Origin of the sequence: Proteus sp. TJ1640, from assembly GCF_003144445.1 — a bacterium.
Classification (GTDB): Bacteria; Pseudomonadota; Gammaproteobacteria; order Enterobacterales; family Enterobacteriaceae; genus Proteus; species Proteus penneri.
This window is the reverse complement of the sequence record NZ_PENY01000010.1, coordinates 173,014-403,699: the sequence shown is the minus strand read 5'-3', so window position 1 is coordinate 403,699 and position 230,686 is coordinate 173,014. Positions and strand designations below refer to the sequence as shown.

Genomic DNA, 230,686 nt, shown 5'->3' with positions numbered 1-230,686 from the left:
GGTGGCTGCAACTGATGGTACTTTAGCAGCCGATGTGCGTCCTTTAGTTCGTCTTTCAGTTAGTGTGCTGGTGGAAGAAGATGGCAAACGTGAACGTGGTGCAAGTGGCGGTGGTGGTCGTTTTGGTTATGACTACTTCTTGATGAAAGTTGATGGTGAAAGCCACGCTGTGACTTATGCGCGTGAAGCGGTACGGATGGCATTAGTCAATTTATCAGCAATTGCTGCACCGGCTGGAACAATGCCTGTGGTACTAGGCGCAGGATGGCCAGGTGTGTTATTACATGAAGCGGTGGGTCATGGTTTAGAAGGTGATTTCAATCGTCGTGAAACCTCTGTATTTTCAGGTCGCCTTGGTGAAAAAGTGACTTCTGAGCTTTGTACGATTGTTGATGATGGCTCAATTGAAGGTCGTCGAGGCTCTGTTGCTATTGATGATGAAGGTGTTCCGGGTCAATACAATGTGTTAATCGAAAACGGCATCTTAAAAGGTTATATGCAAGATAAGATGAATGCTCGTTTAATGGGGGTTGCGCCGACAGGCAATGGTCGTCGTGAGTCTTATGCGCATCTTCCTATGCCTCGTATGACCAATACTTACATGTTAGCGGGTAAATCGTCACCAGAAGAGATTATTGCGAGCGTTGATCGTGGTATTTACGCACCAAACTTTGGTGGCGGTCAGGTTGATATTACATCAGGTAAATTTGTTTTCTCAACTTCAGAAGCTTATTTAATCGAGAATGGAAAAATAACGAAACCAATTAAAGGGGCAACACTGATTGGTTCAGGTATTGAAGCCATGCAACAGGTTTCTATGGTAGGTAATGATCTTGCGTTAGATAAAGGGGTTGGTGTTTGTGGTAAAGAAGGACAAAGCCTTCCTGTTGGTGTAGGGCAACCTACCTTGAAGCTTGATAAGATCACCGTAGGTGGTACAGCTTAATTTTTTTTATAGTGATTTATATGTATTCATTAAACTCCATCTTTTGATGGAGTTTTTTATCTCAGCAACAGTAAAGGTGCTAATTTATGGGTAAACGTTTATTACCAGTTATTATTGTAATTGCTGTTTTATTTGGTGTTCTTTATAAAGGTTTACTTCCAGAAACGACAGTATCGTCCTCTTCAACGTCCGTTTCTGTTCCAACATCATCGAGCAATAATAGCAATAAATCAGCGCAAATCTCACTCTCTATTGATGAAAAAACACAAGCTAATGCTGTGGCTAATTATTTACAACGTCATCAACAGTTACCGAGTTTTTATCTCACTAAAAGACAGGCAAGAGAACAAGGCTGGAATGCGAAAGAAGGCAATTTATGTGAGGTTTTGCCAGGAAGAGCAATTGGGGGCGATCGTTTTATGAATCGTGAAAAACAGCTACCAGAAGAGGCGGGACGCCAGTGGTATGAAGCTGACGTGAATTATCATTGTGGTCATCGTGGTAGTGATAGATTGCTCTATTCAAATGATGGGCTGATTTATCTCACTACCGATCATTATCGTACAATGACAAAGGTTGCCCCTTAATGAAACAGGTTATTTTTGATTTTAAGATGCTGGCAGATAGAGACGCCTTTTATCGGAATTTTGCATTGCAATTTCAGCTAGATGAGCATTTTGGTAATAACTTAGATGCATTATGGGATGTGTTAATGGGAGAAATTGAATTGCCAGTCAGTATTATTTTTAAGCATTTTCCTCATTATTCTCGTGATTTTCAACCTTTGGTGGAATTGATGCAAGAAGCACAAAGTGAGCTTGGTAAAGACGTATTGAGCTTTCATTGTGAGCATAAAATACAAAAGTAATTCAGAGTAGAATTAAGCCCTGAAAATCGCAGTGAGGCTGAGTTTACACTGCGTTTTCAGGATACTCAGGTTTTATGCTGATTCCGATAAATCTTTTAGATATTGAAACAATAAGCGGAATGATTTCGGTGGCTTATTGGCTTCTTTTTCTTTTTTTGCATTACGGATCAGTGTGCGTAATTGTTGGCGATCAGCCATTGGATAAAGCGCAACAACTTCTTCAATCACTTCATTGCCACCTTCGATAAGGCGAATTCGCAGATCTTCAAGTTTATGTAACACTAAGATCTGTTGATTGTGGCGGTTTTTTAGTTTATCGAGCGCTTGGCGGATTGGTTCTTCATCCACATTTCGCAGTAGCTTTCCAATATATTGAATTTGGCGACGGCGTGCTTCACGTTGTACTTTTTGTGCTAGTTGAATAGAAGATAATAATTTTTCATCTAATGGCACACGCTCTAGTTCTTGAGCACTTAATTCAACTAATTCAGTACCCAGTTTTTTGAGTGCTTCAGCGTCACGTTTAATTTCGCTTTTGCTGACCCAGATGATTTCGTCCTCTTCTTCCTCTTCTGACGATGTATCGTCGAATTCAGGATTGAGGTAATGCCACTCTTCAGGCTGCTTTGCCATAATAAAATTCCTGTTGCAGAGTAAGCCGGGAGTGTGATTTGGTGAATGACCAAAAGCCCGACGGGTGATAACATTCATATATCTTCTATTGTAACTGGGAAAATCGCTTGTTGACCACCTGTCAATTGATTTACTTTGCTAAAAATAAGTAAAAAGTGATGTTCTCCTTAGGAAAAATGGTTTTCAATGAATAATTCAGATCAGGTAAAACAGCTTGAAGACGCCGTCTCTCTCGCATTAGAGCTGGCATCAAAACAGTGTGATGGTGCTGAAGTCGCTATTAATAAATCAACGGGGATTAGTGTCAGTACACGTTACGGTGAAGTTGAAAATGTGGAATTTAACAGTGATGGTGCGTTAGGCATTACGGTTTATCAACAACAACGTAAAGGCAGTGCTTCTTCTACCGATTTAAGTCCTGATGCGATTAAACGCGCTGTACAAGCCGCTGTGGATATTGCACGATACACTTCAACTGACCCATATGCAGGGCCTGCGGATCAAGATTTATTAGCGTTTGATGCGCCTTTCCTTGATCTTTACCATCCTGCCGAAATTACGGCAGATAAAGCGATTGAATTAGCATCAAGAGCAGAAAAAGCCGCGTTAGACAGTGATAGTCGTATTATTAATACCGAAGGAGGCAGCTTTAATAGCCACAGTGGAACCCGTGTATTTGGTAATAGCTTGGGCTTATTAAAAAGCTATTCATCTTCACGCTATTCTATGTCGAGTTGTGTTATTGCCCGTGATGGTGAAGATATGGAGCGCGACTATGCTTACACCATTAGTCGTCGTTTTGATGATCTTGAATCACCTGAATGGGTAGGTCAAGAGTGCGCCCGTCGTACTTTATCACGCCTTGCACCTCGTAAACTCCCAACCATGAAAGCCCCTGTTATTTTTGCTGCTGATGTTGCGACAGGTATTTTTGGTCATTTAGTTGCAGCAATTAGCGGTAGCATGATTTACCGTGAATCTTCTTGCCTACTCGATAGTTTGGGCAAACAAATTTTTCCTCAATGGCTCAATATTCAAGAGCGTCCTCACTTAATGAGAGGTTTGGCATCAACACCATTTGATAGCGAAGGTGTGCGCACAACTGATGCTGACATTATTAAAGATGGCGTATTACAAGAGTGGTTATTAACTACCTATTCAGCAAGAAAGTTAGGTTTAAAAAGCAATGGCCATGCTGGTGGTATTCATAACTGGTATATCCCAGGACAAGGCCTATCATTTGATGCACTGCTAAAAGAGATGGGAACCGGGCTAGTTGTTACAGAATTGATGGGGCAAGGCGTCAGTACCGTGACGGGTGATTATTCTCGTGGAGCAAGCGGTTTTTGGGTTGAGAATGGTGAAATTCAGTATCCTGTTAGTGAAGTGACTATTGCTGGTAATTTAAAAGAGATGTGGGCAAACATTGCTACTATGGGTGATGATATTGAGATGCGCAGTAATGTTCAGTGTGGATCGTTGTTATTACCAGAAATGAGTATTGCCGGTGAGTAAATTTTAGATACTTATCGCAACCTTTAATCTCAGCCCGCAATGGGCTGAGATATCGCGTTTATCAGTGTGCTTTTCAATTTGAGAAGATAAAAATAAGACGCGAACCTTCAGCTCTGCTTAACGGTGTAATTCACCCGCAGCTTCAGGTTGGTATAGAATTTCTAATACTTTAACCTTAGTTTCAAGGCCATTAGGCAGCTTCCAACTGATCTCGTCATCAATTGCTAAACCCAGTAGTGCAGCACCCATTGGGGCCATGACTGAAAGTTCAGTGGCGCTATCTTTTAATGAAGCGGGATACACTAAAGTACGAGTACGCTCTTCATTATTTTTTAAGTCCATAAAGCGGACTTTGCTGTTCATTGTGACAATATTAGCAGGGATATCAGCTGGTGTAACAATGTCAGCACGATCTAATTCTTCATTCAATGCTTCAGCAATCGGGCTATCTGCAAATGCCGGTTGCTCTAGCAATGAATCTAAACGTTCAGCATCAAGTTCGTTGATGATAATTGTTGGCTTTGTCATACCATACTCCAATTTATTCCAATGCAAAACAACACCCCCACGGGTGAGGTGGGGGTGTTGTTAAACTCATATAAGAGATAATAGGCGGTTCTGTATAAAAAAGAAAGAGACAGTGATCACAGTCTCTTTCTGGTTATTTAGTTAAGAAATGCTAATCTATTGTTTTCTATTATGATTATTCTTCATCAAACCCTGATTCAAATAATGCGATAATAGCATCAATAGCTTCATTTTCATCACTACCAGTCACTTCTATATCAATTTGACTGCCTTGCTCTGAATCTAACATTAGCATAGCAATCACACTATCCGCTTGTGCTTCAACCCCTTCGTTGTTACGTAAAATGACGGTTGATTGAAATGTTTTGACTAAATCAAATAATTTCATTGCAGGTCTTGCATGCATACCGAGTCGATTTTTAATCGCAACTTGTCGATATTGGGTCATTTGCGTTTTTCTAGCGTTCTGTGACGTGATTGTACGTTTTTCCCTCTAGAGCGGAAATAATCGGCGAGTTGCTCAGCAACATAAACTGAACGGTGTTTACCCCCCGTACAACCAATTGCAACTGTCAAATAACTACGATTATTGGTTTCTAACATCGGCAACCAAAGTTCAAGATAGCTTCTAGTTTGATAAATAAAGTTATGAACTTCGGTGTGTCTATCTAAAAATGCCGCAACAGGGCGATCAAGACCTGTCATTGGGCGCAGTTTAGGGTCCCAATGTGGATTGGGTAAGAATCGCACATCAAAAACATAATCTGCATCAATAGGAATACCATGCTTAAAACCAAAGGATTCAAAGACCATTGTCAGCTCACGTTCACGTTTACCTAATAAACGAGTCCGCAGCATTTCTGCAAGCTCATGAACTGACATCTCAGAGGTGTCAATGATGAGATCAGCACGTGATCGCAATGGCTCAAGCAGATCACTTTCGGTATCAATTGCCATTTCTAATGAAAGGTTTTTGGTCGAAAGTGGGTGCAAGCGTCGTGTATCACTATAACGACGAATTAAAGTATTTCTATCTGCGTCTAAAAATAAGAGTTGTGGAGAATATTCAGCGGGTAAACTTTCTAGCGCTTTTTCGAAGATCTCCGGCGACTCAGGCATATTTCGGACATCAATACTGACTGCGGCAGCAGAAGCATCACGTTCAGCCAGTGTTTTTGCGAGCTCCGGTAAAAGATCAACAGGTAAGTTATCAACACAATAAAATCCCATGTCTTCAAGCGCACGCAAAGCGACTGACTTACCTGAACCAGAGCGTCCGCTGACTATCATCAGCACCATGAGGTAGCTCCCCTATAATTTCCCAGTGATGAATATCATTCCACTGTATGCTATTCGCGTCCCATTAAACCCATAGGGGTTATTCTGTGATAATCTGATAAAGCTCTTCATCACTTTGTGCGGAGCGTAGTCGGCGACATAAATTTTTGTCTGCCAACTGTTTTGCAATTAAAGACAGTGTGTGTAAATGTTCCTTACATTGTGTCGCAGGAACGAGTAATGCGAACAACAAGTCGACAGGTTGATTATCAATAGCGTCGAAGGCAATAGGTTCGCTTAGGTGAAGAAACACACCAACTACTTTTTCTGTTTCATCACTTTCAATACGTCCATGAGGGATTGCTAAACCACCCCCAATCCCTGTTGTACCGACTTTTTCACGCGTCAGTAAGGCTTCAAATATCAGCGTTTCGGGTAAATTAAGTGCTTTTGCCGCATTTTCACTGATAATTTCTAACGCGCGCTTTTTACTCGTGCAATGTACATCATTATGTGTACATGACAGAGAAAGTACGTCGCTAATATTCATCTTTGTATCGTTGTTCATTGTCTTATTCACTTAGACCAGCAAACCAGATGCCACAAAGTGACATCTGGTTTTTCGTTACTGATATTGATTAGGCGTTGGTTTAAACCGAGTCATAAACAACGCAGTAACTTCGCCGATTGTATCCCCATTTTACAATGGGAAATGAATTAATGTTGTCTCAGTTTATCTTTGTGTTTGGTTAATTGACGAGCCAGCTTATCCATTAATCCATCAATTGCTGCGTACATATCTTCTGCTTCTGCAGAGGCATGTAATTCACCGCCATTAACTTGAATGGTCGCTTCCGCGATTTTATTCACTTTCTCGACTTTCAGGATAACCTGAACGTTATTAATTTTGTCAAAGAACTGAGGTAATTTCGCGCTTTTTGCTTTGACGGTATCACGCAGAGCATCAGTTAATTCAATATTATGACCAGTGATTTGAAGTTCCATAGTGTCTTCCTTCTCAATTATGCTCAAACCAACTCTTTACGTTGATTTGAAGGCGGGATGGATAATGACTCTCTATACTTCGCAACAGTGCGTCGAGCAACTTGTATACCAAGTTCTGCGAGCATATTAGCCAGTTTACTATCACTAAGTGGTTTCGCTGGATTTTCTGCTGCGATGAGTTTCTTCACTAAAGCCCTGATTGCTGTTGAAGAGGCTTCGCCTCCGCTATCAGTATTCACATGGCTAGAGAAAAAATACTTCAATTCGAAAATTCCTCTCGGGCAATGCAAAAATTTTTGCGTTGTCACTCGAGAAATGGTGGATTCGTGCATTTCAACCTGTTCAGCAATATCTGCTAACACAAGAGGCTTCATATGCTCTTCACCCAATTCGAAAAATGCCTGCTGTGTGTCAACAATGCAATGAGCGACTTTTAATAATGTCTCATTACGGCTTTCTAAACTTTTTATCAGCCATTTGGCTTCTTGTAAATTGTCACGAATAAATTTTCCATCGCTTTCATTTTGAGTCGATTGACCCAATGCTGCATAAGTCTCATTTATTCGTAGGCGAGGAATGCTATCTGTATTTAACTCAACTTGCCAGCGTTCACCTGATTTTTTTACCAGTATATCTGGGATAACATACTCTGACTCGCCTGTATCAATACTTAATCCAGGTTTAGGATCAAGTGATTGAATGATCTCAATAACAGATTTAAGTGTCTCTTCGCGTAACTTCGTTTGACGCATCAATTGACGAAAATCACGGTTGCCTAGCAATTCTAAATATTGGCTAATGACTAACTGCGTTTCTTTAAGATAGGGTGTTTCTGTTGAAAAAGCGGATAGCTGAATCAAAAGACACTCTTTTAAATCACGTGCAGCAACACCAATAGGATCAAAGCGTTGAATACGTTTTAATACGGCTTCAACTTCATCAAGCTCTATCTCATCATCGCCCATTCCAAGCAGGATGTCATCTGTTGTAACAGTTAAATACCCTGTTTCATCAACTGCATCGATAATACTTATGGCAATTGCTCTGTCTGTTTCTGTAAACGGAGTGAGATCCGCCTGCCATGTTAGATAATCTTGTAATGAGGCTGTTGTTTCACCTTGATACAGTGGCAGCTCATCATCCATATAGTCATTACTGGTACCAGAAGGCGTGCCCGCAGTGTAGATTTCTTCCCATTGAGTGTCTAATGGGAGATCGTCAGGCATCTCTTTTTGTTCTAAAGCATCCAGCGTGTCAAACTCTTCAACGTCGTTTTCAGTTGTTGTTTCTGTTGTAGAGTCAGATTGATTTTCTGTATGAGAGGTATCATCTGAAACGAGATCTTGTTGATCGTCATCTTGTTCGAGAAGAGGGTTGGATTCAAGCGCTTGCTGAATTTCTTGTTGTAATTCAAGCGTCGAAAGTTGCAACAAACGAATAGCCTGTTGTAGCTGTGGCGTCATTGCCAGTTGCTGACTAAGACGAAGTTGCAAACTTTGTTTCATAATAATGCGATGAGTCCTTTGCTGTTGTCATCCATGACAGAGTAAAAGTGAATCAAAGATTACAGGCGGAAGCCTTCACCTAAGTAAACACGTTTAACTTGCTCATTTTCAAGAATTTCTTCGGGTGAACCATGAGCGATAAGGTGACCTTGGCTGACGATGTAAGCACGTTCACACACATCTAATGTTTCACGAACATTATGGTCAGTAATCAGTACACCTAATCCATAATCACGTAGATGCTGGATAATTTTTTTAATATCTAATACCGAAATAGGGTCAACACCCGCAAAAGGTTCATCTAATAAAATGAATTTAGGGTTTGCGGCCAATGCTCGTGCGATTTCAACGCGGCGACGTTCACCCCCCGATAATGATTGTCCTAAGCTGTTACGTAAATGGCTGACATTAAACTCTTCTAGCAGTTCTTCTGCGCGATCTTTTCGTTCTTCAGGCGTTAAATCATGGCGGATTTCTAAGATCCCCATAATGTTGTCATAAACGCTTAAGCGTCTAAAAATAGATGCCTCTTGAGGAAGATAGCCAATGCCTTTACGTGCTCGTTCATGTAACGGTAACAGCGTAATGTCTTCATCATCAATTGTAATACTACCAGCATCACGAGCAACAATGCCAACAACCATATAGAATGTGGTTGTTTTACCTGCACCATTTGGTCCAAGTAAGCCGACAATTTCACCTGAATTAACGTTCAGGCTTACATCACCGACAACGGTGCGCCCTTTGTATGCTTTTGCTAAATTTTCAGCTTTTAACAGCGCCATAAAGTGTTACTTACCTTTGTTGTTAACACCAGGGCCTTTCTCTTGCAACTGGGAAGGCAGTAAAACAGTAGTCACTTGTTTACCTTTACCGCTAAAAGCTTCCATTTGCTGAGTTGGGACGAGATAAGTGATCTTATCACCGGTGATATTACTGTCTAATTGTTCAAGATAGGCTTTACCCGTTAAGGTCATTAACTCTTTATCCATTTCATAGGTCATCTTGTCGCCACGACCTTTGATTGGTTTGCCATCATCTTGTAACTGATAAAAAGTTACGGGATTACCAAATGCTTCTATAACGATTTTTTTGGAGTCACCACCTGGGCGTGTGACAACAACTTTATCAGCACGAATGTCGATAGATCCTTGTTTGATCACAACATTTTGTGTAAAGGTTGTGACGTTCTTTTCTAGATCAAGCGATTGTTTCTCTGAGTTCACAACAATAGGTTGTTGTGTGTCATCTTTAAGCGCCATCGCAGGTACACTTATCGCTAAAAGTGTGCCGATAATCAGTGTATTACGGATTTTTTGATTCATTAGGGATCTCATAATAGGTGTTTACCTTTTCAATCAGCTCTGCACGTTTCTCGCGCAGATTGCCTCGCATTTTTAAGCCGACTGATTTCAGTCCGACGCCGATAATAGTCACTTCATCATCAGAGGAAACATCCTGTGTGTCCAAATTTGCGATAGCGTTGTCTGTGCTTATTCTCTGTAGTTGAGAGTCATCCGTTAAGCTATCAATTTGAACATCGCCATAAAGATAGAGCATTTTACTGTTTGTTAGCTTGGCTTTATTGGCGCGTACCGTCCATGTTGCATCCCCTGTCGGTGAATAGGTGGTTAAGACAGGGTTAGTAAACCACGTAAACTTTTGCTGAGCATAATTTTTGACATCATCAGCAACAAGTTTATATCCGAGTATACCCGTTGGCTCGTAAACAAAAGATATCGATGATTTGGATTGATAGGTTGGCTGACCATCTTCAACGATCGCACCATCACCGAGTTCAGTGTTATTAGTGTAGTTCCAGCCAATCAGCCCAAGGGCGATAATGGCAAGAATTAAGGTAAACCAGGATTTTAATTTATTCATTCTGTGTCGTTATACGTTAAATCGAAAGACCTTTAGCGTCTTCAAGCCGACCTTGCGCTAAAAGGATTAAATCACACAATTCTCGTACTGCACCACGACCACCCGCAATGCGGGTTACATAATTAGCACGAGGTGTAAGTAATGGATGAGCATCAGCTACGGCGACAGAAAGTCCCACTTTTTCCATTACAGGTAAATCAATCAGGTCGTCACCAATATAGGCTGTTTGTTCAGGTTTAAGGTTTAGTGTATCTAACAGTTGTTGATACGCCAAAAGCTTATTATGCTGACCTTGGTAAAGATATGTAATGCCAAGGGTTTTAGCGCGATCTTCTAACAGTTTAGATTGACGACCTGTAATGATAGCAACCTCAATGCCTGATGTAAGCAAACAACGGATGCCATATCCATCACGGACATTAAAGGCTTTTAATTCTTCGCCATTATTACCCATGTAAATAAGTCCGTCAGACATCACACCATCAACATCACAAATCAGCAATTGGATTTTTTCTGCTTTTTTGATGATTTGCTGACTTACCGCACCATAACAAGTTTCTATCATTGTATTCATTTTTATCCTTCGAACGTTATGAATATCTTATACAACACCCGCTTGTAATAAATCATGCATATGTAAAACACCTAACAGGATATCACTATCTTGTTCTGTGACTAATAGCGAGGTGATATGTTTTGCTTGCATTAAATTTAGTGCTTCAACGGCTAAACAATCAGGGCGAATACGAATACCGCCTTTTGTCATCACATCTGAGATTTTGGCATTGTTCAGATCTATCCCTAAGTCAAATATTCTCCGTAAATCACCGTCAGTAAAAATACCGTTGATCTGCATGCTATCATCGCAAATAACGGTCATACCTAATTTTTTACGGGTTATTTCGACAAGTGCTTCACGTAAAGTGGCATCTTTAGTGACTCGTGGAATATCTTCCTCTTTATTCATTAAATCACTGACATGAAGGAGTAATTTACGGCCTAATGCACCACCAGGATGAGAAAGGGCAAAATCTTCAGCAGTAAAACCACGAGCACGTAAAAGAGCGATCGCTAGCGCATCGCCCATTACCAAGGTTGCTGTTGTACTGGTTGTTGGTGCAAGACCTAAAGGACAAGCTTCTTTAGGGACTTTGATACAAAGATGAATATCAGACGCTTTCCCCATTGTACTTTGAGGCGTGCGTGTCATACAAATCAGTGTTATCTGTTTACGTTTCAGTACCGGAATAAGTGCGAGGATCTCACTGGCTTCACCTGAGTTTGAAATCGCTAGAACGATATCTTTTTCTGTTACCATACCTAAGTCGCCATGGCTTGCTTCACCAGGGTGAACAAAAAAAGAAGGTGTTCCTGTGCTAGCGAATGTTGCGGCAATCTTATGTCCAATATGACCAGATTTACCCATTCCCATGACAATAACTCGACCTTGGCAGTGAAAAATTTTTTCACAGGCAAGAGTGAAATCATCATTGATGTATTGTTCTAGTTCAGCTAATCCATCACGTTCAATATGAAGAACCTTTTTTCCTGCTTGCTGAAAATCAAACTCGGTCATTTTTTTGTACCATTTATTTTAGGTTAAGAGAGAATGTGCGACGCACAACACCGTAATATAAATAATAAAGCAAACTAATAAGAATATCCCTTTTCCGCGGTTGAGGCGTTGCTTTCGCCCTAATGAAAAGAGAGAAAACAGTAAACTGGCCACACCAAGTACAGCAAAACTAAAATAAAAAGTGTTGATATTAAATGTGCTTGGTGAAAGTAATGCTGGCATTCCTAAAACAAATGTCAGGTTGAAAATATTAGCACCTATAATATTCCCTAAGGCTAATTCATTTTCACGCCTGAGTGCGGCCACGATAGTCGTTGCTAATTCAGGTAAACTTGTACCAATGGATAGCAAGGTTAAACCAACAAAAAAGCCACTAAAATGATACTGTTGCATTAGAATAAAGACATTGTCTAATATCATTTGAGTTGCAACTGGAATAATCAGTAACGCAATAACAACCCAAAAAAGGGCAACAGAATTACGGGGATTTGTCTGTAATTCAAAACGCGTTAAGGTTTCTAAAGGTAACACGTGGCGCTCTTGTGTTAGTGTTTTATGCATTGTTTTTATCATGAGAAAAATGGATGCAAAACCAATAAAAAAGAGCAGAGTGCCTTCTCTAAGCCCTAGCTCTCCGCTAGAAACAATAATGCCAACGAGCATGATGACTATAATCATCAATGGAAGCTCTTTTTTTAGCACTGCGGACTGAATGCTCATGGGGTAAATCATCGCGCCAATACCCGCGATAAGGAGAAGATTGGTGAGTGTAGAGCCAATAGCTGTCCCGATAGCGATATCAGGTAAATTATGAACTGCGGCATCCGTTGAAATAAAAAGCTCAGGTAGTGAAGTCCCTGTACCAACAATTAAGATACCGATAACAGCGGGGGGGATTTTTAACGATTGCGCAAAAACACTCGCACCATAAACTAATCGGTCTGATGCATAAACGAGTAACATCAACCCAAGAATTAAAAGAGACAAAGTAATCAACATGCCATCAGTTTTCCAACAATGAGCGAATAAAGAAAAAACCAATAAGACAGGGCTGATAAAAAAACATATTGTCAAAAGGTTTTGCTAATTAACCATATTTTGACTAGCCAAGCACGAAAAGTAAAATTAACCGTGCAATAAATTGCTAAATAGTGGTGATTTCTTTGTAACATAGTGAATGACCTGCCAAAATAGCGTAAAAATTCGTTTATGCAGACAGGCTTGAGGATGTTTTATTCATGAACGCACAATCTGACAATTTAATTGAAGTGCGCAATATGAACTTCACTCGCGGTAGCAGAAAGATCTTCTCTGAGATCAATCTTGTGGTACCGAGGGGAAAAGTGACTGCAATTATGGGCCCTTCAGGGATTGGTAAAACAACCTTGTTACGCCTAATGGGAGGACAAATCCTTCCAGATAGTGGTGAAATTTGGTTTGATGGCGACAATATTCCTGCGCTATCACGTTCTGCGTTGTATCAAGCAAGAAAGAAAATGAGTATGCTTTTTCAGTCCGGTGCCCTTTTTACCGACATGAATGTGTTTGAAAATGTAGCCTTTCCGCTAAGAGAGCATACAAATTTACCTGAAGCATTGATCCGTACAACGGTGATGATGAAACTTGAAGCCGTGGGGTTACGTGGGGCGGCAAGCTTAATGCCTTCTGAATTATCAGGCGGTATGGCGAGGAGAGCCGCATTAGCAAGGGCTATTGCACTTGATCCTGAACTGATTATGTTTGATGAGCCTTTTGTTGGGCAAGATCCTATCACAATGGGGGTGCTTGTTAAGTTAATTGATGAGTTAAATCATGCGCTGGGTGTGACTTGTGTTGTGGTTTCCCATGATGTACCCGAAGTGTTAAGTATCGCAGATTACGCCTATATTGTTGCGGAACAGAAAGTTATTGCTCAAGGTAGTGCACAAGAATTACAGGATAATCCAAATAGGCAAGTAAGACAGTTTTTAGATGGGATCGCTGATGGCCCTGTACCTTTCCGTTTTCCTGCGGGAGATTATCAGGACGACCTATTAGGACGAGGAAATTAGTACGTGATAAATTTATTATCTCGCATTGGCACTAGAGCGTTGGCGATTTTTGCAACCTTCGGTAGAGCCGGCATTATGCTCTTTAGAGCATTAGTTGGTAAGCCTGAATTTCGTAAACAGTGGCCTCTTTTACTGAAGCAATTGTATAACGTTGGTGTTCAATCCTTATTAATTATCATGGTGTCTGGCCTATTTATTGGCATGGTGTTGGGATTACAAGGCTATCTTGTTTTAACAACCTTTAGTGCTGAAGCTAGTCTAGGTATGATGGTCGCACTTTCATTGTTAAGAGAATTAGGCCCAGTTGTCACGGCACTATTATTTGCAGGTCGTGCGGGTTCAGCCTTAACCGCTGAAATCGGCTTAATGAAAGCCACAGAGCAAATTTCTAGTTTAGAAATGATGGCTGTCGATCCTTTAAGACGTGTCGTTGCACCCCGATTCTGGGCCGGTCTTATTAGTATGCCATTGCTTTCACTTATTTTTGTTGCCATCGGTATTTGGGGTGGTGCCATTGTTGGTGTGGATTGGAAAGGGATCGATGAAGGCTTTTTCTGGGCATCGATGCAAGGTGCCGTTGAATGGCGACTTGATCTAGTGAATTGCTTTATTAAAAGTGTCGTTTTTGCCATCACCGTCACTTGGATAGCGCTTTTTAACGGGTATGACGCAATCCCAACATCAGAAGGGATTAGCAGAGCAACAACACGTACTGTTGTTCATTCTTCGTTAGCCGTATTGGGTTTAGATTTTGTGCTAACCGCACTGATGTTTGGGAACTAAGTCATGCAAAGTAAAAAAATTGAAGTTTGGGTTGGTCTATTTGTTCTGATTGCGTTAGCCGCTGTGATTTTCTTATGCCTAAAAGTGGCTGATATTAAAGAAATGGGTAATCAACCAACTTATCGCGTTTATGCCAGCTTTGGTAATATTGGTGGGTTAAAAGAACGTTCCCCAGTTAAGATTGGTGGTGTGGTGATTGGTCGCGTTTCTTCTATCACCTTAAAAGAAGAAGATGAAGGGAACTATCGCCCAGAAGTTGCTCTCGATATTCTGAGCATTTATGACCATATTCCAGAAAGTAGCTCATTGTCTATTCGTACATCTGGTTTATTAGGTGAGCAGTTCCTTGCATTGAATTTAGGCTTTTATGATGAAGCATTAGATTCTACTTTGTTAAAAGATGGGGGACGGATCACAAATACCAATTCAGCAATGGTGTTGGAAGATCTTATTGGTCAATTCCTTTATAAAACGGGTGATGGTGATAATTCAGCAAAATCTGAATCTGAACCGACTGAAGAACATCCAGCATTACCTTAATCATTAATTTCTATACGATGCACTTATACATTTAGCTAGATTTAGCGTAATAAATGCATCGTATTATTGAAACCCTATTTGAGGAGAAGCGAACGTATGTTTAAACGCTTATTGATGGTCGCACTATTAGTGATAACGCCTTTTGCAATGGCAGTAGACAAAACCAATCCTTACGCATTAATGGAAGATGCAGCGCAAAAGACCTTTAGCAAATTAAAAAATGAACAGCCTGAAATTCGTAAAAATCCTGAAGTTTTACGCCAAATTGTTCAGCAAGAATTACTGCCTTATGTACATATTAAATATGCAGGGGCATTAGTGCTAGGGCCACATTATCGTAATGCAACACCAGCGCAACGTGATGCTTATTTCACTGCATTTGAAGCATATCTTGCTCAAGTTTATGGCCAAGCATTAGCGATGTATGAAGGTCAAGAGTACCGTATTGAGCCTGCAAAACCGTTCGCAGATAAAACAAATCTCACTATTCGCGTTACTATTATCGATACAAATGGTCGCCCACCTGTTCGCCTCGATTTCCAATGGCGTAAAAACAGTAAGACAGGTGAATGGCAAGCTTATGATATGATTGCTGAAGGTGTCAGCATGATCACAACAAAACAGAATGAGTGGTCAGATATTTTAAATTCTAAAGGTGTTGATGGTTTAACAAAACAGTTAGAAATCAGTGCTAAAACACCAATCACTCTGGATGAGAAAAAATAACATGTCAGCTTCGTTAAATTGGGAAAAAAAAGAGGATGTCCTCTATTTCCAAGGAACGCTAGATCGTGAAACGTTATTGTCTGTTTGGCAACAACGTAAAGCATTATTAGCTGATATTAATATCATTGATATTTCTGCTTTAGGGCATATTGATTCAACAGGATTGGCACTTTTTGTTCATTTAAAAGCAGAAATGGAAGAGCGAAATCGTCAATTTATTATTCAAGGTGTAAGTGAGCGTTTTCAAACCTTAATTACACTCTATGATCTTGATGAAATTATGAATATTGCCTAACACAGATTTTGAGTAACGGTATTAAAAAGCCCCCTTCGTGATACTTTTATCATTAAGGGGGTTTTTGATGGTTTAAGAGTAGGGCGGATTCCATTAGGATAGACGACTGATTATTATTTTAACGTTGAGATTAAGCAATTATGGATACAAATGAAATCAAACAAGTATTAATGGACAGCCTGTCTTTAGATGAAGTCATCGTCAATGGTGATGGTAGTCATTTTCAAGTTGTCGTTGTCGGCGCAATGTTTGAGGGAATGAGCAGAGTCAAACAACAACAAACCATTTATGCCCCTTTGATGGAATATATTGCAGATAACCGTATTCACGCTTTGTCTATTAAAGCCTACACACCTGAAGAGTGGAAGAGGGATCGTAAACTTAACGGGCTTTGATTCAGTAGGTATACAGCGTACAGCAAAATAAAAAAGAGAGTTCTACAGATGGATAAATTTAGAGTACAAGGACCAACCTGTTTATCAGGTGAGGTCAATATTTCAGGCGCAAAAAATGCTGCACTGCCAATCCTGTTCGCTGCGATCCTTGCCGAAGAGCCAGTAGAATTAACGAATGTTCCTAAATTAAAAGATATCGATACAACGATTAAGTTGCTTAATCGCTTAGGAACCAATGTTGAACGTAATGGCTCTGTTTTCGTTGATGCTCGTAATATCAATGAATTTTGTGCACCTTACGAGCTGGTTAAAACCATGCGTGCTTCTATTTGGGCGTTAGGGCCGTTAGTCGCACGCTTTGGTCAAGGTCAGGTTTCTTTACCCGGTGGTTGCGCCATTGGCGCTCGTCCTGTTGATCTTCATATTACAGGTTTAGAGCAATTAGGTGCTGAGATCACTCTGGATGAAGGTTATGTAAAAGCACGTGTTGATGGGCGTTTAAAAGGCGCGCACATTGTCATGGATAAAGTGAGTGTGGGTGCCACTATCACTATTATGACTGCGGCAGTATTAGCGGAAGGCAAAACTATCATCGAGAATGCGGCAAGAGAGCCTGAAATTGAAGATACCGCCAACTTCCTTAATACATTAGGTGCTAAAATCAGCGGTGCAGGTACTGATAGCATTACGATTGAAGGCGTAGAGCGCCTTGGTGGTGGCACTTATCAAATCCTACCAGATCGTATTGAAACAGGGACTTTCTTAGTTGCTGCTGCGATTTCTCGTGGTCATGTTGTTTGTCGTAATGCGAAACCAGACACATTAGATGCTGTGTTGGCAAAATTACGTGAAGCAGGCGCAGATATTGAAGTAGGTGATGATTGGATAAGCCTTGATATGCATGGTAAACGTCCTAAAGCGGTAACTTTGCGTACTGCGCCACATCCAGGTTTTCCAACCGATATGCAAGCACAATTTAGCCTTTTAAACTTAGTGGCTGAAGGTGCTGGGATGATCACTGAAACCATTTTTGAAAATCGTTTTATGCACATTCCTGAGTTAATTCGCATGGGTGCTCACGCTGAAATCGAAAGTAATACTGTGTTATGCCATGGTGTTGAAAAACTTTCAGGTGCACAAGTGATGGCAACGGATTTACGTGCTTCTGCAAGTTTAGTCCTTGCGGGGTGTATTGCTGAAGGCACAACCATTGTTGATCGTATCTATCATATCGATCGTGGGTATGAAAATATTGAAGCTAAATTACAAGGATTAGGGGCGAAAATAGAACGTTTACGCGCTAATGACTAATCTATTTTAGTTACCCTTTTTAGCGATTTAAAACCATAGCGCATTGTTGTGCTGTGGTTTTTTTTGCGCATTATTTCAATAGAATTCTCAATAGAATAGGATAATTCATAAGGCATTTCTTTCGTGGCAAGATACAGTAAGAAAAATAGACCTGTTTTAGAAAAATTTCTATGAGCTAAAGGGAAGAAATGAATATGCAGGTAACAAGGAAACAAGAGCGCCTAGTTCGTCAAGCACTGGATGAATGGCAACAATCTGGTGAGATTTCAGAACAACAACATCGGCAGTTAGGAAGTACATTGCACCGAATTCCTTTTGATTGGAAACGGCTGAGTCGTTATGCATTCTGGATAGCGATGGTGTGTTTGATTATTGCAGCTGGTAGCATTTTTAGTGATAGTGCATTAATTTATTATCTCATTGAAATTTTTAGTGTTTCTGAAATTATGCGTGTGGTATCTCCTGCACTTATTGCTTCAGCATTCTATTTTTGGGGATTTAAGCGTCAGCGAAGAGAAACACAGTGGCATTACAGTACTGAGTTTATTCTCTTTTTAGGTGTGATGTTTACCGCTATTTTTCTTTGGCAACTAGGAGAGTTACTGGATACCGGTAGTGGTCATATTGCTCCTCTCTTTCTAATTGGTTGTGTCATTTATGGTGCAATTGGATTTATCAGTCGCTCTTCGTTGGTGTGGTTATTCTTCTTATTGATGTTAGGAAATTGGTTTGGTGCTGAAACAGGATATGTCTCTGGTTGGGGGGCTTATTGGTTAGGAATGAACTATCCTATCCGCTTTGTTTTCTTTGGCGCAGTATTATTAGCAGGCTGTTATTTTCTACAAAATGTATTGGTACAGCGTCGTTTATTTACCATGACAAAAATAATGGGGCTCACTTATCTGTTTATTGCGTTATGGATAATGTCTATTTTCGGCAATTACGATCCTGATACATGGTATTACACATCAAGTATAAAATTGTTACCTTGGGCACTGTTATTTGCTGTTGTTTCAGTTATCTGTATTTATATTAGCCTGAAAACAGATGACGGTATGTTAAGAGGATTCGGTCTAACATTCCTTGGTATTAACCTTTATACCCGATTCTTTGAATATTTCTGGGATAGTTTACATAGTGCGATTTTCTTCTTTATTTTGGCTATTTCACTGATTTTAATTGGACGGAAAGCCGAAAAAATTTGGCATGCTGTTGAACATAATGCACTCGCGAGTAAACCGAGTAAAAATGAATAAAATCTCGCTTTATTCGTTATTGTTGTAGGAGATTACTTTGATAGAGAAACGCAGTTGTCACCTTCCACTCGAAGTGAGTTGTGTCGCTTGTCATTATTTTGTCTTTAAAGATAAAGATGAGGCATTTTTTGAGATCTGTCCGGTTTGTGGCTGGCAAAATGATGGTACTAAAGAAGGACAATATAGTGGTTGTAATCACAGTACATTAGAGGACTATCGCAATACCGAAACCTTTAAAGAAAGTTGCTTACAAAGTGCGACGTTTTATATGAAATCTCCTTATTAACCAATAAATAAGAAGATTTTTTGTTAGTTATTATTCTGGCTGGTATTCAGAAATAGTCACATCAACATTGAGTTCATTACCCTCACGTAATAACGTAACGGGTAATACTGTGCCGGGGCGAGTCTCTGCAATGTAATCCATCATTTCCATTGCGGAAGTTGCTGGTGCATGATTAATGCTAAGGATGATATCACCAGTTTTTATTCCTGCTTTATCCGCTGGACCATTTGGTGTGATCCTAAAAATTCGCAATCCTTGAATTTGCTTAATATCTGTATTTGATGAGCGAATTCTTGGTAATTCTTTTGCTGTGATACCAATAAAACCACGGATAACACGACCATCACGAATTAGTTTATTCATAATTTTAACTGCGAGTTCTGTCGGGATAGCGAAGCCTAATCCTTCTGCTGTAGGGCGGTATCCGTTATAGGTTCCTGAATCAAATGTCATGGTATTAATACCGACTAGTTCACCTTCGGTATTAATTAGTGCGCCGCCAGAGTTACCTTCATTGATTGAGGCATCCGTTTGCAGGAAATTTTGGTAACGGGTTGGACTTAATCCAACACGTCCTGTAGCACTGATGATCCCTTGTGTAATAGTTTGTCCAATATTAAATGGATTACCGATAGCGAGTACGACATCACCAACATGAGAAATTCGTTTAGTATTAATCGGGATTGTAGGGAGTTTATCGGCATCAATTTTTAATACCGCAAGATCGGTTAAAGGATCAGATCCAACAAGTAAACCTTCATAAAGATCACCATTTTGGAGGGCGATAAGGATCTGATCAGCATTATTAATAACATGCTGATTCGTCAGAATATAACCACGACCATCCATAATGACGCCAGCACCTAAAGATGTTAGCTCACGCCCTTCTTGAGAAAAGCTCCCCATGGTACTGCTATAAACATTAACAACAGCAGGGGCTGCTCGTCGCACCGCAGTATTATAGCTAAAAGGCGCATTGAGAAAATCGCCATTAAGTAGGCGTTCAATAAAAATAGGGCGAATTGAAGGAACTGCAATCAAAAGAATTGCTGCTGTGAGAAGACCAATTAGAGTTGATCGCAGTAACTTAGTTAACATAAAAATCCTATATTTATGTCTGACTGTGAAATTATTCGCGTAGGAGCAGTGAGAATAGCATAGTTTCACTTATGAAAGCATCGCTCAGCGCATAAAATCCCCTTTTAAGCCAATGACTCTTATCAAAAATAGCTATAAAAAAAGCCCTATAATGGAAATTATAGGGCTAAGGAAATCAATAAATTAGATAGTTTTAAAGCTTACTTCTTAGCGCGGTGCATTACGTAATAGCAGATAAATTTCTTCATTACCACGTTGAATATTCAGTGCAAGAACAGGCGGTTTAGCATCAATGGCTTTGCGTAAGTCGCCTAGTGATGTAATTGGTGTATTATTGATGCCAATAATAAGATCACCTTTCTGTAAACCAAATGCGGCTGCTGCAGAATCTTTTTCTACCGAATCGACAGCAACAGCTTTCACTTGTTTATTCACATAGTTACTTAATGTGGCACCTTGTAGTGCAGGAGAGAAGTTATCTGCTCGTGTTGCATCAGCGGATTGTTTCTCTAATGTCACTTTAACATCCATTGGTTTACCTTGACGGATTAAGCCAATCAGAATTTCTTTACCCGGAGGTGTTGTACCCACTTTAGCTCTTAACTCAGCAAAGCTATTGATTCGTTTACCATCAACTGAAATTAAAACGTCACCCGGTTTAATGCCTGCTTTTGAGGCGGATGAATCAGGTAAAACTTCGCTGACAAAAGCACCGCGTTGTGCATCAATATTAAAGGATTTCGCCAGATCAGAATTCATTTCTGTACCACGAATACCTAAGATGCCACGTTTAACTTCACCATGAGAAATCAGTTGTTGGCTAAGATCACGCGCCATATTACTTGGGATGGCGAAGCCGATACCGATGTTGCCACCACCCGGAGCTAAAATAGCGGTGTTAATTCCGATTAACTCACCATTTAAGTTCACGAGCGCACCACCAGAGTTACCACGGTTAATAGATGCATCGGTTTGGATAAAGTTCTCTAAACCTTCCAGATTTAAACCGCTACGGCCTAATGCGGAGATAATGCCAGACGTTGCTGTTTGGCCTAAACCAAATGGGTTACCCACAGCAACTGCAAAGTCACCAACACGTAGCTGGTCCGAGTCTGCCATTTTAATTGCAGTTAAATTAGTTGGTTTTTCAATTTGCAGTAATGCGATATCTGTTTGTGGATCGCTACCAATTAATTTTGCATTAAATTCACGCCCATCATTAATTTGTAGTTGGATTTTATCTGCACCATCAACAACGTGGTTGTTTGTTAATACGTAGCCTTTTTGTGCATCAATAATGACACCAGAACCTAAGCCTTCAAAAGGGCGAATACTTTGTTGTTGTGATGGAAAATTTGGACCAAAGAAGAATTTGAACTCTTCAGGGACTTGCTGGCTTTGCACTCGTGTTCCTGAAACGTGCACACTGACAACAGCAGGTAACACTTTTTCTAACATTGGTGCAAGGCTTGGTAGCTGTTCACCTGATGGCATAACCGCAGGCAACGCGGCCATACTGGTTGCTGGGATAGTAGAGAGTGAAAGTCCGATACTCATTGCTAATGCACTAAGTAATAATTTTCTTTTTTTAGTCAACATGAATTAGAGTCTCTTGATACAGTTATCAAAATAAAAGTTGTTGCTCAAAATGAGCACGATGTCACTAAGACCTGTACTGACAGAGGAAAGTTCATTAAGACATGATGTGCTTTTCTTCCTTTTACACGGATTTACAAGACAAAAGCTATCTTTAAAACCATAGCAAATAATTGTCATTTTGTGATGTTTATTAGAAAGAAAAAACGCCACAAAATGTGGCGTTTTAAGATTAACTGTCTTTTTTCTCTGTAGGTCTGAACAATCCAGATGCCCCTTCGGAGTAATCACGAGGTGGCATTTTTATTGGGGATTGATCATTTGCTGCTTCAGATTCACTTAATCGGTAGTTAAATGGATTTTCTTGCTCAGGCATATCAGGCATGAGCTCATTAGAGCTTTTTGCCATATGTTGGTAAAGCTGACGGTAATCTTTCGCCATGTTATCTAATAGTTCAGCGCTTCTAGCAAAGTGGCTGACAAGCTCATTGCGATAAGTATCAAGTTCTTCTTTTTTTGTATCTAACTCTGCTTTTATAGCATCTTGTTGGCGAAGGGTGCTGTTACCGTAACGCATTGCGAGTGCGCCGATAATAAGACCTACAACTAATCCAATCAGTGCATAAACCCAAACCATGGCAACTCCTTTTCATCTAATAGTGAGGACGATGGATTTTTATAACATCATAACCGCTAAAAGGCATGGGTGGAATAATATCCTTAAGCTTAATATGAAATTCCTGTGTTACGTTGATGTTAAAACAATTCTTAATGCTTATAATAGAGCCATTCGACAGACACAAATCAGTATGTCAGAAAATTAAGGATAAGAGGGCATTCATGACTGTTAGTACGCCGTTATCACTTTATGAAGCCGCATTGAAGCAAGGTGATTATCAACCTGATGATGTTCAGCGAAAAACTGTTCTCCATCTTCAACAGATATACCATGCATTATTAAAAGAGACTCCACCAGAAAAAAATTCGCTAACACAACGATTATTCGGGCGAATTCGCAAAAAAAAACAGATTGTTGCACCAGAACGTGGGTTATATATGTGGGGCGGTGTAGGTCGAGGTAAAACATGGTTGATGGATATGTTTTATCAAAGTCTGCCAACAGAACGAAAGCTTCGCTTACACTTCCATCGCTTTATGTTACGTGTTCAAGAAGAGCTGAAAAACTTACAAGGTCATGAAAATCCGCTAGAAATTATTGCCGATGGATTTAAAGCGCAAACCGATGTGCTCTGTTTTGATGAGTTTTTCGTTTCTGATATTACTGATGCAATGATTTTAGGTACTTTGCTTGAAGCGTTATTTGCCAGAGGCATCACGTTAGTAGCAACATCAAATATTCCACCTGACGAGCTTTATCGTAATGGATTGCAACGTTCTCGTTTTTTACCTGCAATAGAACAGATCAAACACCATTGTGACATTTTAAATGTTGATGCAGGTATTGATTATCGTTTAAGAACGTTAACACAAGCGCATCTTTTTTTATCTCCACTTAACGATAAAAATCGTCAGGAAATGGAGAGGGTTTTTTCTCACCTCGTCACCAGTGAACCACAAACCGATGTGACTTTAACCATTAATCATCGGCCGATGAAAGTCAGAAAAGTCGCTAATGGTGTGCTGGCAGTTAATTTTGCAACCTTATGTGTGGAAGCGCGTAGCCAGCTCGATTACATCGAACTTTCTAAGCATTATCATACAGTTTTATTACATGAAATGACGCAAATGAACGCGTTAAATGAAGATGTTGCGCGCCGATTTTTAGCATTAGTTGATGAATTTTATGAACGTAGAGTGAAACTGATTATTAATGCCGATGTTGAAATGAATGTGATTTACCAAGGTGATTTTTTACAGTTTGAATATCAACGTTGCTTATCACGTTTACAAGAGATGCAAAGTGAAGAATATTTAGTACAACCTCATCTCGCTTAATTTTTAATTCTTGAAGAAAGTCATCTTTCGTTATGGTAGGATGACGCAGGTTAAGTTGCTTGATGTTTTTTTCTATGAAAATAGAAAGCATTAGGTAACTTACAAGCGCTCTGGAAAGGAACAATTCTTCTCTTCAGGTAGCAAGAATTTATCAGTCAAATCAGAAAAAAGTGCTAAATTCGTTTTTTTCGCTGAAATATTGAAAAAGAATTCAATTGTTTTTCAATTATGACTCGATTTTTTTTTCTGACTTCTCTATAATCTTGCGACCCCACGTTGCAGCAAGTTTTTTATTTCCCAAAAAACTCGCATTTTAGAGTCAGCAGTGCTACTCGAAGGGGTAGGTTTGCTGGACACAAGAGTCGTGTGAACCTCAATAGTATTTGAACCGAGCGTTCACCAACGTGTAACTAAACATTGGGTAATTTTCAATAATGAAAACTTTTACAGCTAAACCAGAAACCGTAAAACGCGACTGGTACGTTGTTGATGCAGACGGCAAAACTTTAGGCCGTTTAGCAACTGAAATTGCTAGCCGTTTACGCGGTAAGCACAAAGCGGAATACACTCCGCACGTTGATACTGGTGATTACATCATCGTTTTAAACGCTGAGAAAGTGGCGGTAACTGGTCATAAACGTACTGACAAAGTTTACTACCGTCATACTGGTCACGTAGGTGGTATCAAACAAGCGACTTTCGAAGAGATGATCGCCCGTAGTCCTGAGCGTGTAATCGAAATCGCGGTAAAAGGCATGCTGCCAAAAGGGCCTCTGGGTCGTGCGATGTACCGTAAACTGAAAGTTTACGCAGGATCTGAGCACAACCACGCGGCACAACAACCGCAAGTTCTGGACATTTAATCGGGATAATAGGCAATGGCTGATAATCAATACTACGGCACAGGTCGCCGCAAAAGTTCTTCCGCACGTGTCTTCATTAAGCCAGGTAGCGGTAATATCGTAATCAACAAACGTAGCCTAGAAGTTTACTTCGGCCGCGAAACAGCACGTATGGTTGTTCGTCAACCGCTGGAATTAGTTGATATGCTGGGTAAATTAGATTTATACATCACTGTTAAAGGTGGTGGTATTTCTGGTCAAGCTGGCGCGATCCGTCACGGTATCACTCGTGCACTGATGGAATATGATGAGACTCTACGTTCTGATCTGCGTAAAGCTGGTTTCGTAACCCGTGATGCGCGTTCTGTTGAACGTAAGAAAGTGGGTCTGCGTAAAGCACGTCGTCGTCCACAGTTCTCTAAACGTTAATTTGTTATCTTTTAGATATCAATTTGATGTTGAAAACCCGTCTTCACAGGCGGGTTTTTTATTTTTGACTTATTTGTACTTATTAATAATAAAAACATCATGTTGCTAATACATGGTACTGTTTTTCATAAAACAAGCTTCATGTAAGATAACAATGGTGTTAAAAAACCTATTTTTTAGATTTTACCTCTAAATAATTTTATTTTTTGATATTATAATCTTACTTTTAGGGTAGTGTAGCATATTGTATTGAATTATTTGTATTAGTCCCCCTAAGTAACATGAATTCTGGTAGAATAGTGGGCTTTGGTGTCTTTCTTTCTATAACTTCATCATGTTGCTAATGGGTATGTTGATTGTAATATCTGTGATGAGTTTGAAAGTCATACCAAAATTATTATGACAATAATGATTGTTGAATGATTATTTTGGTATTACTTGATAATGATATGTGCCGCAAAGACAGGTGAGTTTTTAACCCTGTAAAATATGATTATCCCACGATAACACTGTTACAGGTAGTTACCCAATGCAGTTAATCACTTAAATGTTTATTTAGGTCTACTGCGTTTGTGTGCTTGTCTTTTAGGAATGGGGAAATGGAAAAGGCATCGTGCTAATTCATTTCTTTAATTGATTAACTTGGAGGTTTTCATGGCTGTCGCTGCCAACAAACGTTCGGTAATGACTTTGTTTTCCGGTCCGACTGATATTTTCAGCCATCAGGTCAGAATTGTCCTAGCGGAGAAAGGTGTCAGTGTTGAAATTGAACAGGTTGAAGCTGGTAATCTTCCACAGGATCTTATCGATCTAAACCCTTACCAAAGTGTACCGACTTTGGTGGATCGTGAGCTGACTCTGTATGATTCACGTATCATCATGGAATATCTTGATGAGCGCTTCCCTCATCCTCCTTTAATGCCTGTCTATCCTGTTGCTCGTGGTAGCAGCCGTTTAATGATGCATCGTATTGAGCATGATTGGTATTCTTTAATGAATACCATTGAAAAAGGAACTGAACAGCAAGCAAATGCTGCTCGTAAACAGTTAGCTGAAGAGCTATTGGCTGTATCTCCTGTGTTTAAAGAATATCCTTACTTTATGAGTGAAGAGTTCAGCTTAGTAGATTGCTATCTTTCTCCTCTGTTATGGCGTTTACCAGTGCTCGGTGTGGATTTAAGCGGTGCTGGTGCTAAAGATGTACAAATTTATATGCAACGTGTTTTTGAGCGCGATTCATTCCTTGCCTCATTAACTGAAGCAGAGCGTGAGATGCGCTTACCTTCAAGAGGGTAATAGAATATGGAGATTATGGATATGTCTCCGCGTCGTCCGCATTTATTACGTGCGCATTATGATTGGATCATTGAAAACGATTTAACACCTCATCTTGTTGTTGATGTGAATGTTGTTGGTGTTCAAGTTCCGATGGAATATGCGCACGATGGTCAAATTGTACTAAATATTTCATCTCGTGCAGTAGATGACTTAGAGTTAACGCCGTATCAGGTTTTATTTAGTGCAAGCTTTGGTGGCATACCTCGTAAAGTACGAGTGCCTATAGCTGCTGTTATGGCTATTTATGCGAGAGAAAACGGTGCGGGAATGATGTTTGAGCCAGAGCCTGCTTATGAATCTGGTGCATCATTAGAGTTTGCTGAAGAGGAACATCAAGAGTCTTCAGAAGCACCTGTTGGTGAAGTTTTATCATTGGTGACTGAGAAATCTGTTTCTGATGATGCTACGCCACCTGATGATGATCCTGAGCCACCTCGCCCGACGGGTCGACCATCATTGCGTGTTGTGAAATAAGAGATTAACTTATTTGTATTAATGAAAAACCCAGTTCACTTGAACTGGGTTTTTTGTGCACAAAAAAAGCGCCCTATATTGCTATTGAGCGCTTTATTGGATTGTATTACTAAAAATTATTTCAGCAGTTCTTCTAAACAACCAGTATAAAGGTTAACAGCTGTCATCAATTGTTTTTCATCGAAATCAAAGCCTGCTTGGTGGTGACCTGCGGTTCTATCGGCACCAACAACGAAGTACAGTGATTTACCACCACAACGTTGTACACGTTTTGCTAATACTGTCGCATCTTCACTGCCACCAAATGGGCGCGTTGCAACGGCTGTTAGTTCTGAGTGTTTACCCACAACTTTGGTCATTACATCAATCAATTCTTGGTCATTCGTCAAGTCAACGGCTTCACCCATGATTTCACTTTCCATTTCTAACTGGAAGCTATGTGCTGCACCTTCAGCCATACGTACAGCATTTGCTGCCATAAAGCTGTTGATCTCTTCGTTTTCACCACGAACTTCAATTTGCATTTCAGCATTAGCTGGGGTGACATTACGGCCTTCACCGGCTTTTAATACACCGATATTGATACGTGACATTCCTTTACCGTGGCGAGAAATACCCAGCATTTGTGTTGCTGCATGGCAAGCGCCTGCTAATGCATTACGGCCTAATTCTGGTTCTGCACCTGCGTGAGATGGCGCACCTTTAAAACGGAAGTCATATTTAGTGGTACATAAGAAATGTGTTGGGTTAATAACAATTTCACCACTGTTTGCGATAAAGCCTAAGTGTGCACCTAAGAAGTAATCTGCATCATCTGCGATACCACTTTCAGCCATCGCTCGCGCGCCACGAACACCTTCCTCTGCTGGTTGGAATAAAATTTTAACTTTACCAACCACTTTATCTTTATTCTCAACTAACCAGTGAGCAACACCTAAACCGATAGAGATATGTCCATCGTGACCACAAGCGTGCATCTCACCCGCGTGACAAGAAGCAAAGTTTTCGGCATGAGGACGGTGTTCAGTTTCAGTTGCTTCGTTAACACCTACACAGTCGATATCAAAACGCAGTGCTACTGTTGGACCTGCTTTACCACTGTCAAAGATAGCCACACAGCCTGTGAGTTCTTTCATCTCATCAAGCAGTGCTTCATCAACATTGTGTTTTCTTGCAATAGCCAGCCCTTTCTCAACGACTTGGCGACGACGACCAAAAGCGAACTCTTGGTTGATAACTTCAGGGCCAACTTTAACTTCTAAACCTAAGCTACGTAATTCTTTAACGATCTTTGCTGTTGTAAGAAATTCAGACCAACCAATTTCTGGATATTGGTGAAATTCGCGACGCCATTTAATTAATTTTTCGAGATTAAGAGCTGACATATTCATTTCTCCACTTATAACATGAATAACGCAACAGCGATGACGCCAATAATCATACCTGGTGCAGTACGTTTTGCGATTTCCATAGGGTTAATATTTGCAAGGCCAGCACAAACAATCGCGGCGCCGGCTAGTGGTGACATAGTACGACCTAATGCGCCAGATAATGCAGCAGCCATACCCATATCAGGAATTTCATAACCAAATTGTGCAGCATGTGGTGTGACTGTTTCGTTGAATGCGAATGCTGCCGCGTCACCAGAACCAGTAATAATACCCATTAAGAATGGCCCTAAAGTACCACCCCAGCGAGCAAATTCAGGAGAATGCGTTAAGAAGTTGATGAACGCGTCGATCAAACCAGATGCTTTCAGGCCTGCTGCGAATACGGCAGCTGCAATGATGATACCCAATACATCACCATAAGCATTACCCATACCTTTAAAGAACTCTTTCGTAATTTGAGCTGGGTTAGTTAACGTGATGAACAGCGCATAGATAGAACCGATTAACATTGCTGCGGGTACAGACAGTTTAAATGTACTGAAAGACTCGAAGAATGGCAGAATTAACAGGATTAATGGAATAAAAGGTGCTGTTGCATATAAGTAGTTAGGGCGAACAGCTTCTGGTGTTGCTTGTGCCGATGAAGATGATGCATCACCAGCAACAGAAGCCATTTTGAACTCTTTTTTCACTAGAGCAACAACAGCGAGCGAAACGGCTGCAATACCACCCGCCATTAAGCTGTATGGGCTATGGCGAGCGATTAAATCAACCACTTCCATATTTGCCATGTTTGCAACGAAGGCGTTATGTGACATACCTGGGCTTAGCATTGAGCCGATAGTACCACATAATACTGCACCACCAGCGATAGCTGGGTGAATACGAGCTGCGATTAATAATGGAATGAGTGTCGCACCAACCGCTGCTGCGCAACCTGCTGCTGATGGGATCGCGATATTAATAAAATACGTTACGACAACGGTAGCTGGAATAAGGAAGAAGCCAAGACGAGTCATTACTTTTGATAATACGTGCACCAGATGCATATCACATTTGGTGTATTTCATAACATAAGCAAAACCCATACTCGAACAGATTGCTTGAATTAATGATGAAGAAACCATGCGCTCGCTAAATGCGGTAAACGCATCTAATGGGCTCAGACTTAAAATACAGAGTAATAAGCCGGCACCAATTAGCACCATTCGGGTTTCATATTTTTTTATTAGCAAATAGACAGTTACGATAATAACGGCTACTGCGATAAGTTGCATCACCATAGTGATCCCCTAGTTAATTATGACAATTTTATGAAAACGAACCTAACATCAATAAATTATATTTTTCTGTAAAGTTATTAGGTGACTCCATTATGAAGTTGGTTGGTTGACAATATTTGATTGTTATCAAATTTAATAGCTGAAATAAAATCTATTTTTTTAGACTGTGATGTTATTAACAAATGCTGTAAAGCAATGACTATTAAAAGATGACGGAAAGGTTAAGCAAAAAGAGATAAAGTAAAAAATACGAAAATAAATTATATTTAATATAGATCCGGAGTGTTATTTTGATACAAAAAAGAATATCGATTTTTATCAAAATATTATTCTATACATTATATTAAATGCTAATGAGAATGATTTTTGTCTGATATTTGTATTATCCTTAAATACTATTTATTAATTTTACCGATAGTATTGAAAAATTATCCCACTTAAATTAAATGGGATAATAAACAGGAGAAATTGTTATTTTAAATAGCGAAAACAAAAAATATTTAACATGATAAATATCGCAATATGCCTTCGGCAGCCTCTCTTCCTTCTGCTATTGCAGTTACCACAAGATCGGAGCCTCGTACAATATCACCTCCAGCAAACACTTTAGGGTTTGTTGTTTGATTTGGTATTTCTTTATTATCTAAAATAATAATTCTGCCTGAAGATGCATATTCAATATTATTTTCATCTAACCATGGATAATGTGCAGGTTTAAAGCCAAATGCCAGAATAACCGCATCGGCAGATAACAGGTGCTCACTTCCTTCAATCGGTGTTAATGTTTTATCGCTTTGAGTTTTAATAACACGAATACCGACCACTTTATTTTGATTATCGACTTCAATATCTATAGGTTGAAGATTAAATAAAAATTCTCCACCTTCTTCTTTAGCATTTTTTACTTCGCGTTTTGAACCCGGCATATTGCTTTCATCACGACGATAAACACAAGTCACTTTATTTGCACCTTGCCGAATTGCTGTACGCACACAGTCCATTGCCGTATCACCACCTCCTAATATCACAACATTTTTATCTTTAAGGTCAATATAAGGTGTTTGAGGATCTTCGTTATATCCCATTAAATAACGAGTATTACCAATTAAATAAGGTAGTGCGCTATAAACACCATGAGCATTTTCATTAGGAAAATGCCCGCTCAAACTGTGATAAGTGCCCAATCCTAGAAATACAGCGTCATATTGTGCTATTAGGGTATTAAGGGCGATATCTTTGCCTATTTCCGTATTAAGGCAGAACTCAATACCCATTTCACTAAATAATTCGCGACGTCGGATCATCAGTGATTTTTCGAGTTTAAAAGAGGGGATCCCAAACGTAAGTAATCCTCCAATTTCTGGATGCTTATCATAAACAACGGGTTTTACACCTTGTCGAATAAGAACATCTGCACAGGCAAGGCCCGCAGGGCCTGCGCCGATAATCGCGACCTTTTTATTGGTCATTGTGACGTGAGAAAGATCAGGGCGCCATCCTTGTGCTAAAGCGGTGTCATTGATGTAACGTTCAAGATTGCCAATTGTGACGGCACCAAAATCATCATTAAGTGTACAGGCTCCTTCACACAGTCTATCTTGAGGGCAAACACGACCACAAATTTCAGGCAAACTGTTGGTTTGATGAGAAAGCTCAGCAGCTTCAATAATGCGCCCTTCATTTGCAAGCTTTAGCCAGTTAGGGATGTAATTATGAACAGGGCATTTCCATTCACAATATGGATTACCACAGCCTAAACAGCGATCAGCTTGCGCAGAGGCTTGCTGTGGTGAAAAAGCCTCATAGATTTCAACAAACTCAATCTTACGAATTGCTAATGGTTTTTTGGTCGGCTCAATACGATTTAAGTCGATAAACTGATACACATTCTGACTCATAATATTCTCCTATTGTGCCTGAACGCGTAATTCAGCGGATGAACGACGAGGGTGACCGAGTAACGCATTGACATCACTGGATTTGGGCTTAACTAATTTAAAGTGTTGTGACCAATATTCCCACTGTGAAAGTAACATTTCACCTTGCTGTGAGCTTGTTAATCTTACATGCTCTGCAATCATGCCACGTAGATGTTCAGCGAGAATGGCAAAGGATGCAACAGGAAGCAACTCAATAGATGAGGCATTGATCCGTTGTGATAATGTTGAATCTTCATCTAACAGATAGGCAAATCCACCCGTCATTCCCGCACCAAAGTTAATACCTGTTTTACCCAGAACGCAGACAATACCGCCAGTCATATATTCACAGCCGTTATCGCCAACACCTTCAACTACAGCTATCGCGCCGGAGTTTCTCACAGCAAAACGCTCGCCAGCTAAACCTGACGCATAAAGTTTTCCACCTGTGGCACCATAAAGGCAGGTATTACCCATAATCGTGGCGTGGTGATTTTTAAAGGCAGAGCCAATAGGAGGGGAAATAACAATACGACCTCCTGCCATGCCTTTACCAACATAATCATTAGCATCACCCACTAAGGTTAATTCAACGCCCTGAGCATTCCAGACACCAAAACTTTGGCCGGCTGTTCCTGTAAAATGAAGTTTAATCGGGGTGGCAGATAAACCACTTTCGCCATATTTTTTAGCAATAATGCCAGATAACGTTGCGCCAACAGAACGGTCAGTATTACGAATATCAAAATAATAGGTTTGGCTTTTTTGCTGCTCAACGGCTTGAAGGGTTTGAGTAACAATGCGTTGGTTTAATTCGCCCTTATCATAAGTATTATTGTTTTCCTGACAATAAAGTGCATAACCTGATGGTGACGTTGCGGTTTCTAACAATCCATCTAAAGAGAGTTTTTGTTGTTTACTGCTAACGCCTTCTAGGCATGAAAGCAGGTCGGTTCGACCGATTAAATCGGTGATTTTTCTCACGCCAAGTAATGCCATTAACTCACGAGTTTCTTGCGCAATAAAACGGAAGTAGTTAATAACGCGTTCTGGTAATCCGTGATAATGGTTACGGCGGAGCGTTTCATCTTGGGTTGCTACACCCATTGCACAATTATTTAAATGACAAATACGCAAATATTTACAGCCTAGTGCCACCATTGGCCCAGTACCAAATCCAAAACTCTCTGCACCTAAAATAGCCGCTTTAATAATATCTAGACCTGTTTTTAATCCACCATCGACTTGTAAACGAATTTTATGGCGTAGGTCGTTTGCCACTAACGCTTGTTGAGTTTCAACTAAGCCAAGTTCCCACGGGCTACCTGCATATTTTACGGAAGTTAAAGGGCTTGCTCCTGTACCTCCGTCATAACCTGCGATGGTGATCAAATCTGCATAAGCTTTGGCAACACCAGTCGCAATGGTGCCTACACCGGGCTCTGAAACCAATTTTACAGAAATCAGTGCAGTCGGGTTGATCTGTTTTAAGTCGAAAATAAGCTGTGCTAAATCTTCAATGGAGTAGATGTCGTGATGAGGTGGCGGCGATATTAAGGTCACACCGGGTACGGCATAACGTAGTTGCGCAATATAAGGTGTCACTTTATCTCCGGGAAGTTGTCCGCCTTCACCGGGTTTTGCGCCTTGTGCGACTTTGATTTGTAAAACATCAGCACTCATTAAATAAGAGGGGGTCACGCCAAAACGACCAGAGGCGATCTGTTTAATACGTGAGACTTTATTAGTACCGTAACGAGCTGGATCTTCGCCTCCTTCACCTGAATTTGAAAATCCTCCTAAAGTATTCATCGCTTGCGCCAGTGCTTCATGAGCTTCTCGGCTTAATGCGCCAATTGACATCGCCGCAGTATCAAAGCGTTTAAATAATTCGGTTTCAGGTTCGACTTCTTCAATTGAGATGGCTGTTGTCTTGTTATTAAGCACTAACATATCGCGCAATGTTGTAATTGGGCGTTGTTGCACAAGGTTTGCATAGTGCTGATAGTCGGTATATTCCCCACTATTTACAGCTTTCTGTAATGCTTGAACGACATCAGGATTGTAGGCATGGTATTCACCTTTATGTGCATATTTTAATAATCCACCTGCTTCTAAAGGATAACGAGTTAACCAGGCTCGTTTTGATAGATTAAATAAATCCTGTTCAAAATCACTAAAGTCAGCGCCATTAATCCGATTATCAACACCAGCAAAACAGAGGTTAACAATGTTATCGTTTAATCCGACCGCCTCAAAAAGCTGAGAGCAACGGTAAGAGGCAACGGTTGAAATGCCCATTTTGGACATGATCTTATACAATCCTTTATTTATGCCGTTGCGGTAATTCAGCATCACTTGAGCATAGCTTGCTTGCAGGATTTTTTTATCAACACGTTGCGCTAAAGATTCATAGGCAAGATAAGGATAAATAGCTGTAGCACCAAATCCGAGCAATACGGCGAAATGGTGGGGATCACGAGCGCTGGCCGTTTCAACAATAATATTAGCATCACAGCGTAAGTTATTATCGACCAACGCTTTTTGTACAGCGCCCACGGCCATAGGCGCAGGAATAGGTAGTCGCTCTTTAGTAATATTTCTATCTGATAAAATGAGTAATACTGCACCACGATGAACTTCCTGTTGTGCTGTTACGCATAATTGGCGTAATGCTGTTTCTAGGTTGCCTTCTGTGGGTTGATACGTGATATCAAGATGAACGGATTGGTAATAAGGATTTTCTTGATTAATAAGCTGTTGGAAATCGCTATAAAGCAAAATAGGTGATTTAAAACTCAGCCGATGTGCTTGACCTTCCGCTTCGCAAAACACATTCATCTCGCGTCCAATACAGGTCGCTAAAGACATGACATGGGCTTCTCTTAATGAATCTATCGGAGGATTTGTGACTTGCGCAAATTTCTGTCTGAAATAGTCATAAATCAGGCGAGGGCGTTGAGAAAGTACAGCAAATGGAGTGTCATCGCCCATTGAACCTGTGGCTTCTTGCCCGTTCTCTGCAAGCACATGCAAAATGCTTTCAAGCTCTTCTTGGCTATAGGCAAATTGTTTTTGATAAGTGGCTAATAAAGTGTCATCAAAGGCGCGTTGCCCTGTGGCTTGTTGTTCTGGTAACTCTTCAAATGGCGTTAAGCGTTTGACATTGCGTTCTAGCCACAATTTATAAGGATGGCGTCTTTTTAAATCCTCATCAGTTTCGGCTGAGTGCAAAATGCGCCCTTGATGAGTATCAATGACCATCAGTTCACCGGGACCGACTCGTCCTTTTTCTCGCACTTCATCAGGCTGATAATCCCAAATACCAATTTCAGAAGCACAAGTGATGATGTTATCTGTGGTAATAACGTAACGAGCAGGACGTAAACCGTTTCTATCTAGCGTACATGCAGCATAACGACCATCTGATAATACAATGCCCGCAGGGCCATCCCAAGGCTCCATATGCATTGAGTTAAAATCAAAAAATGCCCGTAAATCATCATCCATTTGTGGATTATTTTGCCATGCTGGAGGAACGAGTAACCGCATAGCACGAACAATATCCATACCACCATTGAGAAAAAGCTCTAGCATATTGTCGAGTGAACTTGAATCTGAGCCACTCTCATTCACAAAAGGGGATGCACTTTGTAGATCTGGAATCAGTGGCGTATTGAATTTATAGGCACGCGCTCTCGCCCATTGGCGATTGCCTGTGATGGTATTAATTTCACCGTTATGCGCTAAATAACGAAAAGGTTGAGCAAGTGGCCATTTGGGAGTGGTATTCGTTGAGAAACGCTGGTGGAATAAACAAATTGAAGATTCCATGCGTAGATCAGCAAGATCGGTAAAAAAACGAGGTAGATCGATGGCCATACAGAGGCCTTTATAAACCGTCACCAAATTAGAAAGACTGCAAATATAAAAATCACTGTCAGTAATGCGTTTTTCAATGCGTCTACGAGCAACAAAGAGTCGTCTCTCAATATCACTTATCCGCCAGCCTGCAGGTGCGTTAATAAAAACTTGTTCGATTAAAGGAAGAGAAGAAAGAGCAATACTGCCTAAAATCTCAGTGTTAATAGGAACTTTGCGCCAGCCAACAATGGAAAGCGTTTCACGTTGTAGCTCTTCTTCGACGATGAGACGGCACTGTTTGGCAATATTAGGATCTTGGCTTAAAAATAGCATTCCTACGGCGTAATTTTTTGCTAAACGCCAGCCTTTTTCTTGTGCAACTAATTGGAAAAAACGCTCTGGTTTTTGTAAGAGTAATCCGCAACCATCACCGGTTTTGCCATCAGAAAGAATAGCGCCACGATGTTGCATTCTGGCGAGACCATGTATGGCATTTCTGACAATCTTATGGCTGGCTTGTCCTTCAATATGCGCGATCAACCCAAATCCACAATTGTCTTTTTCCTGTGTCTTTTGATAGAGCATTTTTGCTTCCTACTTGGTTTACTGGGCACCTCAAAAAAAGAGCGCAAAAGGAACGTTTTGGCTCAAAGTATGTAGGTAAATTTATGGGTGTTCAGTTGGGTGATATTGTGTTTGCCTAGCTTGGTGTGTTTTTTATATTGCTCTGCTATGCCTTTTAAACTTATCGATAAATAAAAATCAGGTCAATGTGTAGAAAGATTTGACTGAGATAAAATAGGTAAGGAGTGTTTTATTCTAACACATTGATTAATAGGTAAATTATTCTATTTTAAAATGGTGTGGGAACGATTTTTTAATGTGAGCTATATCACTTTATTTGAGCTATTTAGCTTTATCTCATCCTTTAATGATAAAAACGAGCAGTGAGTTATTCTGATGAATGTATTAAATTTGGAATTTTATTGTTTTTATACATTTTGTATAAAAAAAGACAAATTGCATTTTTTATAATAAGGTCTATTTATCGAGGGTATAGCTACCGATTATGTTACTTGGTTTTGTATTATTCTTATGAATGCACATGTCCTAGATAGGCTTGTTGAGAGAAAATAGAGGATTAAATCAAACAAAGTAATGAGAAATAACTGTTCGTAGCAAGATTTCTGAATGTTCGCCACTGCGCCAATTCATTTTTGGGTTATCATTCCATAGATTCAATATATTGGAGTTTTCAATGAAATTGCTCAAAGGGCTTGCCCAATACTACGTTGACTTAATGATGAGGCTGGGGCTAATTCGCTTCTCATTGTTGTTAGCTTCTGCATTAGTTGTTTTAGCGATGGTTGTTCAAATGGCGGTGACATTCTTGCTTGCAGGTGATGTTACCAGTATTGACCTTGTTCGCTCTATTTTCTTTGGACTGATTATTACGCCTTGGGCTGTCTATTTTCTTTCAGTTGTCGTTGAACAACTGGAAGAATCACGACGTCGTTTATCTCGTATGGTGGATAAACTAGGCGTAATGCGCCAGCGAGACTTAGAGCTTAACTCTCAATTAAAAGAGAATATTGAGCAATTAAACTTGGAAATTCAAGAGCGTGAAAAAGTTGAAAAAGCGCACCTTGAACTACTAGAAAAACTAAAAAGTGAAATGAAGCGTCGTGAATTGACGCAAATCGAGCTTGAACAACAATCCTCACTTTTACGCTCATTTCTAGATGCTTCTCCTGATTTAGTTTATTACCGTAATGAAGATAATGAATTTTCAGGATGTAACCGCGCAACAGAATTACTGACAGGTAAAAGTGAGAAGCAGCTTATTGGTTTAACACCGCTTGATGTGTATGACGAAGATATTGCGATAAAAGTGATGGAAACCGATGAGAAAGTTTTTCGTCACAATGTCTCACTTACCTATGAGCAGTGGCTGGTTTACCCTGATGGGCGAAAAGCCTGTTTTGAATTACGTAAAGTGCCGTTTTATGACCGTATTGGTAAGCGTCATGGCTTAATGGGTTTTGGACGTGACATTACAGAGCGTAAGCGCTATCAAGACGCGTTAGAGAATGCGAGTCGTGATAAAACCACCTTTATCTCAACCATCAGCCATGAATTGCGTACACCGCTAAATGGTATTGTTGGATTAAGCCGTATCTTATTGGATACCGAGCTTTCACCAGAACAACTCAATTACTTAAAAACTATCCATGTGAGTGCGATTACGTTGGGTAATATTTTTAATGACGTGATTGAGATGGACAAAATTGAGCGTAGAAAAATTCAGTTAGATAACCAGCCAATTGACTTCACTGAATTTATTTCTGATTTAGAAAATCTGTCTGGACTGTTAGTACAGCCAAAAGGATTGAAATTCACGCTTGAAGCAGAAGAAACGCTACCGCATAAGATAACTTCTGATGGGACTCGATTACGCCAGATTTTATGGAATCTCATTGGTAACGCGGTGAAGTTTACTCAAGAAGGTGAAATCAAAGTACGTATTTGGCAAGAAGCGCCAGATAAGTTGTTCTTTGAAGTGAAAGATAGCGGGATTGGTATTCCTAAAAGTGAGCTTGAGAAGATCTTTGCCATGTACTATCAAGTCAATGATAGTCAAGGTGGTCGTTCTGCAACGGGAACGGGTATCGGACTTGCTGTCTCAAAACGCCTAGCACAGCATATGGGCGGTGATATTCGTGTTGAGAGTGAGTTAGGTGAGGGGTCTACCTTTACCCTCTCTATCGTCGCTCCTGCTATTGAAGAACATCACAATATCGATAGTGATGATGAGCTCTTATTACCAGCTTTAAATATTCTGCTTGTTGAAGATATTGAACTTAACGTGATCGTGGCCTGTTCTGTTTTAGAAAAACTGGGTAATACCGTTGATGTAGCAATGACAGGGCAAGAAGCGTTATCGATGTTTAAGCCTGATGAATATGACTTAGTGCTATTAGACATTCAATTACCCGATATGACAGGGTTCGATATTTCAAGAAAATTACGTCAAGAATTCGACAGCAATGAACTTCCTCCTCTTATCGCTTTAACAGCAAATGTTTTGAAAGACAAAAAAGAGTATTTGGATGCGGGAATGAATGATGTGCTAAGCAAACCACTTTCTGTGGACGCACTTACCGCGATTATCAATAAATTCTGGGGAGATGGTGCGGTTTCTATGCCATGTAATGAGTCATCGGAATTGTTGAATAAAAATGAAGAATTATTAGATATAGACATGCTGAATCAGTACATCGAACTCGTAGGACCTCAATTAATCACTGATGGTCTAGATGTTTTTGAAAAGATGATGCCAAGTTATATGTCAGTTCTTGAATCTAATCTGACAGCGCGCGATCAGAAAGGCATCACTGAGGAAGGACATAAAATCAAAGGTGCAGCAGGTTCTATTGGTTTAAAACATTTACAGCAACTCGCTAAACAGATCCAATCACCGGAATTACCTGCTTGGTGGGACAATGTGCAAGAGTGGGTAGATGAGCTAGGAAAGGATTGGAGAAAGGATGTGGAAAGTTTAAGAAACTGGTTAGCAGGGGCTAGAAAAAAATAACCCCAACCGAAGGTTGGGGTGCGCGAATACTGCGCCAACACCAGGGAAACTTTTCTATCCGCTTTTTTTGATTCTCATTACATAGGCGAATAGGATGAAACTATTCCATACATCATACATGCAACAAAATAGCAAAGATAAGTTTTTTTGTTACAAGAAACATTTAAATATGTGATGCCGATTGGTGTTTACACCTATAAATGGGTAACTAGTAATCTACTACAAACGGAGAAAGATATGAAATCAATTGCGGTAATTTTAAGTGGTTGTGGTGTATTCGATGGGAGTGAAATCCATGAATCAGTGCTCACAATGCTTGCTTTGAGCCAAAATAATGCTGAAGTTCATTATTTTTCACCTAATGAATTACAACCAACTGTAATTAATCATATTACAGGTGAAGAAAAATCAGAAAAAAGGAATATGATGGAAGAATCTTCTCGTATTTCTCGTGGTAAAATATCCCCTTTATCAGAAGCAAAGGCTGAAAACTTTGATGCTGTTATTATTCCTGGTGGTTTTGGTGCTGCTAAGAATTTGTGTAATTTCGCAACAAAAGGAAGTGACTGTGAAATTAACAAAGATCTCTTAAGATTTGTACAAGCGATACATCAGCAAAATAAACCATTAGGGCTAATGTGTATTGCGCCTGTAATGTTACCAAAAATGTTAAATTCTCCAGTAAAATTAACAATTGGGAATGACGTGGAGACCGCTCGTACAATTGAAAAGATGGGAGGGGTCCATATAGATTGCCCTGTTGATGATATCGTTGTCGATGAAAAATATCGTGTTGTCACTACGCCTGCGTATATGCTTGCACAATCTATAGCACAAGCACAGGTGGGGATTGAGAAACTGGTTAAGAAAGTCCTTGAGATGGCATAAAGAGTAGGTAAAAACAGCAGATGGTACTGGTGAGAAAGTTAAAGAAACTATTAATTATTTTAATTGCTTTATGGTTGTTAACAGTTGTGCTGTTTTCTTTTTTACCTGTGCCTTTTTCTGCTGTTATGGCTCAAAGACAAATTTCTGCTTGGAGTGAGTTTGATTTTTCTTATGTATCACATTCCACTTGGGTCAGTGAGAAAGAGATAGCTCCTGTGATGTATTTAGCCGTTATTGCATCTGAAGATCAAAATTTCCCCAAACATTGGGGATTTGATTTTGATGCTATTGAGAAAGTTTTCAAAAAAAATTATAACAATGGTAAAACATTACGTGGAGCATCGACTATTTCTCAGCAAACGGTCAAAAATCTTTTTTTATGGGATGGTCGTAGTTGGATTAGAAAAGGTCTCGAGACCGGAATGACGCCAGTTGTCGAGCTTATTTGGTCAAAAAAACGTATTTTAACGGTATATCTAAATATTGTTGAGTTTGGTGATGGGATCTTTGGCGTAGAGCAGGCTTCTCAACACTATTTTAGAAAGCCCGCAAAACAACTTACAAGTTATGAAGCTGCATTATTAGCCGCAGTATTACCTAATCCGCATATTTATCACGTAAATAAACCTTCTGCTTACACCCTAAAACGACAACAGTGGATCTTAAATCAGATGCGGCTAATGGGTGGAATTAGCTTTTTAAAGAAAAATAATTTGTCATAACTCTATAAGGTTTGAAATATTTTTCTATTAGGTTCAGCAATCTTTTCTGATAGCTTCGTTATTGCAGAAGGATCGTTAGATTGGCGAGACTGCACACGAAATTGTGAAGGTGTCATGCCGTATTTGCGCTTAAAAGCATCGCAAAAATAGGCATTACTGCCAAAACCACAGCGATGACTTATTTGAAAAACAGTGTAATTAGAAAACGTGAGGTAATTTAATGCAATCCCCATTCTGACATCGAGTAATAACTGGCAGAATGAAACGCCTTCTTTACTTAAATGTCGGCGTAACGTTGATGGCGTTGTGAAAAGCGTTTTAGCGACATCTTCTAAATGCCATTTTTTTTGCGGATCTTGCGTAATTAAATGCGTAATTGCCTGATTCTTAGGCTCATCATAGTTAAATCGGAAGATATTTAAAATATCGATACCTTCTTGATATACCGCCATCAAAATAAAAAATAAACATTGCTGCATAAACATGGTTTCTTGAGATGGAGAGCCATGTGGTAGTGGTAAGCATTGTTTTAAAATTCCAAAATTACTTTTTATCACTTCAGGCGTCGATAAATGGTAAGCAGGAAGATGGCTTGTCAGTGGTGAGCTAGATTTTATTAAAGGTTTTAGTAAAGAGAAAACAGATTGAAGTTCTGTTTCACATAATACAAGAGTGTGTAGTTCAATCGATTTATGCGTAAATTGATTCACTATATCGCAAGACACTTGACTGTATTTCGGAATAATAAGCGTTAAATGACTAGATACATCAATAGATTGCCCATTGATGCAAATCGTACCTTTTGCGCCACTAACCATCGCTATCATCGGGTTTTCGATGTAAAACGTTTTTAAAGACATTTGGTTAGAGGACAGGATGTGTTTGTATTCCATGATCTTCGATATACCGTAGGCAAGTTAAGCATTCATCTTGCTTAAATGAACAATACTCAAAATTAGCTCATTAGTTGTATAAACTGATAAGCCACGTCTAGAATAATAAATAGAAAGATTATTCTAGTTTAAATTAGTGTTGTCATGCAAAGCAGAATAAGAGTGAAACAGAATATAATCTTGTTGATAAAACAAGACAATATAGATATTTGTTCATTTTTTACATTAATTTTAAACAGTGTTATTTTTTCTAAATAAATTGTTATTTATTCAAAACGCATTTTTCTTAATAAGGTGTAGAATCGCGCGTCACAGACAAAGGCGATTATTCTGTTCTTAGGGTATCACTGTTTGTCTTTTATCCACACCCTATCCAACATTCATTAGCTTATTTTCTATTTGTTTTTGAATGACTCAATCTTATGGATAGCGCTGTATTATTCACACATTTTCCTGATTTATTGATAATTTTGCCGAGTTGGCAGGAGTGAGTATGTCTGACTTTTCAGGGAAGGGTTGGCTTGCTGAAATCGCTTTACGCTATGAAGTAAAACGCGAAGTCACGCGTCTTACAGAAAAGCGTCATATCGGCCCATTAATGGTTCAGCGTCCTTTTTATCCTGAGCAAGGTATTGCACACACTTATTTACTTCATCCCCCAGGCGGTGTGGTTGGTGGCGATAACCTATTGATTAATATTGATGTGCAATCCCAAGCGCACGCATTGCTCACAACACCTGGGGCGACTAAGTTTTACCGTAGTGCTGGTGGTGTGGCTCATCAGATTCAAACATTAAAGGTCGCACCGAATGGTTTTTTAGAGTGGCTTCCTCAGGAGAATATCTTTTTTCCTGAAGCCCAAGTTCGCCTAGAAACGCATATTCATATTGCAACTACGTCGAGATTTATTGGCTGGGAAATCCAATGCTTTGGTCGCCCTGTTTTAAATGAATGGTTCGAAAATGGCAGTGTTAAAGGACGTTTTAATTTCTATATTGATGAAAAGCTGACATTAACAGAATCGCTTTTTGTTGATGGTTTACAAAAAAGATCGGCCGCAATGCGTGAATTTCCCATGTTGGGGTCGCTTTATATTTATCCCGCAACGGACGAATTAAAAAACAGTATTCAACAAAGTATCGAGGCTTTCTCAGCTTCTTACGATCATGCCATTGAATATGGCTTAACAGATATAGACGGTATTTTAGTTTTACGGTTATTAGGCTCCCAAACAGAGCCGATGATGGCGTGTTTTGTTCAAGTTTGGCAAACCGTCAGACAACACTGGTTAGGGTATTGCCCTGAGCCGCCTCGTATATGGGCGACATAATCGTTAATTTTAGGAGCAGAAATGGAATTAACACCAAGAGAAAAAGATAAATTACTGCTTTTTACAGCGGGCCTTGTTGCTGAAAGACGTTTAGCGAAAGGGCTCAAGCTTAATTATCCTGAAGCGGTTGCACTTATCAGTTGCGCCATTATGGAAGGGGCGAGAGAAGGTAAAACGGTTGCCCAATTAATGAGTGAAGGACGCTCAGTTTTGGCAGCGGAACAAGTCATGGAAGGTGTACCAGAAATGATAAAAGACATTCAAGTGGAATGTACATTCCCTGATGGTACAAAACTTGTTTCTATCCATGATCCTATTGTGTAGGTAACAACATGATACCCGGTGAAATTAGAGTTAACCAAACGTTAGGCGATATTGAGCTTAATGCTGGCCGAGAGACAAAAACAATACAAGTTGCTAATCACGGTGATAGACCCGTGCAGGTGGGTTCTCATTATCATTTCTATGAAGTAAATGATGCGCTGAGATTTGAGCGAGAAGGTACATTGGGTTTTCGTTTAAATATTCCAGCAGGTATGGCGGTTCGTTTTGAACCCGGTCAAAGCCGTACCGTTGAATTAGTGGCTTTTGCAGGAAAACGTGAAATTTATGGTTTTCACGGCAAAGTGATGGGTAAATTGGAGAGTGAGAAAAAATGAAAACTATCTCACGTCAAGCTTATGCAGATATGTTTGGGCCAACAACAGGCGATCGTCTGCGATTAGCTGATACTGAGCTCTTTCTTGAAATTGAAAAAGACTTCACCACTTATGGTGAAGAGGTCAAGTTTGGTGGTGGTAAAGTTATTCGCGATGGTATGGGGCAGAGCCAAGTCGTTAATGCTGAATGTGTCGATGTACTTATCACTAACGCCATTATTTTAGACCATTGGGGGATCGTAAAAGCCGATATTGGTATTAAAGATGGCCGTATTGTGGGGATTGGTAAAGCGGGTAATCCGGATGTACAACCTAATGTGGATATTGTTGTAGGGCCGGCCACAGAAGTGGTTGCGGGCGAAGGTAAAATAGTTACCGCTGGTGGCGTTGATACACATATTCACTTTATCTGCCCTCAACAAGCACAAGAAGGTTTAGTCTCTGGTGTCACCACATTTATTGGTGGTGGTACAGGGCCTGTGGCTGGAACGAATGCAACGACAGTAACGCCAGGTATTTGGAACATGCACCGCATGTTAGAAGCCGTTGATGAATTGCCTATTAATGTGGGGTTATTCGGCAAAGGTTGTGTCAGTCAACCAGAAGCGGTTCGCGAGCAAATTGAGGCGGGTGCTATTGGTCTAAAAATTCATGAAGATTGGGGTGCAACGCCGATGGCAATTCATAACTGCCTTAATGTTGCCGATGAAATGGATGTGCAAGTTGCTATTCATTCTGACACCTTAAATGAAGGTGGTTTTTATGAAGAAACTGTAAAAGCGATAGCGGGCCGTGTGATCCACGTTTTCCACACAGAAGGGGCGGGTGGTGGGCACGCACCCGATGTAATTAAATCAGTCGGTGAGCCGAATATTTTACCTGCTTCAACAAATCCAACAATGCCTTATACCATTAACACGGTAGATGAACATCTCGACATGTTAATGGTTTGCCATCACCTTGATCCTTCTATTCCTGAAGATGTGGCCTTTGCTGAATCTCGTATTCGTCGCGAAACTATTGCTGCGGAAGATATCTTACATGATATGGGTGCTATTTCTGTTATGTCGTCAGACTCACAGGCAATGGGGCGCGTAGGTGAAGTTATTCTTCGCACTTGGCAATGTGCGCACAAAATGAAATTACAACGAGGCATATTAGAAGGTGACACTGCTGAAAGTGATAACTGTCGCATTAAACGCTATGTGGCGAAATACACTATCAATCCTGCTTTAGCGCATGGTATTGCACATGAAGTGGGTTCTATTGAAAAAGGGAAGTTGGCTGATCTGGTTTTATGGGATCCTGCTTTCTTTGGTGTGAAACCCGCATTGATCATGAAAGGTGGCATGGTGGCTTATGCCCCAATGGGGGATATTAATGCGGCTATTCCAACGCCTCAGCCTGTGCATTATCGCCCAATGTATGCGTGTTTAGGTAAAGCGAAATACCAAACGTCAATGATCTTTATGTCAAAAGCGGGCATTGAAGCCGGTGTACCAGAAAAGCTGGGCTTGAAGAGCTTGATTGGCCGTGTCCAAGGTTGTCGTAGCGTGACAAAAGCATCGATGATCCACAATAGCTATGTGCCACATATTGAGCTAGATCCACAAACCTATATTGTGAAAGCAGATGGTGTGCCATTAGTGTGTGAACCCGCAACACAATTACCGATGGCACAACGCTATTTCCTCTTTTGATGCAGATTTATTGAGAATATAGAGAATGAAAAGATTTACTCAGCTTATTGATCAACAAAAAGCACTTGAAATAGCAACACCAGAACAACCGCCTCTTACTCTGTGCTTAACGATGGATGAAAGAACCAAAAGTCGTTTAAAAGTGACATTAAGTGATGGGCAAGAAGCAGGGTTATTTTTACCTCGAGGTACGGTGCTAAAAGAGGGCGATATTTTACTGTCAGAAGATAATACGCTAGTCACAATTGAAGCCGCAAAAGAGCAAGTTTCAACCGTGTATAGTGACGATCCGCTGCTATTGGCTCGTGTTTGTTACCACTTAGGCAATCGTCATGTTCCATTACAAATTGAAGCGGGTTGGTGTCGTTATTTTCACGATCATGTTTTAGATGATATGGCGAGAGGCTTGGGCGCCAATGTGGTTGTGGGGTTGGAAAAATATCAACCTGAGCCGGGTGCTTATGGTGGATCGTCTGGTGGACATCATCATCACGCACATGACGATCACCATCATCATCACTAATTATTTGAATAAGGGAGCCTATTGATGCTTGCAGATCTACGCTTATATCAATTAGTCAGTCCTTCTTTACCGGTGGGATCGTTTACTTATTCTCAAGGGTTAGAGTGGGCAATTGAAAAAGGTTGGGTTTGTTGTCCTCAAACGTTAATGGCTTGGTTAAGTACTCAAATGACGGGTAATTTAGCGACGTTAGAGCTCCCTATCTTACGGCGATTACAAGAAAATTTAGCACAAGCCAAAATGAGTGAAGTGAAGTATTGGTGTGATTTTATTATCGCAAGTCGTGAAACTAAAGAATTGCGACAAGAAGAGCGCCAACGCGGTATTGCTTTCGCTCGTTTACTTCCTCAATTAGATATTGAGTTAGATGAAACCTTACAAGCCTGTGTAAAACAGACACAACTGATGGCGTTTGCGCTAGCGGCTGTGAAATGGAATATTTCCGTTGAAAAGTTATGTTGTGCTTACGCTTGGGGGTGGCTTGAAAACATGGTGATGTCAGGCGTGAAATTGATCCCATTAGGGCAAAGTGCGGGACAGAAAATACTGTTTACATTAGCAGAGCAGATCCCTGAGATTGTTGAGCAGTCTGCATATTGGCCCACTGAAGATATTGGGAGCTTTACACCCGCGCAAATCATTGCCAGTAGTCGTCATGAAACACAATACACTCGACTTTTTCGTTCATGAGAAACCTATATGCAAGAATATAATCAACCACTACGTATTGGTGTTGGTGGCCCTGTTGGATCAGGAAAAACAGCACTGTTAGAAGTTCTTTGTAAAGCAATGCGCGACACTTATGAAATCGCGGTTGTAACTAACGATATTTATACCCAAGAAGATGCCAAGATCTTAACGCGTGCTGAAGCATTAGATGCCGACCGTATTATTGGTGTCGAAACAGGAGGTTGTCCTCATACTGCTATCCGTGAAGATGCTTCAATGAACCTTGCTGCGGTTGAAGAGTTAGCAATGCGCCACAAAAATCTTGATATCGTTTTTGTGGAAAGTGGCGGTGATAACTTAAGTGCGACATTTAGTCCAGAGCTTGCTGATTTAACTATTTACGTGATTGATGTGGCCGAAGGGGAAAAAATTCCACGTAAAGGAGGCCCTGGTATTACTCATTCTGATCTGCTGGTGATCAACAAGATCGATTTAGCCCCTTATGTTGGCGCCTCATTAGAAGTGATGGAAGCTGATACTGCTAGAATGCGTCCTGTAAAACCTTATGTTTTCACCAACTTAAAAGAAAAAGTAGGCTTGGAAACTATTATCGATTTTATCATCGATAAAGGGATGTTAAGACGCTAACAGCTTGTTGAGTAAAGACGAGTTTTAGTCGAGAAAGAAACTGACAGTATCGGTCATTATTCACAAAGACCGATACTGACAGGATAATACAAAAACGAGATTAGTAATGTGATCAGTTAAGGTAAGTAAATGCGGTGGTAACTTTAACAACCCCTTTGGTTTCACTAGCTATTTTCGCAACAGCCGCCCCTTCTTGGCGAGTTAAAATACCAAATAAGAACACTTCACCATTTTCAGTGATCACTTTTACTGACGATGATTTGACTGAATCACTGCCTAAAATTTGAGAGCGAACTTTGGTTGTTAACCATGTATCTGAAGACGCCGTGCCTAATGTCACAGGCTCGCCTTGGCGAACTTCGTTATAGACGTTATTCACCCCTTCAACCTTACTTGCGACTTGTTTAGCCGTATTGGCAACAGACATATCAGGGCTTTGACCTGTTAACAGAATATTGCCTTGATAAGCGGTAGCCACAATACGTGAATTGCTTTTCTTGATCTGTTCGTTTTTGTTTAGAGCACCAGAAACACGTGCTTCCAAGGTACCATCGTCAACTTGTTGCCCTAATGAGCGAGGATCGGTTGCAGTTTTACCCGCAACTGCGGCAGTGCCGACAACAGCTGCGCCGATACAACCTTGCAGTAAAAGTGCAGAACACAGCACTGCAGTGATAGGAAGCAATTTCATAGTAACTCCTTAGTCATCCTGATGTGGGAATAATGTATTATCAATTAAATCGCAGAGACAATTGACTGTTAGCATCTGAACTTCCTGTATTCTGACGGTACGTTGAGATGGAATACGAATTTCAACGTCTTGAGGGCCTAATAATCCGGCAAGCTCTCCGCCATCATAACCTGTTAATGCAACAATGGTCATATCTCGTGTAACAGCGGCTTCAACGGCTTTAATAATGCTTCGACTGTTACCGTGTGTCGAAATAGCAAGCAGTACATCTCCAGCTTGTCCTAATGCGCGCACTTGTTTTGCATAGATTTCATCGTGTTGCTGATTCCCCATAATTGCAGTCATCACAACGCTATCTGTGTTTAACGATAATGCGGGCAAGCTAGGGCGCTCTGTTTCAAAACGATGGATCATGCTTGCGGCAAATCGCTGTGCTGTTGCTGCTGAGCTACCGTTTCCACAGCTTAATATTTTATGGCCGTTTAATAACGATTGAACCATCATCATGGCGGCTCTGGAAATGGCATCTGGTAATGCTTCTGCTGCTGCAATTTGAGTTTGGATACTCTCTGTAAAGCAGACTTTGATTCTATCAAGCACGTTAAGACCTATATAATCTAATTTAACGAATAAATTCCGTATAATCGAGAATGTTTTTTAACCATATTAACTGGCGTTGATTAAATGCACAAACATCAAATCGACAGTCTGAAGTCTCGATACTTTCTTGGCGTTGTGCTAACCAACACTTTGCTGTCCGCCATAAACGACGCCGTTTTGAGGTAGTAATAGAGCTTATTGCATCACCAAATAAGGTGTTATATCTAAAGCGAACCTCAACAAATACCCATGTCTTGTTTTCCTGCATAATAAGATCAATTTCGCCACAGGGATATCGGACATTACGCGCAATTAATATTAATCCTTGTTGGCGTAAATATTTTAGCGCTTTTTGCTCATAGTATAGTCCTAAAAAATAAGGACTTTTAGAAAAAATCATCCATGATTTCCTTCTTTCTCTTACTCATAAAATAAACCGCCTTTATGGCGGTTTATTTTAATGATAATTAAATACTTTTATTACTGTGTAACAGGTTCAATCTTACCTTGTTTAAATTGCATCCAAGGAAGTTGTCTATAAACAGTACAGTTGTTTTCAACATGTAATGAACCTGAAATACCATTAAAATGTAATGTGCCTTTTGTTAGATCATTGTAATTGTTTGCTAATGACCATGCATCAATTCCCATCGCGTAAAGACGCATTAATGAGTAATCGTTCGCAAATTTACTGGATGCTTTTTGCATTAACGGCAAATTAGCGCCAGTCATCAATGGAATATCACTAAATTGAATGCCATCCATCTCCATACGGAAATCAGGGCCAGTTCCACCTTGGTTACTGCGTGAGCTAACATAAATGGGTGGACGTTTTTGGGTACTGATCGCCATATCAATCATTGGCTTAATTAAGGTTAATTCATCGCTAGTCGCAATGATGTAAACCGAATCAATCGCACCACCCGCAGATGGAATAGATTGAGTCTCTAATGGTAAAGGTGCATTAGCAGTTGGTAAAACCGGTGTGCCTGTCATACGAATACCGACACCGCGATTAATCGATGCTTTTAAGCTTTCAACAGAACTAAAGGTTTGTTGTAAAACAGTACCGCCACCTGTACGTTGCCATTCATCAGCAAAAGTTTGTGCCATTCTTTGACCAAATTTATTATCTGGAACAATAACTAATGGATTTGCTTTTTGTTGCTGACGCAAATGCTGTGCCGCATTACGGGTTTCATCTTCTGGCGAAAGAGAGAAGAAACAGACAGTAGTTGCAGAAGGGATCGTATCTAACTCATTTAATGCTAATACGGGTAAGCCACTTTGAAGCTCAATGGTTTTCATGACTTCAGGTTTTAGTAGTGGACCGACAATTAAGTTGGCACCATCTTGCTGTACTTTTTTCAGTAACACATCAATAGGTTGACTATTGGTATCATAAACAATCACTTGGCGAGAGTTTTGAGCAATAGGGTCAAGCTGAACGTTCATATTACTTGAAAAAGTATCCGTTCCTTTTTCTTCTTTTACTTGATTGCTTTCACTATTGTCAGTGGACTCTTTCGTTGTATCTGAATTTGTTGCAGAAGTTTCAGTATTGCTAATGCCTAATTCTTCTAAAATTGAAGCTAGGCTATCATCGTTTTTAGGTGTTTGAGATTCAGGCATCGCTTGTGGTTGTGGTAAGCCACTTTGCGCATCAAGGAAGCCTTGACGAATGGCTTCACCAAAGACTTTCGCTTGCCCTGTTAAAGGTAATAATAATGCGATTTGGCTATTCGTACTTACAGAAGGTTGTGAAAGACGTAATAATGAAACTGGAAGTGTTAATGCAGCTGGATTACGAGGATAGCGAGTCTGCCATTCTCTGACTGCTGTTGATAACTTATCAGCATCATCTTTGTTGTATTCATAGGTATTGAGTAAATCTAACCAACCTTGCAGCGTATTTTCATCTGCTTTGATAACCACACTACGGCGTTGCTCTGGTGTGAGTTTGGTTAGTGTGAGCCATGTATCATCAATATTTTTTTGACGCAGTTGAGGATCAGTAATTAATGTTTCTAACCCAATATAGGCTCTAATAACATCTAAAGATGCTAGCCCTTGAGCATCATCAATTATTTTTTGATATTGTTTCATCTCCATTTCTGCCTTTGCAGCTGGAGTGAGAGGTTGTTCTTGTTGCCCCGTCAGGGTACAACCTGACATAATCAGCGCAGAGAGTATCGCAGTATAGGATAAACCTGTTTTAAAACGCACAAAAATTGAGGAAAGCATACTGTACCCAGTGATGTTTTATAATTATGCTCAATTTTAAATCGGTCATTCGGAATAAACAATGAATCAACCTAATCGAGCAGCGGTAACGACATCCACACTGTACATAGTACCCACACCTATTGGTAATCTGGGCGATATCACCCAGCGGGCACTTGATGTGCTGTCTCATGTCGATTTAATTGCTGCAGAAGATACCCGTCATACAGGGCTTCTATTACAGCACTTTGCCATTAACGCACGTTTGTATGCGTTACATGATCATAATGAACAGCAAAAAGCAGATCAATTAATTAGCAAATTACAACAGGGGCTAAGTATCGCATTAGTCTCTGATGCAGGTACACCATTAATTAACGATCCTGGCTATCATTTAGTCAATCAATGCCGTAAAAATGGCATAGATGTAGTGCCACTGCCTGGCGCTTGTGCTGCTATTACGGCACTTTCTGCCGCAGGGCTTCCTTCTGATCGTTTTTGTTATGAAGGTTTTTTACCAGCCAAAACAAAAAGCCGCCAAGATTGCCTACGTGAATTGTTAGAAGAACCTCGCACATTGATTTTTTATGAATCAACACATCGATTGCTAGATAGTTTAGCTGATATGGTGACAGTTTGGGGTGAAGATCGCTATGTAGTATTAGCGAGAGAACTCACAAAAACGTGGGAAACTATTCAAGGTATGCCTGTAGGTGAATTACTGAAATGGGTGCTTGAAGATGAAAACCGCCGTAAAGGTGAAATGGTATTAATTGTTGAAGGGTATGAAAAACCAGTTGATGATAATTTTTCACCAGAAGTGTTACGAACACTCGCGATTTTACAAAAAGAGTTACCACTGAAAAAAGCGGCGGCAGTCACTGCTGAGATTTATGGTGTGAAGAAAAATGCACTCTATAAACATGTCATTGAGCAAAATGGTGAAGCTCAAGACGAGTAAAGTGATTTTTTAGCTTCTTTCGCTATACATTTTCTCCCAAAATCCCTATAATCCGCACCCTGAGTTGACTAGACAACCGCTGCTTTATCGTTGTCCCTTCGGGGGAGACGGATAGAGGGGAGGAAAGTCCGGGCTCCACAGGGCAGGGTGCCAGATAACGTCTGGGAGGCGCGAGCCTACGACAAGTGCAGCAGAGAGTAAACCGCCGATGGCCTGTTTACAGGATCAGGTAAGGGTGAAAGGGTGCGGTAAGAGCGCACCGCGCAACTGGTAACAGTTTGTGGCATGGTAAACTCCACCCGGAGCAAGACCAAATAGGGGTTCTTATGGTGCGGCCCGCATTGAACCCGGGTAGGTTGCTGGAGCCAGCGCGCAAGTTCTGGCCTAGATGAATGGTTGTCCACGACAGAACCCGGCTTAACGGTCAACTCACCTCATAAAAAACCCTCGATTCACATTGTGTTTCGAGGGTTTTCTGTTTTAAGCCAATCTAAATCAACTATCACGAAATAATATCAATAAACAAGCCACGAAATTCAGCCGAGCTTTTTAACGTAATGCTGTGGCTATCTTGAATAAAAGCGCCATCGCCACACTGGATTTGCCCATTTTCTTGTGTTGACGTTTGCAAATAGGTACCACCTTTTATGGATTGTAAAAAGCCTTTCTGTCCTTTTATTGGCAGTGTGATTTCATCGCCTGTTTGCAAATGAATATGATAAAGCCAAATGGTTTGCCTTAACATTAACGAGCCATCATCACCGGTTGGTGAAGCTAATAATTGATATTTTAATTTTTCATCTAATACCAATTTTTGTGAGGCTAAACTTTCTTGTTGTGGACAAGCATTTAACCACAACTGAATACGGGTTAATGGCGTATCAGGACTACTGTTTTTCTCTATATATGTATCAGTATTATGCGGTGAAATAAGTAAGCACTCATTTTCTTTTGCCGTCACAGTACGTCCCATATTATCAAGGTATGTTGCTTCCCCTTGAAGAATAAGATTAACCACATCAACATGAGGGTAAGTCTTTGCTTTAAACTCAGAATTTGGTGCAAGCATCTCTTGGTTGAGAACTCTTAGCGTGCCATAGTCTAAAAAATGAGGGTCAAAGTAGTGGCCAAAGGAAAATGTGTAGCGAGCTTGTAGCCAACCATAATCCGCTTTACCACACTGTTGTGCTGTTCTGTATTTTATCATAGCGGTATTTTTCGAGTAGGTTATCAATATATTTATCATAGAGGTATGGACTGTCTATTGTTAGCAAGTTAATCTGGTGCCTATAATCAAATTATTTGATAGAGATAAGTATAATGAGTAAAGACAAAGCCATTACGTTGGAATCTTTACGAGTGATGGATGCCATTGATCGTAGAGGGAGTTTTGCAGCGGCTGCTGATGAACTAAATCGAGTTCCATCGGCGCTCAGTTATACCATGCAAAAATTAGAAGAAGATTTAGATGTTGTTCTTTTCGACCGTTCTGGCCATAGAACAAAATTTACTAATGTCGGTAGAATGCTGCTTGATAGAGGGCGTATATTACTTGAGGCTGCTGACAAATTAACCTCAGACGCTGAAGCCTTAGCAAGGGGTTGGGAGCCTCATATCACTATTGTTTGTGAAGCGCTTACTCCAGCATCTAGACTCTTTCCTTTGGTTGATAAACTGGCTGAAAAATCAAATACGCAACTTTCCTTAGTTACTGAAGTATTAGCGGGGGCATGGGAAAGTTTAGAAAGTGGTAAATGTGATATTGTGATTTCGCCCGATATGCATTTTCGTACTTCATCAGAAATTAATTTCCGCCCTTTATACAATACCACTAGCGTTTACGTTGCCAGCCCAGATCATCCCATCCATAACGAACCTGAGCCATTAGCCGAAGAAACTCGCTTAAAATATCGAGGCATTGCGATTGCAGATACAGCAAGAGAACGCCCTGTATTGACAGTATTGTTGTTAGATAAACAGCGCCGTTTAACGGTCAGTTCGATTGAAGATAAACGCCGAGCATTAATTGCAGGTTTAGGTGTCGCGACAATGCCGATTGATTTAATTGAGGATGACATCAAAGAAGGGCGCTTACGTGTTGTTGGCCCTGAATATCATCATGAAAATAATATTATTATGGCATGGCGCAGAGACAGCATGGGCGAAGCTAAATCGTGGTGTCTACGTGAAATACCTAAACTCTTTGCGAATGATAAAAAATAGTTTTGTTATTAGATAATTTTTATGTTTAGAGATAATCGCTCACAGAGTAATTGTGGGGATAACAGAAAAGAAGTTAATGAAAAATTATACTAATATCGTTAAAAAAGAACCCTATGCTTAAAACATAGGGTCTTTTTGAGTTAAAGATCCCCTAAGGGATCTTTTTTATTTCTAAACTTTTTATTACCAGTTTTTATTGAGAATACGATCTAAGCTCCATTTACCTGGGCCTGTGATAACGAGTAATAAATATCCGCCGGCAATGGTCATATTTTTCATAAACATTAATTGGTTCATGCCTTCAGCAAAATTACTGTGGAACAATAATGCGGTTAAGAGAGTAAAGACCGCGGTAAAAATTGCTGTGGTGCGAGTTAAGAAACCAAATAAGATGGCTAATCCACCACCTAATTCTAATAAAATAGTCAGTGGTAATAAGAAACCGGGAACGCCCATTGCTTGCATATATTGTTGTGTACCTTCGTAACCACCAATTTTTCCGTAGCCTGCGCTGATAAATAAAATCGGCATTAAAATACGGGCAATTAATAACGCAATGTCTTCAAATTTTTTCATGATATTTATTCCTAATCAAACTCTATTATCTGCAATGTATATCTGTTTATATTTGTATTTTCGTTGGTTAATTTTCTATTTTTAGAGCTAATAACCACGGCTACGGTGTGAGATATACAATAATGTGAATTGAGCGAAGAGGATATTAAGAAGAATTAACATTCTTGGACAAAAAAATTGAAGATTAATCAGAGGTTTTTTTGAAGGACTTTTGGATCGTACGAATTAAGCCAATTGCACCGATCGCGCGTTGCCCTAATCGTATGATTTTTTTAGGATGCTTAATGCTGTAAAGAGAAATAAAACTAGCTCCCACTAAAAGCGCCGGTTTTAAGGAAACTAAAATTCGCCATGCTTTATCATAAGGCTCGGTTACATCAAGCCAAGTTTGTGTGCTTTGTCCTAAGTCAGAGCGCTGTTGCTGAATTTTATTCAACAACAGCTTTTTACGTCTTGCGAGGATCGCCTGTTTATTTTGTCTGTTCATCATGATATTGCTCCAAAAGACGTTTATCTAATTCTAATTGCTGGCGAGTATCACCTAACAAGGTAGAATTTCGCGCTTTTCTTAATGTCATGATGCCGCCAATGAGGGCACAAAGAAGTAAAGTCGCCGTTGTGATGGCTAAAGCATAGACTCGATATTCAGGTGGAATAATCCAAAAAATCAGAATAAGTAGGCTCATTAAGCCAAAGGCGGTGAGCAACAAAGTAACACCAGCCATTAAAATAAGCTGGATCAGAGTGGTTTTTTCTTCTTCCAGTTCTATGGCGATTAATCGTAGGCGAGTTTCAACCATGCCTATCATGATAGCGCCAATCTTACTGAGAGAATTCAGAACCCCGGATGCGGGGCCCTGTGGTCTTTGAGTATCACTCATTATAAATTAGCGTTTTGCTAGTAAAACACCAAGAACAACACCAACAGCCGCACCAATACCGATACCTGTCCATGGATTTTCACGAACATAGTTATCTGCTTTTCCGGCGATTTCTTTGGTGTTATCGACAATCTCTCTACCTGCATCACTGAGTTTTGCACGAGAACCTTTTATTGCCGATTCTGCTTTGGCTCGTAGACTTTGGAGCTCTTCTTTGGATTTATCTGCAGAGGAGTTCAGTACTTCTTCTAGAGTATCAGCAAGAGATTTCAATTCACTGCGCAGATCTTCATTCGAATGTTGATGAGACATAAGTAACTCCTTTAATAGATATCGATGTGATACTTATAACAATAGACCAATTTTACCGCTTAATGAAATTAAATAACGACTTATTGGTAAAAAAAAGAGATAAATCTTAATGGATATCCACAGTTAAAGGGATGAGACGATGTTAAGGCGAGTATATAGCAAAATGAAATAAAGGCCTGTTCCAATAAATGAAGTAGGCCCTTGTCATTTTTCTTACTGTTTTTTATGTCAGTAGGAAAATCTTTATATTATTTGATAGATCTTATGCTTTCATTTTTTTCTTTTTGATGACAACCCAGATGCTACCAATTAATCCTATTACTAATAGGCAAACAGGTAATAGCATAAGGATATTCATTAAATGATGTTCATACTGACGAAATAGTGGGCTATTACCTAACATATAACCCAATGTGGTCAGTATGCCGACCCATAAAAGTCCACTTAACCAGTTGAAAATTTGAAAGCGAGTATTGTTCAATCCAGCAAGGCCTGCAATTGTTGGCAACAATGTCCTAACGAACGCTAAAAAGCGACCAATAAGTAATGCGGCTAAGCCATGACGATGAAAAAGTCCATGTGCACGCTGGTGGTAATGTTCTGGTAGATGTGATAGCCAACTGCGTACTAATTTAGTATTTCCAAGCCATCGACCTTGAAGATAGCCCAACCAACACCCTAGGCTCGCTCCTGCCGTCAAAATGAGTAAGGTCAATGGAAAATCCATTGTACCTTTAGCAATTAACACGCCCACTAAAATTAGCAAGCTATCTCCAGGCAAGAAAGCTGCAGGCAATACTCCGTTTTCTAGGAATAGTATGGTGAATAATAAAATGTAGATAATCCATATTAATGAAGGATTAGCTAAGGTTTCGTAATCTTGGTGCCATAGCGCCAAGAATAGCTCTCTTACGATTTCCATATAAAAGGCTTCCTAAAACTGAGTCATTTGGGGGTAAATATAAAATCAATAGGTGTTGTAATCTACTTACCCATTTTCTACTTCATAGGGTCTATTTTTCATTGTTTAAAACAGCAACACTCTAACAAAATCAGGAAAAACTAGACAGAAAATTTTTTAACTCAATAACGATATTACTTACACATGGATATTGGATCTCGAAAAATAGACATTAAATCTCTTTTTGAGTTCAGAATAGGGCGTTTTTAAAGAGAAAAACTCAAGAGGATGGATAATACAATGGGGTGTTTTCTATTTTATAGCGATCATAAAAGATAAATTTTTAATATTAATTGAGAGAAATAAAACGTTATCTTGTTTGACTTTCTTGTTTATTATTTATTCAATTCAAAGATGAGCACGGTAGATAATTGTTAGTGATAATGTTAATAAAAAAGAGGGATGGTTGATTAAGAAAATCAAAAAACAGAGAAATAAAATAAAAAACAAGTAAGATGATTAGGTATAACCTACTGATAATAATAATTTCTTTCATTTCCGATCGGTATACTAAAAAGAACAAAATCCTATTATGATCACAGATATGTTATTTATTTGTTAACAATAACGGTTAATGCTGTATATTTTGCATAATCAGCTTTTCAGCGCGATTCAATTCCTTATACTGGCATTGCAAACACTCAAAAATGCCTTTTTTAAATATTATTTTAAGTAATGGAATAGCTATGGATAAACAACAATCCAGAGTCTTCAGCCTGTTCTTTAAGGGAAGTCTCGTTAAACAAATACTCGTTGGTTTAGTTGCAGGGATCTTACTGGCTTGGTTAGCACCAGAAGTTGCCAAGATGATGAGTCTATTAGGTACTCTGTTTATTAGCGCACTGAAAGCTGTAGCGCCTATCTTAGTATGGGTACTCGTTATGGCTTCGATAGCTAATCATCGTCAAGGGCAAAAATCGAATATTCGCCCCGTATTAGTTTTATATCTGTTAGCAACATTCTTTGCTGCATTAACCGCAGTTGTTGCTAGTTTTGTGTTCCCATCAGTTTTAACGTTAGTTGTTAGTGAATCACAATTGTCACCACCTGAGAATATTGCTGAAGTGCTTAAAGGCGTATTAATTAATGTGGTCGCAAACCCTGTTGATGCGCTTATCAATGGTAACTATATGGGCATTTTAGCGTGGTCTATCGGTTTAGGTCTGGCATTACGCCACGCAAGTGATACCACTAAAGCCTTAACGCAAGATTTAGCGGATGCAGTGACAAACTTAGTCCGTGTTGTTATTCGTTTAGCGCCTATCGGTATTTTTGGTTTAGTGTCATCAACTATCGCAACGACAGGCTTTGAAGCTTTAGCAGGTTACTTGCATGTCCTTGCTGTTCTGATTGGTTGTATGCTGTTTGTCGCTTTAGTTGTGAATCCAATAATTGTATTTTGGAAAATTCGTAGTAACCCATATCCATTAGTATGGGCATGTCTGCGTGAAAGCGGTGTAACGGCTTTCTTTACACGCAGCTCTGCGGCAAATATTCCTGTGAATATGGCAATGTGTCGCCGTATGAATTTAAACGAAGATACTTATTCTGTTTCAATTCCATTAGGTGCGACCATCAATATGGGTGGCGCGGCAATTACTATCACTATTTTGACATTAGCCGCAGTAAATACATTGGGTATGCCTGTTGATGTGCCAACCGCATTGTTATTAAGCCTTGTTGCTGCGATTTGTGCTTGTGGTGCATCGGGTGTTGCGGGCGGCTCTTTACTGTTAATTCCACTGGCTTGCGGCATGTTTGGTATTAGCAATGATATCGCTATGCAAGTGGTTGCAGTGGGGGTAATGATTGGTGTGTTACAAGATTCAGCAGAAACAGCATTGAATTCAGCAACGGATGTTCTCTTTACTGCAACAGTCTGTATTGCTGAAGATAATCGTATTTCAGATAATCCATTAACTGAAAAAAATAATGGGTAAAAAGGGTAAGTAGTAAGACAGGAAGAGCTGTAAAAATAATAATCAATAATAAAAAATAGAACCCCACATTTATGTGGGGTTTCTTTTTGCTCAAGCACTGGAAAGGATTAAATATTGAGAGCTAATTCTGTTCCTTGCCTAATAGCGCGTTTTGCATCTAATGCGCGTGCATCTTTTGCTCCGCCAATAAGATGAACAATTTTGTTTTCTTTTTCTAAAGGTGCGAATAGAGGGTGATAAGCGCGTTGCCCCGTACACAATATAATATTATCAGCCATAAGAAGCTGTTGTTTTCCATCTTGTTCAATCACAAGACCTTCTGGTGTGATTTTTTGATAATGACAATGTGTTAAGAATTTAACGCCTTTTTTCTCTAATGTTAGCCGATGTATCCAACCCGTTGTTTTACCTAAATTCAACCCTATCTTTCCGGCTTTACGTTGAGTCATAACAATCTGTTTATTATCATCTTTTAAGTGATTTTCTGGTTTTATACCACCACGATATGAAAGCGTTGGATCAATGCCCCATTCTTTGTTAAAAGCACAAGGACTTAGGCTACTGCATTGCCCTTTTTGAGTAAGATAGAGACCCGTATCAAAGCCAATACCTCCGCTACCAATGATCACTACATTTTTACCCACTGGTTGATGGTGTTTTAAAACATCAAGGTAAGTTTTAACTATCTCATTATCTTGCCCTTCAATGTCAGGGCTGTGGGGCGTAACACCACTGGCTAAAATAACTTCGTCAAAGTGCTCAAGATGATGAGGAGTCGCTTCGGTATTATTTTTAACAATCACACCAGTGAGTTGTAGCTGTCGTTTAAAGTAGCGTAAGGTTTCCTTAAATTCTTCTTTTCCGGGAATTTGGCTAGCAATATTCAACTGCCCACCAATAACGTCTTCTTTTTCAAACAGTGTTACATGGTGACCACGTTTAGCCGCTGTTATAGCAAAAGATAATCCCGCAGGCCCTGCGCCAACAACAGCTAGCTTTTTGGGTTGTTGAGTTGGAGTAACCAGAAGTTCGGTTTCTCGACACGCAAAAGGGTTAACAAGACAAGATGCTGTTTGCCCCGAAAATATTTCATCAAGGCATGCTTGATTGCAAGCAATGCAAGTATTGATTTCATCTTCGCGCCCCTGTTGTGCTTTAAGTACAAACTCAGGATCAGCAAGAAAAGGGCGAGCCATTGAAACCATATCGGCGCAACCTTCTGCCAAAATAGCTTCTGCGGTTTGTGGTGTGTTAATTCGGTTGGATGTAATCAGTGGAATATTCACTTTATCCATTAATTCACGCGTTACATTCGCAAATTGGCCTCTCGGTACCATGGTCGCTATTGTTGGAATTCGCGCCTCATGCCAACCGATCCCTGTATTGATCATTGTGGCGCCAGCTTTTTCAACGGCTTTGGCAAGATAAAGTACCTCTGATGCATCTGAACCATTTTTAATTAAATCCAACATAGAAAGACGATAAATAATAATAAAGTGATCACCAACAGCTTTTTTTATGCCTTCAAGAATGCGTAAAGCGAAGCGACAACGATTTTCAATATTTCCACCCCATTGATCGTCTCGCTGATTGGTGTGGCTGACTAAAAACTGATTAATTAAATAGCCTTCAGAGCCCATTATTTCAACACCATCATAGCCCGCCTTTTGGGCTAATTGAGCACAGCGAATGTAGTCATTAATAGTTTGTTCAATTTGTTCATGACTCATTTCTGTTGGCATAAAAGGGGTTATTGGCGATTGAATAGCCGAAGGGGCAACTAAGTTAGGTTGGTAACTATAACGACCTGTATGCAAGATCTGTAAAGCAATTTTACCTCCTTGCTGATGAACGGCGTCAGTAACAAGCTGATGAGTCGTTAGTTGGTTTTCAGACATTAATGTTGCAGCGTGTGGTAATAACACGCCTTGTTTATTGGGAGAGATCCCTCCAGTCACTATTAATGCAACACCAGCAGCTGCGCGTTGGGCATAAAACTGTGCAAGTTTTGGGGCATCATTCGGATTTTCTTCAAGTCCAGTATGCATAGAGCCCATAAGAATGCGGTTTTTAAGTACAGTAAACCCTAAATCAAGAGGCGAAAATAGATGAGAATAATGTGCCATCAGATACCCTTTTCAGACTGGTCAGATGAGATATCTATTAGCATAACGAGAAGTGAGTGATTAAGAGTTTATTATGTTAACAAGTTGTGATCTTAATCATGGAAAAGGTGAGTAGAGGGCGATAAAGCAATAATAATCTAAGTGATTACTTAATGAGAACAAATAGTGATAATAAAAATCACACTCATTCATAATATTTCATCATATAATATAGTGTACCTACAAATACGTATTAAAAACACACATCACTATTTTGAATTTGGAGACGTTATGATTAATAAATTTAATCAACTTGTTGACTGTTCTGACTTAGGTAAATTGGTATTACGTGTTTCTCTTGGAGTTTTAATGTTATTACATGGGCTTCATAAAATGGAACCGGGTGGGTTAGCAGGTATTCAGGGGATGTTAGCTAATTTTAATCTACCCGCTTTTATTGCCTACGGTACGGTGATTGGGGAAGTTGTTGCACCTATCTTACTGATCATTGGCTTATTTACTCGTGTTTCAGCATTTGTTTTAGCCGGTACGATGTTTGTTGCTATTTTGATGGTTCATTCTGGTGATCTATTTGCATTAAACCCTAAAACAGGGGGATGGGCTCCTGAAAGTGCAGGCTTTTATCTCTTTGCCGCGATTGCGGTGATGTTTTTAGGTAGTGGTCGTTTTGCAGTTAAAAAAGATTAATAAATCTAATAGTCAATAAATTTGAATTTAATTACTGTAATTTGATTAAAATTGATGAATAAACGCCCAGTTGGTTATTTAAACTGGGCGTTCTCTTTTTAACGAGATAAGACTTATTTTTTGTTAGCAGGGGTTAATTTAAATACCTTTTCATTCTCACCTAACCATTGGCGAGCCACTTGATTTATATCGTTAACAGTTAATGTTTTTATCATGGCAGGATCAGTGAGTAAACGCTGATACTGTTGGTCATCAGTTGCAACTTGTGCTAGAGCTTCTGTCCAATAACTTGCACTGTCATTTACCTGTGAATTTTCAGTTAGCCAGATATTTTTAGCCTCTTGTAACTCTTTATCTGTAATGCCTGACTGTTTTACTTCATTCACGACTTTACGAGCAAGAGTAATTAATTCATCAGCGCGCTCAGGTGATGCCGTAAAGTTTAAACGACCAGTATAGTAGCTTGTCGGCACTTTCGTTAACATTTCAGAAAACCCAAGTGAATAAATACCACCAGCTTTTTCACGTAGGTTGAGTCTTAAACGTTGACTGATCACGGTATCGAGTAAATTTAGCGCTAATACGCGTTGTTGTGACCATTGAGCAGGTGCTGCATATTGAATGCTAATCATGCTCTTATCACTACTTGCAATAGGATATGTTTTGCTAAACGAAGTCAGCTTTGGATTAATCGCAGGATCTGCCCAAAATAAGCGTTGCTCTGAACGTATTGGCAAACTCGCAATCCAACGTTCAACAAGCGGTTTAACTTGATTTAGATTGACAGGGCCACTGATAACTAATGTCATATCAGCAGGTTGTCCTAAGATCATTTGGTTTGTTTGTTGTAATTGTTGGGCTGTAAATTGTTTCCAAGTACCTTGAGATGAAACGACAAGGCGTTCACCATTTTGATAACTTTCTTTATTGATATTATCTAAGAATGTGCGTTCAACGGGGGTTTTTGAAAGACCTAATGCCATTGCTTGCTTTTGTTGCTCTAACTTCTCGCCATTAAACTGTGGAGAAGTCACTTTTAGATGCATTAATGTGAGTAAGGTTTCAAGTTCATCAATTGGCGCTTCGCCACGAAAACCATGGAATAACAGTTCGCTATAAGGGCGCAAGCTAATTTGGTGTTGCTTGGTAAATAATGCTAATTCACGCGCATTATAATTTCCATATCCACTGACTTCAGGTAGTTTTAACGCCCATTGCACCATCCCTAAGCTTTGATTGGTTTCAAGTGAAGAACCGCCCGGAATACGCAGTGAAACTTGAATATTATCTTTGAGATAACTGTCATTCTTCACAATCACTTTTACGTTATTGCTCAGTGTCCACTGTTGTGTTTTTTCAATAGGGAGTGATTGCGTGGAAACAATTGAACCTGTGAGTTCAGGTTTAATATCTAATACAACAGCTTGCGTTTTTAGGGTAAATGCGCCTGGATTTGACTGTCTAATTTCTTGCCAACGTTGTGCTGCTTTAGTTGCATTAAACAAACTAGCATCATTATCCGGACCAATCACAGCAACGCGTGGCGAAGATTGTTTTAGATATTGAGAAAAATAAGCTGACAATGTTTCAGGGGTCACTTTATTGATTAATTGATAGCTTAAATTGAGTGCCTGTTTTTTAGTTTGAATTGGCATTTCCAATTCAATGGCTGTGGTGATTTGGTTGGCTAAATAATCGTGCTCATAACGCTCTTCCCCCGCAGCTTGTTGGCTTAGGCGTTTTAGCATTGCGTTGCGAGCATTATCTAATTCTTCTTGAGTGACGGGTACAGAGGCGAGGCGTTGAACTTCTGTAAATAAGATATCTAATGCGCCTTGATAATCATTACCTTTAGGATGTGCAATCATCAATTGTTGTGAACGACGAGCATCTAACATTGCACCTTGAATATTGGCGCTAATAGACGCAATTAATCCATTATCAACGATAGTGGAGAAACGTTGATTTAAAATTGATAGCCATAATGAATCCATTAAATCTTCATATTGACCTTGGCGACTATTTAAAGGTGCTGGCAAAGTCCGTTGCAAGGTGAACTGTAAAATACGTGAACCTTGTTCTTTGTCGAAAATTGTTTTAACCAGTAGATCTTTATGGTCGATAAAATTGTGCCAAGCAGGATCATCAATTCCTTTGTTTTCGCTATTTTTAGCATTAAACAGTTGCTTAATATCGGCAATGGCATCGCCCTGATTAAAGTTACCGACCAGTACTAACGCCATTCTTTCTGGTTGATACCAAGTATCGTAATAGCGTTTTGCATCTTTTACATCGCCATGTTTAACAATTTCTAAATCGCCAATAGGATCACGATCCAGATAACGGCTACCGTAGTAACGCAATTCTTCTAACTGGCGGTTAATACGAAAACCAATACCTTGGCGTAAACGCCACTCTTCAACAATAACAGGGCGCTCTTTATCAAACTCAATAGGGTCAAATGTCATTTCAAATGCCCAATCTGATAAGATTTTTAACCCCGTCTTAATTTGGATCGGGTTTGCATTCGGTAATGACAGCTTATAAGTCGTCGCATTTAAACTTGTTACGGCATTGACATGACTACCTAATTTCATGCCAAGGCTTTCAAGTTGTTTAAAGCCCGTTGTTCCTGGAAAATGTGTTGTACCTTTAAATGCCATATGTTCAGTAAAGTGTGAAAAACCAAGCTGTTTTTCATCTTCTTGAACAGAGCCACTTTTTACCAAAAGACGCATTTCAACACCGGATTGTGGGCGTTGCAGTAAGTAGACGTCTAAACCATTATCTAGGGTAAAATGGCGAACATCAGGACGCAGTAATAACGTACTTTTGTCATTTTGATTAGGAGTGCTTGCCGCACACCCTAAAAGTGAAAGGCTGACTGAAACAATCAGTAACTTACGATACATATTCGGTAACTCCAGCAGGTTGAGAGGAGGACACGGTAGGGGCTTTGAGTGAAATCACATTATCTGCAATTAGATGTGTAAAACGCTGGTGGCTCACTAAGGCAATACCTGCGGTTGGCAGATGTTGTTTTAGCAACTGCAACATGTTCAATGCATTTTGTTCATCAAGTGCAGAAGTGGTTTCATCTAATAAAATAAGCGCTGGTTTATTGAGTAATAAACGGGCAAAAATAAGACGTTGTTGCTCACCGCCTGATAGACGTGTTGTCCAATCTGTTTCCAGTGAAAGTTGATTTTTTATTTTGTCTAAGCCCACCAAATGAAGGGCTTCTTCATACTCGTTAGCGGAGAACTGATTAGACTGACAAGGATAAGCGAGCAAGCTGTCTAAACGTGCAAAAGGCAGGTACATACGTTGTGGGATCCAACATACATTTGGCGAGCGTTGAATTTCCCCTTTGAAATAAGGCCAATGCCCACTTAATGCTCTAAGCAGTGTTGATTTACCTAAACCAGAGCAACCTTCAATAACGGTTAACTCACCTGCTTTTACAGAGAAATTAATATCTTGGATTAACAGGCTGTCATCTTGCATAAACAGAGAAAGATTAGCCTTCAATTTAATCTGTTTATCATTTAAATCTGTGACTTCTGGCTCATGATCGTACTCTAAAAGCACCACAAAATTATAAAGACGGGTCACCGTTGCTTGCCATGCAGCAATCTCTTTATATGAGAAAATAAACCAACTTAATGCACCTGCAACACTAGAGAAGGCTTGTCTTAATTGCATTAATCCCCCTAGCATTAACTCGCCAGCAAGGAATTTAGGTAAGGCAAAAATAATCGGTGCCATCGCAGTGGCTTGTTGATAGCCGACAGTGAAGAATGCCAGATTTCTTTCGTAGCGAATAAGGTTGTTCCAGTTACGAATGACCCCTAAAAAACGCCCCATTAATTCATTACGATCACTTATTTCACCACGCTGACCGGCAATCGCATCACCATGTTGTTTACGGGTGATGAGTGCTGTACGGTAATCAGCTTCTTTGCGTTGCTTATCCATATTAATTTTACGCAATGGTGAGCCAATAAACTGCGTAATGGTTATCCCGATAATGGTATAGATAATACAAGCCCAGAACATATAGCCGGGAATTGTCCACTCACTACCGCCTAATGTGAAAGAGATAGCGCCAGACAGTGACCAAAGAATGGTGGCAAAAGAGATAAGCGTGAGTAACGAGTGCAAGAATGTCACAGTTAAACGCATTGTTGATTCGATCAGTAAACGAATATCTTCTGCAATACGCTGATCCGGGTTATCAGGCTCTTGAGAAGTCAGTCTTAACATATAGTGTTTACTGTTTTTTGATAACCAGCGATCGAGCACTTGTTCAGTCATGCCTTCTCGCCAGCGAATAACCATTTTTTGGCGTAAGAAATCGCCCATGACTACCACAGTAATTAATCCCGCAATAATAATGATAAATTGTTGAAGAAGCTTGTAGAGTGCTTGTCCATCAAGTTGTTGTAATGCGTTATAGAAACTACCATTCCATTCATTCATTTTGACGTTAAACCAGACGGATGACAGGGTTAAGGTCAAAGAGACAATCAATAGAAACCAGCAGTAAAGGGCGGCACGCCGCCCCCAAAAAGGTGAAACTAAATAGAAAAATTGTTTTATTGTTTTCATTGCTTATTGGTCATATTTTTATTGTGTATCGACTTGGTTGCTCACATTAACTTCGTCAATTTATTAATAGTCGTAGCTGACTTGTAACCAGAACTGACGACCTGGTTCATACGATTTGTATTCTTTGTCTTTGTAAGTGAAGTGATCAGCAACGTTTCGAGTATTAAGAACGTTATTCACTTCAACAGAGATACCCACACCATAAGCAAACTCAGGTTGCCAGCTTAGTTTGGTATCCCATGTAAAGCGGCTGCTGTAATTTTGTTTTTTATAGGCATAAATATAACCAGCATCATCTGTTTTGATCGGGTTACCGTTATTGGTTTTTTCTGCTTGAGAGCGCCAGCTATTCCATTGCAATTGGTTAAACCAGGTCACATTCCATTCATCCCAAACGCTAGTGAGATCGGCTGTGATTTTTAATGGCGAGTTGAAATTACCAGAGGGTAGGTCTTTGGCATCAATGATTTTTCCATCATAGAACACTTTGTTTCGGTTAACGTTTTGAGTGTTTGGACTAAAATCGGCATAACCTGAATCTTTAGGGGTATTCGTTTTGCTTTGTTGCCAACTTATTGAAGCATTGAAAACATGATCCGCTTGTGCCAATTCCCACGGCTGACTATTTTTCACCGATAAAGTCACGGAATCGTGTGAACTACGACCATTATTATTAAATGCACGAATATTCATTTTTTCGTAATCGGTGCTATCAGGATATTTTGTATCACTACGCACTTCATCACGACCGTTACGATGAACGTATTGTAAACGCCAAGTGGTTGAGGCGATTTCTTGTTGTAAACCTAAAGTGAATTCATCGTTGTACGGTGTTTTTAACGAATCTAGGCCGTCAAAATCAGTACGGTTATACCATCTGGCATTAGATGATTCACACTCGAAGTAGCAGTGTTGCAAGCCTGCATTCTGTGCCCCATACAATGCATACGTTAACATGGAGCGACCGTAGTAACGGTTTACACCACCAATCAAGAGGGTATTACCTGTGCCCCAAATATCATAAGTCCCACTTAAACGCGGTGAAATATTGTTTCTTTGAACAAAATCATCTCTATCTAAACGAATACCAGGACGCAGGGTTAAGCGTTTATATTGAATATTGTCATCAAGATAGATTGCATAATTTGTATAGGTTGCACTATGGCTCCCTGATTGGAAGCGTGTTGTATTTGAACGTCCGCCACTCCACTCGTTTGTATCAGGATCAGTCATTCCCGTATAGAAGTAACTATAAAAATCTTTATCTCTGATATAAGAGCCTTTGGTTCTTGCAACTTCAAAACCGGTTGTAGGTTGGTGAATGGTTGAACCTAAGTCATAAGAGTTAAAACGCATTATTGCTTTAGTACTTACAGTTTCTTGATTACTCTTTAGATCACCCTGACCACCACTGTTATAACTTGTTGGTGTTGACCAACCAGTAATTGCATCATCTAAACGGATAAAGTAATTTTGATCATTCGTTCGTTTATCTTCTAATTTTTGATAACCCGTTGTTAATTCTAAAGTACCAAGATCTAATTTATGTTTATAAAGTGCAGTAAAACTTAAACCATTATGCTCATTATCATAGCCTGAGTTATAGACTGAACCTGAGAATAGATAGCTTTTATAACGCGCAATATTACTTGATAAATCAAGAGATTGAGTATCTGAAATATCCCAAGAGTATTTAATAAAATAATTATCTGAGGTACGAGTTTGGTCGCGATAACTTGCGTTTTGTTCAACTTGTTCTAATTGATAGTCAGGTGTATGGATAAAGCCACCAGCACTACTGATCATCATAGGAATGGTTGACTCACGGCGAGATGCAGAGAATATTAAACCGGTATGCTCAGTTAATCCTGTTTCAAACCAACCACCAAAGTTTTGTTTATCGTATTTTTTCTGGAATCGGGCTGGATTACTGACATCATTATTGGCTGTATCAAAATTCAGTTTTGGATCAGTAAAAATATTGTTCCAGCTTGAACGAGTCGTACGGTAATAGGCATTAGCATGGGTTTCGCCAGACCAACGACGACTCTGTACATCAACGGTACCGCCTGTAAATCCACCAAATTCCACCGGAATATTGTTATCGTAAACAGTAACACTATCAATTAAGCGACTATCAAGGTACATCCCTTGTTCATCACTACTAACACGCGTGTTGGTTTCACCATTACCTGAGTTGGCTGGGTCAAAGTCGTTGTTAAAACTGACACCATCAAGTTTGTAAGAGTTTTGATAACTACTAGAGCCGTGAATAGAAATACGTGAAGGTTTAATTTCACCTTGATTCATTGATGTGCTGTCATTATTGGAGAATTGAACAGCAGGGTTACTTTTGAGTAAATCAGTGATGTTACCATCACCCGTATTACGCTGTTTTATCTCTTCTGAAGTAATGTATTGTGGGGCTGAAACCACATCAGTAGCTGGGTGATAACTGCTACCAACACCCGTGACTTTAACTTCCGGAATAACAATCGCGTTAGTCGTGGCGAGAGGACGAATAACAAATCCACTGCCTTGTGGAATAATTTCTAACCCACTCCCAATTAAGACTTTTTGTAATGCGGTGTGGGTTTCAAATTGACCCGAAAGTGCTGGAGCACGTAGGTTTTTGACCGAACTTGCATCAAATAAAATTTGGACTTGTCCCTGTTTTGCAATAGCGCTTAATGAATCAGCCAAAGACTGTTCTGGTAAAGACACAGAAACGGTAGATGCATAAGCACAAGGTGCAGCAATAGTGGTACTTATTAGCAACGCTAACAGAGACCTCTTAAGGGCCCCTTTTTTGTTATTCATTTTCATTTCACCAATCCCATTCACTAACTTAATAATTGTTGTTACTAAGGAAGAGGGTGAAATGAGAATTATCCTCACCTGTAAAAAAGAATATTTTTCATATTTCTTTTTACTTGTTGATAATTAACGCATTATTTTTATCGGTAAAAACAACATTAACCGGCAATATAAGTGGAATTGCGGTAATAAACTCTTCGGCATCATTAATGTTAGCGATCCCTGAGACTTTCATTTTGGCAATGTCGGGTGAGGAAATTTGAACATTGATATCAAGATAAGGTTTGAGTTTGGTTATTACTTCATTCAATGGGCGTTCAAAGAAATGCAGTTGACCAAAACGCCAGCTTCCCACGGAATCAATATTGACCGAAGAGATAACCAAACTGTCACTGGCTAATGTGCTGGTGGCTTGAGAGCCTGCATACAAATAGGCTGGAGAAGATTTGGGTGTGGCTTTTACTTCGACAACCCCTTCATGGACAGCAACGTTAACTTGATTGTTATCATAGTGACTCACTTCAAATTCAGTACCAACAACTTTAATTAATTGGCTATCAGCATGAACATAAAAAGGACGATACGGATTTGATTTTACTTTGAAATAGGCTTGTCCTTTATCTAGCCATAATCGTCTTTCTTTTTGTACGTAAGCCACTCTGACCTGTGTATTTCTATCTAAATAGACTTTAGAGCCATCAGCTAAGGTCATTTCTTTTGGTGAATTGCTGGTTGCAAGCGTCATATTATCCATCAGTAATGCGGGTAAATGACTATAAGGGAGATATAAAACGGTGAGTAAACAAAGCGCAGCCGTGGTGTGGATCATCGGGCGCCAAGGAGAGTGTTTTTTCTTTTCAACCGTGGTTATTGTTGGTCGTGGTAATGTATCGCATTGGCGCCAGATACCTGCAATGTCCTGATATGCTTGCCGGTTTACATCATTTTCTATCCACACTTTAAACGCTTGGCGTTGTTTTGGGGTTATCCTTTGACTGTGTTGTCGGGTAAACCAAAGAGCTGCTTGCTCATCAGGTGATCCACTGAGTAATTCATCATCCGTTTCTAAAAAAAGAAGATCTGCTCCCTCATCTGTGTGAGGTTTAGTTTCCGGTATATTTTTTTCCGGCTTACTCATCATTCGTGCATTTCTCCTGTCCTGCATCGACATATCTTTTGCAATATAATAGGGCTGCTGCAATATGTTTTTCCACCATACTGATTGAAATATCCATCTGCTCTGCAATTTCGCTTTGTGATAAACCATCAAAACGATAAAGAACAAATGCTTCTCGGCGGCGTGGGGGCAACGTGGCAATTGCTTCACTAAGTAGATCTAAACGTTGTTGATGCTCAAGGACGTATCCCGGATCAAGCTCAGTAGTATAATTCTGAGCTGCATCATCTAATTCATAATCATCCTGATAGATATCTTTCTGCTTTTGATTTTTTCTCCAATGGTCAATCAAAACGTGGTTCGCTATTTTAAACAGAAAAGCACGCTGTTCTTGTACAGGTGTTTGTTCTTTTCTGTTTAGCCATAGTGTAAACACATCTTGAGACAAATCATCTGCATCATGGTAATTACCCGTACGTTTGTGGAAAAAACGCACAAGTTGTCCATAGGTTGATTGATAGGCACAACTAATTTTTTGTGCCAATGATTTATTGCTAGCCATAATCTCTGGTGTTTAAAAAAGAGTGAAATAATAAGCTCTTACTGCTTCTCAAGCGAACAAGTTATGATAATTATCAAGCTAATTTTTTATTGTATTATTAATAATAAGCAATATCATTTGTGTTTGTATTATGCCTATAATTCATCAGAAAGAAAATCAGAGGCAAGAATTATGAGTAGTATGTCGGCGACTTTCCCACGCCGTTGGTCGTTTTCTATTGGTGGATTAACTGCCAGTATTTTATTTCATGTAACGCTAGTTGTTGTTGCTATTGGCTGGATAACTTCTAAAGAGGAACGTTATGGTGTTTTACCACCCGCAATGACAATGGATCTTGGTATCTATCAATTGGCTCAGACAGAAACAAAAGACGTTCCGGTTGGGCCTGAAAAAGTGATGTCTGTTCCTGAGCCAGCAGAAACCGAACCAGAGCCAATTAAAGAAGTATTGGATCTGCCAAAAATGCCTGTGGTTGAACAAGGTACTTATGAACGCCTTCCTGAAAAGCCAAAAGTAAAGCCAGTGGTTAAACCAAAACCTGTTGCGGTAAAAGTACCTGATGATCTTCCTGTCTCAGAAGCTCCATCAGATATAACGAGTGCGCCAGCTTCTGGCTCTAATACAAGCAGTAGTGCTCAATTTAATAGTTTATCTTCCTCTTCTGTGAGTGGACAAATAGGGTGGGAAAGTTTGGTTCATAGCCATATTAATACCTATAAACGCTATCCACGAACAGCATTGCGTTTTAAAGCAACAGGCGTGACACAAGTTTCTATTATGTTAAATGCAAAAGGTGAGTTATTGGATGCGAAAGTGGAAACATCCTCAGGTAATCGTATTCTTGATAAAGAGGCTTTAAATACCATTAAACGCGCTTCGCCATTTCCAGCACCTGAAAGCTATCGTTTAGTCAATGGAAATATTTCGTTTACCGTACCTTTAGGTTTTGATTATAGGCAAGAGAGTTAATTATTACTGTTCTACAATTAGTTATTAAATTTTAAACTAATAAAATAGAAAAAAGCAGAGAATAATCTCTGCTTTTTTGTTATCGAATAGAGTAAATAAATGCGATTATTTGCTCATACGTTTGTACTTCATGCGACGAGGCTGAATAGCATCGTTACCTAATGTACGCTTTTTATATTCTTCATATTCGGTAAAGTTACCTTCGAAGAATTCCACTTTACCTTCATCTTGGTAATCGATGATATGTGTGGCAATACGGTCAAGGAACCAACGGTCATGGGAAATAACCATGGCACAACCTGGGAACTCTAACAGGGCATTTTCTAATGCACGTAAAGTTTCAACATCGAGGTCGTTGGTTGGTTCATCGAGCAGTAACATGTTACCGCCAACTTGTAGCAGTTTAGCTAGGTGTAAACGACCACGCTCACCACCAGAAAGTTCGCCAACACGTTTACCTTGGTCAACGCCTTTAAAGTTAAAGCGACCCACATAGGCACGGCTTGGAATTTCAAAGTTACCAATACGCATAATATCTTGGCCACCGGAAACTTCTTCCCAAACCGTTTTACTGTCATCCATGCTGTCGCGGAACTGATCAACAGAGGCTAACTTAACAGTATCACCTAGTACTAAAGTACCTGAATCGGGTTGTTCTTGGCCGGAGATCATACGAAATAGCGTTGATTTACCCGCACCGTTAGGGCCGATAATACCAACAATAGCCCCTTTAGGAATAGAGAAGCTTAAATTATCAATCAGAACGCGATCACCATAAGATTTTGTTAGATTATTAATTTCTAACACTTTATCCCCTAAACGTGGTCCAGGTGGAATAAAGAGTTCGCTGGTTTCATTACGTTTTTGATAATCAACGCTATTAAGTTCTTCAAAGCGAGCCAGACGAGCCTTACCTTTTGCTTGGCGGCCTTTAGGATTTTGGCGGATCCACTCAAGTTCTTTCTGAATTGATTTATGGCGAGCTGCTTCAGTTGCGGCTTCTTGTTCCAGACGTGCGTCTTTTTGCTCTAACCATGAAGAGTAGTTACCTTCCCATGGAATACCTTCACCACGGTCAAGTTCTAAGATCCAACCCGCTACGTTATCTAGGAAGTAACGGTCGTGCGTGATTGCCACAACAGTACCTTCATAATCGTGTAAGAAGCGTTCTAACCATGCTACAGATTCTGCGTCTAAGTGGTTAGTAGGTTCATCTAATAACAGCATATCTGGTTTTTCTAACAGAAGACGACAGATAGCGACACGGCGGCGTTCACCCCCTGAAAGTTTCTCAATTTTAGCGTCCCACTCAGGTAAACGCAGCGCTTCTGCTGCACGCTCTAATTGGTTTTCAAGGTTATGACCATCATGAGATTGAATAATCGCTTCTAACTGACCTTGTTCTTTTGCTAATTTATCGAAATCAGCATCAGGATCGGCATAAGCCGCATAAACTTCATCAAGGCGGTTTAATGCGTTTTTCAGTTCGCTAACGGCTTCTTCAACGGCTTCACGTACGGTATGTTCAGGGTTTAATTTTGGTTCTTGTGGTAAGTAACCAATTTTAATGCCTGGTTGTGGACGTGCTTCACCTTCGATATCAGTATCAATACCTGCCATGATGCGTAGTAATGTTGATTTACCTGCACCATTTAGACCAAGCACACCAATTTTCGCGCCCGGGAAGAAGCTGAGTGAAATGTTTTTAAGGATATGTCGCTTTGGTGGGACAATTTTCCCGACACGCAACATACTATAAACGTATTGAGCCACTATAATTACCCTTTGATTATAAAAGAGATTTTCTCTGAGGTGCCATTTTTCGCGATAAAAACAAATTTTTTGTAATTAAGCCGCGTTTTTAGAGCACCTAAATGAACAATAGCAAAGTCAATGTCAGTAATTTGCCAAAGACCCGAAAATGATGAAAGTCGCCAGTATACCCGATTTATAAAAGAAAACCTTAGTCAAAAGAGAGGTTTTTCTCAACCTTTCGTGCTTCTTCTGAAAGTGAAGAAAATTTCTGTTAAAGAGGGGAACTTACATTGTTAATGATTATCATATTAGCTAATGTATTCACTCTTTGGTGGTTTTATTTGAGGTGGGAGAAATAACGTGGTGAAGCAAAAGTGGTCGTTAACATTCGCAATAGGGGCATTGTGCTTTTCTGCATGGGCACATGCTGACTCATTAAGTGAACAACGTGCTCGTTATCAAGAAATTAAAGCAGCGTGGGATCTAAAAAAAACAGATGAAGTCGAAAAACTACTGCCTACATTGCAAGATTACCCACTTTACCCCTATTTAGAATATCGTCAAATCACAGATAATCTTGATATTGTGGCACCGGCGGTTGTTTCTGAATTTGCTGAAAAATACCCGACACTCCCTCCTGCAAGAGCGCTTCCATCGCTGTTTGTGAATGAATTAGCGAAGCGCCAAGAATGGCAAAATTTACTGACTTTTAGTCCAAATCCACCTAATCCTAAAGCAGCAAGATGTAATTACTATTATGCAAAATGGGCAACAGGTGATATTCAAACAGCATGGATTGGGGCTAAAGAAGCATGGCTAAATGGTACTTCAATGCCATCAAGTTGCGATCCTCTTTTTGATGAATGGCAAAAAGCGAATCAATTAACACCAGAATTAGTATTAGAACGAATTCATTTAGCGATTAAAAATGGTAATACAGGGCTGGCGGCTTATTTAGCAAGACGCCTTCCAGAAAATTATCAAACCATTAACGATGCCTTGGTTGAATTACAAGACTATCCAAACTTAGTTGGGCGCTATGCAACCGCGCTTTCACCAACCGATTTCACTCGTTCTATCATACAATCGGCATTTTCACGTTGGGCAAGAAAAGATGCAGATGCGGCTAGAGCGCAACTGGATAATATTGCACATGCCCAAAAAATGACGGCGAGTGAACGCCAGTTAATGCGTGATACTGTGGCATGGCAATATATGCCTTATGCCACACCTGAGCAGGTGAAATGGCGTGATAGCGTTATTCAAGATACTGCATCAGATACACTGCGTGAACGTCGTGTACGCCTAGCATTAAGCCAAAACCAACCAGCTGAATTGGCATTGTGGTTAGAAAGACTTTCTCCTGAAAGTAAAAATAAGGAAGAGTGGCGTTATTGGCGTGCAATGGTATTGCAATCTCAAGGTAAAAATAGCGAAGCTCAAGCTATTTTAGAAGCGCTGACGCAAAATCGTGGTTTTTACCCAATGGTTGCCGCGACCAAATTAGGTAAGCCTTATGTGATGGTGATAGATAAGGCACCAAGTGTTTCATCAAGTATCTCTAATCAGCCAGAAGTACAACGTGTTCGTGAATTAATGTATTGGCAAATGGACAACTTAGCGCGCTCAGAGTGGGCAAACTATGTTGCTTCGCAACCCGCACAAATACAGTCTGAATTAGCACGTTATGCATTTGAACAAAAATGGGCTGATTTAGCCGTGCAAGCCACCATTACAGGAAAAATGTGGGATCACTTAGAAGAACGTTTTCCTCTTGCCTGGAAAAATGAGTTTGAGCAATACACGAAAGATAAATCGATAGACCGTAATTATGCGATGGCGATAGCCCGTCAAGAAAGTGCGTGGAACCCACAAGCACGCTCTTCAGCGGGTGCAACAGGTTTAATGCAGGTAATGCCAAAAACAGCAGAATTTACGGTAAAACAAGCAGGTATTACGGGGTATGTAAGTAGCGCACAGTTAACCAATCCTGTGAAAAATATTGAGATTGGTACGGCTTACCTTGATTCTGTTTATCAACGTTTTAACCAAAATCGTATTTTAGCAAGTGCTGCGTATAATGCAGGACCTGCACGTGTTGATCGTTGGTTATCTGATGCAAATGGCCAACTAGATGCGATTGCGTTTGTTGAAAGTATTCCTTTTGCTGAAACACGAGGCTATGTCAAAAATGTGCTCTCTTTTGCTGTTTTCTATAGCTATTTTGCCGGTGAACAGCAGCCGGTTTTGACTGAAAATGAGTGGAATAGTCGTTATTAAGGGATAAAAAGGCGATTTGTCGTGGGAGCCTCTTGGTACATTAGCAAAGTATGATATAGTTTGTACTAGTTAATGAGTGTGGCAAAAGAGGTTTTCACGATGCAAGATCCTGCATTATCACCTGAAGAGAATGAGCACTGGCTAAGATTTGTTGAGTTATTACAACATGCATTTGAGCAAGATGTGCACTTTCCTATTTTACAACTTTTAATGACACCTGATGAACGTAGTGCTTTGGCAACACGAGTTCGCATTGTGCAAGAGTTAATGCGAGGGGATTTAAGTCAGCGTGAGTTAAAAGAAGAGTTAGGCGTTGGTATTGCCACCATCACTAGAGGCTCTAATAGCTTAAAAACAGCACCACATGAAGTGAAGTTATGGCTTGAAAAAGAGCTAATGACGAAAAAATAGTTGCATTATAATAATGTGAGCTAGAAAGATAAAAAGCCATTTAATCAAATAATTAAATGGCTTTTTGCTTTCTTTTCTACCTAAAAAAACACATCAGATTAATAATTAATCTTCTTTTTGATTGAGTTCTTTATAAATATCGTGAGTGACAGGTACTAATGCCAGAACTAATGCTTGTTGATACACAGAGGTGCGACTGAGTAAGCCATCGGTAAAATAACCAATCGCACCGCCACGCTGTTTAATATTGTCAATTTTTGTTAAGAAAGCCATTTCATCGCCAAGCTCACGACCTTCACGGATCCCCTTTAAGATCTGTTCGGGTAACATAAGACTTGCTGAGCGTGATTCCCCACGAATTTGTCCATGTTCGACAACAATCCAAGCAAAGGTCATATCATCTTCAATACCGGCTTCGACGCCAACCCAAAAATCAGCTTCAGGGCGAACTTGACGAGCAGCCATCACACGTTGGCGTGCGCCAGTTCTCGTTTCTGTATTTCCGATAGGTTGCTGTGGAACACGACTATCGACATTAATATCTTCAATATCAAAGGTATCTTTACCGAACACTTGCTCAAAAGCGAGTTTTATCGCGTTGATTTTTGCTGGATTCGTAGTGGCTGCAATGACATGATACATAATGAATTAATCATCCTTTGAAAAATTAGAGCAGTATAACGGAAAAAATGTATGTTACAGGTCTATCTTGTTCGCCACGGTGAAACTGAATGGAACGTGGCGAGACGTATTCAAGGGCAATCTGATAGCCCGCTAACAGCGAATGGTGTGCGTCAAGCACAGCAAGTTGCTGAAAAAGTAAAATCAGCAGGCATTACCCACATTATCTCAAGCGATCTTGGTCGTACTCGTCAAACGGCAGAAATCATTGCACAAGCTTGTGGCTGTGAAGTGATAACTGACCCACGTTTACGTGAACTCAATATGGGCGTTCTTGAACAGCGAGAGATCGCAACATTAAAGACACAAGAAGAGGTTTGGCGCAAGAGTTTGATTGATGGTACACCTGATGGACGAATTCCCCAAGGAGAATCAATGACAGAATTAGCAAGTCGTATGCAGGCTGCACTAAATCAATGTCTTGATTTACCCGAAAATAGCCGTCCACTCTTAGTGAGTCATGGTATTGCTTTAGGGTGCTTATTGAGCACAGTATTGGGATTACCTGCATATGCAGAACGCCGTTTAAGACTGCGTAATTGCTCAATTTCACGTGTTGATTATCAAAATAGCCCTTGGCTTGCTAATGGTTGGGTGATTGAAACGGCGGGTGATGTGAGTCATCTTACTGATACAGCATTAGATGAAGTTCAACGCTAAAAAGTAAAAGCTCTCTTTGACGCAACTATCAAGAGAGCTTTTTCTTATGCCATTACATCTTCACGTTTAATGGGGATGTAATATTCAAATCGTTCAATATGATCTTGTGGTTCAGTCACCATCTCATTGCTGTAACGCACATTTTTAAGATAGTATTTTTCGACGTCATAACCTTTACGGCGAGTTAATCCCATTTTCGGTAAACAAACACCATAAATCAGGAATAAAAACTCCTGCATTGCCCCTCGTTTTGCCTCACCTTCGAAATCAAAGCGAATGTAATCACCTCCTGCTAATGAGACTTCATGGGCTGCATCATCCTCAATAAATGTTGCATAGTCAGGCTCAACTGCAGTGGTATAAAGCACACGTTGCTCATCTTCATGTTCATCACTATGTTGTGCATGATGAAGACCATAAACTTGGTGAGGGACCGCATTTATTTTGCTCATATAATAACGCCAGAATGTTTGGCGCATATCGGAACAAGCTTCAGCCCATTGCTCAAGTGTATGGCTACATGTTTGCTCAATACCAATAAGTTTTTTCTCAGGTAATTGTACAAATTCCCATTTTGGTAATTTTTGAGGATCTAAAGTAATAGGCGGACAAATTCCCACTGCGCACCATTCATCAGTGCGACGATAAAGTGCTGGAGTTCTATTAAATTGCTTTTTAAAAGCACGGGTAAACGTCTGTTGGGAATCAAAACGATATTGCAAAGCAATGTCTAAAATGGGGCGACTCGTTAAACGTAATGCAACAGCCGCGCGAGATAGACGCCTTGAACGAATATAAGAACCAATCGCTTGTCCTGTAACTTCTTTAAACATGCGTTGTAGATGCCACTTGGAGTAACCCGCTTTGGTTGCGACATTATCGAGGGATAATGGTTTATCGAGGTTACTATCAAGCCAAGTGAGCAAATCACGTATGATGTTGGTTTGATCCATACATCTCCCTTAGTCATATTCGTTTGTTTATTGCTGTAGATGGTAAATAGCCTGAACATCTATAACAAGTTATATTGTTAGGCAATCGTAAAATATAGTCTTTTTCATCGACTAATGTACACAAATTCTTCTATCAGTTAGTAATAGATTGTTTTATTCTAGACGAAACTATTCTCTCATCTTTTCAATGGAACAAGGTAAATATGTTAAATTTCAAAAAGATGCTAGCAGTGTCTATCTTACTCCCTTTTTCTTTGATGGCAAAAGCGGAAGAAATTGGTTACGTCGATACGGTATTCAAGTTTTTTGGTGCTAACCATAAAATTGTGATTGAAGCATTTGATGATCCTGAAGTTAAAAATGTGACTTGTTATTTAAGTCGTGCAAAAACAGGTGGGATCTCAGGAAGTCTAGGCCTTGCTGAAGATACTGCTGATGCGGCGATATCTTGTCAGCAAGTTGGGCCTATTGAACTAAGCGAAAAGGTTATTAAAGGAAAAAACCGAGGTGATGTTGTTTTCCAGAAAAGAACATCGCTAGTATTTAAAAAGCTTCAAGTTGTGCGTTTTTATGATAAAGAGCGTCATGCACTGATTTACTTAACTTATTCCGATAAGGTGATTGATGGCTCACCAAAAAATGCGATTAGTGCAGTACCTATTATGCCATGGAAAGAGTGATTCTTATTTGCTAGAGGAATTAATGATTAATAAAATTAATACGAATAAGGTTTAAAATTTTTTTTAAAAACAAGTTATATTTTTTTCAAAATAGTTGCTGAGATCAATTTTAACCTTTTGTTATTTTATTAATCCATTTTTAGATAAAAGAAAACCCCTGAATATCATTCAGGGGTTTTTTGTTAGTTAATTGATTGATATTGTATCAAATCACTCGTCTAAATCACCACAAAAGCGATAGCCTTCACCATGAATTGTTGCAATGATTTCTGGTGTATCAGGTGTTGACTCAAAATGCTTACGAATACGACGGATAGTTACGTCAACAGTACGATCATGAGGTTTCAGTTCACGACCTGTCATTTTCTTCAGTAATTCTGCGCGAGTTTGGATTTTTCCTGGATTCTCGCAGAAATGTAGCATCGCACGAAATTCACTGCGTGGTAATTTATATTGTTCACCAGCAGGGCTGATTAGTGAGCGACTGTTAATATCAAGCTCCCAACCATTGAATTTATAGCTCTCGACTAAACGGCGTTCTTCTGTGCCATTAACTAAATTCATGGTACGTGACAGTAAGTTACGTGCACGAATCGTTAATTCACGAGGGTTAAATGGTTTAGTAATGTAATCATCGGCACCAATTTCTAGGCCTAAGATTTTATCAACTTCATTATCACGACCCGTTAGGAACATTAATGCAACACTTGCCTGTTCACGTAATTCACGAGCAAGTAGCAGCCCATTTTTACCAGGAAGGTTAATATCCATAATGACCAGATTAATATCATGATCAGATAGAACATTGTGCATTTCATTGCCATCAGTGGCTTCGTGTACGATATACCCTTCAGCTTCGAATATGCTTTTCAGGGTATTACGAGTAACAACTTCGTCTTCAACAATCAGAATGTGCGGGGTTTGCATATTTGCTACCTAAAATTACCAAAAATAGAAAAAGGAAATCTGTGTTTAACTTCTGTGTGCGCTTGTGTGGTTATTCATTTTTGTTATTAGCACGTAAAAACTAGACCCAGATTGAAATTCGATAAATAACCATCACGTTATTACAAAACTTGCAAAATTAATCGATAATGGACGTTAAAATCAGAATGCAAAACGCCCATAGTCTATTAACAGCAATATAACACCAGTTGTATTAAATACCATCTAAAAAGCTAACTTTTGTTGACACATATCAAAATCAAGATAACAGCTTAACCTTGATTTCAATAGTTAACTATATAATTTGATTTATGTAATGTAAAAGAAAAATATATGTTAAATATAGTGAGGTTTATTTTTTTTGCCAGTTTTGTTACACAAATTAAAGTAGCATAAAATACCTTATTCCTTATAAAAGTACAAATGCCCAAATAACTCTAAGATAGTAGCCTTATTTTCTTTACTTATCCCTTTGTGATAGTAATTTATATACTACAATAGGGGTAAAATTCGAATAAATTTCATTTAAGTCTAATTTGTTTTTTAGTAAAAAAAGAGAAAAAGTTTGACATCTCTCTCGCTTTGCTTTAACCAGTATATAGTCAAACTAATTTTGAGACAGACAGGATAGTTATGCGCATTTACAGCCAAGCTAACATGACAATTATTACCACCACCACCGAGATCTTATATCGCGGGGCGGGCTGGCGCATATAAAAAACGAAAATCGAAAAAGCCCGCATTGAGAAATGCGGGTTTTTTTTTGGGGTGAAAAATCAGGAGAGCTGTATGCGAGTGTTAAAATTTGGAGGAACTTCAGTTGCCAATGCAGAGCGTGTGCTGAATGTTGCTGATATCGCTGAGAAAAAAAGAGAGCAGGGACAAGTCGCTCTTGTACTATCAGCACCGGCCAAGATAACTAACTACTTGGTTGCAATGATTGAAAAAACGGCAGAAGGTGAAGATCCTCTCACTCAAGTACGAGAAGCCGAGCAAATTTTTGCCAACTTATTACAAGGTTTAAGAGAAAAACAACCTGGTTTTGATTATGAGCGCTTAAAAGATAAAGTTGAGCGTGAATTTGCAGAGATCAAACATATTCTTCATGGGATATCTTTATTAGGTCAATGTCCTGATAGCATCAATGCAGCGATGATTTGTCGCGGTGAAAAGCTTTCTATCGCCATTATGGGAGCCGTTTTACAGGCTCGTGGTTATAATGTCACCGTGATCGATCCTGTCAAAAATTTACTCGCACAAGGTCATTATTTAGAATCGACAGTTGATATTCCTGAGTCTACTCGCCGCATCTTAGAACTCAATATCGCAAAAGACGATATAATTTTAATGGCAGGTTTTACAGCAGGTAATGAAAAAAATGAACTCGTGGTATTAGGCCGTAATGGTTCAGACTACTCTGCTGCTGTGTTAGCGGCTTGTTTACGTGCGGAGTGTTGTGAAATTTGGACAGATGTTGACGGTGTTTATACCTGTGATCCACGTTTAGTACCTGATGCTCGTTTATTAAAGGGCATGTCATATCAAGAGGCAATGGAACTCTCTTACTTCGGTGCTAAAGTACTTCATCCTCGCACTATTGCTCCAATCGCTCAATTCCAAATTCCTTGTTTAATCAAAAATACAGGCAACCCAGATGCTCCTGGTACATTAATTGGTGATGGTCAAAAAGATGAGAGTACACCCGTTAAAGGGATCACCAACCTTAATAATATGGCGATGATCAATGTGTCAGGTCCTGGTATGAAAGGTATGGTGGGGATGGCGGCTCGCGTGTTCTCTGTAATGTCGAGAGCAGGCATTTCTGTTGTTCTGATTACACAATCTTCTTCTGAATACAGCATCAGCTTTTGTGTACCACAAAAAGAACTGATTAGAGCGCAAAAAGCATTATCAGATGAATTCTATTTAGAATTAAAAGATGGTGTACTTGACCCGTTAGACATCATGGAAAACGTCGCTATCATCTCCGTTGTAGGTGATGGTATGCGTACTTTAAAAGGGATCTCAGCGCGATTTTTCTCTGCATTAACTCGTGGCAATATTAATATCGTTGCTATTGCTCAAGGTTCTTCAGAACGCTCAATTTCAGCTGTTATTGCTAATGATTCAGCAACTAATGCTGTGCGTTTATGTCATCAAATGCTTTTCAACACAAATCAAATTGTTGAGGTCTTTATTGTTGGTGTTGGTGGTGTTGGTAGTGCATTAATCGAACAAATCCATCGCCAACAAGCATGGTTGAAAAATAAGCATATCGATCTTCGTGTCTGTGGTATTGCTAATTCAAGAGCCATGCTGACAGATATGCAAGGTATCGATTTAGATAATTGGCAACATGCCTTAAAAGAAGCCAAAGAGCCTTTTAGCTTTAGCCAGCTTATTCGTTTAGAAAAAGAGTACCACTTCTTAAATCCAGTGATCGTTGATTGCACATCAAACGAAGAAATTGCGCAACAATACGCAAATTTCTTACAAAATGGCTTTAACGTGGTTACACCAAACAAAAAAGCGAATACGCTGTCGATGGATTATTACCATCAAATTCGGCAAGCTGCGGAAGCTTCACGCCGTAAGTTCTTGTATGACACTAACGTAGGCGCAGGTTTACCGGTTATTGAAAACTTGCAAAACTTACTAAACGCAGGCGACGAGTTAGTTCAATTTAATGGTATTCTTTCAGGGTCATTATCTTACATTTTTGGTCAATTAGATGAAGGTAAAAGCTTATCTGAAGCGACTTTTTCAGCAAAAGAGAAAGGTTTTACAGAGCCTGATCCTCGTGATGATCTTTCCGGTATGGATGTTGCGCGTAAACTACTTATTTTAGCGCGTGAAGCGGGGTATAAATTAGAACTAAGTGATATCGATGTAGAGCCTGTACTGCCGGTTTCATTTGATAACTCAGGTGATGTCGCAAGTTTCTTAGACCGCTTACCTCAAGTTGATGTTGAATTTGATGCTAAGGTCGAAGAAGCACAAAAAGCAGGTAAGGTCTTACGTTATGTTGGCATCATCAATGAAGGTCAATGCCAAGTTAAGATAATGGCAGTTGATGCAAATGATCCTCTGTTTAAAGTGAAAAATGGTGAAAATGCTTTAGCCTTTTACACTCGCTACTATCAGCCAATTCCATTAGTGTTACGTGGATATGGTGCGGGTAATGATGTTACTGCTGCTGGAGTGTTTGCAGATGTATTACGTACCTTATCATGGAAATTGGGAGTTTAAGCGTGGTTAAAGTTTATGCACCGGCATCAATAGGTAATGTGAGTGTCGGATTTGATGTTCTTGGCGCGGCCGTTTCACCTATTGATGGGCAATTACTGGGCGATTGTGTCACTGTTGAAACGGCTTCGGCATTTACACTTAAAAGTAAAGGGCACTTTGTTAGCAAATTACCTTCAGATCCTAAACAAAATATCGTGTATCAATGTTGGCAGCTATTTTGTGAAAAACTAGGAAAAGAACTTCCAGTCGCAATGACGCTTGAAAAAAATATGCCGATTGGCTCTGGTCTAGGATCAAGTGCTTGTTCTGTTGTTGCGGCATTGGTTGCACTTAATGAATTTGCCCAAAAGCCTTTTGATGAAAGACAATTGCTGCTGATGATGGGAGAGCTTGAAGGACGTATTTCAGGCAGTGTGCACTATGATAATGTTGCACCTTGTTATTTAGGTGGGTTACAACTGATTTTGGAACAAAATGGCACTATTTGTCAGCCTGTACAAACTTTTGATGATTGGTATTGGGTTATGGCATATCCAGGGATTAAAGTTTCTACGGCAGAAGCTAGAGCAATTTTACCAAAACAATACTCCAAAGCAGACATCATTAACCACGGTCGTTATTTATCTGGTTTTATTCATGCTTGCCATACTCAGCAATCAGGGCTAGCCGCTAGTTTGATGCAAGATGTGATTGCTGAGCCTTATCGCACCCGACTCCTTCCAGGATTTGAAAAAGCGAGAGAGGCTTCACAGAAGAAAGGTGCATTGGCTTGTGGCATTTCAGGCTCAGGGCCTACCATTTTTACGATTAGTGATTCATTAGAAATCGCACAAGATATGGCCGAATGGCTGAAACAAAACTACGTACAAAACAGTGAAGGCTTTGTACATATCTGCCGTATAGATACGCGTGGCGCAAGACAGATAGGGTAAGTCATGAAATTATATAATTTGAAAGATAATCAAGAGCAAGTCAGTTTTGCTCAAGCAGTAAAACAAGGTTTGGGTAAACAACAAGGGCTCTTTTTTCCACAAGACTTACCTTCGTTTTCTAAAGCTGAAATTGATGAATTATTAGCACTTGATTTTGCAACACGTAGTAGCCGTATTTTAACAGCCTTTATTGGTGATGAAATTCCAGCTGATGTATTAGCAAAACGTATTAGCACTGCATTTGCCTTTCCTGCACCAGTAACTCAAGTTGAAGAAGATGTCAGTTGTTTAGAGCTTTTCCATGGCCCGACACTCGCATTTAAAGACTTTGGTGGTCGCTTTATGGCACAAATGTTGTCAGAAGTTGCTGGCAATCAACCTGTTACTATTTTAACGGCAACATCAGGTGATACAGGTGCAGCTGTAGCTCATGCTTTCTATAAATTAGAAAATGTACAAGTTGTTATTCTTTATCCTGAAGGCAAAATTAGCCCGTTACAGGAAAAGCTATTCTGTACATTAGGTGAAAATATTCACACTGTCGCAATTAAAGATGATTTTGATGCTTGCCAATCATTAGTGAAACAAGCTTTTGATGATGAGTTCTTAAAGAAAACAATGTATTTGAACTCAGCAAACTCCATAAATATCAGCCGATTGCTTGCTCAAATTTGTTATTACTTTGAAGCGGTTGCACAAATCCCTGCTGAAAAGCATGATCAGCTAGTGATTTCAGTTCCAAGTGGTAACTTTGGTGATTTAACCGCCGGCTTATTGGCCAAATCGATGGGATTACCTATTAAGCGTTTTATTGCAGCAACCAACGTGAATGACACGGTTCCTCGTTATTTAGATAACGGTAAATGGGAACCTCACCGTACTGTAGCAACACTTTCGAATGCAATGGATGTTAGCCAACCCAATAACTGGCCACGTATCGAAGAATTGTATCGTCGTAAAGGTTGGGATCTTTCCGATCTTGCTCATGGTTCAGTGAGTGATGAAATAACAGAAGAAACTGTGCGTGAGCTTGCAAAAAAAGGTTATATTTCAGAGCCACATGCAGCTGTTGCTTATCGTTTATTACGTGATGAGCTTCAAGAGGGTGAATATGGTTTATTTTTAGGAACTGCACACCCTGCGAAGTTTAAAGAAAGTGTAGAGCGTATTTTAGGCTGTGAATTACCGCTTCCTAAAGAGCTTGAAGAACGGGCTGATAAAGAATTGTTATCACATTTCTTACCTGCCGATTTTTCTCAATTACGCGCATTCTTACTTGAAAGAGCACCTAAATAACAATTAACTTAAATAATTAAATGTGTATTTAATTAAAGAGCTCAACAAAATGTTGGGCTTTTTTTATTTAAAAATAGGAAAATCAGCATATTAAAAAATATAAAAAATATTTATATATTTTATTTCCAGTAAGTAAATTAATTAGAGCTCAGGAAATTAAATATGAATGGATTCAAAGAAATAATCTTCCAAGATAATATAAATAAAATCGTATCAAAAATTGAAAATCATATAAAAGAAAATAATTCAGAACTTTTTTTTAATGTACAATCTGTAAAAAGAGTATTAATTGAGAATTATATTTCTATTTTTATTTCCAAAAATGAATATGCTGCAAATGAATTTTTAGAAAAAATAGATAATAATTTTTCACTCTATCATAAAAATGATTTTACAAAAGGTATTGATTTTATTAAAGAAGAAATTAATTCAAGTATAGAAAATTTGTTTTCAAATAGTACTAGAATAACAAGCAAAGAACCTAATAAAATACACAAAGAACGATTTAGATTATTAATTCAGAATAATTTATCTGGTGATTATTATCTGGATTTTAAAGATAATAATATGTTTATACAAATAGATAATGAAAACAATAAATTTAAAATAATTAACTTTGATGGATATGCTACTTTTTTTTACAACAAGAGTGAGTTAATAAATAAAGTTTATGATATTATAATTGATAAAAATAATAATAATTTTTTATACTATCGTTTTTATAATAGAAAAGAGTATGTTAGCTACTTTAATAATATTAAAAATTGGAAGGTAAATAATAAAGATATTATTAGGGAAATAATTAATAATCTTAAGAAAAGAAAACAAATAAATGTTAATGAATTCACTTCTATTGAATTAAGTGAAAGCTATTCATATAAAAATATTTTTATTATCAGAGATAAAATAGAAAATACAGAAAAGGTATTACATATTTATGTCGATGATATAGAAGAAGCATTTACAGTTGCAAAATCTAAATACGATCAGATAACAGATAATGGAGAACATTTGCTCTATAAAGTCGGTACTGGTTGGTTTATTACTAAAATAAAAAATAATATTGTGAAAAAGTTTTCACAATATACCGATCTATTAAAGCCTTTAGAAAGAGTGATGAGTCGAGTTAATCTTATTGCTTCAACGGAAACTAATTATGATTTTAGTCACATTCATAGTTTAGCAGGATTATGTTATGGATTGAGTTTAAATTATTTAGTTGAAGTTAGAAACAGCGGTTTAGAAGGAGGAAATAAGTACTTATTCTGGTTAAAAGAAAATATATCTTCTTATCAGAGTGAAAAAGAATTTATAGACGATAAACTGAATTATATTTTATTTAATAGTATAAAAGAATATGAAATATTAAATCTAATTAAAGAAATTAAAAGTATTATATTTTCTCAACACTTTCAAATGGAGAGATTAGGTGAAAAATCACAATATTTTGTTTTTGATACATTTAAGCCACTTGAATATAGTCAGATATTAGAAAATCGAGGATTAAAAAAATCACATGTTAAAAAAATAGTGTTTGATAAAGATAATATTCATAAACATATAGAAGGTGTTATGAATAGCGACAATGATTATTATGCTATTATTGCCTTCAAAGATCATGCTATTGCGATTTCCTATAAAAGATATTCTGATAATAATTATAAATTTTCTTTATTTGATTCTAATAGTGAGTTATTAGAATACTCTGATGTTAGATCTATAAACGAAGCATTAGAGAAGAAAATGGATTTTTATGGTTCACATGATGTTGATAATAAAAGATATATTATTTTTGATGAATATACAAAAAGTGAGATTTCAAATTACCGAAGTGTTTGGGATTACAATAATATAGAAATTAATAAAGGAATTGCTAAAAATATAAAAAAAATAGGTTTTGCATTACCATTTAAAGATAATATTACAGGGCGAGTTGTTTATTATAGTGAACAGGGAGATCTTATTCTAGAACTTAAAAAAGAGAATATTTTAATTGATGTTATTATAAAAGACACATATGTTGATGAAGGCATTTATTTAGTTAAGAGTTATGTTGATGATATTCTTGAAAATAGTCAGGCGAGTAAGATTATTTTAAATAAGAATAATAATAATAGTATTGATATTGTTGTGGCTGAATTAAACAATTTTAAAATAATCCAGAAACAAAATGGGTATGTTGAATTTAATGATATTTACTATCGATATTTAATAGAAATAAACAGTCATATTGTTAAAGAAAAAAATGCTAAAGAATTGAAAGAAATTATTTCTTTAATAGATATATTAATAGAAGGAAATATTTATTTTGATAAGTTAATAGCCAGTTTCTCTCTAATCAATAAAATTAATCTTTTTAATAGTAATAATAAAAGCATATCACTTATTGAAATTTTAAATAAAGTAAAAAATAAGTTAGAAAATAAACTATTTTACGACAGATTAAATTATGGGAAAGAAAAACTTATACAATTAGCTGAAAAGAATAGCTTAGTAGCTGCAAAATTTTATCAATTAATGGTAAACGAAATTAGTGATGGTAATTATGGTATAAGTAATTTTATTTATAATCAAATTATTGAAAGTCCCTATTTACCAGTAGATAAAAAGAGAAATATTGGGGTTGAGGGTTATGATTACACTATAGAGTTCCACAATAGCTCTCAATATGTTAATGAAATAGTGGAGGGTATTAATATACCTGAGCTAAAGAATACAATTTTAATAAAGGATGAAAATAAATTACATTTAAAAGAAAGTTATAAAAAATTATCAGAGTATAGAAGTGATATATATGTTAACAAGTTACTAAATTTGATTGAGACAGAAATAGACATATATAAAGGTGATAAAGTTGGATGTTATAGTGAACTCTATTTCGAGCTCTTTAGAAATAATCAATTTATTAATAGAATGATAATGCATGAAATTAGTCAGTTAGAAAATTATTTTAATAATGACTATAGGGAACATAATTATAGTTATCATCCTGATAATTTTTATATTGATAAAGATAATCCTATTGATATATTTGAATATTCACTTTCTAAAAATAGAAATGAGATAGATTGTAGCTATCTGCTCTTTGATGATAATAAAGATAATTTTAAATTTTTATTTTCTGATAATACATTCTTTAGTAATAAAAATATTGACAATGTTATTGTTGATAGTATCAACTCCTTATATCAAGATGATATTATTATTTATTTTTATAATGGTGTAAAAAGCGAAGATTTAACTGTTTATTTAAATGATAATCCAGAGATAAGTACTTTTCTTGATTATTGTTTAAAAAATAAAATAAGAGTAATTGCAACAGGAAGTGAAGATAATACACTTTTCCATCATACTTTTATTAAACAAAAAAATGATGTCGATACATTACAAAATATTATTAATGAAAATAAATTCTTTAATGAAAAAACTATTATTTTTGCAAAAAAAGAAAAACTATTAAGTTATCAATTTGGTGATTTTTTTGTTGAAGGTATTGCTCAGCGATTAAATATGCCGATCTATCAGATCATTGATAATAAAATTTCTCTTTTAAGTAATCATATTATTGTTAAACCCATTATTGAGAGACAGTATATTGATAAACCATTACTTGAAAGTTCAATAGCATCTAATGTGATTATTGCTGAAGCAGATGATGATAATTTTTTAGTTATTTCAAATAAAGAAAAAATAAGCACTGAAAATAATGATGTTAGAAAAGAAATATATCAAATGGTTTCTTACTTATATCCTGATTATCGAGATAATAAAGAGTTTAAATTAGGTTATAATCAAAATATTAAAACAGTTATTTCTGATTTCTCAGAACAAGTAAGATTATATGATATTTTAGATTATATTAAATTAAATCGCTATGATCTTAATATCTATCAACTTGGTTCTCTTATTAATAAAGTAGATTCTATTAATGTAGAACATCATAGAAAACAACTGAAGCGTATCAGTAATAAAATTATCAAAGGGAATGTTTCAATAAAAAAAGCAATTCATCAATATGCAGATGAATTATCTATTGCTTTTAATACTACAGATAAAAATAAATTGGAAAATAAACTAACACAAGTAATATATGATCCATTGATGAGCAATAAATTTAATCAATATTTACTGGGTGAAATATCATTTGAACAATGGCATTCATTAGATTTAGTAACAAAAGGGCATAACACCTTAATTGAAAAGGCAAGTCAAGCTATTAAGATTATTCATTCAATTTATGACAATCCTGCATTGATAAAAAATCTAAGTTTTTTTTCAGAAAATTTGCTAGCTTCATTTTTTGATGAGAATAAAAAAGGTATTCTATCTCGAGCATTATTAGATAATATTTCTATTTTTAAAAATTATAAGAAAATAATAAATTCATTTCAAAATATTATTACGATGGTTCATCATAAGATGATACCTGATTCTTTATCTCCCGCTAAGGCCTTAGCGAAAGCAAATGATTTAAATCCGTTAGAATTTCTAAACGTAAAAAATCAACAATTACTTAATAAAGAAACGATAACAATAAATAATCTTTCTATTGATAAACAACTATTGATTAATGTGGGTGCAAAAATTAATGGAATAAGTATCGATTCTATTGATCTTAATACAGTCAATAAATGGGAGTCAAAAATTACCTTTGATCCTTATCTTATTAATGATTATTTTTTCTCTTTTTCTGGGGGTGAAAAAGATAAATCCCTCATTTCTTTATTTCGTTACTTATTAAATAATAAAAAAGATAAAATTAAATATTTACTCTCTGGTGATACGAATAGAATTGATTATTTGTCTGCTTCAGAAAGGTTAATTAAAATTAATGAATTAGGTCATAAAGAGTATCAAGAACAAGATTGGGATGTTTTAAGAAAAGCATCATTAAACATTCCTCGCCACATGCGAATAATTAGCAAGATTGGTTATGCAAATATTACATTTGGTATGTGGCAGTCCATTAATTCAACATTTATGCTTGCGGAACAACTTAATAATCCGCTATTAACGACGAAAGAACGAAAAGAGGTTATTAATAATCTTGCGATAATGTGGTCTGAAATGGCTTACAATGGTCTTTCCGAATTGATTGAAATTACATTAGCAAAAGGATTATTAAAATATCGTCATAATCCGTTGGAATATGTAAGTAAAATAAGTACAAGAGTCGGGATTGGACTTAATGTGCTTTCTATCGGATTTGATATTTATAACGCCTACGATAATTTTAGTCGTATTTCTGATGAGAATAATGAAAAAAGGCGAATTGATTATATCGTTAATGGCTCTTTTGCTGTGGTTTCAGGCCTGGTTACATTAGGTGTATCTATTGCGATGCTTGCAGGTTCAACGATTGCTGGCCCTATTGGTATCGTGGCAGGTGCCGTTATTGCGCTCGCAACTTCGATTTATAATGCGGCAAGACTCATTGAAGAAGCAAAAATAAAAATACATTTTACACCATTAGAAGAGCTAATTAATGGTTTTTATGCTTTTTTAATGGGGGATCTACTACCAGATAAAAAAAATGAAATTGTTTATTTAGAAACAGAATCACAATTAGAAGAGATGATTGATAAAAATGCAGTTAATTATCTTAATGAGGTAAAAAAACAAAATCAACAGAGTCGTTATTTTTATACAAATGAAAAACAGATTTATCAAGAATGTTATTATTATAAAGTCATGCCAAATTTAATGGGAAAAACATTAGATTCAATTTTAAATCCCTTGGGAGAATACGTTGCTCAACGGATATCTCAAAATATAACTCAAGAAGAAGCAGAGAAAATTTCTGCACTCTCTTATCATTTACGTGCAGAAAAAACAGAATATAAATACTATCTACCTAAAGAAGCCATTACTACGAATGAAATACTTATTTTTGATGTTGATTTTTATGTCAAAGAATTAAAGCGTTATACTTTAGATATTATTTCTGATGATAATTCACCTATTTTTGATGATGTTATTGATAGTGATTTTATTAGAAAAATGAAAACAACGAGAGAAAATAGTATATTATTACTTGGTGAAAATAAATTAATAGGTGATTTAATAAAATCAAATCAGAATAAAAAATACTATTCATCAGGTTGGAATGAAAATGAAGTGTTTCATTTCAATACACATAATGGTAATGATATTATTTCCTCCCCTTCAAATACTAAAAATATCTTTGATATCTATAATGGAACGAAGAGATTAAGTGGGGGAAATAAAGAAGATATATTTAATTTATTTACCTCAAAGTCTCCATTTTATGCTAGTCGTTTTTATGGTAGAGGAGGAAGTGATACACTTCGTATCGTAAAAACAACAAATAAATATACAGGACATGAGATTAATTTATCTCATAACTACGTTAAATTTAGGCAATCAGAAGAACAGACTAACAGTCAAAATTTTCATTCAAAGTTGTTTCTTTATCAAGATAATGGGCGTTTGTATTCAAAGCAATTAATTGATTCTATGCCAAATATTGTCTTACAAGATCAAAAAGTAATAGCCTATCTAGATAGTATTGAGAATGTTATTGGCAGTGAGATTGGTGATGATATTATTTATGGTAATCAAGAGGCTAATTATTTAGATGGCGTGGGGGGGGCTGATTTATTATATGGATTAGGGGGAAATGATATCTTAGTTTTACAAGAGGGATATGCTGAAGGTGGTGAAGGAAATGATAGTTATGTTATTTTAAGGTCTTCTTTAGAAAAAAATTATAGTGTTCATTTTGAAACGATCATTAATGAAGTGAACCATATCGAGGCTAGCATTGTGCGATTAAACTATCGTTTTGATGAAATTGCTAATATTTTTCGTCGAGGAAAAGATATTGTTTTTGATATAAAAGTAAATGATGGAAATGAAAATAATGAATTAATTTATCACTCTATAATATTAAAAAATGTTTATAGTGAAAATGCTACATTAGCACATAGATATACTTTAACCACACTAGATGGTTTTTTATTAACTGCAAATGAAAATAAAACTAGTGAAGATAATGTGCTATATACATTTAGTTATTTAGATAAATACAATCAGAATAAAGAAATTATTCATAATCTTTATATCGATGATAATAACCACTCTTTGTCTATTTCATATTCTGATTACAATAAGATAATAACGTTATTACCTCAGTTACAATACAGTGGTTTTTCTTTTGGTGAACAATTACGATTTGATATTCATGGTAATGAAAAGAATAATCATTATTTGAATATTACGCCTAATTCATCGATTAAATTAAGCTCTGGTCAAGATAGTTATCAAATTAAAACTTATTTAGCAAAAGATAAGAATGATCACATTAATCTTTCACTTTCTAATAATGTTGATGGAATGTTACTAAATAGTGTGAGTGATTTCTTTTTGTCTGATATTAGTGGTTTTGATTTAATATTTAATCAAGGAGTACTATCGCATCGTTATAATCCTGATGCACATTTAAAGCTTGTTATTGAAAAATCACATTTAAAATCTATCTTGGATTCAGGTATGAAAATTCGCTTTGTCGATAAAGACAATATCGTTTTTACTCTCCCTACAGATGAAAATGCACAGCATCTACTTATGCCTATTGCAGATTTAAATTTGGTGATAAGTAAAGAGAATGATGTAGTTATGATCCCTGAATCGCTTATTTTGAATAAAGAAACCTTGTCAGCATATTTGTTTAATTCACTTTACTCTGTATTAAGACCTATTTTAATGACTCAACAGAAATCAAGTACCCAATCAATTGAGTACTTACCTATTATTGAATTAATGGAAGGTGATGATATCGTCGTCAATCATAATAAATGTAGTTCGGTTATTGATGGAGGAAAAGGAGATGATCATATTGTTGTTAATCATGGACATCATATTTTAATTGCGGGAGAGGGAAATGATAATCTCAATGCTGGAAGTGGAAATGATTTATTAATATCTGAATTTGGTGATGACTATTTAAATGGTGCTGCAGGTAACAATGTTTATATTGTGAAAAAGCGTCATGGTAAAGTGACTATTTATGATGAGGGGAACAGTAGCCACCTTTTTATTTCAGGGTTATCAAAACACGACAAACTTATTGTTTCTCAAGTCGGTGATGATATGCAGTATAAAACGCAGGATAATCAGTTTGTTTTAACTGTAAAAATGCAACACGATGAAGCAGATAAAACGATTTCTATTATTGAGAAACAGAGTGTACTTTCAACACAATCTCTTGCTTCAATTATTCAAGAAATGGCACAATTTAATCAGCAACAATTGGCTATAATGCAAGGTAGTGAATTTATTTCATCACCTACATGGTCTCCTCTATCATTAGTGCAAAAACATTTGTGAGTTTCAATATATAAAAACAGCACTGATTTTAGTGCTGTTTTTATTGATTGCTAATAGTTAATATTTTTATTTTGCCAGTGATTCTGCACGTTTAAAGACTAAGGTATTACCTTCTGATTCTGTAGAATTAAACTGATAACCTTCAAGGTCAAACTCTTTCAGTTGTGCTTTATTAGTCAGTTTTTCTTGAATAATAAAGCGGCTCATTAATCCACGGGCTTTTTTAGCGTAGAAGCTGATAACTTTATATTTGCCATTTTTTTCGTCAAGGAAAACAGGTTTAATAATTTCAGCATTAAGTTTTTTGGGATTAACTGATTTAAAATATTCATCAGACGCTAAATTGATTAAAACATTATCACCTTGCTCTTCAAGCGCTTTGTTTAACGTTTCTGTAATAGTGTTTCCCCAAAATTGGTATAAATCACTACCTTTTTTATTTTTTAGCTTTATTCCCATTTCAAGGCGATAAGGTTGCATTAAATCAAGAGGACGCAGTACGCCATATAAGCCAGAAAGCATGCGTAAATGTTGTTGTGCAAATTGAAAATCATCTTCAGAAAAAAGTTCAGCTTGCATTCCAGTATAAACATCACCTTTAAATGCCAAAATAGCTTGGCGTGCATTTTCTAGTGTGAAATTAGGTTGCCATTCACCAAAACGAGCGGCATTTAACCCTGCGAGTTTATCACTTATTTTCATTAAGCTCGCGATATCGCTTGATGATAATTTTCGACATTCTTCGATAAGTTGTTGGGAATATTTTAGCAATTCAGGTTGTGTGAAGTGCGTTGTAGCTAAAGGCGATTCGAAATCCAGTGTTTTTGCTGGTGAAATAGTGATTAGCATAATTCCCTCGATACGTTATTTTAATATTGACCAAATATAGCAAATTCTTTTGATTAAAGATTAAATTATAGTAATAGGAAAAAACAATGGTTTCTCTTATTTGCCATGAAATCTGATAATTTAAACGATTCAGCCTGTGGTTTTCTTCTGTTTTTTTCCGCTTTTATTTTGCGAAAACGTTTGGCATTCAAATAATTGCTTTGTATGAATCTAAGCGTCTTGTAGTGTGAGCTGTCCATGTTATTATCAATAGATATCCGCAGGTGACTGCAAACAGATTTACCTAGTAGATGAGATAAACAAAATGACCAACAAATTGACTTCTTTGCGTAAGCTGACAACTGTTGTTGCTGATACTGGTGACATTGCAGCAATGAAACTGTATCAGCCACAAGACGCAACTACCAACCCATCTTTAATTTTAAATGCAGCTCAAATTCCTGAATATCGTAAATTAATTGATGAAGCGATTGAATGGGCGCGTTCACAAAGTGATTCTCGTGAACAACAAATCGTTGATGCTTGCGACAAACTGGCAGTAAATATCGGTTTAGAAATTTTAAAACTGATCCCTGGTCGTATTTCAACAGAAGTTGATGCACGTCTTTCTTACGACACTCAAGCGTGTATTGAAAAAGCACGCCATTTAATTAAACTTTACAATGATGCGGGTATCAGTAACGACCGTATTCTTATCAAATTAGCATCTACTTGGCAGGGTATCCGTGCCGCAGAGCAATTAGAAAAAGAAGGTATCAACTGTAACCTGACTTTACTGTTCTCTTTTGCTCAAGCGCGTGCATGTGCTGAAGCCGGTGTTTACCTGATTTCTCCATTTGTTGGTCGTATCATGGATTGGTATAAAGCCAATACTGATAAAAAAGAATTTGCTCCAGCTGAAGATCCAGGTGTAATTTCTGTTACTGAAATCTATAACTATTACAAACAACACGGTTATAACACTGTAGTTATGGGCGCAAGTTTCCGTAATATAGGTGAAATTTTAGAATTAGCTGGTTGTGACCGTTTAACTATTGCTCCAGCGCTGTTAAAAGAATTATCAGAAGCTGAAGGTGAAGTTGAACATAAATTATCCTATAAAGGCGAAGTGAAAGCGCGTCCAGAAGCTATCACTGAAGCTCAATTTTATTGGGAACACAATGCTGATCCAATGGCGGTTGATAAGTTATCAGACGGTATCCGCAAATTTGCTGTTGATCAGGAAAAATTAGAGAAAATGATTGCTGATTTATTATAATCTGCGATTAAACTCTCATAAATGATGGTAGTGCTTATTCTCCGTTTAGGTGAGACTTTCAGAGCACAGACAAACCCTATGTACTTCACATAGGGTTTTTTTAAGCGAAATACAATTCTCTTCATATAAATTAAATCTTTTATTTATTTCTACCAGCAATAGTTATTTTATAATAGTTGCTCATGTGAATGTTATTACTCTCAAAAATCACTTAAATAGTAAAAAGTTATTTATATTAATTATCTATACGTATTTTTATTAAATATAAATAGCATCCTACTTAAAAAAGCGAATTTATAAAAGTTAAAATCAACTTATTATGACAAAATATAATTATAGATCCTAATTTTATAAAATAATTTGTATTTTACTTATGGATAAAGGAATATTATTATGAATAAGCATGAAACAACGATTTTAAATATTAAGATTGATAGCCTTTCTAAAAGAATAGAAGAATATATTAAAATTAATATACCAGATAAGTTAATAAATTACCATGATATTAGAAATTTGCTATTAAGAAAATATTTGATCCTTACTATTTATAAGAATGAATATATTGCAAAAGAATATTTATCTAAAATAGAAGAATCTTTTGCTATTTATGATAGAAATAAAGAAACAAGAAAAATGAAATCTATTAAGAATAAAATAGATAAAAATATAGAATCTTTTATTAACGATATAGAAATACAACAAAAAAAACAAATTGTTAATAAAGTAACGATGAACAAAAAAAAATTGGAAACATTTTTTACAAGCAATGAATACAGTATTTATGATCTTGATTTTTCAGGAGCGAGATTCTATATTTATATTGATAATGAAAAAAATAAATATGAAATTATCAGCTTTAATAGAAAGAAGCGTTCATTTAAAAATAGAAAATTTTTGTTAAATTATTTATTTGACAATATAACTCATTTAGATGAAAGTATACAAGTTAATATAAATGTATATAAGAAAAAAGAATTTACTCAATTGGCCAGGAATATAGAAAAATGGGACGTAAATGAAAAGTTTTTAAGTAAACAAATTATTAATAATATAAAGTTAAATAAGATTGTGAAGATTAATGAAAATCTCTCTATAAAATTAGTTGAATCATACAATTATAAACAAGTTTTTATAGTAAAAAATAAAAAAGCTAATACTGAAACGCTCGTTCATATCTACACAGATAATATTGAGAAAGCGACTTCTATCATTTCTGAAAATAATTATAAAATTAAAAATAAATCTGAAATATTAATGTATCAGAAAAATAATAAATGGATCATTGAGAAAAAAAATAAAAGTGGTGTCATATTTGCACAAGGAAAAGATTTTATTTCACCATTAAAAAATATGTTAGAACGAATAAATGTAGCGGCGAGTAGTCATACTGGTCAATTGCTAGAAGATGTGATGGGGGGGTTTTGTTATGGATTGAGCTTAAGGTATTTAATAGAAGTTAGAAATGCCGGTGTAGAGAGTGCTGAAAATTACCTGAAATGGTTAAAAAAATCTGCCGAATTATATAAAAATAAGCCTAGTGCAGACAAAGTAGGTGGCTTCTATGAAGTATTACAAAGAAATATATATGAATATAATTTAATGCAATTAACAGAAGAAACGAAGAATATTATTATTGCACATAATTATCAGCAAGAAAGAATTAAAGGACAAAAATATTTATATAATGATTTAAATGGTGAAGTTCCTTATTCTAGTGTACTGAGCGATGTCGGATTATCACCAATTAATAAAGAAAGAACTCTTTTAAGTGAAGAAGTCTTTTTCAAAAAAATAGATGGGTTGCTTACTGGAAATGATAATAGATATATATTTATCGAATATAAACAACATCAAACAGCAATTACTTATAAAAAATACTCAGATGGAAATTACAAGGTTACTTTTTTTGAACCTCGATTCGGTATTTTTGAGTTTGATAATATCGAAGATTTGAAAAAGATAATTAAAGAAAAGCAAAAGATCTATGGGCTTTATGAACAAGGGAACATATCATGTTATGGTTTTGATGAATTTGTAGAAGTGAGTAGTAAAAAATATAATCCATTGTTTAGTAATGAAAAATCATCTAAACGTAGAGAGATATTTAGAAATAAAGGTATTGCAGAAAAGCTAAAAACGATCGATTTTTCATTAGAATTTTCTAAAGATAGTATAGGGAGAGTAATGCATTATGATGAAAATGGGATATTAATAGTACAAATAAAGCACAATAATAAATTAATAGAAATAAGTGTTGCAGAACCGATTGTTGAAGATGGGCTTTTTTTAATAAAAGAAAATATAAATAAAATAATTGAGCATCAAAATGCCAGTAAAATTATTTTAAAGAAAACAAATAATAATATAGCGATTACACCGATAGAATTTAACCCTGTATGGGCAGATAAAAGGGTGGTTGGTTATATTGAGTTTAATCGCAATGATTATATTAGTATCATTGGTAATTCTTCATCAAATTTTAAAGGTATAATTAAACTTGATTTTGAAAAAATAAAAAATTTAATAAATAAATTAGATTCTAATATCTATTTTGAAAAATTAAAGTCTAGCTTAGAATTACTTAATGCAATATCGATATTCACGAATCAATATAAAGATAATCTGGTAAATAATAAATTAATAGAAATAAAGAGCGATATAGAGAAGCGCCTTTTTTCTGGCGGACTGCAAAGTGAAAAAAATAAAATAATTGCTATAGCTGAAAAAAATAGCATTATTGCTACAAAGCTCTATCAAGCCATGGTAAATGGTGTTAATAATGGCAATCTTAACGCGAGTAAATTTGTTTATGATAGAATAATAACGCATAAGTATTTAATTGAGAAAATAAGTAGGCCACAAGGTGTAGCAAATTACGATTATACAATAGTATTTGATAATAATGATCATAACTTAAAAGAAATAATAAATGATATAGATATTAATCAACTAAGAAATAGGATTTATTTTGATGGTAATAATCAATTAAACTTAAGAATAGATTATAATGAGTTAATTTTATTTAATAATAACAAAGGCGTTAAAGCATTATTATCAATTATAGATAAAGAGATTGATAAATATAGAGACGGACATTCAAAATCTAATCAAGAGATATTTTCTGAGAAATTTATTAATAATAATTATGTTAATAGAGTATTACAATTGGAATTCGATGAACTGAGTAATTTCGTTTCGACTACAGAAAATCAAGTGCTTACCTATAATGATGAATATCCTTATTTTAATAATACTATTTCAGAAAGTACAATTAAAAGAACAGTTCTAGATAATATAAAAAAAACAGGTGTGGGCTTTATTTTATTTGAAAATAATAAAATAAATATAGAATTTATTTTAGATAATCCAACAATAATAATGAGCAATGTTAAAAAAATAATTATAGACTTAATACCGAAAATCTATCAAGTTGATTTAAATAATTATCTTCAAGGAATAAAAAACAACACTCGAATTTCAAATTTATTAAAAGATAATGATAATTTGAGGAAGTTAGTGGAAACCTGTGCGAAAAATAATATTTCTATCATTGCCACGGGTGAAAGTAGTATTAATGGAGTTCATAATGAATTTATCAGCAAAAACCTTTCTATTAAAGATTTCCATCATATAATTACAGAAAATACAATTATAGGAGAGGGAGTTCTAGTTATTGCAGATAAAGATAAACTTTATAATTTTAAAGATGGAATTATACATGTAGAGGGGCTGGCAAATAAATTAAACACACCTATTTATAATGTTGTCAATAAAGAGATTAGAAGAACACAAACTGATACCGTTTATACCAACACATCAACAAATCACGGAAATGATAGAAATGAAAATATGGATATTATAATTTCTGAATTGGATGTTGATGAACCAATAATTTGTGAAATAAAAAATGATAATAAAACTAAAGAATATTTTATTAATGTTGTTTATTCCAATGAAATTTATAAAAAATTATCAATTTTATATCCGGAATTTAGACGCGATAAAAACTTTTTATTAGGCTACAAAGATGATATAAAAACGGTCATTCATAATTATTCTCAAGAAATGACAACTAAAGAAATTTTAGAATATATTGAATTAAATAAATATAGTCTTACAAAGAAACAACTAGGTGCAATAGTTAGAGAAATTGATCTAAGAACTTATCAATCAGGATTAAAAACCAAGCAGAATAAAAATTTTACTCGACTGTTTGATAGAATTAATCAAAATAATGGTATAGATAAAAAAGCAACACACTCTTTTTTTCCTCAGCAACAAATATTACTTAATTTAAAAGATGGAAGCGAAGGGCGTTGTGAAGCATTATCAATATTAATATTAGTTGCAAAACATTTAGAGCATACAGGCGATATCGGAAGAGTTGAAAGCCTTATTAATAATTTAATGCTGGCACAATCAGTTATAAATCATGATGTTTATGATAAATATAAATTTAAGCATCCTAGTCAGGAACTTATTGCGAGTCTTAACGAATTAAGTAAAAATCATCATAGAATTTCAACTACGGAAGGCTTGAGTGATAATAATAAACGTTCATTAGATTATGTTATTAATAAACTGACGAATAAAAAACTTAATTCAGATGGTTGCTATTTGCAATTATATACATCAAATCATGTTATTACTGCTTGGGCTAATTTAGATAAAAATAATAATAACTTTGGTTTTTATGATCCGAATTTTGGATTGGTCGAATTTTCATCTAAAAAGAAATTCATATCTTATATTAATGATTTTTTTAACTCGAAAGAGATAAATGCAGGGAAGATATACAGTTTAGAAAAAAATATTAAAAATAGTTTTTTGTTTGATAAAGTTCTTGATATTAATGTTAAAAGTCTCTCGAAAATAAAGATAAATAATAAAGCACTAGATAATATAGTTGGTGGTAATATTATTAATTACCGAGGTGTTAATACTAATTCACATGAAAATATAGATTTTAGTTATAATGTTAAATATAAAGAATCGATAATTAACAGTAAAAAAGTAGAGGGTAGCTTATTAACAATTAATACCGCAGAGGTAAACGGTTATTATTCTTTTGCTGATACAAAAATTGTTACAAGTCGAAAAGTTGTTTTGCTTCTAACGGATGATAATGATTTAAATAGCCATTATTTAAACTTTTCTCAAGAATATCATAGAGCTGGATACGATCTCTTTATTGTTGATGGTTCTACAGACGTTGATGCAGGTAAAAAAGCGTTTGAGTATTTGAAAGCAAGATATAACGTAGATACGGATTCAATTCTACTGCATGGGCATAACCGAAGTGGTGAACAAGTGATTGATTTATACCAATCATTAAATAAAAAAGGTTATTTTCCAGAAGGGATTGTCTTAAGTTCATCTAATAACGATCTAATATCAGTTGTTAATAAAATTGGTGAATTAAATTTTAAAGCGAATATTTATATTGCTTATGATCATCAAATTACAGATGAAAATAATCTCTTTATCAATAGAAATTTAAAATCGTTTGGTCATGAGGTTAAAGAATTTAGTTTTAGTCAACGAGAGGAATATAATCGTTTTTCCGATGCTAGATATCGCCAACAAGATCCAACCAGAAAGTTTTCTAGTTATCAATCAAGAAACCTGATTTTATTACCGATTAAAAAAGAGCCTGCTCCAGTTATTGGCATGCCGGATAATGATCAAAAAACATTCAGGCAAATTGCAAATAGTGAAAATGTGATTGTTGGTGTTAGACCAATAGATGTTCGATCAACATCATTAATAAAATCTAAACAATACAGCAGTAAAGGGCTTTTAATTAAAGGAAAAAGTGCTGATTGGGGGCCTATGGCAGGATTTATTCCTGTTGACCAATCTTTTGCTAAGTTATCCGCCAGAAATGATGTAGCCAAATATAATCTAGCGATTCAGGGAGCTCTTGACAAAGGGTATGCTATCGCGATACCACTCATACTTTCATCTGAGCGTATTAGAGAATTACATCACAATAATATTTTACAACTTCCTGAATTATTAACCGACACTATTAAGGTTACATGTAATGTAGATAATCGTGACTATGATTTCTATCTATCTAAATATAATCAGGATGGAGAAATTTTTTATACAGTTAATTATTATGATAATGAGAAATTAGTGCCTATCCATGTATTAGGTGACCCAATATCCAAAAAACCAATGATTGCAGATTATGATTTGTTTACAGTGATGTATTCTTATAATGATCTCGGCGAAACGACAATAGTCAAAAAACCTGTATCTTGGGAAGAATGGAAAAGTAGTGTTGATTACGAAAAATTATCACCTACCTACCAAGAATATTATAATAATAAAGATCTCTATGACCGCTATGAAGGTGAACAGTTAGGTCTTATCAGTGCTCATGTTAAGAAAGTAAAAGATAAAATTAATACCTCTTTACAAAGAGGAAAAGGAAAAGAGATGATCCATCATGGCGCAGATGATGCTAATTATTTTTCAGTAATAACTGATAATTTTCCAGCAACCTTTTTCGTTCCAGATGAATTATTAAATAAAGTATTAAATAGTGATAATAATACTTTAAAAGATTTTTTCATTATCAATGAAAACAATACTATTATTATTCGTAATGTAAAAGAATTTTCAGATTTTCAGCAGTTAGTAATAAATAATGGATTTATATCACCTCTAAATGAGAAATGGAATGATGGTACAGGACAAGATTATTTTTCTAAAAGAAGAAAAAAATCTGAAAATTTTATAAAAAATAGCGAAGAACTAGATAAAATATTTTCAGTGAGCTATAAAAGTAATTATCAATCATCATTGGATGACGCTAATAATAAATATTTTAATCGAGTGTTTGAGTTAATAAAAAATAATAATTTTGAAAATATTATTTATACAAGTTCAGAACAAGTAAACAGAGAAATAGTATTATTAAAATCGGCTTACCAACATGCGGAGGCTGTTAAAAATTATATGGATGGTGATGGTGTTTATAATAAACTGTCGATAAGCTTAAAAAAGAAAATCCATTATTATAAAAAAGATTTAGACTGGTTTAAAAGAGGAGGGTATAAATTATTTGATTACATTTTTTCTGATCCAAAAAACTATCTAAACCGTACAGATGCAACCCGACTAAATAATGTATTTAATATAATATTAGAATTACCTGAAATAAAAGGATCAATTTATAAATCTATTTATGTGGAAAATTTATCCAGTTATGCAAAAAATATTGAAGCTGGATCGGTTATCACAACTAGCGGTGTTCTGAGGGCTAATAGAAATCCCCAAAAGATAAAGAAAAATGAAAGTAACGTTTTTATATCTATCGTAGGAACGCATAATGCTAGAACGCTGACTGGTATTAGTGATAGATTTACCGATCAAGTTATGGTTGCTCCAGGCAAACATTATCGTGTGATTTCACAAAAAAAAGAAAATAATAAACTCTATATCGTATTAGAAGCGACGGATATTTTAGTCAAAAGTGAACCCATATTTGATCTTTATGATGCAAATTTAAAAGGATTTGCTGTTGATACTCATAGAAGTACCGCTACTGAAACTTTGGAAACTGTAATTTCTGATAAACAGCTACTTGATACAGTCAATAAAATTAACAACGAATTTATAGACACAACCGTTGAGAGTAACTTTATTGATAAAATTATCAATAAGAAATTAACACCAGAATATGCTGAATATCGCTATGCTCAAGAGTTATCATCAATATTTGGGGCAAAAAAAGATTATATCGGTATACTTAATGAAATTATTAATGATCCACTTTCAAACAAAAAATATAACCAATATGTAAATAATAAAATCAGTCGTGAAGAGTGGTTGGAAAGCTTTAGTCATCATTATTATTCAAATAATTCGTTAAATGAAAAAACTATCAATATAAAAATACTCGTTGAGGCTATTAATGATATGCCTAGCTGTATAAATATATTATCTAATGCTTCAAAATCACTATTGATGGAATTTTTTTCTTGTGATTTTAACTCATTAGATGGAAAACTATTGCGAATAGTCTCTAGCCAAGAGAGTTATGATGATTTTATTCACACTATTGAAAGAATGAAATTTTATTTAACTCAAGAAGCTAATTTTCAAGGAGACTCGATTCATGATGTTTTTTATAAAGTATTACGAGCTGAAAATGATAAGCAAAACTATAAAAATGTTATTTTAGCGTTAAAGAAAAAACTACTTCAATCTCCACAAAATAAAAATAAATATCAAACATCTATTTTACGACTACCTTTTGAATATAATAATAAAATAAGTTCTTTGTTAACACTTTTATATAGTGGATTAAATAAAGAAATGAGTCATGATACGTTAATGGAACATATTCGTTTATTAGAGGTTTTATATAAAAAATCATCTTTAAATAAATTGAATCAAGAGCAAGCAGAATACTTATCTGTTTTTAACTCATTGATCAATGATATTTATAATAAAAAAGAAATGAGTAGTTATATGACCAGAATAATCGATGGGGAGCTTAATAATAAAATCACTCAATTACCTGTTGGTCATTATCTGTTAGAAATTGATGGCTTAAAAATCAATTTAAATATAGCTTCTACGGAAGATGACGGATTTATTTTTCATGTTTTTATTGCTGAGCTTGGTGATATCAGTATAACTGGTAATAATAAAGAACAAATAACTTCAGATTTGTTCAGTTTTCTACATCAAGTAGATAATGTGAAAAATAATATTACATTAGACAATTCAAGCGAAAAACTTTTTTCAGGTACAATTTATCGTGTTGATGGTGATGGTATTATTCCTGCTGAATTATTTAACAAAATGAATGTATTGAAAAATAATATTATTACAAGTATCAATAAACAAAATTTTATTGAAATAAATGGTATAAATATCAATAAAGATCTTTTGTCTCACCTAGGGTGTCAAGTAGAAGGAAAATCTATTATAAGTGTCGATCTACATGAAACTTCTGATTGGCAAAATAAATTAAGATTTGATGCTGATAAATTAAATGATTTCTTTTTGTCTGCTTCTGGTAGCGATGATGATAAACAAATAGTCTCTTTACTTCGAAAACTTTTGAAAAATAAAGAAAAGAATATTAAAAATATTCTTTCTGTAGATGTTTCTCGTATCGATTATATTGCAGCAAAAGAAAGGTTAACTAAAATTATTGAACTTAATAATAGTGAATTTGATTTTAATTATTGGCATGAACTACGAAATCCCTCTTTGAAAATTCCTCGTCATATGAGAATTATATCCAAAATTGGTTATGCAAATATTGGTTTTGGTGTATGGCAAACAATGATTTCAACCATGAAAATGGTTGAATCTATTGAAAGTGGAAAATTAACACCACTTGAACACAAAGAGATGGTAAAGAATTTAGCCATGATGTGGTCCGAAATGGCATACAATGGGTTTTCTGAAATTATTGAAATTGTTGTTGCAAAAGGAATGTTGAGACATAGGGCAAATACAGCCGAATATGTCGGGAAAATAAGTACTCGCATAGGAATTGCGTTAAATATTCTTTCAGTGGGTTTTGATATTTATAATGCGTATGACAATTTTAGTCAGATCGCTTCCGAAACTGATACGAGAAAAAAAATTGACTATATTGTTAATGGCACGCTTGCCATTGTTTCGGCATTAGTCACTATTGGTGTTTCAATCGCAATTTTAGCAGGTAGTACAGCCGCGGGGCCGATCGGTATTGTGATTGGTGCTGCAATTACCACTTTTTTAGCTATCTATAATGCAGTAAGGGTAATTGAAGAAGCTAAAAAAAGAGTTAACTTTACTATCGGTGAAGAGATAAATAATGGGTTATCGGTTGTTTTATGTGGTGATTTAACGCCATCTAAAAAAAATGAAATGACATTACTTGATACCAAAGATTATTTTCGTAATAGAACCGATGAGGTAAGTAAAAATTTTCATGAAAAATTAATTAAATCTAATCCAAAAAGTTATTATTTTTATACTAATGAAGAGTACCATTATCAAGAAAGATATTACTATAAAGTAAAAACTATATTTTCCCAAGATCCCACAGGGATTATCAACAATGGTCTTATTTCAATTATTTCTAATCATTTAAGTAAACTCTATAACAAAGAAGAGGCCGAAAATATAGCTTCTAAAAATGATGCTCTGGTATCAGTTAAAACAAATTATAAATATTATGAACCTGAATATCCCATTCCAACAAATGAGAAAATTATCTTTGATTTGGATTTTTATGTTGATGAATTATATAAATATAATGTCGATTTAGAAACCAATGAATATTTAACATTAATGAGAAATACGAAAGATAATATTAATCTTGATAAACTAAATCTTGATTTAGGATTACTTAATGTTAATGATGTACAGTCGATATATAATTATTTTGGTGATGGTGATGGTGATGGTGTTTTTTATTTTAATACGAATAACGGAAATGATATTATTTCAGCACCAAAAAATGCAATCAATACATTTGATATTTTTAATGGTGTAAAAAGATTAAGTGGTGGTAATAAGAATGATAACTTTAATCTCTTTGTTACCCATGCACCTGAGCATGCCAGTCGTTTTTATGGCCGAGAGGGTATCGATACATTGCATATCGTTAATGAATCACCGCTATACACGGGTTATAATATAAATTTACGTGATAATTATGTAAAGTTTTGTGGCGCTGAAAATCAGCCTAATAGTATCGGATTTAAACCTTCAAAAATTCATTATTTTAATGAAAATACAGGGATGACATCACCCTTTATAATTAGTGATTCTATGCCTAATGTTTCTCTTCAGACAGATAGAGTTATTGCTTATTTAGATAGTTTTGAAAATGCTATTGGCAGTGCTAATGGTAACGATATATTGGTAGGAAATGACGAAGATAATTATATTGATGGCGTTTCAGGTAATGATCGCATATTAGGATTAAAAGGCAACGATATTATTAAATTATCAGAGGGAGTTGCTAATGGAGGCGAAGGTAACGATATTTATATTATTTCACGTTTAAATAATTTCTATAAAGATAAAAAAAATATATCAATTATAATTGATGAAGAGAATAGAAAAGATAAAGATAAAGTGGAAAATAAATCAAATATAGTTGAGCAAAATATTATTAAATTAGAACATAATTTTAAAGATATAAAATCAATAAAACGAGTAGGGGTTGATATCGTTGTTATATTAGATAATGGATTTGTTGATAATAAAGATAAAATACAAACGCCTCTTCCTTTAACATCCGTTACTTTAAAGGATATATTTACAAATGATACTGGTTATGAGTTATTAAAAAATTATTGTTTTATTACTAATGATGGGTTTGTGTTAAATTTCAATAATAATTTGGTGAATAAAAGTGATCCCTTATTTTATTTTAGCTATATAGAGTCCTATTCAAATCTTCATGATAAATATGAATATATATACATAAATAACGACGAACGAAAGTTTAATGTTCGCTCACACACTCTGGCTGTTAAGCATGATATATTGCCAGAATTAGAATACAGTGGGCTTTCTGACGGCAGCGCATTAGAACTCAGCATTGAAGGTGATAGTAACGATAATACTTATCTAGCAATTAATAATCATTCTCGAATTAGGCTAACGGCAGGCGTTGATGTTTATCAATTAAAAACGTTTATAGCTCAAGACAAAGATGAATATGTTGAAGTGATGCCGAACAAAAATAATCTCGATGAGAATATTGATAATGTCTCTACTTTTATTTTACCTGATGTAAGTGGTTATGATCTTAAGTTTGAAAATGGTGCTATATCTCATCGCTATAACCCTGATGGACATTGTCGGCTTGATATGAGCGTATCTCAGCAGGGGCTAGGATCAATTTTGCGTTCTGGTATCAAAATTAGGGTTATCGATAAAGACGGTAAAATGTTTATTTTACCAGATAGAGACAGCAGCAATCAGTTGTTAACACCTATTGTGAAGGAAAAACTATCTATAACTCAATCCAATGATAGTATTATTATCCCTGAAAATATAGTCTTAAATAAAATTGTGATGGATAAGTTTGATGTCTATTTATCCCCAGAATTACAAAAACAAGCCTTTTTATCTAATTTGCTTAAACATAAATCAATTCCAAATATCATGTTATTGCCTGTTATCGATCTGTTAGCGGGTAATGATATTGTGATCAATAAAAATCAAGGGTGTTCTGTTATTGCTGGCGGTAAGGGGAACGATACCCTCATTGTAGAAGGCGGACATCATATTTTATTTGCTAATGAAGGGAACGATAAACTTTTTGGCGGGAAAGGGAATGATGTTCTTATCTCAGATACAGGCAATGATTATTTAAACGGAGGTGAAGGTAACGATATCTATCTGATTAACAAACATCATAGTGAAATTACGATTGATGATAGTCAGGGGAATAATACTCTCTTTATTACTGGGCTGAATAAAGATGAAATGATGTCCTCTTCTCGTGATGATAATGATGAAATTCTTTGTTCTCTGGATAATACTTTTATTGTAAGAATAAAAAATAAATATAAAGAACCGCGTGCTTCTTATCAGATTGAACAAAGAAAGCCTGTGCTAACTGACGAAGCATTAGTATCCATTATTCATGAGATGGCTCAGTTTAATCAAAACCAGCTCTCTTCTATGAAGGGAACGTTTTTACCTGAAGCCCAAGATTTGACTCTATTGCCAATTATCACCCAGCATTTAACCTGAACATTAACGATGACAAAACGGTAAATTGTCATTATTTGATGTGTTAATCTTGAGCCCATACCATAATGTATGGGCCTAATTTTTAGTGCTTTTCTTTATTAAATCCTCATCCATAATTTATTACATTATGGGGTGAATTAGACTAAAAAATCGAAAATTTATTATAATCCACAGTTAAATTCTTTTTTTAATACCAACATCCCATTTTAGTAGTTGGCTATTTCATTTTTTTTCGATTAAAAATAATACTTAAATCAGTTTTCAGATTAAATTGATTGGAATATATTATTTATCCAGTAATAATTATAAAAATATATTATTAAAATACTCTATTTATTATTGGTGAATTATGAAAAAGATTGTCTTGGCAACGGTACTTGCATCGTTATTTTTCGGTAGCGCTGCAATGGCAGAGAGCAAAACCGCTTTCTCTTTACCTGCAATTGAAAAAAGTGCTGAAGGTGGAAACGCTGCATCCCAGTATCAATTGGGCGTAAAATATGAGAACGGAGAAGGTGTTGAACAAGATGCACAAAAAGCGCTGGAATGGTATATCAAAGCTGCTGAGCAAGGTCACGCTGAAGCACAGTTAAATTTAGCACTTATGTATGACATGAGTGATGATATTGATCGTGATGCAGAAAAAGCAGTCTATTGGTATAACAAAGCGGCTGTTCAAGGTGTCTCTTTAGCCCAATATAATCTTGCTGTTTCTTACGATGATGGTGATGGTGTAGAACAAGACCACGAGAAAGCCGTGTATTGGTATACTAAAGCCGGTGAGCAAGGTGATAGTGATGCACAATACAATCTCGGTATCTCTTATGATGAAGGTATCGGTGTAGCGCAAGATCATGAAAAAGCGGTTGTCTGGTATACAAAAGCAGCAGAGCAAGGCCACTCTGATGCGCAATATAATCTTGCTGTCTCTTATGATGACGGTGAAGGTGTAGAGCGTAACGGCACTAAAGCTGTTTTCTGGTATACCAAAGCAGCAAATCAAGGTAATCGTGATGCGCAAAATAACTTAGGCGTAATGTACGATGAAGGCGACGGTGTTGCTAAAGATGCACGTAAAGCGGTTGAATGGTATAGAAAATCAGCTATTCAAGGTAATGGTTTGGCACAAAACAATCTAGCTTTAAACTATTACTACGGTAAAGGCGTTAAACGTGATTTGAAAGAAGCTTACGCATGGTTCGCTGTTGCTGTTGAAAATGGTGATGGTGATGAAGCTATGCTAAAACGTACTGCTCGTGCATTAAATGCAGCACAATTAGCTGAAGCGAAAAAATTAGCAGCTTCTTATATTGCTAAATATATTGATGAGTAATATATAATTAATATTATTCAAGATGAAAGAGAGGGAGCTTATGCTCCCTTTTTTATTTTAGTTAAAGCCGAATAAAAATAGATTGTTATCATTTCTTTATTATTTATTCTCAATAATCAAATATTAAATATCAGTAATATATTGAGATTCTTTTTAATACTCTTGTGTTCTCATGGTAATATCTGCGCGCAAGTTAGACGGTGATTGATTAATTGAGGTTTGATATGAACGAATTACGCATAGGGTTAGTTTCTGTTTCTGATCGCGCATCCAGTGGGATTTATGAAGATAAAGGCTTACCCGCTTTAGAAGCTTGGCTAAAAGCTGCATTAATAACGCCTTTTCATATCGAATCCCGCTTAATTCCTGATGAACAACTTATGATTGAGCAAACATTGTGTGAGCTAGTTGATGAAGCTGGTTGTCATTTAGTGTTAACAACAGGGGGAACGGGACCTGCTCGCCGTGATGTTACGCCTGATGCCACATTAGCAATTGCCGATAGAGAAATGCCAGGTTTTGGTGAGCAGATGCGTCAAATTAGTTTGAAGTTTGTACCTACCGCTATTTTATCTCGCCAAGTTGGTGTTATCCGTAATCAAGCGTTAATTCTAAATCTACCAGGCCAACCTAAAGCCATTGCAGAAACGTTAGAAGGATTAAAAGATAACGAGGGTAATGTGATTGTTAGCGGTATTTTTGCCAGTGTGCCGTACTGTATTCAATTGCTTGATGGCCCTTATGTCGAAACTAATGAAGCTATAGTTGCTGCGTTTAGGCCTAAATCAGCCCGCCGTTCTACTTCAGCGTAAATAATTTAAGAGGTTATTTTTGTCGTCAACTTCTGACTAGGAAACGTGCTAGCTAAGTTGGAATAACACAAAAGTAACCTTATATTTATTTGATATTTTTATTGTTGAAGTTGAAAAACCTTGTTTTTCAAATAATTACAAGCCTTTTTAAAGGCTGATCTTAAAAATAATTTCAGATAAGTCATAGTATTATTTGCATTTAATATAACCTATTGAAAAATAATAATTTTTAATTCCCTCCTTATTATCAAACACAAATTTTTCGCATTTTTTGCATTTTTTTTCATAATTCCCCTTGATGAATGTATTTATGACCCCATCTTCTTTTCAACTGCAATTACCACTATTGAGTTGCGTTGATTTTATATCCGCTTTGAGATGATGTTGTTAAGTCTATTAATTTGTGACTTGAAAAATGAATATTCATCCGCATATAGATTGGTAGTCAAATTGATAAAGAATTCTCTTTGGAGGCGTTTAAATGGGTAAAATTATTGGTATTGACCTGGGTACAACTAACTCTTGTGTTGCTGTAATGGACGGCAAAAATGCCCGGGTTATTGAAAACGCTGAAGGTGATCGCACAACGCCTTCAATCGTTGCTTATGCACAAGATGGTGAAATCTTAGTTGGTCAACCTGCAAAACGTCAGGCTGTCACTAATCCACAAAATACTTTATTTGCCATCAAGCGTTTAATTGGTCGTCGTTTTGAAGATGCTGAAGTTCAGCGTGACGTTGCTATCATGCCTTACAAAATCGTAAAAGCTGATAACGGTGATGCTTGGATTGAAGCGCGTAACGAAAAAATGGCTCCACCACAAGTTTCTGCTGAAGTCCTGAAAAAAATGAAGAAAACAGCAGAAGACTATTTAGGTGAAGCAGTTACTGAGGCAGTAATTACCGTTCCTGCTTACTTTAACGATGCTCAACGTCAAGCAACTAAAGATGCGGGCCGTATCGCAGGTCTTGAAGTTAAACGTATTATTAACGAACCAACAGCGGCTGCTCTGGCTTATGGCTTAGATCGTGAAGTGGGTAACCGTACTATCGCAGTTTATGACTTAGGTGGTGGTACATTCGATATCTCTATCATCGAAATCGATGAAGTTGATGGCGAAAAAACCTATGAGGTTCTGTCAACCAATGGTGATACCCACTTAGGTGGTGAAGACTTCGATAGCCGTTTAATAAACTACTTAGTTGATGAATTTAAGAAAGAACAAGGCATTGATCTGCGCAATGATCCATTAGCAATGCAACGTCTGAAAGAAGCAGCAGAAAAAGCGAAAATCGAATTATCTTCTGCACAACAAACAGATGTTAACTTGCCATATGTCACAGCGGATGCAACAGGCCCTAAACACTTAAATATCAAAGTAACTCGTGCAAAACTAGAATCTTTAGTTGAAGATTTAGTTAAACGTTCAATGGAACCAGTACGTGTAGCATTAGAAGATGCTGGCCTGAAAGTAAGTGAAGTTAACGACGTTATTCTGGTTGGCGGTCAAACTCGTATGCCAATGGTTCAGAAAACTGTTGCTGATTTCTTTGGTAAAGAGCCACGTAAAGACGTTAACCCTGATGAAGCGGTTGCAATGGGTGCTGCTGTTCAAGGCGGTGTATTAGCGGGTGATGTTAAAGACGTTCTGTTACTTGACGTAACTCCACTGTCTTTAGGTATCGAAACAATGGGTGGTGTAATGACTTCCCTGATTGCGAAAAATACCACAATCCCAACTAAACATAGCCAAGTGTTCTCTACCGCAGAAGATAACCAATCTGCTGTAACTATTCACGTATTACAAGGTGAACGTAAACGTGCTAGTGATAACAAATCACTGGGTCAATTTAACTTAGATGGTATTCAGGCTGCGCCACGCGGTATGCCACAAATCGAAGTGACTTTTGATATCGATGCTGATGGTATCTTGCATGTATCAGCGAAAGATAAAAATAGTGGTCGTGAGCAAAACATCACAATCAAAGCATCTTCTGGTTTAAATGAAGATGAAATCCAAAAAATGGTTCGTGATGCAGAAGCAAACGCAGAAGCTGACCGTAAGTTTGAAGAATTAGTACAGACTCGTAACCAAGCAGACCAATTAGTTCACGGTACACGTAAACAAATTGAAGAAGCGGGTGATAAATTACCAGCGAATGATAAAGAAGCTATCGAAAAAGCGGTAAGCGAGCTAGAAATTGCTTCTAAAGGCGAAGATAAAGACGCTATTGAAGCAAAAATTAAAGCATTAGTTGAAGCTTCTGAAAAACTGCTAGAAATCGCACAACAACAAGCTCAAGCAGGCGCAGCAGGTAATGCCGCAGATGCGGATGCAAGTGCGAAGAAAGATGATGATGTTGTCGATGCAGAATTTGAAGAAGTTGACGGCAAAGACAAGAAATAATGCCCTTAACGGGCCACGGTAACTCACTGTGAATAGTTACTGATACCGAACACGGGCGTCGAGGAAACTCAACGCCCGTGTGCTTATGTCAAGGGTAATCTAGAATGGCAAAAAGAGATTTTTACGAAGTTCTCGGTTTAAGCAAAAACGCCGATGAAAAAGAAATTAAACGTGCATATAAGCGTTTAGCAATGAAATATCACCCAGACCGAAATCAAGGTGATAAAGAGTCAGAAATAAAATTTAAAGAAATCAAAGAAGCCTATGAGATCTTAAGTGATGCTCAAAAGCGTGCTGCTTATGATCAATATGGTCATGCTGCATTTGAACAAGGTGGATTTGGTGGGCAAGGCGGCGGTGGCTTCGGTGGCGGAGCTGACTTCGGTGACATCTTTGGCGATGTATTTGGCGATATTTTTGGTGGTGGTCGCCGTCAACAACGCGCAGCGCGTGGTTCTGACTTACAATACAACATGGATCTAACCCTTGAAGAAGCGGTTCGTGGTGTTACTAAAGAAATTCGTATACCTACACTAGAAACATGTGACAAATGTCATGGTAGCGGTGCTAAAGAAGGTACATCAGCAGAAACCTGTTCTACTTGTCATGGCGCTGGTCAGGTTCATTTACGTCAAGGTTTCTTCACTGTACAGCAAGCATGCCCAACTTGTCATGGTCGCGGTAAAGTGATTAAAGAGCCTTGCTCTAAATGTCATGGTGATGGTCGTGTCGAACGCTCTAAAACACTGTCTGTCAAAATTCCGGCCGGTGTTGATACTGGCGACCGTATTCGCTTAAGTGGTGAAGGTGAAGCTGGTGAAAACGGTGCACCTGCAGGTGATTTATACGTACAGGTTCATGTTCGCCAACATCATATTTTTGAACGTGATGGCAATAATCTTTACTGTGAAGTCCCTATTAACTTCGCCATTGCTGCTTTAGGTGGTGAGATTGAAGTCCCAACACTTGATGGCCGTGTGAAACTTAAAATTCCAGCAGAAACACAAACTGGTAAAATGTTCCGCATGAAAGGTAAAGGTGTTAAATCAGTACGTAGTAGTAGTATTGGTGATTTGATGTGCCGTGTTGTGGTTGAAACACCTGTTAAACTCAATGAGAAACAAAAAGAGTTAATACAACAATTGGGTGAATCATTCGGCGGAAAGAGTGGTGAAAAAAATACCCCTCGTTCTAAAAGTTTCTTAGATGGTGTGAAAAAATTCTTTGATGATTTAACCAAATAATTTTTCCTATCACCTTCAAAAAGGTCTGATGATAAATCCTATCATCAGGCCTTTTTATTTAATGATGTTTAATATTATCCCATTTTGATAGCAACAATACCCGCTAAAATCACTAAACACGCCAATAGTTGTTTACGGTTAAATTGCTCTTTTAACAGATAGACAGATAAGATCATGGCAAATAATACACTGGTTTCTCTTAAAGCAGCCACAAGTACGATAGATGCATGACTCATTGCCCATATCACAATTCCATAGCTTACCAATTGCATAAGCCCACCTAAAAATGCGGGTTTCCAATAATCCTTTATTTTGGTTTTTAAATGCTGGCGATAACGGAGCCAAGCAAGTAAATACATTGCGATGCCATTTAAAAAGAAGAGCCATAAAATATAAGCAAATGGTGTTTCACCTACACGAGAGCCATTCCCATCAGATAAAGTATAACTTGCGGTAAATAATGCGGTCAGCAGAGCAAAAAAGAGTGCATCTTTACGTAAGTTAAATGCAGCTATTTTCCTACTGCGTGAGATAAGGATAATACCCAAAATGATAAGTAAAATGCCTAGTAAGCCAGCGATTGGTAGTGTTTCATGAAAGAGAAAAAATCCAAGAAAAGCGGTCATTAATGGCGCACTACCTCGAGAGATAGGATAGACCTGATTAAAATCAGCCAAGGTATAACAACGGCTTAAAGAGAGTGTGTAACCCACATGAAATAAAACAGAAAGAGCAAGCCATTTCCATGCACCAACATCAGGGAGTCCAACCCAAAATAGGGCGGGTAATGTTACAACACCAGAAAAAAAAGTCAGTAGCGAGATCCCTAGAAATCGATCATTGCCTACTTTAACTAATGCATTCCAACATGCATGAAAGATAGCAGCAAATAAAACAGCAATAAAAACAGTAATCGACATATTGATAGAAACCTTAATAAAAAAAGGGTAATTTTTAATAAAACAATAGCACAATAGTCAAACAGTAAATATGCGACTACTTCTTTTTATCTTCTGAGCTGGTTCAAAGGTGAAGAATAGAAGTTTTCTTTATTCAGTAATAAAAATTGATATGTTTGATCTATTTTATCAATTGGTATGATTTATCAAAAAAGATACTTGTTTTTACTTAATTACAAAAAATGTCATTTATATTCAATGTCTTATTTTTAGTATTCTTAATTCTTGTTGTTTTTGTTTTATTGAAAAATTATGTTGATGAATTGATACTATTCATCTTATTTTTCTTACTATTTCTTTTTCAGTTCGAATAATTCGAGTTATTATCCATAAATAATCTGTTTTTTACGAATTCATAATTAGCATATTATTAACAAGATTAGTGATTTCGAGGTTAATATTATGACGGCAATTATTAGACAATTTTTGAGATTAGAGGCGTCAGGCGGTATTCTTCTGATTATTGCTGCTATTATCGCATTGATTATGGCGAATACACCTCTAAGTGCTTTGTATAATGAGTTTTTATCTATTCCTATTATGATCAAATTCGGCGCGTTCGAACTTGATAAGCCATTATTGCTTTGGGTAAATGATGCATTAATGGCGATCTTTTTCTTAGTGGTAGGACTGGAAGTTAAACGCGAATTAAAAGAAGGTTCTTTGGCTCAACGTGATAGAGCCATTTTCCCAGCAATAGCTGCAATGGGGGGAATGTTAGCACCGGCATTGGTTTATTTGATGTTTAATCATACTGATGCCATTGGACAGCAAGGATGGGCAATTCCAGCAGCAACAGATATTGCTTTTGCTTTAGGTGTTATGGCGTTACTTGGCAAGCGTGTCCCTGTTGAGTTAAAAGTATTCTTATTAGCATTAGCTATCATTGATGACTTAGGCGTTATTGTGATTATTGCGCTCTTTTATTCAAAGAGTATTGCGCTAATTCCTCTCGCTTTGGCTGGTTTGATAGTGATTACTCTGGGCATAATGAACTGGCGTAAAGTGGGTAATACGGCTGCTTATTTAATTCTTGGGTTCATCTTGTGGGTGTGTATTTTAAAATCAGGTATTCATGCAACGATTGCTGGTGTGATTGTTGGATTTCTCATCCCGTTAAGAAATAAAGAAGGTGATTCTCCTTCTGAAGAATTAGAGCATGTATTACATCCTTGGGTTGCCTATTTTATTTTACCGCTATTTGCATTTAGTAACGCAGGGGTTTCTTTAAATGGCGTAACCTTTGATGGCATATTATCAGCTTTACCGTTGGGTATTGCGTTAGGTCTATTTTTAGGTAAGCCGATTGGAATTTTCCTCTTTAGTTGGGTTTCGGTAAAACTAGGCATTGCAAAATTACCAGATGCGATTAACCTTAAACAAATATTTGCAGTATCTGTGCTATGTGGTATCGGTTTTACTATGTCTATCTTTATTGCTGGATTAGCATTTGATGGCGCGGATGAAGCTTATAATACCTACTCTAAGCTTGGTATTTTAGTGGGTTCAACAGTAGCCGCTGTTGTGGGATATTTGTTACTTCGTTCTGTTTTACCGAAGTTAAAAACGAAATCAATATAAGGAAACTTATTACGGATTTGAGTTTCTCAACACAATAAATACCGAGCTATAATATTTAAACCTACGGTGCAATACAGTGTATTGTGCCGTAGGTGTTTTTATGAGGATTGGATGCAAGGAAAGCCAATCGCAAACTAATGCGTTATTACATAGTCTGTGTTTGAAACACAGAAGTTGAAAGGAAGATAACTATGCGGGTGTCACATCTCAATTTTAATCATCTTTATTATTTTTGGCATGTGTGTAAAGAAGGCTCTGTTGTCGGTGCGGCGCAAGCGTTGTATCTGACACCTCAGACAATTACAGGGCAAATTAAAGCATTAGAAGAAAGATTGGGTGGCAAGTTATTTAAACGCCAAGGAAGGGGGGTTGTTCCTTCAGAATTGGGTCAGCTCATTTTTCGTTATGCCGATAAAATGTTTATGCTCAGCCAAGAAATGCTGGATATCGTCAACTACAGTCGCGAATCGAATTTACTGTTTGATGTCGGTGTTGCGGATGCATTATCAAAACAATTAGTCAGTCGCGTATTAGAAACGGCTGTAATTGATAATGAGCAAATCCATCTGCGTTGTTTTGAATCTACTCATGAACTGTTATTAGAGCAATTAAGTCAGCATAAACTGGATATGATCTTATCCGATTGTCCTGTGGATTCGTCGCAACAAGAAGGTCTGTTCTCTGTAAAACTTGGCGAATGTAATATGAGTTTTTTTTGTAGCCACCCTCTTCCCGAAAAACCGTTTCCTGAATGCTTAGAAGAGCGAAAACTCCTCATTCCGGGACGTCGATATATGCTAGGTCGTCATTTATTAACATGGATACGTAATAAAAACCTTCAAGTGGAAATATTGGGTGAGTTTGATGATGCGGCATTAATGAAAGCATTCGGCTTAAATTATAATGCTATCTTTGTAGCGCCTTCGCTGTATACCGATGAAACTTTTGCTCATAGTAATATTGAAGAAATTGGGATGCTTGATACGGTAAAAGAAGAGTACTACGCAATTTTTGCAGAGCGAATGATCCAACATCCCGCGGTTCAACGTGTTTGTAATACTGATTTCTCAGAACTTTTTAATGGAGATAAAAAGCGAGTTGCAAATCCATAAATGGGTTGCGGTGAAAAAGTAGAAAACAAAAAAACCGGCATGAGCCGGTTTTTTTATAACACAAGAAAGCAATATTACATTGCTTTGATTTGTGCTTGCAGATTAGCTTTATGACGTGCAGCTTTATTCTTGTGAATTAAGCCTTTAGTTGCCTGACGGTCAACAATTGGTTGCATGTCATTAAATGCTTTTTGTGCTGCTTCTTTATCACCTGAAGCAACTGCTGCGTATACTTTTTTAATGTAAGTACGCATCATAGAACGACGGCTTGCGTTGTGCTGACGACGCTTTTCAGACTGAACCGCACGTTTCTTAGCTGATTTGATATTAGCCAAGTTCCAACTCCCAAATATATTCTAGCGAGGACAAATACAAAGGTGAAGGAATATGCCTTTTCAACCTAAGTTTGTCAATGGATTTATACAAAATTAGCGTCGTTGTACGCGACACTTGTTTCGTTGTGATGGCGCAAGATTTTATCAGTTAAGACGGGTAGAATACAGTCTTTTGAGTGAAAAAATCATCAAAATCGTGTATATGAGTAATAAATAATAGATTCTAATAGGATCTACGGTTGATTTTATGCGATTTTATAACCAAGAAGTGAGTGATAGTCCATTTTTGTTTAATGTGAGTAGTCACATTTAAGAATAATAGTGAATCGACTTGTCGAGATATTACTCATCAATAAACATTGATATATTGGGTTACTCTCAAGCCTTTGACAAGGTATAATCCAATAATTTCCACGGTATTGAGCCAGTTATGGAGCTAATTCGCGGTATACAGAATATTAGAGCGCTACATCATGGTTGCGTTCTGACAATTGGGAATTTTGATGGTGTCCATCGAGGCCATCAGGCATTATTGAAACACTTGAAGCAAGAAGCCTCACAGCGAGGGTTACCCACGGTTGTGATGACATTTGAGCCTCAACCGCTTGAGTTTTTTTTACCAGAAAAAGCACCAGCACGTCTGACTCGTTTACGAGATAAGATAAAGTATTTGGCTGAATGCGGTATTGACTACCTTTTGTGTGTCAAATTTGATAAACAATTTGCGGCACAAACCCCAGAGGAATTTGTTTCATCACTATTGGTGAATAAGTTAGGGGTGAAATTTCTTGCTATTGGCGATGACTTTCGCTTTGGCAAAAACCGTGAAGGTGATTTTCACTTCTTACAACAAGCTGGTGAAAGGTATGGATTTGAAGTCGCAAGTACAGAAAGTTATTGCGATAAAGGATTACGTATCAGTAGCACTGCGGTAAGAGAAGCGTTACTCAATGATGATTTAGTTCTTGCTGAATCACTACTAGGTCATCCTTATAGTGTCTGTGGACGTGTTGTTCATGGTAATGAATTGGGTAGAACCATTGGTTTTCCGACAGCCAATATTCCTATGAAACGCTTAGTTGCACCCGTTAAAGGCGTTTATGCCGTTGATGTCTATTTATCAGATAATCAATCACCTTTACCTGGTGTGGCAAATATCGGAAGTCGTCCTACTGTAAAAGGGAAGGGCGTACAATTAGAAGTTCATTTAATCGACGTTAATATGGATTTATATGGACGTCGTATTGATGTTGTGTTACGAAAGAAATTACGTAATGAACAGCGATTTGCATCACTGGATGCATTAAAGCAGCAAATCGCAGATGATGTGGCTACTGCTAGGGATTTTTTATCGCAGCGGTCGGAGTCATAAACTAGCGGAAAATTGGAACTGAGAATCGAATGAGTGACTATAAAAATACCCTGAACTTACCAGAAACAGGGTTCCCTATGCGCGGGGATTTAGCAAAGCGCGAGCCAGAGATGTTATCACGTTGGTACAAAGAAGGTTTGTATCAAGCAATTCGTCAGGCTAAAAGTGGTAAGAAAACATTTATTTTGCACGATGGCCCTCCATACGCTAACGGCAATATTCATATTGGTCACTCAGTAAACAAAATTCTCAAAGATATTATTATTAAATCCAAAGGGCTGTCAGGCTTTGATTCTCCGTATATTCCAGGATGGGATTGTCACGGATTACCTATTGAACTAAAAGTTGAACAAATCGTAGGTAAACCAGGAGAGAAAATATCTGCAGCGCAATTCCGCGAGGAATGCCGTAAATACGCTTACGAGCAAATTGAAGCACAGAAAAAAGATTTTATTCGTTTAGGTGTTCTAGGAGATTGGGAAAAGCCTTATCTTACAATGGACTACAAAACGGAAGCGAATACTATCCGTGCGTTAGCGCGCATTATCGCAAATGGTCACCTGTTAAAAGGGGCTAAACCTGTTCACTGGTGTACTGCATGTGGTTCATCACTGGCAGAAGCCGAAGTTGAATATTACGATAAAACTTCACCTTCGATTGATGTGCGTTTCACTGCCGTTGATCCAAACGCAGTTGCTGCAAAATTCCATGCAACAACAGATAAGCCTATTTCTTTGGTTATCTGGACAACAACGCCTTGGACGTTACCCGCTAACCGTGCTATCGCCTTAAATGCAGAATTTAATTATGCCTTAGTCTCTTTTGACGACGAGTGTGTGATTTTAGCCTCCGACCTTGTTGAAGGTGTAATGAAGCGTATTGGCGTAACAAGCTGGACTGTTTTAGGCGAATGTAAAGGTGCTGATTTAGAGCTATTGCGATTTAATCATCCATTTATGGGCTTTGATGTACCTGCAATTTTAGGTGATCACGTTACTTTAGAGGCGGGTACAGGTGCTGTTCATACTGCACCAGGCCACGGCCCTGATGACTTCGTTATTGGTCAAAAATACGGTTTAGAAGTCGCAAATCCAGTTGGCCCAAATGGTTGTTACTTAACCGGTACTTATCCAACATTAGATGGCGTTTTTGTTTTTAAAGCGAATGATGTCATCGTTGAATTGCTAAAAGAAAAAGGCGCTCTGTTACATCACGAAGCGTTGCAGCACAGTTATCCTTGCTGTTGGAGACATAAAACGCCGGTTATTTTCCGTGCTACACCGCAATGGTTTATTGGCATGGATAAAAACGGTTTACGTCAGCAATCATTAAAAGAGATCAAAAGTGTTAAATGGATCCCTGATTGGGGTCAAGCACGTATTGAATCAATGGTTGAAAACCGTCCTGATTGGTGTATTTCTCGTCAACGTACTTGGGGTACGCCAATGTCTCTGTTTGTTCATAAAGAGACACAAGAGCCACATCCACGTACTTTAGAGTTGATGGAAGAAGTGGCAAAACGTGTTGAAGTGAGTGGCATTCAAGCGTGGTGGGATTTAGATATCCGTGAAGTGTTGGGTGATGACGCTGACGATTACATGAAAACGCCAGATACACTGGACGTATGGTTTGATTCAGGATCAACACACTCAACAGTTGTTGATGCTCGCCCAGAATACCATGGCAATTCAGCTGATATGTATTTAGAAGGCTCTGACCAACATCGTGGTTGGTTTATGTCGTCACTGATGATCTCGACGGCAATCAAAGGTAAAGCGCCTTATCGTGAAGTGTTAACACACGGTTTTACCGTAGATGGACAAGGTCGTAAAATGTCTAAATCTATCGGTAACACAGTAAGTCCACAAGATGTGATGGATAAACTGGGTGCTGATATCTTACGTCTATGGGTTGCTTCAACAGATTATACTGGTGAAATTGCCGTATCTGATGAAATCTTAAAACGTTCTGCGGATACTTATCGCCGTATTCGTAATACTGCGCGCTTCTTCTTAGCTAACTTAAACGGTTTTGATCCTGCTAAACATCAAGTTAAGCCAGAAGAGATGGTAACACTTGACCGTTGGGCTGTAGGCCGTGCGAAAGCAGCACAAGCTGATATTCTAAAACACTATGAAAATTACGATTTCCATAATGTTATTCAGCGCTTAATGCAGTTCTGTTCAGTGGAAATGGGGTCTTTCTACTTAGATATCATCAAAGACAGACAGTACACTGCGAAAAGCGATAGTGTTGCTCGTCGTAGTTGCCAAACTGCGTTATTCCATATCTGTGAAGCATTAGTTCGTTGGATGGCGCCCGTTATGTCGTTTACCGCAGATGAGATCTGGAATGAGTTACCAGGTGAACGTGCAAAATATGTCTTAACGGAAGAATGGTATACCGATTTATTTGGCTTAGATGCGTCAGAAACCTTAAATGATGACTACTGGGCTGAATTACTTGCTGTTCGTGGTGAAGTCAACAAAGTATTAGAGCAAGCTCGCACAGATAAACAACTGCGTGGCTCTTTAGAAGCATCAGTAACACTGTATGCAGATAAAGCTTTAGCCGATAAGTTAAATGCGTTAGGTAACGAACTGCGTTTTGTTTTATTAACGTCTCAAGCGAAAGTGGTAGATATTAATAAAGCACCAGAAACGGCATTAGCTTCTGATATGGCGGGTTTAAAAATCGCCTTTAACAAAGCAGATGGCGAAAAATGTCCTCGTTGCTGGCATTATGCGACAGATATCGGTCAAGTAGCGGAACACGCTGAATTATGCGGACGCTGTGTTACTAACGTAGCCGGTAACGGTGAAGAACGTAAGTTTGCTTAATTAATGAAGAAAACACTTTGCTCTACAGGTTTACGCTGGCTATGGCTAGCCGTCGCTGTAGTGGTGTTGGATTTAGGAACGAAACAGTATTTCATGCAGACATTTCGTCTGTATGAATCTGTTGCTGTGATGCCTTTTTTCAACTTCACTTACGCCCATAACTATGGTGCAGCCTTTAGCTTTTTAGCAGATAAAGGGGGATGGCAACGTTGGTTTTTTGCACTGATTGCATTGGCAATCTGCATTACTTTATTAGTAATGATGTATAAAAATAAAGCGAGTGCCAAACTAAGTAACGTTGCTTATGCGCTCATTATTGGCGGAGCATTGGGTAATCTTTCTGATCGTCTGATCCATGGGTTTGTCATCGACTTTCTTGATGTTTATGTCGGAGATTGGCATTGGCCTACCTTTAATATTGCTGATATGGGGATTTGTATCGGTGCTGGACTTATTATTATTGAGAGCTTTTTCCCTGATAAAAATGTCAGTCCACAAGATACAAAACAGCAAAAGTAATCAGATAAGAAGTTAACTAAAATAACCCCTGCCTTATGGCGGGGGTTACGCTTAATAAGAAGGTATTAGTATGGTTATGCAGGTACTCAACGACAGCGCAGTGTTGCTGAATTTCACTTTAAAGTTAGCAGATGGCTCTGTTGCTGAATCTACACAAGCGCATGGTAAACCCGCTCTTTTTCGTTTAGGTGATGAAAGTTTATCACCAGCCTTAGAAGCTGAATTATTGGGATTATCTACGGGAGATAAAAAAACCTTTACGCTTGCGGGTGAGCATCTTTTTGGTAAATACAATCCTGACTTGATCCAATACTTTATGCCTTCTGACTTTGCAGAGTCTGGTGTGCCTGAGGCTGGCACTATTATGCTATTTACAGCAATGAATGGCAGTGAAATGCCAGGCATTGTAAGAGATGTCACTGAAGATTCCGTAACAGTTGACTTTAATCATCCGTTAGCGTCAGAAGAAGTGACATTTGATATTGAAGTTGTCTGTATCAATCCGGAGGAGGAAACAACACATGCAAATACTGCTGGCTAACCCACGAGGCTTTTGTGCTGGTGTTGACCGAGCTATCAGCATTGTTGATCGCGCTCTGGAAATCTATGGCGCGCCTATTTATGTTCGCCACGAGGTTGTTCATAACCGCTATGTCGTTAACGACTTACGTGAACGTGGTGCTATCTTTATTGAAGAAATTTCAGAAGTACCCGATAACGCGATTTTAATTTTTTCGGCTCATGGTGTTTCTCAAGCTATTCGGCAAGAAGCTCGCTCACGTAATTTAACAATGCTTTATGATGCAACTTGCCCATTGGTGACTAAAGTTCATATGGAAGTGGCTAGAGCTAGCCGTAAAGGTAAAGAAGCAATTTTAATAGGTCATGCAGGACACCCTGAAGTTGAAGGTACCATGGGGCAATACAGTAACCCTGAAGGGGGAATGTATTTGGTTGAGTCGCCTGCTGATGTTTGGAAATTAGAAGTAAAAGATGAAGATAATCTTTGCTTTATGACTCAAACAACACTTTCTGTAGATGATACATCTGAAGTGATCGATGCTTTAAATGCACGCTTCCCTAAAATTATTGGGCCTCGTAAGGATGATATCTGTTACGCAACAACCAATCGTCAAGAAGCGGCAAGAGAGCTTGCTGAAAAAGCGGACGTTGTTTTTGTTGTTGGCTCTAAAAACTCATCAAACTCAAATCGCTTAGCGGAGCTTGCACAGCGAGCGGGTAAGCCTTCTTATCTTATCGATAGCTTTGAAGATATTGATGAATCATGGGTCGCTAATGCAAATATTGTTGGTGTTACAGCAGGCGCTTCAGCGCCTGATATTTTAGTTCAACAAGTATTAGAACGTTTAAAAACCTTCGGTGCTGATGATGTGGTCGAATTATCAGGGCGTGAAGAAAATATTGTTTTTGAAGTCCCTAAAGAGCTTCGTCTCGATTATAAAGTTATTGAATAATATCACTTAAATGTGATGGTGAATTTAAAAAGCAGAGTGAATAACTCTGCTTTTTTTATGCTAAAAGTTAAGTTAAATGAATAATCATGCTATTCATCTCTTTTACTGATAATCACTAGGGTTTTGTGTGTTTTTCTTATCTTGAACGTTAAATGCTGGCATCAAGTGGATGACCTCGCTAATCTGTAAACAATAAATAGAGATCATAAGTATTGTTTAGGAGAAATTTAGTTATGTCTGCGAAAGAACTTCGTCTTGCTGTTGTTGGTGCGGGTGGTCGTATGGGGCGCCAATTAATTCAGGCAATTTCTCAACAAGAAGGAACTGTGCTAGGTGCTGCTTTTGAACGTACAAATTCTTCATTAATTGGCTCAGATGCGGGTGAATTGGCTGGCATTGGTCATATCGGTGTCACGGTAACTGATAACTTATTAGCACAAGCTAATGCATTTGATGTATTAATTGATTTTACACGCCCCGAAGGAACGCTTTCTCATATTGAATTTTGTGTAGAACAACAAAAAGGCATGATCATCGGTACGACTGGCTTTGATGATGAAGGCAAAAAAGCGATTGAAAATGCAGCTAAAATTATCCCAATTGTATTTGCTGCTAACTTTAGTGTTGGTGTCAATCTGGTGCTTAAGTTACTTGAAAAAGCCGCTAAAGTGATGGGTTCTTACAGTGATATTGAAATTGTAGAAGCGCACCATCGCCATAAGGTTGATGCTCCATCAGGTACTGCATTAGCAATGGGGGGATCTATTGCAGAGGCACTGGGTCGTGATCTTAAAGAGTGTGCCGTTTATGAGCGAGTAGGGCATACGGGAGAGCGTGACCCTCAAAGTATTGGTTTTGCTACTATTCGTGCGGGGGATATTGTGGGTGAACATACTGCGATTTTTGCCGATATTGGTGAAAGAGTCGAGATAAGCCACAAGGCTTCTAGCCGAATGACATTTGCAAATGGTGCGGTAAGGGCGGCTATTTGGTTAAGTTGTAAAAAATCAGGTCTATATAATATGAAAGATGTGCTTTCTTTAGAAGAATTGTGATTTTTTATTATTTTTAACCATATGAAAACTCATAATTATTTGTTTAATTGTGAGTTTTTTTTATTTGATTTTTTGTTTTTATTCTGTTTGTTCTTATTTGTGTTATTTATCTCTTATTTTTTCTATTTTTTTTCTAAAAATAGAACGTATCACGCCGTATTTTCTTTTAAAATTTCATTTTTAAATTATCTTGGTAAGCAAACGGTTAAATCTGTAAGATTTGTTGTGTTAATTGTCACTTGGTTAATTAAATTGCTAATGATTGATATTTTTTTAATTAAAAAGGTGTTTTTTCTAGACATCTGCCCATTCGATCTTTAGAATGCGCCCAATTTGCCAAAAATTTGCCCAATTTTATGTTTTTGGCATTGATTTAGAGTCTTAAATCTGAATTAATATGCATGAAATGTGATTTATTATTCTCTGGAGGGCGTTTTGATTAAATCAGCTATACTGGTTCTAGAAGATGGGACCGAATTCCACGGCAAGTCGATTGGCGCAGAAGGCGCCGCCATCGGTGAAGTCGTTTTTAACACTTCAATGACTGGTTATCAAGAGATACTAACCGACCCGTCTTACTCCCAACAAATTGTTACTCTCACCTATCCCCACATTGGCAACACTGGCGTTAATCATTCAGACGAAGAATCAGAAACCATTCATGCTCAAGGCTTAATTATTCGTGATTTGCCATTAGTGATGAGCAATTATCGTGCTCAAGAAACGTTATCTGATTATCTTAAACGCCATAATATCGTTGCAATTGCAGATATTGATACACGTAAGTTAACGCGCTTATTGAGAGAAAAAGGCGCACAAAATGGCTGTATTATCGCCGGGGATCGCCTTGATAGCCATGTTGCGCTCGAAAAGGCTAAATCATTTCCGGGTTTAAAAGGCATGGATTTAGCCAAAACAGTAACCGTTAAACAACCTTATCAGTGGACTCAAGGCAGTTGGACGTTAGAAAATGAATTACCAGAGGCTAAATTGGCGGCTGAATTGCCATTGCATATTGTGGCATATGATTTCGGTGTGAAACGTAATATTTTACGCATGTTAGTTGATCGTGGATGTCGAGTGACTGTTGTGCCTGCACAAACGCCAGCGCAAGATGTTTTAGCGCTTTCACCTGATGGTATTTTTCTTTCAAATGGCCCCGGGGATCCAGAGCCCTGTGAGTATGCCATTAACGCCATTCAAACCTTTTTAACTACTGATATTCCGGTATTTGGTATTTGTTTAGGGCATCAGCTATTAGCATTAGCGAGCGGTGCTAAAACGGTAAAAATGAAATTTGGTCATCATGGTGGTAACCATCCGGTTAAAGATTTAGATAAAAATACGGTGATGATCACAGCACAAAATCATGGGTTTGCTGTTGATGAAACATCTCTTCCCGCCAATTTACGTGTAACACATAAATCTCTGTTTGATGGTTCTTTACAAGGCATTCATCGTACAGATAAACCAGCATTTAGTTTCCAAGGCCATCCAGAAGCCAGCCCTGGACCACATGATGCCGCACCTCTTTTTGATCACTTTATCGAGCTAATCGCGCAATATCGTCAAAACCTGCAATCAGTAACAACAAAATAAATCAGGAGCGAAAGAAAATGGCTAAAAGAACAGATATCAAAACAATCCTGATTTTAGGTGCAGGACCGATTGTAATCGGACAAGCGTGTGAGTTTGATTATTCAGGCGCTCAAGCATGTAAAGCTCTACGTGAAGAGGGATATCGAGTTGTTTTGGTAAATTCAAATCCTGCAACCATTATGACCGATCCTGAAATGGCCGATGCAACGTACATTGAGCCTATTCACTGGCAAGTTGTGAGAAAAATTATTGAAAAAGAGCGCCCTGATGCGGTATTACCGACAATGGGTGGGCAGACAGCACTAAACTGCGCTTTAGAATTGGAGCGCCAAGGTGTTTTAGCTGAGTTTGGTGTCACCATGATTGGGGCAACAGCTGATGCGATTGATAAAGCAGAAGATAGGCAACGCTTTGATAAAGCGATGAAAAAAATCGGCTTAGATACTGCTCGTTCAGGTATTGCACATAACCTTGATGAAGCTTTTGCTGTCGCTGAACAAGTTGGTTTTCCTTGTATTATTCGCCCTTCATTCACGATGGGCGGAACGGGTGGCGGTATTGCCTATAATCGTGAAGAATTTGAAGAAATCTGTATTCGTGGTTTAGATTTATCACCAACCAATGAACTATTAATTGATGAATCACTGATTGGTTGGAAAGAGTACGAAATGGAAGTCGTGCGTGATAAAAACGACAACTGCATTATCGTCTGCTCTATCGAAAACTTCGATGCAATGGGAATTCATACGGGTGATTCCATTACTGTCGCGCCAGCACAAACACTTACCGACAAAGAATATCAAATTATGCGTAACGCCTCGATGGCAGTATTACGTGAGATAGGTGTTGAAACGGGGGGCTCTAATGTTCAGTTTGCTGTTGATCCTAAAACAGGGCGTTTGATTGTTATTGAAATGAATCCTCGTGTGTCACGCTCTTCTGCCTTGGCGTCCAAAGCAACAGGTTTTCCAATTGCTAAAGTTGCCGCAAAATTAGCAGTAGGTTATACCCTCGATGAGCTGATGAATGACATCACAGACGGAAGAACTCCTGCTTCTTTCGAGCCTTCTATTGATTATGTTGTGACAAAAATCCCTCGCTTTAACTTTGAAAAATTTGCAGGAACCAATGACAGATTAACTACGCAAATGAAATCTGTCGGTGAAGTGATGGCAATCGGTAGAACGCTACAAGAATCTATGCAAAAAGCGTTACGAGGCCTTGAAGTTGGGGCGACGGGTTTTGATCCTAAAGTTGATTTAGACGACCCTGAAGCATTAACCAAAATTCGTCGAGAGCTAAAAGATGCAGGTTCTGACCGAATTTGGTATATCGCAGATGCTTTCCGAGCAGGGCTGTCTGTTGATGGTGTGTTTAACCTTACTAATATTGATCGTTGGTTCTTAGTTCAAATTGAAGAAATTGTTCGTCTTGAAGAAAAAGTTGGTGAAATAGGCATCAAAGGGTTGAGTGCTGATTTCTTACGTCAGCTAAAACGTAAAGGCTTCGCTGATGCGCGTTTAGCAAAAATACTTAACGTAAAAGAGCACGTTATTCGCCAATTACGAGAACAGTATCAGCTACATCCAGTCTATAAACGTGTTGATACGTGTGCGGCAGAATTTGCGACAGATACAGCTTATATGTACTCGACTTATGAAGAAGAGTGTGAGGCTAATCCCCATCAAAACAAACCTAAAGTCATGATCTTAGGTGGGGGGCCAAACCGCATAGGTCAAGGAATTGAATTTGATTATTGCTGTGTACATGCGGCGCTTGCGTTACGTGAGGACGGTTACGAAACCATCATGGTGAACTGTAACCCTGAAACGGTTTCAACAGATTATGACACTTCTGACAGACTCTATTTTGAACCTGTCACATTAGAAGATGTGCTTGAAATTGTACGTATCGAAAAACCGAAAGGGGTCATCGTGCAATATGGTGGGCAAACCCCACTGAAATTAGCAAGAGCGCTAGAAGCTGAAGGTGTGCCAGTCATTGGTACAACACCAGATGCTATTGATAAAGCCGAAGATCGTGAGCGCTTCCAAAAAGCCGTTGATAAATTAGGCTTAAAACAGCCTGAAAATGCTACTGTAACAGCGTTAGAAGAGGCGGTAGAAAAAGCACAATTGATTGGTTATCCACTGGTAGTTCGCCCTTCTTATGTCCTTGGTGGGCGCGCAATGGAAATTGTTTATGACGAAGTTGATTTACGTCGCTATTTCCAAACTGCTGTCAGTGTGTCAAACGATGCCCCTGTCTTATTAGACCGTTTTCTTGATGATGCGATTGAAGTCGATATTGATGCGATTTGTGACGGCAAACAAGTCGTGATTGGCGGTATTATGGAGCATATCGAACAAGCAGGTGTTCACTCTGGTGACTCAGCTTGCTCATTGCCTGCTTATACCCTAAGTAAAGAAATTCAAGATGTGATGCGTAAACAGGTTCGTGAACTTGCTTTTGAGTTAGGTGTAAAAGGGTTAATGAATGCACAATTTGCGGTGAAAGGTGATGATGTTTATCTCATCGAAGTCAATCCTCGCGCTGCTCGAACTGTGCCTTTTGTGTCAAAAGCTACGGGGGTGCCATTAGCCAAAGTTGCTGCGCGTGTCATGATTGGCCAAAGCCTTGAAGAGCAGGGTGTAACAAAAGAAGTTATTCCCCCTTATTACTCAGTAAAAGAAGTCGTTTTACCTTTCAATAAGTTTGCAGGGGTTGATCCGATTTTAGGGCCAGAAATGCGTTCAACAGGTGAAGTGATGGGCGTTGGAACAACCTTTGCACAAGCTTTTGCTAAAGCGATGTTGGGTAGCAGTTCTACCATGAAGAAAAAAGGTAGAGCACTTCTTTCTGTGCGAGAGGGTGATAAAAAGCGTGTTGTTGATTTGGCGACGAAATTACTAAAAAGTGGATTTGAATTAGATGCTACACATGGTACAGCTATTGTATTAGGTGAAGCAGGAATAAATCCACGTTTAGTCAATAAAGTGCATGAAGGGCGACCGCATATTGAAGATAGAATTAAAAATGGTGAATATGACTATATTGTGAATACCACTTCTGGTCGTCAAGCCATTGAAGATTCAAAGATTATTCGTCGTAGTGCATTAAGGTATAAAGTCCATTATGACACGACATTAAATGGTGGATTTGCGACAACACTGTCATTAACGGCAGATCCTACAGCGGATGTGATATCAGTCCAAGAGATGCATAAAAAGATAAATAACACTTAAGTTTATTTATTGTTGTCATCATAATCCCGAATATAAGGAAACTCGTATTCGGGATTTTTTCTATTACTATTCAAAATAAAGAAAATTACATGGAAAAAAAGCCACATTATTTTTAAATAATGTGGCTTTAAATTTAATTTATTTGTTTATCAATGGGCACCATTAAAGCCACTCCAGTTGAAGTTCTTTGTTATTTCTTGTTTATTTCCATATACATCTATGGTTAGTTTAAATACACCATAACCTGAGTCTGAAACCTTGCATTCTTTATCAATAGCATATTGTGATGATGTTGTCTTAAATTCATGAGTATTCTCCGATGTCTTACTCAAGGTAAAATCATTGGGATAAACTACATTTTGATTAATTACTCCTTGTGATAGGTTCGATGGATTTAACGTTATATTATCTATTTTCGCAGTTAACTTGATTGGATAAAGTAAATTTTTAGTATCACCCTTAAATTCTATTCTAGGTATTACCGTAAAGTGTGTGGTGCTTGTTCCCCACTGGTCTTGGCAAGATGATGCTGAACTACCACTATCTGTATATAAAAATTGAGAATTAAGACTAATTGAAATTAAATTTTCAGCCGTTTGTGCAGAAATTGATTTAACCGCAATGTTATATTCTTTAGGATAAGGTTTATCATTAAAATCAAACGTGATCACTTTTAATTTCAAATTTTGTGGCTTATTTATGTAAGATTCAGGTGGAGAGATAATAACAGGATCAGTTATATTGTTTTTAGGTTTATAATTTTGTCTTTCCTCTAATTGGATCAAATTATTCTTATCATCATACAGTTCAAAGTTAATAGCATGAGGTGTTTCTGTGGCACTCCAATTAACAGTAAATTGGTTATCTGAGATGTAAATAGGTTGCCAAGATAAATTGTTAGCATTTGAGGCAATCGTCTCTCTACCGGCAGACTGAAATTTTACTGAATCAATCGTAATATAAGGTGCAGGTTTTACCATAATATTATAACTATTATGGTTATCATGATAATAAGCATCATCTTTAATTGATAATGTGAGTGTGGCTCTTCCTACACTTAAGTGGGTGATCGCACCTTCCGGAGTGACTTCTACAACACTTGGATTACTACTACTCCAAATGGCATTAATACCAGTAGGCAGTGGAGGAGTCGGTGCCTGAGCGGTCAATACGCCATTTGACAATGCATCAACAATTAATGTTTCATCTGAATTTTTAAAATAATAATTTATTGTGCCTTTATCTTGCGTGTAATCAATGACTGTACTTGATGACTTAAATTGTTCTGTTGCTTGAGATAATACGGTAATGCTTGTATCGCCTGGTTTTATTGGTGTAATTTTTCCTTGTTCATCGACTGCTATTATAGCTTGTTTGTAATTGACAAATTGTTTAGGTGGAGGGTTATTTGTGGCATCTTTATTGGTATATAAAATCACCACTTGTTGCGGAATATTATCATTCCAAATTGAGTTTAATTGAGATTCTTTGGCGACTAGTCCGACATCCGCTTTCTCAATCACCAAAGGATAACTACTTTGAGCAGGTTGATATTGATTATTACCTGATGTTTGTAGTGTGATAACAGCAGTACCTGCTTTTTTCATCGAAATGCTACCGGTAGCCGTATTAATAGAGGCAATAGTCGGATCGGAGCTAGACCACATCACGTCAATATTATTAGGCAATCCTGTATAACCTAGTGCGCTGATTGGTGTAGAAGCGTAGGTTTCTTGCTGGATTTGTTTGTCAAAAATAATATTAGGTTTCGGGATAGTGACTTTTATGGTTAATGGTTTTGCAATGGTTAATCCTTCCGCTTCAGCTGTTAAGATAATATCTGTTTTAACATTTGAAGTAAGATTGGTTTGATATTTACCATTTCCTAATGAATTTAGTGGGTTATCACTAAAATTAGGCTTACCACTGACTGTTTTTATCGAAACTGTTTTACCATCAATCGTATTATCGTATTTATCTATTAAATTTACAGCGAGTAGGGCGCTATCTTTATCATCTCCACCTATTGATTGACGGCTACTCGTAAAGGTTGATTTATTGACATCGATGTTAGTTGGATTTACGGTTACATCCTGAATTTGCTTATGATTATTTAAATCAAGATAAGCACTCATTTTCAATATACCCGCAACCGTGCTGGTGACTTTTGTTCTTGCGATACCATTTGTATCTGTATAGGTACTAAAGTCATAGTCATCAGCTAAACCTTGTAACTTCCATGACACAATAACGTTAGGCAATATATTGTCATTAGCATCCACTATGGTTGCTTGATAATTAACCCCCTTATCTCCAGCAATCATACTTGTTCTATCGACATTGACAGATTTGATTTGCCAAGTTGTTGCATCGGCATGAAGTTGTAAGGTTTTTTGTTTTTTGAAATCAACACCGTTAACTTTAACACTTAATTGTGCTGTACCTGATTTAGTCCCCGTTGCTTCAATTTCATAATGACCCGGAGAGACTTGTTTGGCTGGGCTAAACTGAATCGTTGGATTATTAGCGATCCCTTCAACTTGCTGATCTGGCAGAATATTACCGCCTTTATCTTTAATTGTTAAAGTGAGTAACGCTTTATCTGTACCATTGGCGATGATTGTTGCCGGTATTAAGTTGATTTCTGAACTATTTTCATCAACATCATCTGCCACAAAATTGACATCAGGGGCAGAATAACTACCTGAAATTAAAACGGCGTTAACTTTAGCTATACCCGCAGGATTACGTGTTAATTTAACGTCAGCAATACCTTTGCTGTCTGTAAATGTCAGTGGTTTAGCAAGTAAGCTATCTTTATCCGTTGTCCATGTCACACTAACGCCACTGTTAACAGGATTATTATTTTTATCACTGATATAAGCGTGATAAATGATAGTATCGCCTGCATTAGGTTGTGTATTACTTATCACAAATTTGTCAACTTTGGCTGTCTGGTTGTTAGGCATAACAGTTAATTGCGCTGTTTGTGTGAGTGTGACCGAATTAACTTTAGTACTGATCGTTGTTTGACCTGCTTTTAATGCACTAACTTGAGCTTGATAAACCCCAGTTGAGATTTCATTAAATGCTGTTGTGGTTGCGGTTAAATCAGTACTGTAGTTAACGCTGATTTTGTTCTCTAGCCCTGTTAATAAATTATCGTATTTATCTTTTAACGTTAACGTGATTTGAGAATGCCCCGTTTCAGAAATAATCGTGTTAGGGATAAGCGATAATTGAGATTTATCAGCAGAAATCACATCAGTATTAAAGTTAATCAGATGGTCTGCATCGAGAGATTGTTGGCTATCAAGCATCGCTGTAACTTGAGCAATACCTGCTTGTGTACTACTTAAGGTAATTTCTGCAATCCCATTTTTATCGGTTTTACTGATAGGTAATGAAAGTTTGCCTAGAGAAGTTAACCAACCCACAGCAACGCCTTCCATATTTGAATTACCTTGTTTATCAACAATTTTTGCACGGATAACAACTTTATCTTTCCCATTTGCGGTGACATCAAAAGGCGCGATAACATTAACCTCATTAATTATGGCATTTTGCTTATCAGCGATAAAACCAAGAGGTTGAGTTAAATTAAAGGTATTACTTGCATTCGTATATTGGGCACGAATAAGACTAATACCTTCTTGTTTACCGCTGATGGTTGTCTGATAAATGCCAGTATTGATTTCTTTGAGTGCACTAAATTTTATGGTGTTGTTGTCACCAGAGAGAGTAATAAATTTATTTTGTTTCGGAACTGGATTATCAAATTTATCTTTTAAGATTATTGTGCCAGTAGCAAGTGATTGACCATTGGCAATAATAGATTGAGGTTCAATCAAAAATGTACTTTGTGATGTATTAACTTGACCGGCAATAAAACGAAGATTTGTTGTAGCGCTTTGGCTATTTTCCAGAGTTGCTGTAACAGTTGTCGGTTGTGCTTCAGTTCCTTTTATTACAATTTGTACATTCCCATTGTCATCAGTTTTTACCATATTCTCACTCAACACATTATGGGTTGAAGACCAGAATACGGATTGTTTTATTAATGGATTATTTTCAGCATCCGTAACATGCGCCATTAAGGTAATTGTATCGTGATTATCTGCGATCGCTTCTGTTTTGTTATTTACAGCTGTTAAGACAATATTGGCACTATTCGGGTCGGCAATAGCGGTGAGTGTCAATTGTGCTTTTTCTTTATTTGAAAGCGTGGCAATAATCTCTGTTGCACCTGCTTTTTTGGTTTGAATTTTATTGGTTGTTTGGCCTTGATTATCGGTCACACTCTTTTGTTTATCGAGTGTGGTAGAGGCACTAGATTGCCATTCAACAGTGACGTTTGGTAATGTATTACCAAATTTATCTTTCACCACGGCGGTGAGTATTGCTTGTTCTTTATTGTCTGCAATTAATTCAGTTTTATTCGTGGTTAAAGTGATTAAACCTTGTTTGTTATTCGCAATAAAAGTAATCGGTAATGCATCAAGTGATTCATTACCAATACGGGCTGTGACAATAACATCAAAGGCTTGAGTACTGGTTACTGTCGTTTGAGCAACACCTTGGTTATCTGTTGTTGAAACTTCATTAATAGGAACAATCTGTTGGTCCCGATTAGTAGACCAAATTATTTTCGCATTCGGTAAGATGTTGTGATTTTTATCTTCAACAACGGCGGTAAATGTTACTGCTGTTTTGCCATCAGCAATATAGGGGGCTGCCGATGGTGTCACTGAAATAATTCTACCGTTGGATTGATCGGCAATAAACTGCGTTGTCTTTTTCGTGTCTATTTTATTAACCCGTGCTATTACAGTGACTGTGTCTGCTATTTGACTGGTCATAGTTGTTGATGCATTACCTTGACTGTCCGTCAGTAACTCAGTTTTTTTAAGCTGAGCTTGATTATCAGCAGATAATTGAATTTTGGCATTGGGAACAGGGTTGTTATTTTTATCTATGATATTGAAAGCAATTAACTTTTCATCGGTTCCATTGGCAAATGAACTATTTGGGTTAATAGTGAAAGTGTTTATTTTTGCTGAATTAATATCAGCAATAAAATCAACATTAGTTGAATAGGTAATGTTTTTAACACTCGCATTAATTATGCTTTTACCAATATGTGTATTGGTAATTGGAACAATGATTTTACCTTCAGCATCAGTATTTGCTTGTCCAATAATTGTTGCGCCATTATCCGCAGTAAAAGAGACTGGATAGTTAGGAATTCTATTGGCATTAATATCAGTTACGATAGCTTGAATTTTATTTTGGCTTTTACCATCAGCAGGTGCGTGGTTTTTAATCACGGTTAATCCACCTTTAGCAATAATAGCGGAATGTGGATCAGCAATAAAAGTCACTTGTGCCTGATTAAAGGTGTTGTCTCTAAATTTTGGCGTTAATGTCACTGTTTCAGGTGTACTTCCTGCGGTGACTGTAACTTGATATTTCCCTGCATCAATTCTACTGAAATGTGAAACTTGGCTATTGCCAGCTGGATTATCAGACTGAATATTTAATGAAAGTTCTTTTAGATTGATATCAATGGGAAGTTTATCGTTATCGAGGATTGATAAGATCAGATTTTGTGCAGAATGATTATCGGCAGGTAGTTGCGTTGCTTTTGGTGTAAATTGGCTATTTTGTGTATTAATCGCAGATTGATCAACCGTGACTTGACTCTGTACTGGATCAGAACGATTACCTTGTTCATCAATAGCAACAGCGCTTATTGTATAGCTGTTTTTTTCTGCTGAACCAGCGATATGACGAGGAAGAATGATTGAGTAACTAAGATTATTATTATGATTAATCTTACCTCCATTGGCAATTAAGCGACTCGCAGACCATTCAATTTGTTTAACGGGATATTTAGAGTGCACTTGCACACCTAAATCTTTTTCTTCTTTTGCGTAACCATTAATTGTCGGTGCAATAGAGAGGAATACTAAGGTTTTCTTTTTATATTCAAGAACAATGTCGTTGTTTCTATTTACAAAATCATAGCGACTTCCAGACATTAAACGTGTTGCTCTAACATTATCTGGATTAAGTTGTGAAGAGAGTGATTCCCCAAGTCGATATTGGATATTTATATCAAATTTATTATCACTATTATCGTTTAAACCAAAACGACGTTCAGCACCGAAGGTAATTAAAGGCACTGGTGTATAAGTAAGTCCAGCTGTATAAGCGTGGGGGTTTTCTTGGCGATTATCTTTGCCAAATAACCCGACTTCTTTACCGTAATATTGTTCAAAAATAAGTTTTGCACCTAGTTGTGGATAAGCAGGCAGGTAGCCTTCTGTACGAATATCCCAACCATTAGCTGGACGTTCGTTATAATCCATAACATCGTCAGAAGTACGCCAGTTAGATAGACGGTGGTAATGATTTACACTTAATTTAAAATAGTTTCGCCATACTTCAGCACCCACACCGAAACGGCTGTGATATCGACTTAAATCGTAGTCATAAAAAGCATTAAGACCAACCATAAATTTATCAGTAAAATGCCGATAACCAATGCCTTGGTTTAATTGGCTACGAGAATCTTTACGATGATAACTGGTTTGAGAGAAAACTAAGTTCTTCTCGCTATCATAGAGTGGAATAAGAAGATCAGCAGAGCTTCCTTCCAAGGTGAATTTTTTATCTGTTGAAAGTGAGACTCGAGCATGACCAAATTGATTTAACCATTGTTCTATTTGTTGATTGGCTTTACTTGAAATTCGGCTTATTGCATATTGCGTCGCATCGGTATCTTTATTTAATAAAGATGAATTATCGACAATAATTTGAGCTAGTTCTTGCTCGTTAGTCGAAGGGATAGGAATATCTTGATTGTTATTATTTAACCATTTTTTTGTCAATAAAGATTCGTTGGGTATATTAAGTGTTATACCTGCCTTTATTTTTAATTTGCCGACTAAAGAGACATAATCAGGATTAGCCTCAATAAGTTTAAATAGTTTTATATTAAATTGCTTGGCGATAGATTCTGGTGTATCACCTGCTTTAACTTGATAGGTTTCCTGTTTTTTTAATAAATTAATAGCTTGTTTTTCTTGGTTATTTCCATTAGCAAACACATTTGCTGGCAGCGTTGCAGAGATAGGAAAAGCCAGTTGAATAAAGATATTAAACCAAGCAACTTTCTTTGTGATAGAAGAAAGCTGAGGGGTTAGTCCACTTTTAAATTTTGTCATTTTAAACTCACCAAAATAAATAATGATGAGATTCTCTTATTTATAGATGTTTTAGATATCAGAAAGTGAACGTGAATTAATTAATTTAGGTATATGTAAAAAATTGAGGTCAAAAAATAAAATGGAAGTAAAAAGAAGGCTGAATATTTTTTTATAGAAAAGCCAATAGAAAATCTATTCTATTGGCTTTTTAATTAAGGAACAAAAATTAGATATCGACAAAGAGATCAGGATCAGGACCTAAACGTTTTTTCTGTTCAAGAACGGTAATTTCAGCTACTTCTTCTTTTTCTAATTTAAAATCAAAAATATGGAAGTTTTCTTCAATACGAGAAGGCGTAACTGATTTTGGAATAACCACAAGTCCACTGTCTAAATGCCAGCGTAAAACAATTTGCGCTGGGGTTTTATGGTATTTTTTAGCCAGTTTTTGAATAATAGGCTGATCAAAGACACCTTCACCACCTTGTGCTAATGGGCTCCAAGATTCAGTCACAATATTATGAGTAGTATTCCAAGCTCTTAATGGTGCTTGTTGCATTAATGGATGAATTTCAATCTGATTAATAACAGGAGTGACACCGGTTTCTGTAATGATGCGTTCCAGATGTTCTTCTTTAAAATTACAGACACCAATGCTTTTTACTAATCCTTCTTTTTGCAGAACAATCATTTGCTTCCAAGCTTCGACATAAAGTTCTCGTGAAGGAGCCGGCCAATGCATTAAATAGAGATCAATATAATCAAGTTGCAAACGCTGGAGACTTTCTAATAAAGCACCACGGGCATGAGACTGATCGTTATTCCATAATTTTGTTGTGATAAAAAGTTCATCACGAGGAACGGTGATCTGTTTTAACGCTTTACCTACACCTTCCTCATTGTGATAAATCGCTGCTGTATCAAAAAGACGATAGCCTGTATCAAGTGCGTGATGAATAGCTTTAACAACTTGATGATTATCTGCTTTCCACACACCAAGACCAAGTTGTGGGATGGTATTTCCATCAGATAATTTGATCAGTTTAGGTTTATCCATTTTTACCTCCAGAGTCGCATAAAGTACTTAGAGTGCCGCTGTATAAATACGTTGACTGACTTCTAATGTGATATCTTGATGCTCACCGAGTGCAACTTGTCCATGCTCTTCCAATTTTCGCACTAATGCGGGAATATCTTCTTCACCGATTTTGAAATCAGCCAGTCGAGTTCTAAGTCCCATTAATTCAAAGAATTTTCGAGTTTCATTAATCGCAGTTTCAATTTTAAAAGCGTCAGAACCTTGGTTTATGCCCCAAACTTTTTGTGCATATTGAATTAATTTGCCGTATTTAGCTTGGCGTTTTTCATTTAATAATGCAGGTAAAACAATAGCGAGGGTTTGCGCATGATCGAGTCCGTGTAAAGCCGTGAGTTCGTGACCTAATGCATGTGTTGCCCAATCTTGAGGAACACCCACACCAAGAATACCATTTAGCGCTTGTGATGCCGTCCACATTATATTAGCACGAATATCATAGTCTGTAGGTGATGTCAGTGCTTTTGGTCCTTGATCAATCAAAATACGTAAAAGGCCTTCGGCATACTCATCTTGTACACGAGCATTCACTGGATAAGTGAGATATTGCTCTAAGATATGAATAAAAGCATCAACAACCCCGTTGGCTGTTTGTCTTGGTGGTAAAGAATAAGTAGTTGTTGGATCTAAAATAGCACAATGAGGGTAAATATGAGGACTGGCAAAGCTTTGTTTATCCATTGTCTGTTTTCTGCTGATAACAGAGAAACTGTTGGTTTCAGTACCTGTTGCAGGAAGTGTTAATACACAACTTAAAGGTATCGCTTTCTCAATGACTTTACCGCGACTTGTTACAATTTCCCATGGCTCGCCTTTATAAGGGATAGCGGCTGCAATAAATTTTGTACCATCAATAACGGAACCACCACCGACGGCTAATAAATGCGTGATCCCGTGGTATCTGGCGTAAGAAACGGCTTTCATTAGTGTTTCATAGGAAGGATTCGGCTCAATACCACCAAATTCATGAATTTGATGGCCAGGAAGTGCAGTATAAATTTGGTCTAATACGCCATTGCGTTTAATACTACCACCACCATAAGTTAATAAGATACGCTCATTTTTGTCTATTTCAGAACGTAATTTTTCTATTTGGCCTTGACCAAAATGGAGGCGAGTCGGTGAGTAATAAGTAAAGTTTTGCATTTTGTATCCACCTTAATTTATTGTTCTGAATATACAGTTATGACAAATCATCATGAAAAAGTGTTTTACTGTATCTAGATAAAATAACATGACACCAATATAACTATAAGGTTATGGAAATGAGAATGGAATGGCTTTTCTTATGACCATAACAGTTCATATTGTTGTTAATTTATAAGGAGTAATATGGAAAGTCATTATTTAACATTAAACCAAGAACACTGGGATAAACAAGCCGCAATGGAAAATCAGTGGTCTAAACCTGTAAGTGATGAAGAAATTATCGCTGCAAAACAAGGAAATTGGAAAGTCTATTTAACACCCAATCCCGTTGCTTTTATTGCAAGATTTTGTTGAAGACTTCGCGCCTTATGCACGTTTTTTGGTTGATAATTATATTCCTACTTTTCTCGCATCAAAAGCGATAAAGCTTTAACGATAAACAGATTACGATAAAAAAATGATGGTGATAAATATAAACGGATTTTTACTAAGATATTAATAAGTAGGAGATAAGATAATGAACAACTGAACTTTGCAAGTGTTAGATGATTAAAAAACGCCATTATGATGTTTAAAATAATGGCGTTTTTTTGAATTACTTATTACTGGTGCTATTTTTACGATGGCGAATATACATTACGATAGAGCCAATTAAACCTGCGCTTAAGAGTAATACTGGCAATGTCATCAAAATATTCATCACTAATGTTTCATGCTTTTGAATAAAGGGAATTAAATTCAACACATAACCTAGTGACACAATAATACCTACCCATAGAAAGCCACTTAACCAGTTAAATATTTGAAAGCGACGTTGTTGTAATTCGGATAATCCCGCTAACGTGGGTAATAATGTTCGAACAAAACCAATAAAACGGCCAATCAATAAAGCATATAAACCTTGACGATGGAAAAGATCATTCGCTTTATGGTGATATTGCTCAGGTAGTTGTGCCATCCAGCGTTTAACTACTTTTGTGTCACTGAGCCATCGACCTTGTAAAAAGCCTAACCAACTCCCAAAACTGGCAGCTGTACCTAATACGATGATGGTTGGAAAGAAATGTAAAACATCTTTCGCAATAAGTGCACCACATAGAATAAGCAGTGTATCTCCGGGTAAAAATGCTGCGGGTAATACCCCATTTTCCAGCATAATAATAACAAAAAGAACAATATAGATAACCCACAACACATTAGGATTAGCCAGCACCATATAATCATGTTGCATTAATGCGTGAATTATCTCTTTTAATGTTTCCATTAGCGAACTCGCATTAAAAAAGACTTTATGTTCGCTATTCTAACGCAAAATAAAGACAACAGTTTGATTTAATCCCTGTGAAGCCACAGGGATAGATTTTTTTTAATAAAAAATTCATTCTTTATTAAGAAATACGTAAAAATGCGGATTCGAGATCTGCAATCAGATCGTCTACATTTTCTAATCCAATATGAACACGGAATAATGTGCCTGAAAATTCGGGTTGTGTTTCGTACTGGCGCATAGCTTTAATATCATTAGGTTGATAACCCAAAATTAAAGATTCGAACCCACCCCATGAAAATGCCATTTTAAATAATGAGAAATTATCTAAGAAAAGAGCAAATTCTTCAGCAGTTAGGATTTTCTTTAAACTAAAAGAAAATAACCCGTTACTGCCTGAAAAATCACGTTGAAAATATTCATGACCTAGGCAAGAAGATAAGGCAGGGTGATAAACACTATCGACTAAAGAATGTTGTTTTAGCCAACGAGCGACTTCCAATGCACTCTGTTCATGCTGTTTCATTCTCACGGGTAATGTTCTGAGGCCTCTTGCTGTCATATACGCAGTATCAGGATCGACACATTGTCCTAATAAATAGGCATTTTCGCTTAATTGTGCCCAGCAACGTTCATTGGCAACAGCAAAACCTAACATGCCATCAGAGTGACCAATAATGTATTTTGTTGCTGATTGAATAGAAATATCAACACCAAGCATTAATGGTTTAAGTAATATTCCCGACGCCCAAGTGTTATCAATCATAATAATGATTTCAGGGTTATATTGGCGAACTGAATTGACTATTCCTTGTAGGTCTTGAATTTCCATCGTGATTGATCCTGGCGATTCAAGAAAAACGATTTTTGTTTCAGGGCGTAGTAATTGGCTGATCGCATTGCCGACTAAAGGATCAAAATAAGTCGTTGTGACTGAGAATTTACGTAAGATCTGATCACAAAAGTTTTGTGTGGGATCGTAAGCCGAACCCGTGACAAGAATATGATCACCTTGTTCAATAAACGCGAGTATAGATTGTGTGATTGCTGCAGCACCAGAAGGAAATAATGCGCATCCTGCACCTTGTTCTAATTCTGTGAGTGCTTCTTGTAAAGCAAAGTGTGTGGTTGTGCCTCTACGACCATAAAAAAGTGCGCCTTCAGCACGTTTTTTTGTTGCATCTCGTTTTTGCGCAACGGAATCAAAAATAACAGATGATGTTCGTTGTATAATTGGATTTACTGCGCCTTGAGAATATTTTTTAGCTCGACCAGAAAGGAGGAGTGAGGTTTCTTGTTGTTTTAGCGTCATCCTTAATACCTTCTTTTAAGTGATGGTGTGTTTACCTCAAGTTAATTCATTTTTTGGATAAGTACAAAAGAGTTGCTGGGTAGTTGATAAAATTTCACGTTACGTGAAAGAACGATAATTTGTCTTAAAAATGGACAAATGGAAAAAAAATCGCCAAATAGTAATGATAATTACTATCAAAATGCTTCATGTTTGATATCATTTGAGCGTTTTCTCTTTCCTGATGGCAAACAGGATGATTGTAAGTAAACGATTTTGGGTAAGTAATGACGTAAAAATGTCATTGCTGAATAAATAAATAGATAAAAAAGAGAGTAAAAGGCCAACTGATGCGTAATTTGACAGCTTCTATTCTATTGGCAATCGGTCTGACAGGCTCTGCTTTTGCGGATACGACTCCTGCCACACCAACTGAACAGCCAACTACTGCTGCCGTTTCTTCAACAGCTTCTACACCGATAACGACTACACAGACAACAGCTACTTCCGCTACAGCCTCTACAACGGGTAATGAAGCGAAAGCAGAAAGTACTGAAACCGCTAAGCCTGAAGGTGAAAATACATCTGTAATAACGGCTGAGAATTCAGAGAATGTACCTTCAGCGACAGAAAATACACCATCAGAAGTACAACCTGAAATGGTTGCAGGTGGCGGATTTGCAGAAGATTTGTCCGTTATGGGCATGTATCGTAATGCCGATTTAGTCGTTAAAAGTGTCATGATTGGCTTACTGTTAGCCTCTATTGTTACTTGGGCACTATTTTTCGCGAAAGGTAGCTACCTGCTCTCACTGCGTCGTCGCTTAAGAAATGAGACGGCTCAGTTAGTTGAAGCTAAATCACTCAACGATGCGTTAGCAATTAGCAAAAAATTTGGTAATAAGAGTGCAACTGCTGATTTCTTTAATGATGCAGAATTGGAGCGCACTTACTCTCAAGAAAGTAAAGTGGCATCAGGCATTAAAGAACGTGTTGAAATGCGTATGGAACGTCGCGTTGCAGCAATTATCCGTGAATTAGGTCGCGGTAATGGTTACTTAGCCACAATCGGTGCAATTTCTCCTTTTATCGGCCTTTTTGGTACGGTTTGGGGGATCATGAATAGCTTTATCGGTATTGCTCATTCTCAAACGACAAATCTTGCTGTTGTTGCGCCGGGAATTGCAGAAGCGTTATTAGCAACCGCGATTGGTCTGATTGCCGCTATTCCTGCGGTTATTATTTATAACATTTTTGCTCGTATGATCGCGGGTTATCGTGGTGAAATCGGTGATATCGCAACGGGTGTGGTGACATTAGTCAGCCGTGATTTAGATATCGAAAACAGCAAAGCAAGGTAATGAATTATGGCAATGCGTCTTGGTGATGATTCAGGTGATGATAATGAATTACATGATATCAATGTGACGCCTTTTATTGATGTCATGTTGGTTCTACTCATTATCTTTATGGTGGCGGCACCTTTAGCTACTGTTGATATAAAAGTAAATTTACCCGCTTCAAGTGCTAAACCACAACCGCGCCCTGAAAAGCCTGTTTATTTAACGATTAAGTCGGATAAACAAATTTTCATTGGTGAAGAGATGGTCACACATGAAACGATGGCTAATGTGTTAGATACGATGACACAAGCAAACAAAGAGACAACAATCTTTTTCCAAGCGGATAAAACGGTTGATTATGAAACGTTAATGGCTGCAATGGATTCGCTAAGAAAAGCGGGTTATCTCAAAGTTGGGCTAGTGGGAATGGAAACCGTCTCTACAGGTGGTTAACATCTAGCAAATAAGTTATTTATCTAAGTATTATTACGCTATTTTAAAAGCACTTTATTTGTCGTTGTGAAATGATGAATAAAGTGCTTTTTTATTGTATAGGCGATATAGCATTTATATTTTTACCATTTTTAATGATTATCGATGTTATTAATAAAATTGAGTTAGAATAAAATTTAACTTTAGTATTAAATAATATTAATAATGGATAGATTAAGTTACAGAATAAATAGTTAATTAAGTTTATTGTGAGATAGCTGGCTGAATCAATTAATGCTAAGTAGATATCATTATTTGAACTCCTCTAACATTAATATTCATTAACTCTTCATTTTTTTTCATTTTTAGATTTGTTGATATCGACTTTTTAAAGTTAAATTTATCTATAACCTTGTGATTTATAATGTCTTTATTTTAATTTGATTTAAGTGTAAAAAAACTTGCGCAAAAAATCTTATTGGATATAATGCACCCACGTTACAAATTGAAATATTCTGTAACGTGTTATAACGCCTAATTTATTTATTATCTAAGTTATCCACATTTGGATACTTATTTTTTTATTGCACCAGGTAGACCGTTGTTTTCAGTCATTCTAATTTCTGGTAAGTAGATCTTATTTACTTATTCAAACCGCTACTTATCTTTGATAAGCCGTGAGTAAAATAAAACATGAAAGGCAGAGAACTACACATAGCATTTTATTATTTTAATAAATTTAGAAGCCATAACATTTCGGTGTTATGGCTTTTTTATTTTGCTTGTTATATCTGCTGTTACTGAGGCTTCTAAGACGAGGACTGCTGAGTGTGTGTTTGTTGTGCATCATTTTGCATTTTGATGCCTATTCTCAATTTATCGCTCATTGGCCACGAGATCTTGCTTGATTAAAAAACACAAACAGTTAACAAAATATTTCTCAATCTTTTAGATTTATGACCACTTCTTTTATCTATTCTCACAAAAAAAAGAAATAGGCTCCATTAAGGGATTATTTATCGAGAAATTGTATTTTTTATTCATAAAAACAACAGGGATTTAACATTAAATTTTATTTGCATTAATTTCGTTATAAATTCGATATGTTATAAAATAACTTAAAGAAATGATTACTATTATGTACTAATTAGTAATTATTAATGATCTTATCTTTGAATGTTAGCGTATATCGATATACATTGAATTTTATAGCGATTTTTCGCTAGGGTATCAGCTTATTCCAAAAACGAATATATATATAACTATATGAAAAATGATAAGAAAAATAGGTCAATTTTTGATTAAAAAGTAAACAGAGTAATAATGATTGAAAAATAATAACAAATGAAGATTGGATAAATTAGTAATTAAAATAGGCTGAAATTAAATATATTAATGTAATGATTTCTTGTTTATGAAATGCAATTTTTAACATTATTTATAATGTAATATAAAGGTTGATAATATGAAAAAAAGAGTCGGCATTATAATTAAAAAATATATTAAAACTTATTTTTAATAAATGATTTTAGAAAATGGAAAATATTAATTATTAATTTTGTATTATTTTAAATATATTGTCTTATAAATTGTTTGTTTTTTGTCTTGTTTGTAAGTTGTTAATTAATAAGAGTTTAAATTTTATTCCTCCCTGTATTTTTGAGGTAATGATAATTATTTCCATTCTTCTTATCATTATTAAATAGTATTTAAATAAATTTAAAATGACGAAATATATAAAAAGTAAGCATTAAACTTTATATTGCTGAAACGTTTTTACTCACATAAAGGAATAATTTATTTTTTAATGAATTATCGCTTGATAATGATCAAGTCATTATTGTGTCGGAGTGTTAAAAAGGCGGTGTTTTAAAATTATTCCAATTAAAAATCATCATATCAGGAGAGATATATGGCCTTGGGGAATAATGTTTTTTCCCATCATGGTATTAACCGACGCGATTTTATGAAATTGTGTGCTGCGTTGTCAGCTACCATGGGATTAAGCGGCAAAGCAGCCGCAGAAATGTCAGAAGCAATGGTGTCACCTGAACGCCCACCCGTTATCTGGATTGGTGCTCAGGAGTGTACAGGGTGTACGGAGTCTTTATTACGTGCAACTCACCCGACTCTGGAAAACCTAGTACTTGATGTTATCGCACTTGAATATCATGAAGTGCTTTCTTCAGCTTTTGGTGATCAAGCTGAAGAAAATAAACACAATGCGATGGAGAAATATAAAGGTAAGTACGTTCTCGTTGTCGATGGTTCAATCCCAGACAAAGATGGCGGTGTTTACTGTATGGTTGCAGGAAAACCTATTCTTGAGCATATCAAAGAAGCCGCTGAAGGGGCTGCTGCGATTATTGCAATTGGTTCATGTTCTGCATGGGGTGGTGTGCCAGCAACTGGGGGTAACCCAACAGGGGCTAAATCATTGGAAGCAATTTTACCGGGTAAAACCGTGATTAATATTCCAGGATGTCCACCAAATCCACATAACTTCTTAGCAACTGTTGCACATATTATTACTTTCAACAAATTGCCTAAGTTAGATAGCAAAAACAGACCGCTTTTTGCTTATGAGCGTTTAATTCACGAAAACTGTGAACGTCGCCCTCATTTTGATGCGGGTCGTTTTGCTAAAGAATTTGGTGATGAAGGTCATCGTCAAGGTTGGTGTTTATACCATTTAGGCTGTAAAGGCCCTGAAACCTATGGTAACTGCCCAACATTGGAATTCTGTGATGTCGGTGGTGGAATTTGGCCTGTGGGTATCGGTCACCCTTGTTACGGATGTAACGAAGAAGGGATTGGCTTTACTAAAGGTATTTTCCAATTAGCGAACGTTTATCAGCCAACACCAAAAGCACAAGTGCCTGATGTTAATGCAAAAGAAGGTGGCGGTGTCTCTTATGGTGCGGCTGGTTTACTGGGTGCTGTCGTGGGTGCAGTTGCGGGTGTCAGTGTGATGGCTGTGCGTCAATTAGGCCGTGACAAGAATGCCACAGGAGCCTCACAGGAGGATAAACGGTGAATAGGCGTCATTTCTTTAAGCTGGCATCAGGTGGGGTTCTTCTTGCGGGAATGGCACCCACTGTGAGTCATGCTGCGGCGCAGAACCGTCCCCCAATTCCTGGGTCTCTCGGTATGCTCTATGACTCTACACTGTGTGTAGGCTGTCAAGCATGTGTCACAAAATGTCAGGAAATTAATCACCCGGAGCCAATGGAGCGTGGTGATACTTACGCTAATGGTGATCCGATTTGGTCAAACAATGACAAATTAAGTCCTTACACAAATAACATTATTCAAATTTGGCGTGATGGTACTGGTGAAAATAAAGACCAACTGGAAAACGGTTATGCCTTTATTAAGAAACAATGTATGCATTGTGTTGATGCAAACTGTGTTTCTGTTTGTCCTGTTTCTGCGTTAACCAAAGATCCAAAAACCGGTATTGTCCATTATCACGCGGATATCTGTACAGGTTGTCGTTACTGTATGGTGGGATGCCCTTATAACATTCCAAAATACGACTATGACGATCCATTTGGTAAGCTCTATAAATGTGAGCTTTGTAACCAAAAAGGTGTTGAGCGTTTAGATAAAGGCTTATTACCAGGTTGTGTTGAAGTGTGTCCAACCGGTGCGGTTATTTTCGGTACACGAGAAGAATTGCTTGAAGAAGCAAAACGTCGTTTAGCGAAAAAAGCGGGTGAAGAATATCATTACCCACGTCAAACCATTAGTGGTGGCGATACTTATCTGCATAAAATTCCTGAATATCAAGATCATATCTATGGTGAGTTTGAAGGTGGCGGTACGCAAGTTATGGTACTTTCTGCTGTTCCTTTCGACAATTTAGGAATGCCAGAAGTCGCACCATTATCAACGGGTGCACGTTCTGAGCATATTCAACATACGCTTTATAAAGGCATGGTATTACCAATAGCAGCCCTTGCAGGGATCACCTATTTGGTTAACCGTAATAGTAAAAAACAAGAGCAGGAACACCACAAGGAGGATAACGATGTCGAGTCATGATCCTCGTCCACTTGGCGGTAAGTTATTTACTCTCGCAGTAAGAGTATTTTTACCGCTTGCTGTGCTCGGTTTTATTCTTATTGGTAAGCGTTTGGTATTAGGTCTGGGCGACGTCTCTGATCTGAATGGGGGATATCCTTGGGGTATCTGGATTGCCTTTGACTTATTGATAGGAACAGGCTTTGCATGTGGTGGTTGGGCACTTGCATGGGCTGTTTATGTCTTTAATAAAGGGGAATTTCACCCATTAGTGCGTCCTGCATTGTTAGCGAGCTTGTTCGGCTATTCATTAGGTGGTTTATCCATTGCTATTGATATCGGTCGTTATTGGAACATGCCTCACTTCTTTATGCCGCAATACTTTAACGTTAACTCCGTGTTGTTTGAAACAGCGACCTGTATGACCATCTACATTATGGTGATGGCATTAGAATTCTTACCTGCGTTATTAGAACGTTTAGGCTGGAAAGTGTCGTTAAAACGTCTTAACAAAGCGATGTTCTTTATTATTGGTCTTGGTGCTTTACTGCCAACCATGCACCAATCTTCAATGGGATCATTAATGATTTCAGCGGGTTGGAAAGTACATCCATTGTGGCAATCTTATGAGATGTTACCGCTGTTTTCTCTGTTAACGGCTTTCCTCCTTGGTTTCACTATCGTTATTTTTGAAGGCTCTTTATTAAAAGCAAGCCGTACCATGAATGATGATGAAACACCGCTATTTACCAAGTTAACAAAAGTGATCGAAGTGTTACTGATCGCATTCTTGGTATGTCGCTGGGGTGAAATTATTTGGAACGGTAAACTGAGCTATATCGGAAATGGAGATATGTTCTCGTGGTTATTCATTGCTGAAAGTGTATTGTTATTAATTCCTCTCATTTTGATGCATTTAAATAATAACCGCCGTAGTCCAAGAATGCTGTTTGTTTGTGCTTTATTTATCTTAATTGGCGCAGCAATGTGGCGTATGAACTACTCTTTAGTTGCTTACAATCCAGGCAATGGTTACCACTATTTCCCAACAGCAAGCGAATTGCTGATTTCTATTGGTTTCGTTGCATTTGAAGTAACCGCTTACATTCTTATTATCCGTTTATTGCCGGTTTTACCTGCACAAACAGATTCAAATATACAATTAAAAAAGGCTGAGGTTAAATCATGAGCCAACGCATTACTATTGATCCTATTACCCGTATTGAAGGGCATTTACGCGTCGATTGTGAAATTGATAACGGAAAAGTTGTTAAGGCTTGGTCTTCCGGTACCATGTGGCGCGGAATGGAGGAGATCCTAAAAGGAAGCGATCCTCGTGATGCATGGATAATCGTGCAACGTATTTGTGGTGTTTGTACGACAGTTCACGCAATTGCCTCAGTACGTGCTGTTGAAGATGCCTTAGGTATGGATATTCCTGTCAATGCGCAGTATATCCGCAATATTATTTTGGCTTCTCATATTCTTCATGACCATATCGTTCACTTCTATCAGCTTTCTGCGATGGACTGGGTTGATATTACTTCGGCATTACAAGCGGATCCTGAAAAAGCGTCAGCAATGCTGAAAGGTGTTTCTAAGTGGCAATTGAACTCTGCTGAAGAATTCAGAAAAGTTCAGAAGAAAATTCAAGATCTGGTTGACAGCGGTCAGTTAGGTATTTTCGCTAATGGCTATTGGGGTCACTCAGCCATGAAATTACCACCAGAAGTTAACCTGATTGCTGTTGCTCACTATCTGCAAGCTCTTGAATGTCAGCGTGATGCAAACCGTATTGTAGCGGTTCTTGGTGGTAAAACACCTCATATTCAAAACTTGGCTGTGGGTGGTGTTGCTAACCCAATTAACCTTGATGCACCAAGTGTTCTTAACTTAGAACGTTTAATGTATGTGAAGCACTTTATCGATAATCTTGGCGATTTTATTGAACAAGTTTATAAAGTCGATACTGCAATTTTTGCTGCTTATTACCCAGAGTGGCTAAAAATTGGTAAAGGTGCGAACTACTATTTATCTGTACCTGAGTTACCAATCAACGGTAATAATACCGAGTTTTTATTATCTGGTGGTTATATGGAAGGCGTTGATTTCTCAACGTATCGTCCAATTAAAAACTGGAAAGATGAAAACTTGAAAGAGGGTATTGAAGAAAGTGGTAAACACGCATGGTATGAAGATGATGAACCATTAAAACCATGGGAAGGTTTAACTCGTCCTAAATATACTGGTTGGGATGAAAACAATAAATACTCATGGGTTAAATCACCAACATTCTATGGTAAACCTGTCGAAGTGGGAACATTAGCATGGTTAGTATGTGGTTTAGCAGGTAAGCATGAAGGGACTGTTAAACACTATAACGAAGTTAATGAAATCTATACTAAATTAACAGGTGAAACACTGGTTAATGAGCAGTTAGAGTCAACTTGGGGTCGTATTATTGGACGTACTGTTCATGCTTGCGTATTACAAGATTCTCTAAACTTCTTATGGCAATCATTGGTTGATAATATTGGTCGTGGTGATACTACTGCCTTTATTAAACCAGAGTTTGAACCAGGCAAAGAGTATCGTGGTGTTGGTTTTGAAGAAGCTTCTCGCGGTATGTTATCTCACTGGATCGTGTTTAAAGACGGTAAAATCACTAACTATCAGGCAGTTGTTCCATCAACATGGAATGCGGGTCCTCGTAACTTTAATGATGAACCGGGTCCTTATGAGTTATCTCTTGTTGGTACACCTGTTGCTGATCCGAAAAAACCATTAGAAGTGGTAAGAACGATCCACTCCTTTGACCCATGTATGGCGTGTGCTGTGCATATGGTTGATTTAACAGGCAAAGAACTCAGTAAGGTGAAGGTATTATAATGCGAACTCTCGTCTTAGGCATTGGTAATTTATTACTAAGCGATGAAGGCATTGGTGTTCGTATAGTAGAAGCGCTCGAAGAGCGCTTCTCTTTACCAGAGAACGTCGATGTTATTGATGGTGGCACATCAGGTATGGAAATCTTGCAAGATATCGCTGCAAGAGATCTCCTGATTGTTGCCGATGCGGTAAGAAGCAATCATGAACCAGGCAGTATTTTTGTGTTACATGATGATGATGTTCCAGCACTTTTTACACAGAAGATCTCGCCTCATCAGCTAGGTTTATCTGATGTATTAATGGCACTGCGTATGACAGATGAATTTCCACGTAAACTGATTTTAGTGGGAATTGAACCTGCATCATTAGAGCCAAGCATGTCGCTGTCTGACATTGGTGAGAAATCAATGGAAATAGCACTAGAACATGTCGTGAATATTTTGCGTGAATATGGCATTTCTGTCACACCTAAAGAGGTAACAGCATGAATGAATTAAGCTGGGATATCATAGGATATGATGAACCGCCTGTTGAGCAACTTGAAGCGCGTTTTAGTGAAATCGCTGACAAAGAGATGAAAGGGCTTCCTTTTTATCGTGAAGGCATTCCTGTAAAAGCGGGAGGCTTTACTTTATTTGAAAATCAGTGGATTGGTGCTGTTCTTACTCCTTGGATGTTAGAGCTTGTCGTTTTCCCGGGGCCTTCACAAGAATGGCCACACCGAAAAGTAGGTGATCGCATTGGGTTAGAATTACCATGTGGTCAGATAAAATTCGTTGTGGGTGAGCTTGCCGAGGGAATGCAGTACCTTGCTTGTTCATTAATGTCGCCACTTGATAGACATTTAGCAGCGGAACATGCTGTTGAGTTGGTTGAAAATAGTGTAAAAATGGCTCTTTCTCTTCCTGTTCAGACACAATCCGTAGCAGAAGTTGATTTAAGTCGTCGTTCTCTCTTCCGTGGTCAGTTAAGATCATAGAGTAGAAATTTTACGCGACACAGAGTCACATTCTTCTTATTGAATAGTACAGGAGTCAGAATATGTGTAGCACTTGCGGTTGTGGTGAAGGCAATGTCAGAATTGAAGGTGTAGAACCTCATTCACATGAGCACCACCATCATCACTCTCATGACCATGATCATCACGACCACGGTCATCATCATGATCACGGCCATCATGGGCATGATCACCATCATGAACACAATGCTACTCCAGCGAATACTGTTCATAAATATATTGATAAGTCTGAACAAAAGCATAAGCATAACTACGAGACCAATGGTCAGCCTATCATTGTTCATCATCACTATTATCATAACAGTGGTGATGTTCACCTCCATTTTCATAACGATGCACAGCTAAACGAAACACCTGTTTTCCATGAACATCATCATGGACATGACGATCATCATCATCATGATCACGACCATTCACACAGCCACGACCATTCACATAGTCACTCTCACGAACATCAGCACGATCATGAGCATGAAGAGCAATTTAGCCCAGTGATTGAAAATCAGAATATGCATTATGGCCAAGGTGAAGCAGGGACACATGCTCCCGGTATTAGCCAAAAGCGTATGCTAAAAATTGAAATGGACGTGTTAGATAAAAATAACCGAATTGCTGTTCATAACCGCGAACATTTTGAACAACAAAATGTGTTGGCATTAAACCTCGTTTCAAGCCCCGGTTCTGGCAAAACCACACTGTTAACACAAACGTTAAAACAGTTAGCGCAACGTGTTCCTTGCGCCGTGATCGAAGGCGATCAGCAAACCACCAATGATGCGGATCGTATCCGTGAAACCGGTGTACCTGCGATCCAAGTGAATACAGGTAAAGGTTGTCACCTTGATGCTCAAATGGTGCATGATGCGACACACCAATTAGGCTTACAAAACAACAGCGTTCTCTTTATTGAAAATGTGGGTAACTTAGTGTGCCCAGCCAGTTTTGATCTGGGTGAAAAGCATAAAGTGGCTATTCTTTCTGTCACTGAAGGTGAAGATAAGCCACTGAAATATCCGCATATGTTTGCTGCGTCTGATTTAATGATTATCAACAAAATTGATTTAGTACCCCATTTGAATATTGATGTTCAAGCCTGTATTGAATCAGCTCGTCGTGTTAACCCAAATATCGAAATCATTGCGTTATCAGCAACAACAGGTGAAGGCATGGAAGAGTGGTTAACTTGGTTGGAGAGTCGTTTATGTGCCTAGGTGTTCCAGCTAAAATAGTTGAGGTGGGCGAAGACGTCCACCAACTCGCTTATGCTGAAGTCAGTGGCGTCAAACGTGCTGTTAATATTTCGATGGTATGTGAAGGCGAACCTAGTGAATTATTAGGCAAATGGGTACTTATTCATGTGGGATTTGCCATGAGTATTCTTGATGAACAAGAAGCACAAGATACCCTTGATGCATTACAGCATGTTTATGGTGTGACCCTCGAAGAGGCTGATGATGCAGTACGTTGATGAATTTCGTGATCCTGAACTTGCGAAAGCTTTACTGACCCAAATTCGTGAAACTATTTCACAATGGCCTCAGCCAATTACACGTCCATTACAAATTATGGAAGTGTGTGGTGGGCATACTCATGCCATTTTTAAATTTGGTCTAGACCGCTTATTACCAGAAGAAATTGAATTTGTTCATGGACCGGGTTGTCCTGTTTGTGTATTACCGATGGGGCGAATTGATGCATGTTTAGAAATCGCAGCCCGTCCTGACGTGATTTTCTGTACTTTTGGTGATGCAATGCGAGTACCGGGACGTAATGGCTCGATGCTTGATGCGCGTCGTCGTGGTTGTGATATTCGCATTGTCTATTCGCCGCTCGATTCACTCAAAATTGCACAAGATAACCCAGATAAACAAGTTGTTTTCTTCGGTTTAGGTTTTGAAACGACAATGCCAAGTACTGCCATGACGCTACAACAAGCGAAATTGCGCGGACTTAAAAACTTTTCTCTATTTTGTCAGCACATTACTATCGTACCTACTTTACGTTGTCTACTAGAGCAAGATGATGTTCGCATTGATGGCTTTATTGCACCGGGACATGTGAGTATGGTAATTGGCTGTACACCATATCAACCGCTATGTGATGAATTTGAAAAGCCTTTTGTGGTGACAGGATTTGAACCGTTAGACTTATTGCAAGCTATACTGATGGTTATTAAACAGCTTAAAGCAAAAGCAGAAAATGCAGATTATGTTTTAAGTATTGAAAATCAATATAGTCGCATTGTACCAAACGAAGGTAATAAGTTGGCTCAAAAAGCACTTAGTGAAGTGTTTATGTTAAAAGAAACCAGTGAATGGCGTGGATTGGGTGAAATCCCAATGTCAGGTATTCAATTAACACCAGCTTATTCTGAGTTTGATGCTGAATTACGTTTTACACCCGCACCACAGAAAGTGGCAGATAATCCACAATCTCGCTGTGGCGATGTGTTAACAGGACGATGCAAACCTTCCGATTGCCCACTCTTTGGTAAAAGTTGTACACCAGAAACGGCATTGGGTGCCTTGATGGTATCATCAGAAGGTGCATGTGCGGCTTATTATCAGTATCGCCGTGAAGGTAATATATGAAACAACCTGATGAAATCACTTTAGCCCAAGGAAATGGTGGGCAAGGTATGCAACAACTGATCGAAGGCCTGTTTTTAAAAGCGTTCGATAATCCATTATTAAATGAAAAAGAAGATCAAGCACGGATCGCGTTAAATGAGTTAACTACGCTTGGCGATCGTCTTGCATTTAGTACAGACAGCTATGTCATCGATCCCATTATTTTCCCTGGTGGAAATATTGGTAAATTATCTGTTTGTGGTACGGCTAACGATCTTTCTGTTGGTGGTGCGGTTCCTCGTTACCTTTCATGTGGTTTTATTCTTGAAGAAGGGCTTCCATTTGAAACCCTCGAAACCCTTGTTATGGCGATGGCGAAAGCAGCAACGCAAGCAGGAATACAAATTGTTACCGGAGATACAAAAGTGGTTCCTCGTGGTGCTGCAGATAAGATCTTTATTAATACTGCGGGTATTGGGGTTATTCCAACCACAATTAATTGGGCTGCAAGTAATATCAAAGCTGGTGATAAGATCTTAGTGAGCGGTACGATTGGTGATCACGGGGCAACAATTCTGAATCTTCGTGAAAACTTAGGATTAGAAGCGGATCTACAAAGTGATTGTGCTGTTCTTGAGCCAATGATTGCGCCGCTACGTCAAATTAAAGGTATTCGCGCATTACGTGATGCAACACGAGGCGGAGTGACTGCAATTTTACATGAGTTTGCTCAAGCCAGTGGTTGTGGCATGAATGTGCATGAAAATAAATTACCAATGAAACAATCTGTTCGTGGCGTTTGTGAATTATTAGGGCTTGAAGCACTGAATTTTGCTAACGAAGGAAAAATTGTTTTAGTGGTATCCCCAGAAGCTGAAGCCCAAGTACTTGAAGCATTACATCAACATACTTTAGGTAAAGACGCTTGTACTATCGGTGAAGTGACCGAGGATAATTATATTCGATTAACAGGAATTTTCGGGACTAGCCGGATCCTTGACTTACCTTATAACGAACCATTACCTCGTATTTGCTAATCACTTCTTTCCCACTTATAGATTGAATGATCAGACGATTTATAAGTGGGATAAGTCTCCTATCTGTTACAAAAAATTTGTTATAACGCAAATTTCTCTCATTTATCTGAATATTGACTCTTTGATAAAAAAATTATCGGAGTAACATGTGCAGCCAATCCTACTGCGTGGAGAGGGTCTCTCGTAGAGGTAAGTTCTAGGAAAAAACATGTCTTGGTCAGAATTTAAATCCCAGTACCTGATCCGTTTTTGGAAGCCCCTTCCAGCAGTGATCGCGGCAGGTATCTTATCAACTTACTATTTTGGTTTAACCGGCACTTTTTGGGCTGTCACGGGGGAATTTACTCGTTGGGGCGGTCACGTAATGCAATGGTTTGGTGCTCATCCTGAAGAATGGGGTTATTTTAAAATCATTGGTCTTGAAGGTACGCCATTAACGCGTATTGACGGTGTGATGATTATCGGGATGTTTGGCGGTTGTATTATGGCCGCTCTTTGGGCCAACAACGTCAAACTTCGCCATCCTCAACATAAAATTCGCATTCTTCAAGCGGTTCTAGGTGGGATCATCGCGGGTTTTGGTGCTCGTCTAGCAATGGGCTGTAACCTTGCCGCCTTCTTTACGGGTATTCCACAGTTCTCTTTACATGCTTGGTTTTTTGCGGTTGCAACGGCAGTTGGTTCTTACTTTGGCGCCAAGTTATCATTGATGCCTCTGTTCCGTATTCCAGTAAAATTGCAAAAAGTCAGCCAAGCTTCACCCATTACTCAAGATAAACAACGTGCGAAACGTCGTTTTAGATTGGGAATGATTATCTTTTTTGCCATGATTGCGTGGTCTTTAATTATTCTCTTTGATTCACCAAAACTAGGTTTCGCGATGCTAGGCGGTATTGGTTTTGGTATTTTAATTGAACGTGCGCAAATCTGTTTTACTTCTGCTTTCCGTGACTTATGGATAACAGGCAGAACCCATATGGCAAAAGCGATTATCATCGGTATGGCAGTCAGTGCCATTGGGATCTTCAGTTATGTGCAATTAGGTGCATCACCGAAAATTATGTGGGCAGGGCCGAATGCTGTCATTGGTGGCTTACTCTTTGGTTTCGGTATTGTACTTGCTGGTGGGTGTGAAACAGGATGGATGTATCGTGCCGTTGAAGGTCAAATTCACTTTTGGTGGGTTGGATTAGGTAACGTAATCGGTTCAACATTACTGGCTTATTATTGGGATGATTTTGCCTCAGTGATCGCAACGGATTATGACAAAATTAATTTACTTGATACCTTTGGCCCTGTGGGGGGATTAGGTGTGACGTATCTGATGCTTGGTGTGTCATTTGCATTATTACTTTGGTGGGAAAAACACTTTTTCCGTAAAAAAGCCCAACAAGCACAATCTATTTCAACGCAGATTAATAAGGAAATTGCATGAGCCAGAAAGACACTATTATTCCTGATTATCGTCTAGATATGGTCGGTGAACCTTGTCCTTATCCTGCGGTGGCAACACTCGAAGCCATGCCATCACTGAAAAAAGGCGAAATATTAGAAGTGGTGAGTGATTGCCCTCAATCAATCAATAATATTCCACTTGATGCGAAAAACTATGGTTATACCGTGTTAGATATTCAACAAGATGGTCCAACTATTCGTTATTTAATTCAAAAATAAATTATATTTTTATTAGATAAAAAAACAGCCTATACATCGTGAATGATAGGCTGTTTTCTTGAGAAAAGGTTATTATTCGGCTTCGCCACCTAGCACTTCAATGACTCGTTCAATCAGTGCACTTAATTCACCCGTCATTAAAACAAAATCAGCATCAAAACGTTGGGCGAAATCGGCTTTATCAATATCATCATTTTGCTCACGTAAAGTCTCACTGAATTTAATACGTTTGATAGAGCCATCATCACATAGCATAAATTGAAGGCGATCTTCCCAATCGACAGAAAGTTTGGTGACAAATTTTCCTGCTTCAATATGTGTCGCGATTTCGTCAGAAACTAGTTCTTGTTTTTTACAACGAATAACACCGCCTTCTTCTAGCACTGCTTTTAGCTCCGCTTCATCCATCAAAGTAAAACCGGCTGGAAGTTCTCCAGAGCGTACCCACTCTGTCATTTTTAATTCAACAGATTCATTAAAATTCAGTGGTACTACGGGTAATGAACCTAATGTTTTACGTAGCAAGGCTAAGTTATCTTCAGCTCGTTTTGCACTGCCTGAATCAACAATAACGAGTTGTTTTTCTAAATCTAGCCAAATAAATGTTTGTGAGAATTTACTAAATGCACGAGGGAGTAGGGTATGTATCACTTCATCTTTTAAGGTGGCTTTCTCTGTTTTTTTCAGTTTACGACCTTGTTCACCTTCAAGTTTTTCAACTTTGTCTTGCAGTGCTTGTTTAATGACTGTCGCAGGTAAGATTTTGTCTTCTTTCCGTGCACACATCATGACTTGTTTGCCTGCAACATGGATAAGCGCTTCACCACGATCGCCCATCGGTGAAACCCAACCTGTTCTGGTCATATCTTGGCTACTGCAAGGTGTGAATGCCAATGAAGCAAGCTGTTGTTCTAACTCATCCATTGACAGTGCTATCTCTTTATTTAAGCGATAGACCAAAATATTTTTAAACCACAGCATTTGACATTCCCCTTAATCATTATTTACCGCATTATGATACTGAATGTTGAGGGTATCTAAAAGGTAATATCCCTTAAAAGAAAATATCCATAATGTTATTTAATAAAAAAAGAGAAAAGCTGAAACGAATAATCAGTAAAATTACTCAATGATAATGATTTTTATTCTTGTTTAAGTTAAATTAACTAAGAGCATTAATAATGGAATAACGTGATTTTTAGCATAATTTTTTATGTGATATTAATCACGTAATTTTATCTTTACACTATTTTTTGTTTACAATATGAAATCACTTTCAGATTTATCTCTGCATTAATTTACAAAACAAAAATCTTCTTGACGCTCTATTGTGATAATTGTCACAAAATAAAGAAAATATAAAGAGTGATTTTTCACAAATAACGTGGTGACTTAGATCACAAAATTGAACATTTATTTTTTAAATATCGTCAAAATAGCACGATTGGTCTTTTTATATTAACTTGGGTTATAGTTTAACATTTGTAATGTTTTTCAGTGTTTCTTTGTCACCTTTATGCATTGATTAGATATTGTGATTGAATGATGTTCTTGTGCTTCTCTTTTTAATATTTGTAGCTAATTATTCTTTTTTTGAGTGAGTGTTACGCGTTACCACTAGTTAAATTGTATTTAAATGTGATTTTGCTTTTATTTAAATAAGAAATAAATATAAAGATAAAAAATTATTAATTAGAAAGAACAATATTTAAATCTTTAGTGTTATTTATTTAGTGGTTAAAATTAATACTTCCTTTTAAATATATTAAATAAGGAGATAAATTTTTTATTAGCAAAAAAAAGAGTCTTATAAAGAAATGAAATATAAAAGAAAAATTCAAAAGTACTATTTTTAAAAAGTTGATTAAGTTCAAAAAACACGTATCTTTACCTTTAATTGTGATACCTGTCACTTGGGTATGTAACCATGAAAATGCACATTGGTGTAATTGTGGACTGCATCACGAAAGAAGGGCTTTTTTTTGAGTAACATGCCAACGAAAACTCAACAACCTATTTCTTTTCCTAACAGAAATAAAAGCAATGCCCTTATTTAAATATAATGAGGATATTATTTTTGTGTCTTATTGGTGAATATCTCTGTGTCAAGGAAATGAAAGCCTATAAGAAAATAAGTAGAGTAATAATAGTCGTTATAAAAATGATCAGTTGTAAAAGCGATTTTCTTGTTTGAGATCCGTGGCGGCGGCTCTTTGAACTGAATTTAGGGTTAATGATAGACGGCGGTATTATTTTTAACCTTAAAAAGGAAATCATAAAACTATAGAAAATAGATGGGTATTTTAATCATGAAAAGCTTGAAGCCTCTAGCAGCACTGGTTGGGTTGTTGGTTCTTTCTGGATCGGCAAACGCAGTAAACGTGTATAACGATAAAGGTACACGTTTTGATGTAAACGGTCAGTTCCGTTTAAAAACACAAGTGACTAGCAAAGATCACGAAATGCGTATGCGTGATGACGGTAGCCGTATCGGTTTCTTTGGTTCACACGAACTGACTAACGATATCAAAGTTTTTGGTAAATTAGAGTGGGGCTCAGACACTCAAAAAACAAACAGTGAAAACTCTTATACCAACTTTGATCTCTATAACCGTGTTGGCTATGTTGGTTTCTCTCATCGTGATTATGGTCAAATTCAGTTTGGTCGTACTTATATTCCAATCGATTGGGTGAAAAAATCAAGCTATGGCTATGGTAATACAGGGGTATTCTACTTTAGCGATGTATTAGGTCGTGCTGTAGGTTATTCAAGTAAAGGTGTTGGTAAAAACAACTTTATGACCCGTTTACCACAAACTATTTTTGTTGAAACTAACCGTTATGAAGGCTTTAAATTAGCGGCCACCTTAACAGGTAAAGATGGTAAAGATAATGATGGCGATGGCAAAGGTGGTGATCGTAAGGTTGGGGATATTCGTCATGCATACTCAGTCGTTGGTTTCTATAAATCAACCTTCGGTTTAGAGTTTGATGCAGGTTATTCTGCCGCAATTGGTGAACCAAACTTATACCCAGATAGCGTTGTTGGTAATAAAAAACCAGAAAATAGCATCTTAGCATTTGGTGCAGAATATTTCTTCCCAGGTCGTGAGTTCTCTATTGGTTTAGACTACGGTCAGTCTCGTGGTAAAAACTCAGGTTTAACTTTAAAAGAAGGGACACCTGAAAAAGATTACAAATGGAATTCAGTCAAAGGCGATTGGAAAGCAGATCTATACGGTATTGGCGTAAAATGGCATTGGGATCGTATCGAAAGCGGTATGTATGCCGGTTACTACCTGCGTGATGGTGATGCAAACACGTTCAACTACAAAAAAGAAACCTATACTGTGGGTGTAGATAAACGTTTTGCAGTATCTAAATACAACAATTTACGTTTATTCGCTGAAATGGCATATGATGATGCACGTAGCGAAAACCCAGCTTATGAAGATAAAAAACAATATATCTTCGAAACGGGTATGCGTCTGTACTTCTAGTCCTGACAAAAGCATTACCGTTTGACAGAAGTAACCAAAGGAGAGCGATTTCGCTCTCCTGTTAACCAATATATAAGGGGTGTGTAATGGTTAAGAATGTGTTGAAAATTTCAACATTAGCAATGTTTGTCGCATTCAACGTGAATGCTGCGACAGTCGATCTTCGTATTATGGAGACGTCTGATGTTCACAGTAACTTAATCGACTTTGACTACTTCAAAGACAAACCAACAGAACAGTTTGGTTATGTTCGTACTGCTAATTTAATTAAAGCAGCAAAAGCTGAAGCAACCAATGCGATTCTAGTTGATAACGGCGACTTGATCCAAGGTAGCCCGCTGGCTGACTATCAAGCAGCTAAAGGCTTAGAAAAAGGCGAATCTCATCCAGCTCACCAGCTGATGAACACCATGGGCTACACAGTCGGTAACTTTGGTAACCATGAATTTAACTATGGTTTAGATTACCTGAAAAAAGCCATTGCTGGTGCTAAATTCCCTTACATCAACGCCAACGTGATGGATGCGAAAACAGGCAAAAACTATTTCACACCTTATATCATTGTTGATACACCAGTAAAAGATCGTGATGGTAAAGAACACACTATCAAGATTGGTTATATCGGCTTCGTACCACCACAGATCTTAATCTGGGATAAAGCCAATCTGGATGGTAAGGTCGTTGTAAATGATATTACAGAAACAGCGAAAAAATTCGTCCCTCAAATGAAAAAAGAGGGTGCTGACCTGATTGTGGCTATTCCTCACTCTGGTTTTGCGTCAGAGCCGTACAAAGCAATGGCTGAAAACTCTGTTTATTATTTAAGTGAAGTTGAAGGCATCAATGCAATTATGTTTGGTCACGCTCATGGCGTATTCCCAAGCAAAGAATTTGAAGGCATTAAAGGTGTTGATGTTGCTAAAGGGACGGTAAACGGTGTTCCTGCTGTTATGCCTGGCCAATGGGGTGATCACTTAGGTGTCGTTGATATGGTTATCAATAACGACAGCGGTAAATGGGTGATGACTGAAGCAACAGGTGAAGCACGTCCTATTTTTGATAAAGCAAACAAAAAAGCATTAGTTGAACGTGATGCTGAACTAGCTCAAATCATTGAAAAAGCACACCAAGGTACCCGTGATTTCGTGGGTAAACACATTGGTAAAGCATCTGCCAACATGTACAGCTTCTTAGCATTAGTACAAAGCGATCCAACTGTACAAATCGTTAATGATGCACAAGTTGATTACACCAAACACTTTATTCAAGGTGATCCGAACTTAGACGGTTTACCAGTATTAGGTGCAGCTGCGCCATTTAAAGCGGGTGGTCGTAAAAATGCACCAGCAGACTTCGTAGAAGTTGAAAAAGGTGACTTAACATTCCGTAACGCTGCAGACTTATATCTGTATCCAAACACATTAGTGGTTGTTAAAGCGACCGGTGCGGATGTCGTTGAGTGGTTAGAATGTTCAGCGGGTATGTGGAACCAAGTTGATCCTAACTCAACTAAACCACAAGAACTGATCAACTGGGATGGTTTCCGTACTTATAACTTCGACACCATTAGCGGTGTGAACTATAAAGTTGACTTAACTCAACCAGCTAAATATGACGTTGATTGCCAAGTGGTTAATAAAGATGCGAATCGTATCAAAGAAGTCACTTATGAAGGCAAACCAATCGATCCTAAAGCAACATTCCTGATCGCAACAAATAACTACCGTGGATACGGCGGTAAGTTTGCTGGTACAGGTGAAGCGAATATTGCGTTTGCCTCTCCAGATGAAAACCGTGCAATTTTAGCGTCTTATATTGCAAAACAAACGAAAGAAAACGGTGAAGTGGTAACTAAAGCCGCGAACAACTGGTCATTCTTACCTATTAAGACGGATAAAGTATTAGATGTACGTTTTGAAACTTCTCCAAGTGAAAAAGCCGCTGCATTTATTAAAGATTTCGCTCAATACCCAATGACTTTTGTGGAAAATGATGAAATCGGTTTTGCAATTTACAAAATTGATCTAACTGAGAAGAAATAAGCTATCAAACCTGCCCGTTCAGGGCAGGTTTTTCTTACCTTTTTGAACCAAAAGAGTGGCATTTATGACACTTTAAGGGGATTTTATGCGCTTTATAAAGCTATTACCTGCGGCTTTTGCTTTAGTGCTAGCAGGATGTGCAACGCAAGCACCTGAAATTACAGAACCATTAAAACCTCAAGCTAAATTAGTTGAAGGCGTATCTTGTATTGTACCTGATGCACCAACAGCACCTTACGACTACATTGCTGCTAATGATCGCTATGGTCAAAACAGCACAGCATCGACAGATTACTTTAAGTTAGCGATTAACTACTCACCCGCTTTTTGTGATTATAAAAGTAATAACATTAAACGTTTAAATAACGATAATGAAAAAGATCGGGCAAAACGTGAGTACGATAAATTTGAAATCCAATGCTTCTCAGATAATAAATTTGGTTGGATTGTTCATGGGCTGTGGGCTGAAACCTGTGATGGTAAATCATGGGAAGACTGCCGTGATTGGAAAGACATACGCAAACATCCTCGTTTATGTAAAGGTGATTTACCCCCTTTAGAATACTCAGCTATCAAACCTTATCTGTGTGATTCTCCGGGTATCGATCTGTTACAAGGTGAATGGGAAAAACATGGTGTGTGTGCATTTGATACACCAGATGCATTTTTTGGTAAACAAAAAGAGTTGTATGAAGCGTTAGTATTACCAGAAGGCCGTCCTTCAAACAGTGCATTGATTAAATTCTTAAAAGAACACAATCCATCACTGAAGGATAAAGAAATTCAAATTAATCGAGATGAATTCTATATCTGTTATAGCAAAGATTTCGAAGTAATTGATTGTCCGAAACGTGAATTTTGATCTTAGGGATAAATTTTAAATGAATCATAAATATAAACTCGTTGCACTTGCTGTAAGCTCAGTCTTATTAGCGGGTTGTGCAAAGAACTACGACGAAGCTAATGTTGTTGATGTGCGTGTTATCGCAATGAACGACTTCCACGGTGCACTAAAAGCGCCAGGTCCAAACAAACCTGGTGGCATCGAGCACATGGCTACGTTAATTAAAGAAATGAAGAAAGATAACCCGAACAACATCGTGGTTGCGGCGGGTGATATGGTTGGAGCAAGCCCACTGTTATCTTCAATGTTCCATGATGAGCCTTCAATCGAAGCATTATCATTAGCAGGCTTAGAAGCAACTTCTGTGGGTAACCACGAATTTGATAAAGGCATGGGCGAGTTACTGCGTAAACAAAACGGTGGTTGCCACCCAGTAACGGGTTGCCAAGGTCCAACTGAGTTTAAAGGCGCTGATTTCCAATACTTATCAGCAAACGTAACGGTTAATGAAACAGGTAAAACGTTATTTCCTGAATATGTTATCAAAGAATTCAACGGGATCCCTGTAGCCTTTATTGGTGTCACTCTAGAAGGTACTGCAGCAATCGTAACGCCTAAAGGTACTGAAGGTTTAAGTTTCCATAACGAAGCAAAAACCATCAACGCATTAGTACCTCAGTTAAAAGCACAGGGTGTTCAAGCGATTGGTGTGTTGATCCACGAAGGTGCAGCACAGCGTCGTGATGGTGGCCCAGTAAATATCAACGCATGTAATGGTATTACGGGTAAAGTACTGGGTGTTGTTGATCAATTAGATCCAGCGATTGACTTCGTTGTGACGGGTCACACTCACCAAGCTTACAACTGTACTATCAACGGTAAATCAGTGACATCTGCACAATCTAATGGTGCAATGTTAACGCGTATTGACCTGAAATTAGATAAAACAACAAAAGATGTTGTTGATGTAGAAGCTCGTAATATTTGGGTTGATAACCGCAAATATGAAAAAGATCCAGCAGTGACTAAACTGTTAGAAGCTTACGAAAAAATCGCTACTCCATTAGCTAACCGTATTATCGGTAAGTTAGAAGGTAATTTAACTAAGCAAACTAACGACGCGGGTGAATCTGCACTGGGTCAAGTTATTGCTGATGCACATTTATATACGGCTAAACCAAAAGATATGGGTGGCGCACAAATCGCGTTTATGAACAGCGGTGGTATTCGTGCTGATATGACAGGTGGTGACGTTTCTTATAACGCAATCTATACTGTACAACCATTCTCTAACGTACTGTTAACGCAAACATTAACCGGTGAGCAAATCAAGCGCCTGTTAGAACAACAGTGGGATCGTTCACGTCCACAAGTGTTAGCCGTATCTGGTAACTTCCAGTACACATGGGATAGCAAAGCATCTAATGGTAACCGTGTTATCGTTGAATCAATGAAAATTGACGGTAAACCAGTGGATATGAAAGCATCTTACCGTGTTGTCGCTAACGAATACTTAGCAACAGGTGGTAGTAACTTCTCTGTACTGAAAGAAGGTAAAGATCCAGTTTACAGCGTGCCAGATGTTGATGCAGTCGTGAAATACTTTGCTGAGCAGTCTCCAATTGCTCAACCAAAAGCGAATAACATCACACGTAAATAACGTATTTTCATACGCCTTGTGAAAATCGCACCCTTTACTTCGGTAAGGGGTGCGTAAATAAATAAAGAGAGCAAAGTGTTGAACACAAAGGGTCCATCCCTACCTTTGTATTCATTGCGCACTTTGCTCTTTTTTTATGTTTTTTATTTGCAAATGTAGGGGAGTAAACATAAGAGTCAACGCCTTTACAAGGAATAATTTGTGGTGTATTGTGTTGTTTAGCGACAAAAGATTGCATTTGGTCGTCATTATAAAGATCTAAACTTATAACGTTTTAATGTTATCAAGTTCTAAAATTATAACTGCCGTGAGGCTTGGAGTGTAAGTAATGGCTATTTCCGTAAGATTAGATGAAGACTTTGTGTCTGATGCTAAAATTCATGCGGAAGCGAAAAGCAGAAGTGTTCCTAAACAAATTGAACACTGGGCTAAAATAGGGCGTATAGCTGAAGATAACCCTGATCTGCCATATAGCTTTATCGAAGAATTGTTACTGGCACAGGCGGAAGTCGAAAACAAAAAGGTTTCTCGATATGTCCGAACCACAAAAAGAGATTGATGTTTATCAGTCAGCTCGATTTGAAAAGGCAATGAAAAAGTTGCCTGAATCAGATGTGAAAATCATTGAAGATGAAATTGATCAAATAATTGATAATCCATTGATTGGAGAACAGAAAAAAGGCGATCTTGCTTATCTCAGAGTACACAAATTTAGGCTTAATGAGTTGACTGTTTTACTCGGTTATTCATGGGTAGCCAACAAAGTTGAACTGTATCTCTTGCATATCGGTTCCCATGAAAATTTCTATGATGTTCAGAAAAAACAACGAAAGACCGATCTGAAACTAATTAAAGCATAAAAGAGTGGTGGCATAAGGCCACCACTCTTGTTTTGTGGGCATGTGTTTTGTAGGTATGTAAAAAAAAGCCCACAGTGGCTGTGGGCAAGGAATGAAAGTAAAAAGAGGGTATTATTTAGGGTCTTTTGTCAGATGTCTGTTCTAACACTTATTTGAAGATTTTAAAGCGTGCATCATCTTCCATATAATTCTTCTCAGCAGCCTCTTGTTCAATTGAACCAAAGACCATTTGCGCTCTCAATTTCCATGTTTTTGGCAGATCCCAAGTTGCATGGACTTCATCATCAATAATTGGATTGTAGTGTTGTAATGAAGCACCTACGTTCTCTGCTGCTAATGCAGTCCAAACAGAAAGTTGTGCCATACCACTTGCTTGCTCTGACCATACGGGGAAGTTCTCAGCATACAGTGGGAATTGCTCTTGCAGACCTTTTACGATATCAGTATCTTCAAAATACAAAATTGAACCCGCACCTGCGGCGAAGCTATTAATTTTTGCTTCAGTTGCACTAAATGCTTCTGCGGGTACTAATTTTTTCAGGGTATTTTTAACGATATCCCACAGTTTTTGATGTTGTTCACCAAACAGAACAACAACACGAGATGTTTGTGAGTTAAATGCTGTTGGACTCTCTTTAACCGCTTCTTTGATAATCGCAGTGACTCTGTCTTCGCTAATTGGAAGTTGATTACCTAAATGATAAATTGTTCTACGTTTTTTCATTAAATCAGTAAATGCGTTAGACATGGTTGTCTCCTTGATAAATTTGAGCGCTTAAAGCGTGTTTTAGCTTGAGCTAATCTATGGACACACTATAGGGCTTAGTAGTGACTTATTGATAGATAAAAAATTTAATCAGTTACGTCAAAATATTCGACCTAGTTTCTAACTAATTGATTTATATTCTATTTGTCTGCATATCTAAACTTAGGATCAAGTTGGCTAATACCTAACCCTCCGGCTTTCTTCACTTTAATTTGTACCGGAATACGCTCTTTCATGGCTTCTACGTGACTAATTACGCCAATAATTTTGCCGGATGCATTAAGGCTATCAAGCGCATCTAATGCAATATCTAAGGTATCAGGATCTAATGTGCCAAAGCCTTCATCTAGAAAGAGTGATTCGATTTGAGTTTTGTTACTGACCAAATCTGAAAGTGCTAAGGCGAGTGATAAACTGACTAAGAAACTTTCGCCACCAGAGAGAGTACGTGTATCTCGTAGTGCATCTGCTTGCCATGTGTCTGCAATTTGTAGTTCAAGGCTTGCAGGTGTTTTGCGTTGCAAGAAGTAACGCCCATGAAGCTTTTCTAAACGACGGTTAGCCAAATAAATGAGATGATCAAGCGTTAAGCCTTGGGCAAAACGGCTAAACTTATCTCCTGATGCAGATCCCACTAATTCGTTTAAATAACTCCAGTCATCAAATTGAGCTTGCTGTTTAGCAATATGGGTCAGTAGGCTTTGTTGCTCTTTACGTTTTTCCTCGTCAGCTCGTAGTTGCTCTTGAATACGAAACTTCGTTTCTTGTAATTGAATAAGTTGTGTTTCTAACAGTAATAACTGAGCGGTAATTTGTTCAAAATTTTGTTGTGTTATCAAGATTGGTTGTTGTGATAAGTGTTGTTGATAGGCATTTTCTTGTGTATCTAAACGCGTTTTTTCTTGCAACAGTTTATCAAGGCGTTGTTTTTGTTGCTCTTGTAAACGGTGTCTTTCCTCGGTGGATAACAGAGAGGTTAGAAATGCATTTTCGTCAGCAAACGGGCTATTTTTTAACGCATATTGATATTGTTCAATAATGTCTTGTGAACACGTTTGTAACCGTTGTAACGATTTTTCATTTTCCTGATATTGACCAATAAGCTGATTTAAACGGATTTCGAGTCGGTTTTTTTCTTCACTATATTGCTCAATTTGTTTTTGTAACGATAGACTCCGTTTATCCAACTCATTACGTGCATCTTCGGTGGTTTGTGTCCCGAATAAAGCTTGGCGCTGTGCTTTTAGCTGCGCTTGTTGCTGGTGTAATTGTTGTAAATGGACTAAAACAGCATCAAGTTCTTTTTGAATTTCAGATAAATAGCGTTTTCTCTCTTCCTGCGTTGATAGCAATTCGCGGATGGTTTGTTGTAATTCGTGATGTGTTTTTAAGGTTGATTGATATTGTTGGCTCTCTTCTTTACGTGAAGTAAGCCATTGAATTTTATCTTCAAACTCCTTTAATTCATAACCTTGCTGTTTAACAAGGGATTGAAGATCCTGCGCTAACTGAGTTTGTTGCTGAAGATATTGCGCTGTTTGTTGTTGTTTATTGGAAACTTCTTTCTGTTGCTGAGCAAATTCATTTTGTTGATGAAGAACAGTTTGCTGTTGTTGATTAAATTGCTCTTTGTTATCAGATAATAGTTTGTATTCTTGCTGAATTTTGGCTTCTAATGCTTGGTAATTTACTCGTTTTTGCGTCAGTAAATTATCTTCTTTCTTAAGTTCTGAATCTAATTGAATTAGAGCTGTTTCTTCGCAGCCGACATCCGGTAATGCATAAGTTTGCGCTACATCACGCCATTGTTGTGTTAATGACGTAATATCTTGTGTGAGTTGCTTAAGTTCGTGACATAACTTTTCGTTTTGAGCTTGATAGTTAGTACACTGCGTTTTTTGTTCTACTAACTCTATTGTTAATGCATGAACTTGTTGCGTTAAAATATCTAACCGTGTTTTTGTTTCATCAGGTTTAATTTCTTTATATTTTTCAACATAAGGATGTTCAGTTGAACCACAAACAGGACATGGGGTGTCTTTAACTAAGCGTTGTCTCTCTTCTTCATATTCCGCTAATTTTCGTATTAAAAGATAATTATCATTTAAATCTTTATGATGTTGCTCTTTTTCTTTTAAAACGATGCTATTTTTACTGATATTTTCAGTGAGCATAGCTATTTTTTGCAGGTTTTCTGAATAACTTTTTTGCTGCTGATGTTCAGCTTTTATAGCACGCTCTAATTGAGCTTGTAATCCCATCAGTTTAGCAAGGGCATTTCTTTGTTGTGATATTTGCTGTAAACGAGGAGGGATATCTGTAATTGCATCAGCTTTATTTTGTTGCTCAAGTTGTGTTTGCAACGCCTTTAATTGCTGTTGCTGTAAATTAAGACTGTGTTGTTGTTGCTCTAGTGCTTTAGTTGCTTTTTCTAAGGCGAGTTTGAGAGTGTGTTCTTTTTCTTGCTCTGTTTTTTCACTCTTTTTGCTAATAAGATATTTTTCTGTGACTTCATCATATTGCTCAAAATAGCGTTGCCATAAAGGTAGATTTTCAGCAAGTTGAGCATAAGCCGTATGTTGGCTTAAATAATTATTTAATTCACGGGCTTGTTTTTGTGATGTTGTTAATTGGTGTGCTGTTGATTGAATTTTTTCCAGATATTCTGATTGTGTTTTTTCGAGTGCACTTTTTTGCTGTGTTTTTGCTGAAATATCTTGTTGTAGCAAAGCTAATTGATTATCTAATGGCGCCACTTTTTCACGAATAAGTTGTAATATTTGCTGTTTCTTCTCATCGTGTTGTTTAAATGTGTTACGTGCTTCGATTAAATGCTGATTAATTGGTTGGCTTTGTTGTTCAATAAGCTGTTTTTCTGCTTTTAGTGCTGAGAGTTGTGACGCAATATAGGCTTGTTCTTTTAATAGGCGATTTTTTTCATCATAAATTGGACGGATTTTTTCTGCAGGTTCGCTATTTTCAAGACGTTGAATATCGGGTTTGGCAGCAACTAATGCTTCTTGTGCTAAGTTAACCTCGGTTTGCGCTAGCGCTTTATTTTTATTGAGTTCAATTTCTTTTTCTTGCCACTGTTTTGCTACTTGATATTCCTGTTGTTCTTTTTGTAAGAGGCTCTCTTTGGCAAAAAGATTAGTCTGTTCAGTTAATAAAGCTTGGCGAGCATTTTCATCTAATAACGCCATCATTTCAGCTTTCTGTTTTAGTGTTTTTAATGCTTGTTCTTCTTCACGCCAATGTTTAAATATAGATTGGGATATATGGCGATAAATATCTGTACCAGTGAGTTCTTCGAGTAACTCTGCGCGAGATTTATCATCTGCATTTAAAAAAGCCGCAAATTGCCCTTGGGAAAGCAACATAGATTTAGTGAAACGATCAAAATCAAGTCCTGTAATATTAATGATCATCTCTTTTACTTGGCTTATTTTGCTTGCCAATATTTTGTCTTCATCTCCTGCTATATTTATTTTAACAAGTTCGGCTTGTGGTGCTTGAAGATTGCCATCTTCTTTATAATTAGCACGGCGTTGTTCCCAAAATGCACGATAAGCCACACCTTTGACTTCAAATTCAACTTCTGCCAAACATTCTGCAGTATGGCGTGTCATTAGCTCATTTTGTGATTGTGTTACTTTATCTAATCGTGGGGTTCTATGATAAAGCGCCAAACTAATGGCATCTAACAGAGTAGTTTTTCCCGCACCGGTAGGGCCTGTAATGGCAAATAATCCGTTGCTAACAAAAGGCTCTTGGTTAAAGTTAATTTTCCATTCACCTTTTAAGGAGTTAATATTTTTAAAGCGCAGACTTAAGATTTTCATTTTGCTTCGTTATCCTCTCGTTCTGCCATTTCAACTGCTTGTTTAAACAATGTGGTTAATCGCGTTTTAGTTTCTTCTGAATCAAACTCATGTTGTTCTAAACGTCTTTCAAAAACATCATAGACTGTTAATTCTGTCAGTGTTTCTTTTTCATTTTGAGTGAGTACTTGGCGTTGTTTTCTGGCTCTTCTTAATAAAACCACATCAAAAAGCGGATCGTTAGTTAGCTCTTGAATTCGAGCTTGTATATCACTGAGATAATCTTGAGTTGAGACTTCGATATCCAACCAAATAGTGGTGTCTAATTCATTGTATTGTTTTTTTAGATCCTCAAGTTGTATCGCTATCTCTTTTAATGAACCACTTATAGTGCGTAGTAATTGAAACTCAGGAATAGGTAATAGTGTGAGGTTAGTTAATTTATCTTGTTCAAAATCGATAAGGCAGACACTTTTTTGTTGCCCACTTTCATCAAAACTTAAAGGAATTGGAGAACCACTGTAACGAATATGCCCTGATTTATTCACCACTTGAGGGCGATGAATATGACCAAGAGCGATGTAGTCAAATTCAGGGAATAGGGTTGCAGAAAAAGCTTCTAAAGTACCAATATAAATTTCTCGTACGGAATCGCTCACGCTTGCACCAATGGTTGTCAGGTGACCTGTCGCAATAATAGGGATCTTGGCGTTCAATTGTTCACGTAAATCGAGAGCTGCTTGATATTGAACTTGATAATAATCAGCAATCGCTTCTTTTAGCGCGTTTTGTTTTTCAGCACTGGATTGCCCACTTCGGCTCGTTATCATATCTCTAGGGCGTAGATAAGGGATCGCACAAAGTAATGCGCCTGGCATGTTATCTTTTTGACGAAGAATGATCGGGGTTTGTGGTGTTTCAGCATGAACATTGGCAATAACTGTCGTATTTAAACATGCCAATAGTGATTTTGATTCATTGAGTGTCGCGACAGAGTCGTGATTACCCCCTAGAATAACAAGCTGACATTGTGTATCTCGAATAGCAACAACAAAACGATTATACAGCTCTCTGGCATAACTTGGTGGGGAGCCGGTATCAAATATGTCACCAGCAACAATTAGAGCATCAACTTGATGAACTTTGATTTGTACTAATAACCAATCGAGAAATTGTTGATGTTCTTGTGCGCGGGTTTTAGTAAAAAAATATTGTCCTAAATGCCAGTCTGATGTGTGAATAATCCGCATTGCTATCCCTCTTTTTTATTTGATGAAGAGTATAGCGCACCTTGCTTTTTTAGTGAAAACTCAACAATAAGCCTTCTTTTCGAGTGATATTTCGCCAAAAAATGGTTTATTTACCTTAACAATGGGGATCTATTTCAGTAATGTTAAGGTTAGTCATAAATCTGTCATAAAAGTGCATCATAATCATTTTGACCCTCTATATACATTACACAGGATAGAGTATGGCAAGGCGTATTCTTGTTGTTGAAGATGAAACCGCAATTCGAGAGATGATCTGTTTTGTTTTGGAACAAAATGGTTTTCAACCGATTGAAGCAGAAGACTATGATTCTGCATTGAGCTTTCTTATTGATCCTTACCCTGATCTGGTTTTATTAGATTGGATGATCCCCGGAGGATCTGGTTTGCAGATAATAAAACAGATGAAACGGGAAAGTAATACCCGCGATATTCCAATTATTATGCTAACGGCAAAAGGGGAAGAAGAAGATAAAGTCCAAGGCTTAGAAACGGGTGCTGATGATTATGTTATCAAACCCTTTTCACCTAAAGAGCTTGTCGCCCGTGTGAAGGCAATTTTACGGCGTTTATCACCAATGTCTGCGGAAGATGTCATAGAATTCAATGGATTATCGCTTGATCCAATTTCTCATCGAGTAACAAGTCAAGACAAACCGATTGATATGGGGCCCACTGAATTTAAACTCCTGCACTTTTTTATGACACATCCCGAACGTGTATACAGTAGAGAACAACTGCTAAACTACGTTTGGGGAACGAATGTTTATGTCGAAGACCGTACTGTTGATGTGCATATTCGTCGTTTACGTAAGGCCATTGAAGAAGATGGTCATGACAGAATGATACAGACAGTACGTGGAACGGGATATCGTTTTTCAGCCCGTTTCTAAGTCAATATGGGAGTAATCGTCTGGTGTTAGAACGACTATCATGGAAAGCCCTCGTTTGGGGGCTATGTCTATTTTGTTTGCCTGCCTTTATATTATCGCTTTTTATCGGGCATCTTTCTTGGTTGCTGGTGGTATCACTTCTTAGCGCTTTGGTTTGGCATGCTTATAATTTGATGAAATTATCTAAATGGTTATGGCTCGATCGCTCAGTCTTACCCCCTGAAGGCAGAGGAGGGTGGGAGCCTATTTTTTATGGTATTCGACAGACCCAACAACGTAATCGTAAACGACGCAGAGAATTGGGCGACTTAATTAAACGTTTTAGAAGTGGGGCTGAAAGCTTACCTGATGCTGTTGTGATGATGACAAATGAAGGGAATATTTTTTGGTGTAATAGTCTTGCTCAACATTTATTAGGTTTTCGCTGGCCTGAAGATAATGGGCAAAATATTTTTAACTTATTACGTTATCCTGATTTTTTGCACTACTTTACTGCAGGTGATTTTAGTCGTCCCCTAACCATTTCATTAAATAGTGGTTCTATTGTTGAGTTCCGTGTGATGCCATATAGCGAAGATCAACGTTTGATGGTGGCTCGTGATGTGACAGAAAAAAATAAACTAGAAAACTCACGACGTGATTTTTTTGCGAATGTCAGTCATGAGTTAAGAACACCACTAACCGTTATTCAAGGCTATCTTGAAATGATGGAAGAAAATAGTGTAGCAAAACCCGTAGAGCATAAGGCGATAGTCACAATGCAAGAGCAAGCTAAACGTATGGATACGCTTGTTCAGCAACTTTTACAGCTTTCTCGTATCGAATCTGCTCCGCATATTGATTTAAACAAGATTGTTGATATTCCTGCCATTTTGGCGTTATTACAACAAGAAGCGAACTCATTAAGCCAAGGTCAGCATCAGATTGTTTTTGATGTTGATGATCAGTGGGCTGTTCGTGGTAATGAAGAGCAACTGCGTAGTGCGGTTTCTAACTTAGTGTATAACGCCATTAATCACACTGAAGAAGGAACAACAATCAAAGTTAATTGGAAGAAAATCCCCCAAGGTATGTTATTTAGCGTTTCAGATAATGGGGCGGGGATCAGTGCTGAGCACTTAACGCGTTTGACAGAACGTTTTTATCGCGTTGATAAAGCTCGCTCTCGTCATTCTGGTGGTACTGGGTTAGGTTTGGCCATTGTGAAAAAATCGTTGCTCCATCATCACTCTCAATTGAATATTGAAAGTAAAGTGGGTGTTGGGAGTACATTCTCTTTTATCCTTCCTCAAACATTGCTTAGCGCAAAAGAAACACACTAGCAGTACGTCTTTTTTAAAACCTTTACCATTTGTATTCAATCAGTGATAAAGGTTTTTTGTTCCTTTTTTAATATCAATAAAAACTAATATCGTAGCGTTAAATTTTAATATTATTAATTAATATTAACTTTAAATGATGTCAGTACTTAATATTATTGGTGGTAAAATGCACAAATCATATCATGTATATTCGATAATATATGACAGTTATAACTAGCGCTGAAAAATAGTTTAGATGATTATTCTGGTTTTTGGATTGGCTATTGCCTTTTTTCATTATAAAAGTTTTACTTGTGACCAGTTATCGGCAATTTTTTCTATTTAGTACTTAATTGCTCTACATGAAATGATTATACATGGATATTATCCTGAATAATGATGGTATGAGCCTAAATAGATATTGTTGATTTTATGTTGCGCTATCTTGGCGCTATTTAACAATCATTGTAACTACATATTAACAAAACTTATGGCACATAGATTAACTTCCAGAGATATTCTAGCATTAGGGTTTATGACCTTTGCCCTTTTTGTCGGTGCTGGTAACATTATTTTTCCTCCTATGGTGGGATTACAATCCGGTGAGTTTGTTTGGACAGCTGCAATCGGCTTTCTTATTACTGGTGTTGGTTTACCTGTATTAACCATCGTTGCATTAGCTAAAGTTGGTGGCGGCATTGAAGCATTAAGTACACCTATTGGTAAATCAATGGGGCTATTATTAGCAATTGTTGCTTATCTTGCTGTTGGACCTCTTTTCGCCACACCACGTACTGCGACTGTCTCTTTTAAAGTGGGTATTGCTCCTTTAGTGGGTGATACTGAAATGTCATTGCTGATTTATAGTATTGTCTATTTTTTAATTGTTATCGGTATTTCGCTTTATCCGGGGAAATTACTAGATAGCGTCGGTCATATTTTGGCACCGATTAAAATTTTGGCATTGGCGGTATTAGGTGTTGCAGCGATATTTTGGCCTGCGGGTGGTGCTATTCCTGCTACTGAAGCTTATCGAGATATGGCATTAACTCAAGGCTTTATTAACGGTTACCTCACCATGGATACATTGGGGGCTATGGTTTTTGGTATCGTGATTGTTAATGCGGCTCGCTCTCGAGGTATTGATAATTCATCACTGTTGACGCGTTACACTATGTGGGCGGGAATTATTGCGGGTGTATTGTTAACTGCGATCTATTTGAGTCTATTTAAATTAGGCTCTAGCAGTGGCAGCATTATTCCAGGTGCCCAAGATGGCGCTGATATTTTACATGCCTATGTTCAGTACACTTTCGGTAACTTTGGTAGCTTCTTCTTAGCTGTCTTGATCTTCTTAGCCTGTATGGTGACAGCGGTTGGTTTAACGTGCGCATGCGCAGAGTTCTTTAGTCGCTATTTGCCTATCTCTTATCGTACATTGGTGTTGATTTTAGCAATATTCTCAGCTGTTGTTTCAAATTTAGGATTGAGCAAACTGATCGCGTTTTCTATCCCTGTGCTGATTATGATTTATCCACCTTGTATTGTGATTATTTTAATGAGTTTCACATTACGTCTGTGGAATAATCCAAGTCGTATTATCGCTCCAGCAATGGCAGTTAGCTTATTTTTCGGTATTTTTGATGCAATAAAAGCGTCTGATTATCTGAAACATCTATTACCAGAATGGGCAGCTAAATTGCCATTAAGTGAGCAGGGTTTAGCGTGGCTTATCCCTGTATTGGTGACAATTGTTGTCTGTGGTATTTACGATAAAGTGGCAGGCTCACAGAGTAAAAAAGTGATCCATATTGAAGCCATCAAAAAGCAATAAAGTACGTTAATTTGAACAGTAAAAAGGGAAACGAAAGTTTCCCTTTTTGTTGAAATTAAAGTAAGTGCTGGTTCTCTTTTAAACGGTCAGCCAGTGTTTTTTCTATATCTGTTTGTACTAATTTTGATACATCATATTTTTTGGCAAGTGATGAGAATCGAGCAATAACATCAACGGTATGATGAATATATGCTTGTGCTTGTTGCCAACTTTCAAAACCTGCTATTTCAGCAAGTTGCTTTATTGTATTTAATGGTGGCTTTTTACCATACCCGCCAAATGAAGTGATATGCTCATTTCTTGGATTGGGATTATAGGTCACATCATAAAAAGGTGCTGGCTCCCAGTGCCCATCATCATATTGTAGAAATGACCAGTTTTTACTGTGATCATCTTGATTAGAAGCGAATAGATTAAAAATAGCTCGTCTAAACTGGAGTTGTCCGGCTGAAACTGATTTGCATAGTACGCGGTTTACTTTGATTAAATCTTCGTAATCCAAAGAAGGTAACCTAAAGTCAGCATCTAATAATCCACATGCACTGTGCATGATTAAACGTCCTGATTTACCTGAACTATTTGTGACATGATCAAAACGTTTTAGCGCTAACCAAGATTTACCATCACTGTTTTTAGGAACATCAATAAGTTGCCATTGTGGGGGATTGAGCTCTAGCTCTTTTGCTAGGATGAGATAAATTGCTTCACATAGTCCTTCATCGTGGCCAAGAGGTAAGTTCTTAGACGTAAATTTGATCAACCATGATTCATCACCTTCTTCTTCATACGTTTTACACTTATTAAAATCCCCTTGCTTAAAATAAAGCAACGCTTTAGGTCTAGCGCCACCAGAGCTACCAACAATAGCAAGTTTAGATAAAACAATTTCCGTTTGACCATCAAATACAGCTTGTGCTTCTAAACCTAAATTAATCAAATCAACTTCAAACTGTTCATCTATTTGATAGTCAGAGACGGGTAAATAAGATAATCCTCCCATACCTTTATTACCAACAAAGGCTAACCTATCCATCGTTGTAATTTCATGCGGTTGTATACCATGTTGGCGGAATATTCTATCTTGCAATAATCGCCCCCATCCATCAGGTAAACTATCCGAGAAAAGCCCTTGCAAATTGCCATGAGGTTTTTTAGGTGCTATTTGTAAATCAGTATTATTCTGTAGATTAAAAGGTGAACTATTACCAAATTGTGTTAAGTAATGCGCATCATATTGAAAAAATACACCACTATGGTTTTGTACCAATGTTCCCATTAAAACCGAGTCACCTGTAGATAACGTCCGTGTCACATTTAGCTTTTGAATTGGCTTAAAACTCATCTTGTAATACCTCTTCAATCGTCCTTGGCATACGTGGTTTATTCACTTTCTTAGGATCAACAACCGCATAAAGATTATTTAAATCATCAAGGCATTGCCAAAGTAACAGTAACTGGCGTAGTGAAATTTTACCTTGTAACTCAAACTTTTTGATAGTTGAAGCAGGAACTGTACTACGCTCGGCAAGTTGTTCACGTGACCATTTTTCCTTTTCACGCAACTTTCTTAAATGAGAGGCAAAGGCTCGACTAACATCGAGATCAGTAAGTAATGAGAGTTTCATTTGTTAGCCTCAAATAGATACTATAATGTCTAATTATAGCAAAAAATAGCTATTTTGGACATTATAGTATCTATTGGATTTAAGAGTAGAGCAAACAGTTTAGCTTAGGTTGCTCATTAATTTTTATTTGTAGAATACTGTTTTTCTGCCACAGGTTGTTGGTTTTCATCTAACGTATAGCGAACATCGGCTTCAATACCATCTTCACCTTCATAGAAGATTTTAAAGCGAGTACGATTGCCGTCGTGATATGCAATTACGGCACTACCGCCTTTTCCTAAGCAGAACTGATGGAGATTACCTGTTGATATGCAAATACTGTCGTCGCCAGATACCGTGATTTTACAGTTATCGCCAGTACTAATTGCCACAGCATTTTTTCCAGTCACATTGATTTGTGCTAAATCACCTGTGTTAGTGATTTTTGCTCTATCTTGAGAGGCAGTAATAAAATTGCGTATGCCACTGTTTGCAATATGAACACCATTACCTGAGGCATAAATTTTGACATCATTGCCACTATTGGAAATGCGGGAGCGTCCACCTAAACTCCCAATACGACACTGATTTCCTGAGTTAGCTATTTTTCCTGCAAAACCAGTAATCATTAATTGATTGCTATAACCTGTGTTGGCAATGCTATTTTCATCACCAGAAAAAGCCACAATATTATTATTCCCACACAAAGCAAGATCAGTACTTAATTGCTGACTTTTTAAGATCAATTGATGCCATTCGGTAGAAAATTGAATATTTTCAGATGTTGGTAAAGTATTGTGATATGGCAAGCGTTGTAATGTCACGCCTTGCTGTTGTTCATCACCGAGCAGGAACAAGATGTTTTCCATCACTTCTTGTTCCTGTTTGGCAAAGGATGTTTCACTAAAATGACGTAAATAAATATATTGAATAAGGCTTTCTATCCACTGTGTACGGCGCTGTTTTATTAACTCACTATGGATAGCACTGTAAGTGCCTCCATCAGGAAAATAACGCAAAAACCAACGATAAAGCGACGTTGAAACATGCAGTTGTCGTAAGTCTTTTTTTGTTAATCTAATATTTTCCTTTGAAGGGACTGACATATAAGCTCCTTAATCCATGTATTCATTAGTGTCTATGGTAACCATCAACCATACTGCGAAATGTTTGGAATGGCGTTTTTCCTGTTGTACACAGATAAAGGTGACCAATGATAAAAAAGACACTACATACCGCTAATATTTGGTGTGCAATTAATAACCAAGCTTTAAATGTTACGGCATCAGCAGGAATAAACGCTGGGTTTTGCAGTAAAACACCGGTTATTAAAAGTAGTGGAACTAATGCATACATCACACCTAAATAAGCCATTTGTTGCAGTGGGTTAAATTTAACATTGGGTGTCGCTGGGAAGGGGTGATCTTCGCCTTTGATAATGCCGTAGAGATAAAAACGAATTTGCATTAAAGCGCGTTGTAACCAATTTTTACCATCAATACGGTAAAATTTACCATTACCACCAACAAGATTGATCAATACAAAAGATAACCAGCATACTAAGAGCAGATAACCACAAATTTCATGCACACTGACTAATAACGCCGTATCGTGGGCTGAAAGTAAGGCAAAATGGTTAATCCCACCACTTAGAAGCAATAGAATAAATAAAGAAGCATTACTCCAGTGCCACAAACGAACCGCTTTAGAGTAAAGATAGAGCTTCTCTTCTTTATGCGATCCACCATGTGGTGTGGCAAAGCGATAACGTAAGAAGCCATGCAGTGCAAGAACAAGCAACATCCCAACTAAAAGCACGCCTGCAACGATTAACCAAAGTGGTGAATAGTCGGGTGTGTAAATTAAGACATATTCTTTTAGTGAGGCTTGGAATTGCCCAGCATTTGGCATGATATTAACAGCACTCATACTTTACCCTCCTCTTGAATATGAGGCCCTACACGGCGATAGAGATGCGGTTTCCCCACACCATCAAGTTGATAAATATAGTAATCGTGTGTTTTAAGCCATTCTTGAATTTGAGGACTGTCTTCTCTGCCAAATAACAAGGCATTTTGTGGACAAGCACTCACACAAATAGGTGGAAACCCTTTTTGTAATCGAGACTCAAGACAAAAATCACATTTATCAGCAACGTGTGTCACAGGGTTAAGATAACGGACTTGGTATGGGCATGCCGATATACAATAGCTACAACCAATACATTTCTCTTTATCTACACGCACAATACCATTGGTTTCATCACGCCAAGATGCACCTGTAGGGCATACAGGAATACAAGGAGCGTCTTCACATTGTTGGCAAGAGTGTCTAAAGAAATGGTATTTATCATTATCTTCTTTGAGGCTTAATGGAATATGAGCAATATCCATTCGTGCCATACCATTGGGTACTTTATTTAATCGACGACATGCAGTGGCACAGATATTACAGCCATTACAAAGCGTCTCATCGTGGATCATGGCATAGCGGATTGGTTTTTTTTCTGTCGTTGCTGCAAGCGCACTTCCTAGTGGCGCACTGAAAAAAATGACCGATCCCATACCTGCTACAAATTTACGGCGAGAAACACGCATTATTTTTGCTCCTCAGTCTGATGATGTTGTAATACCCACATCGAATTTCGTTGATAAAGTAGAACATTAAGGATTTTCATGTTGTTCTACCTCAATCCATTCAGTTAAGCCTCGTGCTTTGCCGTAACTCATTAACGTATTGCTAAAGAGATAAGGGGCATCGTTGGATGCTAAAACTTGCTGAATATCCTGAAAATCAGGGTGAGTTTTCATCAGTGTCAGTGCATCTTCGATCTCTGAAGCCGTGTACTGAAAGGGTTCAGACATCAACATGCTTTGTTTCAATGGTCGAGGATAAGTTTCGCATTCAAAACGAACCACACCTGCAATTGCTGTACAAATATCCGCATGGCGGTTTAATAATTGCAGTTGTGCGAAGTTATCTGACATAAATTCATCAGAGTAGAAATAATCCTCGCCATTGAGACTTAAATGGGCGATATCAATAAACTCGTCGCTCTTTAACGCGGTTTCTAATTGCGCAATATCCTCTTCAGTCAGAGAATAGGGCGCATCATACAGCGTTGAAATTGCTAATAGTTCACCATCTTTTGAACATTGACGTATTGCATTCGCTAGATGTTGTTCGGCAGATAATTCTGCTACCTCTGCAACGGGTTCTTCTACGACATCTGTTGAGGTGTTAGCACTACGTCCAACACCTGCTTCTGATAATGGCAGTAACCAACGTCGACGTGAGATATCAGGTTGTTCAGAAGCAATATCTGCATCATCAGCGATATCTTGTGGTATAGAAGCCGATACATTTTGTTCTATCATCATGATCTCCTTCTTTTACCGATTAACTTGGTAATAAACCACGAGACGCTAAATCGTCTGCAATATCTTGTAATCCAAGGCGAACTAACGTTTCTTTTGTTGGGCAACCTAACTGCGGATCCCAGCCCATTTCTTCATAGAACATGGTGAGAGAAAGCTGCATGTCTTCTCTGTCCATTTTGTCTGTACCTTCGGTAAAGACAGGAATATCGGGATCTTTATCAAATACCCATGAACAGATTTGGTCGTGCTCATTACGCATATCCATGGTATTCATTAATTTAACGGTATAAGCGCGGTGTAGCGTAAAGATACGCTCTGAGGCTAAATCCAGATCTTTAGAGGTTGTTGGTTCACCCGTGATAGCGGTAAAGAATTTAGCCTCCATTTCTAAGTCGCCACGATAATTGCGGCTTTTATGAGGCGAAACCGTCATTGGCCAAACCCAGTTACATAAGGTGACTGCATCGTGTAAGCAGCTACGCAAAATTGTCCATTTGGTGTAAGCAATTTTGGCTTTATTGATTGGTGTATAGTTTTTGGTTTCATCAAAAGCATCACCAGAACCAAATAGCTCACCTGCAATCTCTTTTTGTAGTTTCAGAGGTAAACCGCTGCCGATATAGTTGATATGGGTATGTGTCATCGCATCACGATTAAACATACAGTTAACGATAGAACCAACTTGAGCAGAGGCTTCATTGGCGTGGTGAATAGGGAAACCCATTGGTGACCAAAGTTTATTTTTCTTGTTCGCCCAATACTCTTCACCTAAGTTCCAGCGTTGCGCAATGAGGTAAGAGCCATCAGCTAAGTGACTAAATTCACCTTTACGGTGCGCTAAGCGATAATAGAAATCTTTGATAAATTCGGGATTACCTTCTTCAAGCTTATCCCAAGGAATATCATTATATTCCTCTTCAGAAAGAACGCGTTTAAAGACACCATGGGTATAACAATAAGTGAAGTCACGATGAAGTTGGCCGTAGTTACACCATAAACCCATATCATCAAAAATATTCAGGCCAACAAGGTTACCAACGACGTTACCATCTCCTTTTTTCTCTACATCTTTAGGGCCATTAGGGAAGATAGTTGTATGAACGAAGTTAGCAACACAAGTGTTTCCGCCTGTTTGCGGCACACCAAATTTTTTCGCTTGTGGCACGTTAAGCTGCGCCATACAGCGAATAGGGCAAGAGTGGCATCCTCCCATTTTTACGGTGTATTCTTCTGCTTCTGGTCCTAAGTCAAAAGTTGATTTCATGGTTCTGAAACCAACAGTATTGATGTCACCAGGAGGGATTTCACCTGTTTCAATTGGACCACCTTCCGCAGCGCCCCAATACAGTCCTTTACGTGCGGTCCAACGAGAGCCAGGATGTGAATATTCAGCCCATGATTGTGGGGTACTTGGTACGACGTGGTTGTTATTAGAGCCAATGAGTTGCGTCATCATATAGTCGTTAAGTTCTTTTAACGCTTTACGGTCTGCAACATTCACGCCTCGACTACCTTCAACAACAATGGCTTTTAATTTTTTAGCGCCTAATACAGCCCCAATCCCCGCACCACCACTGTGGTTACGGCTATTAATGATGCCAGATAACGGTACGAGATTTTCACCCGCCGGACCTATGGCTGCGACACAAGCCTCTGGACTTGTTTGAGCACATAATTCTTCTGTCGTTTGGCGAACACCTTTACCCCATAAGAAAGAGGCGTCTTGAATAGAGACTTGGTCATCGTCAATATGGATCCAAGCAGGCTTATCTGATTTACCTTCAATAATCAGAGCGTCATAGCCGGCAAATTTCATCCATGCGGCAAAAAAGCCTCCCATATGGGCATCAACGACAAGATTGCCACGAGTAAAGGTAGAAAGAGAGGTGATATTGACGCGTGAGCTACAAGGTGCCCCTGATCCTGTTAGAGGGCCTACTGCGAAGACAATTTTGTTTTCTTCATCAAAAGGTTTAACCCCAGGGCCCACTTCGTCGTACATAATTTTGTAGCCAAAGCCCATACCACCAATTAAGGATTTAAATTTACTTGAGCTTTCACGAGTGATGGCACCGGTAGTTAAATTGATTCTTAGAATATTTCCAGTCCAGCCGTTAATCATAATATTGCTTCCTAATCTAAATGTGGTTCAGTGATGTGATTGCCTGGATTTATTAAACAGTAATTTCTTTCCATTCAATGATTTGCAACGCACCTGTTGGGCACGCTGATGCACACTCACCACATAAATTACATTTGCCGGATTTTTTAGTTTGTGGGTTGACGGTTGCCATCATCCACGGACAAGCTGTTGTACAGGCGGCACAACCAATACAACGACGTGTATCAACGACAATACAGCCGAACTCTTCTTGATAACGGATAGCTTTTACTGGGCAGACCTTCATACATTCGGGATCTTTACATTGGCGGCAAGTGTCTGTTGTAAAGTTTAAATCGCCATAAAGCCCACCACCGGAGCCAATACCTTTATCACCAAAATAAAAATGACGATGGATTTTTGTACGAGAGAAGAATGAGCCTACACTGCCATCATTCCATGTTGTACATGCGGTTTCACAACGGTGACAACCCGTACAACGTGCTCTATTAGTCACTAAAACACCTTTAGGTGTAGTGGTTAGCTGAATAATGCCGCTGTCTATTTCTTCTTGCTTACAACCTAAAAGAGAAAGCAATGCGGGTGCGATTGTGATCCCTGCCAGCCCTTTACCGGATATTCGCAGAAACTCTAGTCTTGATAGCCCAATATCTAAGATTGGACGATGATGTGTATCAGACATTAATATTTATCTCCGCTTAACTAATTTAATAAGAAATAAGTTGTGATGATAAATTATTTATTTATCCGCTTGCTTTATCGTTATATAAAAAAGATAATAACGATGTAGTTAAGGGATATATTATTTATTTCAACTATTTTTATGATAAAAATACATTGTGATGAAATGTTAAATATTTGTATTTACAATGTGTTATCTCCATTTTTTACGTATTTTTCATTATCCTCTTTGATAGTGTGGTTATTAGAAAATTAATACTGTGACAGCTATCATAGAAATAAAAATAGCGAGTGTTATTAAATTTTATTTAATTAAATGATTATTGTTTTTATCTGTAATTACGAAAGAGAATAACTACCATTTATATATATTCTATTATTGAAATTAAATTAAAGGTGGTTTGTTCTTATATTTTATCTAATATTATTATTTAAATAATAAATTGATATTAAATGTTAATTATTTATTTAATCAAAATCTGGTGTTGATTATTATTAATAGAAAAATATATGAATAAATTGTAAAACCATGACTAGATCATTTTTATAAAAAAAGAAACCTTATCTAATCAAGACAAGGTTTCTTTTATCATTTGTATCATGTGATTTTATGGTTAGTAACCCACGGCTTTACCTGCAGGGCGGCGAACATCATTTGAACCATAGAGATAACCTTCACGCACTGCACCAGAAACAGCCGAATCGTTACCTGATGAAGCTGAGAGAACACCCTCTTCCCCAGGGAGTCCGACCATAATCAATTCAGCTGCTCCCCATGGGGTTTGTTCTACCATTTTATATCCCATGGCAGAGAGTTTTTCTAACGTGTCTTTTGATAATCCTCGTTGCTCATAATAAACCTCATCTGGTAGCCATTGATGGTGGATGCGAGGGCTATTAACCGCTTCTTGTGGGGGCATACCAAACTCAATAATATTTAGCGCAGTTTGTAAGGTAATTGAAATAATACGAGAACCTCCTGGTGATCCTAAAATAAGGAAAGGCTTACCTTCTTTAGTTACAATCGTTGGGCTCATTGAGGAGAGTGGACGTTTTAATGGTGCGATACTATTGCGTTCACCTTGTACTAAACCATAGAGATTTTTTTCACCCACTTTAGTGGTGAAATCATCCATTTCATTGTTAAGGAAAAATCCGGTTCCTGGTGCGATGACAACAGCACCAAAACGACCATTAATCGTATAAGTGGTTGAAACGGCATTACCCTCTTTATCTATAACAGAATAGTGTGTTGTTTCAGGACTTTCATGAGGAGCAATACCGGGTTGTACCTTTTCTGATGGCGTGGCTTTATTGGGTTTAATTTGTTGGCGTATTTCTGTGGCGTAGGCTTTACTTAATAACTTTTCTGTTGGATTTTTAATAAATTGAGGATCACCAAGGAACGTATTTCTGTCCATATAAGCATGACGCATTGCTTCCGTTAGAGTATGAACATATTCAGCTGAATTAAAGCCCATTGATTTAAGATCATAACCTTCCAAAATATTCAGTGTTTGGCAGATAGTGACGCCGCCTGAACTTGGCGGTGGCGCAGAAATAAACTCATAGCCTCGGTAAGTACAGGTGATAGGTTGGGTTTCGGTGATAGTAAAATTAGCAAAATCTTCTTGAGTTAACAGACCATTATGTTGTTTTGACGCTTCTTCAACTTTTTTAGGGATTTCCCCTTGGTAAAATGCATCATCACCTTGGTTTGCAATTAGTTCAAGTGTATTGGCTAAGTCAGTTTGAATTAGACGATCACCCGGCTGCCATGGCGTTCCATCTGGTTTTAAGAAAATTTTTGCAGATTCTGGATCTTGTTTGAAGCGTTCTGTTGTCGTTTCTAACACATCAGTATCAGCTCGCGTTAAAATATAACCTTCTCTTGCCAGTTTAATGGCCGGTGCCATAACATCTTGGCGAGAGAGCGTACCGTATTTTTCTAATGCTGAATTCAATCCTTTTACTGTACCAGGTACCCCTGACGCAAGGTAACCGTATAGACTGGCATCTTTAACTAAATTTCCGTCTTTATCTAAATACATATTTTTAGAAGCAGAGGCGGGTGCGGTTTCCCTAAAATTGATAAAGGTATTTGTGCCATCAGCAAGGTGTATTGTCATAAAACCACCGCCACCAATATTGCCACAACAAGCATTTACCACAGCTTGTGCATAACCCACTGCAACGGCTGCATCAATCGCATTTCCTCCTTTTTGTAAAATATCATTTCCGACTTGAGAGGCTAAATGTTGTGAAGAGACCACCATACCTTGTTGTGCTTCAACCGCGGGTTCATAGGCGGCATAGAGTGCAGGTGAAAAAAGTGTGGTAAGTAACAGCAGGTGAGTTTTTTTTATAGTAATCATCATTATCTCCGTTAATAACAAGGAGTTATCTTGAGTAAAGATAAATAAAAATAAGGGTATACACGCTGTTATTAACATGAGTTAACAATTGCGTAACAATAAGTATAGAGAGAGGTTATTGATGATTAGAATTTTTTTTGATGTGATGATCACAAAACTATCTTTAAGCAGGCAAACAATAAGCTTATGTATTACTAGTTGCAGTAATAAATAAAGTTGATAAGAAATGAGTAGAGAGGAGATAAGTGCTGAATAAACAAAAAAGCCTGTTTTCACAGGCTTTTAGAAATATATTAGCTTACTGAAATATTACAGTTTGCCAGAGTTTGCTTTCAGGTATTTAGCTACGCCATCTGGAGATGCGCCCATACCTTCTTGACCTTTTTCCCACTGTGCTGGGCAAACATCGCCGTGCTCTTCGTGGAATTGCAGTGCGTCAACCATACGGATCATTTCATCAATATTACGACCTAATGGCAGATCGTTAACCACTTGGTGACGAACCACGCCTTCTTTGTCAATTAAGAATGAACCACGTAGTGCAACGCCCGCTTCTGGGTGTTCGATGCCGTAAGCTTTGATGATGTCATGTTTGATATCAGCAACCATTGGGTATCTAACTTCACCAATACCACCATCATCAATTGGGGTTTTACGCCATGCGTTATGAACAAATTCTGAGTCCATAGAAACGCCGATGATTTCAACACCACGTTTTTTGAACTCTTCAAAACGATGATCAAATGCAATCAGTTCTGAAGGGCAAACGAAAGTGAAATCCATTGGCCAGAAGAAAATAACGGCAGGTTTGCCTTTGATAAATGAATGCAGGTTGAAATCATTAACAATTTCGCCATTACCTAAAACGGCAGCAGCTGTGAAATCAGGGGCTTTGCGAGTAACCAGAACCATAATGTACTCCTGTAGATTGAAAGAGTTAAGGATATTTATACTCGTCATACTTCAAGTTGTAGCGTTGTTGACTTCGTTCATTCGCACTAGTCACATACTTTTGTATGCTCCTAGTGACTCATTCACTTGTCGCCTAGCTACACCTCGAATTATTTAGAGTAAGAGTCTCGTCATACTTCAAGTTGTAGCGTTGTTGACTTCGTTCATTCACTTGTCGCCTAGCTATACTTCGAATTATTTAGAGTGTGTACCCTGTTTTTAAATGATGCATACAGCATAAATAATCAATCGCTATTGATAAAGTTAATCAGAACAATCTATTTGATAGATTATAGTTATCAACTTAATACAATAAAGTAGGATTATTTATGACTCCTTGTATAACGATTCATTCTAATCAACTTTGGAAATGAATACTATGCTTGTTAACAAATCGTTACGAACAATATGATAAATTGACTTGCTATCCCTTTGATATATCAAATGTAATCCTACAATATGACAAAAAGATGAAACTCAAAGTGGTAGTCAAATGTATCAGTCATCAAGTTGGTGATGTTGTGCTCTTTCTAGCAATTGTGGATAAAACTGCCAAAAAATCTCACTTAATTCATTGTAATGTGTTTCAAGTACAATATAAGAGCCTTCAAGTGCACTTAATCGTGGTCTTCTTCTCGCCATTCCTTTCAATGTTTGAGCAATATAGGCTTTGTCTGCGTAACGAATTAACCAAGATTGTGACCACAAATATTCGTTGAGCTCTTGGAATTTTTCAGGTGTTTGCCATAAATCAGGCTCAATAATGTTTCGGGTTTGGGTGACAAATTTAGTTAAGGGGATATCCGGTTCGAATGTCGACCAATTTAAAGAAAGAAAATGATCCCAAAAAACATCTAATGTTATAGGGGCGACTCGACGATATTCAGCAGGGAACAACAGACGTGCTTGTTTAACTAACGGGTGAGTATCGGTGAGTACATCAATACGTCTATGCATACGAATGCCCTCAATAACAGCTTGGCTGTAATCAGAGCTAGGCGTGCCTTTGATGTAATCTGCCATCATATTACCTAATAGAGAGCTTTTTGCCCTAAAGGCGAGATGTAAGTGAGCAAGATAATTCATCACATCATCATAGCGCTTTTTGAATAAAAAAGGGCTTCTTTGTTGCACTGATAAGCTGGCAGCACTAGACTAGTCCGCCTGTTTTTTATGAAAGTAGTCGTTTAATTATGCGTGTATCAGACTTTACATTTGAATTGCCAGAGGCCTTGATTGCTCACTATCCACAACCTCAACGCAGTGGTTGTCGTTTGCTCTCGTTAGAAGGCGAGACTGGTGCTTTATCACACGGTATTTTTACCGATGTGTTAGATAAAATAAATGCTGGTGATCTGCTGGTTTTTAATAATACTCGGGTGATCCCTGCGCGTATTTATGGTCGTAAAGCGTCAGGGGGCAAAATTGAAGTGTTGGTTGAGCGTATGCTTGATGAACATCGTGTTCTTGCTCATGTTAGAGCTTCTAAATCACCGAAAGAAGGTGCTGCGCTTGTACTAGGTGAAGATGAAAGTGTACAAGCAACTATGGTTGCACGTCATGATACACTTTTTGAAATTCGCTTTGATGATGAAAGAGATGTTCTTACCATTTTGAATAGCATTGGGCATATGCCGTTACCTCCTTATATTGATCGTCCTGATGAAGAATCGGATAAAGAGCTTTATCAAACGGTTTATAACGAGCGCCCAGGTGCCGTTGCTGCACCTACTGCAGGGTTGCACTTTGATGAACCATTACTTCAAGCCTTAAAAGAAAAAGGCGTTGAGATGGCATTCGTCACACTGCATGTTGGTGCAGGAACTTTCCAACCTGTACGTGTTGATAATATCGAAGAACACACAATGCATTCTGAATACGCAGAAGTACCACAAGACGTGGTTGATGCGGTATTAGCGTGTAAAGCACGCGGCAATAGAGTGATTGCGGTGGGAACAACCTCTGTTCGCTCATTAGAAAGCGCAGCGAAAGCAACGAACAATGCGTTAATTGCTCCTTTCTTTGATGATACTCAAATCTTTATTTATCCTGGCTACCAATACCAAGTTATTGATGCGTTGATTACTAATTTCCATTTACCAGAATCAACATTAATCATGCTGGTTTCTGCTTTTGCTGGGTATAAAAATACCATGAATGCATATAAAGAAGCTGTTGAACAAGAGTATCGTTTTTTCAGCTATGGTGATGCGATGTTTATTACGCGTAATCCTTTAGCTATCAATGAAAAAGTCGGACAAGAATAAAGATTTATTATTCTTTTTAACGATTTTCTTCATTTTATGAAGTGTTATTTCAATTTTATGGATTAATCCCTTTGACTAAGCACGGTTTTTTGTTGAAGTAACATATACAGCTGTCTAACAAATGATTAGAATATGCTGTTTTTTATTGCGCATTGGACTGTTTTTCTGATGCTTGGAGGATGAGTGAAATACGAATTAGACAAAACCGACGGTAATGCTCGCCGCGGTCGCCTTATTTTTGAACGTGGTGTTGTTGAAACACCCGCATTTATGCCTGTGGGTACTTACGGCACAGTAAAAGGAATGACACCTGAAGAAGTGAAAGCAACAGGTGCGCAAATTCTTTTAGGTAACACTTTCCACTTATGGTTACGCCCTGGTCAAGAAATCATGAAGTTACATGGTGATTTACATGATTTTATGCAATGGCAAGGCCCTATTTTAACAGACTCAGGCGGTTTCCAAGTCTTTAGTTTAGGTGCGATGCGTAAAATTAAAGAAGAGGGTGTTCATTTCCGTAACCCAATTAATGGCGAAAAGATTTTCTTAAGCCCAGAAAAATCAATGGAGATCCAATACGATTTGGGTTCTGACATTGTGATGATTTTTGATGAGTGTACGCCATATCCTTCAGATTGGGATTACGCAAAAAACTCAATGGAGATGTCATTACGTTGGGCTAAACGTAGTCGTGCGCGCTTTGATGAACTCAATAACAAAAATTCATTATTCGGTATTATTCAAGGCGGCGTTTACGAAGATTTACGTGATATCTCAGTAAAAGGGCTAGTCGAAATTGGTTTTGACGGTTACGCTGTCGGCGGCCTTGCAGTCGGTGAACCTAAAGAAGATATGCACCGTATTTTAGAGCATGTCTGCCCTCAAATTCCTGCGAATAAACCGCGTTATTTAATGGGTGTGGGTAAACCAGAAGATTTAGTTGAAGGTGTTCGTCGTGGTATTGATATGTTTGACTGTGTTATGCCAACACGAAATGCACGAAATGGTCATCTGTTTGTAACCGATGGTGTCATTAAAATTCGTAATGCAAAACATCGCTCTGATACATCAACGCTTGATGAACATTGTGACTGCTATACCTGTAAAAATTATAGCCGTGCTTATTTACATCACCTTGATCGTTGTAACGAAATTTTAGGTGCAAGGCTGAACACTATCCACAACTTGCGTTATTATCAGCGTTTGATGGCTGAAATTCGCCAGTCTATTGAAGATTCGCGTTTTGAAGAGTTTGTACACGAATTCTACGAACGTATTGGAAAACCTGTCCCACCGCTAAATGGCAGTGCGACTAAGTGTGAATAATGTATACGAGAAAGCCCAATTCTGTGTATGATATTGGGCTTATAACTTGAATATCGTCGATACCGACAACAATGAGGAAAAGTGAATGAGTTTTTTCATTTCTGATGCTGTTGCTTCTGCTGGACAAGCAGCACCTGAAGCTAGCTTTATGTCTATTTTACCGATGTTAGTGATCTTTATTCTGATTTTCTATTTTATGATCCTACGTCCACAGCAAAAACGTACTAAAGAACATCGTAAATTGATGGATTCTATTGGTAAAGGTGATGAAGTTTTAACGACGGGTGGTTTAATTGGTCGTGTTGTTAAGGTTTCAGATAACGGCTATATCGTTGTTGCTCTGAATGAAACAACTGAAGTAACTATCAAACGTGACTTTGTTGCCGCTGTATTACCTAAAGGCACAATGAAAGCTATTTAATAACATTTCCCCAAAGGGAAAAGGGAACTGCCGTGCTAAACCGTTATCCTTTGTGGAAGTACCTGATGTTGATAGCCGCTATCCTCATCGGTCTGCTTTACGCACTTCCTAACCTATATGGTGAGGATCCGGCTGTTCAAATCACTGGCGCGCGGGGAACCGCCGCCAATGAGCAAACACTGGATCAAGTTCGATCTTTATTAGATAAAGAAAACATTGAAGCGAAATCTATTGCACTTGAAAACGGTGCAATTTTAGCTCGTTTCGGTAACCCTGATATTCAGTTACGTGCTCGTGAAGTGTTGTTGCCTGCATTAGGCGACCAATTCATTGTTGCACTTAACCTTGCACCGGCAACGCCAAAATGGTTAGAAGCCATTGGCGGTGAGCCGATGAAACTGGGGCTAGACTTACGTGGTGGTGTTCACTTCCTGATGGAAGTCGATATGGAAACCGCGTTAGGTAAACTTCAAGAACAAAATGTTGAAAGTTTGCGTACATTATTACGCGATGAAGGCATTCCGTATTCTTCTATCCGTAAAACGGATAACTATGGCGTTGAAATTCGTTTCCGTAACTCGGATGATCGCTCTAAAGCTTCAGATTACCTGGCTCGTCGTAACCAAGATCTCATTTTTAGAGATGGTGCTAATAACTCATTAAGAGCTATTTTTACTGATGAACGTTTACGTGATGCGCGTACTTATGCGGTACAGCAAAATATTACTATCTTACGTAATCGTGTTAACCAGTTAGGGGTTGCTGAGCCATTAGTTCAACGCCAAGGCGCTGACCGAATTGTTGTTGAATTACCGGGTATCCAAGATACCGCACGCGCTAAAGAAATTTTAGGTGCGACAGCAACATTAGAATTCCGTTTAGTCAATACCAGCGTTGATCCTTCTGCTTTAGAAACAGGCCGTATTCCGGGCGACTCCGAAGTGAAATATACCCGTGAAGGTAGACCAACTATTCTTTATAAACGCGTTATTTTAACGGGTGACCACATTACCGACTCAACTTCTCAGGCTGATGAATATGGTCAACCTCAAGTGAATATTTCACTTGATAGCGCGGGGGGGTCTATCATGTCTAACTTTACGAAGGACAACGTCGGTAAACCGATGGCAACACTGTTCGTAGAGTATAAAGACAGCGGTAAACGTGATGAGAATGACCGTGCTGTATTGGTTAAAAGCGAAGAAGTTATCAACGTTGCGAATATTCAGAGTCGTTTAGGAAATAGTTTCCGTATTACGGGTATTTCAAATGCGAATGAAGCACGCCAATTGTCTCTGTTATTACGTGCTGGTGCGTTGATTGCACCTATTCAAATCGTTGAAGAAAGAACGATTGGTCCAACTTTGGGTCTGCAAAATATTACCCAAGGTTTAGAAGCGTGTTTATGGGGACTGATTGCGTCTGTTGCCTTTATGATAATTTATTATCGTAAATTTGGTGTGATTGCGAGTACGGCATTAATGGCAAACTTAGTGTTAATCGTTGGGGTAATGTCACTATTACCAGGCGCAACACTGACCATGCCGGGTATCGCGGGTATCGTCTTAACACTTGCCGTCGCTGTCGATGCCAACGTACTGATAAACGAACGTATCAAAGAAGAGCTACGTAATGGTCGATCAGTACAGCAAGCAATCCATGAAGGTTATAAAGGCGCCTTCTCCAGTATTATTGATGCGAACTTAACCACATTGATTACAGCGGTGATCCTTTATGCAGTCGGTACCGGCTCAATTAAAGGCTTTGCTATCACAACTGCAATCGGGGTTGCAACATCCATGTTTACCGCTATCGTCGGTACTCGTGCGATTGTAAACCTGCTGTATGGTGGTAAACGCATTAAGAAACTGTCTATTTAAGGAGCACGTTGTGGCACAGGATTATACTGTTGAACAATTAAACCATGGTCGTAAAGTCATTGACTTTATGCGTTGGGACAACGTTGCCTTTAGTATTTCGATTCTGCTTTTGATAGCTTCAATCGCTATCATTTCTATGAAAGGATTTAACTGGGGACTGGATTTTACAGGTGGCACAGTAATTGAGATCAATCTCAGTCAACCTGCCGACCTTGATAAAATGCGTGATAGCCTAGATACAGCTGGCTTCAAAGATCCTCTGTTACAAAACTTTGGTAGCAGTCGCGATATTATGGTGCGTATGCCTCCTGTTGAAGGACAGGCTGGTCAAGAATTAGGTAAGAAAGTTATCGATGTTATCAATGCTGAAGTTGATAACGATGCGGTGGTAAAGCGTATTGAGTTTGTTGGGCCAAGTGTGGGGAGTGAATTGGCTCAAACAGGTGCAATGGCGTTGTTATCCGCACTTATCTGTATTCTTATCTATGTTGGATTCCGTTTTGAGTGGCGTTTAGCATTGGGTGCGGTTATTGCACTTGCGCATGACGTGGTGATCACACTTGGTGTGCTTTCACTGTTCCACATAGAAGTTGACTTAACCATTGTCGCATCATTGATGTCTGTTATTGGTTACTCACTGAACGATAGTATTGTTGTATCAGACCGTATTCGTGAGAATTTCCGTAAGATTCGTCGAGGAACACCATATGAAATTATGAACGTTTCTCTTACACAGACATTAAGCCGTACCATCATGACATCAGCAACAACATTATTGGTTGTATTAATGCTGTATATCTTTGGTGGTTCAATGCTTCAGGGCTTCTCTTTAGTTATGTTAATTGGTGTCTCAATCGGTACTATTTCTTCTATTTATGTTGCTTCTGCATTAGCACTTAAAATGGGAATGAAACGTGAACACTTGATTGTACAAAAAGTGGAAAAAGAGGGTGCCGATCAGACAACACTCTTACCATAATAGAGCGTTTTTCTGATAAAACATCGCAAACACCCTGCCAGTGTATACTGACAGGGTGTTTTTTGTTCACTGAACAGGTACACTGTTTATGAGTATTGTCAAAAGTAGGAATAACTATGCATTGCCCATTTTGTGGAGCCGTAGATACCAAGGTAATTGATTCCAGACTGGTTGGTGATGGTTCACAAGTGCGCCGTCGTCGCCAATGTCTTGTTTGTCATGAACGTTTTACTACCTTTGAAGTAGCAGAGTTAGTGATGCCTCGTGTTGTGAAAAGTGATGAAATACGTGAACCTTTTGATGAAGAGAAACTTCGTCGAGGTATGCTTAAAGCATTAGAAAAGCGTCCGGTGAGTTCAGATGATGTTGAAGCTGCGATAAGCCATATCAAATCACAACTAAGAGCGACGGGCGAAAGAGAGATCCCCTCAAAAGAAATTGGCAATTTTGTTATGGAACAGCTAAAGAAACTCGATAAAGTAGCTTATATTCGCTTTGCTTCTGTTTATCGTAGTTTTGAAGATATCCGTGATTTTGGTGAAGAAATTGCAAAATTACAGGATTAATACATTAATTCAGCGCTTTATTTAATGATTTGAAAAATAACGATAAATAATAAAATTACATGTAATTATTATGATAAATAACAACAGCAACAATTCAAGTGAAAATGAAAGCCTGCATGATGAACACTATATGCGTCGAGCCATTGAGCTCGCAGCATTAGGTCGTTTTACAACATCGCCTAATCCTAATGTGGGGTGTGTGATTGTAAAAGAAGGGGAGATTATTGGTGAAGGTTATCATCATCATGCTGGTGGTCCTCATGCTGAAGTCAACGCGTTAAAAATGGCAGGAGATAAAGCAAAAGGGGCAACAGCTTATGTTACGCTTGAACCTTGTAGCCATTTCGGTAAAACACCACCTTGCGCTGATGCTTTGATTAATGCCGGGGTAAAACGCGTTGTTGCTGCGATGCAAGATCCTAATCCTCAAGTTGCAGGTCGTGGATTGCATAAATTACTATCAGCGGGCATTGATGTCTCACATGGCATATTAATGCAAGAAGCTGAAAAACTGAATGTTGGTTTTTTTAAACGAATGAGAACAGGCTTTCCTTACATTCAGTTAAAATTAGGTGCATCTTTAGATGGTAAAACGGCGTTAGCATCAGGTGAAAGTCAATGGATAACCTCTAAAGCATCTCGTCGAGATGTACAAAATTTCCGAGCTCAAGCTAGTGCTATTTTAACAACAAGTGCAACAGTGCTTGCTGACAACCCTTCTATGAATGTACGTTGGGATGAGCTTTCAGATGAAATTAAAGCGCTTTATCCTGAAGAAACGCTACGCCAACCTATTCGCATTGTTGCTGATAGCCAAAATAGAGTGACCGAAAATCATAAAATCACTCAAATTGAAGGCGAATGCTGGTTGGCGCGCACAAAATCACAGCCAAGTGACTGGCAAGGCAATGTATCAGAGATCTTATTACCAACGAATGGCAAAAATAGTGGTGTGGATTTAGTTTTATTAATGATGCAATTGGGTAAACGCAATATCAATACCGTATGGGTTGAAAGTGGTGCGCATTTTGCTGGCGCATTATTAGAAGCTGGACTTGTTGATGAACTTATTATCTATATCGCACCTAAAATTTTAGGGGATGATTCACGAGGTTTATTTGCACTTTCTCCCCTATCATCATTATCCGAAGCACCTGAATTTATAGTAGATTCTCTTCAACAGATTGGCTCTGATATCAGAGTTTGTTTAAAACCTCGTTATTAATAGACGCAAATAAGTGTGTCTACGGCGCTATTTGTAGTAAAATGGCGCTGTGTGTGTTATTTCCTGTCGTTACGACATCGTTATCAGCCAACTAAATGCCTTGATTTATCAAGGGTTTTTGGCTCCTTTACTGTGTAATAATAAAACAGAGCGCAGAAAAGGAAAGAATATGATAAAATCCGCGCCCCGCGGATAGGAGAAAAAGGTAACCTATGAACGTAATCAAAGGTGTTGTCGCGGCGCCAAACGCACGCGTAGCAATTGCAATTGCCCGTTTTAATAACTTTATCAATGACAGCCTATTAGAAGGTGCTGTTGATGCATTAGAACGTATTGGACAAGTTTCCTCTGAAAATATTACCGTCGTTTGGGTTCCAGGCGCTTATGAGTTGCCATTAACTGTTAAAGCATTAGCAGAAAGCGACAAATACGATGCAGTTATCGCACTAGGTACTGTTATCCGTGGTGGAACCGCACATTTTGAATACGTTGCTGGCGAATGTAGTTCTGGTTTATCTCAAGTTGCAATGCAAAGTGAGATCCCTGTGACTTTTGGTGTATTAACAACGGAAAGTATTGAACAGGCTATTGAACGCGCTGGAACTAAAGCGGGTAACAAAGGTGCTGAAGCGGCAATGACAGCACTCGAAATGATCAATGTACTTAAAGCCATAAAAGGCTAATCATCTGTTTTAACTTAAGGGGAATTTTGTGAAACCTGCTGCTCGTCGTCGTGCTCGTGAGTGTGCTGTGCAAGCTATCTACTCATGGCAATTATCCGGAAATGACATCGCGGATGTGGAATTGGAGTTTTTATCCGAGCAGGATACCCAAGGTGTAGATATTGCTTATTTTCGTGAGCTTTTAGTGGGTGTTGCCATTAATGCAACACGTTTAGATAAGGCGATGGAACCTTATTTATCCCGCCAACTCGAAGAATTAGGTCAAGTTGAAAAAGCAATTTTACGTTTAGCAATGTTTGAACTTAGCTTCCGTGAAGATGTTCCTTACAAAGTTGCGATTAACGAAGCGATTGAACTGGCTAAGGTATTTGGTGCTGACGATAGCCATAAATTTGTTAATGGCGTGCTTGATAAAGCAGCACCAACTGTACGTAAAAAATAATGTTTTTCACGTTTCCTTTATGGTAAATAATTCAAGGCCGGTAATTCCGGCCTTTTGTTTAATAAAGCTAGTCTAGTATGCATAGCTCAATAGGAAATAGATAATGCCTTGTGGTGAATTCTCCCTTATTAAGCAATATTTCACTTCACAGCCTGTAAAACGAAAAGATGTAAGTACAGGAATTGGGGATGATTGCGCAATATTGACGGTACCGGAAAAGCAACAAGTCGCTATTAGCACTGATACTTTAGTGAGTGGTATTCACTTCCTTCCTTCTATCTCACCTGAAGATTTAGCCTATAAAGCACTTGCTGTAAATATTAGTGATTTAGCTGCCGTTGGTGCAGATCCTTCTTGGGCTTCATTAGCGTTAACACTTCCTGATACAAACAGTGAATGGCTTGAGGCATTTAGTCGTTCTTTCTTTGCTTTGGCTGATTACTACGCGATCCAGCTAATTGGTGGTGATACCACTCGTGGTCCTTTAAGTTTAACGATTACCATACAAGGACTTGTACCACAAGGAACGGCATTACTTCGTTCCGGCGCTAAAATTGGTGACTGGATCTATGTCACTGGGTTTTTAGGCGATAGTGCTGCTGGACTTGCTGTATTACAAAATAGATTACAACCAACAGAAAAAGAGCATAGTGATTATTTTGTTGCAAGGCATTTGCGTCCTCAACCTCGTTTATTACAAGGTCAAGCATTGCGCCATTTAGCGACATCTGCGATTGATATTTCTGATGGGTTAATTTCAGACTTAGGTCATATTCTCACCGCAAGTGGTTGTGGGGCTCACTTAAATTTAGATGCATTACCTTATTCGCCAGCGATGAAAGCGCAAGTGAGTGAAGAACAAGCGGAGATTTGGGCATTAAGTGGTGGTGAAGATTATGAATTATGTTTTACGGTGCCAGAAATCAACCGTGGCGCGTTAGAGATTGCATTAGCACATACAGGCGCAGATTTTCATTGTATAGGGCAAATTATGCCGATCGCTGAAGGTATTCGTTATTTACGAGATGGTAAAGATGTTTACCCTAATCTTAAAGGGTTTGATCATTTCAGTGAGTCTGATCAGTAAGCCGATCTCAATTTAAAAGGCGCTCTATAAGCGCCTTTCAGAATGCGATAACATCTAGATCGATCAACAAAGATATTATCAATAATCTGTTATTCTTAGTTTTTCTTAACAAATTCAGATTTCAACTTCATTGGTCCAAAGCCATCAATTTTACAATCAATATTATGGTCGCCTTCCACTAAACGGATACCTTTTACTTTAGTACCAATTTTAAGCATGGTTGAGCTACCTTTGACTTTGAGATCTTTAATCACAGTTACTGAATCACCATCAGCTAATACATTGCCGTTAGCATCTTTAACCACTAACTCATCGTTATCAACAACGGGTTCTTCATCGTTCCACTCGTGTGCGCATTCAGGGCAAACATACATTGCACCATCTTCATAGGTGTATTCTGAACTGCACTTAGGACAAGAAGGTAATGACATAATAATACTCTCAAATTTTATCAAAATGGGGAGTGATTAATCGTCACAATGAGGATAACACTTGCCCCATAAATTAAAGGACACATTATCGTTTAAGAGTGAAAATTTCTAAGCAGTCTCCGAAGTGGCACTGCTTCTGATAATGTGAAAGGGCGATAGTATAATGGATTTGATGGAAATTTGCATCCTTCACCGGTTATGACATAACGAGAGAGGGAAAGTAGATTAGATATAGCGCGTTAAATAGAAAATAAAGACAAATAAAATTGATTTTAAATTTCACTTAACTATTTGATATAAAAATAATAATTTTATAAATACAACTAAAAATAAATGCCCCCACCTTAAAAGAGAGCATTATCAATAATAGTGTTACTTTTCTTATTGTGATTTTACAAAGTTACTCACCGAACCACGTTCTATTAGTTTGGGTGTAAGTACCAGAACATTGTCTTTTGCATCGATATTTTCCATGCGATGTAATAATTGGCTGACAGCGAGTTTACCTAATTCATCTTTGGGTTGGTGGATCGTAGAAAGAGGAGGGATCATATAAGAGGCTAGGTCGATATCATCATAACCCATCACTGAAATATCATCAGGTACACGCAAACCTTTTTGATAAATAGCTTGATAAGCACCAACAGCCATCGCGTCATTACAGGTAAAAACAGCTTGTGGTAAGACAGAAAGTGAGAGTAATTTTTGCATTGCGCTAAATCCACCCGCAAATTCAAAATCGCTTGTTAACACAAACTCTTCTCGGATAGCTAATCCTGCTTTTTGCATTGCATTGTAATAACCTTGTAAGCGATGTTTGGCAGGAAGTTTATCTTGAGGGCCTGCAATACACGCAATCTCAGTAAAGCCTTTTTCAATTAGATAATTGGTTGCAATTTCTCCCCCAAGCAGAGAGTTATCTTGAATAATATCGCCCCCGTATTCAAAGGGGGACCAATCCATCATAACCATAGGTAAACGAGGATAACGATTTAGCACTTCATGAGAGGGCGCTCTGGCTTCTGTTGACATCAATAATAAGCCATCAACACGTTTTTGTAGCAATGTTTCAAGGCTACTATCCATGCGTTCGTAATCTCCTTCAGTGTTACACAAAATAAGGCTATAACCTTTTTCGTAACAACTGCGTTCAACGCCACGCACAACTTCTGCATAGAACGGGTTACTACTGGCTGTCACTAACATGCCAATAGTATGAGTACAGTTCATTTTTAAACTGCGTGCTAAAGCAGAAGGCGCGTAATTTAAGGTTTCGATAGCGTCGTTAACCTTTTTACGAATACCTTCACTAACATAACGATTGTTATTGATTACGTGAGAAACAGTTGATGTCGAAACGCCCGCCAAACGGGCGACATCTTTCATTGTTGCCAAAGTACTATGCTCGCTCTGCTAAAAATGATTTGATTTCATGACGCCAAGGAACAGAAGATTGCGCACCATGACGTGTAACTGCAATGGCAGCTGCTGCGTGAGCAAAACGGATAGCCTCAACGGAAGGTTTCCCTTCTAATATTGCAGTGACAAATGCACCGTTAAATGTATCACCTGCAGCAATGGTATCAACAGCATCGACACGAAATCCAGGAATTATCATGCCTTTTCCTTGTTCACTAAACCATACACCACGGCTACCCAAAGTGATAAGCACTTGCTTGATGCCTTTACGATGTAAAATATCGGCAGCTTTTGCCGCACCCGCTTCATCATGCACAGAAACGCCTGTTAATATTTCGGCTTCTGTCTCATTTGGAGTGATAACATCAATAAAACTCAGAAATTCATCAGATAAAGCTTGTGCTGGTGCGGGATTTAAAATGACTTTAGTTTGATGTGATTTTGCCAGTTTTGCGGCTTCAAAAACAGTCTCTAACGGTGATTCTAATTGCATCAGTAAGGCATCAGCGTGTTCAATAACATGATGATATTGCTCAAGATGTATAGGTGTTAGTGCACCGTTAGCACCTGCAATAATGCTAATTACGTTTTCACCTTGCTCATTAACAAGGATCATCGCAACACCTGTAGGTGTTTGCGGAATAATACTAATTGCATCGATATGAATATTATCTGTGTTAAGTTGTGAGATTATCTCACTGCCAATTGCATCATCACCGACACAAGCAATAAAGGTAATATCGGCGCCACTGCGACCACAAGCAACAGCTTGGTTTGCACCTTTACCACCAAAGGCTATTTTGTATTGATGACCAATAATGGTTTCACCTGGTTTTGGAAATTGTGAAATATTCATAATGTGGTCAACATTAATACTACCTAGAACAGCAAGGCGAGGTGTTGTCATAGCCTTTATCCTTGTAAAAACGTGTTTTAATGATTAAAGCTACCACGGAGCAATATCACTCCGTGGCATTTATTGTTGTTATTGTTTAATAACTAACTCAAGTTCGACTGGGATTGTTGCATCCACTTTCTCACCTTTGAGAATTTTATCTGCAGTCTGAATGCCGATAATACCAATTTGATCTGGACGTTGAGCAATGGTTGCACCTAACATGCCACGGTTTACTGCTTTGATCCCATCATCTGTGCCATCGAAACCAACCACTAACACATCGGTACGACCAGCGGTTTGTAACGCACGTAATGCACCTAATGCCATTTCATCATTTTGTGCAAACACAGCTTGAACCGCAGGATACGCAGTTAACAGATTTTGCATCACGTTAAGACCTTTTGTACGGTCAAAATCAGCGGGTTGGCTTGCAAGTACATTCAGTTTATGGGCATCAACGGCTTGTTTAAAGCCTTCACCACGTTCACGAGATGCAGATGTTCCTGTGATCCCTTCGAGTTGAATAACTTTGGCATCATTAGCAACTTTCTCAGCAATATAATCACCTGCCATTTTACCACCAAGGCGGTTATCTGAAGCGACGTGGCTGACGACTTCACCTTTGTTGGCAACACGGTCTAAGGTGATCACTGGGATTTTGGCTTTATTAGCTAAAATAACTGCATTACCCACAGCATCTGAATCTGTTGGGTTAATAAGCATTAAACGTGTCCCTTTCACTGTCAGATCTTGCACGTTAGCAAGCTCTTTAGCTGGGTTGTCCATAGAATCTAGAACAACAAGGTCGTAGCCTAACCTATTTGCCTCTTTCTGCGCACTGTCTTTCATGGTGACAAAGAAAGGGTTGTTAAGTGTTGAGATAACAAGCGCGATCGATTCTTTGGCAAATGCGTTGGCGCTGATTGTGGCGCTTAATGCAACAACAGAAAGAAGTGTCGCCATTTTTTTCAGTTTCATAATATAAGTTCCTGTCGGGGTTCGGATTAAGAGAATAGAGCGTTATTTTTTGTTATCTACTAAAACAGCAAGTAAGATGACCACTGCTTTTACTATCATTTGATAATTTGATGATATTCCTAATAAATTCAGTGCATTATTTAAGAATCCTAGAATAAGTGCACCAATTAATGTACCGATAATACGACCTTTACCACCCGCAAGACTGGTGCCTCCCAGAACAACGGCGGCAATCGCATCTAGCTCATAACCATTACCGGCCATTGGCTGTGCTGATGAAAGTCGAGCAACTTCAATGACACTCGCAAGGGCGGCTAATAAACCACATAATGAATAAACGATGATCTTAATTTTATCGACACTAATACCGGATAAGCGAGTGGCAGATTCATTACCCCCTAGTGCGTAGATATAGCGACCTAAACGTGTGTGATGTAATAAATACCATGCACTCAAAAAGACAATCATCATGAGCCAAATTGGCGTTGGAATACCAAATGGGCGACCAATACCAAACCAACTAAACAGATCAGCATTATCGCTAAATCCGGTATTAATTGGGCTGCCGTCTGTATAGACACGCGTAACACCGCGTAGTAATAACATCATGACTAACGTAGCGATAAAGGCTTGAACTTTACCTTTAGCAACGATAATCCCGGTGACACCACCAATAGCTGCACCTAATGCCAATGCTCCAACAACAGCAACAAGCGCATTAACATCAGCACCAACCATCGAAGCAGCAACGGCACCTGTTAATGCAAGCAATGAACCAACAGATAAGTCGATACCAGAGGTTAAAATAACCAGCGTCATGCCAACCGCCATAATGGCATTAACTGATGTTTGTTGGAGGATGTTGAAAATATTGTTTAAGGTAAAGAAGTTAGGACTGAGTGTGGAAACCACCACAATCAGAAGTAGCAATGCAATCAGCGATTTTTGCTCTAATAGCCAAGCTTTTGAGAACCAACGTTTTGACGCTGGAATTGAATTCGTGCTCATATCAAACTCCTACTTTAGCGTCATATTGTTTACCAACAGCCGCTGCCATTAGCATTTCTTGTGTGACATTGTGAGCGGAAAACTCACCGCTAATACGACCTTCATGCATAACCAAAATACGGTCACTCATTCCCATTACCTCTGGCATTTCAGAAGAAATTAAGATGATGCTTAATCCTTCTTGTTTAAATTTATTAATTAGCTGATAAATTTCTTTTTTAGCGCCCACATCAACGCCACGAGTGGGCTCATCAAGAATAAGTACTTTAGGGCGAGTCATCAGGCCTCTTGCGATAGCCACTTTCTGTTGATTTCCCCCTGATAAAAAGCCTATGGTTTGATCCATTGAAGGGGTTTTTATATTGAATAATTTAATAAAATCACCGACGGTAAGTTGCTCTTCTTTATGATTAAGCACACCCATGCCACGGCTAAAATAGCGAAGTGCCGTCAGAGACATATTTTCTTTTACTGACATGCCAAGTACTAAACCATCACGCTTTCTATCTTCAGAGATGTAAACAATGCCTTGTTCCAATCCTTCAACCGGTTTTTTTATTTGGCAGGGTTTACCATCTAACTCAACGGTGCCATTAGTTTTAGGTAATGCACCGTAGATAATTTTCATTAATTCAGTACGACCCGCTCCCATTAAACCTGAAATGCCAAGAATTTCGCTTTCATGTAATGAGAAACTGACATCGTGAACATCTTCGCCACTGAGGTTAATGACGTTAAGTTTAGTTTTTCCTTGAGGGATATTAATTCGAGGGTATTGGTCTTCTAACTTACGACCAACCATCATTTCAATCAGAGTATCTTCTTTTAATGAGGCAACAGGTTTTTCACCAATAAACTGACCATCTCGCAGGACTGTCACATCATCGCAGATCTCAAAGATCTCTTTTAAGCGATGTGAGATATAAACAATGCCACAACCTTGATCTCTTAGTTCACGAATAACACTAAACAGAGATTCAGTTTCTGTGTCAGTTAATGCATCTGTTGGTTCATCCATAATAATCACTTTGGAACCAAAACTAAGTACCTTGGCGATTTCCACCATTTGCTGATCACCAATCGATAATTCAGACACTAAACGGTGGCTACTGTAAGCTAGGTTTAATCGAGCTAATAACTTATCAGCCTCTGTATACATTTTCTTCCAATCGATAGCACCAAAAGCACGAGTAAACTCACGACCTAAGAAAATATTTTCTGCGATAGTTAATTCAGGAATAAGGTTAAGCTCTTGGTGAATAATACCGATCCCTGCTTCTTGAGAAGATTTAGGACCATTGAAAGTACAACTTTCACCTTGATAAATGATTTCACCAGCATCTTTTTTATAAATGCCAGTAAGCACTTTCATCAGTGTTGATTTGCCAGCACCATTTTCACCGACTAAAGCCATCACTCGACCTGGGTAAATTCGTAACGTCGCGCCAGATAGTGCTTTTACACCGGGAAATGACTTATCAATATCTTTAAGTTCAAGTAAAGGTTTCATATTGTCCTCAGAAAGTCACACCAGAAAACAGCACAATATTGGCATAAGGGGTACATTCACCGGTTCTAATAACAGCTTTATTTTCAGTGAGTTGCTTTTTAAATGCTTCATGTGAAACATAGATTATTTGAATAGGCTTTTTTTGCTCTTGTTCTAATAAATGGAGGTAAGAGATGATTTCATTAAAAAGAGAGGGATTGATGGTTTTAATTTCTTCCGCCAGCATGATGGCTTCAACTTGCATCTCATGAGTGATTGTTTGCAACACGGACATAAAGTCAGGGATCCCTTGAGTGAGAGCAAGATCAATACGTTCAACAGAGGAGGGAATCGGTAATCCGGCATCTGCAATAGTAATTTTGTCAGTGTGTCCTAAACGTGAAATGACACTCGAAATGGGACTATTAAGTAATATACCTTTTTTCATGTTTTCTCCTCAGCGAAACGTTTCGCTGTCTATATAGTAGAAAAGAAAGGTGGGAAAACAAGTTTGATTTATTCATATTGTGAGCATGATCGAAACGTTTCGTTGGTAAACAAAAAGAAAGAAAAATCTAACTGATTGAATAAATTAACGCTGAATTGATTCAAGAGACGAAGTGGTTGTTTTCAGTGAATTTCATAAAAATGTGACATTCAACAAAGCTTGGAAAGAATGAAATATAGAATGCAAGCAAGGATAATTTTTTAAATAAAGTAAGATAAGAAGTGGCGAGTCTTTTTAATAATCGCTCCAACTCAGGAAAGTCGGAGCGATTTAAATGATAATAGAATTATTTAGCTTGATAAGCGTTAATTGATTTCTCAATACCTTCTGCATCTAATCCTAAGTCAGCTCTGATCTCTTCTTGTCCACCTTGTGGCACAAACAGATCAGGTATACCTAAGTTTAAGACAGGTACTAAGCAACGCTCTTGCATGAGTAACTCATTAACACCACTGCCAGCCCCACCCATAATGGCATTCTCTTCTAGTGTTACCAACATGTCATGCTGTTCTGCCAGAGAAAGGATAAGTGATTTATCAAGAGGTTTGATAAAACGCATATCAGCCACAGTTGCATCAAGTTTTTCAGCGACTTCTAATGCTTCTGGTAGTAATGTACCAAAGTTTAGGATCGCAATACCTTTGCCTTGGCGACGAATAATACCTTTACCCATAGGTAGTGGACTAAGTGGTTGCAATTGCGCACCAACACCAGAGCCTCTTGGATAGCGTACAGCAACAGGGCCATCCTGATAGTGATAACCAGTATGAAGCATTTGGCGACACTCATTTTCATCACTTGGCGCCATAATGACCATATTAGGAATACAGCGTAAGAATGAGAGATCAAAAGCACCTTGGTGAGTTTGGCCATCTGCTCCCACAATACCGCCACGATCAATAGCAAATAAAACAGGCAGTTTTTGAATGGCAATATCATGGATAACTTGGTCGTAAGCGCGTTGTAAGAATGTTGAGTAGATAGCGACAATCGGCTTATAACCACCAATGGCTAAACCTGCCGCAAAGGTAACGGCATGTTGTTCTGCGATCGCGACATCAAAATATTGTGATGGGTATTCTTTTGAGAAGCGCACCATACCAGAGCCTTCACGCATAGCTGGGGTAATTGCCATCAGTTTTGGATCGGTTAAGGCTTCTTCACATAACCAGTCACCAAAAATTTTGGAAAATGTAGGTCGTGCATTAGGGCTTTTAGGTAATGTACCTGCTTGTGGATCAAATTTAGGTACAGCGTGCCAGCTAATAGGATCACGTTCAGCAGGTGCATATCCTCGACCTTTTTTAGTCATAATATGCAGAAGCTGAGGGCCTTTTAGATCACGCATATTTGCGAGTGTTTGTACTAGCGCAATAACATCATGACCATCAACTGGGCCGATATAGTTAAATCCTAATTCTTCAAACATGGTGCCAGGAACGACCATGCCTTTGATATGTTCTTCTGTCTTTTTCAGTAATTCTTTAATTGGTGGAAGGCCAGAGAAAACCTTTTTTCCACCTTCACGCAAGGTAGTATACAGTTTGCCAGACAACAATTGTGCAAGGTGATTATTCAACGCACCAACGTTTTCTGAAATCGACATCTCGTTATCATTAAGAACAACGAGCATATCTGGTTCAATATCACCTGCGTGGTTCATCGCTTCAAAAGCCATACCCGCAGTAATTGCACCATCACCAATGACACAAACTGTTTTTCTATTCAGTTTTTCTTGTTCAGCGGCAACAGCCATACCTAAACCTGCACTGATAGAGGTTGAAGAGTGACCGACACAAAGTTTGTCGTATTCGCTCTCTTCACGCCAAGGGAAGGGATGTAATCCATTTTTTTGGCGAATTGTATCAATGCGGTCACGGCGACCTGTTAAGATTTTATGAGGATATGCCTGATGACCCACATCCCATATAAGGTTATCAAAAGGGGTTTTATAGACGTAATGAAGAGCAACCGTTAACTCAATAGCACCTAAACCTGAGGCGAAGTGACCACTTGAGCGGCTGACACTGTTAAGAAGAAATAGCCTTAGCTCATCACAGAGTTTAGGTAAACTCTCTTTTGGTAATAGGCGCAAATCTTCTGGTGTTTCAACCAACGCCAATGTGGGATATTTTTCGATATCAATGCTCATGTGATGCCTATTAATTAATCACTTGTAATAGGGAAAGAACAGGTAAGCTGCTCTCTTTATTTGTTATTAGTTTTTCCGTTCGACGATAAAACTCGCTAATTGTTTAAGCGTGGTTGTATCGTACTCGTATTGCTCAAGAAACGCTAAGGCATCCAGTGCTTCGTTATACAATTCCTGTGCTTTCTTTTGAGCTTGCTCTAACCCAAGGAGTGCAGGATAGGTGCTTTTTCCTGATTCTTGGTCGCTACCTTGACGTTTCCCCGTTTCTTCAGTACTGCCAATGACATCTAAAATGTCATCTTGCACTTGAAAGGCAAGGCCAATGGAATGAGCATATTTATCTAATGCAGGTAATACATCATGGCCTTTAGAGCCTGCACTAAAGGCGCCTAAACGAACAGCCGCACGAATTAACGCACCTGTTTTGTGTAAATGGATTTTTTCAAGAGATGCGAGATCAATCGATTTATCTTCAGCTTCAAGATCAAGAGCTTGACCACCACACATACCTGCAAGCCCGCTAGCTGTTGCTAATTCAGCAATCATTGCAACGCGATCAGCTATTGCAACATCAGGCATTGGATTTTTTGCTAAGATCTCAAAAGCCAGAGCTTGTAGTGCATCACCTGCTAAAATAGCGTTGGCTTCACCGAATTCAATATGACATGTTGGTTTACCGCGGCGCAAATCATCATCATCCATCGCAGGTAAATCGTCATGAATAAGGGAATATGCGTGAATACATTCTATTGCGGCAGCGGGTGCATCAAGGTTTAGCTCAGGGACTTTAAACATTTCGCCAACAGCATAAACAAGAAAAGGGCGTAAGCGCTTGCCACCTAAAAGAGCGCCATAATGCATGGCTTTACCTAGAGGCATGTCAGTGAATGGTAAAACTGATAGCGCTTGGTTTAATGCATCATCAACACGCTGGTGGGCGGAATCTAATTTATGACGGAACGCATCCGTACTTGAAGTTGCGTTACTCAATTATTCTGCCTCTTGGATAAAATCATCAGGAGTTGCATTATCGTCTTCTTTTAGAAGAATACGAACACGCTGTTCAGCGTCTTGTAATGTTTTTTGTCCAACACGAGCTAGACGAACGCCATGTTCAAACTCATTAAGCGCTTCTTCTAAAGGGAGTTCACCGGATTCTAAACGGTTTACGATTTGCTCAAGTTCTTGCATGGATGCTTCGAAACTTGGTGCTTGTGAGATGTCTTCGTTAATTGGAGTCGTTTTCTTAGCCATAATATTTTTGATAATAAAGCATGTTAGCGCTGAATAATAGTCATCATCTTACTACAAGTAAGATGAAAATTTCTTATTCAGTCGATGATTTTTGCGGGTGAGCCCTAAATATTGGTGATATACTTTGTGACTTTTATAAACTCCAGTCAATTTACATCACTGTAGTTTATGTTTCTACTTAATAACCTATGACCATTGACTATGAAGTTTATTATTAAATTATTCCCCGAAATTACGATCAAAAGCCAATCAGTTCGTATACGTTTTATCAAAATTCTCACTAGCAATATCCGTAATGTATTAAATTCAATCGGCGATGAAATCACAGTTGTCCGTAATTGGGATAACATTGTGGTTGTGAGTAAAGATGAAAGTAAAAGTGAAGCAGTATGTGATGCATTAACACGCATTCCTGGTATTCATCACATTTTACAAGTCGAAGAACATCCTTATACCGACTTACATAATATTTTTGAGCAAACTTTTGCGGCATTTAAGCATTTAGTTGAAAACAAAACATTTTGTGTTCGTGCCAAACGTCGTGGTAAGCACAGTTTTACTTCAAATGAAGTTGAGCGTTATGTTGGTGGGGGTTTTAACCAACATGTTGAAAGTGCAAAAGTGAAATTAACGCGTCCAGATGTCACCATTAATTTAGAAATTGAAGATGATAAACTTATTTTAGTCAACGCGCGCTATGAAGGTATTGGTGGTTTTCCAATTGGTACGCAAGAAGATGTCTTATCACTGATCTCTGGTGGCTATGACTCAGGTGTATCAAGCTATATGTTAATGCGTCGTGGTAGCCGAGTTCACTATTGTTTCTTTAACTTAGGCGGTTCTGCACACGAAATTGGCGTTAAACAAGTTGCGCATTATTTATGGAACCGTTTTGGCCGTTCACATAAAGTGCATTTCGTTGCTGTTGATTTTGAACCTGTTGTCGCAGAAATCTTAGAAAAAGTCGATGATGGTCAAATGGGTGTTGTATTAAAACGTATGATGGTACGTGCAGCATCAAGAGTGGCAGAGCGTTATGGTGTTCAAGCAATTGTGACTGGCGAAGCATTAGGCCAAGTTTCTAGCCAGACCTTAACTAATTTGCGTTTAATTGATAATGCGACAGATACGTTAATTTTACGTCCTCTTATCACGCATGATAAAGAGAGCATTATCAATATTGCTCGCCAAATTGGCACAGAAGATTTTGCTCGCACAATGCCAGAATTTTGTGGGGTAATTTCAAAAAGCCCAACAGTGAAAGCCGTCAAAGCGAAGATCGAAGCGGAAGAAGAGAAATTTGATTTTTCTATTCTTGATAACGTTGTTGAAAATGCCAAGAATATGGATATTCGCCGTATAGCCGAAGAAACTGTACAACAAGTGACAGAAGTTGAAATGGTCTCTGAATTCGGTACAAATGACGTTATTCTTGATATTCGATCCCCTGAAGAACAAGAAACATCACCATTAAAAATGGATGACATTGATGTTAAAGAATTACCTTTCTATAAATTAAGCACTCAGTTTGGTGATTTAGATAAAACTAAAACCTATTTACTGTATTGTGATCGCGGTATGATGAGCCGTTTACAAGCGCTTTATTTACGTGAGCAAGGTTTTGAAAACGTAAAAGTGTATCGTAAAAAGTAGTGCGATAATCTTTAGTTATCAGGAATAAAAAAAGCCACTATATTGAGCAGTCTAATATGTTAGAACAGTTCAATATAGTGGCTTTTATTATCTATCTATCCCCGAACCCAGTAAATTCATCTTGATAATTATAAATACCAGGTGGCAATACAAGTTGTTTGGCGACATCAGCAGCAGCTTCTTTACCTTTTAAGCGTTCGATAATTTTTAGTGCAAAATCGATAGATGTTGCGGGTGCTTGGCTAGTAATTAAATTGACTCTTTCATCAAAATAGACTCGATAATCAACCCATTTTTTCGGTGATATTTTATCTTTTAATGCAGGAAAACCTGTCATGTTGCCGATGGGAAAAATATTATGAGACTCAAGGATCATTGCCGGTGCTGCACAGATGGCTGCGACAAGTTTATTTTCACTGTGCATGCGACGTACTTTTTCGACCACTAAAGGGCTATCTCTCAATGTTTCAGTACCTTGTAATCCACCGGGGAGAATAATAACGTCATAGTGATGATCAACAACACGAACTAGAGGCGCATCGGCGACAAGTTTAATACCACGAGAACAAGTGATAACAAGATCATCAACATCATTTTCTGCACTTGCAAGTACGACATTAATCCCAGCCCTTACCAGCAAATCTACGGTAGTGACGACTTCGGTCTCTTCGCTTCCATTAGCTAGGCAGATGAGCGCTGATATGGTCATAATTGCCTTCCTGTTGTTTAATAAATTGAAAAAGGCGGTTATTTTCTGGCAATACAAGCCCTTGTTCTGAAGCTCGACGTAATAAATAACCCGTAATATAGTCAATCTCTGTATGGCGTTGATATTTCACATCTTGATACATAGAAGAATAATTATTTGCAGTTTGTTCTATGGTATCAATAATATAGCCATGAAGGTGAGCTTGAGACGTTGGTACGACTCCTTCACGTTCCATCACTTGATAAACTTCGTCGCATACTTTTTGAATATGCTCAGGATAACGCAATAAATCACCATTACGGCATTGATAATAAACGGTAAGAGGATTGATAACACAATTAACTGCAAGTTTTAGCCAACTAATGGTATGGATATCATTATGCCAAGCGACATCAGGCAATGCATGATGCAAGGTTTCTGCTAAATAGCTATATTGTTGAGCCGCATGATTTAATGGACCTATATGTGTTATTCCTGTTGCTGTATGAATAACATCTTGCCCTTGTTGATAAGCACCATGAGTAATAATGCCTTGTAATATAGGTCTGATAATGGGGTGTTGTGTTGCTGTTAATTCATCGGCAGTACCCATACCATTATGAATGAGTAAAATCGGACATTGTGCAGAAAGATAAGGTAATAGTGCATTAACAGCATCTGATACTTGCCAAGATTTTAAGCAAACAATTAATAATTCGCTCTGCTTTAACCATTCGAGTTGATTTGCGGTAATACGCTGATAAAAAGGCTCACCATTAATGTTATCAACACTTACGTCTAAAAAAGGCTGTGGCACTCTTAGCCAACCTTGTACTTCATGAGACTGAAGTGTTAAAGCTGCAACCCAAAGTTTACCAATCGAACCACATCCTAAAACGGTAATTTTCATTGTGCCTCTTTTTGCAAATCGTAATAGCGCAAGATGGCTACTGACGCTTATTAGACTATTAAGCTAAAATTATAACATTGATTACACTTTCCTGTTTAATGTATGTTTGCGCTTTACTATAAGAGGAAGTGAAAGGGATAAATTTGTTATTGAATGTGCAATGCTTTTTTGCAACTCTAAAAGAAGCTATTATTCGGGTTGTATTTATTTATTGAGGAAGAAAGAATGCCATCTTTTGATATCGTATCTGAAGTTGACTTACATGAAGTGCGTAATGCAGTAGAAAACGCGCAACGTGAACTGACTACTCGCTGGGATTTTCGTAACGTTGAAGCAAGCTTTGAATTAAACGAAAAAGCAGAGTCAGTGAAAACGACCAGTGTATCTGAATTTCAGGTTCAACAATTATTAGATATTCTGCGTGAGAAAATGGCAAAAAGAGGGATTGATGGTGCGGTATTAAATATCCCTGAAGAGATGACTCACAGTGGAAAAATGTACAGCGTAGAAGCCACGTTGAAACAAGGTATTGATACAGCCTTAGCAAAAAAAATTGTTAAGTTGATCAAAGACAGTAAATTAAAAGTTCAGGCTCAAATTCAAGGTGAGCAAGTCCGTGTTACAGGTAAATCACGTGATGATTTACAAGCCGTAATGAAATTAGTCAGAGAAGGTGAGTTAGGGCAGCCATTCCAATTTAATAATTTCCGTGACTAATTGTTTATCTATTGAGTCATATAAAAATGCGCTGTTAAACCAGCGCATTTTTATTTTATCCCGTCAATTTATCGACCTTTAAACCAAAGAGATTAGCGACTCTAATGTTGCTCTCGGTGTCTGTTTGGTATCAACCTTGATATAAGCACTTTGTTCATCAGCCATAATCACAACTTCATTAACCCCCGGTTGTTGATTAAATAATTGTTGTAGTCTCTGTTGTTGGCTTGAAGATAGGTTTTTAGGTAATTCAACGCGTAAGCTACTGACATAAGCGGGTTGGCGTAATGTTAAGCTAATCAAAAACCAAATAATGCCGATCACTAAACAGCCCAGAAATACGATTTGTGCATCATAATGCTGATAAAGCCATCCCCCTAAAATACCGCCTAATGCCACACCTAAAAATTGGCTGGTGGAATAAATTCCCATTGCTGTACCTTTATAGCCAGCAGGTGCTTCTTTACTGATTAATGAAGGTAGTAGTGCTTCCATAATATTAAAGCCAATAAAAAAGACCTGAATGCCAGCAATAATTAGCCATAAACTAGAGCCAGAGCTTATTAAAATAACTTGAGCGATAATTAGTAAAAAGATACAGAATAAGAAAACCTGTTTCATTTTACGTTTTTTTTCTGCATAGATAATAAAAGGGAGTACAGTAATAAAGGCAATTAGCATAGTGACTAGATAAACAATCCAATGCTTTTCTTTTGCTAAACCAGCGCTACTCATAACTAGAGGAAGTGCAACAAATGCAGCCATTAATAAAGTATGTAGTGAAAAAATACCCGTATTCAACTTAAGAAGCTGTGCATCAAATAAGACTTTTTTTACACTGCCACGGACAAAACCAGATTCTCGATTAAGAATAGGGTGTTCGCTATTCGGCACAGTAAAAAGCGTAATAACAATGCCACCCAAGGCGAGTAGAGCAATTCCCCAAAACAGGCCATGTAAGCCAAAAATATGCGTTAAAATAGGGCCTAAAACTAAGGCTAAAGCAAAGGTTATCCCAAAGCTAATACCAATAAAGGCCATTGCTTTTGTTCTATTTTGTTCTCGAGTTAGATCGGAGAGTAAAGCCATAACTGCGGCTGATATAGCACCAGCACCTTGTAGTGCCCGACCAATAATAATGCCGTAAATATTGTCGCTAAGAGCTGCAATAAGGCTCCCGACAATAAAAATAATTAAGCCAAAAACAATCATAGGTTTTCGACCAAATTTATCAGAGAAAATACCAAAAGGAATTTGGAATATAGCCTGTGTTAATCCATAAATACCGATGGCTAATCCAATGAGAGATTCTGTTGCGTGTTGTAGCTGAAGCCCATAGGTGGTTAAAACTGGGAGTACCATAAACATGCCAAGCATGCGAAGAGAAAAGACAGTGCCTAGTCCCCATGTTGCTTTGCGCTCTAATGGGGTCATTTTATTATCATTCATGGATTACCTCGTATTACTGATACCCCATTGTAATGACATTTTATAACGAGGTTAATCAATAAATGGGATGTAAAAAAGTCAAAACTGTACTGATATCTTCTTTAGTCGCGAAACAGGATAAAAAAAGACCAGTCAGAAGGCTGACTGGTCTTTCGGTTACTTTAGTAAATACATTATCTTAAATAAGCAAAAACAGTTTCTGTTGAGCTTGTTGGATCAACCGACATCATTACACTTAATGAAGTGATTGCCACAATAGAGAAAATAAATAATTTTCGTGCCCACACTTTATCATTGGTTGCTTTATAACCGGATAAAGCCATGCCCAACCACCAAATACTGACGGCAGAAGCAACTATTAGATATTTATAGCCCGCATATCCAACTAATGTCAGCATTAAGGTTGCAATCATAAATGCCAGAATATAAAGAATGATATGGCGTTTAGCGACTGAGATCCCTTTAATAACGGGTAATACCGGAATATTAGCTGCTTGGTAGTCTTTAAAACGGAAAATAGCAATGGCATAAGAGTGAGGCATCTGCCATAAACTAAAGATAAGTAATAGGATTGCCGCGCCTGCATCAAACTCACCGCTAACGGCACAATAACCGATAACAGGGGGAGCAGAGCCAGATAAACTTCCAATCAGTGTGCCATAAACAGATTTACGCTTCATATAGAGGCTATAAACCCCAACATAAATAATAAAACCAAATACAGCGATAAACATTGCAAGCGGGTTGGCTGCTACATAGAGCAGCACAACACCTGCAATACCTAATACTGAGGCATAAATCAGGCTAATTCGAGGGTCAATTAATCCTTTAACTAATGGGCGGTTCTTCGTTCTTTCCATGATACGGTCAATATCACGGTCAATATAGTTGTTAAAAACACAACCAGAAGCAACGACCAGAGACACCCCAAGTAGAGTCGCGACAAATAGGGGGTAGTCAATCTCACCTTTAGAGGCGAGAAGGAAACCACCTATTACAGAAATTAAGTTTCCGAAAATAATTCCTGGTTTGGTGACTTGTAGGTATTGCTTAATCATAGCGACAACTCTTAATCCATCATCATATTGATGTTCAGGTTGTACATAATCCACAACGAGCCTACGACAACAATGCCGATAATAAGCAGTGTGAACAGGAATGCGACGACGTTCCAGCGCTCTTCTGATGACGTATTCATATGCAAGAAGCAGACTAAGTGAACCACAATCTGCACAACTGCCATACCGACAACAGTCCAGAGAATTGTTGCTGGTGTCGCTGTTCCTTCCATCACCATCCAAAATGGAATAACGGTGAGGATAACAGACAGAATAAAGCCGATTAGATAAGACTTCATACTGCCGTGGCTTGCGCCTGAAGGAGAAGTATTTGGATGACTCATTACATCACTCCCATCAGATAAACTACGGTGAACACACAGATCCAGACAACGTCAAGGAAGTGCCAGAACAGACTTAAACAGCTTAAACGAGTACGGTTAACTTCAGTTAAACCACGGCGTGATACTTGGATCATCATAATTACAATCCAAATTAAACCCGCAGTGACGTGAAGACCGTGCGTTGAAACTAATGCAAAGAATGCAGATAAGAATGCACTGCGATCTGGGCCATAACCTTCTGCGATTAGCTCATGGAATTCGTAAACTTCCATGATGACGAAACCTAAGCCGAATAAGAAAGTAACAAATAACCACAGATTAACTTGGCTAACGCTACCTTTATTCATGCTCAGCATAGCGAAACCAAAAGTGATACTACTAAATAGCAGTAAGAAGGTTTCAACTAAAACAAACGGTAAGCTAAAAATCTCTTTACCTGAAGGACCATCTGCAATCCCGTTAACAAGCACCGCATAAGTGGCGAATAAGCTGGCAAACAGGATAAGGTCGCTCATTAGATAGATCCAGAAGCCGAAAACTTTCGTCGCTCCTGCATCGTGGTGCCCATGATGTTCATGGGCGTTTGTGTTATTTACAGTTTGAGTAGACATTATTTCACACCTGCTTTTTTCAGTTCTTCATAATGCTTATTCTCGATAGCTTCAATTTCAGGTACTTGGACATAGTAATCCACATCTGTATCAAAGCTTTTCACGATCCAAGTGACAATCATGCCAGCGAAACCAACAATAGCTAACCACCAGATATGCCAGATCATGGCAAAACCAAGGACTAAGCTGAATGCTGAAATAATCACACCCGCGCCTGTATTTTTAGGCATATGGATCGGTTCGTATTTGGTTGGACGCTGATAGGCTGTGCCTTTTTCTTTCTGATCCCACCATTCATCACGAGTTTGAACATTAGGTTCAACAGCAAAGTTATAGAAAGGAGCTGGTGAGGAAATTGACCATTCCAGCGTACGTCCGCCCCATGGATCGCCCGTTAAGTCACGGTTTTGATCACGGTCACGGATACTTACGTAGATCTGGATAACTTGACAAGCGATACCGATAGCAATCAGTGCAGCGCCACCCGCAGCAACCATTAACATTGGATGGAATTCAGGGTTGATGTTTTGGCTGATACGACGAGTCATACCCATAAAGCCAAGAATGTACAGTGGCATAAAGGCCATAAAGAAGCCGATAAACCAGAACCAGAATGCACGGATACCCCATTTCTCATTCAGTGTGAAACCGAATGCTTTAGGGAACCAGTAAGTCATCCCTGCGAAACAGCCAAATACTACACCACCGATAATAACGTTATGGAAGTGGGCAATTAAGAATAGGCTGTTATGTAAAACAAAGTTTGCACCCGGAACGGCTAACAGAACCCCTGTCATCCCCCCAACAGAGAAGGTGATAAGGAAACCGATAGTCCACAACATTGGGCTTTTATATTCGATACGACCTTGATACATCGTAAACAGCCAGTTAAAGATTTTAACTCCTGTTGGTATAGCGATGATCATCGTGGCGATACCGAAGAAGGCGTTTACGTTAGCCCCCGAACCCATAGTAAAGAAGTGGTGTAACCAAACGATAAATGACAATACGGTAATAACGACAGTCGCACCAACTAAAGAGGTATAACCGAATAACCGTTTTTTAGAGAATGTTGCTGTAACTTCAGAGAACACACCAAATACAGGCAGAACAAGGATATAAACTTCTGGATGCCCCCAAGCCCATACAAGGTTGATGTACATCATCATGTTACCGCCCATATCATTGGTAAAGAAGTGCGTACCAAGATAGCGGTCTAAAGTTAATAGCGTAATAGTAACTGTTAAAATTGGGAATGCAGCAATAATCAGGACGTTAGTACATAAAGCAGCCCAAGAGAATACTGGCATTTTCATCATGCTCATACCCGGCGCACGCATACGCAGAATAGTCGCGAAGAAGTTAACCCCAGTTAGAAGCGTACCAATACCGGATATCTGTAAGCTCCATATCCAATAATCTACCCCGACTCCTGGGTTATACTCCAAACCAGAAAGTGGTGGATAAGCTAACCAACCTGTTTGTGCGAATTCACCAATACCTAAAGAAATGTTGATGAGTACTACACCGACGACAAAGAACCAGAAGCTCAGTGAGTTAAGGAAAGGGAAGGCCACATCACGGGCACCAATTTGTAAAGGTACAACAAGATTCATCAGACCTACAACGAAAGGAGTCGCCATGAAGAAAATCATGATAACGCCGTGTGCGGTAAAAATCTGATCATAGTGATGAGGTGGTAAGAAACCAGCTTCGCCGGCAGAGGCGAGAGCTTGTTGGCTTCTCATCATAATTGCATCGGCAAAGCCACGGAACATCATGACCATTGCAACGAGGATATACATAATACCAATTTTTTTATGGTCAACGCTGGTTAACCATTCGGTCCACAACCATTTCCATTTACGAAAATAAGTTAGTGCGCCAACAATAGCAAGTCCACCAAGAACAATACCGAGTAAAGTAACTACGATAATTGGTTCATGTAGAGGGATTGCATCAAGAGTTAATTTTCCGAACATGCCTTTATTCCTCTGCTCCTGCATGTGCCGCATGGCTCATGTTCATATTCATTGTTGCATCAGCATGTGCTGTCTGATTGCCACCTGTGTGAGCGCCATGACCTGTATGACCAAATTTAGAAATAGTTTCTTGGAATAACATTGGCTTCACGCTTGAATAGTAGGTCACTGGATTTTTCTGGCTTGGTTTAGCAAGTTCATTAAATGCAGCGGTCGTATTTAACGTATCTGGCGATTGTTTGACTTTTTCAACCCACGCATCGAAACCGGCACGATCAGGTGTCGCAATCGCTGTAAATTTCATATCAGAGAAACCGTGTCCACTATAACTTGCAGACATACCTTGATATTCACCAGGTTCATTAGCAATTAAGTGCAACTTAGTTTGCATTCCTGCCATCGCATAGATTTGTCCACCTAAGCGAGGGATAAAGAATGAGTTCATGACAGAGTCAGAAGTGATTTTGAAATTAACAGGAACATTAGTAGGGAAAGCCAGTTCATTAACTGTTGCAATACCTTGTTCTGGATAGATAAATAACCATTTCCAATCCATTGAAACAACTTCAATGGTGACAGGTTTTTCTGTGGACTCTAAAGGTTTGTAAGGATCAAGCTCATGGGTTGTTTTCCATGTAATGCTCGCCAAAATCACAATGATGATAATTGGCACAGTCCAAACGACGAGTTCAATTTTATTTGAGTGAGCCCAGTTTGGGCGATAGGTGGCTTTAGTATTGGATTCACGGTAGCGAAAAGCGAAAACAATCACCATCAGTATTACCGGTATCACAACAATTAACATTAAACCAAGCGCAATGAGGATTAATGTTTTTTGCTCAGCGCCGATAGCGCCTTTGGGATTCATTAACGCCATATCACAGCCACTTAAGAGAAGAGCTGCTGCTAATAGCGAGAGTGTCCCAATACTTTTTATGTATTTCATAAGTCTCATCCAACGACCCAAATGACAAAGGTTCTATTGTTGTTTCATCAGTATCAGTAAGGACATTTTACGGTAAGGTTGCGACAGTGTAAACAATTGTAATGGTAAGTAAGTGGTTGGTTGGTCTTTTGTGTTAATGTGATCACAAGTAATCAAAATATTAAATAAATGTTAATTTAATTATTGCGTATTAACTATAATTTCATAAAGTACCATATTTTTAAAATAAATACATATTTTTACAAATAAAAATGCAATAAAAAGTGTAAGAAAACGTATTGTGATTAAAAAAGTAACAGATTAGAGGTCGGAGGAGAGTTGATAGGTGAAATCCTTTTTATATTAATGTTTAATATCTATATTTGATGTTTGTGTAATTTTTAATATGGCTAATTAGTAATTTGATGAATATTTATATCCAATAAGAAAACTTTCCATTAAGTGGTAAAAAGAGGTTACAGCGAATAAAAAGGCTTTCGCTGTAATAAAAATTAACAATTAGCGATCAAAAATTATATTTCAGGCTATATACAATGCCGTCTTGCAAAAAATCTTCGCCTAACTTTTTATAAGCATAACGATATTGAATACCCGTAGTAATAGAGGTCGTTGGATGCCACCAAAAAGCTAAAGCGCCATTAAATCCATCTTTCCCCCCATTGCCATAACGCTCATGACGGTTAAATTCCATTTCATGCCAATTGCTAATGCTAAATTTTTGAGCGCTAATCGAAAAATCATATCCAGCAACCCAGCCAACAACGTAGCCATTATTTCCTGAATAGTAAGTTTGATCGACATAATGAAGCGCAATAAATGGTTTAAACCATAAATTATCTATTTGTGTGTTATAGCCTAAGCCGTAAAGTGTATTAACTTCATGGAAGTTGCCGTTGTTTTCTTTACCGGGAAGTGACCATGTACCGTAAATATGTCCGTATAAATTAACATCACTTTCACCTAAGTAAATGCGACTTGTTGCTTTAACAGTATAACGTTGATTATCACCTGGTTCTGTTTTTCGAGGATTAAAGGGATTTTCCAGATCAAAAAAACCGTAAAATTCACCCCATGAAAAGTGGGCACCACCTTCAAGTTCTAGATAGGCAAAATCATCTTTATGAGAAGATTGCCCTGTTTTGTGTGTTGTATGAGTAGTCCAATCAAGATAATTGATGCTGGTATTAGCGAAGCCACCTAAATAGCTAGCTTGAGCAGATAAAGAAAGTGTACTTGCGATGGTTAATAAAAATGTTTTTTTTATCATGAATAATCTCAATTTATTTTAATGAAATAATTTTGTGGTGAATTTATATTTTTATATTTTTTGAAACTATAACCTATAAAATTGCAATTTGCAGATTATGATGTTGAAAATAAGATCTATTTCTAGAATATTAAATTGATAATTGAAAATGAGAATTTTAGTATTGTTTAGTTTATTTTTATTATTTGAACTTCTTTGAATGGATTAAGCGCTTAATAACTGTTTTTGGGCAAAAAAAGAAAGCGGAAGAAGAAAGAAAAATATGTGGTAACAATCGCGTAAAAATACCTCACGACACAGGAATCAAGGGATAGTATCATTAGCCAATATTCGTTTTTATCTTACTTGGAATTTTCATTGTGACCTCATTTGCTGAACTTAACGCACTTCCTGCTGAACAACTCGCTAACCTTAATGAATTGGGTTATCTCACTATGACTCCGGTTCAAGAAGCTGCTTTGCCCGCTATTCTTGAAGGAAAGGACGTTCGCGCTCAGGCAAAAACAGGTAGCGGTAAAACGGCTGCTTTTGGTTTGGGGCTTTTGCAACACATTGATGCAAAACAGTTTAATACTCAATCACTTATTTTATGTCCAACGCGAGAACTTGCTGATCAAGTTGCAAATGAATTACGTCGTCTTGCTCGTTATCTTCCAAATATCAAAGTATTAACGCTGTGTGGAGGAGTTCCATTTAGTATCCAGCGTGATTCATTAATACATGCTGCACATATTATTGTTGCAACACCAGGCAGATTGCTTGATCACCTAAAGAAAGAGACTGTCACTTTAGATGATGTGAAAACATTGGTGTTGGATGAAGCAGACAGAATGTTGGATATGGGATTTTTTGATGATATCAACGATATTATTTCTCGTATGCCAACGGCACGCCAAACATTGCTTTTTTCTGCAACTTGGCCGAATGAGATCGCAACAATTAGTCGTAAGATCCAGCAAAACCCAATCACTATTGAAATCAATTCTGTTGATGAACTTCCGGCTGTTGAACAGCAGTTTTATGAAATATCTCGTCATGGAAAAATAGGATTGCTGCAAAAACTGTTAAGTCGTGAGCAACCAGCTTCTTGCGTCGTGTTTTGTAACACAAAGCGAGATTGCCAAGATGTGTATGAAACACTGACAGAAAGCAATCAAAGTGTGCTTGCTTTACATGGCGATATGGAACAAAGAGAGCGTGATCAAACGCTTATTCGCTTTGCTAATGGGAGTTGTCGTGTATTAGTCGCAACAGATGTTGCAGCTCGCGGGCTTGACATTAAAGCGTTAGAAATGGTGATCAATTACGAATTATCATGGGATCCTGAAGTGCACGTTCACCGAATTGGCCGTACAGCCAGAGCTGGGGAGAGTGGATTGGCTATTAGCTTTTGCGCACCAGAAGAAATTCAACGTGCCAATGCTTTAGAAGAAATGCTTCATATGAAGATAAATTGGTTGCCTATTCCTACAGGTCTACAAATTACGCCACTTGAAGCAACAATGGCTACATTATGTATTGATGGTGGTAAAAAAGCCAAAATGCGCCCTGGTGATATTTTAGGGGCATTAACGGGTGATATGGGGTTCAATGGTGCCGATATTGGCAAAATTATGATTAACCCAACACATGCTTATGTTGCTGTAAAACAATCTATTGCAAAACAAGTCTGGAAACAGCTGCAACAAGGTAAAATTAAGGGTAAAACAGTAAAAGTAAGATTATTTAGATAAATTTTTTACTCAGAACATAAGAATACAAAAAGGGCAGTTTAACCTGTCCTTTTTTATGGTTCATATCTTGAGAAAGTAATAAAACTAATGTGTTGTTTTCTTAAGGGCTAAATAATCTAGGATTGTGCCAAAGATAAGGCTTACCGCACCAATAATAACACCATATAAAAAGAGTGTTGAAGCCCAAGAACTTAATCTATCAGTATCTATTTTTTGAATAAAATCGACAGATTGGAACATTTCTAATGTTGGTAGTGAATTTGTAACAACAAGAATTAAACTACAAATAAAGAAAAGAGTCGTTAGCATCAAGCCATAAATAGCAAAACGGTACTGTTTAATAAACAAGGTTCTTCTAAGGAATTCCCCCGTTTTTTGCGTATAAATAAGTGTGTTTTTCGAAACCAACAGCAAAATAAGACCAGGTACAGAAGCAACGATAGAAAAAAGATAAAATGCTTCCCAACCATGACTTTCAACATACCAGCCTGCAACTGGGCCAACATAAACACGACCAATTGCAGAGAGAGCCGAGAGCAACGCAAATTGTGTTGCTGAAAAGGAGAGATGACAAAGTGTCATTAAAAGGGCGACGAATGCGGCTGTTCCCATTCCTCCACAGATATTTTCAAATGCAACTACCGCACCCATGCTATAAATACTTTGTTCAGAAATAGCTAAATACCAATACCCGATATTTGAGCCACCTTGCAAAATACCAAAAATCATCAGTGCTTTAAATAAACTCCAACGGCGCATTAATAAACCACCTAGCAATGCCCCAATAATAGTGGCTGCAAGCCCAAGTGTTTTATTCACTAATCCTACTTCACCTGCATCGAACCCCGCACCGCGAATAAGAAAAGTGGTACTTAAACTTAAGGCAAAAGCATCTCCCATTTTATACAGCACAATAAGCAGTAAAATTAGCCAAGCATTATTACGAGAAAAGAATTCATATAAAGGTTCAATAACGGCTTCATAGAGTGTGCGTGGTGGTTTTACGGTGGTTTCTGGCTCTTGGGCAAGTAGTGTGGCAATAATACCAATTCCCATTAAGGCAGCCATTAACCAGTACATATTTTGCCAACCAATATACTTATCAGCTAACCAAAGTGCCATTCCTCCAGAAACAAGCATGGCTATGCGATAACCTAGGACAGAAACTGCAGCACCTGTACCACGCTCATCTGCTTTTAATATATCTGTTTTATAGGCGTCAAAAACAATATCTTGTGAAGCAGAACAAAAAGCAACAATGACAGCTAAAGAGGCTAGCCACCATAAATGATCATTAGGATTTAAAAATCCCATTCCTGCAATACCAAGTACTAACCCTATTTGAGTGAGTAACATCCATCCTCGGCGTCGGCCAAGAAAAGAGGGGGTATAGCGATCCATAAAGGGTGACCAGAGGAATTTAAAAACATAGGCTTGTCCCACCAATGAGAAGAAACCAATGGTTTTTAAATCAATGTTTTCTACTGTCATCCATGCTTGTAATGTACCCGCAGTTAATGCAAGTGGTAATCCAGAAGTAAAGCCAAGTAACAGTAAAATAAATGATTTGTACCAAGTGGTTTGTTTGAAGGCAGGCTGAACCATGCAAGAATTCCTTTCGACGACCTGTTTAAGATAACAGGTCGTTTATTCTAATAAATTAACGGGCGTTAGATTTGATAAATTGACTGACTGAAGCGTCTTTTGCCATATCGCTAACGAGCTCACTTAAGACATTGTTAATCGCGGCGGCAATTTTCTCATTAGTTGCGCCAAATGGGCCTTGGACATTGTAGCTAGTACGGAATGTTTTGGTATTAGAGCTGCCATTTGGTAGGGTAACGATAACTGAAATATCCGCTTTTGCACTGATATTATGACGAATACTACCTTCGCCAACATCTGCATTGAGTTTATTGATAACAATAATTACATCAGCAGAAGCAGGAGAACCCATCATAAAACCACGAGCTGTCATCTGCTTTTGCAGAACTTCTTGCATTAAAAATGCAATGTCACGAGTTGGAACAAGGACTTCTAATTTACCGTTACGGTTGATTTCCGCTAGGTTTTTTGATGCGCGTTTGTCTTGGCTTGAAATATTCAGTGAAATAGGGCGCATTGTAGGGTCGGCCGCAGGAACTGACATCACTGGTTCAATAGATAATTTGTTACTAGGAGTTGCACAACCTGAAAGTAGTGTTAATGCAAAAACAGCACAGAGTAAATTTTTAATCATGAGGTAATCTCGGTTAAATAAGTCTGTTGTGTTAATAAGTAGAATAGGCTTCAAACTTTAGCCTATCATACCACTGCTAATAGGTTGCTAATATCCCCTTAAAGAACGAAATTATCTGATTTTATCAATTGATTTTATTTCAAATTACTCTCATTTTTACTCATGTATTTGACAATATTTGGTCAATGGTTTTACTCAAGATGAAAAATAAGCGATTATCATCAGCAAAATTAAAAAGAATAAGCTCATCATTTTGTATTGATAAAGACTAAATCAATATAGGCTGGTTGACTTATTTTTTTATTCACCATGGTATAAAGGCTAGAGTATTAGGGGCAGAGATGATCCGTGATGATATTGAGAATAAGCTGATTTCGCGCTTTTCACCGCATTTTTTACAAGTAATAAACGAAAGCCATCGCCATAATGTGCCCGAAGGCTCTGAAAGTCACTTTAAAGTCATTATCGTTAGTGATGATTTTAATGAGAAACGTAGTGTTACGCGCCATCGTGATGTGTACCAAACATTAGCTCATGAAATGGAAAATGGTGTTCATGCATTAGCATTACACACTTTTACTTTGAGTGAATGGAATGAACAGCAGGATAAAGCATTACGCTCTCCTGGGTGTCGAGGCGGAAGCCAAGAAGATTAACAACCTTATCGTTAATCGTGAGTAAATAGATCCTAAGATGCGTATTTTTTGTTCTTTATAGAGGAAAAAAGAGTGGAGTTGCTCGATTTTATGAAAAAATTGAGGAATAAAACGGCTCTTTCTCGACTCAACCCCTCTAGATCGTTATAATGTCGCGTCTAATTTTCAGTAAGGTTTCGGGATGCTTCTGATATCAGGGATCCTCGTTTTTTTAAATGTGGCGGCCCCGGTTCTGAAAGGAAAATAAACCTAAACATGTCAATATCATGTTAGTTTCCTTTAAAGTAGACCGAGCACTAAAACTTATTTTGAGGTAACAAGATGCAAGTTTCTGTTGAAACGACTCAAGGCCTAGGGCGTCGTGTCACAATCACCGTACCAGCCGCTGATATCCAAACTGCTGTAGACAGTGAACTGAAAAAAGCTGCTAAAACTGTTCGCATTGATGGTTTCCGTAAAGGTCACGTTCCAATGTCTATGGTTAAACAGCGTTATGGTATGTCTGTACTGAATGATGTTCTTGGTGATTTAATGTCGCGTAATTTCATTAACGCTATCATCGAAAACAAAGTAAACCCAGTTGGCGCGCCTGAATACAAACCAGAGCAATACAAAGAAGGTGAAGACTTTGTTTACTCTGTAGAATTCGAAGTTTTCCCAGAAATCGAACTGAAAGATCTGGAAAGCATTGAAGTTGTAAAACCCGTTGTTACTGTTAAAGACGAAGACGTTGATAACATGTTAGAAACACTGCGTAAGCAACAAGCAGAGTGGAAAGACAAAGACGGCGCAGTCGCAGCAGAAGATCGCGTAACTGTTGATTTCAACGGTTCTATTGACGGTGAAGAATTTGAAGGCGGAAAAGCTGAAGATTTCGTACTGGCAATGGGTCAAGGTCGTATGATCCCAGGTTTCGAAGAAGGCGTTATCGGTCATAAAGCTGGAGAAGAATTCACAATTGATGTGACTTTCCCAGAAGATTACCACGCTGAAAACCTGAAAGGTAAAAAAGCACAATTCGCTATCAACCTGAAAAAAGTTGAAGAGCGTGAACTGCCAGAATTAACTGAAGAGTTCATCAAGCGTTTTGGTATTGCAGATGGTTCTGTTGATGGTTTACGTGCTGAAGTACGTAAAAATATGGAACGTGAACTGAAAAATGCAATCCGTACTCGTGTTAAAACACAAGTTATTGATGGCTTAGTTAAAGCAAACGAAGTTGACGTACCTGCAGCTGCTGTAGACAGCGAAATTGAAGTTCTGCAACGTCAAGCTGCTCAACGTTTTGGTGGCGATGAGAAACAAGCTCTGCAATTACCACGTGAACTGTTCGAAGAACAAGCTAAACGTCGTGTAATCGTTGGATTACTGTTAGGTGAAGTGATCAATAGTAATGAACTGAAAGCAGAAGACGATCGTGTGAATGCACTGATCGATGAAATGGCTTCAGCTTACGAAGATCCCTCAGAAGTTGTTGAGTTCTACAATAAGAACGAACAACTGATGAACAACATTCGTAATCTTGCGTTAGAAGAGCAAGCGGTAGAAAAAATCTTAGCAAATGCTAAAGTAACTGAAAAAGAAACTAACTTCACTGAACTAATGAACGAAGTTCAAATGGGTTAATTCTTAACCGCGATATCGGTTTTAAGCAAAAACCCGTGGTTTTTACCACGGGTTTTTTTCAGTTTGTATATATTTATCAAAATTAGTCTTGAAATCTGAGCGATTATCTCCAGATAATTCTATATTCTCTTTATTACTCCTCGCGAGGCGCCTTGAATGTCTTGTGAGAGATTAGATCATTAGAAATGGTCATGATCAATTATCTCAAGTAAAATTGTTGTCATTGGCACCAATAAGAATGCAATAGGAGACAGACATGTCATTTAACGACACACAGGAACAATTCGCACCTAATATGGCTCTGGTGCCGATGGTTATAGAGCAAACTTCGCGAGGAGAGCGTTCTTACGACATTTACTCACGTTTATTGAAAGAACGTATTATTTTCCTGACTGGCCAAGTTGAAGATCACATGGCTAATCTTATCGTTGCTCAAATGCTATTTTTAGAAGCAGAAAATCCAGAGAAAGACATCAACCTGTATATCAACTCACCAGGTGGTGTAATTACTGCGGGTATGTCTATTTATGACACCATGCAGTATATCAAAGCAGATGTTAGTACCATTTGTATGGGGCAAGCGTGTTCAATGGGTGCTTTCTTATTATCTGCTGGTGCGAAAGGTAAACGTATTTGCTTACCTAACTCCCGTGTGATGATCCACCAACCATTAGGTGGTTACCAGGGGCAAGCAACAGATATTCAAATTCATGCTCAAGAAATTTTGAAAGTAAAATCCCGTATGAATGAGCTAATGGCTCAACATACAGGTAAATCTATTGAAGAAATAGAAAGAGACACTGAGCGTGATCGTTTCTTATCCGCTAACGAAGCGTTAGAATATGGATTAGTGGATAAAGTCTATACTCAACGTAGCTAATTATTACACGTTGTAATAGTAACTGAATTAATACGTTTTCTTTGTTAGTCAATAATGCAAAGGAAACGGCTATCAATATTTATGTAAAAAAGACTTTCTTCTTATAAATAATAAGAAGAATAACTAAGTGAGGTTGACTGATGACAGATAAGCGCAAAGATAGCTCTGGGAAGCTTCTGTATTGCTCTTTCTGCGGTAAAAGCCAGCATGAAGTAAAAAAATTGATCGCTGGTCCGTCGGTTTATATCTGTGATGAATGTGTCGATCTATGTGTTGATATCATTCGTGAAGAAATAAAAGAACTGGCACCTCATCATGAACGCAGTGAATTGCCAACGCCGCATGAAATCCGTAAGCACCTTGATGACTATGTTATCGGTCAGGAATTGGCTAAAAAAGTTTTGGCTGTTGCCGTTTATAATCACTATAAACGTCTGCGTAATGGCGATAAAGCCAATGGTGTTGAGCTAGGAAAAAGTAATATTTTGCTGATTGGTCCTACTGGTAGCGGTAAAACGTTACTAGCAGAAACATTAGCACGCTACCTTGATGTTCCTTTTACTATGGCAGATGCCACAACGCTGACAGAAGCGGGCTATGTGGGTGAAGATGTTGAAAACATCATTCAAAAACTGCTACAAAAATGCGATTACGATGTGCAAAAAGCACAACGTGGTATTGTGTATATTGATGAAATTGACAAGATCACCCGTAAATCTGAAAACCCATCAATCACCCGTGATGTGTCTGGTGAAGGTGTACAGCAAGCATTATTAAAATTAGTTGAAGGCACTGTCGCTTCTGTTCCTCCTCAAGGCGGACGTAAGCACCCACAACAAGAATTTTTACAAGTTGATACTTCTAAAATCCTCTTTATTTGTGGTGGTGCATTTGCAGGACTCGATAAAGTTGTTGCACAGCGTTTAAATACACACTCAGGTATTGGTTTTGGCGCAGAAGTTAAAAGCCAAAAAGAGAAAGCCAGCGAAGGTGAATTATTAGCCCAAGTTGAGCCAGAAGATCTGATTAAATTTGGTCTTATCCCTGAATTTATTGGTCGTTTACCTGTTGTTGCAACGCTAGGCGAATTAAACGAAGAAGCGTTAATCCAGATCTTACAAGAACCTAAGAATGCATTGACTAAGCAATATCAGGCATTATTTAAATTAGAAGGTGTAGATTTAGAATTCCGTAAGGAAGCGCTGACTGCAATAGCGAAAAAAGCCATGGTACGTAAAACGGGTGCTCGTGGTTTACGTTCGATTGTTGAAGCTGCATTACTTGATACGATGTATGACCTTCCTTCATTTGAAAATGCAGAAAAAGTGGTCATTGATGAAGGCGTTATTAATGGAAAATCTGAGCCGCTGGTTATTTATAGTCAGCCAGAAAATCAGGCTTCAGGTGAATAATGCATCGTAATTTGGCAGTGTCCTTTGTCTGACATTATCTCGTTTTCTCTCAAAAGTAAGAGAGAAATTCAAGATAAAGCGTGCCAACGCAATAAAAATGAGGGAATTTTCCCTCATTTTGTTTTTTTAATGCGTAATGCTATTGAATGTCAGAAAAGTGCCCTTATATATTTTGACAATCCGTGGAATTAATTTTATTTGGTGACATGCGAATAAAATTACCTGTAAAAGCGTTAAGCTAAAAACGAAGAGAGAGCTCTATGAATCCTGAGCGTCCAGAACGTATTGAAATACCTGTATTGCCATTACGTGATGTCGTTGTATATCCGCATATGGTGATCCCGTTGTTCGTTGGTCGTGAAAAATCTATTCATTGCTTAGAAGCCGCGATGAACGACAACAAACAAATTATGCTGGTTGCGCAGAAAGATGCATCTACTGACGAACCAGGTGTGAATGATCTTTTTTCTGTTGGTACAGTTGCGTCTGTTTTACAGATGCTAAAACTACCTGATGGAACAGTAAAAGTACTTGTTGAAGGTATTCGTCGTGCCAAAATTACGACGCTATCTGACAATGGTGAATACTTTCAGGCGAAAGCAGAATACCTTGAAACGCCAGCCGTTGATGAGCGCGAACAAGAAGTCTTAAATCGTACAACGATTAATCAGTTTGAAGGTTATATCAAGCTGAATAAAAAAATTCCGCCAGAGGTATTAACCTCATTACATGCTATCGAAGAATCAGCGAAATTAGCAGACACCATTGCTTCACATATGCCGCTGAAATTAAAAGATAAGCAAGCTGTACTTGAAATGTCTGATGTGACAGAACGCCTTGAATATTTAATGGCGATGATGGAATCAGAAATCGATCTGCTACAAGTTGAAAAACGCATTCGTAACCGCGTTAAAAAGCAGATGGAAAAGAGTCAGCGTGAGTATTATCTCAATGAACAAATGAAAGCGATTCAAAAAGAATTAGGTGAGATGGATGATGCACCTGATGAAATGGAATCGCTGAAGCGTAAAATCGATGCGGCTAAAATGCCAAAAGAGGCAAAAGAGAAGACAGAAGCGGAACTTCAGAAATTAAAAATGATGTCGCCAATGTCAGCAGAAGCCACGGTTGTACGTAGCTATATTGATTGGATGGTTCAAGTTCCTTGGAATAGTCGTAGCAAAGTTAAAAAAGACTTAGTGAAAGCGCAAGAAGTTCTTGATACTGACCATTACGGTTTAGAACGTGTTAAAGAGCGTATCCTTGAATACCTCGCAGTTCAGTCTCGTGTTAGCAAAATTAAAGGGCCAATCTTGTGCTTGGTAGGGCCTCCGGGAGTAGGTAAAACTTCACTGGGTCAATCTATTGCTAAAGCAACAGGCCGTAAATATGTTCGTATGGCGTTAGGTGGTGTACGTGATGAAGCTGAAATCCGTGGTCACCGTCGTACTTACATCGGTTCTATGCCAGGTAAATTAATTCAGAAAATGGCGAAAGTTGGCGTCAAAAACCCACTTTTCCTATTAGATGAAATTGATAAAATGTCATCTGACATGCGAGGTGATCCAGCTTCTGCTCTGTTAGAAGTGTTAGATCCAGAACAGAACATCGCATTTAATGACCATTACCTGGAAGTTGATTACGATCTGTCTGATGTTATGTTCGTGGCAACCTCTAACTCCATGAATATACCCGCACCGTTGTTGGATCGTATGGAAGTTATTCGTTTATCAGGTTATACCGAAGACGAAAAACTGAATATTGCTAAGCAACATTTGTTACCAAAACAGATTGAGCGTAATGCGTTAAAACCAAGCGAGCTGACAATTCATGACAGTGCGATTATGGGCATTATTCGTTATTACACGCGTGAAGCGGGTGTACGTAGTTTAGAACGTGAAATTTCTAAATTATGCCGTAAAGCAGTAAAACAGCTGCTAATGGATAGCACAATCAAACATATTGAGATTAACGAAGATAATCTCAAAGACTACTTAGGTGTCCGTAAAGTTGACTACGGTCGTGCTGATACAGAAAATCGAGTAGGTATGGTAACAGGACTTGCATGGACAGAAGTGGGTGGTGATCTACTGACTATTGAAACTGCAAGTGTACCGGGTAAAGGCAAGCTAACATTCACTGGTTCTTTAGGTGAAGTGATGCAAGAGTCTATTCAAGCGGCAATGACTGTCGTTCGTGCTCGTGCTGATAAACTGGGTAT

General features: G+C 38.0%; 184 protein-coding genes and 1 other RNA gene (2 of these 185 running past the window's edge). 100 read left to right on the top strand and 85 right to left on the bottom strand.

All coding sequences use genetic code 11. The annotated features are described in order from the left end of the window. The 3 genes from tldD to DK861_RS04670 form a co-directional block, all read left to right on the top strand. Nucleotides 1–946, top strand: partial view of a metalloprotease TldD gene (gene tldD / locus DK861_RS04680; protein ID WP_109399363.1) — the 3' portion only. Its footprint begins 500 nt before the window's first position; only the last 946 of its 1,446 coding nucleotides appear in the window; its start codon lies beyond the left edge, outside the window; its stop codon occupies nt 944–946. A gap of 86 nt (nt 947–1,032) precedes the next feature. Continuing rightward, a complete protein-coding gene (locus DK861_RS04675) occupies nt 1,033–1,533 on the top strand; it encodes a ribonuclease domain-containing protein (RefSeq protein ID WP_109399362.1) in 501 nt (166 codons plus the stop codon). Continuing rightward, the gene (locus DK861_RS04670) at nt 1,533–1,814 is read left to right on the top strand and encodes a barstar family protein (RefSeq protein ID WP_109399361.1); all 282 of its coding nucleotides are present in this window, start codon (nt 1,533–1,535) and stop codon (nt 1,812–1,814) included. The genes DK861_RS04675 and DK861_RS04670 overlap by 1 nt, the downstream gene beginning before the upstream one ends. A 72-nt stretch (nt 1,815–1,886) precedes the next feature. Here the strand turns inward: DK861_RS04670 and yjgA are convergent, their stop codons facing one another. Next, nucleotides 1,887–2,447 carry a ribosome biogenesis factor YjgA gene (yjgA, locus tag DK861_RS04665; protein ID WP_072063781.1) on the bottom strand — a complete coding sequence of 187 codons (561 nt, stop codon included), beginning with the start codon at nt 2,445–2,447 and terminating at the stop codon, nt 1,887–1,889. Nucleotides 2,448–2,633: 186 nt separating this feature from the next. Here yjgA and pmbA point away from each other — a divergent pair, with 186 nt between their 5' ends. Then, entirely contained in the window at nt 2,634–3,962 is a 1,329-nt protein-coding gene (gene pmbA, locus DK861_RS04660) for a metalloprotease PmbA (protein ID WP_109399360.1), read from the top strand. Between the two features lie 117 nt (nt 3,963–4,079). On the opposite strand, the gene rnk is transcribed toward pmbA, so the two are convergent. The 12 genes from rnk to DK861_RS04600 all read right to left on the bottom strand — a co-directional run bounded on the left by rnk (nt 4,080) and on the right by DK861_RS04600 (nt 12,737). Beyond that, nucleotides 4,080–4,490, bottom strand: coding sequence for a nucleoside diphosphate kinase regulator (gene rnk, locus DK861_RS04655; protein WP_006535360.1), 411 nt, complete (start codon nt 4,488–4,490; stop codon nt 4,080–4,082). Between the two features lie 175 nt (nt 4,491–4,665). Beyond that, nucleotides 4,666–4,938 carry a PTS phosphocarrier protein NPr gene (npr, locus tag DK861_RS04650; protein WP_006535359.1) on the bottom strand — a complete coding sequence of 91 codons (273 nt, stop codon included), beginning with the start codon at nt 4,936–4,938 and terminating at the stop codon, nt 4,666–4,668. Beyond that, on the bottom strand, nt 4,935–5,789 hold the full coding sequence (gene rapZ / locus DK861_RS04645) for an RNase adapter RapZ (RefSeq protein WP_023582880.1): 855 nt from the start codon (nt 5,787–5,789) through the stop codon (nt 4,935–4,937). The genes npr and rapZ overlap by 4 nt, the downstream gene beginning before the upstream one ends. A 79-nt stretch (nt 5,790–5,868) precedes the next feature. Beyond that, nucleotides 5,869–6,336, bottom strand: coding sequence for a PTS IIA-like nitrogen regulatory protein PtsN (gene ptsN, locus DK861_RS04640; protein WP_072063779.1), 468 nt, complete (start codon nt 6,334–6,336; stop codon nt 5,869–5,871). A 149-nt stretch (nt 6,337–6,485) separates the two neighbouring features. After that, on the bottom strand, nt 6,486–6,773 hold the full coding sequence (hpf, locus tag DK861_RS04635; RefSeq protein ID WP_036913954.1) for a ribosome hibernation promoting factor: 288 nt from the start codon (nt 6,771–6,773) through the stop codon (nt 6,486–6,488). A 23-nt stretch (nt 6,774–6,796) separates the two neighbouring features. Next, nucleotides 6,797–8,278: an RNA polymerase factor sigma-54 gene (rpoN, locus tag DK861_RS04630; protein ID WP_109399359.1), complete on the bottom strand. Its 1,482-nt coding sequence runs from the start codon at nt 8,276–8,278 to the stop codon at nt 6,797–6,799. A 59-nt stretch (nt 8,279–8,337) separates the two neighbouring features. After that, nucleotides 8,338–9,063, bottom strand: coding sequence for an LPS export ABC transporter ATP-binding protein (lptB, locus tag DK861_RS04625; RefSeq protein ID WP_006535352.1), 726 nt, complete (start codon nt 9,061–9,063; stop codon nt 8,338–8,340). Between the two features lie 6 nt (nt 9,064–9,069). Continuing rightward, entirely contained in the window at nt 9,070–9,603 is a 534-nt protein-coding gene (gene lptA, locus DK861_RS04620; RefSeq protein ID WP_006535351.1) for a lipopolysaccharide ABC transporter substrate-binding protein LptA, read from the bottom strand. Further along, on the bottom strand, nt 9,584–10,162 hold the full coding sequence (gene lptC, locus DK861_RS04615; protein ID WP_006535350.1) for an LPS export ABC transporter periplasmic protein LptC: 579 nt from the start codon (nt 10,160–10,162) through the stop codon (nt 9,584–9,586). Before lptC ends, lptA begins: the two co-directional genes overlap by 20 nt. Before the next feature lie 16 nt (nt 10,163–10,178). After that, entirely contained in the window at nt 10,179–10,736 is a 558-nt protein-coding gene (gene kdsC, locus DK861_RS04610) for a 3-deoxy-manno-octulosonate-8-phosphatase KdsC (RefSeq protein ID WP_006535349.1), read from the bottom strand. Nucleotides 10,737–10,763: 27 nt separating this feature from the next. Then, entirely contained in the window at nt 10,764–11,738 is a 975-nt protein-coding gene (gene kdsD, locus DK861_RS04605; protein WP_072063775.1) for an arabinose-5-phosphate isomerase KdsD, read from the bottom strand. 18 nt (nt 11,739–11,756) lie between these two features. After that, complete coding sequence (locus DK861_RS04600) at nt 11,757–12,737, bottom strand: calcium/sodium antiporter (protein ID WP_072063862.1); 981 nt, start codon at nt 12,735–12,737, stop codon at nt 11,757–11,759. Nucleotides 12,738–12,976: 239 nt separating this feature from the next. On the opposite strand from DK861_RS04600, the gene mlaF reads away from it, so the two are divergent. The 9 genes from mlaF to DK861_RS04555 all read left to right on the top strand — a co-directional run bounded on the left by mlaF (nt 12,977) and on the right by DK861_RS04555 (nt 19,381). Next, entirely contained in the window at nt 12,977–13,789 is an 813-nt protein-coding gene (gene mlaF / locus DK861_RS04595) for a phospholipid ABC transporter ATP-binding protein MlaF (RefSeq protein ID WP_072063774.1), read from the top strand. A 3-nt stretch (nt 13,790–13,792) separates the two neighbouring features. Then, a complete protein-coding gene (mlaE, locus tag DK861_RS04590) occupies nt 13,793–14,572 on the top strand; it encodes a lipid asymmetry maintenance ABC transporter permease subunit MlaE (RefSeq protein ID WP_072063773.1) in 780 nt (259 codons plus the stop codon). Nucleotides 14,573–14,575: 3 nt separating this feature from the next. Next, entirely contained in the window at nt 14,576–15,112 is a 537-nt protein-coding gene (gene mlaD / locus DK861_RS04585) for an outer membrane lipid asymmetry maintenance protein MlaD (protein WP_006535342.1), read from the top strand. A 96-nt stretch (nt 15,113–15,208) separates the two neighbouring features. After that, the gene (gene mlaC, locus DK861_RS04580) at nt 15,209–15,838 is read left to right on the top strand and encodes a phospholipid-binding protein MlaC (RefSeq protein WP_072063771.1); all 630 of its coding nucleotides are present in this window, start codon (nt 15,209–15,211) and stop codon (nt 15,836–15,838) included. A 1-nt stretch (nt 15,839) separates the two neighbouring features. Continuing rightward, entirely contained in the window at nt 15,840–16,133 is a 294-nt protein-coding gene (gene mlaB, locus DK861_RS04575; RefSeq protein WP_072063770.1) for a lipid asymmetry maintenance protein MlaB, read from the top strand. Nucleotides 16,134–16,273: 140 nt separating this feature from the next. After that, nucleotides 16,274–16,528 (top strand): BolA family iron metabolism protein IbaG, encoded by a 255-nt coding sequence (gene ibaG, locus DK861_RS04570; RefSeq protein WP_006535338.1) that lies wholly within the window; start codon nt 16,274–16,276, stop codon nt 16,526–16,528. A gap of 48 nt (nt 16,529–16,576) precedes the next feature. After that, on the top strand, nt 16,577–17,839 hold the full coding sequence (murA, locus tag DK861_RS04565) for a UDP-N-acetylglucosamine 1-carboxyvinyltransferase (RefSeq protein ID WP_109399358.1): 1,263 nt from the start codon (nt 16,577–16,579) through the stop codon (nt 17,837–17,839). 194 nt (nt 17,840–18,033) lie between these two features. After that, entirely contained in the window at nt 18,034–19,095 is a 1,062-nt protein-coding gene (locus DK861_RS04560) for a DUF2157 domain-containing protein (protein WP_109399420.1), read from the top strand. 37 nt (nt 19,096–19,132) lie between these two features. Continuing rightward, nucleotides 19,133–19,381, top strand: coding sequence for a CPCC family cysteine-rich protein (locus tag DK861_RS04555; protein ID WP_072063767.1), 249 nt, complete (start codon nt 19,133–19,135; stop codon nt 19,379–19,381). A gap of 30 nt (nt 19,382–19,411) precedes the next feature. Here the strand turns inward: DK861_RS04555 and degS are convergent, their stop codons facing one another. The 3 genes from degS to zapG form a co-directional block, all read right to left on the bottom strand. Then, nucleotides 19,412–20,479 carry an outer membrane-stress sensor serine endopeptidase DegS gene (gene degS, locus DK861_RS04550; RefSeq protein ID WP_109399357.1) on the bottom strand — a complete coding sequence of 356 codons (1,068 nt, stop codon included), beginning with the start codon at nt 20,477–20,479 and terminating at the stop codon, nt 19,412–19,414. Between the two features lie 207 nt (nt 20,480–20,686). Further along, entirely contained in the window at nt 20,687–22,078 is a 1,392-nt protein-coding gene (gene degQ, locus DK861_RS04545) for a serine endoprotease DegQ (RefSeq protein ID WP_109399356.1), read from the bottom strand. 229 nt (nt 22,079–22,307) lie between these two features. Further along, nucleotides 22,308–22,712, bottom strand: a complete 405-nt coding sequence (gene zapG, locus DK861_RS04540) for a Z-ring associated protein ZapG (protein ID WP_072063764.1) — start codon at nt 22,710–22,712, stop codon at nt 22,308–22,310. A 203-nt stretch (nt 22,713–22,915) separates the two neighbouring features. On the opposite strand from zapG, the gene zapE reads away from it, so the two are divergent. From zapE to sspB, 5 genes are all read left to right on the top strand, one after another. After that, on the top strand, nt 22,916–24,031 hold the full coding sequence (gene zapE, locus DK861_RS04535; RefSeq protein ID WP_072063763.1) for a cell division protein ZapE: 1,116 nt from the start codon (nt 22,916–22,918) through the stop codon (nt 24,029–24,031). A 434-nt stretch (nt 24,032–24,465) separates the two neighbouring features. Further along, nucleotides 24,466–24,894 (top strand): 50S ribosomal protein L13, encoded by a 429-nt coding sequence (gene rplM / locus DK861_RS04530; RefSeq protein WP_006535327.1) that lies wholly within the window; start codon nt 24,466–24,468, stop codon nt 24,892–24,894. A 15-nt stretch (nt 24,895–24,909) separates the two neighbouring features. Continuing rightward, on the top strand, nt 24,910–25,302 hold the full coding sequence (gene rpsI, locus DK861_RS04525) for a 30S ribosomal protein S9 (RefSeq protein WP_004245284.1): 393 nt from the start codon (nt 24,910–24,912) through the stop codon (nt 25,300–25,302). Between the two features lie 654 nt (nt 25,303–25,956). Next, a complete protein-coding gene (sspA, locus tag DK861_RS04520; protein ID WP_072063762.1) occupies nt 25,957–26,598 on the top strand; it encodes a stringent starvation protein SspA in 642 nt (213 codons plus the stop codon). 6 nt (nt 26,599–26,604) lie between these two features. Next, nucleotides 26,605–27,114 (top strand): ClpXP protease specificity-enhancing factor, encoded by a 510-nt coding sequence (gene sspB / locus DK861_RS04515; RefSeq protein ID WP_109399355.1) that lies wholly within the window; start codon nt 26,605–26,607, stop codon nt 27,112–27,114. Between the two features lie 116 nt (nt 27,115–27,230). On the opposite strand, the gene DK861_RS04510 is transcribed toward sspB, so the two are convergent. The 4 genes from DK861_RS04510 to gltB all read right to left on the bottom strand — a co-directional run bounded on the left by DK861_RS04510 (nt 27,231) and on the right by gltB (nt 36,156). Further along, complete coding sequence (locus tag DK861_RS04510; protein ID WP_072063760.1) at nt 27,231–28,499, bottom strand: amidohydrolase; 1,269 nt, start codon at nt 28,497–28,499, stop codon at nt 27,231–27,233. Between the two features lie 14 nt (nt 28,500–28,513). Further along, nucleotides 28,514–29,788 (bottom strand): C4-dicarboxylate transporter DcuC, encoded by a 1,275-nt coding sequence (gene dcuC, locus DK861_RS04505; protein WP_072063759.1) that lies wholly within the window; start codon nt 29,786–29,788, stop codon nt 28,514–28,516. Nucleotides 29,789–30,288: 500 nt separating this feature from the next. After that, a complete protein-coding gene (locus DK861_RS04500; RefSeq protein WP_109399354.1) occupies nt 30,289–31,686 on the bottom strand; it encodes an FAD-dependent oxidoreductase in 1,398 nt (465 codons plus the stop codon). Nucleotides 31,687–31,695: 9 nt separating this feature from the next. After that, a complete protein-coding gene (gltB, locus tag DK861_RS04495) occupies nt 31,696–36,156 on the bottom strand; it encodes a glutamate synthase large subunit (RefSeq protein ID WP_109399353.1) in 4,461 nt (1,486 codons plus the stop codon). A gap of 673 nt (nt 36,157–36,829) precedes the next feature. On the opposite strand from gltB, the gene arcB reads away from it, so the two are divergent. From arcB to mtgA, 3 genes are all read left to right on the top strand, one after another. Further along, complete coding sequence (gene arcB / locus DK861_RS04490; RefSeq protein ID WP_072063756.1) at nt 36,830–39,166, top strand: aerobic respiration two-component sensor histidine kinase ArcB; 2,337 nt, start codon at nt 36,830–36,832, stop codon at nt 39,164–39,166. Between the two features lie 237 nt (nt 39,167–39,403). Beyond that, a complete protein-coding gene (gene elbB / locus DK861_RS04485) occupies nt 39,404–40,054 on the top strand; it encodes an isoprenoid biosynthesis glyoxalase ElbB (RefSeq protein WP_109399352.1) in 651 nt (216 codons plus the stop codon). Nucleotides 40,055–40,074: 20 nt separating this feature from the next. After that, the gene (gene mtgA, locus DK861_RS04480) at nt 40,075–40,776 is read left to right on the top strand and encodes a monofunctional biosynthetic peptidoglycan transglycosylase (RefSeq protein ID WP_072063754.1); all 702 of its coding nucleotides are present in this window, start codon (nt 40,075–40,077) and stop codon (nt 40,774–40,776) included. A 2-nt stretch (nt 40,777–40,778) separates the two neighbouring features. Here mtgA and DK861_RS04475 read toward each other — a convergent pair whose 3' ends face one another. After that, a complete protein-coding gene (locus tag DK861_RS04475) occupies nt 40,779–41,669 on the bottom strand; it encodes an AraC family transcriptional regulator (protein WP_072063753.1) in 891 nt (296 codons plus the stop codon). A gap of 493 nt (nt 41,670–42,162) precedes the next feature. Between DK861_RS04475 and DK861_RS04470 the strand changes: the two genes are divergently transcribed. From DK861_RS04470 to ureG, 7 genes are read left to right on the top strand one after another with little or no spacing between them, the layout of a single operon-like run. Then, complete coding sequence (locus DK861_RS04470) at nt 42,163–42,999, top strand: urease accessory protein UreD (RefSeq protein WP_109399351.1); 837 nt, start codon at nt 42,163–42,165, stop codon at nt 42,997–42,999. 21 nt (nt 43,000–43,020) lie between these two features. Further along, the gene (locus DK861_RS04465; protein WP_006535308.1) at nt 43,021–43,323 is read left to right on the top strand and encodes an urease subunit gamma; all 303 of its coding nucleotides are present in this window, start codon (nt 43,021–43,023) and stop codon (nt 43,321–43,323) included. A gap of 8 nt (nt 43,324–43,331) precedes the next feature. Further along, nucleotides 43,332–43,658, top strand: a complete 327-nt coding sequence (locus tag DK861_RS04460; RefSeq protein ID WP_006535307.1) for an urease subunit beta — start codon at nt 43,332–43,334, stop codon at nt 43,656–43,658. Next, the gene (gene ureC / locus DK861_RS04455; RefSeq protein WP_006535306.1) at nt 43,655–45,358 is read left to right on the top strand and encodes an urease subunit alpha; all 1,704 of its coding nucleotides are present in this window, start codon (nt 43,655–43,657) and stop codon (nt 45,356–45,358) included. The genes DK861_RS04460 and ureC overlap by 4 nt, the downstream gene beginning before the upstream one ends. 25 nt (nt 45,359–45,383) lie before the next feature. After that, complete coding sequence (ureE, locus tag DK861_RS04450; protein WP_109399350.1) at nt 45,384–45,881, top strand: urease accessory protein UreE; 498 nt, start codon at nt 45,384–45,386, stop codon at nt 45,879–45,881. 24 nt (nt 45,882–45,905) lie between these two features. Next, complete coding sequence (locus DK861_RS04445; protein WP_162556759.1) at nt 45,906–46,571, top strand: urease accessory protein UreF; 666 nt, start codon at nt 45,906–45,908, stop codon at nt 46,569–46,571. Nucleotides 46,572–46,580: 9 nt separating this feature from the next. After that, on the top strand, nt 46,581–47,198 hold the full coding sequence (ureG, locus tag DK861_RS04440; protein ID WP_006535303.1) for an urease accessory protein UreG: 618 nt from the start codon (nt 46,581–46,583) through the stop codon (nt 47,196–47,198). Between the two features lie 112 nt (nt 47,199–47,310). On the opposite strand, the gene dolP is transcribed toward ureG, so the two are convergent. The 4 genes from dolP to DK861_RS04420 form a co-directional block, all read right to left on the bottom strand. Then, a complete protein-coding gene (gene dolP / locus DK861_RS04435) occupies nt 47,311–47,889 on the bottom strand; it encodes a division/outer membrane stress-associated lipid-binding lipoprotein (RefSeq protein ID WP_036933029.1) in 579 nt (192 codons plus the stop codon). 9 nt (nt 47,890–47,898) lie between these two features. Then, the gene (diaA, locus tag DK861_RS04430) at nt 47,899–48,489 is read right to left on the bottom strand and encodes a DnaA initiator-associating protein DiaA (RefSeq protein WP_004245257.1); all 591 of its coding nucleotides are present in this window, start codon (nt 48,487–48,489) and stop codon (nt 47,899–47,901) included. A 22-nt stretch (nt 48,490–48,511) separates the two neighbouring features. Continuing rightward, the gene (locus DK861_RS04425; protein WP_072063750.1) at nt 48,512–48,889 is read right to left on the bottom strand and encodes a YraN family protein; all 378 of its coding nucleotides are present in this window, start codon (nt 48,887–48,889) and stop codon (nt 48,512–48,514) included. Nucleotides 48,890–48,969: 80 nt separating this feature from the next. Then, nucleotides 48,970–50,733 (bottom strand): penicillin-binding protein activator, encoded by a 1,764-nt coding sequence (locus DK861_RS04420; protein ID WP_109399348.1) that lies wholly within the window; start codon nt 50,731–50,733, stop codon nt 48,970–48,972. Nucleotides 50,734–50,794: 61 nt separating this feature from the next. Here DK861_RS04420 and rsmI point away from each other — a divergent pair, with 61 nt between their 5' ends. Beyond that, nucleotides 50,795–51,673 carry a 16S rRNA (cytidine(1402)-2'-O)-methyltransferase gene (gene rsmI, locus DK861_RS04415; RefSeq protein WP_006535297.1) on the top strand — a complete coding sequence of 293 codons (879 nt, stop codon included), beginning with the start codon at nt 50,795–50,797 and terminating at the stop codon, nt 51,671–51,673. A 60-nt stretch (nt 51,674–51,733) separates the two neighbouring features. Then, an RNA gene (rnpB, locus tag DK861_RS04410) (RNase P RNA component class A) lies at nt 51,734–52,109 on the top strand. 66 nt (nt 52,110–52,175) lie between these two features. Here the strand turns inward: rnpB and DK861_RS04405 are convergent. Then, the gene (locus DK861_RS04405) at nt 52,176–52,880 is read right to left on the bottom strand and encodes a pirin family protein (RefSeq protein ID WP_109399347.1); all 705 of its coding nucleotides are present in this window, start codon (nt 52,878–52,880) and stop codon (nt 52,176–52,178) included. Between the two features lie 113 nt (nt 52,881–52,993). On the opposite strand from DK861_RS04405, the gene DK861_RS04400 reads away from it, so the two are divergent. Beyond that, complete coding sequence (locus DK861_RS04400) at nt 52,994–53,896, top strand: LysR family transcriptional regulator (protein ID WP_006535295.1); 903 nt, start codon at nt 52,994–52,996, stop codon at nt 53,894–53,896. Nucleotides 53,897–54,079: 183 nt separating this feature from the next. On the opposite strand, the gene DK861_RS04395 is transcribed toward DK861_RS04400, so the two are convergent. From DK861_RS04395 to DK861_RS04375, 5 genes are all read right to left on the bottom strand, one after another. Then, a complete protein-coding gene (locus DK861_RS04395; protein WP_072063747.1) occupies nt 54,080–54,472 on the bottom strand; it encodes a DoxX family protein in 393 nt (130 codons plus the stop codon). A 184-nt stretch (nt 54,473–54,656) separates the two neighbouring features. Next, on the bottom strand, nt 54,657–54,962 hold the full coding sequence (locus DK861_RS04390; protein WP_229096478.1) for a YqjK-like family protein: 306 nt from the start codon (nt 54,960–54,962) through the stop codon (nt 54,657–54,659). Next, on the bottom strand, nt 54,943–55,353 hold the full coding sequence (locus tag DK861_RS04385) for a phage holin family protein (protein WP_006535291.1): 411 nt from the start codon (nt 55,351–55,353) through the stop codon (nt 54,943–54,945). The genes DK861_RS04390 and DK861_RS04385 overlap by 20 nt, the downstream gene beginning before the upstream one ends. 6 nt (nt 55,354–55,359) lie before the next feature. After that, a complete protein-coding gene (locus tag DK861_RS04380; protein ID WP_006535290.1) occupies nt 55,360–55,665 on the bottom strand; it encodes a YqjD family protein in 306 nt (101 codons plus the stop codon). A 262-nt stretch (nt 55,666–55,927) separates the two neighbouring features. Continuing rightward, the gene (locus DK861_RS04375; RefSeq protein WP_109399346.1) at nt 55,928–56,587 is read right to left on the bottom strand and encodes a DedA family protein; all 660 of its coding nucleotides are present in this window, start codon (nt 56,585–56,587) and stop codon (nt 55,928–55,930) included. A 725-nt stretch (nt 56,588–57,312) separates the two neighbouring features. Here DK861_RS04375 and sstT point away from each other — a divergent pair. After that, nucleotides 57,313–58,566 carry a serine/threonine transporter SstT gene (sstT, locus tag DK861_RS04370; protein WP_109399345.1) on the top strand — a complete coding sequence of 418 codons (1,254 nt, stop codon included), beginning with the start codon at nt 57,313–57,315 and terminating at the stop codon, nt 58,564–58,566. 107 nt (nt 58,567–58,673) lie between these two features. Here the strand turns inward: sstT and DK861_RS04365 are convergent, their stop codons facing one another. Next, nucleotides 58,674–60,692, bottom strand: a complete 2,019-nt coding sequence (locus tag DK861_RS04365; RefSeq protein WP_109399344.1) for an NADPH-dependent 2,4-dienoyl-CoA reductase — start codon at nt 60,690–60,692, stop codon at nt 58,674–58,676. A gap of 270 nt (nt 60,693–60,962) precedes the next feature. Here DK861_RS04365 and DK861_RS04360 point away from each other — a divergent pair, with 270 nt between their 5' ends. Next, nucleotides 60,963–61,379, top strand: coding sequence for a DoxX family protein (locus DK861_RS04360; RefSeq protein WP_109399343.1), 417 nt, complete (start codon nt 60,963–60,965; stop codon nt 61,377–61,379). 113 nt (nt 61,380–61,492) lie between these two features. On the opposite strand, the gene DK861_RS04355 is transcribed toward DK861_RS04360, so the two are convergent. From DK861_RS04355 to DK861_RS04335, 5 genes are all read right to left on the bottom strand, one after another. After that, nucleotides 61,493–64,291, bottom strand: a complete 2,799-nt coding sequence (locus tag DK861_RS04355; RefSeq protein ID WP_109399342.1) for an insulinase family protein — start codon at nt 64,289–64,291, stop codon at nt 61,493–61,495. Then, nucleotides 64,281–65,990 carry an ABC transporter ATP-binding protein/permease gene (locus DK861_RS04350; protein WP_109399341.1) on the bottom strand — a complete coding sequence of 570 codons (1,710 nt, stop codon included), beginning with the start codon at nt 65,988–65,990 and terminating at the stop codon, nt 64,281–64,283. Before DK861_RS04350 ends, DK861_RS04355 begins: the two co-directional genes overlap by 11 nt. Nucleotides 65,991–66,053: 63 nt before the next feature. Then, nucleotides 66,054–68,816, bottom strand: a complete 2,763-nt coding sequence (locus DK861_RS04345; protein ID WP_109399340.1) for a TonB-dependent receptor — start codon at nt 68,814–68,816, stop codon at nt 66,054–66,056. Nucleotides 68,817–68,919: 103 nt separating this feature from the next. Next, on the bottom strand, nt 68,920–69,948 hold the full coding sequence (locus tag DK861_RS04340; protein ID WP_239452131.1) for a FecR domain-containing protein: 1,029 nt from the start codon (nt 69,946–69,948) through the stop codon (nt 68,920–68,922). Further along, nucleotides 69,938–70,486, bottom strand: coding sequence for an RNA polymerase sigma factor (locus tag DK861_RS04335; RefSeq protein ID WP_006535272.1), 549 nt, complete (start codon nt 70,484–70,486; stop codon nt 69,938–69,940). Before DK861_RS04335 ends, DK861_RS04340 begins: the two co-directional genes overlap by 11 nt. Nucleotides 70,487–70,657: 171 nt before the next feature. On the opposite strand from DK861_RS04335, the gene DK861_RS04330 reads away from it, so the two are divergent. After that, on the top strand, nt 70,658–71,455 hold the full coding sequence (locus DK861_RS04330) for an energy transducer TonB (RefSeq protein WP_006535271.1): 798 nt from the start codon (nt 70,658–70,660) through the stop codon (nt 71,453–71,455). Between the two features lie 105 nt (nt 71,456–71,560). Here the strand turns inward: DK861_RS04330 and ettA are convergent, their stop codons facing one another. Continuing rightward, the gene (gene ettA, locus DK861_RS04325) at nt 71,561–73,228 is read right to left on the bottom strand and encodes an energy-dependent translational throttle protein EttA (protein ID WP_072063740.1); all 1,668 of its coding nucleotides are present in this window, start codon (nt 73,226–73,228) and stop codon (nt 71,561–71,563) included. Between the two features lie 342 nt (nt 73,229–73,570). Between ettA and sltY the strand changes: the two genes are divergently transcribed. Together sltY and trpR are read left to right on the top strand one after the other, a co-directional pair. Continuing rightward, nucleotides 73,571–75,490 carry a murein transglycosylase gene (gene sltY / locus DK861_RS04320; RefSeq protein WP_006535269.1) on the top strand — a complete coding sequence of 640 codons (1,920 nt, stop codon included), beginning with the start codon at nt 73,571–73,573 and terminating at the stop codon, nt 75,488–75,490. A 72-nt stretch (nt 75,491–75,562) separates the two neighbouring features. After that, nucleotides 75,563–75,901, top strand: a complete 339-nt coding sequence (trpR, locus tag DK861_RS04315; RefSeq protein ID WP_229096474.1) for a trp operon repressor — start codon at nt 75,563–75,565, stop codon at nt 75,899–75,901. A 105-nt stretch (nt 75,902–76,006) separates the two neighbouring features. On the opposite strand, the gene yjjX is transcribed toward trpR, so the two are convergent. Next, nucleotides 76,007–76,543 (bottom strand): inosine/xanthosine triphosphatase, encoded by a 537-nt coding sequence (gene yjjX, locus DK861_RS04310; protein ID WP_023580954.1) that lies wholly within the window; start codon nt 76,541–76,543, stop codon nt 76,007–76,009. Between the two features lie 51 nt (nt 76,544–76,594). On the opposite strand from yjjX, the gene gpmB reads away from it, so the two are divergent. Then, on the top strand, nt 76,595–77,242 hold the full coding sequence (gpmB, locus tag DK861_RS04305; RefSeq protein ID WP_006535266.1) for a 2,3-diphosphoglycerate-dependent phosphoglycerate mutase GpmB: 648 nt from the start codon (nt 76,595–76,597) through the stop codon (nt 77,240–77,242). Between the two features lie 44 nt (nt 77,243–77,286). Here the strand turns inward: gpmB and robA are convergent, their stop codons facing one another. Next, nucleotides 77,287–78,195: an MDR efflux pump AcrAB transcriptional activator RobA gene (robA, locus tag DK861_RS04300; protein ID WP_109399339.1), complete on the bottom strand. Its 909-nt coding sequence runs from the start codon at nt 78,193–78,195 to the stop codon at nt 77,287–77,289. 203 nt (nt 78,196–78,398) lie between these two features. Between robA and creA the strand changes: the two genes are divergently transcribed. Beyond that, entirely contained in the window at nt 78,399–78,875 is a 477-nt protein-coding gene (creA, locus tag DK861_RS04295) for a protein CreA (protein ID WP_036932992.1), read from the top strand. Nucleotides 78,876–79,085: 210 nt separating this feature from the next. Here the strand turns inward: creA and arcA are convergent, their stop codons facing one another. Continuing rightward, on the bottom strand, nt 79,086–79,802 hold the full coding sequence (gene arcA, locus DK861_RS04290; protein WP_006535263.1) for a two-component system response regulator ArcA: 717 nt from the start codon (nt 79,800–79,802) through the stop codon (nt 79,086–79,088). A gap of 807 nt (nt 79,803–80,609) precedes the next feature. On the opposite strand from arcA, the gene thrA reads away from it, so the two are divergent. From thrA to DK861_RS04270, 4 genes are all read left to right on the top strand, one after another. Further along, nucleotides 80,610–83,069 carry a bifunctional aspartate kinase/homoserine dehydrogenase I gene (thrA, locus tag DK861_RS04285; RefSeq protein ID WP_109399338.1) on the top strand — a complete coding sequence of 820 codons (2,460 nt, stop codon included), beginning with the start codon at nt 80,610–80,612 and terminating at the stop codon, nt 83,067–83,069. Further along, nucleotides 83,051–84,001 (top strand): homoserine kinase, encoded by a 951-nt coding sequence (thrB, locus tag DK861_RS04280; RefSeq protein WP_109399337.1) that lies wholly within the window; start codon nt 83,051–83,053, stop codon nt 83,999–84,001. The genes thrA and thrB overlap by 19 nt, the downstream gene beginning before the upstream one ends. A gap of 3 nt (nt 84,002–84,004) precedes the next feature. Beyond that, the gene (gene thrC, locus DK861_RS04275; protein ID WP_109399336.1) at nt 84,005–85,297 is read left to right on the top strand and encodes a threonine synthase; all 1,293 of its coding nucleotides are present in this window, start codon (nt 84,005–84,007) and stop codon (nt 85,295–85,297) included. Between the two features lie 162 nt (nt 85,298–85,459). Beyond that, complete coding sequence (locus DK861_RS04270; protein WP_109399335.1) at nt 85,460–93,646, top strand: RTX toxin; 8,187 nt, start codon at nt 85,460–85,462, stop codon at nt 93,644–93,646. A 66-nt stretch (nt 93,647–93,712) separates the two neighbouring features. Here DK861_RS04270 and yaaA read toward each other — a convergent pair whose 3' ends face one another. Further along, complete coding sequence (yaaA, locus tag DK861_RS04265) at nt 93,713–94,495, bottom strand: peroxide stress protein YaaA (RefSeq protein ID WP_109399334.1); 783 nt, start codon at nt 94,493–94,495, stop codon at nt 93,713–93,715. Nucleotides 94,496–94,799: 304 nt separating this feature from the next. Here yaaA and tal point away from each other — a divergent pair, with 304 nt between their 5' ends. The 6 genes from tal to dnaJ all read left to right on the top strand — a co-directional run bounded on the left by tal (nt 94,800) and on the right by dnaJ (nt 114,284). Beyond that, nucleotides 94,800–95,753: a transaldolase gene (tal, locus tag DK861_RS04260; protein ID WP_072063732.1), complete on the top strand. Its 954-nt coding sequence runs from the start codon at nt 94,800–94,802 to the stop codon at nt 95,751–95,753. A gap of 393 nt (nt 95,754–96,146) precedes the next feature. Then, nucleotides 96,147–108,488, top strand: a complete 12,342-nt coding sequence (locus tag DK861_RS04255; protein WP_109399333.1) for an anthrax toxin-like adenylyl cyclase domain-containing protein — start codon at nt 96,147–96,149, stop codon at nt 108,486–108,488. Nucleotides 108,489–108,837: 349 nt separating this feature from the next. After that, nucleotides 108,838–109,821 carry an SEL1-like repeat protein gene (locus tag DK861_RS04250; protein WP_109399332.1) on the top strand — a complete coding sequence of 328 codons (984 nt, stop codon included), beginning with the start codon at nt 108,838–108,840 and terminating at the stop codon, nt 109,819–109,821. A 224-nt stretch (nt 109,822–110,045) separates the two neighbouring features. Then, the gene (gene mog, locus DK861_RS04245; RefSeq protein ID WP_006535239.1) at nt 110,046–110,633 is read left to right on the top strand and encodes a molybdopterin adenylyltransferase; all 588 of its coding nucleotides are present in this window, start codon (nt 110,046–110,048) and stop codon (nt 110,631–110,633) included. Nucleotides 110,634–111,114: 481 nt separating this feature from the next. Continuing rightward, nucleotides 111,115–113,040: a molecular chaperone DnaK gene (gene dnaK / locus DK861_RS04240; RefSeq protein WP_109397101.1), complete on the top strand. Its 1,926-nt coding sequence runs from the start codon at nt 111,115–111,117 to the stop codon at nt 113,038–113,040. Nucleotides 113,041–113,144: 104 nt separating this feature from the next. Then, nucleotides 113,145–114,284 carry a molecular chaperone DnaJ gene (gene dnaJ / locus DK861_RS04235; protein ID WP_109399331.1) on the top strand — a complete coding sequence of 380 codons (1,140 nt, stop codon included), beginning with the start codon at nt 113,145–113,147 and terminating at the stop codon, nt 114,282–114,284. A gap of 74 nt (nt 114,285–114,358) precedes the next feature. Here dnaJ and DK861_RS04230 read toward each other — a convergent pair whose 3' ends face one another. Further along, nucleotides 114,359–115,204, bottom strand: a complete 846-nt coding sequence (locus DK861_RS04230) for a DMT family transporter (protein WP_109399330.1) — start codon at nt 115,202–115,204, stop codon at nt 114,359–114,361. Nucleotides 115,205–115,645: 441 nt separating this feature from the next. Here DK861_RS04230 and nhaA point away from each other — a divergent pair, with 441 nt between their 5' ends. Together nhaA and nhaR are read left to right on the top strand one after the other, a co-directional pair. Then, the gene (gene nhaA / locus DK861_RS04225) at nt 115,646–116,824 is read left to right on the top strand and encodes a Na+/H+ antiporter NhaA (protein WP_006535229.1); all 1,179 of its coding nucleotides are present in this window, start codon (nt 115,646–115,648) and stop codon (nt 116,822–116,824) included. A gap of 191 nt (nt 116,825–117,015) precedes the next feature. Next, on the top strand, nt 117,016–117,936 hold the full coding sequence (gene nhaR, locus DK861_RS04220) for a transcriptional activator NhaR (protein WP_109399329.1): 921 nt from the start codon (nt 117,016–117,018) through the stop codon (nt 117,934–117,936). A 74-nt stretch (nt 117,937–118,010) separates the two neighbouring features. On the opposite strand, the gene rpsT is transcribed toward nhaR, so the two are convergent. Continuing rightward, on the bottom strand, nt 118,011–118,271 hold the full coding sequence (gene rpsT / locus DK861_RS04215; RefSeq protein WP_004248964.1) for a 30S ribosomal protein S20: 261 nt from the start codon (nt 118,269–118,271) through the stop codon (nt 118,011–118,013). A 430-nt stretch (nt 118,272–118,701) separates the two neighbouring features. Between rpsT and ribF the strand changes: the two genes are divergently transcribed. From ribF to carB, 8 genes are all read left to right on the top strand, one after another. Further along, nucleotides 118,702–119,643, top strand: coding sequence for a bifunctional riboflavin kinase/FAD synthetase (gene ribF / locus DK861_RS04205; RefSeq protein WP_072063723.1), 942 nt, complete (start codon nt 118,702–118,704; stop codon nt 119,641–119,643). Nucleotides 119,644–119,672: 29 nt separating this feature from the next. Further along, on the top strand, nt 119,673–122,483 hold the full coding sequence (gene ileS / locus DK861_RS04200; RefSeq protein ID WP_109399328.1) for an isoleucine--tRNA ligase: 2,811 nt from the start codon (nt 119,673–119,675) through the stop codon (nt 122,481–122,483). A gap of 3 nt (nt 122,484–122,486) precedes the next feature. Next, a complete protein-coding gene (lspA, locus tag DK861_RS04195) occupies nt 122,487–123,002 on the top strand; it encodes a signal peptidase II (RefSeq protein ID WP_109399327.1) in 516 nt (171 codons plus the stop codon). A 70-nt stretch (nt 123,003–123,072) separates the two neighbouring features. After that, entirely contained in the window at nt 123,073–123,543 is a 471-nt protein-coding gene (fkpB, locus tag DK861_RS04190; RefSeq protein ID WP_006535221.1) for an FKBP-type peptidyl-prolyl cis-trans isomerase, read from the top strand. After that, a complete protein-coding gene (gene ispH, locus DK861_RS04185) occupies nt 123,524–124,477 on the top strand; it encodes a 4-hydroxy-3-methylbut-2-enyl diphosphate reductase (RefSeq protein ID WP_109399326.1) in 954 nt (317 codons plus the stop codon). Before fkpB ends, ispH begins: the two co-directional genes overlap by 20 nt. Before the next feature lie 233 nt (nt 124,478–124,710). Further along, nucleotides 124,711–125,532, top strand: coding sequence for a 4-hydroxy-tetrahydrodipicolinate reductase (gene dapB / locus DK861_RS04180; protein ID WP_006535218.1), 822 nt, complete (start codon nt 124,711–124,713; stop codon nt 125,530–125,532). Between the two features lie 435 nt (nt 125,533–125,967). Further along, nucleotides 125,968–127,131, top strand: coding sequence for a glutamine-hydrolyzing carbamoyl-phosphate synthase small subunit (carA, locus tag DK861_RS04175; protein WP_109399325.1), 1,164 nt, complete (start codon nt 125,968–125,970; stop codon nt 127,129–127,131). A gap of 17 nt (nt 127,132–127,148) precedes the next feature. After that, entirely contained in the window at nt 127,149–130,376 is a 3,228-nt protein-coding gene (carB, locus tag DK861_RS04170) for a carbamoyl-phosphate synthase large subunit (protein WP_109399324.1), read from the top strand. Nucleotides 130,377–130,525: 149 nt separating this feature from the next. Here carB and DK861_RS04165 read toward each other — a convergent pair whose 3' ends face one another. The 3 genes from DK861_RS04165 to DK861_RS04155 all read right to left on the bottom strand — a co-directional run bounded on the left by DK861_RS04165 (nt 130,526) and on the right by DK861_RS04155 (nt 139,829). Next, nucleotides 130,526–137,605 carry an Ig-like domain-containing protein gene (locus DK861_RS04165; protein WP_109399323.1) on the bottom strand — a complete coding sequence of 2,360 codons (7,080 nt, stop codon included), beginning with the start codon at nt 137,603–137,605 and terminating at the stop codon, nt 130,526–130,528. A gap of 208 nt (nt 137,606–137,813) precedes the next feature. Continuing rightward, nucleotides 137,814–138,644: a 2,5-didehydrogluconate reductase DkgA gene (gene dkgA, locus DK861_RS04160; RefSeq protein WP_109399322.1), complete on the bottom strand. Its 831-nt coding sequence runs from the start codon at nt 138,642–138,644 to the stop codon at nt 137,814–137,816. Nucleotides 138,645–138,671: 27 nt separating this feature from the next. Then, nucleotides 138,672–139,829: an iron-containing alcohol dehydrogenase gene (locus DK861_RS04155; RefSeq protein ID WP_109399321.1), complete on the bottom strand. Its 1,158-nt coding sequence runs from the start codon at nt 139,827–139,829 to the stop codon at nt 138,672–138,674. Between the two features lie 186 nt (nt 139,830–140,015). On the opposite strand from DK861_RS04155, the gene DK861_RS04150 reads away from it, so the two are divergent. Then, the gene (locus DK861_RS04150; RefSeq protein WP_239452130.1) at nt 140,016–140,186 is read left to right on the top strand and encodes a hypothetical protein; all 171 of its coding nucleotides are present in this window, start codon (nt 140,016–140,018) and stop codon (nt 140,184–140,186) included. Between the two features lie 241 nt (nt 140,187–140,427). Here DK861_RS04150 and DK861_RS04145 read toward each other — a convergent pair whose 3' ends face one another. Continuing rightward, nucleotides 140,428–141,096, bottom strand: coding sequence for a DedA family protein (locus tag DK861_RS04145; RefSeq protein WP_006535197.1), 669 nt, complete (start codon nt 141,094–141,096; stop codon nt 140,428–140,430). 124 nt (nt 141,097–141,220) lie between these two features. Then, nucleotides 141,221–142,411 carry a cystathionine beta-lyase gene (gene metC, locus DK861_RS04140; protein WP_109399320.1) on the bottom strand — a complete coding sequence of 397 codons (1,191 nt, stop codon included), beginning with the start codon at nt 142,409–142,411 and terminating at the stop codon, nt 141,221–141,223. 329 nt (nt 142,412–142,740) lie between these two features. Here metC and exbB point away from each other — a divergent pair, with 329 nt between their 5' ends. The 14 genes from exbB to yedF all read left to right on the top strand — a co-directional run bounded on the left by exbB (nt 142,741) and on the right by yedF (nt 157,379). After that, a complete protein-coding gene (exbB, locus tag DK861_RS04135) occupies nt 142,741–143,751 on the top strand; it encodes a tonB-system energizer ExbB (protein ID WP_109399319.1) in 1,011 nt (336 codons plus the stop codon). A gap of 6 nt (nt 143,752–143,757) precedes the next feature. Further along, entirely contained in the window at nt 143,758–144,186 is a 429-nt protein-coding gene (gene exbD / locus DK861_RS04130; RefSeq protein ID WP_006535192.1) for a TonB system transport protein ExbD, read from the top strand. 1,891 nt (nt 144,187–146,077) lie between these two features. Then, nucleotides 146,078–147,202 (top strand): hydrogenase 2 small subunit, encoded by a 1,125-nt coding sequence (gene hybO / locus DK861_RS04125; protein ID WP_072063712.1) that lies wholly within the window; start codon nt 146,078–146,080, stop codon nt 147,200–147,202. Continuing rightward, entirely contained in the window at nt 147,199–148,212 is a 1,014-nt protein-coding gene (gene hybA, locus DK861_RS04120; RefSeq protein WP_006535187.1) for a hydrogenase 2 operon protein HybA, read from the top strand. Before hybO ends, hybA begins: the two co-directional genes overlap by 4 nt. Next, nucleotides 148,199–149,380: a Ni/Fe-hydrogenase cytochrome b subunit gene (gene hybB / locus DK861_RS04115; protein ID WP_006535186.1), complete on the top strand. Its 1,182-nt coding sequence runs from the start codon at nt 148,199–148,201 to the stop codon at nt 149,378–149,380. Before hybA ends, hybB begins: the two co-directional genes overlap by 14 nt. Continuing rightward, the gene (hybC, locus tag DK861_RS04110) at nt 149,377–151,080 is read left to right on the top strand and encodes a hydrogenase 2 large subunit (RefSeq protein ID WP_109399318.1); all 1,704 of its coding nucleotides are present in this window, start codon (nt 149,377–149,379) and stop codon (nt 151,078–151,080) included. The genes hybB and hybC overlap by 4 nt, the downstream gene beginning before the upstream one ends. Further along, nucleotides 151,080–151,568: a HyaD/HybD family hydrogenase maturation endopeptidase gene (locus DK861_RS04105; protein WP_006535184.1), complete on the top strand. Its 489-nt coding sequence runs from the start codon at nt 151,080–151,082 to the stop codon at nt 151,566–151,568. The genes hybC and DK861_RS04105 overlap by 1 nt, the downstream gene beginning before the upstream one ends. After that, nucleotides 151,565–152,059, top strand: a complete 495-nt coding sequence (gene hybE / locus DK861_RS04100; RefSeq protein WP_006535183.1) for a hydrogenase-2 assembly chaperone — start codon at nt 151,565–151,567, stop codon at nt 152,057–152,059. The genes DK861_RS04105 and hybE overlap by 4 nt, the downstream gene beginning before the upstream one ends. 62 nt (nt 152,060–152,121) lie before the next feature. After that, on the top strand, nt 152,122–153,309 hold the full coding sequence (hypB, locus tag DK861_RS04095) for a hydrogenase nickel incorporation protein HypB (protein ID WP_109399317.1): 1,188 nt from the start codon (nt 152,122–152,124) through the stop codon (nt 153,307–153,309). Beyond that, nucleotides 153,300–153,566 carry a hydrogenase maturation factor HybG gene (gene hybG, locus DK861_RS04090; RefSeq protein ID WP_006535180.1) on the top strand — a complete coding sequence of 89 codons (267 nt, stop codon included), beginning with the start codon at nt 153,300–153,302 and terminating at the stop codon, nt 153,564–153,566. The genes hypB and hybG overlap by 10 nt, the downstream gene beginning before the upstream one ends. Beyond that, nucleotides 153,553–154,689 carry a hydrogenase formation protein HypD gene (gene hypD, locus DK861_RS04085; protein ID WP_072063709.1) on the top strand — a complete coding sequence of 379 codons (1,137 nt, stop codon included), beginning with the start codon at nt 153,553–153,555 and terminating at the stop codon, nt 154,687–154,689. The genes hybG and hypD overlap by 14 nt, the downstream gene beginning before the upstream one ends. Next, nucleotides 154,686–155,705: a hydrogenase expression/formation protein HypE gene (hypE, locus tag DK861_RS04080; RefSeq protein WP_006535176.1), complete on the top strand. Its 1,020-nt coding sequence runs from the start codon at nt 154,686–154,688 to the stop codon at nt 155,703–155,705. The genes hypD and hypE overlap by 4 nt, the downstream gene beginning before the upstream one ends. Nucleotides 155,706–155,913: 208 nt before the next feature. Further along, nucleotides 155,914–157,140: a selenium metabolism membrane protein YedE/FdhT gene (gene yedE, locus DK861_RS04075; protein ID WP_109399316.1), complete on the top strand. Its 1,227-nt coding sequence runs from the start codon at nt 155,914–155,916 to the stop codon at nt 157,138–157,140. After that, a complete protein-coding gene (gene yedF / locus DK861_RS04070; protein ID WP_006535172.1) occupies nt 157,137–157,379 on the top strand; it encodes a sulfurtransferase-like selenium metabolism protein YedF in 243 nt (80 codons plus the stop codon). The genes yedE and yedF overlap by 4 nt, the downstream gene beginning before the upstream one ends. A 72-nt stretch (nt 157,380–157,451) precedes the next feature. Here yedF and rdgC read toward each other — a convergent pair whose 3' ends face one another. After that, nucleotides 157,452–158,360 (bottom strand): recombination-associated protein RdgC, encoded by a 909-nt coding sequence (gene rdgC / locus DK861_RS04065; protein WP_006535171.1) that lies wholly within the window; start codon nt 158,358–158,360, stop codon nt 157,452–157,454. A gap of 1,328 nt (nt 158,361–159,688) precedes the next feature. On the opposite strand from rdgC, the gene DK861_RS04060 reads away from it, so the two are divergent. The 6 genes from DK861_RS04060 (at nt 159,689) to DK861_RS04035 (ending at nt 166,285) form a co-directional block, all read left to right on the top strand. Then, a complete protein-coding gene (locus tag DK861_RS04060; RefSeq protein WP_237584375.1) occupies nt 159,689–160,879 on the top strand; it encodes a porin in 1,191 nt (396 codons plus the stop codon). Between the two features lie 86 nt (nt 160,880–160,965). Next, the gene (locus DK861_RS04055) at nt 160,966–162,921 is read left to right on the top strand and encodes a bifunctional 2',3'-cyclic-nucleotide 2'-phosphodiesterase/3'-nucleotidase (RefSeq protein WP_109399315.1); all 1,956 of its coding nucleotides are present in this window, start codon (nt 160,966–160,968) and stop codon (nt 162,919–162,921) included. A gap of 85 nt (nt 162,922–163,006) precedes the next feature. Continuing rightward, on the top strand, nt 163,007–163,783 hold the full coding sequence (locus DK861_RS04050) for a ribonuclease (RefSeq protein ID WP_072063704.1): 777 nt from the start codon (nt 163,007–163,009) through the stop codon (nt 163,781–163,783). Between the two features lie 19 nt (nt 163,784–163,802). Further along, nucleotides 163,803–165,425 (top strand): bifunctional metallophosphatase/5'-nucleotidase, encoded by a 1,623-nt coding sequence (locus DK861_RS04045; RefSeq protein ID WP_006535163.1) that lies wholly within the window; start codon nt 163,803–163,805, stop codon nt 165,423–165,425. Nucleotides 165,426–165,753: 328 nt separating this feature from the next. Next, a complete protein-coding gene (locus DK861_RS04040; protein ID WP_004245167.1) occupies nt 165,754–165,984 on the top strand; it encodes a ParD-like family protein in 231 nt (76 codons plus the stop codon). Then, nucleotides 165,959–166,285, top strand: coding sequence for a type II toxin-antitoxin system RelE/ParE family toxin (locus DK861_RS04035; protein ID WP_006535162.1), 327 nt, complete (start codon nt 165,959–165,961; stop codon nt 166,283–166,285). Before DK861_RS04040 ends, DK861_RS04035 begins: the two co-directional genes overlap by 26 nt. A 148-nt stretch (nt 166,286–166,433) precedes the next feature. Here DK861_RS04035 and DK861_RS04030 read toward each other — a convergent pair whose 3' ends face one another. From DK861_RS04030 to sbcD, 3 genes are all read right to left on the bottom strand, one after another. Further along, a complete protein-coding gene (locus tag DK861_RS04030) occupies nt 166,434–167,033 on the bottom strand; it encodes a nitroreductase family protein (RefSeq protein WP_006535161.1) in 600 nt (199 codons plus the stop codon). A gap of 158 nt (nt 167,034–167,191) precedes the next feature. Then, complete coding sequence (locus tag DK861_RS04025) at nt 167,192–170,893, bottom strand: SbcC/MukB-like Walker B domain-containing protein (protein ID WP_109399314.1); 3,702 nt, start codon at nt 170,891–170,893, stop codon at nt 167,192–167,194. Beyond that, nucleotides 170,890–172,122, bottom strand: a complete 1,233-nt coding sequence (gene sbcD / locus DK861_RS04020; RefSeq protein ID WP_109399313.1) for an exonuclease subunit SbcD — start codon at nt 172,120–172,122, stop codon at nt 170,890–170,892. The genes DK861_RS04025 and sbcD overlap by 4 nt, the downstream gene beginning before the upstream one ends. A 221-nt stretch (nt 172,123–172,343) precedes the next feature. Here sbcD and phoB point away from each other — a divergent pair, with 221 nt between their 5' ends. From phoB to brnQ, 3 genes are all read left to right on the top strand, one after another. Next, a complete protein-coding gene (gene phoB / locus DK861_RS04015) occupies nt 172,344–173,033 on the top strand; it encodes a phosphate regulon transcriptional regulator PhoB (RefSeq protein WP_109399312.1) in 690 nt (229 codons plus the stop codon). Nucleotides 173,034–173,056: 23 nt separating this feature from the next. Continuing rightward, nucleotides 173,057–174,355: a phosphate regulon sensor histidine kinase PhoR gene (gene phoR / locus DK861_RS04010; protein ID WP_109399311.1), complete on the top strand. Its 1,299-nt coding sequence runs from the start codon at nt 173,057–173,059 to the stop codon at nt 174,353–174,355. 469 nt (nt 174,356–174,824) lie between these two features. Beyond that, the gene (brnQ, locus tag DK861_RS04005; RefSeq protein WP_109399310.1) at nt 174,825–176,168 is read left to right on the top strand and encodes a branched-chain amino acid transport system II carrier protein; all 1,344 of its coding nucleotides are present in this window, start codon (nt 174,825–174,827) and stop codon (nt 176,166–176,168) included. 55 nt (nt 176,169–176,223) lie between these two features. On the opposite strand, the gene DK861_RS04000 is transcribed toward brnQ, so the two are convergent. From DK861_RS04000 to DK861_RS03950, 11 genes are all read right to left on the bottom strand, one after another. Beyond that, the gene (locus DK861_RS04000; protein ID WP_109399309.1) at nt 176,224–177,510 is read right to left on the bottom strand and encodes a type II toxin-antitoxin system HipA family toxin; all 1,287 of its coding nucleotides are present in this window, start codon (nt 177,508–177,510) and stop codon (nt 176,224–176,226) included. Next, entirely contained in the window at nt 177,500–177,793 is a 294-nt protein-coding gene (locus DK861_RS03995) for a helix-turn-helix transcriptional regulator (protein ID WP_006535148.1), read from the bottom strand. Before DK861_RS03995 ends, DK861_RS04000 begins: the two co-directional genes overlap by 11 nt. 116 nt (nt 177,794–177,909) lie before the next feature. Continuing rightward, entirely contained in the window at nt 177,910–178,878 is a 969-nt protein-coding gene (ydhT, locus tag DK861_RS03990; RefSeq protein ID WP_109399308.1) for a protein YdhT, read from the bottom strand. Nucleotides 178,879–178,903: 25 nt separating this feature from the next. Next, complete coding sequence (gene phsC / locus DK861_RS03985; protein ID WP_109399307.1) at nt 178,904–179,701, bottom strand: thiosulfate reductase cytochrome B subunit; 798 nt, start codon at nt 179,699–179,701, stop codon at nt 178,904–178,906. Continuing rightward, on the bottom strand, nt 179,698–180,369 hold the full coding sequence (locus DK861_RS03980; protein WP_072063691.1) for a 4Fe-4S dicluster domain-containing protein: 672 nt from the start codon (nt 180,367–180,369) through the stop codon (nt 179,698–179,700). Before DK861_RS03980 ends, phsC begins: the two co-directional genes overlap by 4 nt. A gap of 66 nt (nt 180,370–180,435) precedes the next feature. Then, nucleotides 180,436–181,149, bottom strand: coding sequence for a YdhW family putative oxidoreductase system protein (locus DK861_RS03975; protein WP_239452129.1), 714 nt, complete (start codon nt 181,147–181,149; stop codon nt 180,436–180,438). A gap of 22 nt (nt 181,150–181,171) precedes the next feature. Then, nucleotides 181,172–183,274 carry an aldehyde ferredoxin oxidoreductase gene (locus DK861_RS03970; protein WP_109399305.1) on the bottom strand — a complete coding sequence of 701 codons (2,103 nt, stop codon included), beginning with the start codon at nt 183,272–183,274 and terminating at the stop codon, nt 181,172–181,174. A 52-nt stretch (nt 183,275–183,326) separates the two neighbouring features. Beyond that, nucleotides 183,327–183,956, bottom strand: coding sequence for a ferredoxin-like protein (locus DK861_RS03965; RefSeq protein ID WP_006535141.1), 630 nt, complete (start codon nt 183,954–183,956; stop codon nt 183,327–183,329). Nucleotides 183,957–184,569: 613 nt separating this feature from the next. Continuing rightward, nucleotides 184,570–186,330, bottom strand: a complete 1,761-nt coding sequence (gene ggt, locus DK861_RS03960) for a gamma-glutamyltransferase (protein ID WP_109399304.1) — start codon at nt 186,328–186,330, stop codon at nt 184,570–184,572. A gap of 309 nt (nt 186,331–186,639) precedes the next feature. Next, the gene (locus DK861_RS03955; protein WP_036911731.1) at nt 186,640–187,242 is read right to left on the bottom strand and encodes a peroxiredoxin C; all 603 of its coding nucleotides are present in this window, start codon (nt 187,240–187,242) and stop codon (nt 186,640–186,642) included. A gap of 537 nt (nt 187,243–187,779) precedes the next feature. Continuing rightward, nucleotides 187,780–188,367 carry an ACP phosphodiesterase gene (locus DK861_RS03950; protein ID WP_109399418.1) on the bottom strand — a complete coding sequence of 196 codons (588 nt, stop codon included), beginning with the start codon at nt 188,365–188,367 and terminating at the stop codon, nt 187,780–187,782. A 107-nt stretch (nt 188,368–188,474) separates the two neighbouring features. Between DK861_RS03950 and queA the strand changes: the two genes are divergently transcribed. The 10 genes from queA (at nt 188,475) to thiL (ending at nt 198,157) form a co-directional block, all read left to right on the top strand. After that, nucleotides 188,475–189,548, top strand: a complete 1,074-nt coding sequence (queA, locus tag DK861_RS03945) for a tRNA preQ1(34) S-adenosylmethionine ribosyltransferase-isomerase QueA (protein ID WP_109399303.1) — start codon at nt 188,475–188,477, stop codon at nt 189,546–189,548. Nucleotides 189,549–189,731: 183 nt separating this feature from the next. After that, on the top strand, nt 189,732–190,874 hold the full coding sequence (tgt, locus tag DK861_RS03940) for a tRNA guanosine(34) transglycosylase Tgt (protein WP_036911729.1): 1,143 nt from the start codon (nt 189,732–189,734) through the stop codon (nt 190,872–190,874). Nucleotides 190,875–190,959: 85 nt separating this feature from the next. Beyond that, complete coding sequence (gene yajC / locus DK861_RS03935) at nt 190,960–191,295, top strand: preprotein translocase subunit YajC (RefSeq protein ID WP_006535133.1); 336 nt, start codon at nt 190,960–190,962, stop codon at nt 191,293–191,295. Nucleotides 191,296–191,327: 32 nt separating this feature from the next. After that, the gene (gene secD / locus DK861_RS03930; protein WP_109399302.1) at nt 191,328–193,175 is read left to right on the top strand and encodes a protein translocase subunit SecD; all 1,848 of its coding nucleotides are present in this window, start codon (nt 191,328–191,330) and stop codon (nt 193,173–193,175) included. 10 nt (nt 193,176–193,185) lie between these two features. Then, nucleotides 193,186–194,154 carry a protein translocase subunit SecF gene (gene secF, locus DK861_RS03925; RefSeq protein ID WP_072063687.1) on the top strand — a complete coding sequence of 323 codons (969 nt, stop codon included), beginning with the start codon at nt 193,186–193,188 and terminating at the stop codon, nt 194,152–194,154. 116 nt (nt 194,155–194,270) lie between these two features. Continuing rightward, the gene (gene nrdR / locus DK861_RS03920; RefSeq protein ID WP_006535128.1) at nt 194,271–194,720 is read left to right on the top strand and encodes a transcriptional regulator NrdR; all 450 of its coding nucleotides are present in this window, start codon (nt 194,271–194,273) and stop codon (nt 194,718–194,720) included. Between the two features lie 70 nt (nt 194,721–194,790). Further along, nucleotides 194,791–195,945, top strand: a complete 1,155-nt coding sequence (gene ribD / locus DK861_RS03915; protein WP_204101244.1) for a bifunctional diaminohydroxyphosphoribosylaminopyrimidine deaminase/5-amino-6-(5-phosphoribosylamino)uracil reductase RibD — start codon at nt 194,791–194,793, stop codon at nt 195,943–195,945. 212 nt (nt 195,946–196,157) lie between these two features. Further along, entirely contained in the window at nt 196,158–196,628 is a 471-nt protein-coding gene (gene ribE / locus DK861_RS03910; protein ID WP_023580887.1) for a 6,7-dimethyl-8-ribityllumazine synthase, read from the top strand. Between the two features lie 28 nt (nt 196,629–196,656). Continuing rightward, entirely contained in the window at nt 196,657–197,070 is a 414-nt protein-coding gene (gene nusB, locus DK861_RS03905; protein ID WP_006535124.1) for a transcription antitermination factor NusB, read from the top strand. Nucleotides 197,071–197,173: 103 nt separating this feature from the next. Beyond that, entirely contained in the window at nt 197,174–198,157 is a 984-nt protein-coding gene (thiL, locus tag DK861_RS03900; protein WP_006535123.1) for a thiamine-phosphate kinase, read from the top strand. 95 nt (nt 198,158–198,252) lie between these two features. Here the strand turns inward: thiL and DK861_RS03895 are convergent, their stop codons facing one another. The 10 genes from DK861_RS03895 to xseB form a co-directional block, all read right to left on the bottom strand. Next, nucleotides 198,253–198,588 carry a zinc ribbon domain-containing protein YjdM gene (locus DK861_RS03895; protein ID WP_109399300.1) on the bottom strand — a complete coding sequence of 112 codons (336 nt, stop codon included), beginning with the start codon at nt 198,586–198,588 and terminating at the stop codon, nt 198,253–198,255. 381 nt (nt 198,589–198,969) lie between these two features. Beyond that, nucleotides 198,970–199,974 (bottom strand): ribose operon transcriptional repressor RbsR, encoded by a 1,005-nt coding sequence (rbsR, locus tag DK861_RS03890; protein WP_109399299.1) that lies wholly within the window; start codon nt 199,972–199,974, stop codon nt 198,970–198,972. Between the two features lie 13 nt (nt 199,975–199,987). Further along, nucleotides 199,988–200,914 (bottom strand): ribokinase, encoded by a 927-nt coding sequence (gene rbsK / locus DK861_RS03885; RefSeq protein WP_109399298.1) that lies wholly within the window; start codon nt 200,912–200,914, stop codon nt 199,988–199,990. Between the two features lie 78 nt (nt 200,915–200,992). Continuing rightward, nucleotides 200,993–201,883, bottom strand: coding sequence for a ribose ABC transporter substrate-binding protein RbsB (rbsB, locus tag DK861_RS03880; protein WP_072063681.1), 891 nt, complete (start codon nt 201,881–201,883; stop codon nt 200,993–200,995). A gap of 42 nt (nt 201,884–201,925) precedes the next feature. Beyond that, nucleotides 201,926–202,891, bottom strand: coding sequence for a ribose ABC transporter permease (gene rbsC, locus DK861_RS03875; protein ID WP_069368591.1), 966 nt, complete (start codon nt 202,889–202,891; stop codon nt 201,926–201,928). Between the two features lies 1 nt (nt 202,892). Further along, nucleotides 202,893–204,401: a ribose ABC transporter ATP-binding protein RbsA gene (rbsA, locus tag DK861_RS03870; RefSeq protein ID WP_072063680.1), complete on the bottom strand. Its 1,509-nt coding sequence runs from the start codon at nt 204,399–204,401 to the stop codon at nt 202,893–202,895. Nucleotides 204,402–204,408: 7 nt separating this feature from the next. Further along, complete coding sequence (gene rbsD / locus DK861_RS03865; protein WP_006535112.1) at nt 204,409–204,828, bottom strand: D-ribose pyranase; 420 nt, start codon at nt 204,826–204,828, stop codon at nt 204,409–204,411. Nucleotides 204,829–205,174: 346 nt separating this feature from the next. Further along, nucleotides 205,175–207,040, bottom strand: coding sequence for a 1-deoxy-D-xylulose-5-phosphate synthase (dxs, locus tag DK861_RS03860; protein WP_109399297.1), 1,866 nt, complete (start codon nt 207,038–207,040; stop codon nt 205,175–205,177). A 66-nt stretch (nt 207,041–207,106) separates the two neighbouring features. After that, on the bottom strand, nt 207,107–208,030 hold the full coding sequence (ispA, locus tag DK861_RS03855; RefSeq protein WP_109399296.1) for a (2E,6E)-farnesyl diphosphate synthase: 924 nt from the start codon (nt 208,028–208,030) through the stop codon (nt 207,107–207,109). After that, nucleotides 208,031–208,294 (bottom strand): exodeoxyribonuclease VII small subunit, encoded by a 264-nt coding sequence (xseB, locus tag DK861_RS03850; RefSeq protein ID WP_006535109.1) that lies wholly within the window; start codon nt 208,292–208,294, stop codon nt 208,031–208,033. A gap of 201 nt (nt 208,295–208,495) precedes the next feature. Here xseB and thiI point away from each other — a divergent pair, with 201 nt between their 5' ends. Continuing rightward, the gene (gene thiI, locus DK861_RS03845) at nt 208,496–209,947 is read left to right on the top strand and encodes a tRNA uracil 4-sulfurtransferase ThiI (RefSeq protein ID WP_109399295.1); all 1,452 of its coding nucleotides are present in this window, start codon (nt 208,496–208,498) and stop codon (nt 209,945–209,947) included. 91 nt (nt 209,948–210,038) lie between these two features. Here thiI and yajL read toward each other — a convergent pair whose 3' ends face one another. Further along, nucleotides 210,039–210,656 (bottom strand): protein deglycase YajL, encoded by a 618-nt coding sequence (gene yajL / locus DK861_RS03840; RefSeq protein ID WP_109399294.1) that lies wholly within the window; start codon nt 210,654–210,656, stop codon nt 210,039–210,041. Next, complete coding sequence (gene panE / locus DK861_RS03835; RefSeq protein WP_072063677.1) at nt 210,625–211,545, bottom strand: 2-dehydropantoate 2-reductase; 921 nt, start codon at nt 211,543–211,545, stop codon at nt 210,625–210,627. The genes yajL and panE overlap by 32 nt, the downstream gene beginning before the upstream one ends. Nucleotides 211,546–211,770: 225 nt before the next feature. On the opposite strand from panE, the gene DK861_RS03830 reads away from it, so the two are divergent. After that, nucleotides 211,771–212,262: a YajQ family cyclic di-GMP-binding protein gene (locus tag DK861_RS03830; RefSeq protein ID WP_072063676.1), complete on the top strand. Its 492-nt coding sequence runs from the start codon at nt 211,771–211,773 to the stop codon at nt 212,260–212,262. Between the two features lie 78 nt (nt 212,263–212,340). Here the strand turns inward: DK861_RS03830 and DK861_RS03825 are convergent, their stop codons facing one another. The 7 genes from DK861_RS03825 to DK861_RS03795 form a co-directional block, all read right to left on the bottom strand. Next, nucleotides 212,341–213,711 (bottom strand): MFS transporter, encoded by a 1,371-nt coding sequence (locus tag DK861_RS03825; RefSeq protein ID WP_072063675.1) that lies wholly within the window; start codon nt 213,709–213,711, stop codon nt 212,341–212,343. A 173-nt stretch (nt 213,712–213,884) separates the two neighbouring features. Beyond that, complete coding sequence (gene cyoE, locus DK861_RS03820; RefSeq protein ID WP_072069392.1) at nt 213,885–214,769, bottom strand: heme o synthase; 885 nt, start codon at nt 214,767–214,769, stop codon at nt 213,885–213,887. Between the two features lie 11 nt (nt 214,770–214,780). Continuing rightward, a complete protein-coding gene (locus DK861_RS03815; protein ID WP_006535101.1) occupies nt 214,781–215,113 on the bottom strand; it encodes a cytochrome o ubiquinol oxidase subunit IV in 333 nt (110 codons plus the stop codon). Then, complete coding sequence (locus DK861_RS03810) at nt 215,113–215,724, bottom strand: cytochrome o ubiquinol oxidase subunit III (protein WP_072063673.1); 612 nt, start codon at nt 215,722–215,724, stop codon at nt 215,113–215,115. The genes DK861_RS03815 and DK861_RS03810 overlap by 1 nt, the downstream gene beginning before the upstream one ends. Continuing rightward, nucleotides 215,724–217,706, bottom strand: a complete 1,983-nt coding sequence (gene cyoB / locus DK861_RS03805; protein ID WP_072063672.1) for a cytochrome o ubiquinol oxidase subunit I — start codon at nt 217,704–217,706, stop codon at nt 215,724–215,726. The genes DK861_RS03810 and cyoB overlap by 1 nt, the downstream gene beginning before the upstream one ends. A 4-nt stretch (nt 217,707–217,710) precedes the next feature. After that, entirely contained in the window at nt 217,711–218,661 is a 951-nt protein-coding gene (gene cyoA / locus DK861_RS03800; RefSeq protein ID WP_006535098.1) for a cytochrome o ubiquinol oxidase subunit II, read from the bottom strand. A 496-nt stretch (nt 218,662–219,157) separates the two neighbouring features. Next, nucleotides 219,158–219,919, bottom strand: a complete 762-nt coding sequence (locus DK861_RS03795) for an outer membrane protein OmpK (protein WP_109399293.1) — start codon at nt 219,917–219,919, stop codon at nt 219,158–219,160. 359 nt (nt 219,920–220,278) lie between these two features. Here DK861_RS03795 and dbpA point away from each other — a divergent pair, with 359 nt between their 5' ends. Continuing rightward, nucleotides 220,279–221,652, top strand: a complete 1,374-nt coding sequence (gene dbpA, locus DK861_RS03790) for an ATP-dependent RNA helicase DbpA (protein ID WP_109399292.1) — start codon at nt 220,279–220,281, stop codon at nt 221,650–221,652. Nucleotides 221,653–221,736: 84 nt separating this feature from the next. Here dbpA and ampG read toward each other — a convergent pair whose 3' ends face one another. Together ampG and DK861_RS03780 are read right to left on the bottom strand one after the other, a co-directional pair. Then, nucleotides 221,737–223,257, bottom strand: coding sequence for a muropeptide MFS transporter AmpG (ampG, locus tag DK861_RS03785; RefSeq protein ID WP_109399291.1), 1,521 nt, complete (start codon nt 223,255–223,257; stop codon nt 221,737–221,739). Nucleotides 223,258–223,312: 55 nt separating this feature from the next. Continuing rightward, nucleotides 223,313–223,891: a YajG family lipoprotein gene (locus tag DK861_RS03780; RefSeq protein ID WP_109399290.1), complete on the bottom strand. Its 579-nt coding sequence runs from the start codon at nt 223,889–223,891 to the stop codon at nt 223,313–223,315. A gap of 341 nt (nt 223,892–224,232) precedes the next feature. Here DK861_RS03780 and bolA point away from each other — a divergent pair, with 341 nt between their 5' ends. The 5 genes from bolA to lon form a co-directional block, all read left to right on the top strand. Then, nucleotides 224,233–224,547, top strand: a complete 315-nt coding sequence (gene bolA, locus DK861_RS03775; RefSeq protein ID WP_006535089.1) for a transcriptional regulator BolA — start codon at nt 224,233–224,235, stop codon at nt 224,545–224,547. Between the two features lie 321 nt (nt 224,548–224,868). Then, entirely contained in the window at nt 224,869–226,173 is a 1,305-nt protein-coding gene (gene tig, locus DK861_RS03770) for a trigger factor (protein WP_072063667.1), read from the top strand. Between the two features lie 256 nt (nt 226,174–226,429). Beyond that, on the top strand, nt 226,430–227,053 hold the full coding sequence (clpP, locus tag DK861_RS03765; RefSeq protein WP_004245088.1) for an ATP-dependent Clp endopeptidase proteolytic subunit ClpP: 624 nt from the start codon (nt 226,430–226,432) through the stop codon (nt 227,051–227,053). A gap of 140 nt (nt 227,054–227,193) precedes the next feature. Further along, nucleotides 227,194–228,465 (top strand): ATP-dependent protease ATP-binding subunit ClpX, encoded by a 1,272-nt coding sequence (gene clpX, locus DK861_RS03760; RefSeq protein ID WP_006535087.1) that lies wholly within the window; start codon nt 227,194–227,196, stop codon nt 228,463–228,465. A gap of 260 nt (nt 228,466–228,725) precedes the next feature. Continuing rightward, nucleotides 228,726–230,686, top strand: the 5' portion of a protein-coding gene (gene lon, locus DK861_RS03755; protein WP_072063666.1) for an endopeptidase La. Its footprint extends 400 nt past the window's final position; 1,961 of the gene's 2,361 nt are visible here — the first part of the coding sequence; its start codon is at nt 228,726–228,728; its stop codon lies off the right edge, out of view.

Bases quoted from the DNA above. Each gene is read 5' to 3' on its own strand.
- DK861_RS04675 (WP_109399362.1), top strand. From the start codon at position 1,033: ATGGGTAAACGTTTATTACCAGTTATTATTGTAATTGCTGTTTTATTT.
- DK861_RS04670 (WP_109399361.1), top strand. From the start codon at position 1,533: ATGAAACAGGTTATTTTTGATTTTAAGATGCTGGCAGATAGAGACGCC.
- yjgA (WP_072063781.1), bottom strand. From the start codon at position 2,447: ATGGCAAAGCAGCCTGAAGAGTGGCATTACCTCAATCCTGAATTCGAC.
- pmbA (WP_109399360.1), top strand. From the start codon at position 2,634: ATGAATAATTCAGATCAGGTAAAACAGCTTGAAGACGCCGTCTCTCTC.
- rnk (WP_006535360.1), bottom strand. From the start codon at position 4,490: ATGACAAAGCCAACAATTATCATCAACGAACTTGATGCTGAACGTTTA.
- npr (WP_006535359.1), bottom strand. From the start codon at position 4,938: ATGACCCAATATCGACAAGTTGCGATTAAAAATCGACTCGGTATGCAT.
- rapZ (WP_023582880.1), bottom strand. From the start codon at position 5,789: ATGGTGCTGATGATAGTCAGCGGACGCTCTGGTTCAGGTAAGTCAGTC.
- ptsN (WP_072063779.1), bottom strand. From the start codon at position 6,336: ATGAACAACGATACAAAGATGAATATTAGCGACGTACTTTCTCTGTCA.
- hpf (WP_036913954.1), bottom strand. From the start codon at position 6,773: ATGGAACTTCAAATCACTGGTCATAATATTGAATTAACTGATGCTCTG.
- rpoN (WP_109399359.1), bottom strand. From the start codon at position 8,278: ATGAAACAAAGTTTGCAACTTCGTCTTAGTCAGCAACTGGCAATGACG.
- lptB (WP_006535352.1), bottom strand. From the start codon at position 9,063: ATGGCGCTGTTAAAAGCTGAAAATTTAGCAAAAGCATACAAAGGGCGC.
- lptA (WP_006535351.1), bottom strand. From the start codon at position 9,603: ATGAATCAAAAAATCCGTAATACACTGATTATCGGCACACTTTTAGCG.
- lptC (WP_006535350.1), bottom strand. From the start codon at position 10,162: ATGAATAAATTAAAATCCTGGTTTACCTTAATTCTTGCCATTATCGCC.
- kdsC (WP_006535349.1), bottom strand. From the start codon at position 10,736: ATGAATACAATGATAGAAACTTGTTATGGTGCGGTAAGTCAGCAAATC.
- kdsD (WP_072063775.1), bottom strand. From the start codon at position 11,738: ATGACCGAGTTTGATTTTCAGCAAGCAGGAAAAAAGGTTCTTCATATT.
- DK861_RS04600 (WP_072063862.1), bottom strand. From the start codon at position 12,737: ATGTTGATTACTTTGTCTCTTTTAATTCTTGGGTTGATGTTACTCGTT.
- mlaF (WP_072063774.1), top strand. From the start codon at position 12,977: ATGAACGCACAATCTGACAATTTAATTGAAGTGCGCAATATGAACTTC.
- mlaD (WP_006535342.1), top strand. From the start codon at position 14,576: ATGCAAAGTAAAAAAATTGAAGTTTGGGTTGGTCTATTTGTTCTGATT.
- mlaC (WP_072063771.1), top strand. From the start codon at position 15,209: ATGTTTAAACGCTTATTGATGGTCGCACTATTAGTGATAACGCCTTTT.
- mlaB (WP_072063770.1), top strand. From the start codon at position 15,840: ATGTCAGCTTCGTTAAATTGGGAAAAAAAAGAGGATGTCCTCTATTTC.
- ibaG (WP_006535338.1), top strand. From the start codon at position 16,274: ATGGATACAAATGAAATCAAACAAGTATTAATGGACAGCCTGTCTTTA.
- murA (WP_109399358.1), top strand. From the start codon at position 16,577: ATGGATAAATTTAGAGTACAAGGACCAACCTGTTTATCAGGTGAGGTC.
- DK861_RS04560 (WP_109399420.1), top strand. From the start codon at position 18,034: ATGCAGGTAACAAGGAAACAAGAGCGCCTAGTTCGTCAAGCACTGGAT.
- degS (WP_109399357.1), bottom strand. From the start codon at position 20,479: ATGTTAACTAAGTTACTGCGATCAACTCTAATTGGTCTTCTCACAGCA.
- degQ (WP_109399356.1), bottom strand. From the start codon at position 22,078: ATGTTGACTAAAAAAAGAAAATTATTACTTAGTGCATTAGCAATGAGT.
- zapG (WP_072063764.1), bottom strand. From the start codon at position 22,712: ATGGTTTGGGTTTATGCACTGATTGGATTAGTTGTAGGTCTTATTATC.
- zapE (WP_072063763.1), top strand. From the start codon at position 22,916: ATGACTGTTAGTACGCCGTTATCACTTTATGAAGCCGCATTGAAGCAA.
- rplM (WP_006535327.1), top strand. From the start codon at position 24,466: ATGAAAACTTTTACAGCTAAACCAGAAACCGTAAAACGCGACTGGTAC.
- rpsI (WP_004245284.1), top strand. From the start codon at position 24,910: ATGGCTGATAATCAATACTACGGCACAGGTCGCCGCAAAAGTTCTTCC.
- sspA (WP_072063762.1), top strand. From the start codon at position 25,957: ATGGCTGTCGCTGCCAACAAACGTTCGGTAATGACTTTGTTTTCCGGT.
- sspB (WP_109399355.1), top strand. From the start codon at position 26,605: ATGGAGATTATGGATATGTCTCCGCGTCGTCCGCATTTATTACGTGCG.
- DK861_RS04510 (WP_072063760.1), bottom strand. From the start codon at position 28,499: ATGTCAGCTCTTAATCTCGAAAAATTAATTAAATGGCGTCGCGAATTT.
- dcuC (WP_072063759.1), bottom strand. From the start codon at position 29,788: ATGGTGATGCAACTTATCGCAGTAGCCGTTATTATCGTAACTGTCTAT.
- DK861_RS04500 (WP_109399354.1), bottom strand. From the start codon at position 31,686: ATGAGTCAGAATGTGTATCAGTTTATCGACTTAAATCGTATTGAGCCG.
- gltB (WP_109399353.1), bottom strand. From the start codon at position 36,156: ATGCTCTATCAAAAGACACAGGAAAAAGACAATTGTGGATTTGGGTTG.
- arcB (WP_072063756.1), top strand. From the start codon at position 36,830: ATGAAATTGCTCAAAGGGCTTGCCCAATACTACGTTGACTTAATGATG.
- elbB (WP_109399352.1), top strand. From the start codon at position 39,404: ATGAAATCAATTGCGGTAATTTTAAGTGGTTGTGGTGTATTCGATGGG.
- mtgA (WP_072063754.1), top strand. From the start codon at position 40,075: ATGGTACTGGTGAGAAAGTTAAAGAAACTATTAATTATTTTAATTGCT.
- DK861_RS04475 (WP_072063753.1), bottom strand. From the start codon at position 41,669: ATGGAATACAAACACATCCTGTCCTCTAACCAAATGTCTTTAAAAACG.
- DK861_RS04470 (WP_109399351.1), top strand. From the start codon at position 42,163: ATGTCTGACTTTTCAGGGAAGGGTTGGCTTGCTGAAATCGCTTTACGC.
- DK861_RS04465 (WP_006535308.1), top strand. From the start codon at position 43,021: ATGGAATTAACACCAAGAGAAAAAGATAAATTACTGCTTTTTACAGCG.
- DK861_RS04460 (WP_006535307.1), top strand. From the start codon at position 43,332: ATGATACCCGGTGAAATTAGAGTTAACCAAACGTTAGGCGATATTGAG.
- ureC (WP_006535306.1), top strand. From the start codon at position 43,655: ATGAAAACTATCTCACGTCAAGCTTATGCAGATATGTTTGGGCCAACA.
- ureE (WP_109399350.1), top strand. From the start codon at position 45,384: ATGAAAAGATTTACTCAGCTTATTGATCAACAAAAAGCACTTGAAATA.
- DK861_RS04445 (WP_162556759.1), top strand. From the start codon at position 45,906: ATGCTTGCAGATCTACGCTTATATCAATTAGTCAGTCCTTCTTTACCG.
- ureG (WP_006535303.1), top strand. From the start codon at position 46,581: ATGCAAGAATATAATCAACCACTACGTATTGGTGTTGGTGGCCCTGTT.
- dolP (WP_036933029.1), bottom strand. From the start codon at position 47,889: ATGAAATTGCTTCCTATCACTGCAGTGCTGTGTTCTGCACTTTTACTG.
- DK861_RS04425 (WP_072063750.1), bottom strand. From the start codon at position 48,889: ATGATTTTTTCTAAAAGTCCTTATTTTTTAGGACTATACTATGAGCAA.
- DK861_RS04420 (WP_109399348.1), bottom strand. From the start codon at position 50,733: ATGCTTTCCTCAATTTTTGTGCGTTTTAAAACAGGTTTATCCTATACT.
- rsmI (WP_006535297.1), top strand. From the start codon at position 50,795: ATGAATCAACCTAATCGAGCAGCGGTAACGACATCCACACTGTACATA.
- DK861_RS04405 (WP_109399347.1), bottom strand. From the start codon at position 52,880: ATGATAAAATACAGAACAGCACAACAGTGTGGTAAAGCGGATTATGGT.
- DK861_RS04400 (WP_006535295.1), top strand. From the start codon at position 52,994: ATGAGTAAAGACAAAGCCATTACGTTGGAATCTTTACGAGTGATGGAT.
- DK861_RS04395 (WP_072063747.1), bottom strand. From the start codon at position 54,472: ATGAAAAAATTTGAAGACATTGCGTTATTAATTGCCCGTATTTTAATG.
- DK861_RS04390 (WP_229096478.1), bottom strand. From the start codon at position 54,962: ATGATGAACAGACAAAATAAACAGGCGATCCTCGCAAGACGTAAAAAG.
- DK861_RS04385 (WP_006535291.1), bottom strand. From the start codon at position 55,353: ATGAGTGATACTCAAAGACCACAGGGCCCCGCATCCGGGGTTCTGAAT.
- DK861_RS04380 (WP_006535290.1), bottom strand. From the start codon at position 55,665: ATGTCTCATCAACATTCGAATGAAGATCTGCGCAGTGAATTGAAATCT.
- DK861_RS04375 (WP_109399346.1), bottom strand. From the start codon at position 56,587: ATGGAAATCGTAAGAGAGCTATTCTTGGCGCTATGGCACCAAGATTAC.
- sstT (WP_109399345.1), top strand. From the start codon at position 57,313: ATGGATAAACAACAATCCAGAGTCTTCAGCCTGTTCTTTAAGGGAAGT.
- DK861_RS04365 (WP_109399344.1), bottom strand. From the start codon at position 60,692: ATGGCACATTATTCTCATCTATTTTCGCCTCTTGATTTAGGGTTTACT.
- DK861_RS04360 (WP_109399343.1), top strand. From the start codon at position 60,963: ATGATTAATAAATTTAATCAACTTGTTGACTGTTCTGACTTAGGTAAA.
- DK861_RS04355 (WP_109399342.1), bottom strand. From the start codon at position 64,291: ATGTATCGTAAGTTACTGATTGTTTCAGTCAGCCTTTCACTTTTAGGG.
- DK861_RS04350 (WP_109399341.1), bottom strand. From the start codon at position 65,990: ATGAAAACAATAAAACAATTTTTCTATTTAGTTTCACCTTTTTGGGGG.
- DK861_RS04345 (WP_109399340.1), bottom strand. From the start codon at position 68,816: ATGAAAATGAATAACAAAAAAGGGGCCCTTAAGAGGTCTCTGTTAGCG.
- DK861_RS04340 (WP_239452131.1), bottom strand. From the start codon at position 69,948: ATGATGAGTAAGCCGGAAAAAAATATACCGGAAACTAAACCTCACACA.
- DK861_RS04335 (WP_006535272.1), bottom strand. From the start codon at position 70,486: ATGGCTAGCAATAAATCATTGGCACAAAAAATTAGTTGTGCCTATCAA.
- DK861_RS04330 (WP_006535271.1), top strand. From the start codon at position 70,658: ATGAGTAGTATGTCGGCGACTTTCCCACGCCGTTGGTCGTTTTCTATT.
- trpR (WP_229096474.1), top strand. From the start codon at position 75,563: ATGAGTGTGGCAAAAGAGGTTTTCACGATGCAAGATCCTGCATTATCA.
- yjjX (WP_023580954.1), bottom strand. From the start codon at position 76,543: ATGTATCATGTCATTGCAGCCACTACGAATCCAGCAAAAATCAACGCG.
- gpmB (WP_006535266.1), top strand. From the start codon at position 76,595: ATGTTACAGGTCTATCTTGTTCGCCACGGTGAAACTGAATGGAACGTG.
- robA (WP_109399339.1), bottom strand. From the start codon at position 78,195: ATGGATCAAACCAACATCATACGTGATTTGCTCACTTGGCTTGATAGT.
- creA (WP_036932992.1), top strand. From the start codon at position 78,399: ATGTTAAATTTCAAAAAGATGCTAGCAGTGTCTATCTTACTCCCTTTT.
- arcA (WP_006535263.1), bottom strand. From the start codon at position 79,802: ATGCAAACCCCGCACATTCTGATTGTTGAAGACGAAGTTGTTACTCGT.
- thrA (WP_109399338.1), top strand. From the start codon at position 80,610: ATGCGAGTGTTAAAATTTGGAGGAACTTCAGTTGCCAATGCAGAGCGT.
- thrB (WP_109399337.1), top strand. From the start codon at position 83,051: ATGGAAATTGGGAGTTTAAGCGTGGTTAAAGTTTATGCACCGGCATCA.
- thrC (WP_109399336.1), top strand. From the start codon at position 84,005: ATGAAATTATATAATTTGAAAGATAATCAAGAGCAAGTCAGTTTTGCT.
- DK861_RS04270 (WP_109399335.1), top strand. From the start codon at position 85,460: ATGAATGGATTCAAAGAAATAATCTTCCAAGATAATATAAATAAAATC.
- yaaA (WP_109399334.1), bottom strand. From the start codon at position 94,495: ATGCTAATCACTATTTCACCAGCAAAAACACTGGATTTCGAATCGCCT.
- tal (WP_072063732.1), top strand. From the start codon at position 94,800: ATGACCAACAAATTGACTTCTTTGCGTAAGCTGACAACTGTTGTTGCT.
- DK861_RS04255 (WP_109399333.1), top strand. From the start codon at position 96,147: ATGAATAAGCATGAAACAACGATTTTAAATATTAAGATTGATAGCCTT.
- DK861_RS04250 (WP_109399332.1), top strand. From the start codon at position 108,838: ATGAAAAAGATTGTCTTGGCAACGGTACTTGCATCGTTATTTTTCGGT.
- mog (WP_006535239.1), top strand. From the start codon at position 110,046: ATGAACGAATTACGCATAGGGTTAGTTTCTGTTTCTGATCGCGCATCC.
- dnaK (WP_109397101.1), top strand. From the start codon at position 111,115: ATGGGTAAAATTATTGGTATTGACCTGGGTACAACTAACTCTTGTGTT.
- dnaJ (WP_109399331.1), top strand. From the start codon at position 113,145: ATGGCAAAAAGAGATTTTTACGAAGTTCTCGGTTTAAGCAAAAACGCC.
- DK861_RS04230 (WP_109399330.1), bottom strand. From the start codon at position 115,204: ATGTCGATTACTGTTTTTATTGCTGTTTTATTTGCTGCTATCTTTCAT.
- nhaA (WP_006535229.1), top strand. From the start codon at position 115,646: ATGACGGCAATTATTAGACAATTTTTGAGATTAGAGGCGTCAGGCGGT.
- nhaR (WP_109399329.1), top strand. From the start codon at position 117,016: ATGCGGGTGTCACATCTCAATTTTAATCATCTTTATTATTTTTGGCAT.
- ribF (WP_072063723.1), top strand. From the start codon at position 118,702: ATGGAGCTAATTCGCGGTATACAGAATATTAGAGCGCTACATCATGGT.
- ileS (WP_109399328.1), top strand. From the start codon at position 119,673: ATGAGTGACTATAAAAATACCCTGAACTTACCAGAAACAGGGTTCCCT.
- lspA (WP_109399327.1), top strand. From the start codon at position 122,487: ATGAAGAAAACACTTTGCTCTACAGGTTTACGCTGGCTATGGCTAGCC.
- fkpB (WP_006535221.1), top strand. From the start codon at position 123,073: ATGGTTATGCAGGTACTCAACGACAGCGCAGTGTTGCTGAATTTCACT.
- ispH (WP_109399326.1), top strand. From the start codon at position 123,524: ATGCAAATACTGCTGGCTAACCCACGAGGCTTTTGTGCTGGTGTTGAC.
- dapB (WP_006535218.1), top strand. From the start codon at position 124,711: ATGTCTGCGAAAGAACTTCGTCTTGCTGTTGTTGGTGCGGGTGGTCGT.
- carB (WP_109399324.1), top strand. From the start codon at position 127,149: ATGGCTAAAAGAACAGATATCAAAACAATCCTGATTTTAGGTGCAGGA.
- DK861_RS04165 (WP_109399323.1), bottom strand. From the start codon at position 137,605: ATGACAAAATTTAAAAGTGGACTAACCCCTCAGCTTTCTTCTATCACA.
- dkgA (WP_109399322.1), bottom strand. From the start codon at position 138,644: ATGGATAAACCTAAACTGATCAAATTATCTGATGGAAATACCATCCCA.
- DK861_RS04155 (WP_109399321.1), bottom strand. From the start codon at position 139,829: ATGCAAAACTTTACTTATTACTCACCGACTCGCCTCCATTTTGGTCAA.
- DK861_RS04150 (WP_239452130.1), top strand. From the start codon at position 140,016: ATGGAAAGTCATTATTTAACATTAAACCAAGAACACTGGGATAAACAA.
- DK861_RS04145 (WP_006535197.1), bottom strand. From the start codon at position 141,096: ATGGAAACATTAAAAGAGATAATTCACGCATTAATGCAACATGATTAT.
- metC (WP_109399320.1), bottom strand. From the start codon at position 142,411: ATGACGCTAAAACAACAAGAAACCTCACTCCTCCTTTCTGGTCGAGCT.
- exbB (WP_109399319.1), top strand. From the start codon at position 142,741: ATGCGTAATTTGACAGCTTCTATTCTATTGGCAATCGGTCTGACAGGC.
- exbD (WP_006535192.1), top strand. From the start codon at position 143,758: ATGGCAATGCGTCTTGGTGATGATTCAGGTGATGATAATGAATTACAT.
- hybO (WP_072063712.1), top strand. From the start codon at position 146,078: ATGGCCTTGGGGAATAATGTTTTTTCCCATCATGGTATTAACCGACGC.
- hybB (WP_006535186.1), top strand. From the start codon at position 148,199: ATGTCGAGTCATGATCCTCGTCCACTTGGCGGTAAGTTATTTACTCTC.
- hybC (WP_109399318.1), top strand. From the start codon at position 149,377: ATGAGCCAACGCATTACTATTGATCCTATTACCCGTATTGAAGGGCAT.
- DK861_RS04105 (WP_006535184.1), top strand. From the start codon at position 151,080: ATGCGAACTCTCGTCTTAGGCATTGGTAATTTATTACTAAGCGATGAA.
- hybE (WP_006535183.1), top strand. From the start codon at position 151,565: ATGAATGAATTAAGCTGGGATATCATAGGATATGATGAACCGCCTGTT.
- hypB (WP_109399317.1), top strand. From the start codon at position 152,122: ATGTGTAGCACTTGCGGTTGTGGTGAAGGCAATGTCAGAATTGAAGGT.
- hybG (WP_006535180.1), top strand. From the start codon at position 153,300: ATGTGCCTAGGTGTTCCAGCTAAAATAGTTGAGGTGGGCGAAGACGTC.
- hypD (WP_072063709.1), top strand. From the start codon at position 153,553: ATGCAGTACGTTGATGAATTTCGTGATCCTGAACTTGCGAAAGCTTTA.
- hypE (WP_006535176.1), top strand. From the start codon at position 154,686: ATGAAACAACCTGATGAAATCACTTTAGCCCAAGGAAATGGTGGGCAA.
- yedE (WP_109399316.1), top strand. From the start codon at position 155,914: ATGTCTTGGTCAGAATTTAAATCCCAGTACCTGATCCGTTTTTGGAAG.
- yedF (WP_006535172.1), top strand. From the start codon at position 157,137: ATGAGCCAGAAAGACACTATTATTCCTGATTATCGTCTAGATATGGTC.
- rdgC (WP_006535171.1), bottom strand. From the start codon at position 158,360: ATGCTGTGGTTTAAAAATATTTTGGTCTATCGCTTAAATAAAGAGATA.
- DK861_RS04060 (WP_237584375.1), top strand. From the start codon at position 159,689: ATGAAAAGCTTGAAGCCTCTAGCAGCACTGGTTGGGTTGTTGGTTCTT.
- DK861_RS04055 (WP_109399315.1), top strand. From the start codon at position 160,966: ATGGTTAAGAATGTGTTGAAAATTTCAACATTAGCAATGTTTGTCGCA.
- DK861_RS04050 (WP_072063704.1), top strand. From the start codon at position 163,007: ATGCGCTTTATAAAGCTATTACCTGCGGCTTTTGCTTTAGTGCTAGCA.
- DK861_RS04045 (WP_006535163.1), top strand. From the start codon at position 163,803: ATGAATCATAAATATAAACTCGTTGCACTTGCTGTAAGCTCAGTCTTA.
- DK861_RS04040 (WP_004245167.1), top strand. From the start codon at position 165,754: ATGGCTATTTCCGTAAGATTAGATGAAGACTTTGTGTCTGATGCTAAA.
- DK861_RS04035 (WP_006535162.1), top strand. From the start codon at position 165,959: ATGTCCGAACCACAAAAAGAGATTGATGTTTATCAGTCAGCTCGATTT.
- DK861_RS04030 (WP_006535161.1), bottom strand. From the start codon at position 167,033: ATGTCTAACGCATTTACTGATTTAATGAAAAAACGTAGAACAATTTAT.
- DK861_RS04025 (WP_109399314.1), bottom strand. From the start codon at position 170,893: ATGAAAATCTTAAGTCTGCGCTTTAAAAATATTAACTCCTTAAAAGGT.
- sbcD (WP_109399313.1), bottom strand. From the start codon at position 172,122: ATGCGGATTATTCACACATCAGACTGGCATTTAGGACAATATTTTTTT.
- phoB (WP_109399312.1), top strand. From the start codon at position 172,344: ATGGCAAGGCGTATTCTTGTTGTTGAAGATGAAACCGCAATTCGAGAG.
- brnQ (WP_109399310.1), top strand. From the start codon at position 174,825: ATGGCACATAGATTAACTTCCAGAGATATTCTAGCATTAGGGTTTATG.
- DK861_RS04000 (WP_109399309.1), bottom strand. From the start codon at position 177,510: ATGAGTTTTAAGCCAATTCAAAAGCTAAATGTGACACGGACGTTATCT.
- DK861_RS03995 (WP_006535148.1), bottom strand. From the start codon at position 177,793: ATGAAACTCTCATTACTTACTGATCTCGATGTTAGTCGAGCCTTTGCC.
- ydhT (WP_109399308.1), bottom strand. From the start codon at position 178,878: ATGTCAGTCCCTTCAAAGGAAAATATTAGATTAACAAAAAAAGACTTA.
- phsC (WP_109399307.1), bottom strand. From the start codon at position 179,701: ATGAGTGCTGTTAATATCATGCCAAATGCTGGGCAATTCCAAGCCTCA.
- DK861_RS03980 (WP_072063691.1), bottom strand. From the start codon at position 180,369: ATGCGTGTTTCTCGCCGTAAATTTGTAGCAGGTATGGGATCGGTCATT.
- DK861_RS03975 (WP_239452129.1), bottom strand. From the start codon at position 181,149: ATGATAGAACAAAATGTATCGGCTTCTATACCACAAGATATCGCTGAT.
- DK861_RS03970 (WP_109399305.1), bottom strand. From the start codon at position 183,274: ATGATTAACGGCTGGACTGGAAATATTCTAAGAATCAATTTAACTACC.
- DK861_RS03965 (WP_006535141.1), bottom strand. From the start codon at position 183,956: ATGTCTGATACACATCATCGTCCAATCTTAGATATTGGGCTATCAAGA.
- ggt (WP_109399304.1), bottom strand. From the start codon at position 186,330: ATGATTACTATAAAAAAAACTCACCTGCTGTTACTTACCACACTTTTT.
- DK861_RS03955 (WP_036911731.1), bottom strand. From the start codon at position 187,242: ATGGTTCTGGTTACTCGCAAAGCCCCTGATTTCACAGCTGCTGCCGTT.
- DK861_RS03950 (WP_109399418.1), bottom strand. From the start codon at position 188,367: ATGAATTATCTTGCTCACTTACATCTCGCCTTTAGGGCAAAAAGCTCT.
- queA (WP_109399303.1), top strand. From the start codon at position 188,475: ATGCGTGTATCAGACTTTACATTTGAATTGCCAGAGGCCTTGATTGCT.
- yajC (WP_006535133.1), top strand. From the start codon at position 190,960: ATGAGTTTTTTCATTTCTGATGCTGTTGCTTCTGCTGGACAAGCAGCA.
- nrdR (WP_006535128.1), top strand. From the start codon at position 194,271: ATGCATTGCCCATTTTGTGGAGCCGTAGATACCAAGGTAATTGATTCC.
- ribD (WP_204101244.1), top strand. From the start codon at position 194,791: ATGATAAATAACAACAGCAACAATTCAAGTGAAAATGAAAGCCTGCAT.
- ribE (WP_023580887.1), top strand. From the start codon at position 196,158: ATGAACGTAATCAAAGGTGTTGTCGCGGCGCCAAACGCACGCGTAGCA.
- thiL (WP_006535123.1), top strand. From the start codon at position 197,174: ATGCCTTGTGGTGAATTCTCCCTTATTAAGCAATATTTCACTTCACAG.
- DK861_RS03895 (WP_109399300.1), bottom strand. From the start codon at position 198,588: ATGTCATTACCTTCTTGTCCTAAGTGCAGTTCAGAATACACCTATGAA.
- rbsR (WP_109399299.1), bottom strand. From the start codon at position 199,974: ATGAAAGATGTCGCCCGTTTGGCGGGCGTTTCGACATCAACTGTTTCT.
- rbsK (WP_109399298.1), bottom strand. From the start codon at position 200,914: ATGACAACACCTCGCCTTGCTGTTCTAGGTAGTATTAATGTTGACCAC.
- rbsB (WP_072063681.1), bottom strand. From the start codon at position 201,883: ATGAAACTGAAAAAAATGGCGACACTTCTTTCTGTTGTTGCATTAAGC.
- rbsC (WP_069368591.1), bottom strand. From the start codon at position 202,891: ATGAGCACGAATTCAATTCCAGCGTCAAAACGTTGGTTCTCAAAAGCT.
- rbsA (WP_072063680.1), bottom strand. From the start codon at position 204,401: ATGAAACCTTTACTTGAACTTAAAGATATTGATAAGTCATTTCCCGGT.
- rbsD (WP_006535112.1), bottom strand. From the start codon at position 204,828: ATGAAAAAAGGTATATTACTTAATAGTCCCATTTCGAGTGTCATTTCA.
- dxs (WP_109399297.1), bottom strand. From the start codon at position 207,040: ATGAGCATTGATATCGAAAAATATCCCACATTGGCGTTGGTTGAAACA.
- xseB (WP_006535109.1), bottom strand. From the start codon at position 208,294: ATGGCTAAGAAAACGACTCCAATTAACGAAGACATCTCACAAGCACCA.
- thiI (WP_109399295.1), top strand. From the start codon at position 208,496: ATGAAGTTTATTATTAAATTATTCCCCGAAATTACGATCAAAAGCCAA.
- yajL (WP_109399294.1), bottom strand. From the start codon at position 210,656: ATGACCATATCAGCGCTCATCTGCCTAGCTAATGGAAGCGAAGAGACC.
- panE (WP_072063677.1), bottom strand. From the start codon at position 211,545: ATGAAAATTACCGTTTTAGGATGTGGTTCGATTGGTAAACTTTGGGTT.
- DK861_RS03830 (WP_072063676.1), top strand. From the start codon at position 211,771: ATGCCATCTTTTGATATCGTATCTGAAGTTGACTTACATGAAGTGCGT.
- DK861_RS03825 (WP_072063675.1), bottom strand. From the start codon at position 213,711: ATGAATGATAATAAAATGACCCCATTAGAGCGCAAAGCAACATGGGGA.
- cyoE (WP_072069392.1), bottom strand. From the start codon at position 214,769: ATGATTAAGCAATACCTACAAGTCACCAAACCAGGAATTATTTTCGGA.
- DK861_RS03815 (WP_006535101.1), bottom strand. From the start codon at position 215,113: ATGAGTCATCCAAATACTTCTCCTTCAGGCGCAAGCCACGGCAGTATG.
- DK861_RS03810 (WP_072063673.1), bottom strand. From the start codon at position 215,724: ATGTCTACTCAAACTGTAAATAACACAAACGCCCATGAACATCATGGG.
- cyoB (WP_072063672.1), bottom strand. From the start codon at position 217,706: ATGTTCGGAAAATTAACTCTTGATGCAATCCCTCTACATGAACCAATT.
- cyoA (WP_006535098.1), bottom strand. From the start codon at position 218,661: ATGAGACTTATGAAATACATAAAAAGTATTGGGACACTCTCGCTATTA.
- DK861_RS03795 (WP_109399293.1), bottom strand. From the start codon at position 219,919: ATGATAAAAAAAACATTTTTATTAACCATCGCAAGTACACTTTCTTTA.
- ampG (WP_109399291.1), bottom strand. From the start codon at position 223,257: ATGGTTCAGCCTGCCTTCAAACAAACCACTTGGTACAAATCATTTATT.
- DK861_RS03780 (WP_109399290.1), bottom strand. From the start codon at position 223,891: ATGATTAAAAATTTACTCTGTGCTGTTTTTGCATTAACACTACTTTCA.
- bolA (WP_006535089.1), top strand. From the start codon at position 224,233: ATGATCCGTGATGATATTGAGAATAAGCTGATTTCGCGCTTTTCACCG.
- tig (WP_072063667.1), top strand. From the start codon at position 224,869: ATGCAAGTTTCTGTTGAAACGACTCAAGGCCTAGGGCGTCGTGTCACA.
- clpP (WP_004245088.1), top strand. From the start codon at position 226,430: ATGTCATTTAACGACACACAGGAACAATTCGCACCTAATATGGCTCTG.
- clpX (WP_006535087.1), top strand. From the start codon at position 227,194: ATGACAGATAAGCGCAAAGATAGCTCTGGGAAGCTTCTGTATTGCTCT.